The organism is Methylophaga sp. UBA3603, from assembly GCF_002375335.1.
Taxonomy (GTDB): domain Bacteria; phylum Pseudomonadota; class Gammaproteobacteria; order Nitrosococcales; family Methylophagaceae; genus Methylophaga.
Genome location: NZ_DFMC01000009.1, coordinates 57672 through 288357, shown reverse-complemented (window position 1 = coordinate 288357; position 230686 = coordinate 57672). Strand labels below are relative to the sequence as shown.

234 protein-coding genes, 3 tRNA genes and 1 other RNA gene (2 of these 238 only partly in view) are annotated in these 230686 nt (G+C 44.4%); 107 read left to right on the top strand and 131 right to left on the bottom strand.

What is annotated here, in order from left to right; all coding sequences use genetic code 11:
* The 16 genes from rng to B4F66_RS08615 form a co-directional block, all read right to left on the bottom strand.
* Nucleotides 1–1327, bottom strand: partial view of a ribonuclease G gene (rng, locus tag B4F66_RS08690; protein WP_292354781.1) — the 5' portion only. The gene continues 146 nt to the left of window position 1, outside the view; the window shows 1327 of its 1473 coding nt (coding positions 1–1327); its start codon is at nucleotides 1325–1327; its stop codon lies beyond the left edge, outside the window.
* Nucleotides 1317–1904 carry a Maf family protein gene (locus B4F66_RS08685; RefSeq protein ID WP_292354779.1) on the bottom strand — a complete coding sequence of 196 codons (588 nt, stop codon included), beginning with the start codon at nucleotides 1902–1904 and terminating at the stop codon, nucleotides 1317–1319. Before B4F66_RS08685 ends, rng begins: the two co-directional genes overlap by 11 nt.
* The gene (rlmH, locus tag B4F66_RS08680) at nucleotides 1901–2371 is read right to left on the bottom strand and encodes a 23S rRNA (pseudouridine(1915)-N(3))-methyltransferase RlmH (RefSeq protein ID WP_292354777.1); all 471 of its coding nucleotides are present in this window, start codon (nucleotides 2369–2371) and stop codon (nucleotides 1901–1903) included. The genes B4F66_RS08685 and rlmH overlap by 4 nt, the downstream gene beginning before the upstream one ends.
* A complete protein-coding gene (gene rsfS, locus B4F66_RS08675; RefSeq protein WP_014706491.1) occupies nucleotides 2368–2724 on the bottom strand; it encodes a ribosome silencing factor in 357 nt (118 codons plus the stop codon). Before rsfS ends, rlmH begins: the two co-directional genes overlap by 4 nt.
* Before the next feature lie 33 nt (nucleotides 2725–2757).
* A complete protein-coding gene (locus B4F66_RS08670) occupies nucleotides 2758–3609 on the bottom strand; it encodes a YdcF family protein (protein WP_292354774.1) in 852 nt (283 codons plus the stop codon).
* Nucleotides 3610–3615: 6 nt separating this feature from the next.
* Nucleotides 3616–4275, bottom strand: coding sequence for a nicotinate-nucleotide adenylyltransferase (gene nadD, locus B4F66_RS08665; RefSeq protein ID WP_292354772.1), 660 nt, complete (start codon nucleotides 4273–4275; stop codon nucleotides 3616–3618).
* A complete protein-coding gene (locus B4F66_RS08660) occupies nucleotides 4256–5512 on the bottom strand; it encodes a glutamate-5-semialdehyde dehydrogenase (RefSeq protein WP_292354770.1) in 1257 nt (418 codons plus the stop codon). The genes nadD and B4F66_RS08660 overlap by 20 nt, the downstream gene beginning before the upstream one ends.
* Before the next feature lie 29 nt (nucleotides 5513–5541).
* Nucleotides 5542–6573 (bottom strand): DNA polymerase III subunit delta, encoded by a 1032-nt coding sequence (gene holA, locus B4F66_RS08655; RefSeq protein WP_292354768.1) that lies wholly within the window; start codon nucleotides 6571–6573, stop codon nucleotides 5542–5544.
* A 5-nt stretch (nucleotides 6574–6578) separates the two neighbouring features.
* A complete protein-coding gene (locus B4F66_RS08650) occupies nucleotides 6579–7064 on the bottom strand; it encodes an LPS-assembly lipoprotein LptE (protein WP_292354766.1) in 486 nt (161 codons plus the stop codon).
* An 18-nt stretch (nucleotides 7065–7082) separates the two neighbouring features.
* Entirely contained in the window at nucleotides 7083–9536 is a 2454-nt protein-coding gene (gene leuS, locus B4F66_RS08645; protein WP_292354764.1) for a leucine--tRNA ligase, read from the bottom strand.
* 160 nt (nucleotides 9537–9696) lie between these two features.
* On the bottom strand, nucleotides 9697–10083 hold the full coding sequence (locus tag B4F66_RS08640) for an H-NS histone family protein (protein WP_014706484.1): 387 nt from the start codon (nucleotides 10081–10083) through the stop codon (nucleotides 9697–9699).
* 74 nt (nucleotides 10084–10157) lie between these two features.
* Nucleotides 10158–10412 carry a YfhL family 4Fe-4S dicluster ferredoxin gene (locus tag B4F66_RS08635; protein ID WP_014706483.1) on the bottom strand — a complete coding sequence of 85 codons (255 nt, stop codon included), beginning with the start codon at nucleotides 10410–10412 and terminating at the stop codon, nucleotides 10158–10160.
* 48 nt (nucleotides 10413–10460) lie between these two features.
* Nucleotides 10461–10958, bottom strand: coding sequence for a pantetheine-phosphate adenylyltransferase (gene coaD, locus B4F66_RS08630; RefSeq protein ID WP_014706482.1), 498 nt, complete (start codon nucleotides 10956–10958; stop codon nucleotides 10461–10463).
* 9 nt (nucleotides 10959–10967) lie between these two features.
* Nucleotides 10968–11540, bottom strand: a complete 573-nt coding sequence (rsmD, locus tag B4F66_RS08625) for a 16S rRNA (guanine(966)-N(2))-methyltransferase RsmD (RefSeq protein ID WP_292354759.1) — start codon at nucleotides 11538–11540, stop codon at nucleotides 10968–10970.
* On the bottom strand, nucleotides 11524–12825 hold the full coding sequence (locus B4F66_RS08620; protein WP_292354757.1) for a M16 family metallopeptidase: 1302 nt from the start codon (nucleotides 12823–12825) through the stop codon (nucleotides 11524–11526). The genes rsmD and B4F66_RS08620 overlap by 17 nt, the downstream gene beginning before the upstream one ends.
* Nucleotides 12815–14176, bottom strand: coding sequence for a M16 family metallopeptidase (locus tag B4F66_RS08615; RefSeq protein ID WP_292354755.1), 1362 nt, complete (start codon nucleotides 14174–14176; stop codon nucleotides 12815–12817). The genes B4F66_RS08620 and B4F66_RS08615 overlap by 11 nt, the downstream gene beginning before the upstream one ends.
* 63 nt (nucleotides 14177–14239) lie before the next feature.
* Here B4F66_RS08615 and ftsY point away from each other — a divergent pair, with 63 nt between their 5' ends.
* The 4 genes from ftsY to rpoH all read left to right on the top strand — a co-directional run bounded on the left by ftsY (nucleotide 14240) and on the right by rpoH (nucleotide 17850).
* The gene (gene ftsY, locus B4F66_RS08610; protein ID WP_292354753.1) at nucleotides 14240–15304 is read left to right on the top strand and encodes a signal recognition particle-docking protein FtsY; all 1065 of its coding nucleotides are present in this window, start codon (nucleotides 14240–14242) and stop codon (nucleotides 15302–15304) included.
* On the top strand, nucleotides 15301–15963 hold the full coding sequence (ftsE, locus tag B4F66_RS08605) for a cell division ATP-binding protein FtsE (RefSeq protein ID WP_292354751.1): 663 nt from the start codon (nucleotides 15301–15303) through the stop codon (nucleotides 15961–15963). The genes ftsY and ftsE overlap by 4 nt, the downstream gene beginning before the upstream one ends.
* Nucleotides 15960–16886 (top strand): permease-like cell division protein FtsX, encoded by a 927-nt coding sequence (gene ftsX / locus B4F66_RS08600; RefSeq protein ID WP_292354749.1) that lies wholly within the window; start codon nucleotides 15960–15962, stop codon nucleotides 16884–16886. Before ftsE ends, ftsX begins: the two co-directional genes overlap by 4 nt.
* Nucleotides 16887–16989: 103 nt before the next feature.
* Nucleotides 16990–17850 carry an RNA polymerase sigma factor RpoH gene (gene rpoH, locus B4F66_RS08595; protein WP_292354747.1) on the top strand — a complete coding sequence of 287 codons (861 nt, stop codon included), beginning with the start codon at nucleotides 16990–16992 and terminating at the stop codon, nucleotides 17848–17850.
* A gap of 58 nt (nucleotides 17851–17908) precedes the next feature.
* On the opposite strand, the gene fdxA is transcribed toward rpoH, so the two are convergent.
* The gene (fdxA, locus tag B4F66_RS08590) at nucleotides 17909–18232 is read right to left on the bottom strand and encodes a ferredoxin FdxA (RefSeq protein WP_069296830.1); all 324 of its coding nucleotides are present in this window, start codon (nucleotides 18230–18232) and stop codon (nucleotides 17909–17911) included.
* Between the two features lie 151 nt (nucleotides 18233–18383).
* Between fdxA and B4F66_RS08585 the strand changes: the two genes are divergently transcribed.
* The 17 genes from B4F66_RS08585 (at nucleotide 18384) to infA (ending at nucleotide 29340) form a co-directional block, all read left to right on the top strand.
* Nucleotides 18384–18680: a lipopolysaccharide assembly protein LapA domain-containing protein gene (locus tag B4F66_RS08585; RefSeq protein WP_292354743.1), complete on the top strand. Its 297-nt coding sequence runs from the start codon at nucleotides 18384–18386 to the stop codon at nucleotides 18678–18680.
* A gap of 8 nt (nucleotides 18681–18688) precedes the next feature.
* The gene (gene lapB, locus B4F66_RS08580) at nucleotides 18689–19870 is read left to right on the top strand and encodes a lipopolysaccharide assembly protein LapB (RefSeq protein ID WP_292402000.1); all 1182 of its coding nucleotides are present in this window, start codon (nucleotides 18689–18691) and stop codon (nucleotides 19868–19870) included.
* Nucleotides 19867–20217 carry an arsenate reductase (glutaredoxin) gene (arsC, locus tag B4F66_RS08575; RefSeq protein WP_292354738.1) on the top strand — a complete coding sequence of 117 codons (351 nt, stop codon included), beginning with the start codon at nucleotides 19867–19869 and terminating at the stop codon, nucleotides 20215–20217. The genes lapB and arsC overlap by 4 nt, the downstream gene beginning before the upstream one ends.
* Before the next feature lie 9 nt (nucleotides 20218–20226).
* Nucleotides 20227–20820, top strand: coding sequence for an NAD(P)H:quinone oxidoreductase (wrbA, locus tag B4F66_RS08570; RefSeq protein WP_292354736.1), 594 nt, complete (start codon nucleotides 20227–20229; stop codon nucleotides 20818–20820).
* Entirely contained in the window at nucleotides 20817–21182 is a 366-nt protein-coding gene (locus B4F66_RS08565; RefSeq protein ID WP_292354734.1) for a DUF2069 domain-containing protein, read from the top strand. The genes wrbA and B4F66_RS08565 overlap by 4 nt, the downstream gene beginning before the upstream one ends.
* 47 nt (nucleotides 21183–21229) lie before the next feature.
* Nucleotides 21230–21454, top strand: a complete 225-nt coding sequence (locus tag B4F66_RS08560) for a hypothetical protein (protein WP_292354732.1) — start codon at nucleotides 21230–21232, stop codon at nucleotides 21452–21454.
* Between the two features lie 91 nt (nucleotides 21455–21545).
* Entirely contained in the window at nucleotides 21546–22349 is an 804-nt protein-coding gene (locus B4F66_RS08555; protein WP_292354731.1) for a biotin--[acetyl-CoA-carboxylase] ligase, read from the top strand.
* Nucleotides 22346–23185, top strand: coding sequence for a type III pantothenate kinase (locus tag B4F66_RS08550; RefSeq protein WP_292354730.1), 840 nt, complete (start codon nucleotides 22346–22348; stop codon nucleotides 23183–23185). The genes B4F66_RS08555 and B4F66_RS08550 overlap by 4 nt, the downstream gene beginning before the upstream one ends.
* Before the next feature lie 21 nt (nucleotides 23186–23206).
* A tRNA-Ser gene (locus B4F66_RS08545) sits at nucleotides 23207–23297 on the top strand.
* Nucleotides 23298–23571: 274 nt separating this feature from the next.
* An RNA gene (gene ffs / locus B4F66_RS08540) (signal recognition particle sRNA small type) lies at nucleotides 23572–23668 on the top strand.
* Nucleotides 23669–23708: 40 nt separating this feature from the next.
* Entirely contained in the window at nucleotides 23709–25502 is a 1794-nt protein-coding gene (dnaX, locus tag B4F66_RS08535) for a DNA polymerase III subunit gamma/tau (RefSeq protein WP_292354728.1), read from the top strand.
* Between the two features lie 18 nt (nucleotides 25503–25520).
* On the top strand, nucleotides 25521–25829 hold the full coding sequence (locus tag B4F66_RS08530) for a YbaB/EbfC family nucleoid-associated protein (protein WP_292354726.1): 309 nt from the start codon (nucleotides 25521–25523) through the stop codon (nucleotides 25827–25829).
* Nucleotides 25830–25836: 7 nt separating this feature from the next.
* Entirely contained in the window at nucleotides 25837–26436 is a 600-nt protein-coding gene (gene recR, locus B4F66_RS08525) for a recombination mediator RecR (RefSeq protein WP_292354724.1), read from the top strand.
* A gap of 30 nt (nucleotides 26437–26466) precedes the next feature.
* A complete protein-coding gene (locus tag B4F66_RS08520; RefSeq protein WP_292354722.1) occupies nucleotides 26467–27645 on the top strand; it encodes an EAL and HDOD domain-containing protein in 1179 nt (392 codons plus the stop codon).
* Complete coding sequence (aat, locus tag B4F66_RS08515) at nucleotides 27645–28370, top strand: leucyl/phenylalanyl-tRNA--protein transferase (RefSeq protein WP_292354720.1); 726 nt, start codon at nucleotides 27645–27647, stop codon at nucleotides 28368–28370. The genes B4F66_RS08520 and aat overlap by 1 nt, the downstream gene beginning before the upstream one ends.
* Nucleotides 28360–29073 carry an arginyltransferase gene (locus B4F66_RS08510; protein WP_292354718.1) on the top strand — a complete coding sequence of 238 codons (714 nt, stop codon included), beginning with the start codon at nucleotides 28360–28362 and terminating at the stop codon, nucleotides 29071–29073. The genes aat and B4F66_RS08510 overlap by 11 nt, the downstream gene beginning before the upstream one ends.
* Nucleotides 29074–29121: 48 nt before the next feature.
* The gene (gene infA / locus B4F66_RS08505) at nucleotides 29122–29340 is read left to right on the top strand and encodes a translation initiation factor IF-1 (protein ID WP_009726411.1); all 219 of its coding nucleotides are present in this window, start codon (nucleotides 29122–29124) and stop codon (nucleotides 29338–29340) included.
* 51 nt (nucleotides 29341–29391) lie between these two features.
* Here infA and B4F66_RS08500 read toward each other — a convergent pair whose 3' ends face one another.
* On the bottom strand, nucleotides 29392–29877 hold the full coding sequence (locus B4F66_RS08500) for a disulfide bond formation protein B (RefSeq protein WP_292354710.1): 486 nt from the start codon (nucleotides 29875–29877) through the stop codon (nucleotides 29392–29394).
* Nucleotides 29878–29947: 70 nt separating this feature from the next.
* Here B4F66_RS08500 and B4F66_RS08495 point away from each other — a divergent pair, with 70 nt between their 5' ends.
* A complete protein-coding gene (locus B4F66_RS08495) occupies nucleotides 29948–30460 on the top strand; it encodes a zinc ribbon-containing protein (protein WP_292354708.1) in 513 nt (170 codons plus the stop codon).
* 3 nt (nucleotides 30461–30463) lie between these two features.
* On the opposite strand, the gene B4F66_RS08490 is transcribed toward B4F66_RS08495, so the two are convergent.
* Genes B4F66_RS08490 through B4F66_RS08475 form a run of 4 tightly spaced genes read right to left on the bottom strand, consistent with a single transcriptional unit; the run spans nucleotide 30464 to nucleotide 33606 of the window.
* Nucleotides 30464–31642 carry a cupin domain-containing protein gene (locus B4F66_RS08490; RefSeq protein WP_292354706.1) on the bottom strand — a complete coding sequence of 393 codons (1179 nt, stop codon included), beginning with the start codon at nucleotides 31640–31642 and terminating at the stop codon, nucleotides 30464–30466.
* Complete coding sequence (locus B4F66_RS08485; RefSeq protein ID WP_292354705.1) at nucleotides 31639–32238, bottom strand: histidine phosphatase family protein; 600 nt, start codon at nucleotides 32236–32238, stop codon at nucleotides 31639–31641. Before B4F66_RS08485 ends, B4F66_RS08490 begins: the two co-directional genes overlap by 4 nt.
* A gap of 2 nt (nucleotides 32239–32240) precedes the next feature.
* Nucleotides 32241–32681, bottom strand: coding sequence for an NfeD family protein (locus tag B4F66_RS08480; RefSeq protein WP_292354703.1), 441 nt, complete (start codon nucleotides 32679–32681; stop codon nucleotides 32241–32243).
* A 1-nt stretch (nucleotide 32682) separates the two neighbouring features.
* On the bottom strand, nucleotides 32683–33606 hold the full coding sequence (locus B4F66_RS08475; protein ID WP_104934543.1) for an SPFH domain-containing protein: 924 nt from the start codon (nucleotides 33604–33606) through the stop codon (nucleotides 32683–32685).
* A gap of 215 nt (nucleotides 33607–33821) precedes the next feature.
* Here B4F66_RS08475 and B4F66_RS08470 point away from each other — a divergent pair, with 215 nt between their 5' ends.
* The gene (locus B4F66_RS08470) at nucleotides 33822–34457 is read left to right on the top strand and encodes a CsiV family protein (RefSeq protein ID WP_292354700.1); all 636 of its coding nucleotides are present in this window, start codon (nucleotides 33822–33824) and stop codon (nucleotides 34455–34457) included.
* On the opposite strand, the gene B4F66_RS08465 is transcribed toward B4F66_RS08470, so the two are convergent.
* Nucleotides 34441–35175: an S-methyl-5'-thioinosine phosphorylase gene (locus B4F66_RS08465; RefSeq protein ID WP_292354698.1), complete on the bottom strand. Its 735-nt coding sequence runs from the start codon at nucleotides 35173–35175 to the stop codon at nucleotides 34441–34443. The genes B4F66_RS08470 and B4F66_RS08465 overlap by 17 nt on opposite strands.
* Nucleotides 35172–35708 carry a hypoxanthine-guanine phosphoribosyltransferase gene (locus B4F66_RS08460; protein WP_292354696.1) on the bottom strand — a complete coding sequence of 179 codons (537 nt, stop codon included), beginning with the start codon at nucleotides 35706–35708 and terminating at the stop codon, nucleotides 35172–35174. The genes B4F66_RS08465 and B4F66_RS08460 overlap by 4 nt, the downstream gene beginning before the upstream one ends.
* A 66-nt stretch (nucleotides 35709–35774) precedes the next feature.
* Between B4F66_RS08460 and B4F66_RS08455 the strand changes: the two genes are divergently transcribed.
* From B4F66_RS08455 to B4F66_RS08445, 3 genes are read left to right on the top strand one after another with little or no spacing between them, the layout of a single operon-like run.
* Nucleotides 35775–36692, top strand: a complete 918-nt coding sequence (locus B4F66_RS08455; RefSeq protein ID WP_292354694.1) for an ABC transporter substrate-binding protein — start codon at nucleotides 35775–35777, stop codon at nucleotides 36690–36692.
* Entirely contained in the window at nucleotides 36685–37458 is a 774-nt protein-coding gene (locus tag B4F66_RS08450; RefSeq protein WP_292354692.1) for an ABC transporter ATP-binding protein, read from the top strand. The genes B4F66_RS08455 and B4F66_RS08450 overlap by 8 nt, the downstream gene beginning before the upstream one ends.
* A complete protein-coding gene (locus tag B4F66_RS08445) occupies nucleotides 37455–38417 on the top strand; it encodes a FecCD family ABC transporter permease (RefSeq protein ID WP_292354690.1) in 963 nt (320 codons plus the stop codon). Before B4F66_RS08450 ends, B4F66_RS08445 begins: the two co-directional genes overlap by 4 nt.
* A gap of 340 nt (nucleotides 38418–38757) precedes the next feature.
* Here the strand turns inward: B4F66_RS08445 and B4F66_RS08440 are convergent, their stop codons facing one another.
* Nucleotides 38758–39204, bottom strand: a complete 447-nt coding sequence (locus tag B4F66_RS08440) for a hypothetical protein (RefSeq protein ID WP_292738210.1) — start codon at nucleotides 39202–39204, stop codon at nucleotides 38758–38760.
* Nucleotides 39205–39567: 363 nt separating this feature from the next.
* Here B4F66_RS08440 and trhO point away from each other — a divergent pair, with 363 nt between their 5' ends.
* The gene (gene trhO, locus B4F66_RS08435) at nucleotides 39568–40566 is read left to right on the top strand and encodes an oxygen-dependent tRNA uridine(34) hydroxylase TrhO (RefSeq protein WP_292358130.1); all 999 of its coding nucleotides are present in this window, start codon (nucleotides 39568–39570) and stop codon (nucleotides 40564–40566) included.
* Nucleotides 40563–42227, top strand: a complete 1665-nt coding sequence (gene ggt / locus B4F66_RS08430; RefSeq protein ID WP_292358128.1) for a gamma-glutamyltransferase — start codon at nucleotides 40563–40565, stop codon at nucleotides 42225–42227. Before trhO ends, ggt begins: the two co-directional genes overlap by 4 nt.
* 4 nt (nucleotides 42228–42231) lie before the next feature.
* Here ggt and B4F66_RS08425 read toward each other — a convergent pair whose 3' ends face one another.
* Nucleotides 42232–42693, bottom strand: coding sequence for a hypothetical protein (locus tag B4F66_RS08425; RefSeq protein ID WP_292358127.1), 462 nt, complete (start codon nucleotides 42691–42693; stop codon nucleotides 42232–42234).
* Between the two features lie 34 nt (nucleotides 42694–42727).
* Here B4F66_RS08425 and B4F66_RS08420 point away from each other — a divergent pair, with 34 nt between their 5' ends.
* On the top strand, nucleotides 42728–43492 hold the full coding sequence (locus tag B4F66_RS08420) for a TatD family hydrolase (protein ID WP_292358125.1): 765 nt from the start codon (nucleotides 42728–42730) through the stop codon (nucleotides 43490–43492).
* A gap of 58 nt (nucleotides 43493–43550) precedes the next feature.
* On the opposite strand, the gene B4F66_RS08415 is transcribed toward B4F66_RS08420, so the two are convergent.
* A complete protein-coding gene (locus tag B4F66_RS08415) occupies nucleotides 43551–43844 on the bottom strand; it encodes an encapsulin-associated ferritin-like protein (RefSeq protein WP_292358123.1) in 294 nt (97 codons plus the stop codon).
* 89 nt (nucleotides 43845–43933) lie between these two features.
* Here B4F66_RS08415 and B4F66_RS08410 point away from each other — a divergent pair, with 89 nt between their 5' ends.
* From B4F66_RS08410 to B4F66_RS08360, 11 genes are all read left to right on the top strand, one after another.
* Nucleotides 43934–44845 carry an AAA family ATPase gene (locus tag B4F66_RS08410; RefSeq protein ID WP_292358122.1) on the top strand — a complete coding sequence of 304 codons (912 nt, stop codon included), beginning with the start codon at nucleotides 43934–43936 and terminating at the stop codon, nucleotides 44843–44845.
* Entirely contained in the window at nucleotides 44845–45807 is a 963-nt protein-coding gene (locus B4F66_RS08405; RefSeq protein WP_292358120.1) for a DUF58 domain-containing protein, read from the top strand. The genes B4F66_RS08410 and B4F66_RS08405 overlap by 1 nt, the downstream gene beginning before the upstream one ends.
* Complete coding sequence (locus tag B4F66_RS08400) at nucleotides 45797–47845, top strand: transglutaminase TgpA family protein (protein WP_292358118.1); 2049 nt, start codon at nucleotides 45797–45799, stop codon at nucleotides 47843–47845. The genes B4F66_RS08405 and B4F66_RS08400 overlap by 11 nt, the downstream gene beginning before the upstream one ends.
* 118 nt (nucleotides 47846–47963) lie before the next feature.
* Nucleotides 47964–48701, top strand: a complete 738-nt coding sequence (locus tag B4F66_RS08395; RefSeq protein ID WP_292358116.1) for a tRNA threonylcarbamoyladenosine dehydratase — start codon at nucleotides 47964–47966, stop codon at nucleotides 48699–48701.
* Complete coding sequence (locus tag B4F66_RS08390; RefSeq protein ID WP_292358114.1) at nucleotides 48694–49194, top strand: hypothetical protein; 501 nt, start codon at nucleotides 48694–48696, stop codon at nucleotides 49192–49194. Before B4F66_RS08395 ends, B4F66_RS08390 begins: the two co-directional genes overlap by 8 nt.
* Nucleotides 49195–49469: 275 nt before the next feature.
* Nucleotides 49470–50024, top strand: coding sequence for a TMEM165/GDT1 family protein (locus tag B4F66_RS08385; protein WP_292358112.1), 555 nt, complete (start codon nucleotides 49470–49472; stop codon nucleotides 50022–50024).
* A gap of 57 nt (nucleotides 50025–50081) precedes the next feature.
* Nucleotides 50082–50579, top strand: coding sequence for an aminoacyl-tRNA deacylase (locus tag B4F66_RS08380; protein ID WP_292358110.1), 498 nt, complete (start codon nucleotides 50082–50084; stop codon nucleotides 50577–50579).
* Between the two features lie 156 nt (nucleotides 50580–50735).
* A complete protein-coding gene (locus B4F66_RS08375; RefSeq protein WP_292358109.1) occupies nucleotides 50736–51086 on the top strand; it encodes an ArsR/SmtB family transcription factor in 351 nt (116 codons plus the stop codon).
* Entirely contained in the window at nucleotides 51083–51616 is a 534-nt protein-coding gene (locus B4F66_RS08370; protein ID WP_292358107.1) for a rhodanese-like domain-containing protein, read from the top strand. The genes B4F66_RS08375 and B4F66_RS08370 overlap by 4 nt, the downstream gene beginning before the upstream one ends.
* A gap of 5 nt (nucleotides 51617–51621) precedes the next feature.
* Entirely contained in the window at nucleotides 51622–52446 is an 825-nt protein-coding gene (locus B4F66_RS08365; protein WP_292358105.1) for a sulfite exporter TauE/SafE family protein, read from the top strand.
* Between the two features lie 14 nt (nucleotides 52447–52460).
* Entirely contained in the window at nucleotides 52461–53159 is a 699-nt protein-coding gene (locus B4F66_RS08360; protein WP_292358103.1) for an MBL fold metallo-hydrolase, read from the top strand.
* Here the strand turns inward: B4F66_RS08360 and B4F66_RS08355 are convergent.
* Together B4F66_RS08355 and dbpA are read right to left on the bottom strand one after the other, a co-directional pair.
* Nucleotides 53156–54094, bottom strand: a complete 939-nt coding sequence (locus B4F66_RS08355) for a GGDEF domain-containing protein (RefSeq protein WP_292358102.1) — start codon at nucleotides 54092–54094, stop codon at nucleotides 53156–53158. The two genes, B4F66_RS08360 and B4F66_RS08355, sit on opposite strands and share 4 nt — an antisense overlap.
* Before the next feature lie 82 nt (nucleotides 54095–54176).
* A complete protein-coding gene (gene dbpA / locus B4F66_RS08350; protein WP_292358100.1) occupies nucleotides 54177–55559 on the bottom strand; it encodes an ATP-dependent RNA helicase DbpA in 1383 nt (460 codons plus the stop codon).
* Nucleotides 55560–55708: 149 nt separating this feature from the next.
* Between dbpA and B4F66_RS08345 the strand changes: the two genes are divergently transcribed.
* On the top strand, nucleotides 55709–56566 hold the full coding sequence (locus tag B4F66_RS08345) for a hypothetical protein (RefSeq protein WP_292358099.1): 858 nt from the start codon (nucleotides 55709–55711) through the stop codon (nucleotides 56564–56566).
* A 64-nt stretch (nucleotides 56567–56630) separates the two neighbouring features.
* On the opposite strand, the gene B4F66_RS08340 is transcribed toward B4F66_RS08345, so the two are convergent.
* Nucleotides 56631–58943, bottom strand: coding sequence for a mechanosensitive ion channel domain-containing protein (locus B4F66_RS08340; RefSeq protein WP_292358097.1), 2313 nt, complete (start codon nucleotides 58941–58943; stop codon nucleotides 56631–56633).
* A 243-nt stretch (nucleotides 58944–59186) separates the two neighbouring features.
* Nucleotides 59187–59720 carry a histidine phosphatase family protein gene (locus tag B4F66_RS08335; RefSeq protein WP_292358095.1) on the bottom strand — a complete coding sequence of 178 codons (534 nt, stop codon included), beginning with the start codon at nucleotides 59718–59720 and terminating at the stop codon, nucleotides 59187–59189.
* 166 nt (nucleotides 59721–59886) lie between these two features.
* Here B4F66_RS08335 and B4F66_RS08330 point away from each other — a divergent pair, with 166 nt between their 5' ends.
* The 6 genes from B4F66_RS08330 to B4F66_RS08305 all read left to right on the top strand — a co-directional run bounded on the left by B4F66_RS08330 (nucleotide 59887) and on the right by B4F66_RS08305 (nucleotide 65425).
* Nucleotides 59887–60585 carry a DUF2238 domain-containing protein gene (locus B4F66_RS08330; RefSeq protein WP_292358093.1) on the top strand — a complete coding sequence of 233 codons (699 nt, stop codon included), beginning with the start codon at nucleotides 59887–59889 and terminating at the stop codon, nucleotides 60583–60585.
* A 124-nt stretch (nucleotides 60586–60709) separates the two neighbouring features.
* Nucleotides 60710–61201 carry a hypothetical protein gene (locus B4F66_RS08325; protein WP_292358091.1) on the top strand — a complete coding sequence of 164 codons (492 nt, stop codon included), beginning with the start codon at nucleotides 60710–60712 and terminating at the stop codon, nucleotides 61199–61201.
* A 262-nt stretch (nucleotides 61202–61463) separates the two neighbouring features.
* Nucleotides 61464–62696 (top strand): MFS transporter, encoded by a 1233-nt coding sequence (locus tag B4F66_RS08320; protein WP_292358089.1) that lies wholly within the window; start codon nucleotides 61464–61466, stop codon nucleotides 62694–62696.
* Nucleotides 62697–62751: 55 nt separating this feature from the next.
* Nucleotides 62752–63342, top strand: a complete 591-nt coding sequence (locus tag B4F66_RS08315; protein ID WP_292358087.1) for a DUF5610 domain-containing protein — start codon at nucleotides 62752–62754, stop codon at nucleotides 63340–63342.
* A gap of 159 nt (nucleotides 63343–63501) precedes the next feature.
* Nucleotides 63502–64170 carry an SDR family oxidoreductase gene (locus B4F66_RS08310; protein ID WP_292358085.1) on the top strand — a complete coding sequence of 223 codons (669 nt, stop codon included), beginning with the start codon at nucleotides 63502–63504 and terminating at the stop codon, nucleotides 64168–64170.
* A 25-nt stretch (nucleotides 64171–64195) separates the two neighbouring features.
* The gene (locus B4F66_RS08305; RefSeq protein ID WP_292358083.1) at nucleotides 64196–65425 is read left to right on the top strand and encodes an RNA polymerase sigma factor; all 1230 of its coding nucleotides are present in this window, start codon (nucleotides 64196–64198) and stop codon (nucleotides 65423–65425) included.
* 18 nt (nucleotides 65426–65443) lie between these two features.
* On the opposite strand, the gene B4F66_RS08300 is transcribed toward B4F66_RS08305, so the two are convergent.
* Nucleotides 65444–68260: an EAL domain-containing protein gene (locus B4F66_RS08300; protein ID WP_292358081.1), complete on the bottom strand. Its 2817-nt coding sequence runs from the start codon at nucleotides 68258–68260 to the stop codon at nucleotides 65444–65446.
* A 16-nt stretch (nucleotides 68261–68276) separates the two neighbouring features.
* Nucleotides 68277–68747, bottom strand: a complete 471-nt coding sequence (locus B4F66_RS08295) for a type IV pilin protein (protein WP_292358080.1) — start codon at nucleotides 68745–68747, stop codon at nucleotides 68277–68279.
* A 336-nt stretch (nucleotides 68748–69083) separates the two neighbouring features.
* Between B4F66_RS08295 and B4F66_RS08290 the strand changes: the two genes are divergently transcribed.
* From B4F66_RS08290 to B4F66_RS08270, 5 genes are all read left to right on the top strand, one after another.
* Nucleotides 69084–69521 (top strand): YybH family protein, encoded by a 438-nt coding sequence (locus B4F66_RS08290; protein ID WP_292358077.1) that lies wholly within the window; start codon nucleotides 69084–69086, stop codon nucleotides 69519–69521.
* 10 nt (nucleotides 69522–69531) lie between these two features.
* On the top strand, nucleotides 69532–70374 hold the full coding sequence (locus B4F66_RS08285) for a YciI family protein (RefSeq protein WP_292358076.1): 843 nt from the start codon (nucleotides 69532–69534) through the stop codon (nucleotides 70372–70374).
* A 1-nt stretch (nucleotide 70375) separates the two neighbouring features.
* Nucleotides 70376–70768 (top strand): YciI family protein, encoded by a 393-nt coding sequence (locus tag B4F66_RS08280; protein WP_292358074.1) that lies wholly within the window; start codon nucleotides 70376–70378, stop codon nucleotides 70766–70768.
* Nucleotides 70765–71238, top strand: a complete 474-nt coding sequence (locus tag B4F66_RS08275; protein ID WP_292358072.1) for a VOC family protein — start codon at nucleotides 70765–70767, stop codon at nucleotides 71236–71238. The genes B4F66_RS08280 and B4F66_RS08275 overlap by 4 nt, the downstream gene beginning before the upstream one ends.
* Before the next feature lie 129 nt (nucleotides 71239–71367).
* Nucleotides 71368–71709: a zinc ribbon domain-containing protein YjdM gene (locus B4F66_RS08270; protein WP_292358070.1), complete on the top strand. Its 342-nt coding sequence runs from the start codon at nucleotides 71368–71370 to the stop codon at nucleotides 71707–71709.
* Nucleotides 71710–71769: 60 nt separating this feature from the next.
* Here the strand turns inward: B4F66_RS08270 and B4F66_RS08265 are convergent, their stop codons facing one another.
* Nucleotides 71770–72012, bottom strand: a complete 243-nt coding sequence (locus B4F66_RS08265; protein WP_292358068.1) for a DUF4282 domain-containing protein — start codon at nucleotides 72010–72012, stop codon at nucleotides 71770–71772.
* A 332-nt stretch (nucleotides 72013–72344) separates the two neighbouring features.
* On the opposite strand from B4F66_RS08265, the gene B4F66_RS08260 reads away from it, so the two are divergent.
* The 3 genes from B4F66_RS08260 to B4F66_RS08250 are packed head-to-tail and all read left to right on the top strand — an operon-like array spanning nucleotide 72345 to nucleotide 75949.
* Nucleotides 72345–73682, top strand: coding sequence for a paraquat-inducible protein A (locus B4F66_RS08260; protein WP_292358066.1), 1338 nt, complete (start codon nucleotides 72345–72347; stop codon nucleotides 73680–73682).
* Nucleotides 73679–75349 (top strand): intermembrane transport protein PqiB, encoded by a 1671-nt coding sequence (gene pqiB / locus B4F66_RS08255; RefSeq protein ID WP_292358065.1) that lies wholly within the window; start codon nucleotides 73679–73681, stop codon nucleotides 75347–75349. Before B4F66_RS08260 ends, pqiB begins: the two co-directional genes overlap by 4 nt.
* 12 nt (nucleotides 75350–75361) lie before the next feature.
* The gene (locus B4F66_RS08250; protein ID WP_292358064.1) at nucleotides 75362–75949 is read left to right on the top strand and encodes a PqiC family protein; all 588 of its coding nucleotides are present in this window, start codon (nucleotides 75362–75364) and stop codon (nucleotides 75947–75949) included.
* Between the two features lie 50 nt (nucleotides 75950–75999).
* Here B4F66_RS08250 and B4F66_RS08245 read toward each other — a convergent pair whose 3' ends face one another.
* The 5 genes from B4F66_RS08245 to B4F66_RS08225 all read right to left on the bottom strand — a co-directional run bounded on the left by B4F66_RS08245 (nucleotide 76000) and on the right by B4F66_RS08225 (nucleotide 82102).
* Nucleotides 76000–77361, bottom strand: coding sequence for an NAD-dependent succinate-semialdehyde dehydrogenase (locus B4F66_RS08245; RefSeq protein ID WP_292358062.1), 1362 nt, complete (start codon nucleotides 77359–77361; stop codon nucleotides 76000–76002).
* 14 nt (nucleotides 77362–77375) lie between these two features.
* Nucleotides 77376–78635 carry an ectoine hydrolase gene (doeA, locus tag B4F66_RS08240; protein ID WP_292358060.1) on the bottom strand — a complete coding sequence of 420 codons (1260 nt, stop codon included), beginning with the start codon at nucleotides 78633–78635 and terminating at the stop codon, nucleotides 77376–77378.
* Nucleotides 78632–79912: an aspartate aminotransferase family protein gene (locus tag B4F66_RS08235; protein WP_292358059.1), complete on the bottom strand. Its 1281-nt coding sequence runs from the start codon at nucleotides 79910–79912 to the stop codon at nucleotides 78632–78634. The genes doeA and B4F66_RS08235 overlap by 4 nt, the downstream gene beginning before the upstream one ends.
* Nucleotides 79913–79946: 34 nt before the next feature.
* Entirely contained in the window at nucleotides 79947–81125 is a 1179-nt protein-coding gene (doeB2, locus tag B4F66_RS08230) for a N(2)-acetyl-L-2,4-diaminobutanoate deacetylase DoeB2 (protein ID WP_292358058.1), read from the bottom strand.
* Nucleotides 81126–81361: 236 nt separating this feature from the next.
* A complete protein-coding gene (locus B4F66_RS08225) occupies nucleotides 81362–82102 on the bottom strand; it encodes a ferredoxin--NADP reductase (RefSeq protein ID WP_292358057.1) in 741 nt (246 codons plus the stop codon).
* A 234-nt stretch (nucleotides 82103–82336) separates the two neighbouring features.
* On the opposite strand from B4F66_RS08225, the gene B4F66_RS08220 reads away from it, so the two are divergent.
* The 8 genes from B4F66_RS08220 to B4F66_RS08185 all read left to right on the top strand — a co-directional run bounded on the left by B4F66_RS08220 (nucleotide 82337) and on the right by B4F66_RS08185 (nucleotide 88423).
* Nucleotides 82337–82978, top strand: coding sequence for a 2OG-Fe(II) oxygenase (locus B4F66_RS08220; RefSeq protein ID WP_292358056.1), 642 nt, complete (start codon nucleotides 82337–82339; stop codon nucleotides 82976–82978).
* Between the two features lie 3 nt (nucleotides 82979–82981).
* Nucleotides 82982–83350 carry a YidH family protein gene (locus tag B4F66_RS08215; protein WP_292358055.1) on the top strand — a complete coding sequence of 123 codons (369 nt, stop codon included), beginning with the start codon at nucleotides 82982–82984 and terminating at the stop codon, nucleotides 83348–83350.
* A 10-nt stretch (nucleotides 83351–83360) separates the two neighbouring features.
* The gene (locus tag B4F66_RS08210; protein WP_292358054.1) at nucleotides 83361–83693 is read left to right on the top strand and encodes an SMR family transporter; all 333 of its coding nucleotides are present in this window, start codon (nucleotides 83361–83363) and stop codon (nucleotides 83691–83693) included.
* 215 nt (nucleotides 83694–83908) lie between these two features.
* Complete coding sequence (locus B4F66_RS08205; RefSeq protein WP_292358053.1) at nucleotides 83909–86167, top strand: lipopolysaccharide kinase InaA family protein; 2259 nt, start codon at nucleotides 83909–83911, stop codon at nucleotides 86165–86167.
* Nucleotides 86168–86278: 111 nt separating this feature from the next.
* Nucleotides 86279–86524, top strand: a complete 246-nt coding sequence (locus B4F66_RS08200) for a DUF6868 family protein (RefSeq protein ID WP_292358052.1) — start codon at nucleotides 86279–86281, stop codon at nucleotides 86522–86524.
* A 168-nt stretch (nucleotides 86525–86692) separates the two neighbouring features.
* Nucleotides 86693–87106, top strand: a complete 414-nt coding sequence (gene rnk, locus B4F66_RS08195) for a nucleoside diphosphate kinase regulator (protein WP_292358051.1) — start codon at nucleotides 86693–86695, stop codon at nucleotides 87104–87106.
* Between the two features lie 28 nt (nucleotides 87107–87134).
* A complete protein-coding gene (locus B4F66_RS08190; protein WP_292358050.1) occupies nucleotides 87135–88181 on the top strand; it encodes an META domain-containing protein in 1047 nt (348 codons plus the stop codon).
* A 2-nt stretch (nucleotides 88182–88183) separates the two neighbouring features.
* A complete protein-coding gene (locus tag B4F66_RS08185) occupies nucleotides 88184–88423 on the top strand; it encodes a putative signal transducing protein (protein ID WP_292358049.1) in 240 nt (79 codons plus the stop codon).
* Here the strand turns inward: B4F66_RS08185 and ribF are convergent.
* The gene (gene ribF / locus B4F66_RS08180) at nucleotides 88420–89355 is read right to left on the bottom strand and encodes a bifunctional riboflavin kinase/FAD synthetase (RefSeq protein WP_292358048.1); all 936 of its coding nucleotides are present in this window, start codon (nucleotides 89353–89355) and stop codon (nucleotides 88420–88422) included. The two genes, B4F66_RS08185 and ribF, sit on opposite strands and share 4 nt — an antisense overlap.
* 124 nt (nucleotides 89356–89479) lie before the next feature.
* On the opposite strand from ribF, the gene B4F66_RS08175 reads away from it, so the two are divergent.
* From B4F66_RS08175 to folE2, 5 genes are read left to right on the top strand one after another with little or no spacing between them, the layout of a single operon-like run.
* Nucleotides 89480–89725, top strand: a complete 246-nt coding sequence (locus B4F66_RS08175; protein WP_292358047.1) for an exodeoxyribonuclease VII small subunit — start codon at nucleotides 89480–89482, stop codon at nucleotides 89723–89725.
* Between the two features lie 26 nt (nucleotides 89726–89751).
* Nucleotides 89752–90618, top strand: a complete 867-nt coding sequence (gene ispA, locus B4F66_RS08170) for a (2E,6E)-farnesyl diphosphate synthase (RefSeq protein WP_292358142.1) — start codon at nucleotides 89752–89754, stop codon at nucleotides 90616–90618.
* A gap of 15 nt (nucleotides 90619–90633) precedes the next feature.
* Nucleotides 90634–92457, top strand: a complete 1824-nt coding sequence (gene dxs, locus B4F66_RS08165) for a 1-deoxy-D-xylulose-5-phosphate synthase (protein ID WP_292358046.1) — start codon at nucleotides 90634–90636, stop codon at nucleotides 92455–92457.
* 47 nt (nucleotides 92458–92504) lie between these two features.
* Nucleotides 92505–92885 carry a 6-carboxytetrahydropterin synthase QueD gene (gene queD / locus B4F66_RS08160; protein ID WP_292358045.1) on the top strand — a complete coding sequence of 127 codons (381 nt, stop codon included), beginning with the start codon at nucleotides 92505–92507 and terminating at the stop codon, nucleotides 92883–92885.
* An 8-nt stretch (nucleotides 92886–92893) separates the two neighbouring features.
* The gene (gene folE2, locus B4F66_RS08155) at nucleotides 92894–93703 is read left to right on the top strand and encodes a GTP cyclohydrolase FolE2 (protein ID WP_292358044.1); all 810 of its coding nucleotides are present in this window, start codon (nucleotides 92894–92896) and stop codon (nucleotides 93701–93703) included.
* 62 nt (nucleotides 93704–93765) lie between these two features.
* Here the strand turns inward: folE2 and B4F66_RS08150 are convergent, their stop codons facing one another.
* Nucleotides 93766–94389 (bottom strand): retropepsin-like aspartic protease family protein, encoded by a 624-nt coding sequence (locus B4F66_RS08150; protein WP_292358043.1) that lies wholly within the window; start codon nucleotides 94387–94389, stop codon nucleotides 93766–93768.
* A 59-nt stretch (nucleotides 94390–94448) separates the two neighbouring features.
* Between B4F66_RS08150 and mobA the strand changes: the two genes are divergently transcribed.
* The 3 genes from mobA to ttcA are packed head-to-tail and all read left to right on the top strand — an operon-like array spanning nucleotide 94449 to nucleotide 97682.
* A complete protein-coding gene (gene mobA, locus B4F66_RS08145; protein ID WP_292358042.1) occupies nucleotides 94449–95564 on the top strand; it encodes a molybdenum cofactor guanylyltransferase MobA in 1116 nt (371 codons plus the stop codon).
* Complete coding sequence (gene moeA, locus B4F66_RS08140) at nucleotides 95557–96816, top strand: molybdopterin molybdotransferase MoeA (protein ID WP_292358041.1); 1260 nt, start codon at nucleotides 95557–95559, stop codon at nucleotides 96814–96816. Before mobA ends, moeA begins: the two co-directional genes overlap by 8 nt.
* Nucleotides 96816–97682, top strand: a complete 867-nt coding sequence (ttcA, locus tag B4F66_RS08135; RefSeq protein WP_292358040.1) for a tRNA 2-thiocytidine(32) synthetase TtcA — start codon at nucleotides 96816–96818, stop codon at nucleotides 97680–97682. Before moeA ends, ttcA begins: the two co-directional genes overlap by 1 nt.
* A gap of 671 nt (nucleotides 97683–98353) precedes the next feature.
* Here ttcA and B4F66_RS08130 read toward each other — a convergent pair.
* Both B4F66_RS08130 and B4F66_RS08125 read right to left on the bottom strand, forming a co-directional pair.
* Nucleotides 98354–98740, bottom strand: a complete 387-nt coding sequence (locus tag B4F66_RS08130; protein ID WP_292358039.1) for a VOC family protein — start codon at nucleotides 98738–98740, stop codon at nucleotides 98354–98356.
* Between the two features lie 203 nt (nucleotides 98741–98943).
* Nucleotides 98944–99828: a DMT family transporter gene (locus tag B4F66_RS08125; protein ID WP_292358038.1), complete on the bottom strand. Its 885-nt coding sequence runs from the start codon at nucleotides 99826–99828 to the stop codon at nucleotides 98944–98946.
* 74 nt (nucleotides 99829–99902) lie between these two features.
* On the opposite strand from B4F66_RS08125, the gene dapC reads away from it, so the two are divergent.
* The 7 genes from dapC (at nucleotide 99903) to B4F66_RS08090 (ending at nucleotide 106524) form a co-directional block, all read left to right on the top strand.
* A complete protein-coding gene (gene dapC / locus B4F66_RS08120; protein ID WP_292358141.1) occupies nucleotides 99903–101099 on the top strand; it encodes a succinyldiaminopimelate transaminase in 1197 nt (398 codons plus the stop codon).
* A gap of 16 nt (nucleotides 101100–101115) precedes the next feature.
* Complete coding sequence (dapD, locus tag B4F66_RS08115; RefSeq protein ID WP_292358037.1) at nucleotides 101116–101937, top strand: 2,3,4,5-tetrahydropyridine-2,6-dicarboxylate N-succinyltransferase; 822 nt, start codon at nucleotides 101116–101118, stop codon at nucleotides 101935–101937.
* Nucleotides 101938–102091: 154 nt separating this feature from the next.
* On the top strand, nucleotides 102092–102436 hold the full coding sequence (locus tag B4F66_RS08110) for an ArsC family reductase (protein ID WP_292358036.1): 345 nt from the start codon (nucleotides 102092–102094) through the stop codon (nucleotides 102434–102436).
* A complete protein-coding gene (dapE, locus tag B4F66_RS08105) occupies nucleotides 102426–103568 on the top strand; it encodes a succinyl-diaminopimelate desuccinylase (RefSeq protein ID WP_292358035.1) in 1143 nt (380 codons plus the stop codon). The genes B4F66_RS08110 and dapE overlap by 11 nt, the downstream gene beginning before the upstream one ends.
* A gap of 5 nt (nucleotides 103569–103573) precedes the next feature.
* Nucleotides 103574–103861 carry a hypothetical protein gene (locus tag B4F66_RS08100; RefSeq protein WP_292358034.1) on the top strand — a complete coding sequence of 96 codons (288 nt, stop codon included), beginning with the start codon at nucleotides 103574–103576 and terminating at the stop codon, nucleotides 103859–103861.
* A gap of 74 nt (nucleotides 103862–103935) precedes the next feature.
* Nucleotides 103936–106062: a TonB-dependent receptor gene (locus tag B4F66_RS08095; RefSeq protein WP_292358033.1), complete on the top strand. Its 2127-nt coding sequence runs from the start codon at nucleotides 103936–103938 to the stop codon at nucleotides 106060–106062.
* A gap of 108 nt (nucleotides 106063–106170) precedes the next feature.
* Nucleotides 106171–106524 (top strand): hypothetical protein, encoded by a 354-nt coding sequence (locus B4F66_RS08090; protein WP_292358031.1) that lies wholly within the window; start codon nucleotides 106171–106173, stop codon nucleotides 106522–106524.
* A gap of 43 nt (nucleotides 106525–106567) precedes the next feature.
* On the opposite strand, the gene B4F66_RS08085 is transcribed toward B4F66_RS08090, so the two are convergent.
* The 4 genes from B4F66_RS08085 to B4F66_RS08070 all read right to left on the bottom strand — a co-directional run bounded on the left by B4F66_RS08085 (nucleotide 106568) and on the right by B4F66_RS08070 (nucleotide 109750).
* A complete protein-coding gene (locus B4F66_RS08085; RefSeq protein ID WP_292358029.1) occupies nucleotides 106568–107329 on the bottom strand; it encodes an SDR family oxidoreductase in 762 nt (253 codons plus the stop codon).
* A gap of 392 nt (nucleotides 107330–107721) precedes the next feature.
* Nucleotides 107722–108582, bottom strand: a complete 861-nt coding sequence (gene purU, locus B4F66_RS08080; RefSeq protein ID WP_292358028.1) for a formyltetrahydrofolate deformylase — start codon at nucleotides 108580–108582, stop codon at nucleotides 107722–107724.
* A 60-nt stretch (nucleotides 108583–108642) separates the two neighbouring features.
* Nucleotides 108643–108993 carry a nucleotide pyrophosphohydrolase gene (locus B4F66_RS08075; protein WP_292358026.1) on the bottom strand — a complete coding sequence of 117 codons (351 nt, stop codon included), beginning with the start codon at nucleotides 108991–108993 and terminating at the stop codon, nucleotides 108643–108645.
* Nucleotides 108986–109750 carry an alpha/beta fold hydrolase gene (locus B4F66_RS08070; RefSeq protein ID WP_292358024.1) on the bottom strand — a complete coding sequence of 255 codons (765 nt, stop codon included), beginning with the start codon at nucleotides 109748–109750 and terminating at the stop codon, nucleotides 108986–108988. Before B4F66_RS08070 ends, B4F66_RS08075 begins: the two co-directional genes overlap by 8 nt.
* A 56-nt stretch (nucleotides 109751–109806) precedes the next feature.
* On the opposite strand from B4F66_RS08070, the gene B4F66_RS08065 reads away from it, so the two are divergent.
* Complete coding sequence (locus B4F66_RS08065; RefSeq protein ID WP_168800108.1) at nucleotides 109807–109977, top strand: hypothetical protein; 171 nt, start codon at nucleotides 109807–109809, stop codon at nucleotides 109975–109977.
* A gap of 43 nt (nucleotides 109978–110020) precedes the next feature.
* Here B4F66_RS08065 and fabB read toward each other — a convergent pair whose 3' ends face one another.
* The 6 genes from fabB to B4F66_RS08035 all read right to left on the bottom strand — a co-directional run bounded on the left by fabB (nucleotide 110021) and on the right by B4F66_RS08035 (nucleotide 117552).
* Entirely contained in the window at nucleotides 110021–111238 is a 1218-nt protein-coding gene (gene fabB / locus B4F66_RS08060; RefSeq protein ID WP_292358021.1) for a beta-ketoacyl-ACP synthase I, read from the bottom strand.
* Between the two features lie 9 nt (nucleotides 111239–111247).
* Nucleotides 111248–111763: a 3-hydroxyacyl-[acyl-carrier-protein] dehydratase FabA gene (gene fabA / locus B4F66_RS08055; RefSeq protein WP_292358020.1), complete on the bottom strand. Its 516-nt coding sequence runs from the start codon at nucleotides 111761–111763 to the stop codon at nucleotides 111248–111250.
* A gap of 150 nt (nucleotides 111764–111913) precedes the next feature.
* Nucleotides 111914–113233: a TolC family outer membrane protein gene (locus tag B4F66_RS08050; protein WP_292358018.1), complete on the bottom strand. Its 1320-nt coding sequence runs from the start codon at nucleotides 113231–113233 to the stop codon at nucleotides 111914–111916.
* 139 nt (nucleotides 113234–113372) lie between these two features.
* Nucleotides 113373–114023: a response regulator transcription factor gene (locus tag B4F66_RS08045; RefSeq protein WP_292358017.1), complete on the bottom strand. Its 651-nt coding sequence runs from the start codon at nucleotides 114021–114023 to the stop codon at nucleotides 113373–113375.
* 15 nt (nucleotides 114024–114038) lie between these two features.
* Nucleotides 114039–115367, bottom strand: a complete 1329-nt coding sequence (locus B4F66_RS08040) for an HlyD family type I secretion periplasmic adaptor subunit (protein WP_292358015.1) — start codon at nucleotides 115365–115367, stop codon at nucleotides 114039–114041.
* Between the two features lie 4 nt (nucleotides 115368–115371).
* Nucleotides 115372–117552: a type I secretion system permease/ATPase gene (locus B4F66_RS08035; protein ID WP_292358013.1), complete on the bottom strand. Its 2181-nt coding sequence runs from the start codon at nucleotides 117550–117552 to the stop codon at nucleotides 115372–115374.
* A 123-nt stretch (nucleotides 117553–117675) separates the two neighbouring features.
* Here B4F66_RS08035 and B4F66_RS08030 point away from each other — a divergent pair, with 123 nt between their 5' ends.
* The gene (locus tag B4F66_RS08030) at nucleotides 117676–118014 is read left to right on the top strand and encodes a hypothetical protein (protein ID WP_292358011.1); all 339 of its coding nucleotides are present in this window, start codon (nucleotides 117676–117678) and stop codon (nucleotides 118012–118014) included.
* Between the two features lie 61 nt (nucleotides 118015–118075).
* On the opposite strand, the gene der is transcribed toward B4F66_RS08030, so the two are convergent.
* Genes der through B4F66_RS08015 form a run of 3 tightly spaced genes read right to left on the bottom strand, consistent with a single transcriptional unit; the run spans nucleotide 118076 to nucleotide 121288 of the window.
* Nucleotides 118076–119485 carry a ribosome biogenesis GTPase Der gene (gene der / locus B4F66_RS08025; RefSeq protein ID WP_292358009.1) on the bottom strand — a complete coding sequence of 470 codons (1410 nt, stop codon included), beginning with the start codon at nucleotides 119483–119485 and terminating at the stop codon, nucleotides 118076–118078.
* 2 nt (nucleotides 119486–119487) lie between these two features.
* The gene (bamB, locus tag B4F66_RS08020; RefSeq protein ID WP_292358008.1) at nucleotides 119488–120657 is read right to left on the bottom strand and encodes an outer membrane protein assembly factor BamB; all 1170 of its coding nucleotides are present in this window, start codon (nucleotides 120655–120657) and stop codon (nucleotides 119488–119490) included.
* Nucleotides 120647–121288, bottom strand: coding sequence for a YfgM family protein (locus B4F66_RS08015; protein WP_292358006.1), 642 nt, complete (start codon nucleotides 121286–121288; stop codon nucleotides 120647–120649). The genes bamB and B4F66_RS08015 overlap by 11 nt, the downstream gene beginning before the upstream one ends.
* Nucleotides 121289–121582: 294 nt before the next feature.
* On the opposite strand from B4F66_RS08015, the gene B4F66_RS08010 reads away from it, so the two are divergent.
* The gene (locus tag B4F66_RS08010) at nucleotides 121583–122767 is read left to right on the top strand and encodes an ammonium transporter (RefSeq protein WP_292358004.1); all 1185 of its coding nucleotides are present in this window, start codon (nucleotides 121583–121585) and stop codon (nucleotides 122765–122767) included.
* Nucleotides 122768–122799: 32 nt separating this feature from the next.
* Here B4F66_RS08010 and lpxA read toward each other — a convergent pair whose 3' ends face one another.
* The 13 genes from lpxA to rpsB form a co-directional block, all read right to left on the bottom strand.
* The gene (lpxA, locus tag B4F66_RS08005; protein ID WP_292358002.1) at nucleotides 122800–123570 is read right to left on the bottom strand and encodes an acyl-ACP--UDP-N-acetylglucosamine O-acyltransferase; all 771 of its coding nucleotides are present in this window, start codon (nucleotides 123568–123570) and stop codon (nucleotides 122800–122802) included.
* Nucleotides 123567–124016 (bottom strand): 3-hydroxyacyl-ACP dehydratase FabZ, encoded by a 450-nt coding sequence (gene fabZ, locus B4F66_RS08000; protein WP_292358001.1) that lies wholly within the window; start codon nucleotides 124014–124016, stop codon nucleotides 123567–123569. Before fabZ ends, lpxA begins: the two co-directional genes overlap by 4 nt.
* A 99-nt stretch (nucleotides 124017–124115) precedes the next feature.
* A complete protein-coding gene (gene lpxD / locus B4F66_RS07995; protein WP_339639932.1) occupies nucleotides 124116–125129 on the bottom strand; it encodes a UDP-3-O-(3-hydroxymyristoyl)glucosamine N-acyltransferase in 1014 nt (337 codons plus the stop codon).
* A 10-nt stretch (nucleotides 125130–125139) separates the two neighbouring features.
* The gene (locus B4F66_RS07990) at nucleotides 125140–125640 is read right to left on the bottom strand and encodes an OmpH/Skp family outer membrane protein (protein WP_292357999.1); all 501 of its coding nucleotides are present in this window, start codon (nucleotides 125638–125640) and stop codon (nucleotides 125140–125142) included.
* Between the two features lie 20 nt (nucleotides 125641–125660).
* Nucleotides 125661–127937: an outer membrane protein assembly factor BamA gene (bamA, locus tag B4F66_RS07985; protein ID WP_292357997.1), complete on the bottom strand. Its 2277-nt coding sequence runs from the start codon at nucleotides 127935–127937 to the stop codon at nucleotides 125661–125663.
* Between the two features lie 56 nt (nucleotides 127938–127993).
* Nucleotides 127994–129331, bottom strand: a complete 1338-nt coding sequence (gene rseP / locus B4F66_RS07980; protein WP_292357996.1) for an RIP metalloprotease RseP — start codon at nucleotides 129329–129331, stop codon at nucleotides 127994–127996.
* Nucleotides 129319–130509 carry a 1-deoxy-D-xylulose-5-phosphate reductoisomerase gene (ispC, locus tag B4F66_RS07975; RefSeq protein ID WP_292357994.1) on the bottom strand — a complete coding sequence of 397 codons (1191 nt, stop codon included), beginning with the start codon at nucleotides 130507–130509 and terminating at the stop codon, nucleotides 129319–129321. The genes rseP and ispC overlap by 13 nt, the downstream gene beginning before the upstream one ends.
* Nucleotides 130509–131405, bottom strand: a complete 897-nt coding sequence (locus B4F66_RS07970; RefSeq protein ID WP_292357992.1) for a phosphatidate cytidylyltransferase — start codon at nucleotides 131403–131405, stop codon at nucleotides 130509–130511. The genes ispC and B4F66_RS07970 overlap by 1 nt, the downstream gene beginning before the upstream one ends.
* On the bottom strand, nucleotides 131326–132069 hold the full coding sequence (gene uppS / locus B4F66_RS07965; RefSeq protein ID WP_292357990.1) for an undecaprenyl pyrophosphate synthase: 744 nt from the start codon (nucleotides 132067–132069) through the stop codon (nucleotides 131326–131328). Before uppS ends, B4F66_RS07970 begins: the two co-directional genes overlap by 80 nt.
* A 23-nt stretch (nucleotides 132070–132092) precedes the next feature.
* The gene (frr, locus tag B4F66_RS07960; protein WP_292357988.1) at nucleotides 132093–132650 is read right to left on the bottom strand and encodes a ribosome recycling factor; all 558 of its coding nucleotides are present in this window, start codon (nucleotides 132648–132650) and stop codon (nucleotides 132093–132095) included.
* 8 nt (nucleotides 132651–132658) lie between these two features.
* Nucleotides 132659–133384 (bottom strand): UMP kinase, encoded by a 726-nt coding sequence (gene pyrH / locus B4F66_RS07955; RefSeq protein ID WP_292357986.1) that lies wholly within the window; start codon nucleotides 133382–133384, stop codon nucleotides 132659–132661.
* 2 nt (nucleotides 133385–133386) lie between these two features.
* On the bottom strand, nucleotides 133387–134268 hold the full coding sequence (gene tsf / locus B4F66_RS07950; RefSeq protein WP_292357984.1) for a translation elongation factor Ts: 882 nt from the start codon (nucleotides 134266–134268) through the stop codon (nucleotides 133387–133389).
* A 104-nt stretch (nucleotides 134269–134372) separates the two neighbouring features.
* Nucleotides 134373–135125 carry a 30S ribosomal protein S2 gene (gene rpsB, locus B4F66_RS07945; RefSeq protein WP_292357983.1) on the bottom strand — a complete coding sequence of 251 codons (753 nt, stop codon included), beginning with the start codon at nucleotides 135123–135125 and terminating at the stop codon, nucleotides 134373–134375.
* Between the two features lie 262 nt (nucleotides 135126–135387).
* Here rpsB and map point away from each other — a divergent pair, with 262 nt between their 5' ends.
* Together map and glnD are read left to right on the top strand one after the other, a co-directional pair.
* Nucleotides 135388–136155, top strand: a complete 768-nt coding sequence (map, locus tag B4F66_RS07940; RefSeq protein WP_292357981.1) for a type I methionyl aminopeptidase — start codon at nucleotides 135388–135390, stop codon at nucleotides 136153–136155.
* Nucleotides 136156–136167: 12 nt separating this feature from the next.
* A complete protein-coding gene (glnD, locus tag B4F66_RS07935) occupies nucleotides 136168–138804 on the top strand; it encodes a [protein-PII] uridylyltransferase (RefSeq protein WP_292357979.1) in 2637 nt (878 codons plus the stop codon).
* 56 nt (nucleotides 138805–138860) lie between these two features.
* On the opposite strand, the gene B4F66_RS07930 is transcribed toward glnD, so the two are convergent.
* The 28 genes from B4F66_RS07930 to B4F66_RS07795 form a co-directional block, all read right to left on the bottom strand.
* Entirely contained in the window at nucleotides 138861–139127 is a 267-nt protein-coding gene (locus tag B4F66_RS07930; RefSeq protein ID WP_292357977.1) for a ComEA family DNA-binding protein, read from the bottom strand.
* Between the two features lie 178 nt (nucleotides 139128–139305).
* Nucleotides 139306–139875 (bottom strand): sugar transferase, encoded by a 570-nt coding sequence (locus B4F66_RS07925; RefSeq protein ID WP_292357976.1) that lies wholly within the window; start codon nucleotides 139873–139875, stop codon nucleotides 139306–139308.
* A complete protein-coding gene (locus B4F66_RS07920) occupies nucleotides 139872–140879 on the bottom strand; it encodes an NAD-dependent epimerase/dehydratase family protein (RefSeq protein ID WP_292357974.1) in 1008 nt (335 codons plus the stop codon). Before B4F66_RS07920 ends, B4F66_RS07925 begins: the two co-directional genes overlap by 4 nt.
* Nucleotides 140879–142324, bottom strand: a complete 1446-nt coding sequence (locus B4F66_RS07915) for a phosphohexomutase domain-containing protein (RefSeq protein WP_292357972.1) — start codon at nucleotides 142322–142324, stop codon at nucleotides 140879–140881. The genes B4F66_RS07920 and B4F66_RS07915 overlap by 1 nt, the downstream gene beginning before the upstream one ends.
* 8 nt (nucleotides 142325–142332) lie before the next feature.
* Entirely contained in the window at nucleotides 142333–143349 is a 1017-nt protein-coding gene (locus tag B4F66_RS07910) for an EpsG family protein (protein WP_292357970.1), read from the bottom strand.
* A complete protein-coding gene (locus tag B4F66_RS07905) occupies nucleotides 143346–144608 on the bottom strand; it encodes an MATE family efflux transporter (protein ID WP_292411448.1) in 1263 nt (420 codons plus the stop codon). The genes B4F66_RS07910 and B4F66_RS07905 overlap by 4 nt, the downstream gene beginning before the upstream one ends.
* Nucleotides 144609–144614: 6 nt before the next feature.
* A complete protein-coding gene (locus B4F66_RS07900) occupies nucleotides 144615–145526 on the bottom strand; it encodes a glycosyltransferase (protein ID WP_292357966.1) in 912 nt (303 codons plus the stop codon).
* A gap of 20 nt (nucleotides 145527–145546) precedes the next feature.
* A complete protein-coding gene (locus B4F66_RS07895) occupies nucleotides 145547–146311 on the bottom strand; it encodes a glycosyltransferase family 2 protein (RefSeq protein ID WP_292357965.1) in 765 nt (254 codons plus the stop codon).
* A 4-nt stretch (nucleotides 146312–146315) separates the two neighbouring features.
* A complete protein-coding gene (locus tag B4F66_RS07890; RefSeq protein ID WP_292357963.1) occupies nucleotides 146316–147155 on the bottom strand; it encodes a glycosyltransferase in 840 nt (279 codons plus the stop codon).
* A gap of 53 nt (nucleotides 147156–147208) precedes the next feature.
* Nucleotides 147209–148042, bottom strand: coding sequence for a glycosyltransferase family 2 protein (locus tag B4F66_RS07885; protein ID WP_292357962.1), 834 nt, complete (start codon nucleotides 148040–148042; stop codon nucleotides 147209–147211).
* A 3-nt stretch (nucleotides 148043–148045) separates the two neighbouring features.
* Nucleotides 148046–148777, bottom strand: a complete 732-nt coding sequence (locus B4F66_RS07880; protein WP_292357961.1) for a class I SAM-dependent methyltransferase — start codon at nucleotides 148775–148777, stop codon at nucleotides 148046–148048.
* Nucleotides 148755–150011 carry a glycosyltransferase family 4 protein gene (locus B4F66_RS07875; protein ID WP_292357959.1) on the bottom strand — a complete coding sequence of 419 codons (1257 nt, stop codon included), beginning with the start codon at nucleotides 150009–150011 and terminating at the stop codon, nucleotides 148755–148757. Before B4F66_RS07875 ends, B4F66_RS07880 begins: the two co-directional genes overlap by 23 nt.
* Before the next feature lie 28 nt (nucleotides 150012–150039).
* Entirely contained in the window at nucleotides 150040–150852 is an 813-nt protein-coding gene (locus tag B4F66_RS07870) for an FkbM family methyltransferase (RefSeq protein WP_292357958.1), read from the bottom strand.
* A 7-nt stretch (nucleotides 150853–150859) separates the two neighbouring features.
* Nucleotides 150860–151780: a glycosyltransferase family protein gene (locus B4F66_RS07865; RefSeq protein WP_292357956.1), complete on the bottom strand. Its 921-nt coding sequence runs from the start codon at nucleotides 151778–151780 to the stop codon at nucleotides 150860–150862.
* Nucleotides 151777–152487: an FkbM family methyltransferase gene (locus B4F66_RS07860; RefSeq protein WP_292357954.1), complete on the bottom strand. Its 711-nt coding sequence runs from the start codon at nucleotides 152485–152487 to the stop codon at nucleotides 151777–151779. The genes B4F66_RS07865 and B4F66_RS07860 overlap by 4 nt, the downstream gene beginning before the upstream one ends.
* A complete protein-coding gene (locus tag B4F66_RS07855; protein ID WP_273182563.1) occupies nucleotides 152484–153161 on the bottom strand; it encodes an O-methyltransferase in 678 nt (225 codons plus the stop codon). Before B4F66_RS07855 ends, B4F66_RS07860 begins: the two co-directional genes overlap by 4 nt.
* Nucleotides 153151–154485, bottom strand: a complete 1335-nt coding sequence (locus tag B4F66_RS07850) for a flippase (protein ID WP_292357950.1) — start codon at nucleotides 154483–154485, stop codon at nucleotides 153151–153153. Before B4F66_RS07850 ends, B4F66_RS07855 begins: the two co-directional genes overlap by 11 nt.
* A 66-nt stretch (nucleotides 154486–154551) precedes the next feature.
* Entirely contained in the window at nucleotides 154552–155616 is a 1065-nt protein-coding gene (locus tag B4F66_RS07845; RefSeq protein ID WP_292358137.1) for a GDP-L-fucose synthase family protein, read from the bottom strand.
* Nucleotides 155609–156694 carry a GDP-mannose 4,6-dehydratase gene (gene gmd / locus B4F66_RS07840; RefSeq protein ID WP_292357949.1) on the bottom strand — a complete coding sequence of 362 codons (1086 nt, stop codon included), beginning with the start codon at nucleotides 156692–156694 and terminating at the stop codon, nucleotides 155609–155611. The genes B4F66_RS07845 and gmd overlap by 8 nt, the downstream gene beginning before the upstream one ends.
* Nucleotides 156695–156735: 41 nt before the next feature.
* Entirely contained in the window at nucleotides 156736–158640 is a 1905-nt protein-coding gene (gene glmS, locus B4F66_RS07835; protein ID WP_292357947.1) for a glutamine--fructose-6-phosphate transaminase (isomerizing), read from the bottom strand.
* Nucleotides 158641–158754: 114 nt separating this feature from the next.
* Nucleotides 158755–159933: a nucleotide sugar dehydrogenase gene (locus B4F66_RS07830; RefSeq protein ID WP_292357946.1), complete on the bottom strand. Its 1179-nt coding sequence runs from the start codon at nucleotides 159931–159933 to the stop codon at nucleotides 158755–158757.
* 35 nt (nucleotides 159934–159968) lie between these two features.
* Nucleotides 159969–161906 carry a polysaccharide biosynthesis protein gene (locus B4F66_RS07825; protein WP_292357943.1) on the bottom strand — a complete coding sequence of 646 codons (1938 nt, stop codon included), beginning with the start codon at nucleotides 161904–161906 and terminating at the stop codon, nucleotides 159969–159971.
* A gap of 48 nt (nucleotides 161907–161954) precedes the next feature.
* Complete coding sequence (gene rfbD / locus B4F66_RS07820; protein WP_292357941.1) at nucleotides 161955–162827, bottom strand: dTDP-4-dehydrorhamnose reductase; 873 nt, start codon at nucleotides 162825–162827, stop codon at nucleotides 161955–161957.
* Nucleotides 162828–163373 (bottom strand): dTDP-4-dehydrorhamnose 3,5-epimerase, encoded by a 546-nt coding sequence (gene rfbC / locus B4F66_RS07815; protein WP_292357940.1) that lies wholly within the window; start codon nucleotides 163371–163373, stop codon nucleotides 162828–162830. It abuts the gene before it with no gap.
* Nucleotides 163373–164254 (bottom strand): glucose-1-phosphate thymidylyltransferase RfbA, encoded by an 882-nt coding sequence (gene rfbA / locus B4F66_RS07810; RefSeq protein ID WP_292357939.1) that lies wholly within the window; start codon nucleotides 164252–164254, stop codon nucleotides 163373–163375. Before rfbA ends, rfbC begins: the two co-directional genes overlap by 1 nt.
* The gene (gene rfbB / locus B4F66_RS07805) at nucleotides 164251–165321 is read right to left on the bottom strand and encodes a dTDP-glucose 4,6-dehydratase (RefSeq protein WP_292357936.1); all 1071 of its coding nucleotides are present in this window, start codon (nucleotides 165319–165321) and stop codon (nucleotides 164251–164253) included. The genes rfbA and rfbB overlap by 4 nt, the downstream gene beginning before the upstream one ends.
* 125 nt (nucleotides 165322–165446) lie before the next feature.
* Nucleotides 165447–165523: transfer RNA gene (locus B4F66_RS07800), tRNA-Arg, on the bottom strand.
* Nucleotides 165524–165562: 39 nt separating this feature from the next.
* Nucleotides 165563–165639, bottom strand: a tRNA-Pro gene (locus tag B4F66_RS07795).
* A gap of 141 nt (nucleotides 165640–165780) precedes the next feature.
* On the opposite strand from B4F66_RS07795, the gene folD reads away from it, so the two are divergent.
* Nucleotides 165781–166635, top strand: a complete 855-nt coding sequence (folD, locus tag B4F66_RS07790; protein ID WP_292357934.1) for a bifunctional methylenetetrahydrofolate dehydrogenase/methenyltetrahydrofolate cyclohydrolase FolD — start codon at nucleotides 165781–165783, stop codon at nucleotides 166633–166635.
* Between the two features lie 59 nt (nucleotides 166636–166694).
* Here the strand turns inward: folD and B4F66_RS07785 are convergent, their stop codons facing one another.
* The 4 genes from B4F66_RS07785 to B4F66_RS07770 all read right to left on the bottom strand — a co-directional run bounded on the left by B4F66_RS07785 (nucleotide 166695) and on the right by B4F66_RS07770 (nucleotide 173495).
* Nucleotides 166695–169076 carry a phosphoketolase family protein gene (locus tag B4F66_RS07785; protein WP_292357932.1) on the bottom strand — a complete coding sequence of 794 codons (2382 nt, stop codon included), beginning with the start codon at nucleotides 169074–169076 and terminating at the stop codon, nucleotides 166695–166697.
* Nucleotides 169077–169089: 13 nt separating this feature from the next.
* Nucleotides 169090–170286, bottom strand: coding sequence for an acetate/propionate family kinase (locus B4F66_RS07780; RefSeq protein ID WP_292357931.1), 1197 nt, complete (start codon nucleotides 170284–170286; stop codon nucleotides 169090–169092).
* A gap of 155 nt (nucleotides 170287–170441) precedes the next feature.
* Complete coding sequence (gene cysS, locus B4F66_RS07775; protein WP_292357929.1) at nucleotides 170442–171824, bottom strand: cysteine--tRNA ligase; 1383 nt, start codon at nucleotides 171822–171824, stop codon at nucleotides 170442–170444.
* Nucleotides 171825–171827: 3 nt separating this feature from the next.
* Nucleotides 171828–173495 carry a glutamine--tRNA ligase/YqeY domain fusion protein gene (locus tag B4F66_RS07770; RefSeq protein WP_292357927.1) on the bottom strand — a complete coding sequence of 556 codons (1668 nt, stop codon included), beginning with the start codon at nucleotides 173493–173495 and terminating at the stop codon, nucleotides 171828–171830.
* A gap of 165 nt (nucleotides 173496–173660) precedes the next feature.
* On the opposite strand from B4F66_RS07770, the gene B4F66_RS07765 reads away from it, so the two are divergent.
* Nucleotides 173661–174242, top strand: a complete 582-nt coding sequence (locus B4F66_RS07765) for a peptidylprolyl isomerase (RefSeq protein ID WP_292357925.1) — start codon at nucleotides 173661–173663, stop codon at nucleotides 174240–174242.
* Nucleotides 174243–174259: 17 nt separating this feature from the next.
* Nucleotides 174260–175012, top strand: a complete 753-nt coding sequence (locus B4F66_RS07760) for a UDP-2,3-diacylglucosamine diphosphatase (RefSeq protein WP_292357924.1) — start codon at nucleotides 174260–174262, stop codon at nucleotides 175010–175012.
* Here the strand turns inward: B4F66_RS07760 and B4F66_RS07755 are convergent.
* From B4F66_RS07755 to ffh, 8 genes are all read right to left on the bottom strand, one after another.
* On the bottom strand, nucleotides 175009–175728 hold the full coding sequence (locus tag B4F66_RS07755; protein WP_292357922.1) for a thioredoxin fold domain-containing protein: 720 nt from the start codon (nucleotides 175726–175728) through the stop codon (nucleotides 175009–175011). The genes B4F66_RS07760 and B4F66_RS07755 overlap by 4 nt on opposite strands.
* A gap of 12 nt (nucleotides 175729–175740) precedes the next feature.
* Nucleotides 175741–176226, bottom strand: a complete 486-nt coding sequence (locus B4F66_RS07750; protein WP_014706277.1) for a YajQ family cyclic di-GMP-binding protein — start codon at nucleotides 176224–176226, stop codon at nucleotides 175741–175743.
* Nucleotides 176227–176294: 68 nt separating this feature from the next.
* A complete protein-coding gene (xerD, locus tag B4F66_RS07745; protein ID WP_292357919.1) occupies nucleotides 176295–177200 on the bottom strand; it encodes a site-specific tyrosine recombinase XerD in 906 nt (301 codons plus the stop codon).
* Nucleotides 177201–177315: 115 nt separating this feature from the next.
* Nucleotides 177316–177660 carry a 50S ribosomal protein L19 gene (gene rplS / locus B4F66_RS07740; RefSeq protein ID WP_292357917.1) on the bottom strand — a complete coding sequence of 115 codons (345 nt, stop codon included), beginning with the start codon at nucleotides 177658–177660 and terminating at the stop codon, nucleotides 177316–177318.
* Between the two features lie 13 nt (nucleotides 177661–177673).
* Nucleotides 177674–178417 carry a tRNA (guanosine(37)-N1)-methyltransferase TrmD gene (gene trmD / locus B4F66_RS07735; RefSeq protein WP_292357915.1) on the bottom strand — a complete coding sequence of 248 codons (744 nt, stop codon included), beginning with the start codon at nucleotides 178415–178417 and terminating at the stop codon, nucleotides 177674–177676.
* A 9-nt stretch (nucleotides 178418–178426) separates the two neighbouring features.
* Nucleotides 178427–178948 carry a ribosome maturation factor RimM gene (gene rimM, locus B4F66_RS07730; protein ID WP_104934432.1) on the bottom strand — a complete coding sequence of 174 codons (522 nt, stop codon included), beginning with the start codon at nucleotides 178946–178948 and terminating at the stop codon, nucleotides 178427–178429.
* A 21-nt stretch (nucleotides 178949–178969) separates the two neighbouring features.
* Nucleotides 178970–179218 carry a 30S ribosomal protein S16 gene (gene rpsP, locus B4F66_RS07725; protein WP_292357911.1) on the bottom strand — a complete coding sequence of 83 codons (249 nt, stop codon included), beginning with the start codon at nucleotides 179216–179218 and terminating at the stop codon, nucleotides 178970–178972.
* Nucleotides 179219–179304: 86 nt separating this feature from the next.
* Entirely contained in the window at nucleotides 179305–180675 is a 1371-nt protein-coding gene (gene ffh / locus B4F66_RS07720; RefSeq protein WP_292357909.1) for a signal recognition particle protein, read from the bottom strand.
* A gap of 202 nt (nucleotides 180676–180877) precedes the next feature.
* Here ffh and B4F66_RS07715 point away from each other — a divergent pair, with 202 nt between their 5' ends.
* From B4F66_RS07715 to B4F66_RS07675, 9 genes are all read left to right on the top strand, one after another.
* Entirely contained in the window at nucleotides 180878–181678 is an 801-nt protein-coding gene (locus B4F66_RS07715) for a cytochrome C assembly family protein (protein WP_292357907.1), read from the top strand.
* Nucleotides 181679–182971: an HlyC/CorC family transporter gene (locus B4F66_RS07710; RefSeq protein WP_292358136.1), complete on the top strand. Its 1293-nt coding sequence runs from the start codon at nucleotides 181679–181681 to the stop codon at nucleotides 182969–182971.
* Between the two features lies 1 nt (nucleotide 182972).
* A complete protein-coding gene (locus B4F66_RS07705) occupies nucleotides 182973–184901 on the top strand; it encodes a cyclic-di-GMP receptor FimW-related protein (protein ID WP_292357905.1) in 1929 nt (642 codons plus the stop codon).
* 59 nt (nucleotides 184902–184960) lie between these two features.
* Nucleotides 184961–187429: an AsmA family protein gene (locus tag B4F66_RS07700; protein WP_292357903.1), complete on the top strand. Its 2469-nt coding sequence runs from the start codon at nucleotides 184961–184963 to the stop codon at nucleotides 187427–187429.
* A 35-nt stretch (nucleotides 187430–187464) separates the two neighbouring features.
* The gene (mutY, locus tag B4F66_RS07695) at nucleotides 187465–188514 is read left to right on the top strand and encodes an A/G-specific adenine glycosylase (protein ID WP_292357901.1); all 1050 of its coding nucleotides are present in this window, start codon (nucleotides 187465–187467) and stop codon (nucleotides 188512–188514) included.
* Nucleotides 188511–188777 (top strand): oxidative damage protection protein, encoded by a 267-nt coding sequence (locus tag B4F66_RS07690; protein ID WP_292357899.1) that lies wholly within the window; start codon nucleotides 188511–188513, stop codon nucleotides 188775–188777. The genes mutY and B4F66_RS07690 overlap by 4 nt, the downstream gene beginning before the upstream one ends.
* 308 nt (nucleotides 188778–189085) lie before the next feature.
* Nucleotides 189086–189295 carry a cold-shock protein gene (locus B4F66_RS07685; RefSeq protein ID WP_014706264.1) on the top strand — a complete coding sequence of 70 codons (210 nt, stop codon included), beginning with the start codon at nucleotides 189086–189088 and terminating at the stop codon, nucleotides 189293–189295.
* Between the two features lie 145 nt (nucleotides 189296–189440).
* A complete protein-coding gene (locus B4F66_RS07680) occupies nucleotides 189441–190190 on the top strand; it encodes a DUF4197 domain-containing protein (RefSeq protein WP_292357896.1) in 750 nt (249 codons plus the stop codon).
* A gap of 69 nt (nucleotides 190191–190259) precedes the next feature.
* Nucleotides 190260–191024: an Aq_1264-related membrane protein gene (locus B4F66_RS07675; RefSeq protein ID WP_292357894.1), complete on the top strand. Its 765-nt coding sequence runs from the start codon at nucleotides 190260–190262 to the stop codon at nucleotides 191022–191024.
* A gap of 181 nt (nucleotides 191025–191205) precedes the next feature.
* On the opposite strand, the gene uup is transcribed toward B4F66_RS07675, so the two are convergent.
* The 3 genes from uup to ung form a co-directional block, all read right to left on the bottom strand.
* Complete coding sequence (gene uup, locus B4F66_RS07670; protein WP_292357892.1) at nucleotides 191206–193098, bottom strand: ATP-binding cassette ATPase Uup; 1893 nt, start codon at nucleotides 193096–193098, stop codon at nucleotides 191206–191208.
* Between the two features lie 3 nt (nucleotides 193099–193101).
* On the bottom strand, nucleotides 193102–194997 hold the full coding sequence (locus B4F66_RS07665; protein WP_292357890.1) for an ATP-binding cassette domain-containing protein: 1896 nt from the start codon (nucleotides 194995–194997) through the stop codon (nucleotides 193102–193104).
* 76 nt (nucleotides 194998–195073) lie between these two features.
* Nucleotides 195074–195757 carry a uracil-DNA glycosylase gene (ung, locus tag B4F66_RS07660; protein WP_292357889.1) on the bottom strand — a complete coding sequence of 228 codons (684 nt, stop codon included), beginning with the start codon at nucleotides 195755–195757 and terminating at the stop codon, nucleotides 195074–195076.
* A 233-nt stretch (nucleotides 195758–195990) separates the two neighbouring features.
* Between ung and B4F66_RS07655 the strand changes: the two genes are divergently transcribed.
* The 6 genes from B4F66_RS07655 (at nucleotide 195991) to B4F66_RS07630 (ending at nucleotide 203839) form a co-directional block, all read left to right on the top strand.
* On the top strand, nucleotides 195991–197040 hold the full coding sequence (locus B4F66_RS07655) for a response regulator (RefSeq protein ID WP_292357887.1): 1050 nt from the start codon (nucleotides 195991–195993) through the stop codon (nucleotides 197038–197040).
* Nucleotides 197009–200539 carry a transporter substrate-binding domain-containing protein gene (locus tag B4F66_RS07650; protein ID WP_292357885.1) on the top strand — a complete coding sequence of 1177 codons (3531 nt, stop codon included), beginning with the start codon at nucleotides 197009–197011 and terminating at the stop codon, nucleotides 200537–200539. Before B4F66_RS07655 ends, B4F66_RS07650 begins: the two co-directional genes overlap by 32 nt.
* A gap of 58 nt (nucleotides 200540–200597) precedes the next feature.
* The gene (gene msrB, locus B4F66_RS07645) at nucleotides 200598–201002 is read left to right on the top strand and encodes a peptide-methionine (R)-S-oxide reductase MsrB (RefSeq protein WP_292357884.1); all 405 of its coding nucleotides are present in this window, start codon (nucleotides 200598–200600) and stop codon (nucleotides 201000–201002) included.
* Nucleotides 200989–201258 carry a GIY-YIG nuclease family protein gene (locus B4F66_RS07640; RefSeq protein WP_292357883.1) on the top strand — a complete coding sequence of 90 codons (270 nt, stop codon included), beginning with the start codon at nucleotides 200989–200991 and terminating at the stop codon, nucleotides 201256–201258. Before msrB ends, B4F66_RS07640 begins: the two co-directional genes overlap by 14 nt.
* A 54-nt stretch (nucleotides 201259–201312) precedes the next feature.
* On the top strand, nucleotides 201313–202911 hold the full coding sequence (locus tag B4F66_RS07635; protein ID WP_292357881.1) for an ABC-F family ATPase: 1599 nt from the start codon (nucleotides 201313–201315) through the stop codon (nucleotides 202909–202911).
* 364 nt (nucleotides 202912–203275) lie between these two features.
* Entirely contained in the window at nucleotides 203276–203839 is a 564-nt protein-coding gene (locus B4F66_RS07630) for a BPSL1445 family SYLF domain-containing lipoprotein (protein WP_292357879.1), read from the top strand.
* 16 nt (nucleotides 203840–203855) lie between these two features.
* Here B4F66_RS07630 and B4F66_RS07625 read toward each other — a convergent pair whose 3' ends face one another.
* Complete coding sequence (locus tag B4F66_RS07625) at nucleotides 203856–204065, bottom strand: dodecin (protein WP_292357877.1); 210 nt, start codon at nucleotides 204063–204065, stop codon at nucleotides 203856–203858.
* A gap of 12 nt (nucleotides 204066–204077) precedes the next feature.
* Nucleotides 204078–204896 (bottom strand): formate/nitrite transporter family protein, encoded by an 819-nt coding sequence (locus B4F66_RS07620; RefSeq protein ID WP_292357875.1) that lies wholly within the window; start codon nucleotides 204894–204896, stop codon nucleotides 204078–204080.
* A 184-nt stretch (nucleotides 204897–205080) separates the two neighbouring features.
* Here B4F66_RS07620 and B4F66_RS07615 point away from each other — a divergent pair, with 184 nt between their 5' ends.
* The 5 genes from B4F66_RS07615 to B4F66_RS07595 all read left to right on the top strand — a co-directional run bounded on the left by B4F66_RS07615 (nucleotide 205081) and on the right by B4F66_RS07595 (nucleotide 210092).
* Nucleotides 205081–206889 (top strand): DEAD/DEAH box helicase, encoded by a 1809-nt coding sequence (locus tag B4F66_RS07615; protein ID WP_292357873.1) that lies wholly within the window; start codon nucleotides 205081–205083, stop codon nucleotides 206887–206889.
* A 74-nt stretch (nucleotides 206890–206963) separates the two neighbouring features.
* The gene (locus tag B4F66_RS07610; RefSeq protein ID WP_292357871.1) at nucleotides 206964–208193 is read left to right on the top strand and encodes a spore maturation protein; all 1230 of its coding nucleotides are present in this window, start codon (nucleotides 206964–206966) and stop codon (nucleotides 208191–208193) included.
* 162 nt (nucleotides 208194–208355) lie between these two features.
* On the top strand, nucleotides 208356–208997 hold the full coding sequence (locus B4F66_RS07605) for a 2OG-Fe(II) oxygenase (RefSeq protein WP_292357869.1): 642 nt from the start codon (nucleotides 208356–208358) through the stop codon (nucleotides 208995–208997).
* Nucleotides 208994–209557, top strand: a complete 564-nt coding sequence (def, locus tag B4F66_RS07600) for a peptide deformylase (RefSeq protein WP_292357867.1) — start codon at nucleotides 208994–208996, stop codon at nucleotides 209555–209557. The genes B4F66_RS07605 and def overlap by 4 nt, the downstream gene beginning before the upstream one ends.
* Nucleotides 209541–210092 carry a pyridoxamine 5'-phosphate oxidase family protein gene (locus B4F66_RS07595; protein ID WP_292357865.1) on the top strand — a complete coding sequence of 184 codons (552 nt, stop codon included), beginning with the start codon at nucleotides 209541–209543 and terminating at the stop codon, nucleotides 210090–210092. Before def ends, B4F66_RS07595 begins: the two co-directional genes overlap by 17 nt.
* 2 nt (nucleotides 210093–210094) lie before the next feature.
* Here the strand turns inward: B4F66_RS07595 and B4F66_RS07590 are convergent, their stop codons facing one another.
* The 4 genes from B4F66_RS07590 to B4F66_RS07575 form a co-directional block, all read right to left on the bottom strand.
* Nucleotides 210095–211147 (bottom strand): DUF3549 family protein, encoded by a 1053-nt coding sequence (locus B4F66_RS07590; RefSeq protein WP_292357863.1) that lies wholly within the window; start codon nucleotides 211145–211147, stop codon nucleotides 210095–210097.
* Between the two features lie 13 nt (nucleotides 211148–211160).
* A complete protein-coding gene (gene argJ, locus B4F66_RS07585; RefSeq protein WP_292357861.1) occupies nucleotides 211161–212387 on the bottom strand; it encodes a bifunctional glutamate N-acetyltransferase/amino-acid acetyltransferase ArgJ in 1227 nt (408 codons plus the stop codon).
* Nucleotides 212387–215098, bottom strand: coding sequence for a preprotein translocase subunit SecA (gene secA, locus B4F66_RS07580; RefSeq protein WP_292357859.1), 2712 nt, complete (start codon nucleotides 215096–215098; stop codon nucleotides 212387–212389). Before secA ends, argJ begins: the two co-directional genes overlap by 1 nt.
* A 136-nt stretch (nucleotides 215099–215234) precedes the next feature.
* Nucleotides 215235–216032, bottom strand: coding sequence for a M23 family metallopeptidase (locus B4F66_RS07575; protein WP_414673336.1), 798 nt, complete (start codon nucleotides 216030–216032; stop codon nucleotides 215235–215237).
* A gap of 148 nt (nucleotides 216033–216180) precedes the next feature.
* Here B4F66_RS07575 and B4F66_RS07570 point away from each other — a divergent pair, with 148 nt between their 5' ends.
* Nucleotides 216181–216633, top strand: a complete 453-nt coding sequence (locus B4F66_RS07570; RefSeq protein ID WP_292357855.1) for a DUF721 domain-containing protein — start codon at nucleotides 216181–216183, stop codon at nucleotides 216631–216633.
* Here B4F66_RS07570 and lpxC read toward each other — a convergent pair.
* From lpxC to B4F66_RS07505, 13 genes are all read right to left on the bottom strand, one after another.
* Nucleotides 216630–217547, bottom strand: coding sequence for a UDP-3-O-acyl-N-acetylglucosamine deacetylase (gene lpxC / locus B4F66_RS07565; RefSeq protein ID WP_292357853.1), 918 nt, complete (start codon nucleotides 217545–217547; stop codon nucleotides 216630–216632). The genes B4F66_RS07570 and lpxC overlap by 4 nt on opposite strands.
* 73 nt (nucleotides 217548–217620) lie before the next feature.
* Nucleotides 217621–218781, bottom strand: a complete 1161-nt coding sequence (gene ftsZ / locus B4F66_RS07560) for a cell division protein FtsZ (protein WP_292357852.1) — start codon at nucleotides 218779–218781, stop codon at nucleotides 217621–217623.
* Nucleotides 218782–218817: 36 nt separating this feature from the next.
* The gene (gene ftsA / locus B4F66_RS07555; RefSeq protein WP_292357850.1) at nucleotides 218818–220068 is read right to left on the bottom strand and encodes a cell division protein FtsA; all 1251 of its coding nucleotides are present in this window, start codon (nucleotides 220066–220068) and stop codon (nucleotides 218818–218820) included.
* Entirely contained in the window at nucleotides 220068–220853 is a 786-nt protein-coding gene (locus B4F66_RS07550; RefSeq protein ID WP_292357848.1) for a cell division protein FtsQ/DivIB, read from the bottom strand. The genes ftsA and B4F66_RS07550 overlap by 1 nt, the downstream gene beginning before the upstream one ends.
* Entirely contained in the window at nucleotides 220853–221791 is a 939-nt protein-coding gene (locus tag B4F66_RS07545; RefSeq protein ID WP_292357846.1) for a D-alanine--D-alanine ligase, read from the bottom strand. Before B4F66_RS07545 ends, B4F66_RS07550 begins: the two co-directional genes overlap by 1 nt.
* Nucleotides 221788–222678 carry a UDP-N-acetylmuramate dehydrogenase gene (gene murB / locus B4F66_RS07540; protein WP_292357844.1) on the bottom strand — a complete coding sequence of 297 codons (891 nt, stop codon included), beginning with the start codon at nucleotides 222676–222678 and terminating at the stop codon, nucleotides 221788–221790. The genes B4F66_RS07545 and murB overlap by 4 nt, the downstream gene beginning before the upstream one ends.
* Complete coding sequence (gene murC, locus B4F66_RS07535; RefSeq protein WP_292357842.1) at nucleotides 222678–224096, bottom strand: UDP-N-acetylmuramate--L-alanine ligase; 1419 nt, start codon at nucleotides 224094–224096, stop codon at nucleotides 222678–222680. Before murC ends, murB begins: the two co-directional genes overlap by 1 nt.
* Nucleotides 224089–225168, bottom strand: coding sequence for an undecaprenyldiphospho-muramoylpentapeptide beta-N-acetylglucosaminyltransferase (murG, locus tag B4F66_RS07530; RefSeq protein ID WP_292357841.1), 1080 nt, complete (start codon nucleotides 225166–225168; stop codon nucleotides 224089–224091). Before murG ends, murC begins: the two co-directional genes overlap by 8 nt.
* Nucleotides 225165–226304 (bottom strand): putative lipid II flippase FtsW, encoded by a 1140-nt coding sequence (ftsW, locus tag B4F66_RS07525; RefSeq protein WP_292357840.1) that lies wholly within the window; start codon nucleotides 226302–226304, stop codon nucleotides 225165–225167. Before ftsW ends, murG begins: the two co-directional genes overlap by 4 nt.
* Nucleotides 226301–227656, bottom strand: a complete 1356-nt coding sequence (gene murD, locus B4F66_RS07520; RefSeq protein ID WP_292357838.1) for a UDP-N-acetylmuramoyl-L-alanine--D-glutamate ligase — start codon at nucleotides 227654–227656, stop codon at nucleotides 226301–226303. Before murD ends, ftsW begins: the two co-directional genes overlap by 4 nt.
* Nucleotides 227653–228735 (bottom strand): phospho-N-acetylmuramoyl-pentapeptide-transferase, encoded by a 1083-nt coding sequence (gene mraY, locus B4F66_RS07515; protein ID WP_292357836.1) that lies wholly within the window; start codon nucleotides 228733–228735, stop codon nucleotides 227653–227655. The genes murD and mraY overlap by 4 nt, the downstream gene beginning before the upstream one ends.
* Nucleotides 228735–230087 carry a UDP-N-acetylmuramoyl-tripeptide--D-alanyl-D-alanine ligase gene (locus B4F66_RS07510; protein ID WP_292357834.1) on the bottom strand — a complete coding sequence of 451 codons (1353 nt, stop codon included), beginning with the start codon at nucleotides 230085–230087 and terminating at the stop codon, nucleotides 228735–228737. The genes mraY and B4F66_RS07510 overlap by 1 nt, the downstream gene beginning before the upstream one ends.
* On the bottom strand, nucleotides 230084–230686 hold the 3' portion of the coding sequence (locus tag B4F66_RS07505) for a UDP-N-acetylmuramoyl-L-alanyl-D-glutamate--2,6-diaminopimelate ligase (RefSeq protein ID WP_292357832.1). It continues 918 nt past the right edge of the window; 603 of the gene's 1521 nt are visible here — the last part of the coding sequence; the start codon falls outside the window, past its right edge; it ends in the stop codon at nucleotides 230084–230086. Before B4F66_RS07505 ends, B4F66_RS07510 begins: the two co-directional genes overlap by 4 nt.

Here is a 230686-nt window from a genome sequence, read left to right as displayed (position 1 = left end):
CCAGAAACTGTTTCGATTCGTATTGACGCGATTCACGCAGAATTTCTCGGAAAATCTCATAACAGACCGTTTCAACATTTTTGGTATAGCCTCGACCATCACAGCAGGGACAGGGCTCACAAAGGATATGCCCCAGGCTTTCACGCGTGCGTTTACGGGTCATTTCCACCAGCCCCAGTTCGGAAACCGCACAGATATTATGTTTGGCTCGATCCAGCAACATGGCTTTTTCCAGCGTCCGCAAAACCTGTTCACGGTGACTGAGTTCTTCCATATCAATAAAATCAATAATGATAATGCCGCCAAGGTTTCGCACTCGCAGCTGGCGTGCTATGGCCTGTGCAGCTTCAAGATTGGTTTTGAAAATGGTTTCTTCGAGATTTTTATGGCCGACAAAGCCACCGGTGTTTACGTCGACGGTGGTCATAGCTTCGGTCTGATCAAAAATCACATATCCACCTGATTTCAGTGGCACCTTACGATCCAGTGCTTTCTGAATTTCGTCTTCCACACCAAATAAATCAAATAATGGTCGATCCCCCCGATAATGTTCCAGTCGGGCAGCACATTCCGGCATAAATCCTTCAGCAAACTGCTGAGCTTCTTTAAAGGTTTCAGCAGCATCAATGCGAATGCGATCAATCTCTGGAGAAAACAAATCCCGCAAAGCACGTAAGGTTAAGGGCAAATCCTGATATAAAGCCTCCCCGCATTGGGTAGAAGTGACGCGTTGACGCAATTTTTCCCACAAGCGATGCAAAAAATCCAGATCGGCGCGTAATTCGGCATCGCTGACACCTTCTGCTGCTGTACGTAAAATGTATCCCCCCTGTTGCTCTCCCAACAGCTCCGACAAACAGATTTTCAGTCGCTCGCGCTCAGCTTCACCCTCAATTTTCAATGAGATGCCGATGCCTTCCGCTTCGGGCATATACACCAGATAACGGGATGAAGCTGACAACTGCGTGGTCAATCTTGCGCCTTTACTGCCCATCGGATCCTTGATCACCTGAACCAATAACTCATCACCCTCGCGTAGCAGGCTGGTAATCGGCGGTGTAATTCGCGGGGCTTCTTTTAAATCACCAGACTGTCCTTTGGGAATCGAAATATCCGAAGCGTGCAGAAAGGCTGCACGGGATAAGCCGATCTCAACAAAGGCAGCCTGCATCCCAGGTAATACCCGACAGACTTTTCCTTTGTATATGTTGCCAACTAATCCACGATGTTCACTGCGCTCAATGAAAATTTCCTGCAACACACCGTTTTCCACCACTGCAGCACGGGTTTCACTGGGCGTGACATTAATCAGAATTTCACTGCTCATTGACGATATTTACCTGTTGTAAAATCTGACTGGTTTCAAATAATGGCAGGCCCATCACACCGGAGTAACTGCCTTTGATATTTTCAATAAACATAGCAGCTAAGCCCTGTACCGCATATCCTCCAGCCTTATCTTTTCCTTCTCCAGTGGCAAGATACCAGTCAATTTCGGCTGAACTCAGCTTTTTGAATTGTACGTCACTGATTTGCAAGCTTAGCCAATGTTGCTGTTGCCAGACAATCGCCACTGCGCTGAGCACCTGATGTCTGCTAGCAGATAATTGCAGCAAAAAAGCTTCTGCCTGTTGCAGGTTTTCCGGCTTGCCAAGAATTTGCTGTGAAGGCAAAACCACAGCAGTATCGGCGCCTATGACCGGTCGATAGTCTGTCTTTAGAGTTTCCCAGCCTGCCTGAGCTTTGGCTAATGCAATACGCTTGGCATAATCGGACGGCGTTTCTGCCGCTAAAACAGATTCATCAACGGCAACGTTTAATACAGAAAAATCGACTCCGATTTGAGTCAGGAGTTCACGCCGTCGCGGTGAAGCAGAGGCCAGATAAACTTTGGGAAATTTCATGCGCGATGGTAGGGATGATTCTGCAGAACCGTCCAGGCACGATATAACTGTTCTGCAACCACAATTCGAACCAACGGATGTGGCAAGGTCAGATTGGATAATGACCATTTTTGATCGGCACGTTGCTGGCACTCATCGGATAAGCCATCCGGTCCACCAATCAACAGACTGACATCCCGACCGGATGCCTGCCAGTTTTTTAATTGCTCCGCCAGCTGTTCCGTCGACCAGTTACGACCACCGACTTCCAGCGCGACCACATAATCATTTTGCGGTAAAGCGGTCATGATCCGTTTGCCCTCTTCCTGCATCCATTGTCCTGAACTGCCTGATTTACCTCGCTTTGACGGAGCAATTTCCTGCAGATTAAGCTGACATTCCCTCGGCATACGCCGTGCGTATTCGTTATAACCTTCGATAACCCACTGCGGCATTTTCTGGCCGACAGCAAGCAGATTCAGTTTCATTCACTATCTGCCGAAGCACTTTGCGTAACTTCAGCGACAGACCATAATTTTTCCAGATTGTAAGTCGCTCTGGTTTGCGGTGTCATAATATGTGCAATTACGTCACCTAAATCCACCAAAGCCCATTCGCCAATATCTTCACCTTCCATGCCGAGAGGTTGGACGCCAGCCGCTTTTGCCTGCGAAGAAACTTCATTCGCCAATGCTTTAACCTGTCTGTTGGATTTACCAGTAGCGATGATCATCACATCCGTAACATCGGTCATACCGGTTACATCCAGCACGGTAATATCCTCTGCTTTAATGTCTTCCAGTGCGTCTATCACTAATAATTTCAATTGTTCTGCCTTCATGGGCACTCCAAATAATAAATTTCGTTGTTAAGTTTAACGTATGTCAGCCTGTGCGTCTGTGGTGGTTTCGACGAAGCGGTCACTCGGCCCCTCCGGAAACCACTGGCTGGTTTTTCTGGTAATGAAATAGGCGGTCAGTCCGACCCACTCGCGCCAGGCAGGCTCAAGTTTTTCCAGTTGTTCAAAAACCGCAAAGTCCAACTGACGGGACTCTCCCGTCTGACTGCGATAATCCACCGGATAGGGTAATACCTTTATACCCTGTTTTTCAGCAATGCCTACTGACCGCGGCATATGATAAGCCGATGTCACCAAAAGATACTGGCCATTTCTTTTGGGTATGACTGTTTTTAGCCGTTGGAAATTTTCGTAGGTATTACGTGACTGAGATTCAATGATCAGTCGCTCTTCATCAATTCCCACCATGGTCAATAATTGATGGCTAAGCTCGGCAGGCGTTGCCCCGGCATCAAAGCGCAGTAAATTGCTACCACCGGTAAAAATGATTGGACTGTCAGGGTACTTTTTGGCTAACAATGCAGCCCCAAAATAACGGTCACTGGCCTGGCCGACCTGAGGCTGTTGCCAACTGATGGTGGTTTTTATATCTTCACCGCCCCCCAGAACAATGATGCCATCAATATTTTCTGGCAGCTGCTGGGGTTGGCTGATACGGGCTTCCAGTGGATGAATTAACCAGTCGCCAATTGGAAATATCATCAGACTCAAACTGAACACCAGCGCTGGCAACAGAAATCTTAACGCGATTGTTCGGTAACCGAACAATAAAAATAGCGTGCCAAATACCAGGAACAGATTAAGCATCATAAACGGACTGAGCAATGCCCAAGCCAATTTTGATAGTACAAAAAATACTTGTTCCATTAAACGTTACTGTTTTTTCGACTGGTAGAGTTCTAATTGCTCTATCACAGCAATAACCGAATCCGGTAACAAAAAATTGACCGGGTTTCCCGCCGACAATTCATCACGGATTTGCGTGGCGGAAATCGCCATTGGCGTTACATTCAATGGCCATATCTTGCCTGATGAGAGTTGTCGATCTTCTGCCTGAGCCAGATTCTGGTGATACCAGACCTCTAGTTCTTCATGCATATCCAATGTTTCATCAGGTCTTTGCACCACCACGATATGCGCTAATTGCAAAATCTGTTGCCAGCGGGACCAGCTGCTAATGTTACGAAAAGCATCGGTACCCAGAATAAGAAATAATGGGTTATTAACAAATTGTTCGCGCAGACTGAGTAAGGTATCCACCGAAAAAGAGGGCCCTTCACGATGCAGTTCTCGATCGTCAACAGTTAATTGGGGAACATATTTTACTGCGATTTCCAGCATCAACCGCCGTGCATCAGCACTGGCCATGGTGGGCTGGCGATGCGGCGGTATCGCACACGGAATCAGCCGGACATGATTTAACTCCAGCTGCTGACAGACTTCCAGAGCCGAGCGCAAATGCCCGAAATGCACCGGATCAAAGGTACCGCCAAGAATGCCTATTGTCTCGGTTTTATGTTCTGATTTGACCACTACCAAACACTATCCATTTTTGTGACGTCAAACCATTTAAACCCACCGGACCACGAGCATGCAATTTATCGGTAGAAATACCGATTTCAGCACCCAGACCATATTCAAAACCATCAGCAAAACGTGTCGATGCATTTACCAACACTGAACTGGAGTCTACTTCCTGCAGAAAGCGTCTAGCGGTGTCATAATTTTGCGTCACGATACTTTCGGTATGGGCAGAACTATGCTGATAAATATGCAGCATCGCATCGTCTACATCTTTGACAATTTTTATCGACAGAATGGGGGCAAGATATTCAGTATCCCAATCGGCGTCCGTTGCCACGGTGATATCCGGCAGAATATGTAAGGTTTCATTGCAGCCTCGTAATTCAACGCCTTCATTGATAAAACGCTTGGCCATAGCAGGCAAAAACTCGCTGGCAATATCAGCATGTACCAGCAGCGTTTCCATTGCATTGCATACACCATAACGGTGACATTTGGCATTAAAGGCAATCTCTTGCGCCATGCTCAAATCAGCTTCCACATCGACATATACATGACAGATGCCATCAAGATGCTTGATAACAGGCACTCGAGCGTCATGACTGATACGTTCTATCAGACTCTTCCCACCGCGTGGCACTATGACATCGACATATTCAGGCATGGTAATCAGTTGACCTACTACTTCACGATCCGTGATTTCAACGACCTGAACCGCAGTAATTGGTAAACCGGCCTGCTGCAATCCCTGATGGATGCAGTCTGCAATAGCCTGATTCGAATGTATTGCTTCGCTGCCACCACGCAGAATAGTTGCATTACCGGATTTCAGACATAATCCTGCAGCATCCGCGGTCACATTTGGCCGTGATTCATAAATAATGCCAATAACGCCCAGCGGTACCCGCATCTGGCCCAATTGAATACCGGAAGGCCGATACCGCATATCACTGATTTCGCCGATAGGATCAGATAATGCCGCAATTTGTTCCAGACCTTGTGCCATTGACTCAATCCGGTCATCGGTCAATGTCAAACGATCCAGCATCGCAGCATCCAGTCCTTTGGCTTTGCCAGCCTGCAAATCCTGTTGATTGGCAGTTTTCAAGCCATCAGCCTGACTGCGGATCGCCGTGGCAATCGCCAATAGCGCCGCATTTTTATTATTGGTCGTTGCGCGTGCTAATACCCGGCTGGCTTCGCGGGCCTGTTGACCCAGTTTCTGCATGTAGGCTGCGACTTCCACAGCACTCTCCTCTTTTAATTTCTCTGCTTTCATGTTTGCTGTAATTGCATTGGCACACCAGCAACCTGTAGACACAGGGTGGTCAGCATCCGCCATGCATTATCATTACCGCCACCTTTTGCAGCGCGATCAATTGCCGCCATTTGCGGTAAAAATGTTCGCCATTTTGCTGCAGCATGGCGACGTAATCCTGTTTGAATCAACGGTCTCGCCTTATCCCAAACGGGAGGTTTCTGACTGCTGAAAACCTGGGCCGGTGCAGCACCTTTGTCCAATTGATCGGCCATATCAACCATTCGATGTAAAGACCAGGATACTGCCGAAAACACGGCCAATACATCATTACCTTCCGCCTGTAACATTCTTAACATACGCGGAATCTTGGCAGACTGACCAGAATAGACAGCATCCATCAGTGAAAATGCTTCAAATCGGGCACTGTCAGCAACGCTTTCCATTAATAAGGGTTCATCCACATTACCATCAGGGCTAAGTAATACCAGTTTATCGATTTCCTGAGCGGCAGCGAATAAATTGCCTTCTGTTCTTTCTGCCAGCATGGTGGCGACAGAGAAGTTTGCCTGCAAGCCTTTCTGTTGCATGCGCTGCTGGATCCAGCGGGGAAGCATTTCAATACTGACCGGCCAGAGCGGAACACTGATGCCTGCACTTTCCAATGCAGTAAACCACTTTGCTTTTTGTTGCTGGGGCGTCAGCTTGCCAGTGATCAGTAATAAAAACGTATCGGGTGCAGGTTGCTCGGCAAATTCTCTCAGAAACGCTCCGCCTTCTTTACCGGGGGCCCCTGAAGGCAACCTGATCTCGACCAGTTTCTGCGAAGCAAACAGGGAAAGACTATCGTCAGCAAATCTAAGTTTGGACCAGTCAAAACGGGCATCGGCATGCCAAACCTGCCGTTCGGTAATACCCTGAACTTTGGCTTGCTGACGGATCGTATCCGCAGCTTCTTCCACTAGCAGAGGCTCATCACCATACAGCACACTGGTGACAGGAAAACTACGTTGTATCTGTGAGCTGAGCTGTTCTGCTTTAACTCGCATCAAATCTAATCCAAAGCGGATAAACGGCGAACTATTGCCTGACTGATTTGTTTTTCCATTTCTTCACGCAACAAACTTTCTTCACCATCACGTCCTAATACCTGTTCCTGGTCAAACTGATAATCTCGCTGGGCTTCAAATCGTTCATTATCGATTAGTTTATTTTGCTGATTGTCTGTCAGTTGAAATGCGACTTCCAATATCAATTCATATTCACTGACCTTGGCATTACCCCCCACTGACAATACATGTCGCTCATAGCGATTTTCCAGGAAGCTTAATACCGCCGCGCCTTCCATATAGTCGTCAACCACATTAATACCGTTACGTCTCAAGGTGCGTTTCAGTTCCAAGCCGAGTCCCTGACGCATACTGATCCCCTGAATATGCAATGTCTGTATGCTTTCAGGTAAATCTGCGGCACCACGCAACTGGAAACCGCAAGCCGCTACCGTCATACAAAAAACTGCAATTATCAGTTTCTTCAACATTACTGTTTCCTTTGTTTATCAGCCGACAACAATATTAATCAGTCTTCCTGGCACCAGAATAATCTTGCGGATGGTTTTACCATCAATATAACGCTGAACATTTTCATCTGCGATAGCCAGTGGCTCGATATCCGCTTGCTGGGCATTTACATCGACCATCAATTTCGAACGTAGCTTACCATTGACCTGAATCATCAGCTCGGTTTTGTCCTGTTTTAGCGCCTCGGCATCGACTTGAGGCCACTGAGCGTCAATCACGGCTTTGTCATAACCCAGCTGAGACCATAATGCATGACAGATATGCGGCGTAATAGGTGCCAACATCAACACCACTAATTCAAGTACTTCCTGGCGAACTGCCCGCGCCTGAGTATCTTGTTCGGTAAATTTGCTTAAGCCGTTCATCAACTCCATCACTGCTGCAATAGCCGTATTAAACGTATGACGACGCCCCAAATCATCGCTCACTTTTGTCAGTGTCTGGTGGGCCAGACGGCGCAAGTCTGTCGCGGCTTCGGACAGGTCGGTAAGGTTTTTGTCTTTCACTACACCTTTTTCAGTGTGCTCATGAACACTGCGCCATAACCGTTTAAGAAAACGGTTAGCACCCTCCACTGCGTTATCTGACCATTCCAGTGACATTTCGGGTGGCGCGGCAAACATCATAAACAGGCGCGCAGTATCGGCACCGTATTCATCGATTAATGCCTGTGGATCAACAGTGTTACCTTTTGACTTGGACATTTTGGCACCATCTTTCAGTACCATACCCTGAGTTAACAGGTTCTTGAATGGCTCATCACCACTGACAAGACCTTCATCACGTAATAATTTATGGAAGAACCGGGCATACAGTAAATGCAAAACAGCGTGTTCGATGCCACCAATATATTGATCAACCGGTAACCAGTAATCAGCCCGTTGATCCAGCATCGCTTCGTGATTATCGGCACTGGTAAATCGTGCGTAATACCAGGATGATTCAAAGAACGTATCAAAGGTATCGGTTTCTCGGCGAGCCGGTTTGCCACACTCCGGACAATCACATTGATAAAACTCGGGCATGGATTTGATCGGTGAGCCCGAGCCATCGACCACAACATCTTCCGGCAATAACACAGGTAAATCGGTTTCCGGCACGGGAACTGCACCACAGTGATCACAGTAGATTATCGGGATCGGCGTGCCCCAATAACGCTGTCGTGAAACACCCCAGTCACGTAAACGATAGTTGACCTGGCGTTCGCCTTTATTCTGTTTGGTTAATTCATCGGCAATCGCGTCAAAAGCTTCTGCTGAAGTCAGTCCCGTAAACTGCGACGAGTTTACCAAGCGACCTTTTTCAGTAAAGGCATTCTGTTGCAGGTCAATTTCACTGTCGTCCGTTGGTGCAATAACCTGACGAATAGGTAAATCATATTTTTGCGCAAATTCAAAATCACGCTGATCGTGGGCAGGTACAGACATAACCGCGCCGGTGCCATAGCCCATCAATACAAAGTTAGCAACCCAAACTGGAATACGTTCACCACTGACTGGATGAATGACCGATATACCGGTCGCCATGCCTTTTTTCTCAGCGGTTTCCATTGCTGCTTCGGTGGTGTCAGTTTTCTTACATTCTTCGATAAACTGCTGTAACTGCACATTGGTCTCAGCCATACGCAAAGCTAACGGATGTTCTGCTGCAATGGCCAGATAACTGACCCCCATCAGAGTATCTGGACGTGTGGTGTAAACAGCTAGATCCTCATCACTGTCTGCCACAACAAAGGTGATTTGTACACCTTCGGAACGACCAATCCAATTGGCCTGCATGGTTTTGACCTGATCCGGCCAGCCAGATAACTGTTGCAGATCATTACGCAGATCTTCTGCGTAATCTGTGATTTTCATAAACCATTGCGGTATTTCACGACGCTCAACTAATGCACCTGATCGCCAACCACGTCCATCTATAACCTGCTCATTGGCCAATACCGTTTGATCGACCGGATCCCAGTTAACAGCAGCGGTTTTGTTATAAACCAGACCTTTTTTGAATAAGCGTACAAACAGCCATTGTTCCCAACGGTAATAGTCCGGTTTACAGGTGGCGATTTCTCGATCCCAGTCATACGCGAGACCCAGACGCTGTAACTGAGCACGCATATAATCGATGTTTTTGTAGGTCCATTCGGCAGGTGGCACCTGATGTTTTAATGCAGCATTTTCAGCAGGTAAACCAAAGGCATCCCACCCCATTGGTTGCAACACATTTTTGCCCAGCATGCGCTGATAACGTGAAATAACATCACCAATGGTGTAATTACGCACATGCCCCATATGCAGCTGACCGCTGGGATAGGGAAACATCGACAGGCAATAGAATTTTTCTTTACTGGTGTCTTCGGTAGCACGGAAAGTTTGATGCTGCTGCCACCAGGTTTGGGCAGCAGTTTCGATCACATCTGGGCGATAATCAGCTTGCATGGGTTCTCTTTGTGAATACGGTGCAGGAAAGGTGGAAGGATACCTCAGCGACAGAAATGCCGAAAGCACCGAATAGTTTATTGACTCATCAGAGGGTAATTTCTATCGGCTATGCAATCAGAAACAGTGCAGCAGAAGATACTGCACTGTGAAGTTTTATCTAGATTCTGAATTCTTCTAACTTACGTCCACGATTCAGTTCTTCAACTAACCATAAAGGACGTTTACCAAACCCTTTCCAGGTTTTTTGCGGATCTTGCGGATGACGGTATTTGTCAGCACTTTCAGCACGAGGTTTGCGTGCACCTGATAAACCCACTCGCATATTTTTAGCCACAGCCGTCAGGGCTTCTGCAGGAGTAACTTTTTTTTCTTTTGCCAGGGCTCTTACCGCATCAGCCACAGCAACAACATCGCTATCTTTACTATTGAGTTCTGTCACTTTTTTAGTTTTCAATTTTTTAATTTGTTTTTTTGACTGACTAATCAATTTTTGCAGCTCTTGTTCTGAGAGTTTTTCCAGTTGCAAAGCAGATAAATTACTCATCGCATTACCTTTTATCTAAAACTTATAAAAACAAATAATATCAGTATTATTAACTTTGTCTATTTGAAAACTTTTTAATTCCCAGCAGACACCAGTACTTTGTATTTTGCATAAAGTTGATCATGAGATTCAACATTATCTGGATCTTTAGGTATGCAATCCACCGGACAGACTTCTACGCATTGTGGGGTATCAAAATGGCCTACACATTCCGTACACAGGTCAGGATCAATTACATAAATTTCCTCACCTTGCGAAATTGCGCCATTAGGACATTCCGGTTCGCATACATCACAATTAATGCATTCGTCAGTAATAAACAGAGACATGGTTTACTCCGATAACTCTTTATAAAACGGTAATTAAACCGATAAATTTTAACTCGACTGTTTTTTGTCTGCCAGTTGCTGCTGTAATGCCTGTTGTACGCAGGGCGCAACAAATTGGGAAACATCTCCACCCAAAGCCGCTATTTGTCTGATCAGGCTTGATGAAATAAACGTAAATTGTTCTGCCGGAGCCAGAAATAGTGTTTCAACTTCCCACTGTAAACGGCGATTCATTGCGGCAAGTTGAACTTCGTATTCAAAATCTGAAACAGCACGAAGTCCACGAATAATGACTGAGGCATTTCGCTGCATTGCATAATTCACCAATAAACCATCGAAGGATGTAATTTCGATATTGGGTAAATCATCCAGGGTTTGTTTGGCTAATGCCAAACGTTGCTCAATTGAAAATACCGGTTTTTTACCGGTGTCCGCAGCGACAGCAACAATCACTTTTTCAAATAAACGGCTGGCACGTTGAACCAAATCTGTATGCCCGTGGGTAATCGGATCAAATGTACCTGGATAGATGGCGGTGATTGACATGCCAAAACCTTATTGCATTTTAAATAAACAATATCTTACATCACCTGCCTGTTTATCTTTAAATAAATGCCAGGTATCTGGTAACCCAGTCAGATTTTGATGTTTATTACATTCCAGATAAACCAGACTATTTTTATGCAATAAATTTCGCTGAGTTAATAAACCGGCTATTTCAGACCATAAATCCGCACCAAAAGGCGGATCCAGAAAAATAATATCGTAAGGGGTGCTGCATTGATTTAAAAACTGCTGTGCGGTTTGCCTGAACAATGCACATTGCTCTGCAGCTAACATTGTTTTATTGGCCTGCAACTGTTTATAAGCCTGCAGATCCAGTTCAACCATATCAACTTTTGCAGCGCCCCTTGAGGCTGCCTCAAAACCCAAAGCACCGCTACCACTGAATAGATCAATACAAACGGCTTCTGGTAAATGCGGTTGTAACCAGTTAAACAGTGTCTCGCGGATACGATCAGAGGTCGGTCTCAATCCTTCCACGGCAGGGAATGATAATCTTCTCCCACCCCATTGGCCGCCGATAATTCGAACAGATTGACGTGATGTTTTATTCAGCGTCGCCACCCACCAGTATTGTGACCATTTTTTGGGGATGGATACGTTTTTGATAAGCGGCTTTTATTTGATCAACCGTCACTGCGTTCACTCTTGAATTAAAGGTTTCCAGATGATCCAGCGGCAACTGATAAAAGCCCATCATCGCCAGATAATCGGCAATTTTACTATTGCTATCCAGGCGCAAGGCAAATCCACCGGTAATATTTTTCTGTGCGGCTGTGAGTTGTTCTTTAGTGGGGCCCTGCTCAACAAAATCCACTAACGTCTGATTCAGTACATCCAATGCCAGTTCTGCCTGATCATTACGGGTTTGCAGACCAAACTGGTAAGGGCCGGCCTCCCGCATTGGTCTGAAATAACTATAAGCACTATAGGATAAGCCACGTTTTTCACGAATTTCATCACTGATAATGGACACCAGTCCACTGCCACCTAAAACATGATTACCCACATACAGCGGGAAAAAATCTGGATCATCGCGGGTTAAACCAGGTTGCCCCATCAAAATCGTGGTTTGACTCGATGGATAAGGCAAATTCTTTTGTTGGGCAGTTTCAAGTGGTTCAACTTCAGGTAAGGCCGCAGCCTTTTTTCCCGCGGGAAGGCTACCGGAAATTTTTTCTGACAAGGCTTTTGCCTGTTTAATATCCACATCACCTACAATGACCAGTACAGCATTGTTCGCCACATAAAATTGCTGATAAAACTGTTGCAAATCGGCAATGCTGATTTCATCTATTGAAGCTTCGGTGCCTATTGGCATGGATGAATACGGATGGTCATCGTACAGCTGCTGATAAAAAGCGCGATCAGCTATAGCAGAAGGCGATTGTTTTTCGCTTTGCAAACTGGTTTTAACTTGATTAATAAGACGATCAAAAGACCTTTCCGGAAAGGACGGTTGACTGATAACTTCTACAAACGTATCGATAGCAGGTTTTAAAGCATCTGCTTTGGATAAAGTCCGCAAACTCAACACCGCCATATCGCGCTCAGACTCAGAGCTGAATTCGGCACCGACATCATCAAATGCAGTAGCAATAGCATCGGTGTCTTTGTTTTTGGTACCTTGATTGAGCATTGAGCTCGTCAGTAATGCCACCCCGCCTTTCGGATCTCTCGCGGCGCCAGCATCAAATACCAGACGAATGTCCAATATGGGCAATTCCTGGGCTTTGACAAAATATACCTGGGTGCCATTGGCAGTTTGCCAATTTTCTATTTGCGGACTGGCAGAAACGCTAAAGGCCAGTAATAATCCAGTGAATAAAAAAGAGAACTTAGCGAGCATGTGGATCTCCCGAAGTAGGACGTGGAGTAGTATTGTCTGTGGGCATTGGAATCAGTTCTGCGACGGTAAGTCCTTCATCAATAAAATATTTTTGTGCAACCTGTTGAACCTGTTCAGCAGTAATTGCACTGATTTTATCGGGATAACTGTCAACCAGACGCCAATCGAGGCCAACTGTTTCCAGCATGCCTAACTGCATGGCCTGGTAGAAAACACTATCAAGCTGATAGACAGAGCTGGCAATCACCTGAGTTTTGACGCGTTGTAACTCTGCCTCGGTAACGAGTTCAGCTTTAATTTTATCAAGTTGATTCAACACAGCGTGCTTGACGTCCTCGACAGACTTACCTTGAGCAGGTGTACCAGCAATGGTAAATACATCATCCAAACGGGAAAACGCACTGTTATAAGCACTTATTCCGGCAGCTACCTGCTGTTCACGAATCAATTCACGAGAGAACCGGCTACTTGCACCACCATCAAGAATGCCTGCCAGAACATCTAAGGCATAGGGTTCCCAATCTTGCTCAGCAGTTTTAACCACCGGCACTTTCCAGCCCATCATCAAATAAGGCAGTTCTGCAGGCGCTTTTAACTCCAAAGTACGCTTGCCACGCTGAACAACTTCAATCTGAGGTTTAACCGTTGCCAGTTCTTCTGGTTTCAATGGGCCAAAATATTTCTGTGCTAACTGGTAAACCTCGTCGGGCTTAACATCGCCGACCACCACAACGGTTGCGTTATTTGGGGCATACCACATTTGGTACCACTCACGCAGGTCTTCTGGATCATAATGATTAATATCATTCATCCAGCCAATAACCGGGTGATGATAAGGGCTATTCATAAACGCCATGGCATTCATTGCTTCACGTAATAACGAACGTGGATTATCATCAGTACGCATGCGCCGCTCTTCAGCAACCACCTCTCGTTCTTTGAGTAACTCGGCATCATCAATAATCAAGTTGCGCATTCGCTCGGCTTCAAGGCGAAAACTGATTTCCAAACGCTCTTTTTCCAGTGTTTGAAAATAGGCCGTGTAATCACGTCCGGTAAAGGCGTTTTGAGAGCCACCATTTTCGGCAATAATGCGGGAAAACTCATTTGGTCCAAGGTTTTCCGTGCCCTTGAACATCATATGTTCAAGAATATGTGATATACCGGTAATGCCATTGTGCTCATAGCTTGAACCGACTTTGTACCAGACCTGGGAAACCACAACCGGTGCCCGGTTATCCGGTTTGACCAGTAATTTAAGACCATTGTCCAGCTGATATTCACTGACTTGCGCAAAGCCAATAACAGGCACTATCAGCAGTGCCCAAACAAGTTTTTTTAAGGTGTGCATCTGCATCTCACAATTGATCACATGATAAGATTAATAATCGAACACTAACGACAAACCGAGAATATGTTTAGTTTCCTCAGAAAAAAAGCCAAACCCAGCGAAAACAGCAGTGAGGAGCAACTCCTCACTGAACAGCAGTCAGCCGCACATGATGCGGAAAATACCGCAGATACTCAAGCCAGCAATGTTTCAGAGACCCCAGGATTTTTTGGACGCCTCAAACAGGGACTGAGTCGCAGCAGCACCAAATTGACCGAAGGCTTTGCCGATTTGGTACTAGGCAGAAAAACTATTGATGATGATTTGCTTGAAGAACTGGAAACCCAACTGCTCAGTGCAGATTTAGGGATAGAAGCTACACAGACCATCATTAACGACTTAACACAACGTGTTGCCCGTAAGCAGCTTAATGACCCGGAAGCCCTGTTTGCAGCAATGCACGCTGATATGGTGGACATCCTCAAACCAGTTTCCCGACCGCTGCAGATTCCATCATCTGCCAGTCCTTTTGTGATCCTGATGGTGGGTATTAACGGTGTGGGAAAAACGACAACCATTGGCAAACTGGCCAAACAGTTTCAGCTGCAAGGCAAAAAAGTGATGCTGGCGGCCGGTGATACATTTCGTGCTGCAGCTGTTGAACAACTTCAGGTCTGGGGAGAACGTAATCAGATCCCTGTGATTGCCCAACAAAATGGTGCTGATTCTGCCTCGGTTATCTTTGATGCCTTACAAGCGGCCAAAGCCCGGCAGATGGATATTCTGATTGCTGATACGGCGGGTCGTCTACATACCCAATCCAATCTGATGGAAGAGCTGAAAAAAGTAAAACGCGTTATGGCCAAACTGGATGGCAATGCGCCACATGAAGTCATGCTGGTGCTGGATGCCGGCACTGGACAAAATGCTTTGTCCCAGGCTGAACAATTTCATCAGGCGATAGGATTAACCGGTATTACCCTGACGAAACTTGATGGTACGGCAAAAGGCGGTATTATTTTTGCCATCGCTAAAAAAATCGGCTTACCCATTCGTTATATTGGGGTGGGTGAAAAGATCGATGATTTAAGAACCTTTGAAGCAGAGGATTTTGTCGATGCATTACTGGGCCGTGAAACACAACAATGATCCGATTTGAACAGGTTTATAAACGTTATGAAGGCCAGCAGGAAGCCCTGTCAGGTCTTAGCTTTGAACTGCTCTCAGGAGAAATGGCTTTTTTGACCGGTCACTCAGGTGCCGGTAAAAGTACCTTATTAAAACTGATAGCACTGATCGAACGTTGCTCTCATGGTCAGGTGATCGTCAATAATCAAAATCTGAGCCGACTGCCGAAGTGGAAGATCCCCTATTACCGTCGAAAAATTGGCCTGGTGTTTCAGGATCACAATCTGTTACACGATCGTACGGTGTTTGATAATGTTGCTCTGCCATTGATTATTGCAGGTGAAAACCATCGTGAAATTGGTCGGCGGGTGCGAGCAGCTCTCGATAAAGTCGGCTTGCTGGGCAAAGAACGCAACTTACCTATTGCCTTGTCAGGTGGTGAACAGCAACGGGTAGGTATTGCCCGCGCGGTGGTTAATCGTCCGCCGGTTCTGCTGGCCGATGAACCAACAGGAAACCTGGATCCCGAATTATCCCGCGAAATCATGCATTTATTTGAACAGTTCAATCAGGTTGGCGTGACGGTATTTATTGCAAGTCATGACCAGGATTTAATCAGCCAGTTACCTTACCGCCACATTACCCTGCAACAGGGAAGGCTTGCAGAAAACCATTCATGAAACTACTGAATATTCATAATTACCTGCTGCGTCATGTTCAGGTCATGCTCTCCAGTCTGGGTGAGTTATGGCGTCAACCCGTCGCGACTTCAATGACCTTATTGGTGATCGGTATTGCCTTGTTATTACCTGCAGGTTTGTTTGTCATCCTGAAAAATGTCGAACAGGTCAGTGGAGAATGGCAGCATGCCAATCGTATTTCGCTGTTCCTGCAAGATGAAATAAGCGACAAACGTGGCGAGCAATTGGCTGAGCAACTCAAGACCTGGCCCGATATTGTCGATGTTTCATTTCAATCTGCGCAGCAGTCGTTAAATGAATTTCGGGAAATATCGGGACTGGAAAGCCTGTTGGATACATTACCTGAAAATCCGTTGCCTGCGGTGATCATCATCGAACCCGAAGAAGAGCAACAGCAGGAAGCAATTGAGGCATTATTAAAAAGACTCGATGCCTTACCGGAAGTCGATTTGGCACAACTCGATATGCAATGGCTACAACGATTGCGCAGCATCAACGAAACAGGCCAACGCGGCATTAGCATTCTGGCTATCTTGTTATCACTGAGTGTATTGCTGGTTATTGGTAATACTATCCGACTGGCCATTCTTAACCGTCAGACGGAAATACGCGTAATCAAACTGGTTGGCGGTACCAATACATTTGTCAGAAGACCTTTTTTATACACTGGTATGTGGTATGGCTTTCTGGGTGGTGTATTAGCCTGGATAGCGTTACTGATTAGTCTGCTGATTATCAGTGGACCGATTGATGAATTGGCGGCCTTGTATGACAGCCAGTTCACCTTAAAGTGGTTTGGCGGTCAAATGTTATTTGCATTACCAATCTGCGGGCTATTACTGGGAGTCATGGGGGCATGGCTTGCCGTGAGTAGACATTTGAATGCAATTGAGCCAAGCTAATGGTAATAAAGAAACTTTTCACGCATTTACCATTCTAATGGATATATTTTAAAATGCTTTTTGCTAAAATAAAGCGATAGGTTTTCATAGGGAGAACGCACACATGACAACGCATGCAGCCCAATATCAACTTGCCACAGCACCAATTGGCAACCTGGATGCATACACCAATCTCGTGCATCAAATTCCCGTTTTAACGGCTGAAGAAGAGCACGATCTAGCGACACGCCTGCAACAAAATGGCGATCTGGAAGCGGCACAGCGACTGGTATTGTCGCATTTGCGTTTTGTGGTTCGTATTGCCAAAGGCTACAGTGGTTATGGTCTTCCGGTTGCCGACCTGATTCAGGAAGGTAATATTGGTCTGATGAAAGCGGTCAAACGCTTTGACCCGGAAAAAGGTGTCCGACTGGTTTCATTTGCTGTTCACTGGATCCGCGCAGAGATTCACGAGTATGTCATTCGCAACTGGCGGATCGTGAAAATTGCCACTACCAAAGCACAGCGAAAATTATTCTTTAATTTACGTAGTGCCAAACAACGTCTGGGTTGGCTGAATCAGGATGAAATTGAAGCCGTTGCTGATGATCTTGGTGTTACAGCCGCCAATGTCATCGATATGGAGCGCCGTCTGGCTCAACCGGATACATCATTTGATTTGCCGGTTGATAATGACGATGATGAGTCCAGCTATTCACCAGCAGCTTATTTAAAAGCGCCTGATAACAGTGACCCATCGAAACAACTGGAAAATGAAGATTATGCTGACTTTCAACAGCAGAAGCTGGTCAATGCATTAGCAACACTGGATGAACGTAGTCGCGATATTATCAGTAAACGCTGGTTGCATGATGACGATAAAGCCACCTTGCATACATTGGCCGATCAATATCAGGTCTCCGCTGAGCGGATTCGACAGATTGAAAATAATGCGATGAAAAAACTTCGCCAGCTAATGGATTAATAGCAACCATAAAAAAGCCCGCTGACCTTTCGGTAAGCGGGCTTTTTTTTACCCATGCTTACCGTTCAAGCAAAGGTGTTTTGTTAGGTTTACCGTCCCACTCTTCTGCATCATCCAAAGGATCTTTTTTCTCAGATAATACAGGCCAGACTTGTGATAATTCCGCATTAATCTGCAAGAATTCCATTTGTTCATCCGGTAAATCATCTTCAGAAAAAATAGCTTCTGCTGGACATTCGGGTTCGCAAAGTGTGCAATCTATACATTCGTCAGGATCAATAACCAAAAAGTTAGGACCTTCGTGAAAACAGTCTACTGGGCAGACATCAACACAATCAGTATATTTACATTTAATACAGTTTTCAGTGACAACAAAGGTCATGGTGAAATCTCCACAAATACAATTTTTACAGGCCAGACCTGTCAGAATGTTCGATATTCTACATGATTTACCAACGTTCTGGGCAATGATGATAAATACGGTATGATCAACTTTGCTCTGAAGATTACCCGTCTGAAAACAGGATGACCCGATGATAAGAAAAATTCTAATCCTAGCCGTATTTATCAGTTTTTTTCTGATCAGTACTGCATTTGCTGTGTTCAATATGCAAACCGTTTCTCTTGATCTGTTTTTTGTACAATGGCAACTGCCATTGGCCGTTTTATTAATCGCCTTTTTATTATTGGGATTGATAATCGGCGCCACGATTATTGCTTTGAGCACGCTTCGAATCCGCTATGACAATCATCGCTTGGAAAATAAATTACAAAGTGCCGAGCAAGAACTGAACAGCCTGCGTATTTTACCAGTACGAAATAGCCACTAGGCCCAATCATGATGCAATGGCTTTTTTTCCTGTTACCCGTCGCAGCACTGTCAGGTTGGTTTCTGGCCATGCGGCATTATAAAAAACAGCCACAAAGACATGCTAAAGCCTTTAATCCGGAATATTTCAAAGGCTTGAATTATCTTCTCAATGAACAGCCCGATAAAGCAATTGATGTCTTTATCGGACTTCTAGAAGTAAATAGTGAAACGGTCGAAACCCATTTGGCTCTGGCGAACCTTTTCCGTCGCCGTGGCGAAACCGAACGCGCCATTCGTATTCATCAGAACTTGATAGCCCGACCAAGTCTGCACGGCGAACAACGTCTGCAAGCCATGGTGGAACTGGGCCTGGATTATATGCATGCGGGTGTATTGGATCGTGCAGAACACCTGTTTCTTGAATTACTGCAGCAACCGCAGCCTCATCCGGAAGCAGCAAAGCAATTAATGCGCATATACCAACAGGAAAAAAAATGGGCGCAGGCAATTGAAATGGGCAAACAGATTGATGCCAGTAAAACTGCACAGGTGAAACCCTTAATTGCTCAGTTTTATTGTGAACTTGCCGAACAATATACCGACCACGATCGCCACGAAGCATTCAATATGCTCAAGCAAGCCTTGTATCATGATGAAAATTGCGTGAGAGCCAGCCTGCTGGAAGCCCGACTGTTTTTGAGTATAAAGCAGCCCAGAAAAGCGCTTAGTGCGTTGCAGACTATCGAACAGCAAAATCCTAAATTTTTGTCAGAAGCTTTACCTTTCTGGCATGAAGCATATCAGCAATTGGGAGATTTACCGGCATTACGCAACCAGTTAACCCAGCTTATCAGCCGTCATCCACATCTGACTTCTGCCCGTATTATGTTGACCCATATCGTGGCTGAACTGGAAAACAATAAAGCCGCCCAGCAAATGCTTTACGAACAATTACATCACCATCCCTCGGTAGAAGGTTTGCATACCTTGATTAAACTGGGTGAAAACAATCAAATTGCGCTTATCCCTTTGATTGAGCGCATTACCAGAACCATGGTAGAAAAAGGTGATCGTTACACCTGCAAAAACTGTGGTTTCTCAGGCAAAACCATGCACTGGCTGTGTCCTGGTTGTGCCAGCTGGGGCACGGTTCGCCCCACTGAAATTCATCTTACTGCTTTGGAAAAATTACTGGATCCACCTTCATGAATAAAATCCGAATTTATCATAACCCTCGCTGTAGTAAATCACGCGAAACCCTGCTTTTACTGGAAAATCAGCAGCAGGATATTGAGATTGTGGAATATCTTAAGACTCCCCCGACAGCGGAAGAATTATCCGATATCCTGCAGCAGCTTGATATGCAACCAAGACAGTTGTTACGTACTAAAGAAACGCTATACAAGGAATTACAGTTAGATAATAAAGATTTATCTGATCAAGAACTCATCAGAGCCATGTGTGACAACCCGAAACTGATTGAACGCCCCATCGTCATTAAAAACAATCAAGCCATTATTGGCAGACCACCTGAAGCGGTGCTGAATATTCTCTGAGACCCCACTATGAATGAGATTTTGATCCTTTATTACAGCCAGTCCGGGCAGGTCAAAGCTATGGCTGAACAAATTGCGCGTGGTGTGGAAAAACATACTCATTGCACGGCAAGAATTAGAACGGTGCCCAGGGTTTCCACCGTTTGTGAAAAAACCGAACAAGAGATTCCCGCCTCCGGTCACCTTTATGCCACATCGGCTGACTTGCAGGAATGTGCAGGGCTTATTCTGGGTAGCCCTACCCGTTTTGGCAATATGGCAGCTGCACTTAAATATTTTATCGATGGTACCAGTGATGATTGGTTATCCGGCACCCTGAATGGCAAGCCTGCTGCTGTATTTACCTCCACTGGAAGTCTGCATGGAGGTCAGGAAACCACCTTGTTATCCATGATGCTGCCGTTATTACATCACGGTATGGTGATTGCCGGCTTACCTTATACAGAAGCCGCTTTGATGACCACGCAAACTGGCGGCACACCTTATGGTGCCAGCCATTTTGCCGGAGCAGATAATAAACGGACTATGAGTCAGGAAGAAATTGATCTGTGTCAGGCGCTAGGGTTGCGGGTTGCTGAGCTTGCCATTAGGCTTGCCAGATGAAGTTTGTGCACTCACTCCGAATTATTTCGTTAATCAGTTTTTTTGGACTGATGATCAGCTTACTGCTTTGGATTTTAATCGCAGAACACAGTGAAAACTTTCCTGTAGCGGCGTGGCTGATCATAGGCGTGGTGCCATTATTATTTCCAATGAGAGGTGTTCTGTATGGAAAAACCTATACTCATGCCTGGGCCAGTTTTTTGATGTTGTTTTACATTGCTCATGGAATCGGCGAGTTATATAGCAGAGATGCTGTTATCTGGTATCCATTACTGGAAGTGATATTCAGCAGCAGTTTTTTTGTAGCAGCGAATTTATATGTTCGTGCCTCTGCAAAATTGCGAAAAAAATCACAGACTTAATATATTGATAATGTTCCAATATCCGTGACTATTTATTGGAGTTACCTATGAGTACCATTCCTGCCATTCAATCAGCGTATCAAGGCATTCAAAATGGCATGCAAAGCTTGAACAAAAATGCTTTCGCTGTGGCAAGTGAATCAACTAAAGGTGGTGACTTCGTCACGCCTATGGTCGAGATGAATAGCGACAAGCTACAGGTACAGGCTTCAGCAAAAGCTCTGCAAATCAGCTCTGATACACTTGGCTCCCTGCTTGATATCAAAGTCTGAAAAAATTTTCATTCTTCTTAACTCGTAAATACTGGCAACAAAAAGGTATTTGACGCTACACTATAGTCGTTACTGACTACGAAGCCCTATTTTGAGTTTATCCCCATACGTCGCACTTGACGAAAACATTATCCGTGCAGCACTGAATCCCGAAATTATCTCTCAACTTGACAGCCTTCAGGTTTTTTCTGAGGTGACTTCAACCAACGATATTCTCTGGAAAAAAGCCCAAACGGGTATCTCGGGCACAGCAGTATGTCTTGCAGAAATGCAGACCGCTGGCCGTGGTCGTCGTGGTGGTCAGTGGGTTTCACCCGCCAGTGGCAATATTTATCTTTCTTTAATGCGGTCATTAAACATTGAAGATGTCCGTAATGGCCTGAGCATTGCCATCGGCATCGCCTTGATAAATACCCTTCGGACAGAGGGAATAGAAGGTTTGCAATTAAAATGGCCCAATGATGTTTTATATAAGCGACGTAAACTTGCAGGAATTCTTGTAGAATCACGTTACGGAAGCCAAAACTACGTTACCATCGGTATCGGCTTGAACCTTTCACTACCGGATAATTTACATACTGCCATCCCTCAGCCCGTTATCAGCCTTGAGCAACTTTGTAATCCGCTCCCATGTCGCAATCGGCTGGCAGCCAAAATAATTCAAAATATGATTGAAACCCTAGAACTCTTTTCTCATCGTGGTCTTAGTGACTTTCTGCCATTATGGCCACAATATGATGCCCTGCATAATCAGGCTATCAATATCATCAGCGAAAACGGACAATTTACCGCTCTCGCCTGTGGTATCAACGAACAAGGTGAATTACGGTACATGCGTGACCAGCAAGTAGCATACTTATCTAACAGCCATCTCAGTATCAGGTTTGCCTCATGATCTTATTAGTCGATATTGGAAACAGTCAGATTAAATGGACCACGATAAAGTCCAAGGTGTTGGCGGACTCACAACATTTCAGCAGGCCAAAGACCGGTATCAAAGCAGCTTTGAATAAAGCGTGGAAATCACTTGAAGATATCGAGGCTGTTTTTGTCAGTAACGTTGCCGGCGACAAGATTGCCGCACAACTGACCGAATGGATCGACAAACAATGGAAACTGACACCGGTATTTGTGCAAGGTGAGAAAAGAAGGTTTGGTGTGACCAATGCTTACGAACAACCTGAAACACTGGGTGTGGATCGCTGGTTAGCCATTGTCGCCGGTCGCCAGCATGCACGACAGGTTACCTGCATCATTGATTGTGGCACAGCTATCACCGTGGATATCGTGACTGAAAAAGGACAGCATCAGGGCGGTTTGATTGTCCCCGGATTGTCACTGATGAAAAAAATGTTGACCGATAACACCGATGCGCTCAGCAATGTGACACAAGAAAATGAATTTAACTTATTGGCAACCAACACTCATAGCGCTATTCAGGCGGGTACGTTGTACATGGTTACGGCTACCCTGGAAAATCTCATCAATGATCTGCAACAGAATTTCACAGATGAGGTTCGATTTTTAATTACCGGAGGTGATGCTGAGGAATTAATTCCACTCATGCCCCAGCCACTAATCCACGAACCTGATTTAGTGCTGAAAGGTTTGGCGCAATACGCCAGACAAAACAATCAACGCAATAAAAATAAACCGATGAAACAGATTGAGTCCAACTCGGATGAAACCCCGATAGAAGACTCAACAGCATTGCCAGAAAACGCGAACTGAGATAAGCTTTCGCACCCTTAAGGAGAACTGGCCGAGTGGTTGAAGGCGCACGCCTGGAAAGTGTGTATAGGTTAATAGCCTATCGAGGGTTCGAATCCCTCGTTCTCCGCCAAATTAATTTCTTACACTACGGCTTGTTGATCTCCATTGGTCATTCTCCACCCATCGCTTTATCGGATTTTTAAAAGTAATGGTTGATCTTGCGCATGGATATTAAGCATTTTCAGAATACAGAAACCAGCTTCATCTTATTGAACCCAGTTTTTGCTTCCCCTTGGCCGAACTGTCTGAATGAACAGACAATAATAAATTTCTTTATTTTTATTACCGCTATGCATGGCACTCAAATCAAAAAAAGCATAGAATAGCCAACTCTATGGTGGCCCAGCCGGTCTCCTCGCGACGATATGTTGGTTACCACGTCAGGCCCGGAAGGGAGCAGCGCAGCCATCGGACTCGGGCGCCGAGATTGGGCTGGTTTGGGTCACCACCCTTATACCACATTGGGTATCTGACAAGCTGCATGAGTTATCTGGTACTAGCCCGCAAGTGGCGCCCCAAAAAATTTGCCGAAGTTGTCGGCCAGCAGCACGTATTACGTGCGCTGATCAATGGTCTTGACCAAGACCGCTTACATCATGCTTTTTTGTTTGCCGGCACCCGCGGAGTGGGTAAAACCACATTGGCTAGAATATTTGCCAAATCTCTCAATTGTGAACAAGGCATCAGCTCTACTCCCTGTGGCGAGTGTAATAGCTGTGTTGAAGTCGACAACGGTCGTTTTGTTGATTTGATTGAAGTTGATGCCGCGTCGCGTACCAAGGTCGATGATACCCGTGAGCTGCTGGATAATGTTCAATATGCGCCCAGTCGCGGACGCTACAAAGTTTATTTGATCGACGAAGTCCATATGCTGTCCACCAGCAGTTTTAATGCGTTACTAAAAACACTGGAAGAACCCCCTCCTCACGTCAAATTCCTGTTTGCTACAACGGATCCGCAGAAGTTACCAGTCACGATTTTATCTCGTTGCCTGCAATTTAATCTGCGTCGATTAGATATCAAACAAATTTCCGATCATCTGGCGTTTATTCTGCAGCAAGAAAATATAGATTTTGAAGCCGAGGCTTTAAATCAGATTGCCTTTGCTGCTGATGGCAGTATGCGGGATGCTCTGAGCCTGCTGGATCAGGCAATAGCCTTTTCCGGCGGCAAAGTGACAACGGAAATTGTCAGTCAGATGCTGGGCAGTGTTTCCCAACAGCAATTAGTCCAATTGCTTGAAGCGTTAGCTGCTAAAGATGCCAAATCACTCTTGATACATATTGATGAATTGGCCTCTTTAGGCCGTGACTTTGTGGTGGTACTGGATGGTTTGATGACCAGTCTGCAACGCATTGCTACAATTCAATTAATTGCCGACACAGAATCACTAGATCAACAGGATGATGCGGCATTACAGAATTTAGCCAATGTTTTCTCCGCTGAAACAGTACAACTGCTTTACCAGATTGCCTTGCATGGCAAGCGCGATATGCCTTATGCAGCTGACCCACGTAGCGGTTTTGAAATGACCTTGTTGCGGATGTTGAGTTTTCAACCTCAGGCAGTAACTTTTAACGCGGGGCAGCCCCCCGTAAAAAAGTCGCAAGCCAATAGTGAATCAGCGCCTGTTTCGGCAGCGGTAAGTTCATCCGTTGAACCAGCTGCAACGTATTCTCCTCCATCAGGTTCAACGGTTACCCATTCTACAAAAGCTGAGCCTGAGTCCGCAGAACCACCGCCAAGTGCACCAGCAAAACTTGAGGTAAAGGAACCACCGCCGGTCGAGCCTGAATCGCATTCGATAGTGGTCACTAATACTTCAACCGAAGTTCAGCCCAAAGAAACTGCACATTCTAACTCTGACGATGCATCACAGCTGCTCAATTTGACCACAGCAAACTGGACCGCGTTGATTGCACAATTAAAACTGTCCGCATTTGCCAGGCAATTGGCGGATCACTGTGCCTATCTCCGCTCGGATAAAAATAAAATTTATCTTTCCGTCGCATCTGAATTACAGCATCTGGCAAATGATAAATCGGTTGCAAAACTGCAAGCAGCTGTCAGTAAACAGCTACAGTTTGAAGTCACATTAGTGTTCACCGAAACAACTGATACGGAAAATGTCCCGACATTAGCTGCTGAGCGTGCACAACAGGCCGCAGAACTTCAACAAAACGCAGTTGATGCCATTCACAATGATCCTGTGGTTGAACAGATCAAAAATGCATTTAATGCCCGTATAATCGATACAACAATTAAACCCTTATAACTTTAAAGAGGATCTCCTATGAAAGGTGGATTAGGTAATCTGATGAAACAGGCCCAGGAAATGCAGGCCAATATGCAGAAGGCTCAGGAAGAACTGGCCAACGTCGAAGTCACTGGCCAGGCTGGTGGCGGCATGGTGAAAATCATCATGACCGGCAAACACGATGTTAAACGTGTGAGCATTGAAGACAGCCTGTTTCAGGATGATAAAGAGATGCTGGAAGATTTGATTGCAGCAGCTGTTAATGATGCAGTAAAACAAGTCGAGAAAACCACCCAGGAACGCATGGCCGGCATGATGCCTCCAGGCATGAAATTACCTTTCTAATTCAAATATGGCTACTCTCGGTCCCAGCATTGATCAATTGATCCAGGCTTTACGCTGTTTACCCGGCGTGGGGCCAAAATCAGCTCAGCGAATGACGTTTCATTTACTGGAACGCGATCGCAGCGGTGGAGAACATCTTGCAGAAATGCTGAGCAAAGCGCTGACTAATGTAAAACATTGTCAGCGCTGTCGTATTTTAAGTGAAGAAGATATTTGCAGTCGCTGTAACGACAGTTCACGTCGTGAAGATCAACTGTGTATTGTGGAAATGCCCAGTGATGTGATTGCTATTGAACAGGCAACGCATTATCAAGGACAGTATTTCGTGCTGACCGGTCATTTATCACCATTAGATGGTATAGGGCCTGAAGCATTAGGCATCCCCGATCTCATTGAGCGCTTTGATCAGAAAATCGTTACTGAAGTCATTCTGGCAACCAATCCAACGGTTGAAGGCCAGGCTACAGCGCATTATATTAGTGAAATAGCGCGTTCAAGAGACATACATGTAACACGGTTGGCACATGGTATACCATTGGGGGGTGAACTTGAGTATGTTGACAGTGGTACACTGTCTCATGCATTTGCTGGGCGAGAAAAATATTAACCGAACCAAACAATATTAGAGCGGATTTACATGACGGAAATCTATACGGCATACGACTCATTAAAAAACTTTAACGGTCTCATTCACCGCCAGCCGTTGTTTATTTCCAAAAAACTTGATGTCGACAGTTACCACCTGACATTTCTGGATACCGAAGGTAATCCTCTGGGTGAAGACGCGCCCGTACCTGATTTTCTATCGCAGCTTTCAGCCATATTAAAGGCAATAAATCATAATCAAAAAACCTTATTAACCATTCCCGGATCATGGCAAAAAGCACTTTTTGAGTATGAAATGCCTGGAATTGATCTGATCATTGAAGCCAATGATCGTTCAATAACGAAACCGGCCAGTTCACATGTCAGTTATGCGGAAAATGCCAAGAGTAATGTCGGTAATGGTCGGACCCTGCTAATTGATCTGGAAGAGTTCTCTGAAAATGAGATATCTGAAAATCTGCCAAAATGGCGCCAGCAACATCCCGTGTTGTGTGCTTTAAACGTCAATGCCTTCTCACAGTTCAGTCTCTGTCAGTTACATGATATCGATTTACTTCAGGGATTTTTCTACACTCTGCCCGATAACAGTATTGATAAGAAAATCGCTCCTGCTGCACAAACGCTGATGGAGCTTCTGGTCAAGTTGCAGGATCCTGAAGTAGAGGTTGATGAACTGGCGGAAATTATTAATCAGGATGTGGCATTAAGTTATAAATTGCTGCGTCTGATTAACTCAGCTTTTTTTGGCCTTCCCCGTGAAGTTGGCAGTACCCGTCAGGCGATCGTGATGCTGGGTCAGAACAAAATTAAAACATGGGCAAGTCTGTTATGCCTCTCCGGACTCGATGATAAACCCAATGAACTTCGTACCACCGCGATGATTAGAGGGCGGATGTGTGAATTACTGGCGAAACATTATAAAGGCCATGCCGATGTATTTTTCGCCGCGGGTTTGTTTTCCACACTCGATGCGTTAATGGATAAACCGCTTGAAGTACTGTTGCAGGACCTGCCATTAAGCGAAGAACTGCACTCAGCGCTTTTACACAAAGAAGGCCCGGCAGGTAATGCTCTGAATCAGGTACTGAATTATGAGCGCGGTAATTGGTCTGCAATTGATTATTCAGTGGCGAGTTCTGATGCCTTATTATCTGCGTATCTGGATGCACTTTACTGGGCTAAAGAGTTAAATCTCCAGCTAAACGATTAATGGCTATAAGCTGGTTAGCAACTCCTGAGGATAGCCCTTTTCCACCAGTCGATCAGGCGACATCCCATGGTTTGCTAGCGGCCGGTGGAGATTTATCCATCACCCGCCTTCTCAATGCCTATCGTCATGGCATTTTCCCCTGGTTTAACGCATATGATCCGATTTTATGGTGGAGCCCTGATCCGCGAATGGTATTTAATACCGATAAAATGCATATCAGCAAAAGCTTAAAAAAAGTATTACGACAAAAACCATTCGATATTACATTTGATCAGGATTTTAAAGGGGTTATGCATGCCTGTGCTGCGCCCAGACTATTAAAGTTGCCTGTTGAGCAACATGAAACCTGGATCCATAATGAAATGATTTCGGCTTATATGGAACTGCACCATGCCGGATATGCTCACAGTGTGGAATGCTGGCAGCAGGGAGAGCTCGTTGGAGGAGTTTACGGTGTCGCAATTGGGAAGATGTTTTTTGGTGAATCCATGTTCAGCTTTAAAACCAATGCCTCAAAAATTGCTTTAGTAGCTCTGGCTCAGCAGCTAAAACAATGGGGTTATCCTTTGATTGATTGTCAGGTATATTCCGAACACCTATCTCGTCTTGGCGCAGTCACTCTGCCAAGAGAAATTTTTGTGCAACAAGTACAAATGCTTTGCGCACTGCCCGGCCAGACTGGCTATTGGCAAACCACAACACTTCCTTTTTCCTATGAGCCTTGATTTTTACCAGGATCGTCCGCATGCCTGCTCATATCTTGAAGACCGGCAGGCGCGAAATATTTATCCCGACCCAATGCGGCCGCTGACAAATGCCTTATACAGCCAATTGATTCAGCACGGATTCCGCCGCAGTGGAGAACATGTTTATCGTCCATTTTGTCAATCATGCAATGCCTGTGTTCCGGTCAGAATATCGGTTAACCATTTCCGTCCTAACCGCAGCCAACGACGCTGCCTGAAAAAAAATGATGACGTCAGTCTAAGCATCCGGCCCGCAGTGTTTGATGATGAACACTATGATCTTTATCAACGCTACCTGGCGCATCGCCATGCTGGCGGGGGAATGGATAATCCAAGCAAAGACACCTATCTTCAGTTCCTCACCAGCAGTTGGAGTGATACGGCATTTATAGAATTCAGAACACCGGAAAAACTGCTGGCTGTAGCGATTACCGATTTTGTAAACGACGCTGCTTCAGCGTTCTATACGTTTTTTGACCCTGAATATTCGGACAGAAGTTTAGGTACCTTTGCTATTCTCAAACAGATTGAATTAGCGCAACAACAGAATTTATCCTGGTTGTATTTAGGCTACTGGATTGGTGATAGCCCTAAAATGCGATACAAGAGCCATTTCTCTGCATTACAGCAATTTGATGGCCAATGGCGCGAGTTTGATAAAAAAGCTTTGAATAATCAGTAATATTACGGCAAAATGGATCTTTTAATAGTTAGGTAAAATCAGACCTGTATGGCAAAAGAAGATCATATTGAATTCGAAGGCACTGTCATTGACACCATGCCCAATACCACTTTCCGTGTTGAACTGGAAAATGGACATGTTGTTACAGCACATATTTCGGGAAAAATGCGTAAAAACTACATCCGCATTCTGACCGGAGATAAAGTGACTGTGCAGCTGACCCCGTACGATTTAAGCAAAGGCCGCATTGTTTATCGCGCCCGCTAACCGCTAAAAGTAACAACTGCTGTCACTAAAAGTTGTTGTTAAACTCCGTTTTTAATGCTGTCGCCAGGCAGCTGCAATTGCCAAACCTAACATCCCCACAAAGGTCAGCAACGTCCAGGCAGGTATACTGAGGGTCAGAAATGTCCAGGATATTTCCGCACATTCTCCTGAACCGCTCAGCACCATGGACAACGCATCGGTCAACGGAAAGTTTTCCATAATAAAACCCATTCCGGGGCCGCAACTGGGTACCTGATCGGCAGGCAAACTCTGCAACCAGACATGTCGTGCTGAAACGGCCGCACCGAGTAATGCCGTTAAACCAATCAGACCCGCATAAATTTTAGTACCTGTTTTGGCAGGATTATGTATCGCTGCTATCAGAAAAAATATCCCGGTAACCATTACCAATACACGTTGCAAAATGCACAGCGGACAAGGCTCCAATTCCATTACATGCTGCATATAGAGAGCAGCCACAAATAAGCTGAAACAAAATAAAAATCCGCCAAACAATAGCTTGCGTGTGGTGATCAAAACGGTTTCCTCCATTGGATTAATTTGTGCTAAGTTAACCTAAAAACCGCATCAGATAAAGGGTTAAGTCATGTCAGAAAATAACTTCGAAGAAAAGTTCACAGCAGCCTATGACAAAATGATGGAACGTATTCAGCATTTTTTTGAGGAATCTGAAACCAATGCTGTTCCTACCCTGAAACAACGCATTGAACTGGCAAAATTACGCGCTATAGAGTTACGGGAAGTCACCGCAGAAGAAGCCGACAAAATTGCCTATTATGTTGAGCGCGATTTACATGATGCTGCGGAATATCTGGAAACAACAGGCAAGGAATTTTCCACCTGGTTTAATTTTGATTTGCAGCTCGTTGAAGCGCGACTATATGAATTATTTGCCTCTGTCGCAGACCGCACCCGCCTTGAACTCGGCCAGCTGGCCAGTCAGGCGCAAATGGCACAGCAATATCACACCGGAGAAATTACCGGTATAGGCACTTTATTCTGTGATTCATGCGGTACACAAATGCACTTCAAGAAAACAGGTCGAATCCCTCCTTGCCCGAAATGTCACCACACGGAATTCAGGCGCTATTCAAAATAAGCTTTAAATAAAATCTTCCGGCCAATAGAAAGCACCTTCTGCAACCAATTCGCAACAGACATCAGCTAATGCTGGGTATTTGCGTAATTGCTGCCAATCCTTTTGGTCGAGTTGAGATTTGGTGGTTAGCCATGACAGCGTTTCCCCTGCAGCCAACTCAACAAAATAAGCTTCACCAGCAACAAATAAATATGCCGTAGCAGCATCATTATGCCAGGCAAAGCGCAAATACCCATTGCGTTGCAAATACTCGCCGTTGTTAAACCGTCCATCCAGTTCCACCAGCGTCGGTTTATCGGTGATAAATTCGTCGGCCAGCTCCTGTAAGGTCGATTTGGTTTCCGTGACCAGGCGCCCTGCCGCTAAAGCCATAAAGCCAGAGTTTTCATTGATGGTTTTCAGCAATAAATTCTGAAACCGCTTTACTGCACTGTCATCAATTTCCGTTGAGGAAGACACTGTGCTTATATCGGCATCAGCATAAAGTTGTTCTGCAATATCCTGCTCTTGCAGTGTATGACTGAAGACATCGAGCAACTGTAACTGCGATGGGGCCCTAAAACCTACTGAAAACGTCAGGCATGGATTTAATGCCACTCCATGATGAGCATAGTGCGGTGGTAAATAGAGCATATCTCCAGGATGCAAATCCCATTGCTGATCCGCTGAAAACTGCTGCAATATACGTAAATCGGTATCATCTCTGAAAACCGCATTGGCTAACGGTTTATCACTGATCTGCCAATGTCTGGTTCCCTGCGCCTGCAGTAAAAATACATCGTAGCTATCGGTATGCGGTCCAACTGAACCTCCCTCCGGTGCGTAACTAATCATTACATCATCCCGACGCCAGTCGGCAATAAAATCAAAGTCTATTAGCAGCTTCTGTAACGGTGGATAATGTTTATCCATATCCTGGACCAGTAACGTCCAGTGAGTTTCCGGTAAAGCGGCAAAATCATCTTCATCAAAAGGACCATGTTGCAGCTGCCAGGGCCTCTCACCAAACTCTTGAATCAAACGTGATTCGATTTCTATTTCACCTGCAAACGCCGCTAAATCCTCTTGCGTCAGATCACTGACGGGCAGCGGAAATGCCTGACGAATCACTAACGGTTTCTTTTGCCAGTATTCATCGAGAAACTGCTGCTGAGTCAAACCGGTATTAAAAAACGCTGTCATAAGCTTGCTGCATGAAACTGTAACTGGGGGTAAAGCCTTGGGCCTTCATTGTGAATAACAACGCGACTAATGGCGGCGTAAGGCACTTGAATGCGAAACATTGCCTCCAGCGGCATTGCTAACACCTCGGCGAGAATAACGCGAATAACCCCTGCATGAGCAATCAGCAAAATATGATTATCGGTATGCGATTGCACCAGGGTTTGCCAGGCTTTATGAATACGCCGCTGAAACGCTAATAATGGTTCGGCATTGGCTGGTGTGTTATTTATCGGGTCATCATAAAAGGCATAAAACTCTTTTTTGTTCTGTTGCTCCAATTCATTGGCCGTTTTACCTTCCCAGTCACCAAAGCCGATTTCTATAAATCCCGCATCACATTGCAATGAAATTGCATGTTTATCAGAAAGTTCTTTGGCAAAATCAGCGCAACGAATTAATGTGGAACTGACTATTTTTTGCCAGGGCTGTTTATTTTCAGTTGCACAGCGCATCTGCTTCCACCCTAACTCACTTAAAGGATCATCCAGTTGCCCACGATAGCGCATTCCGCCCTGGGGTTCTCCATGACGCATCAAATCGATCACTAAAGCCATTGTTAACCAATAATTTCAACTTTGAGAATGACGTTATCCACCGCTGTGACCTGGACTCGAGTTCCCGTAGGACAATCGGGCCCGTGCACTTTCCAGGTTGAATCGTCGAGAATGACTTTCCCCTGTCCATTCACAATAGGGTTAGTCAAGGTGATAATACGGCCAACATGTTGTTCACCGCGCCGGTTTAATAAAGGTTCATCCGTGGCGATGGGATGTTTAGTGTAATAGCGGCGCCACAACACAATACTGAGGACCGACAATATCGCAAACATCAACCATTGAAACTGCCAGTTAATCTCAGGAAACAGCAGCAACACCAGACCGGTGAGAAAGGCCGCGATTCCCAGCCACAAAGCAAAAAAACTGGGCAGAATAATTTCCAGTGTAATCAACACTACCGCTAATACCCACCAGTGCCAGAAGTCGATAATGAAAGGCATATCAGTTCTCTTTACGTACGAAGGCTTCTTTAGCCAGTTCGGTAATACCTGCCAGTGAACCGATAACACTTCCAGCTTCCAGCGGCATCATAATGATTTTGTGATTATCGGCACTGGCCATGTCTTTAAGCGCTTCAATATATTTTTGGGCAACGAAATAGTTTACTGCCTGCACATCACCCTGAGCAATCGCTTCAGAAACCATGGTAGTAGCTTTGGCTTCTGCCTCTGCCAGGCGCTCACGTGCTTCCGCATCTCGAAAAGCCGCTTCACGACGACCTTCAGCATCCAGTACTGCAGCCTGTTTCTCACCCTCTGCCCGCAAAATTTCAGATTGACGATGTCCTTCAGCTTCGAGAATATTGGCACGCTTAATCCGCTCCGCTTTCATCTGACGGCCCATGGCCTCAATCAGATCAGCAGGTGGTTCGATATCCTTAATTTCAATCCGGGTAACTTTTATGCCCCATGGGGTTGTTGCATCATCGACAACTGTTAGCAGACGTGTATTGATTTCATCACGTTTGGATAGCAACTCATCCAAATCCATTGACCCCATCACTGTCCGCACATTGGTCATGGTTAAATTCAGAATGGCATTATCCAGACCACTGACTTCATAGGCTGCTTTTGCAGCATGGATCACCTGATAAAACACCACACCATCAACGCGTACCATCGCATTATCCTTGGTGATAATACCCTGAGAAGGAACATCCAAAACCTGTTCCATCATGTTGATGCGTGCGCCAACCTTATCAATCACCGGTACAATCAGATTCAAGCCTGGACGCAAAGTTTTGGTATAGCGGCCAAACCGTTCGACCGTATATTCCCAGCCCTGGTCTACTGACTTGACGCCCATTAAAACAAGGACAATGGCCAGTACCAGCACCACGATAACAAATAGCGAAAAACCTTCCATTACTCTGCTCCATTGCGACTTTTAATGTTCACTGGATGATACCAGCAAAGAGAATTATTAGGGCCGATTGATTGTTCATAGCCACACCCCAAAGAGCTGGGACTAGATTTGCCATCAGCAGTGGTGGCTATGAACAATCAATAAGCCCTTAGATCTTGGACATTTTGGGGTCAGCGTTAGACAATAGACAACATGATCATTCGGAACCGTTTTATATGAAATCTTTGAGTCTAATTCGTAGCATGCTTTTTGTCGCTTTAATGAGTTTTGGAGCCTTAGCACATGCTCAACAGTGGTATCACGTTGAACTGATCGTTTTTGAAGTACTCAATCCATCCGATAACGAACAGTCGCCGGTGTTTACCTTGCAAGACCCTGCCCCTCTGAAAGTGGGAATGGCCAACAAAGTCATTCAGCCAGCCGGTAATAAAAACCTGACAGATATTTCACAACGGCTGCGTAATTCAGCCGGTTATCGGGTCATCAGCCATCAAACCTGGCAACAGGCTGTTGGCAGTCGCAGTCGGGCACAAGCTGTGGCGATAGACTCTGATCGGGTTCAAGGACAAGTACGTTTTCATATCGCTACCTATTTACACGCGAGCCTGGATCTATGGTTACAGGATGGTGTGCGCTCAGTGGAAAGTGATTCATATCATACTTTGCATCAACCACGTTTAGTGGAATTGCGCCGTATCCGTAGCAAGCAGGTGCATTATTTCGATCACCCGCGGTTTGGCGCTATTCTGCAACTGATACCGGTAGCAACACCGGATCAAGTGCTCAGCAATATGACCGAGCCAGAAACCTATTCCCTGCCGTCTGAAGGTGAAGCTACAACAGCGGAATAACACCTTTCAATAATCGCCTTACCTGCCCCATCGACTCTTCCATGGTATCCAGTATGGCTTCTATCGTCAGTGGGTGTGAACTTAAACCAGCGGCCTGATTAGCCACAACAGCAATGCTGGCATAGGCAATATTTAATTCCCGTGCCAGCGCTGCTTCTGGCATGGCGGTCATGCCCACCATGTCAGCACCATCATTTTTTAATCTCTGGATCTCTGCCGCTGTTTCCAGTCTCGGTCCCTGTGTTACCGCATAAGTTCCGCCATCGATAACTGTCATTTCTTCACTATTAGCCGCAAGCAGTATTTGCTGACGCAGTGTTTCATCAAATGGGTAGGTAAAATCAATATGCTTATCGGCTGAAAAATCCTCACTGGCAAAACTAGAATCCCGCCCCCAACTGTAATCAATCAACTGGTCCGGTAATGCGATTGTTCCCGGCATATAGGGCTCCGTAATACCACCCACCGAAGCAACAGCAAGTATTTGTTCTACCCCTAACTGATGAAACGCCCAGATATTCGCCCGATAATTAATTAGATGTGGTGGAATCGTATGATGTTCGCCATGTCTGGGCAGAAAAGCCACCGTTTTGTTGGCATAACGACCAATCATTAATGGTGCGGAAGGCTCTCCAAAAGGCGTTTCCCGCTGCATTTGCTGTTCCAGGACCAATCCCTCCAGCTGGCTTAACCCACTGCCTCCAATTAATCCAATCATGATGCATTCTCCTTGACGGCAAAGATGCCAGGCGCATTTCGTAAATAGCCTTTGTAATCCATACCGAAACCGAAAACATAGCGATCAGGAATTTGTAAGCCAATATATTCCGGTTGAACGCCATATTTATTGCTGTGTTGTTTATCTGCCAATACCACTGCTTTTACAGAAGTCGCGCCAGCCTGCTGACAAAAGTTACGCAAGGCATCTAAGGTAATGCCCTCATCGTAAATATCATCCACTAACAACACATACCTGTTATTAAGATCAATATTAGGCTTGGCCCGCCAATTCAGTTCGCCGCCCACTGTTTTATCACCGTAACGTGTCGCATGAATATAGTCTGTTTCAAGCGTAAACTGCAGTTTCGGTAATAAATGCCCCATGGTCATCACCGCACCGTTCATTACGCAAAGCAGCACAGGATTTTTGTCGAGATAATCCCTGTTCAACTGCATGGCCAGTTGTTCAAGACTTTCATCAATCGCCTGCAGAGTAAATAAACACTCTGCTTCGGGCATTATCTGCTTCATTTACTTCACCTATCGCTATTAACATCAGGCAGTATAATAGGCTGTTTTGATTACAGGAAAGCCAAAATGGCACGTTTTTGGCCGATTCTGCTGTTTATTGCGATATTTATTTTCGTCTGGCTGCAGCCTGAAAAACCGCAATCGGAAACTAATGCGTCGGAAATATCCTCTCCTCAGCGGGTTATCAGCCTTGCTCCCAGCATTACTGAAACGCTGTTTGCACTGGATGCGGGTGATAAAGTCGTAGCGGTAACCGACTACTGTCAATACCCCAATCAAGTGAAAAAACTGCCCAAAGTTGGTGGTTATCTGGATCCCAATCTGGAGCAGATTGTTCGCTTGAAGGCCGATATAGTTATCCTGCTGGAACGTCAACAAAGCTTAAATAGGCAACTGCAGCAACTGGGGATACAAACGCTCAGTATCGATAACTCAAGTCTGACCGGCATTCGAAACAGCATTATCGATATTGGCTCCGCAGTTAATAAAGTGTCATCGGCCAGACACCTGGTCAGCGAGTTTGATAATCGGCTAGAAGCAATTAAACAGAAAGTCCGAGATCAGCCTGAACCAACTGTTTTGCTGGCAATAGCCCATAGTTCACATACAGATTTTCTGGATAAGGTATATATCGCCGGACAACAGGATTTTTATAATGATTTATTGTCTTTTGTTGGTGCAAAAAATGTCTTTCACGGACCAAATATAAAAGTGCCGGCGGTTTCCACAGAGGGCCTGTTACGGCTTAACCCTCAAATTATTGTCGATATTTTTCCTGGCGAAGAAGTGTATTCACCCGATCTCACCAAGCTAAGGCAGCAATGGCAGAGGCTGGATAAAATGGATGCTATCAGCAATAAACAGTTACATATTATTCAAGCTGATTATGCCGTAATACCCGGCCCCCGAATCATCCAACTGGCAGAGGATCTCGCTCGGATATTTCATCCACAACTGGATTGGGATTCATCTCAAAATGATTAGCTGCAGCAATATTTCGGTAACAATCGGCGATAAAACACTGATTGAAGACATCAATTGCGATATTGCCCGTGGCGATTACCTGTGTATTGTGGGACCTAACGGCTCTGGAAAAAGCACGTTTTTGAAAACCTTATTAGCGCTTCTGCCTGCATCCGGGGGAAAAATATCCGTTGATGGAGAAACGCTCTCACATTACAGCCATAAAAAACTCGCCCAACTCATCAGTTATGTGCCTCAAACCGGGGGTAGCCACCTGAGCTTCAATGTTGAAGAATTTGTTCGGATGGCAAGATACAGTTATCACCATGTCTTTTCAGAGTGGCAATCGCAGGATCAGGACGCCGTAGAAAATGCGCTCACTATTACCGACAGCCACCCCTTTCGCTTGCGTAAAATGTCGACTCTTAGTGGTGGAGAGTGCCAACGGGTAATGATTGCCGCCGCCCTGGCGCAGGATACGCCGGTTTTGATGTTGGATGAACCAACTGCCTTTCTGGATCCCCATCACCAGGTTGCTGTACATCAATTGATCCGCAAACTGAATCAGCAACTGCAGAAGACGATTATCGAAGTGACTCACGATATCAATCATGCCGCACAGCATAGCAAACATGTATTGGCCTTACTGGAAGGTAAATGTCTGTGGCATGGTCCTGCTGAACAGTTTTTAGATGCCGAGCGCTTACACCAGCTTTACCAGCAAGCGTTTGTGTTTGCCAAACATCCACATCATGAGCGGTTGATTGCTGTGGCAGATGAATCATGAGCATAAAACGTAAACTCATCGCATTAAGTCTGTTTACCGTTCTGGTGGTAATTATCAGTCCGTGGGTAGATTTTGCAGCGGCTGGTTCGACAGAAATCCAGCAAATGATTATCCATGAGTTGCGGATCCCAAGGGTGTTATTTGCATTTACCGCAGGCTGTGGACTGGCATTATGCGGCATGGTATTTCAGGCAATGTTTCGTAATCCGCTGGCCACTCCATTTACCCTCGGCGTTGCCAGCGGCGCCTCATTAGGCGCAGCGATCAGTGTCTATGCGGGCATCAGTTTTACGATATTTGGATTAAGTGCCACCAGCCTCAGCGCCTTTGCCGGTGCCTTGATAGCCATCAGTTTTGTTTACAGTATCAGTCGGTTTCGTTTTGGCTTTTCCGGCGAAACCTTATTGTTAACCGGTGTGGCTATCAGTTTCTTCTTTTCCAGTCTGATTCTGTTTATTCAATATCTCAGCAATGTTGCTGATTCATTTCAAATTATCCGCTGGTTGATGGGGAGTTTAACCGTCGTCGGTTATCAGGAATTAAAGCAGCTATTACCTTTCGTTACACTGACGGCAGTAGTAATTATTTATCTGAGCCGCGAACTGAACCTGCTAATGGCCGGTGATGAAATAGCCACAAGTCGAGGCGTTTCAGTGAAATACGTACGCTACGCATTATTTTTTGTTACTTCGTTGTGCGTGGGGGCTATTGTTGCCTTATGCGGTCCTATTGGTTTTGTCGGAATGATGGTGCCACATATCTGCCGATTGATTATCGGTGAAGATCATCGCTATCTGATACCGGCGACATTGCTTTTTGGCGGTAGCTTTCTGGTGATTTGCGATACGCTTGCCAGATTGGTTATTGCCCCTGCAGAGTTGCCTGTCGGGGTCATTACGACGTTATTAGGCGGACCGTTTTTCCTGTGGCTGTTGATGCGATATAAATCACAGCATTAAACAGCCCCTAGGGCTTGTTTATCTTTCATATCCACCACTGCTGGCGACTATTTTTGTGTCCGACAAGACGGAAAGCACGCAGTGTAGCCACGCTACATAAGTGATTGACAACGCAGGCGGTCGCAAAAATAGTCCCAGCCCTTTGGGTTGTGACTGAAAAAGCGCCACTCTGCGTTGCTCGTCGCTTATTTAGAACAACTACAAAAACGCCGGGAGCGTTTTTGAGCGTAAGCCCCAATGGGGTGAGATACATGGATGTATCTCACAAAAGGCGCTCCTCGTGCCTTGATTGACGTTTTTTCAGCTCACAACAGAGGCGGAGATGAAAGATTAACAAGCCCTAGCCTTCGGCAATTTCCTGCATCAACTGTTGCGCCTGTTGATAAAAAATGGCCATCTGATTTTTATATTGCTCGCTAAATTGTTGATGATGCAGTTGCATTTTATGGTGCAGTTTTCGCAATCTATCGTGAAACGCCCGTTGTTTTTCTAAATTAATATAACTGTCACAGCTGGACAGACAATGCGGGTCGAGTCCGCATTCATAGCGGTTAATGGTTTTTTCATGTTGCATAATTAATTCAACATGTTGATCCAGCTTGGCCGTATGTTCGGGTAAACTTCTTTCCAGTTTGTGCAGAACGGCTATTAATCTCTGAGTATGATGGGTCCAGGAATCTGCATCGGCCAACCAGCGAAGATGATCAGCCCGCCACTGTTCACTTTCTTCTTTGAGTTGTTGCAATTCATCCATTTCACACCTCAATGTGTTGATTGGTACAATCATTTACTGCTTGCTAAAGCTTACTGTCAAGTGAGCATACCCGACCTGATAATTTCCCTGTAAAATGTAGGGTCTGTTGTTTTTTCAAAGCCGCCTCTGTTGTGAATTGAAAAAACGTCATACAAGCCACGAGGAATGCGGTTTGGTTGTTTCAAATAAATGACGAGCAACACCGAATGGCGTTTTTTCAATCATAACCCGAAGGGCTGGGACTATTTTTCCGACCATCTGCGTTGGAAATGATTTATGTAGAATGACTACACCGCATCATTTCCGCCTTGTTGGACGAAAAAAATAGCCTCCAGCAGTGGTGGCTTTGAAAGAACAACAGACCCTAAGGCTTTTAACTCTTTACGGAATATTTCTATGGCTCAAACTGTGGTCTGTGCATTGTATGAATTTGTCACTCTGGATGATTATGCTGCGATTAAACCCTCGCTGCTCAAATTCATGCTGGATAATGAAGTGCGTGGCACCTTATTACTGGCACAGGAAGGGATAAATGGCACCGTCGCTGGTTCGCGACAATCTATTGATGCATTGCTGGATTATTTACGCGGCGATCCCAGATTAAAGGATTTAAGTTACAAAGAGTCGTATACCGATACTCCCCCTTTTCTGCGAAGCCGGGTGAAATTAAAACGTGAAATCGTCACCATGGGCATCGAAGGCATTGATCCGAAACAGTCGGTCGGCACCTATATCAAACCCAAAGACTGGAACAAATTAATCAGTGATCCTGAAGTCTTACTGGTCGATACCCGTAATGACTACGAGGTAGAAGTTGGCACTTTCAAAAACGCGGTTAACCCTCACACAGAAAGTTTTCGTGAATTTCCAGAATATGTAAAACAGCATCTGGATCCGCAAAAACATAAAAAAGTTGCGATGTTCTGTACTGGCGGAATTCGCTGTGAAAAATCCACCGCTTATCTAAAAGAACAGGGGTTTGAGGAGGTTTATCATCTGGAAGGAGGCATTCTCAAATATCTGGAAGATGTGCCCGAACAGGAATCGCTGTGGGAAGGTGAATGTTTTGTATTCGATGAACGGGTCACCGTGAATCATAGTCTCGAAAAAGGCGAATATGATCAATGTCACGCCTGTCGGCTACCTATCACCGAAGAAGACAAGCAAAGTGAAAAATATCAGCGCGGTGTGTCCTGTCCACATTGTTTTGATAAAACCACGGATGATCAGAAAGCCCGCTACGCAGAGCGTGAAAAACAGATCCAGCTGGCCTTGCAACGTGGTGAAGCGCATATCGGCATGGAATCCAACGAAGCTGCTGAATTACATCGTCTGGAGAAAATCCGTCGTAAAGAGCAGGATCGACTCGCTGCAATGAAAAAACACCATCGATGAGATTATTCACTGCCCTGCTTTTTTATGTCCTGATCATTCCACTTGGTTTTGCTCAACCTCAAAACGCAGCGATTGCTTCAGCACATCCTTTAGCCACCCAGGCCGGTTTTGAAATTCTGCAACAAGGTGGCAACGCCTTTGATGCCGCCATTGCAGTAAGTGCTGCGCTTGCAGTTGTTGAGCCTGCCGGCTCTGGTCTTGGAGGTGGTGGATTCTGGTTATTACACCGTGAAACCGACCAATTGCAGATTATGCTGGACAGCCGCGAAACAGCCCCCTCCCAGGCACACCGTGATATGTATCTGGATAACAACGGTGAAGTGGTTCGTGATTTATCATTAAATGGACCTCTGGCGGCTGCCATTCCGGGAACCCCCGCTGCATTGGATTATTTAACTGAACATTATGGCAATTTACCGTTATCCATCACCCTCGCACCTGCAATTCGTTTTGCCAGAGAAGGTTTTGCTGTCACGCCACGTTATCAACGCTATATGGGATTTAGAAAACAGGCGTTAAATGCCGAAGCTAAAGCGATATTTTTGGACAGCGAAGAAATTCCTGCCTTAGGTTCCATCATTATCCAGCAGAATTTAGCCAACACTTTAGAAGCCATTGCCTTAAAAGGTCGGGATGCTTTTTATCAGGGTGAAATTGCCAAACAGATGGTGGAATCAGTACAAGCCGCTGGCGGTATCTGGACAGAACAGGATCTAGAGAATTATCAACTGAAAATCCGCCAGCCAGTCACGACTCAAATTGCAGGTTATACCATCACCACTGCAGCCTTACCCTCGGCAGGCGGTCAGTTGATAACTTTGATGCTGAATCAATTAAATACACTGAATTACTGGCAGGCTGACCCACAACAAAAGCGTCATTGGTTAATTGAATCCATGCGTCGGGCCTATCGAGAACGCACCGTTCATCTTGGTGACAGTGATTTTATTGATGTTCCGGATTATTTACTGGATCCCGCTTATGCCGCCCAGATAGCTGAGGACATTGATCCCGATAGCGCCAGCAAAAGTGATGAATTAGCTGATGCGTTCAGCAACAAAGGCCAGGACACCACACATTTTTCGATTATTGATCAAGATGGCAACCGGGTATCCGCCACGCTGAGCATCAACTACCCATTTGGTAGTGGCTTTGTGGCTGGAAATACCGGAGTTTTACTCAATGATGAAATGGATGACTTTTCTGCGTTAAGCGGGAGCCCCAATGCCTATGATTTGGTGAGTGAATCCGCCAATGCCATTGAACCGGGCAAGCGTCCACTATCCAGTATGACACCAAGCTTTGTCGAAAATGATCAGCGATTGCTGGTCATTGGCACCCCCGGGGGCAGCAGAATTATTACCATGGTGATGCAGGGAATATTACATTTTATGGAAGGTAAAGATGCTGAAGCAATTGTTGCGGCACCGCGATTGCACCATCAATATCTGCCAGACCGAGTGCAAATGGAAACACCCGGTCTGAGCGAGATGGAGCAACAGGATTTAACAGACCGAGGTCATCAACTGGATGTGTTAAACCGTCAATTTGGCAATATGCAGGTCATTGTGGCTAATAAAAAGACCGGCAAACTCAGCGCCGCCAGCGACCCTCGCGGTGAGGGTATGGCAAAGACTGAGCAGATTATCGTTAGAGACTGAACAATTACAGTTTCATCTCAGAGGGCATGATGCCTTTTCTGGATTGAACCAACGCACTGCCTTCCAACACAATCAACGCAATCAACGTAAGTGAAATGGGCACTAATGCAAACCAACCCAGCACTGAGCGTTGAATAAAACGCATGCTTTCATCCGCTTGTGCCATCAATAAAAATGAGCCGATACCAAATATCACTCCGGCCACCAGATAAGCGCCCAATAAATACATACTGCGCTTCCATGCCAGCTTCCAGTGCGCCTGAACCAGTGCTGTCTGATCATGGGAGTTGTAGGCTTTGTAGGCTATGGAGCCAATCATCATCAGCGAGCCCAACAGCGATATTGAGAAAATCAGCCACAGGTTTTCGGTACCAAACAGAATCGCCGGAACCAGGAAATGAAATATCGCCACGTTGAACATTAAGCGCTCATGTGGCTTACTGGCATCATGGTAGATTTCAGACATAAAATGTTCCTCTGTTTATAAAGGCCGTTTTGACATGTTGCACCTGATTGACAGTCATTGCCATCTCGACTTTGACGATTTCGACAAAGATCGAACAGACATTCTGCATAACTGTGCCAGGTCAGGTATCGAAAAAATTGTCATCCCCGGCGTGACGGTGAACAGCTGGCCCAGACAAATCGAGTTATGCAACAGTAATCCGATGCTATCGCTGGCCCTAGGCTGCCACCCGATGTTTATGGATGATCATCCGGATAATGCAGCAGAGCTACTTGAGCAAGCCGTGAAACAATATCAGCCTATTGCCATTGGTGAAATTGGTTTGGATTTTTATGTTGCAAATGCCGACATCCCCTCTCAACTCATCTTATTTGAAGCACAGATTGATATTGCTGTTCAGTTTGATTTGCCGGTTATCCTGCATGTACGCAAAGCCCATGATGACGTTTTAAAAGTACTTCGCCAGAAAAAATTATCCGGCGGCATCGTGCATGCTTTCAGCGGCAGTGCCCAACAGGCAGAACAATACCGCAAACTTAATTTTTTATTGGGTGTTGGAGGCGCGTTAACCTATCCACGGGCACAGAGACTGCAACGCCTGTTTACTGAATTACCGCTCTCACAAATCGTGTTGGAAACGGATGCGCCAGATATGCCACTTTGTGGTCATCAGGGAGAACGCAATACTCCTGAAAACATCCCGGTTATCATGGAAAAACTAAGTCAATTACGTGATGAATCAGCGGAGTATATTGCTGAAATCACCACGGCAAATTGTCGACAACTATTCAATATCTGACTAGGGCTTGCTTATCTCTCATCTCCGCCTTTGTTGAGAGCTGAAAGATAAACAAGACCTAATCGTGGTGTTCAGTAATTTCACCTTCGGTAAATAAATAATCACGCAGATGTTGATCCATTTTTTTGTCCTTACGACGAATCCATTCCAAAGCCATCGCAGCATGTTCTTTCTCTTCGTCACGATTATGCTCGAGAATTTTCTTCAACTCAGGATCTTTACAGGCATCAACCCGCTGGTTATACCAGTCGACCGCTTCCAATTCTTCCATAAGCGAAACTATGGCGCGGTGCATATCCTTGGTTTCGTCTGATAATTCGCTAAACGGCTCATGATAACCTTCGTTTGACATATACAATTCCTTAGTATGAATAGAACCCGGATGAAAATAGCATGTCTATCCCGATAGCAACAATAACCTAAATCAATTCAGGACTTTCCATGACGCAAGGCAGCACTGAACGCATACTCCACGCCATTAACTCAGTCATTCTTGGTAAACAGCAACCCGTCAAACTTGCATTAGCATGTCTTCTGGCGCGGGGACATTTATTAATTGAAGATCTGCCAGGTGTTGGCAAAACCACTCTGGCTCATACTCTGGCCACAACGTTGGGACTCCGTTTTCAACGGGTGCAATTTACCAGTGATATGTTACCGGCAGATATTCTTGGGGTATCCATTTATGACCCCGAAAAACATCAGTTCAGTTTTCATCGTGGCCCCATTTTTACTCAACTTCTCTTAGCCGACGAAATTAACCGGGCCTCTCCCCGCACACAAAGTGCGTTACTTGAAGCCATGGAAGAGCAACAGGTTACGATTGAGGGAGACAGCCATCCTCTGGAAGATCCTTTTTTTGTTATCGCGACCCAAAATCCCGCTCATCAGGTTGGTACCTTCCCCCTGCCTGAGTCACAGCTTGATCGTTTTCTGATGCGTATTCAGATTGGCTATCCGGATAAACAAGCTGAACGTGCCTTGCTGACAGGCGAAGACAGACGTCAAATGCTCAAGCAATTGCAAGCTGAAATTACGCCACCCCAATTAATCCAGCTTCAGCAAGCAGCCAGTAAAATTTCATTAAGTGATGCGTTGATTGATTATGTGCAGGCCTTATTGGCCTACACTCGAAATAGTGGTCAATTTTATAATGGTCTGTCCCCACGCGCCGGATTGGGTTTGATTCAGGCCGCTCGGGCCTGGGCCATGATCAACGGACGAGATTTTGTTATTCCAGAAGATGTGCAGGCGATTTTCCCCAGTATTGTGCAGCATCGACTGCAAGCACGTGAACATTTGCAATCTGCAGACTGGGCAGCCGAGATCCTGCAGCAGGTTGCGATTCCCTGATGTTGCGCCAATATTGGCAGCGCTGGCGTCAACAGCAACGCTATCGGGTATTTATTTTGCCCAGCCGCTATGGATTGAGTTATTCGATATTAATCTTGGTGATGTTGCTTGGCGCTATTAACTACAACAACAGTCTCGGTCACTTACTGTGTTTTCTGCTGGTAGGTATCGGCCATGTAGCCATGCATCACAGTTATCGTAATGTCCGCCAGCTTGATTATCAGCTGGGCCGCGCTGAACCGGTTTTTTGCCAGCAGCCTGTTTTGTTGCCACTGAACCTGACCAATCATAGTCCACGACCTATCCGACAATTAGATATCGCTTATCTGCCATCAATCTCACGTTCAGGTTGGTGGCCGCTAAAACAATTTTCCCGGTATCTTCCTGTGTATAAAGCCCCTCAGCTTGCTGCAGAACAAACCAGCCTGCATCTGATTCCAATACCCACCAATAAAAGAGGCTGGCAGGATTTAGGGCGAATGAGGCTTTCCAGTGTCTACCCTATTGGATTATTGCTGAGCTGGTTTTTTATTGATATCCGACAACGGGTTCTTATTTATCCCAGACCAATGGGCAACAAACCGTTGCCTCCACCTTCTGCTATGGAAGATTCCGGAGCGTTGCAGCATCAACAGGGTCTTGATGATTTTGCCGGTTTTCATCGCTATCGCGTGGGGGATGCCAGACAGCATATTGCCTGGAAAGCCTTGGCTCGAGATGGCATTTTACGAACTAAACAATTTAGCAGTCCTTCCGGACAAAAAATGTTGTTCAACTGGGACGATGTAGCCGATTTACCGGATACTGAAGCGAAATTATCACAACTATGCCAGTGGATTTTGACTGCAGATACCGCTGGTATGCAATACGGTTTAATCCTGCCAAAGCAATCGATAGCGATAGATTCCGGCGACCAGCATCGTCATTTCTGTCTGCGAAGTCTGGCGCTTTATGGCCAATAAACGTTCAGCTGAAATCCCTTCTAAATCGTCCATTCACTGGTTAATGGTGACATTGACGATTATCGCCATTCCGCATTTTTTCTATCAACCACTGTGGGTTGCTGCGATATTTCTGTTGATGATGGGCTGGCGATTAATGAATAGCTGGTATGGATGGCCACTACCGGCGGATAAACACCTGTTAAAAGTGCTGCATTCCGTCGGCGCGATATTGACCATTGTGCTGGTGCTTTACAGTTACGGGATTACCATCGGCCGTGATGCTGGGGTGGCTTTATTGACCACCATGGCAGCCTTCAAAATGGTTGAAGTTAAAAATCTGCGTGATGTTTATCTGAGTTGCTTCATGGGTTTTTTCCTGGTGATTACCCATTTTTTCTTCAATCAGAGCATTCCAATCGTCATTTTGATGCTGGTCAATGTGATCCTGCTGACCAGCTGTCTGATTTCTGCCAATGAATCGGACAGCTCCATTAAACATCGGCTTAAACAATCAACTGTGATGGTTTTACAGGCCATGCCACTGATGCTGTTATTGTTTGTGCTGTTTCCCAGGATTTCCGGCCCTATCTGGGGCTTGCCAAATGACGCTATGGATATTCCGGATAGTCTGCCCGACAGTATGACCTTAGGCGAAGTACCGTCGCAGAACAGTGCCGTGACCGGCATGGCAGACAATATTACCATCGGCAATATCAGTCAGTTAATTCAATCCGATGCCATAGCCTTTCGGGTGAGGTTCGACAACAATCAGTTTCCTGAGCGCCAGGACTTATATTGGCGTGGACCAGTGTTGTGGCACACTGATGGCAAGCGCTGGTTGCCATTAACTGACAATCAAAAACGTTATGAAAACGGCACGAAAATTCATGTTGCCGGAGAGCCTTTTTCATACAGTATGACCCTGGAGCCCCATGACAGGCGCTGGTTATTTGCTCTGGATTTCCCCACGGACTATCCGCAAACCATGCGGACCCGTCTCAGTGTGGATGGAGAGTTAATTAGCAGTGACGCAATCAAACAGCGCACTCAATATCAGTTAAGTTCTCATACTGAATATTTATTTAACCCGCAAAATGATCCCTATCTGCAATATGGATTAAATTTGCCAGAAGATCGTCATCCAAGAAGTCTGCAGCTGGCACGAAGTCTTTTAGAAAAAAGTCCAACAGATCAATCCTATATTGAAGCTGTACTAAATTATTATCGTCAGCAGGATTTCAGTTATAGCCTGACTCCACCAGCATTACGCGGTGATACCATTGATCAGTTTCTTTTTGAGAGTCGTGAGGGCTTTTGTGAGCACTATGCCGCCAGTTTTACTGTGTTAATGCGCGCCGCAGGTATTCCTGCTCGCATTGTGACGGGTTATCAAGGCGGAGAAATCAATCCGGTAGATCGGGTGCTTACGGTGCGACAGCGCGATGCCCATGCCTGGACAGAAGTCTGGCTACCACAACAGGGATGGATCAGAATTGATCCAACAGCTGCCGTCTCCAGTGAGCGTGTCGACTTTGGGATCCGGGATTTATTGCCGGCTGAACGTCGTTCTCCTGCAGCAATAGCCAAAAATGATCGCTTGGTAGAACTGTGGCAATCAGCAAAGAATAACTGGGATGCTTTGAATAGTGCCTGGGAAATGTGGGTCGTCAGTTATGGTCCGGATCGACAACTGCAGTTGCTGGAAAAGCTCGGCATGCATCAGCCGGACTGGGAAAAAATGATTCGCTGGCTGGCCATCGGCATTGTGCTGATATTTGGCTGGATTGCCTGGACAACATTGAAATTAAAAAACCTACCTCAGGATCGAGTCCAGCGTTTTTATCAGAAATTCTGTTTTAAACTTGCGAGGCATGGTGTTGTGCGTCAGCCCCATGAAGGTCCGGAAGATTTTTCCCGTCGCGCTCAACTGGCGCTTCCACATCATCAGCAACAGATTGCCATGATCAATTACTGTTATATGCATCTGCGTTATCGTGGAGAAGCTCTGGAAGATGATTTTATCGAGTCAGTCAAAAATTTCCGCCCACACCGATAGATGGCTTTTTCCACCTGCAAATTGCATCCCGATAGTTGCATATAGCTCAAGCGCTTTTGCCATTAGCTTACCGTTATCGGAAAATAGTGAATCTTAGGTAATGTTTAGAGGGAAACGGATGGCGCATAGCAATCCATTATTTGAACGCACCCATATCCTGCTGGGTGACACCGGCTTAGAGCGTCTTCAAAACAGTCATGTTTTTCTGGCGGGTATGGGCGGTGTCGGTTCATTTACCGCAGAAGCGCTGGCGCGGATGGGCGTGGGTAAAATGACACTGGTGGATCATGATGTGGTTTCGGCGTCCAATCTGAATCGTCAGCTGGTGGCACTGAACTCTACTTTCGGTAAATTGAAAGTTGAAGTGATGGCAGAGCGTATTGCAGATATTAATCCACAATGCGAACTCAACCTTGTTACTGAATTCTTAACGCCGGAAACGATTCCTGACACCCTCAATCAAGGCTTTGACGTGATCATTGATGCCATTGATAGCATGAGCAGCAAAACAGCTCTGCTGGAAACCGCATGGCGTAATGAGTTACCGGTATTCTCCAGTATGGGGGCTGGCGGCAAACTTGATCCCACTCAAGTGCGTACCGGTGATTTAATGAATACGTCCATTTGCAAACTCGCCAAACAATTACGTTCACATTTACGTAAACGCGGTGTAGGCAAAGGAATCCAAACTGTTTATTCCCTGGAATATCCTTTACCACCACTACCTCCAGAGGCAGTCAGTCGTGGTCGGGCACGAGCCGTTAACGGCACGGTGAGTTATATGCCTTCTATATTCGGCTTAACCCTGGCAGGGCTGGTCATTAATCATATTATTGGTGATGCAAGACGTGTCTGATCCGCAAAACGTAGTGAACTGCACAGCGTTTTATCAACAACACCTGCAAAAACTGCTGAAACCTTACGGGATTGAAATCAGACAGGTTGAAGAAAATGAGACTATTCCCGGCAGTTTTTTTGGCGAACGTGAAGCCGGTCTGCTAGGCAATCAATTATTGTTACGTCTTGATACGCCTGTTCACTCTGCCTTACATGAAGCTGGCCACTATATCTGTATGGATAATCAACGTCGCATAATGTTAGATACCGATGCTGCTGGGGATTATGATGAAGAAAATGGCGTATGTTATCTGCAGATCCTGCTCAGTGATTTTCTGCCTGAAATGGGTAAACAGCGAATGATGCTGGATATGGACAGCTGGGGCTACAGTTTCCGCCTCGGCAGTGCCGAAGCCTGGTTTGAAGAGGATGCGGAAGATGCCCAGCAATGGTTAATCAAGCATCAGATAATTGATGAAAAAAATCAGCCTACCTGGCAACTCAGAGTCTGAACCTTTTATTGCAGTGCCCGGCAGAGGTGCTTATAATGCCAACTGTCTTAGGGGAGTAGTCTACCTATCTTAAGGCCTGTTTATTTCCCATCAACAATGAGAAATAAACAGGCCTTAGTGCGTGAATCTGTCAACATACTTGTGTCCTCAAGACACATGGCAAATTCGTGTCATTCTGACGAGTGGCATTGGCAAGACCTGAGGCAAATAACAGCTCCATAGGCGGGTAGCTGCTATTTGCCTTTGGTTTTTTATCCCGCCTGAGTAACTAAATCATGGAAGCTTTTCTAGTTTCAACCTCTACCGTCGCATTGGCGGAGATCGGCGATAAAACCCAACTTCTTTCGTTATTTCTTGCAGCCCGTTTCCGTAAACCCATTCCTATTATTGTCGGTATTTTAGTCGCTACCCTGCTTAACCATGGTCTTTCAGCCTGGCTGGGGGTATGGCTCACCGAGTTTATCTCTCCGCAAATGGGCCGATTACTTGTTGGTATCAGTTTTATTGTCGTCGCCTTATGGATATTAATTCCCGATAAAGAGGAAGATGTAGCTTCAAATCTCAATCGTTACGGAGCTTTTATTGCGACTGTGGTGTTATTTTTTCTGGCTGAAATCGGTGACAAAACTCAAATCGCAACGGTCATTCTGGCAGCACAATATCAGCAATTCATGCTGGTAACCCTCGGTACCACTATTGGCATGATGTTGGCCAACGTCCCAATCGTTATTTTCGGACATCGCTTGATGCAGAAACTACCGTTGAATGCTGCACGTTATGCAGCGTCAATTGTATTTATGACGCTGGGGATAATGACATTGTTGCTTTGACAGTTGCAGTGATTACTTCATAAAGTAGAGACTTTTAACAGCATCTATGGAGCATCCATGAGCCAGACTATCAGCTCTCCGGTCACTGAGTTATTAGCAAACAACGCCATTCCTTTTGATGTGATTGAAATTCCGCTCAGTGAGGATAAAAAACCTATCCGCAATCTGGAAGAATTACTTAGCGGTCAGGGTCGAGATCCCAACTCTGTGGTGCGCAGTCTGTTATTTAAAACTGGTTCGGGTCAGTTTTGCCTGCTGGCAGTAGCCGGTGGTGGACGTGCAGATTGGGCGGCGCTTCGCAAACAGCTTGGCGAGAAAAAACTGCGCATGGCCGAGTTTAATGAAGTCTCAGAAGCAACAGGATATGTCGTTGGCGCCGTGCCTCCCATTGCATTGCCTGAAACAGTTACTGTGTTGGCCGATAACAGCGCATTTCAATTTGAACAGGTGATTATCGGCAGTGGCGTATTAGGCTATGCGCTTGCAGTAAGCGCCAAAGACTTACAAAAAATCATGTCGACCGTACCTGTCAGTGAATTTGTAAAAACCGAGTAAAGTTTCATCAGCTGGCGAGCATATCGCCAGCTTTTTCTTCCACTTAATCCAATAATTGCAGCGTTCGAGCCCTATATATCAGCATTTGTTAATTTAGATTTATCTAATTTAGAAAATACTGATATACTTGCCTTATATTTTTTACAAGGACATTCCATGAGCACGAATCCCCTGTCTTTTCCTGAAATGCACGAGATGCAAACTCATGCCAAAGCAGCGGCGGATTTACTGAAGCAAATGAGTAATGAACACCGTTTAATGATTTTATGCGCTTTGGGAAATCAGGAACTGGCTGTCAGTGAAATCAATCAGCTGGTGCCACTCAGTCAATCGGCATTATCGCAACACCTTGCCAGCCTGCGTCACGCTGAATTAGTCAAAACACGCAAAGATTCACAAACTGTTTACTACCGGCTTAATGGCGATGCCGCGTTACGCATCATCGCCGTGTTGCAATCGCTTTACTGTCCTGAATATCAAACTGCTTCATGTGGAGAAAAATCATGAGTTATTCCATCGAAAAACCAGCGAATGTGTTTATCAAAAATACACCCAAAGATTGCTTTATTGTTGATGTCAGAACAGCGGCCGAGGTTAAAGCGAAATCTTTGCCGGGTGCCATTCATTTGCCATTACAAAACCTCACCGTTGAAGCATTACAACAGGCAATTAACCAACAAACAGTAACACCTGACAAGATATTACTGTTATGTCACTCAGGTCGCCGAGCAGAAACGGCCGCCAAACAATTAGATGGCCAGGTTTCCCAATCACTAGTGGTTATTGAGGGCGGCATCCAAGCGGTTGAAAAGCTCAATGGTGACTGGGTGTTCACGCAAGGTAGTTCAGTATCGATAGAACGTCAGGTACGTATCGCTGCAGGTGGTTTGGTGTTAGGCGGTGTAATTCTGGGATTTGTTGTACATTCAGCCTGGTTTGCGCTGTCGGGGTTTGTCGGCGCAGGACTCATGTTTTCAGGGATCACCGATAGCTGTGCAATGGGCCTGATCCTCGCAAAAATGCCATGGAATAAATAATCTAGATGTTGCTGTTAATTGGCATTGTAATTGGCCTGCTGCTTGGCCTTACCGGAGCCGGTGGCTCGGTGTTTGCAGTTCCCTTATTGATATTGCTGGGTGACGTTTCAATTCATCAAGCGGTGACATTATCATTAGCCGCCGTCGCCACGATTACGTTGTATGGCAGTGTCCGAAATTTGGGCAATCAAACCATTTTATGGAAACCTGCAGCTTTATTAGCCGGGAGCGGAATGTTGGGTGCGCCGTTAGGGCAGATATTCGCCTCAATGTTAAGTGAGGTGCTACTGGTGGCAGGATTTAGCTTATTGGCAGTCATAATCGCTGTTCGCATGTGGTTAACAGCCACAACGATGCCGGAAGCCAGCAAAGTGGTGCGAAGCAGTCATTTATCGCTGGATAATGCAAAGGGTGTTCTGTGTAAATTCAGTCCCGACGGTAAATTTCAGCTGCGTCCAAGATGCATGGGTGGTTTATTGCTGGGTGGATTTTTGGTCGGCATATTATCCGGCTTATTCGGCGTAGGTGGAGGCTTTTTGATCATTCCCCTACTGCTGTTACTGAGTCAGGTCAGCATGGTACAGGCAGTCAGTACGTCTTTAGTGGTTATCACGCTGGTTAGCAGTATCGGCTTTATTTCACATCTCACATTCGGTGAAATCAATTATTTACCTTTTAAGTCACTGGCGTGGCTCATTGCTGGAGGATTGACAGGTATGTATGCAGGACAACTGATCAGTCACAGAATTGCGAATGCGCATCTGCAGAAAATCTTTTCTATTGGTCTTTTACTGGTGGCAGTAACACTGTTTTATGTGCAAACAACATAGGAGCATTCATCAACATGTTATTCAGACAACTTTTTGAAAAAAACTCATCTACATACACTTATTTGATTGCAGATAAACTTTCCAAACAAGCGGTATTAATTGATCCGGTGATAGATGAAACAGATGGTTATATTCGTTTATTAAATGAACTTGGTTTAACACTGAAAGTGGCAATGGATACCCATACCCATGCTGATCACATTACGGCTCTTGGCAAACTGCGGGAACTCACAGGTTGTGAAACCTATATGGGACAACAGGCAAATTCTTCCTGTGCCAATGATAGTTTCAATGATGGCAGTAAAATTGTGGTCGGTAAAATCACGCTCACTGCCCTACACACTCCCGGGCATACTGACGATTCTTACAGCTTTCTGTTGGAACATGACGGACAGAAGTATCTGTTTACCGGTGATACATTATTGATTCGTGGCACCGGACGAACAGATTTTCAAAATGGCAGTGCAACAGATCAATACCGTAGTCTGTTCGATAAATTATTGAAATTCCCAGAGGATACCTGGGTCTATCCGGCGCATGATTATAAAGGCTGGATGGTCAGTACCATTGGTGAAGAACGCGAGAATAATCCTCGCCTGCAAGTGAAGGATGTTATTGAATATAAAAATATTATGGACAACCTGAACTTGCCCAATCCTAAAATGATGGATGTAGCAGTACCGGCTAATCGCGCCTGCGGTAATCTAGTTTAAGCCGATTGAATGCAGTTACGCCCTTTCTGCTTGGCCTGATAAAGCTGTTTATCTGCCCTGCTGATTAATTCATTATGCTCATCATCATGCGATGGAATCATCGTACTGACTCCCAGGCTGATGGTGAGTAATTGACTCACTTTCGACTGTTCATGTGGTATTTGTTTTTTAAATAAAGCCTGACGACAACGCTCCGCTATCGACCACGCGGCATTTTCATCTGCTTCAGGTAATAGCATGATAAATTCTTCACCGCCAAATCGCCCGAAGAAATCACGCGAGCGTGCTTTGACGTTATTAAGTGTTTCAGCTACCTGTTTTAAACAGTCATCGCCCTGTAAATGCCCGTAAAAATCGTTATATTCCTTGAAAAAATCGATATCAATAATAATCAGTGACAATGGCTGTTTATTTTGCCGGGCTTTAAGCCATTCCGTTTCGATAACGGAATCAAACATCCGGCGGTTGGCCACACCGGTCAGGCCATCTTTGAAGGAAAGCTCTTCCAGTTCCTTTTGCAGCTTTATCAGTTCCTGCTCGGTCTTTTTGCGCTCGCTGATATCAAACATAAAACCGATTAATGATTCGACCTCACCATTTTCCTTTCGCACTACATGCACCACATCGCGGATCCAGACATAGTTACCATCTTTTGTCAGTGCGCGATAATCCGCTTCATGATCGATTCCTGACTTGGATTGGGAAACACAAAAATCCACCACCCATTGCCGTTCATCTTCATGCATCCGAGCAGCCCAATCTTCAACAGACTTCCAGCTTGATGGCTCCCAACCTAACAGAGCCTCAATTTGCGGGCCAATGTAAGTGAATTGCATAGAAGCCCAGTCTAATTTCCACGGAATAGCTTTAGTGGATTCCAGCAGGGTTTTATAGACATCATTTTCCGTGGGTACATTATTGATCAGGTCGGTCATGGCTCTACTCGTAAAAACAGTTAGCGCAGGGTAATTATTACCACAATTTAAACAAGGTTTTTGTTTTTTTCTGTGCGTTTATTTAACGTATTTTTCTGGCGCGAATAGCGCGCCCTTTAACCTTGCCATCAGCCAGGTAATTCATTGCCTGTCGTAATGCCGATTTACTTACCGCGACATAACTCGACATATCAAAAATATCAATTTTGCCGATATCAGCGCCATCTAGTCCGGCATCACCAGTTAAAGCGCCCAGAATATCGCCAGGACGGAGTTTATTTTTACGCCCGGCATCCAACTGTATAGTCACCATATCGGCTTCCAGCGTAAAACTGTCATCACGATCCAGAGAAGCCAGCACATCACAGCGACAAGGTTTTTTCTGATATTTCTCAATCGCCAGCATGCGGGGTACTTCAGCTTCAGCAACCAGACTCATTGCCAGGCCAGACTCCCCCGCCCGACCAGTTCGTCCAATGCGGTGGATATATACTTCGGGATCTCGGGGCAATTCATAATTAATCACCATTTCAATCGCCTTAATATCCAGTCCCCGAGCAGCCACATCGGTGGCCACCAAAACCGGGCAACTCTGGTTGGCGAATCGTACCAACACCTGATCTCTTTCCCGTTGTTCCAAATCACCATGAATCGGCTGAGCATCGATTTTTTTGTTTCTCAGCATATCTGCGACTTCATCACACTGTATTTTGGTGTGGCAGAACACAATGGCGTTTTTGGGCTGATAATGCTGGAATAACATTATCAAGGCATTGTTACGTTCATGTTTTTTAATCTCATAAAACAACTGATCAATTACAGCCTGTTGATGCTGTGATTCAACCGTTACCCGTGCCGGATCACGTTGTATGCTACGACTAATCTGTTTGATGCTGTCGGGAAACGTCGCTGAAAACAACAAGGTCTGTCTGGAACTTGGTGTCTGTCCTATGATTTCCTGCATCGCATCGACAAAGCCCATATCCAGCATGCGATCGGCTTCATCCAGCACTACGGTTTTGACTTTATTGAGTTTCAAGGTGGCTTTTTTAAGATGATCCTGAATCCGTCCAGGTGTACCAACCACAATATGTGCACCATATTCCAATGAGGCAATTTGCGGGCCTAACGGTTTACCACCGCATAACATCACCAGTTTCAGATTGGGTATGCCACGCCCCAAACGGCGTAACTCTTTGCCAACCTGATCGGCTAATTCACGAGTAGGACAAATAATCAGCGCTTGAACAGCAAAGAAATCCGGTTGAATAGTTTGTAATAAGCCAATACCAAAGGCTGCGGTTTTACCACTGCCGGTTTTGGCCTGGGCTATCAAATCCTTGCCTTGCAGAATTAACGGCAAGCTTTGTGCCTGGACAGCAGTCATTTGCTTATAACCGAGTGAATCAAGGACAGTCAGTTGTTCGGCAGATAAATTTAACGATGAAAAATCAGTAGCAGACATGGGGAGCTTTAAAGAAGAGAATAAAGCGGGCATGATACCAAAAAGCTCGCTGAAACATTGCTTTACCTGAATTTACATTCAGGGCAACGAACCATCAACACGGTTACCAGTCTGATGATTATCAGCCAGCCAACTGTGAGGTAATGGCTATGTCATTCAGTAAAACCCTATTTGTTTCCGTTTTCAGCGCCAGCTTGCTTGGCGGGCTTATGCTGCTTTTGCCCAGTCAAAACAGTTATGCCGATGTGTCGGTGAACGTGCAACTTGGTCAGAATCTGCATAATCGACCTCACAATGGCTTTTCTGGTAACCGGCATTACCGCCATCCCTCAATCGGCATCACGGGTCACCGTTCATTTGGACTGGATCCCAGACTAAATCACTTTAAACAACCTCGTTATAAACCGTATTATCGACATTACGATACTATCCGGCCTCGTCATCGATCAGGCTATTATGGTTTTCGAAATAATAGTATCACCCTGATTGCACCGATTATTTATTCTCAGGGTTACCGTGACGAGGAACCGGTAAGACGCTATACAACCAATGCAACCCGGCCTGCTTCGCCATCAACTTCGTCTATTTCGAACTATTCCAATATTGATGGCTGGGAAGCGTTATCGCGCTATGAGTCAACAACAGCAATAAATGCATTTAAAGCACAATCCCAAAAAGATCCCAAAGCATCTTTGCCCAAAATTGGTTTTGCTCTGGCAACAGCTTTGCAAGGTGAATCAGATAAAGCATTCTGGGCGTTAAATCTGGCATTGATTGCCGATACCCGTGATCTGCGATATTTCAGTGCTGATTCAGGTCTGCGATTGGTCGTTGATGATTTACTGGACAATTACCAGAATAAATCACTCATGACCGCTACCTTGCTTTATTTGATACAGGATTACCGGTCAGCACAATCAACAATACAAACCGCACTTGATGAATGCGATAACTGCACCGGCACCCGAAGTTTGCAACGATTGATACAGCAACGTCTGAACGGATAGCCATAAAAAAACACCCTGTTAAAATTAACAGGGTGTCTTGTGATACTAGGGCTTACTAGCAAATCTAGCTCTCATGTTCTTCATCAAAATCCTGTTTATCCTTTGGGTTGGATTTTGATGATTTTGAGCTTTCTGTTTTGTCAGGTTTTTGCTCCAACTGAATGGCAGAATTTGAATCCGAATCTCCGACCATTTTCAGCGGCGCAGGTGGAGCCGATCCATCTTTATCCTGACCGAAGTAAATGGTCATATGCGGGAATGGAATCTCAATTCCTGCTGCATCCAGATGCTGTTTCACCAGACGGTTATAAGCCCGGCCAACACCCCATTGCGTACCCGGAAGGGTTTTAATCCGTACCCGAATATTGACTGAACTATCTGCCAGAGCGGTAATGCCATGAACTTCCAGCTCATCAACCAGAATTTTCTCACGCTGATCCGCATCTGCCATTAACTCGGCAAAAGCTTCACGCAGATGCACAATCACCTGATCGGTATCTTCACGATATGCCACGCCATACTCACCCACATGGTAAGCAAATTCGCGCATAAAGTTGGACACGGTATCTACTGATGAAAATGGAATCAGATGATAGGTTCCCGAAAGGTCCCGCAGACCTAAAGAGCGGATTGTCAATTTCTCAGCTGTACCAGTGATGCCACCTGCAGTAACAATATCACCGGAATTAATGGCATTTTCCATTTGGATAAACACCCCGGTAATAATATCTTGCACCAGTTTCTGTGCACCAAAACCTATGGCTAAACCAAGCACACCGGCACCCGCCAATAATGGTCCAATATTGACACCTATTTCAGCCAGCACAATCATAACGGTCATTATGATGAGAGCAATAGCCGCCGCGTTACGGAAAATTGTCAGTAATGTTTTGGCTCTTGCCGTTGGCAAATGCGTTTCATCACCAGGATTAAGCCGGTGCTCAATCCAACTTGCCAAAACTATCCATACTGCCATCGCTCCAACAAGAATTGCAGCCACACTAATCAATGTACCGATAGTGTGAATACCCGCCTCTGAGGCTAACCATGCGGTAAGGCTGAATATTCCCCAGGCATCCAAAATGACTGCGGCAACAACCACCACCAGCAAAATTCTTAAGGTTTTATAGATATTTGGTACAAATCCGTTTACCCGTTGTTCCAGCATCGGAAAACGAGAACGCAAATCTTCTGAAACATTTACCGGACGACCAATGGTTTTCGCCAGGAACTTCGCCAGCAGTCCACCGATCACCAGCGCGAGAATGGTCTGGAAAGTGGCCTTTAACATCATTGGCAGGGCATCCTCCGGACGCAGTAATAAAGCCACAGCTAACACAGCAAAATACACTATTCCCAGAATGTGCCAGCTACGTGCCAGAATCCCCAGACTCACTCTTGAAAAGCTGAATGAGGACTGTTGTGCATGAGAGAGCAAACGCTGTTTAACGGATACACGGTTTTGCATGATGACAACAACTGCATAGATAAATGCACTTAACACCACCAGTACACTGACCAGTTGGCCGACGACCGGATTAATATTCAGATTGACCAATGGCACAATCAGCAACATGCCATAACCAATATAGTTGGTTAACCGAACTAACCAGATATGCCAGTAAGTGGCACTTTCGGCAGATATTGGTAATAAACGCAGTGCATCATCACGTCCAGCAAATATCGTACGGAGTATGACTTTAAATATTTCAATCGCCAAAAACGCATTGAGGAATAGCGATTGACTGACATTCATTTCTCCATTGCTGCCAATGGCAAACAAGGCAACGGCATAACCGGCTACCCATGCTAAGGCTACTGTCAGTAAATCCACTAGAGCTGCCAGCAAAATCGCGCTGAATTTGCGAATTTCCGGATAGTCACCCTCCGCTTCAGCCCAATCATTAGCACGACGAAAAGCATGACGCGCCAGACTTCGCAGCACATAAAACATTAATAACGTGCTGGCAATCACCACCAGTAGAAAGAAGCTTTCATCCAGCATGTCCTGCCAATCAAATGTGCCTGCTTCATCAGAACCTATAGCAGCTACAGCAGAAAAACCCGTCCCAACTGTTGAGACAATCTGCTGGGCAACGGATTGGGTCGTATTGGCAATCTGTCTGGCAAACGTTGGTTCATCAACCAACTCTTCTGAAGCGGCTTCTTGATCCAGTGCTTCAGCCGCCTGTGCCAATTCGCGTAATTCTGCGATAAGTTTTTCACGGGACTGTTCATTTTCGAGTGTGTCAGCAAGCGCTGAGTAATGTTTTTCATTATTGGGCGGAGTAGCAGGTTCGGCCCAAGCCGTTTCGGTTATCAAACTGAATGTTAACAACAACGTCACCAGCAGAGCTGAAGTTAACTTCCATTTCATATCAAAAATCCACACGATACTGTGATCTCCTTTTGTTTGATTTTTTTAAATTTATTATTTGCCCAAAGGCTTTAGATTGATGCGAAGGTAGCAATCAATAATTGATTCAAGCCGTCAATTGGTTACTATCAACAGCTTAACAAATGTAGTTTTCAGTTGTAGGGTCTGTTTATGTTTCAAACAGAACAGAGGTCGCTAGGAAAGAGACACGACCCTGTGACCCTATCAAGGCGGAAGGGTTCATTACAAAACCGATACAATTTTCAGTTGTCCCTGTTCATTCACTTCCACCAATACGCCCTCTCCCGATAACACAAACTTGTCGAGAAGTCCGGATATATTGACCTGATGAGTGATATAGATCTTGGTATTAACAGTTTTCACCTTAGTAATATGCGCTTTCCAATCTTGCAGAAACTGTTGTTTTAAATGGCGATTTGATGCGTGAAAAAAAGAATTCAGTGCCGTCAGCTTTTGCGGTGGACCAAACCCCAGTAATTCTGCGGTTTCCAAACATCGACACCATTCACTGGAGAAAACCTCTGCCTCAGTAATACCTGATTCGCGAAGTTTTTGACCTATTTCTATCGCCTGTTCACGTCCTTCAGAAGACAATACCCGCTGAGTCTGGCATTCTGCCAAATCAAACCCCTCTGGATCACCGACGCCAGGGGCTAGCGCATGGCGCAAAATAATAACTTGATCTGCCATACTGGAAGCTGATGAAAACAGCGATAAAAACAGACCATAACGCAAAACTGTAAGCAACTGTCGCATTTAAACCTCTCGGTATTCCCAAAAGTAAATTAATTTCATTACCATGAATAAGGCATGTTTTTTTATCTAAAAAATCTTACTAATAAGCTGTTATTGATTCATACGTTAGAAAACAGTTCACTGCGCATTAGAAAAGTTAGGGAAAAATCAAGTCTCTGGAGCTCAAATGACACCTCATTCCATGCCTAAAAAATTGACACTCTTGTTGCAATTTATATTGTTTGCCGGATTTTTCGGGTCTATTTGGGAACAACAATGGCTCAATGCGATAGCGACTTTCGGCATTATTATCATCAGCTTATTTCCTGTATTACTGGCCAGAAAATTCAATGTTCATGTGCCAGCTATATTTCAACTTCTGGCAATTGCCTTTGTCTTTGCATCGGTATTTCTGGGTGAAGTACATGGCTATTACACCAAGTTCTGGTGGTGGGATATTGCTTTGCACACTGGCTCAGGTTTTCTGTTAGGTATTATTGGCTTTCTGCTGGTTTATCTACTGAATGAAAATGAATATATCCATTTACAGATGATGCCGGGGTTTATAGCTTTTTTTGCTTTTATGTTTGCTTTGGGTATGGGGGCATTGTGGGAGATATTTGAATTTTGCATGGATAAAATTTTGGGTTTGAATATGCAAAAACCCATGTTCGGTGATTACTCAGGCTTAACTGACACCATGTATGACCTGATTGTTGATGCCATAGGCGCTTTGTTTATTTCATTACTCGGCTACGGCCACCTAAAAAAAGCACAAGCCAAATCGTTTCTCGAACGCTGGATATGGTCATTTATCGCCAAAAACCCAAGACTGTTTATCAAAAAAAGAAAAACTGAACCAGCTAAATCCCAACGCTCCGATTAATGGCTGGATGCCAACTTGTGACAACTTCCTTAACATATCAGGATTATCTCTGATGTGCTTTCATCCATAGCACTCTAGTATGCCGGTAGATTGCTGTTCATCAGCAAGTTTCTCTGGAGTGGATATGGACAAGAGACCCAAGGTTTTACCATCATTATTCTTAAGCTTACTGTTGATCTTTTCGTTATCCGCATGCGATCAAAACAATGATGACATTCCGCAGATGGAAGCTGCGCCGATAATCGATGTAAACGAAATTCCCCTTTGGCTCGATGGCCAAGTGGAAATGTCACCACAGGAATGGCTGGTCAAACGTAGTCGTGCAGAAATAAACGATGAAACAGCTGAAATTGAACGCACAGCAGAATTGCTCATCAATGCTGCTGACCGATTTGATGAAAGTCATCGTATGATTGCCAATCGTGCCGCCCAGCTGGAAGATATGCTGTTTGAACATAACATTAAAGAAACAGCGGTTAACAGATTAGAGTGGTTTACTAAACTTCCGACGTTACAGACTCCACATAGCTTTTCAGCTCTCTGCCAGTACTATTACAACCTTCGCACTAAGGGGAAAACGGAAGACGAAATCATTCAGAACCTTTTAAGGCTCTAGTGCTTGTTTCCTTTCGTCTCCACCCCTCTTGGTGGTTCATTTCGCGATAAATGAGCAAATGATGAGATTTAGCTGTTCTGTATAAGTAATTTGTAACGCGGTTTGTCGAAAAAAATCGTCCTAGCCCTGCGCTTGCGACTGAAAATAGCACACGGTGACTTTGGGTAAACTCGCCTGATAATGGCAGCTCCTCTATAATTCAGAGCATATACTTTTTCTCTGTTGGGAAAGAGCCGTCTCGTTTATTCAATCATTGGAATTTATGACTTCTCCTCAAGCGAACAGTTATTTCAGTTTGATCCGCAACCAGTTTGGTTTACTGGCTATTGGTTTTATTGCACTTTTCTCTGGCAATCTTGGACAAAGCTTTTTCATTGGTTTGTTTCAATCTGATATTGCCCATTCGTTAAATTTATCAGCAGGTGAATTTGGAGCTGTGTATGCAGCACTTACAATGGCAAGCGGATTTCTGGTGTTACATTTCGGCCAGAAACTGGATTGGATTGCCCCCCGGCGTTATGCCTTATTAGTGCTGACAGCGTTATTGGCGGGCGTGATTTTACTGACCACTTCACCATGGCTGATTCCAGCTTTAATTGGGCTGGGTTTAGTACGGTTATGTGGTCAAGGGTTGATGACCCATTTTGGCAGTACATTAGCTGGCCGCGAATTTACTATTAATCGTGGTCGTGCTCTGGGGTTGGTCAGTCTCGGCATGCCACTGGGTGAGATTATTCTGGCACCCGTCATCGCATTATTACTTGGCTGGTTGAGCTGGCAGCAAATCTGGTGGGCAGTGGCCGCCGTCATTTTTCTCATTTGGTTGATGTTACTGCTTTTGGCGAAATGGCCTGAAGCTCCTGAAATCAAACGTGATAGCAGCGGTAACAAAATCAAAGGCCCCAACCCGATGCTGGAAAAACGTTTCTGGCTGATTATTCCATTGACTATGGCTTTGCCAGTCACTTTAACCGGTATTTTTATTTTTCAGTCCCAAATGACACTAGACTTAAATGCCACCACCACCGCATATGCCTTGGGTTTAACGGCAATGGGCATTGCTCGTTTTCCCGGCGCATTACTTGGAGGCCGCTGGATAGATGAGTTAGGGGTATCGCTTCTAGCTCGCTTGTACCTGGCTCCTTTTGCATTCGCTATCATTTTGGCGGTATTAGTCGGTGGCAATGCAGGTGTTTTGATTTTAATGATTGGTGCCGGAATTTCACTTGGCATGTCTTCGCCGGTGGTAGATAGTTTATTAGTGGTACTTTGGGGTCGTGAACATTTAGGCCGTGTACGTAGTGTCAAATCAGCTTTTATGGTGTTTTCAACCGGCCTGGCACCCGCTGTACTAGGTTTCCTGATTGACGGTGGTGTGCAATTTGAAGCGATTCTGCTTGGCATGCTGATATTTATGTTTGCGGGATGGTTGCTGGCCCAAGCTCCTATTCGTGAAGCTGAAAAAATAAATCATCATTCATTAAAACAAGATTAAAGTCATTCTTCTCGACGCCGCTAGCCTTAGAGTAGATCCATTCGAGGATAAGAAAATGACAATTAACACTGATCCGTTTGGCCAGACCGTCAGTTCGATGGCAAAGGATCCTGTAAATAAGCAGGAAGGCCCTTTTGGTCAGCAGGTTTCGGTTTTGGCCCAGGAAAAAAAGTTTTCAGTATCTGAGTCGAATAGCGAAATGAACCTTTCCATTCTGCAGGTCTCGTTTAATCTCAGTGACGGCAATGGTGATGGTGCCATGGCATTACTGTTTAAAACTGCTCTTGAGGGCATCAATGACTCTCTGAAGGCTGAGTTTGGCGAGAACGCCATTCAAAAAGCTTATGAACAAGGCGTTGATGTTTCACCCGAAGCGACTTCCGAACGCATTGTGCAAATGAGTACTGCTTTTTTTGATGCTTATTACAGCACCCGCCAGGATATGCCGCTTGAAGAAGCCCTGAAATCATTTGTCGAAGTGATTGGCGGTGGAATCGATCAGGGGTTTAAAGAAGCACGCGACATTCTTGGTGGCCTGAAAGTACTGGAAGGCGATATAGCAGGCAATATCGATAAAACCTACGATTTAGTTCAACAAGGCCTACAGTCCTTTGTAGAAAACTATCAAGCTTCTCAAGAAGCCTAAATACTTTTTACCGCCTCCCATCTCGGGAGGCGGTTTATTGCAACTCAGACATACCGGCTCTTGAGTTCTGCATAATACCCGCCATACTCTGTTTTAATATGCATTCGGAAGGACACTTTTCACCCGAATCATCCCGTGAATCTGCCACAGGAGAAAAACATGCAAGATAAACAGACCCTTGTCATTGGCGCCAATGGCCAAATAGGTAAGCTATTAATTCAAATGATGGCCGAGCAGAAAATGCCGGTGAAAGTCATGCTGCGTAACCCAGAACAGGCTGGTGAATTTGAAAAATTGGGGGCTGATGTTGTAATAGCGGATCTCGAAGCTGATCTGCCAGACCACGCTTTTGCTGATTGCGATAAAGTCGTATTTACGGCTGGTTCCGGAGGTAAAACCGGTGCCGATAAAACTATTCTGGTGGATTTATGGGGTGCGTGTAAAGCGGTTGATAAGGCAAAACAACATGCCATTAAACAATTTGTTATGGTCAGCTCACGGGATGCCGGTGACCCGGAACACGGCACCAAGGCCATTAAGCATTATAACATCTGCAAATATTTCGCCGATAAACATCTTATTGAAAGTCACCTGCCCTACACCATTCTCCGCCCCGGCAGATTAACTGATGGACCGTTAACGGGGAAAATTACCACTGTGCGCCCGTCAGATCAGGAGCAACAAGTTATTTCCAGAGCCGATGTCGCTGCCTGCATTTTACAATGTCTGGATCATTCAGAAACCGTTAATCAGATTGAAGAGTTGTATCAAGGTGACATGCCAATTCAAGAAGCTTTTATAAAATCGGTTAAAGGTCGCTTGGGTTAAATCAGACCAACCATTAAATGTCGAAATGAAGCTGTTGCTCGATCAAATCTATCAAACAGAATCAAGACGGATTCTGAGTACATTAATCCGCTTACTGGGCGATTTTGATTTGGCTGAAGAAGCCATGCATGACGCCTTTGCGATTGCCTTGCAGAAATGGGAAATAGATGGCGTTCCAGATAATCCCAGGGCCTGGCTGATATCCACTGCACGTTTTAAAGCGATCGATCAATTGCGTCGGCAGGCACGTTTTGACTATTCCATTGATACCGTCATTAATGAGCTGGTTGCTGAAGAGAATGAGTCGAATGAACAGCAGATTGAAGATGATCAATTACGTCTGATATTCACCTGTTGCCATCCAGCATTGGCTGAAGAAGCCCGACTTGCCCTGACCTTACGTGAAGTCTGTGGCATGACAACCGAGGAAGTTGCACGGGCTTTTCTTCAAAAACCGACGACACTTGCTCAACGAATTGTTCGCGCCAAAAACAAAATTCGTGAAGCCGGTATTCCATATGAAGTCCCTGAAACTGATCAATTAGCTGAACGGCTACACTCCGTATTACAGGTAATCTATCTGATTTTTAATGAAGGCTATTCAGCCAGCAATGGTGAGTTGCTGGTCAAACATGATTTGGCCAGTGAGGCGATTCGTCTTGGCAGATTATTAGCCCAATTATTACCTGAACCGGAAGTAGACGGTTTATTGGCATTAATGCTGTTACAGGATTCGAGGCGCTCTGCCCGGTTGGATGCAAATGGCGATCTGATTACCCTGGATGAACAAGACCGCAGGCTGTGGGATCAACAGCAAATTGGGGAGGGCTGTAAACTGGTCATTCAGACATTACGAACGCAACGCTTTGGACCTTTTACCCTGCAAGCCGCTATTGCTGCAGTGCATGCCGAGGCACCCTCTTTCGAGCAGACTGATTGGCTACAGATTGTGGGTTTGTATGATGCACTTATGCAATATGCCGATTCCCCAGTCGTCAGGTTGAATCGAGCTGTAGCAATCGCCATGCTGCAGGGCCCGGAAGCTGGGTTAGACACCATTGAGCAATTACTGGCCGAAGGTGAACTCAACAACTATCATTTAATCTATGCGGCTAAAGCTGATTTATGTCGACGCCTGCAGCAATTTGCTGCTGCCCGAATGGCCTATCAACAAGCGCTTGCTTTAACTCAGCAAGGCCCGGAGCAACGTTTTTTGCAGCGACGTCTTGCTGAATTATCAGTAAAAACTTCTTAGACCGAAAAGAATCCTGTGTTATTTATCTAGCAGTAATTTAACCAGCTCAGCTGCCGGAATCGGCCTGCTGAATAAAAAGCCCTGAAAGAATTTACATTGATGGTCCTGCAGGAATGTTAATTGTGACTCCGTCTCCACCCCTTCAGCAATTACCTGCATATGTAAACCATCCGCCAAAGCGAGTATGGCTCTTACAATCGCCTGGCTATTGATACCGGTTTCCAGCTCACGAATAAAATGCTGATCAATTTTCAGTACATCCAATGGCAAATCCTGCAAATAGGACAATGAGGAAAAACCGGTTCCAAAATCATCCATTGCCAGTCGCAGGCCCAATGCTTTCAATTGATGCATTCTTTCGATGCAGGCTTCACGATTACCTATCGCAACGTTTTCAGTCAGCTCCAGTTCGATAAAATCAGGGTTAACTCGTGTGCGCTTAAGGATTTCGGCCACATTGGGGACAATGTCAGGACGATCGAACTCAACGCCGGAAATATTCACTGAAATAGGTACCGGCTCAATTCCAAGGTTAGTAAATGATTTAATCAATTCACAGGTTTGTTCAAGTACCCATCGTCCAATTTCAACAATCAACATGGATTGCTCAGCAATAGGAATAAATTTGGCAGGCGAAATCATGCCTAATTCAGAATGCTTCCAACGGATTAATGCTTCAGCACCAATGATATTTTTATCACTATCAAATTTTGGTTGGTAATAAACGACAATTTCGCCTTTACTTATTGCTTCCCGCAAGTCATGTTCAAGCTTGATATTTTCCAGCGCTTTCTCGGTCATATCCGCAGAATAGAAGCGAAAATTTGCCCGGCCATCATTTTTCGCATAATACATTGCTGAATCAGCATACTTGAGAAGATCTTCAGGAGTAACAGCATCAGCAGGATACATCGCAATGCCCATACTCGCAGTGGATTTCACTGACTGACCTGCCACGATTGACGTTGTATCCACTGCTTTTAATACTTTATTGGCGATCATGTTGATAAGGTCAGGATTGTCTATATCGGTTATTAATACAACAAACTCATCCCCACTCATGCGAACCACTAAATCAGTGGTGCGGATACTGTTAGATAAATGCTTGGCGACTTTTACCAGTAGTTCATCACCGGCCGAATGTCCAAGAGAATCATTTACATTTTTAAACCGATCCAGATCCAGGAAAAACACCGCTAATTGTTTCGAATCACGATCTGCCCGAGCTATTTCCTGTTGCAATCGCTCATTTAATACCAAACGATTAGGTAAGCCGGTTAATCCATCAAAATGCGCTTGTTGAAAAAGTTTCTCTTCCCAGGCAGCATTTGATAAGGCCACCGCAATACGATCCCCAAAACTTCTGGCAATCGATTTTAGTTCATTGCCGATGACTTTAGGTTGCTGATAAGCAAAACTGATGGAGGCTGCAACCTGGCCATTCACCACCACCGGTATCACCAGATAAAACCAGTTCCCGGCCAGATTTAAAATCTTCAGGTAAACCGGTAAAAGCCTATTTTCGTTAATTTCCAGCACACTCCCCTGACTTTGCTGCAATTCAGCTAAATCTTCGTCGGTAATGGCAATCGACTGTTCCTCCAGATCATAATGCTGATCTTCATGACGAGTGTGGACCGCTACGAGCAATCGGTTTTCGGCATCAAATTTGGCAATCGATATCAGGTCGCTGAACAATATTCCGGGCAAACGATTTAAAGCCGTTTCCACTATTTCATCTGCATTAAGTACAGAAAGGATCTGTCTGTCGATTTCTGCCATGGTGGACTGAATTTCAAACTGGCTTCGCAGTCGTCGAGTCATTTCATTAAATGAATCCGCCAAAGCTTCAAATTCGTCTTTGCTGTCTACTTCAACCTGATAATCAAACTGACCATCTGCAATACGTTCAGTTGCTTTTTTTAAAGCGGAGAGTGGGGAGAGGTATTTGGCGATCAATTTGGTGCTGAGAAACGCGACTATTAATACTGTCAGCAAAATAACCGGTGGATACACTTTGGTGAAATAGTCAATTGCACTAAGTGCTATAGACTTTGGTTGGGCGTGCACAATAATCAGATCTGGAGAGGCGAACATATTGCCTATTGGTGCCTGCCAGAAGCCACCCAGGTAGACATTGTCTCCAATATTTTGATTAAAACTACCGCTGTATTTGTCGAGAAGCTCGGTTAATAATTGGTTTGGTACTAACTGGTTTGGTAATGAGCTGAACCAGGATTCACCTACTTCTGTCATCACTAAAAGCTGATTGATGCCCATATTATCGACTTCCCATAAGGCTTCGGGGTGTAATTCAGCCATTAAAATCCCGGCATCGGGTGTCTTTTCATTGAAATTTAACGCGATCCAAATTTGTTTAATTCCAAGCTCATCACTATCAACCGCTTTAATAAGGGTTAATCCAGAGCGAACGGCTTCGATTTCTTCCTTAGTGAGATAAGGCACCATCCGGGTATCACCCAATAAAGAGGCTCTTTGGCCAGTGCCTGTAATGATTGCTAAATCGTTAAACTGTTTTTGTATTTTCTGATCACGAAATAAATTTTGATCGCGTAAACCTCTATTGGAGCGTTCAATCCGATTTGCCAATAATCGTAAGGCACTTTCAGCCAATACCAGTCGATCAATTAATCGCAAGCCATAATCTTTACTGCTTTTTTGCAGTACATCATAGGATTGTTGATATAGCTGCTGACTGACTTGATGAAAAGACAATACGCCCAGAACTAAGACCGGTATTAATGATGCAACTACAAAAGACAACAGAATCCTTCGAGCAACTTTATTACGCTGATGGGGCATTTTTTTTATCATCAATGATTTCTTAAGCCTAAAAATCAGCCGCCAAACCTATAAACCGTCCGTCGCGCGCTAATATAATGTCATCCAGACTGGGTTTTTGAGATACCTGTTTTTGGGTTTGACCATCTTTTCCCATACTGTAGATATCATATTGCGTATTAATTGGATTGATATTGCGATCTTTTCTGGAGGGCCCTCTTGATTGTGGCCAATCATCAGCAATATTTAAATAAATGTAATTGTTACCCCATGGATCAACTCCATTGTCAGGTAAACTGCCAGCAATATCATCCAGTTTGTCGGGATAACGCTGATTTTGCAGATAGTAACGTTCAATAACGGATTGGATGGTGACAATTTGCGAAACAGCCAATGCATTATTCGTTTTATCAATATAGTTTTGGTAACTGGGTATCGCGATAGTCACGATGACCCCAAGTACAGCAATCACCAACATCAGTTCGATTAGCGTCATTGCCTTTTGTGAAGTTATATTCAACCTCTTTAGCCTCACAGGAAATCCTTCTTTAGATTGTCTTAGTAATTATCGAATTATCTTCCCTGATAGACTCCGTTAAATGCTAGCACCTACGCTGCTTATATTATGGTATTGGTTCACAAATCCGTGTTCTGTAATCCTTCTGGCAGAGCCAGTTTAACCGGGTAAAAAAACCTGCTATAACCTGAATTAATACTTTTTGCCGAGACATTACAATTAGCTAAGTTATCGGCTTGAAAAAAGAAATCTGTATTTTTTCTGACTGTCGATTTTACGTTTTCTTATTCGACTAGTTGATAAGACCACTATTCTGAGTCTTATAACAAGGAGAAATATATGAACGTAAAAAATGAAGTTGAACAACAACTGGAAAACTGGAAAAAAGCGGTTATCAGCCAGGATCTCGAACAAATCATGGCTTTTTATGCGGAAGACGTGCGAGCGTTTGATGCGATTGCCGAATTACAGTTTACCAATCGCAGAAAATACAAAGATCATTGGCAGCACTGTTTGGAATTGTGCACGATGACTAAATTTGAAATTGGCCAGCTTGATATCAATCAGGATGGTGAGCTGGCGGTATGTGCTTTTCTGAATCAATGTGGTGGCATGGATGAAAAAACTGGTGAAGAACAGGTTGGCTGGATTCGCGGTACTCAGGTTTATCAAAAACGTAACGGCCAATGGTTGATTATTCACGAACATTTTTCATTACCTTTTGATATGGCATCCGGCGCCGCTCTGTTTCATCTCACACCAGAATCAGCCTGGTAAGGAGCACACCATGAAATTTATGATTTTACGTAAAGCCGATGCCGATACTGAAAAAGGAGTGATGCCCAGTGAACAATTATTATCGGCCATGGGCGACTACAACATGCAAATGGCTAAGGTTGGAATATTAAGAGCCGGGGAAGGCTTGAAACCGACCCGTGACGGAGCACGCATTAAATTTCAGCAGGGTAAGCCATTAATTACTGACGGCCCGTTTACTGAAACCAAAGAATTACTCGCCGGTTACACTATTATTGAGGTCAACTCCATACAGGAAGCTCTGGATTGGGCCACACGCTGGCCAGTGGAAGATGCTGATGGCAACGTTGAACTGGAAGTCAGACAACTCTATGAAATGAGTGATTTTGCTGATGGGCCGGGTTTGCAAAAACATATCGAGCTTGATCAAAAAATCCGTAAACAACCACTTTCTACTAGTTCTTATCTGTTGTTTGATGGCAACTGCCGTGAAGCTTTTGCGTTTTATGCAGAGGTGTTAGGTGGCGATATTGTCATGATGATGACCGGAGGCGAATCACCGATGGCAGATGACATGCCTGCCGAGTTCGCTGACAAGGTTATGCATGTCTCTCTCCAAGTCGGCAATTGGATGTTAATGGGATCAGATTGCCCACCCGGCATGTTTGAAAAACCACAAGGTTTTCATGTACAGATTGCTTTTGAAGACGAGCCGCAAGCTGAAATCACCTTTAATCAACTGGCCGAAGGCGGCATGGTACATATGCCCTTTGAGCCAACATTCTGGGCCAGGCGATTTGGCATGCTGGTGGATCGGTTTGGCACGCCGTGGATGATTAATTGTGGTCAATGCTTACAAGGTGAGGAGGATTGAAATGAAATATCTGGCTTTGGTGTATTACCAGGAACAGATCATGAATCAAATGTCTCAGCAGGAATGGGACAGTCTGAATCAGGAATGTATGGCTTGTGGTGAAAAACTGCAAAGTACTGGTCATATGCTGGATGGTTCAGCGTTGCAGTCGGTCGAGACGGCCACCACTGTTCGTGTACGTAATGGAAAAGTGACGGTGACCGATGGACCTTTTGCCGAAACCAAAGAACAACTTGCCGGGTTTTATCTATTGGAAGCGCGCGATATTAACGAAGCTATTCAACTGGCGGGCAATATTCCACCAGCACGTTATGGCAGTATTGAAATTCGCCCGGTGCGTGAATTGCAGACTGAACAGAATAGCAGTGGCGGTAAAGGAGGTTCATCACCATGACGCAAAAACTGCAAACCTGTCTGTGGTTTAACCGAAACGCCGAACAGGCGGTGAATTTTTATCTGTCAGTCTTTGGTGGTCGCGAAATTGACCGGCTCTATTACAACAGTGCAGGCCCCGGCCCTGATGGTTCAGTGCTTTCTATCACGTTTGAACTCTGTGGCCAGCAACTGATCGCTCTCAATGGCGGCACTGAAGCACCGTTTAACCATTCAATATCATTATTGGTCAATTGTGATTCACAAACCGAAATAGACCAACTTTGGGAAAAACTGCTGGTAAATGGCGGCAGAACCTTACAATGTGGCTGGGTTCAGGATCAGTTTGGTGTCTGCTGGCAGATTGTGCCCGCTATGCTGGATAAAATGCTGCAGGATAAGCTGGGTGCTCCGGCCGTCATGTCGGCATTACTGACCATGAACAAACTGGATATCTCGCAGTTGGAACAGGCCTACCAGCGAGGTAACTAACATTGTGAGGCAATGACCTGACATCATTTGCTTAGAAAATGGTGTGAAGGTTTTACAGTTCATTTATCAGCAAAAAACTGTCTGCTGGCGTACTATAGCGCGCTATGCCAACGTAGCCTGAGGTTTGAAATGAGCGATTTACCTAATTGTCCGAAGTGTGATTCAGAATATGTCTATCAAGATGATCATATTCTGATTTGTCCGGAATGCTCTTATGAATGGTCAGCAGATACGGCAACTGACAAGGTCGAAACATCAGATGAGATCCTGGATGCCAATGGCAATGTGTTACAGGATGGCGATAGCGTGACTGTCATCAAGGATCTGAAAGTGAAAGGTTCTTCGCTGGTGGTAAAAGTCGGCACCAAGGTCAAAAACATCCGTCTGGTCGACGGCGATCACGATATTGATTGCAAGATTGATGGCATCGGTGCGATGAAACTTAAATCGCAGTTTGTGAAAAAAGTCTGACGCTTCGACAGCATCTTTGCAGCAATTTAAGGGCTCGATTAGAGCCCTTTTTTGTGGAGATTATTGATCGGCTAGTTTTTTCATATTTTCATTAATTTTGAATAATACGATCAGCAGCTCACACCAGATGCGCGCACCAACAGCTCCCGCCAGCATGGTAAAGATTCCCATAAGAAAACTGCCAAAACCACCCGTAAACATCATACCTAAACCAGAAACCAGCGCGGCGCCTAATAACAACCAGTAAACCAGAGTAATGATTTTAGGCGTTAGCATTGAATCGAAAAACAGGATATCTCTCACTTAGTTTTCTCCATAACATTTAATAATAAGTGGATGATCAACCAACATCCCTTTCAGTTTTTGTTTTACTCCAGAGCCTGAGGTGAGATACATGGATGTATCACAAACAGCTGTCATACTGCTTTAGTTGACGTCTTTTCAGCTCTTAACCGGCGAAGATAAAAGATCAACAAGCCCTGGTTTGGCAATAAATGAACATCATTTTCAATTCCGTGTCATACCAATAGAATTGGAATTAACCTCTCTCTACTGATGCCCAACATATCTATTGCCAACGCGTATAATGCCAGTTCTCTGCTTACATTTCTTGGCCGACGTCACGGAAAAACGAATTGAAACAACCCGCAACTGTCGAAAACATGCCTGATGATATTGCTCCCTATTCACCGGAAAGCCGTGTTTCATTAAGAAGAATGCGTGCCTGTCATGAGTGTGATTGGGTGGTGGTGTTACCTGCATTACGTCCTGGTGAGCATGCCACCTGCCCTCGTTGCGAACATATATTGGTACGTCGACATTTTCGACCAGCTCAACGCAGTATGGCTTATGCAATCAGTGCATTAATTGCATTGATTCTGGCAATCTCGTTTCCTTTTGTGAGTTTTGAAGCCAGAGGCATAAGCAACAATATTGAGCTTACTCAAACCGCCACCAGTATGATTGGTTTCCATCAACCCCTGGTCGCACTCATTGTGGCACTAACGATCATTGTATTGCCGGCAGTTTACCTATCAGGGGTGATTTGGTTGCAATTTGGTTTGCTCCGGGGAGATCCATTTCCATTTAGTCGTGGTATTGCCCGTTCACTAGCACATATGCATCCCTGGATGATGGCGGATGTATTTATCATTGCCGCCCTAGTCAGTTTGATAAAAATCGCTGGGATGGCACAGATTGAATTAGGTGCCTCATTCTGGGCATTTTGTGCCTTTGCAATTTTACTGTTAATGACCACGCGCTCTATTGATGCCGACTGGATGTGGTTTTCACTTGCGGGTGAACCGCAGGCCCCAAAAGGTATTCGCACAGGCGAAACGGCAGCTTCACAAGGTTTGGCAGGTTGCTCAACCTGTGGTTTGATAAACGAACTGTCCGAGTCCGGTCATGGACATTGCCGCCGCTGTGGCGAACCGCTGCATCTCCGTTTACCACATAGCCTGCAACGTACCTGGGCGCTTTTGGCGGCAGCAATAGTGATGTACATTCCAGCAAATGCCTATCCTATTATGACAACGACTGTGCTGGGCCAGACCCAGCCGGCAACCATTATTGGTGGCATCATTGATTTGTGGCAAAAAGGCTCCTGGCCAATTGCAGCAGTAATCTTTTTTGCCAGTATTCTGGTTCCTGTCGGCAAGATGCTGGCGTTGATCTGGCTGTCATTTGTGGTACGTAAAAGTAGTCAACTCAGCGCTAATAGCCGAACCAATTTATATCGTATTACCGAATTTATTGGTCGCTGGTCCATGGTAGATTTATTTGTAGTCGCTATACTGGTGGCATTGATTCGGGCAGGAAACTTAATGTCGATAACCCCAGGTCCGGCAGCACTAGCATTTGGCGCTGTCGTTATTTTAACCATGTTAGCAGCGATGACATTTGATCCACGCCTGATATGGGATACACCTACTACAAGCAAAAAAACAGCACTCCAAGGAAACCGTGAATGAGTGATTCCCCTGTCTCTAATGAAGACAATCTGACTGACCAGCATCGAGCAAAATCAGGCAGACAGTCTCGTCTTTCCCCCATCTGGATTGTGCCGATTGTCGCAGTCATGATTGGTTTATGGCTGATATATGACAACTACAGTCGTATAGGGCCCAGAATTACCTTAACGATGTCAAATGCAGAGGGGATAGAAGCTGGCAAAACCATGATCAAAACGCGCAATGTGGATATTGGTCAGGTTGAACAGGTGCGTCTATCAGATGATTTAACCCATACATTAATCATTGCGCGTATTAATCCAGAGGCCGAACCGATGCTGGTCGATGACTCCCGCTTCTGGGTCGTAAAACCGCGTATAGGTCGAGAAGGGATCAGTGGCCTTAATACAGTACTATCCGGTGCCTATATTCAATTACAACCCGGTGAAAGTAAGATCGAACAACGTGAATTTGAGGTGCTTGAACAACCGCCTATTTCAACTCTCGGTGTGCAAGGTTTACGCATTAATCTGATCAGTCAGCTGGGCAACTCACTACGAGTAGGTGACCCCGTGACTTATCAGGGGTTTAATGTGGGCAGGGTTGAAAGCGCTGAGTTTGATAGCGAAAAGCGTGAAATGCGCCACCAGTTATTTATTGAAAGCCCTTACGATGTTCTGGTCACCGAAGGAACCCGTTTCTGGTCTGCCAGTGGCGTGGATTTAAAACTGGATTCCGAAGGTTTCAAAATCAATATTGCCTCGCTGGAAGCATTATTAGGTGGTGGCGTGACATTTGGAGTCCTTGAGGATTTACCTGTTGGTTCTCCTGCCCCGCCCGATAGTATTTTTACCCTATACAGTGATGAGGAGAGTGCACGTCAGGAAGCTTATACTCAATACCTTGAATATGTACTGTTAATCGAAGATACCGTCCGCGGCCTTTCCAAAGGGGCGCCGGTTGAATTTCGTGGCATTCGTATTGGTACCGTTTCGAGTGTACCGTGGAAATTCACCTCACCCGAACGCAATGCGCAGAGCGGCTTTGCTATTCCGGTGTTAATCCGTCTGGAACCTCAACGCTTAGGCGGTAGTGAAAAAGTTGATATCAAAGACTGGGCAGCCCGCTTCGATCGCATGTTGAATGCCGGATTAAGAGCCACACTCAAGTCAGGTAATCTGTTGACCGGATCATTATTCGTTGATCTTAACTTCCAGCGTGATGATACCTATGAGTTTGTTGCCAGAACGTTTGAAGGGCATCAGGTTCTGCCAACCAGTTCAACAGGCTTGGCGCAAATCGAACTGAAAGTGTCGAATTTGCTGGATAAACTCAATCAACTGGAAGTTGAACCGATTCTAACCGGCATGGATCGTAATCTGGAAAGCTCCGAAACCATGCTGAACGAAATCAGAGAGTTAACCGCCAGCATTCAAACCTTGGTCAATGCTTCTGAAACGCAACAGATCCCTGAAAATATTAATCAGACACTTACAGAAATTCGAGCCACTTTGCAGGGGCTTTCGCCTGATTCCTCCGCTTATCAAGAGATGACAGGCACCTTGCAACGGTTGGAAAAACTGCTGCGTGATCTTCAGCCCATCGCACGGACTTTGGGCGAACAACCCAATGCACTAATTTTTGATCGTCGTGACAGCGACGACCCACTACCACGAGCGCCAAAATAATCGGGATTATTTATGTTGATAACAATCAATAAATTGTTTTTTAGCTTATTGCTGGTAATGAGTTTAATGGCTTGTGCCAATCAAGCAGTTAATACACAACGATATACCCTGCCAGAAACCTTTCAATCCTCTGAGCAGGCTTCAACACCTGAGGCACAAGTCCTTGTAATAGGCTCTATTAGCCTGGCTGAATTTCTTGACAGCGAACGCATTGCATTGCAAATGGATGACATTACTCTGCATCAAGCCAATGAGCATCTTTGGGCAGAAAACCTGGGCCAACAAATTCGCCGTGGATTGCGTAGCCGATTGAGCAAACAACTCCCAGAGTTGCTGGTGCTGTCAGATAGTCGGGGATTAAAACAAACGGCGTGGAATTTACAGTTGGATATTGAGCAGTTTCATGGGCACTTTACTGGCAAAGCGGTGACCAGCGGACAATGGCGTTTGCGCGATCACACAGGTGAATTGATTGTCATCTCACCCTTTCATATTGAAACAACTCTGGCAGCAGATGGTTATCCGGCTTTAGTGCGGGCATTGGGTAGCAACTTGGATAAATTAGCTGAAAAACTAGCTACTGAAATCACAAAATATTGATTTAAATTGGGTGAGATCATTATGATCTCACCCTCTAAACCTGATTGAAATTACTTAATCCACACCTGTTTGGCGTTCACAAACTCATGGATTCCGTGTGGCCCGAGCTCTCGACCAAAACCGGATCCCTTGATTCCACCGCTTGGTAATCGAGGATCGGTTTTCACAATGCCGTTTATTGCAACCTGACCAGATTGAAGCTGCATGGCCAGATGCGAAGCCAATTCGGCATTTTTAGTCCAGATGCTGGCACCTAAACCGTATTCCGTGTCATTGGCCATTTCCAGTGCGTGTTCGTGATCTTCTGCTTTAATCACCGCCATAATTGGCCCAAAGGTTTCCTCACGAAACGCACACATTGTGGGAGTCACTTCGGTCAGCAAGGTGACCGGGTAGAAAAAACCATCGGTATCCGGTAATTCGCCTCCTAATAAACATTTCGCACCTGCCGCAACGGTATCTTCCACCTGACGATGCAGATTCAGTTGTAAATCCTTGCGAGCAATCGGCCCGATATCGGTACTAGGTTGTAATGGATCGCCCATTTGCAATTTTTTGAGTCGATTTAATAATAGTTCGACAAAATGGTCGTAGATTTCAGCCTCGACAATAATTCGTTTTGCGGCAATACAGGACTGTCCTGCATTAATGATTCGCGACAGTGTAACCACATCCGCGGCCGTTTCCAGATCCGCATCGGCAAGAATAATACTGGGATCCGAGCCACCCAGTTCCAGTACACAGGGTTTGATTTCACTGCCTGCAATTTCGGCTACTTTCCGGCCTGCACCACCAGAACCGGTAAACGAAACAGCCATTATGCGTGGATCACGAATCGCTAATTCTACTTCTGGGGTTTCCAGGGGCAAATTCACCATAATATTTTCCGGTGCGCCAGCTTTAACAAAGGCATTTGCGATTGCCTGGGCCGTTTGCGGCACATGGGGATCGTGTTTCATCACACAAGTATTGCCTGCCATCAGCGCGGGGGCCAGATAGCGGAATGCCAGCCATAATGGTGCATTCCAGGGCAGAATGCCCAGCAATGTGCCCAAAGGTTGATAACAGACATAACTAAGTGATGCATCCGATTCGATAGTGTCTCTGGCCAGAAACTTTTCGGCATTATCGGCATAGAATTCTGCACAAAAGGCTGCTTTTTCAACCTCTGGTACCCCTTCTCTTATTGGCTTACCCATTTCCAAAGCCATCAGTTGTGCCAGATCATGTTTTTCTGCGCGTAACTGTCTGGCGACTGAACGTAAAACCTCTCCACGCTCTTCAAAACTTCGATCACTCCAGTCAGCAAAAGCTGCGCTGGCCTCACCGATTCGGGCATACATTTCATGTTTAGTGAGACAGGGGAAACTATCGATTTTTTTTCCGCTATACGGATTTGTTGCTGTTAGCATGTGAACCTCTTTAATTAGCTAGCGGATTTCTGAGAACGCTCAATTTGTTTGTCAGCTTTCGCTTCGCTTTTTGGGCTTTTATCAACCGAGATGAGCTTTTGTTTGCCCTGATCGGCTTTCACCACAAAATCCCGATCCATGGTGAAAAAGGACTCGCAGCCATCTTCGGTAATATGAATGGTGTCAGAGATACCGCAGGTTTTATCCCCATCGATGCCCCACATCCACGGGATAATGTGAAACGTCATGCCAGGTTTCAGCACAGCAGATTCACCTTGTTTGAGACTAACGATATACCCTTCATCCCAGCTGGGTGGAAAGGCGATACCAATTGAATAACCCGACCGGGTCACCAGCCGTGCACCAATATCATTTTTAGTAATGATATTACGAATCATATTGTCGGCATCGGATACGGTCATGCCTGGCTGAAAATTCTTATGTACTGCGTCCAGCGCCATTTTCATAATTTCCTGGGCTTTATACATTGATGGGCTTAATGCACCCAGAACAATTGTGCGCATCATTGCGGTGTGATACCGGCGATAACAGCCCCCCACCTCAAGAAAAACATGTTCATTTGGTTGAACAATACGGCCTTCCCAAGTGGCATGACCAATCATGGTGCGTGGTCCGGAAGTCACATACGGCATCACCGCAGGTGGTTCACCTCCTGCTCTAAACATTGCTGCGCTGATTGCCGCACCAATTTCATTTTCAGTAACGCCTTCCTGCACAGCGTCAATACCGGCTTGCATACCTGCTTCAGTGGCTCTGGCAGCATTCTGCATCAAGGCAATTTCCATAGCTGATTTGCATACCCGCCCTTCCTCTACGATGCCAAAGCAATCCAGTAGTTTGCCATCGGTCAAAGTGGTATGAATGCAGTCCTGATGATAGGCAGGGAAAAAGTAGCTGTTACGTTCATATCCAATGCGTTTTTTATCCAGTCCAAACTCACGCAGTGCATCGACCAGCATCTGAATGGCATCGCCAGTATCAGGATACGGCCGGGTAATCTCTACCCAGGTCCGATGGATTACATTAGATTCTTCCAGTTTACGGGTAATCATGAACGGTTCATCTTCCAACGGCACTACCAACGCCTGAAAAAATGAATAGCCAGTCGTCTGATAATCCGTCAGATACATAATATTTTCAGGATCGGAAATGACCACAGCATCCATATGCCGTTCGGCAATACGTTCTCTTAACTCGCGTAGTCGTCGCTCGTATTCTTCAAACGGAAAAGTCATATCATCACGCTGTCTCATGCGGCTTCCTCCATTTGCATGACTCTGTCTGTTACTTCAACCAGAATATCCAGTCCCGTCTTTAAGTCAGATTGGGGCGTGGTTAATGGGGGGATCAATTTGACAACACGGCCACCGGTACCACAGCTGGCAATCAGTAACCCGGCATCAAAACACTGATTCACAATCGCTTTGGCTCTATCTCCATTGCCGACGTCCAATCCCAGAATCATGCCTTTACCAGTCACATTCACTTCCGGATACCGCTGCGTCAATGGTGCCAGTGCTTCAGCCATTTGCTGGCCGTTGGTTTTGACTTCTTTCATCAACTCATCATTGTCAAAATAAGTCAGTGCCTGATCACCAGCGACAAAGGAAATATCCTGGCCTCTGAAAGTGCCAGTATGTTCACCGGGCGACCAGTGTTCATCAAGTTCCGGCTTCACCAAATTCATCGCCATCGGTGTGCCCATGCCACCAATACCTTTGGCCAGGCAAATAATGTCAGGGTCAATACCCAGATCATCAAAACTGAAAAACGAACCGGTTCGGCCAACGCCCACCTGAATATCGTCGACGATTAATAATGCCCCGACTTCTTTGGCCAATTTTGCCAGGGCCTGCAACCATTCTTTTGATGCTACCTTCACACCGCCTTCTGCCTGTATCGTTTCAAGCAAAAATGCTGCGGGCGGAGCAATACCGCTGGAGCTGTCTTTATAGATTGCTGTTAACTGATCAATACTTTGCATTCCACAACCCAGTTCACAGCCCGGACAAACCTCTTCACAGCCAAAGGCAAAATGTTTCACATGGTTGAGCGGCACACCGGCTGCATTACGGAAGTACTGATTCGCCGTGGCGCTCAGTGCCCCCAGTGTCATGCCATGAAAGCCATGACTGAAAGCCACGACATCCTGACGACCGGTAACTCTTCTTGCCAGTTTCATTGCGGCTTCCACCGCATTGGTTCCGGTAGGCCCCATAAATTGCATTTTATGCGGCATATTGCGAGGTTTCAGAATGGTATCGGTGAAGTGCTGCATAAACTGTCGTTTAGCAGTGGTGTGCATATCAAGGCTGTGCGTCACGCCATTTGATTGAATGTAATCGACTACCGCTTTGGTCATACGCTGGTTGTTATGACCAAAATTCAACACGCCGGCACCCGCAAAAAAATCAATATATTCCTTGCCGCTTTCATCAGTCTGACGGGCATTAACCGCTTTATCGAATACCACTGGATATACTCGGCAATAAGCGCGGATCGCAGACTCTCTTTCTTCAAAAATACTCATTTAAATCTCCTCTTGAACACGTCACTGGGACGATTTAGGGCAGTTCCTCCGGAACAGGTACGCCAACTCCGACCAGGCGCGAAAACAATCGTGTGACCGCCGGTATCAGGCGATCGTTAAAGTCGTAATAAGGGCTGTGACATGGCACCTGGTGATCGGGGCCATCATCACTGCCAATCAACGCAAATGCGCCGGGAATATGCTGCAGGTAATAACTGAAATCTTCGGAGGCCATAATCGGTGTCGACGTAACAAAATCCAGTGAATCAGCACCGTTAATGTCCTGCCATAACCGCCGCATGTTTGTAGCCTGTACCGAATGATTAATGGTTGCGTCATAGCGGGGAAAATTTTCCACTTCAGCCACCACACCATAACTCGCGGCAGTTTGCTGGCTGATCTCAGTGATAAGCCGATAGATTTCATCACGGGTTTTTCTGTCTGGGACCCGGATGCTGCCGCCGAGAACAGCATTTTGCGGAATCACGGTAGGCGCACTTGACGCTTCGATTGAAGTGACACTGATCACCGCAGCCTGCTGAGGCGCTAGCCGACGACTGATAATCTGTTGCAGGTTAAGGGTAATCGCACTGGCCGCTAACACTGGGTCACGGCACAGTTCCGGCTGGCTGGCATGGCCGCCTTGCCCGTGCAGCGTGATTTTAAATGTGCCATTTCCACACATCACCAAACTATCGGGACAAAGCATTTGACCAAATGAAATAGCCGGCCAGTTGTGCCAGCCATAAATTTCGTCAACCCCCTCAAGCGCGCCATCGTTGATCATTTCTCTGGCACCATGTCCCCCCTCTTCGGCGGGCTGAAAAATCAGGCTGACCGGTCCATTCAGTTGCGCTTCGTGATACTTAAGCCATTTTGCTGTCGCTAATAAGGTTGCAGTGTGACCATCATGACCACAGGCATGCATACACCCCTCATTCATTGAGCTCCAGGCTTTTAAAGTGGCTTCGTGAATAGGTAATGCATCCATATCACCGCGCAAGGCAATGTGCGGCCCAGCCGTTCCATTAGGATTCAGTACACCGACCGTGCCAGTGCCTGCACAGCTACGCCAGCTAATATTCAGTGAGCTGAGAATTTCACGTACACGCTCAGCGGTGCGATGTTCCTGCCAGCCCATTTCCGGATGAGCATGGAGTTCGCGGCGGATTGTTTCAGCTGTGGTGATGGTGTCTTGCCAGACATCTGACATGAGCCCTCCCCTGTTTTGGACCGAGCAACAAAATTGTCGGGTGATCCGTTATAAAACCTTGTCTGTTAACAATGTGACTTTTTAGTGCAATTTGCAATGCAATATGATGATTCTGCTGCAAAGCCAGCATTTTTAAATGAAAGGCAATTGCTATGCCACTAGTGACTGGTTGAAGAATATTTGGTTCAACTAACGTTTATTCTGGAGCAATTGAATCTCACAACCACTTCATTTTACTACCAATACTTTTCTATGCTGATATGACCTGGTTCGCGTCGGCTATGCTTTGTGAGCCCGCGTTTTAACAACACATTCATCGTATCCTGCACCATATCCGGGTTCCCACAAAGCATGACATGACTCTCATCATCGATACGTCCGCCAGCACGTAACTCAAGTTTGGAGTCCATTATCGCTGCAGGAATCCGCCCCGGAATAGCGTAGTCACATGCCTCTCGACTGACCATTGGAATATAACTGAATTGATGGGTATGCTTTTCGGCGATGTTGCGGATCAGTTGTTGATAGGTCAACTCTTCCATATAGCGCACAGCATGGACCAGCGTTATCCGTTCAAATTGTTGCCACACCTCGGGTGTTTTAATAATGGATAAAAAAGGACCAATGCCGGTACCGGTCGCCAGTAAAAATAACTTTTTGGCTGGCGGCAGTTGTTTAAGGGTTAATAACCCTGTGGCCTTGGTAGCAACCTTGATGCTATCTCCAGGATTAAGCTTTGCCAGCTTTGTTGAGAATATTCCGCCTGGGACTTCAATAAAATAAAAATCCAGCGGTTGTTCGCCAGGTGCATTCACCAGCGAAAATGGTCGACTGACCTCTTCACCGTCAATGTCCAGTGCCAGTCGGGTAAATTGTCCGGCTTCAAATGATGCCAGGGGGGCCTCAACCCTCAGAGAATGTAGAGTGGAGGTCCATTGTTTATTTTCTACCACCCGACCTTCTTGCCACTTTGACATGGATATCTCCTGATTAGCGTTTATTGAGTGACCATATCAACTTCTACTAGGTTGCTGCAAAACAGAATCATTAATTTATTCATCGATTCAATTGCGTCGCAATTATCTTGATTCACTATTACCATTGCTAGTGAATAAAATAACGGATGTATTCCACTTCAGTAACCAGATTGTAAGGCTATTTTGTACTATCATATGTAGTAATTACCTTTACATGCATTAATGAGAAATCCTATGAATTCAGTACTGGATATGCAGGCCTTAAAAGCTGCAACAGTTAACACCGTACCTTTCCCTTTTTTCAAGGTGGAGCGATCGATCCGTCAGGATGTGCTGGAGCGTGTGATTGGTGATTTCCCTGACATCGGTGACGGGGGCAGTTTCAACGTTGATGATGTGTCAGTAAATCCTGATTTCAAAGCGTTCCTTGACTCCATCGACAGTCCAGAATTCAGACAAGTTATTTGTGAAAAGTTTGATGTCAAAGTGATGGATCTACCGATGATGATGACCTTAAGAGGCTATTCACGACAAAAAGACGGGCGCATTCACACAGACTCCAAAACCAAGCTGGTCACCATTTTAATTTATCTGAATGAAAGCTGGGATGCTGCCACGGGACGCTTACGAATTTTAAATAATGCACAGGATATGGAAGATTATGTCGATGAAATTATTCCCGGTCCTGGCTCATTAGTCGCGTTTAAAGTGACTGATAACTGCTGGCATGGCTATCCTAGTTTTGAAGGTACACGCCGCTCTATCCAGATAAACTTTCTGACCAGCGAAGCCGCTGGCAACAAACATCGTTTTTTTCACAAATTAAGCGCCAAGCTTAAAAACTGGTTGAGAAAACGCAAAGTAAAGGCGGTTTAATCAATGTCCTATCTTCAGGATCCGCGGGTTTTATTCGCTGCAGAGCGCACATTACTCGCCTGGAATCGCACTGGATTGACGTTTATCATGTTCGGTTTTTTGATTGAACGTTCAGGTTTATTGATTGAAGTATTAGCAAATGGTCAGGAACACTTGAACACCACCATGACCTTTGTCATCGGCCTGGCGTTTATTCTACTTGGCAGTGTGACCACCGTGTATGCTGCCAGACAATTTCAGCGTGTGTTAAAAACACTTGGGGAATCTGAATTTCCCGAAGGGTATCGGACGCAATGGGGCGTCATTGTTAGTTTAATTGTTGCATTGCTGGGTAGTCTGTTGGCTATCAGCCTGTTCCTCACCTACAATTGAGTCCCATGATATGTCTAAATGGTTATTACTAAGTATTGCTATTATTGCCGAGGTCTTCGGAACCAGCTTTCTCAAAGCTTCTGAAGGGTTTACCCGATTCTGGCCATCTGTAGCTGTTATCGTAGGTTACATCGTCGCTTTTTACTTTTTAGCTTTATCATTAAAAGTCATTCCTGTCGGTATCGCCTACGCGATCTGGGCAGGTATCGGAGTGGTATTAATCGCTTTAATAGGTTGGATTGTGTTTAGTCAGAAGCTGGACACCCCTGCCATCATTGGCATTTCAATGATTTTAGGCGGCGTAGTGGTGTTAAATGTCTTTTCCAGTAGCTTGACGCATTAAACTCTTCAAGTCAGCCTTATTTCAGGAGATAGTTTCCAGCAGGATTCGGGGTATATCCGCCCTACTGCGTTAGAAATGACTTATGTAGAATACCAACACCTCACGCCCACTTGGACAAAATAAGCTTCCAGCAGTGGTAGCTATGACACAAACCCAAGCATGATGTATTTCTGCTTTAAAAAGCCCAATGCAGGGCATAACTTTTCGGATTTTTTATGAGCTCGTCAGACCCATCGCAAAACAAAATTGAAAACGGCCCATTAATGGATTCAAATTCATTGGGTCATGCATTACGTTACGTATTTGCTGGCCGGCTGGCGTTGCCTGATGGACATTTACCAGAAGCCCAACATATCGTCCCGAACGATTTTGTTGGTGTGGGCGTCACCACCTCCGAGGATCCCGCTGTCGATGATTATATTCTGCAGCAACTTGCTGAGCTGCAGATTAAACAGGTCCGCCTCGATTACACATATGGTGATGAAGGTGGCCCGGTAACACGGTTACTGGAACGGTTACTGGCGACCGATATCAAAGTGCTATTACATCTGGTTCAACCCTTTACTGAAGCGCAACAAATGAAAACCGGCAGCGCACAACTGCGCTGGCGTGAATTTGTGCAAACCGCCGCCAGCCGGTTTGGGTCACGAGTCACAGCGATTGAAGTGGGCTCAACCAGTAACCGTCGTCGCTGGGCGGGTTATGACACCGAAAGTTTTTTTAATGCCTGGCGGATTGCCTATGAAGAAATAAAATCCCGTCATATCAAAATTGCCGGACCGAATATTTCTGATTTTGAACCGTTGCATAACATTGCTGTATTAACCCGCTTACGTCGTGATAATCAATTACCCGATATCCACACCAATAATCTGTTCAGTGAGCGGGTGACCGAACCGGAACGCTTTGACCATCGTATTTTTGGTACTAAGCTCGCCATGCGTTTGAAAGTGAATCTGGTCAAAAAAGCACGGATTCTGAAAAAGATTAGCAATGATTTTGGGGTAAACGAATTTATATCGCCAGCAGCTTTCTGGACTTTGCCAAGGATTCGGCGGGTATTGGTTAACGGCGAAGAAAAGCAAGCAGATTATTTAAGTCGTTACCTCACTTTACTCGCTGCTTCCGGTGCGATGCAGCAGGCTTATTGGGGACCATTCATTTGTCATCGAGAAGGACTGATTGATGACGGTTATGAGGTTTACCCTGAGCTGGAACGCATTACGCATTACCGCTCAGTACTGGGAAAACGCGAGGATTTCCGTCTGCGTCCGTCATTTTATGCGATGCAGAATTTTATTCGATTGATCCCTGGCAGTTTGTATGAAGGGCCATTAGCGACGGCCGAAGCCATTGAAGTTCATGCATTTCGAAACAACGATAAATTAATCCATGTGTTATGGACCGCAAACGGTCAGGCAATGCCAATGCATGCCTTATATGCTCCTGCACAACTGGAGGATGTTGAGATTATTTCCCGTGATGGAACGACTGTCAGTGAAAAACCCGAGTTTGTCACCGAAACTCCCGTATTCCTCTGCTGGTCATCTGATACAAAAATTCAGTTAAAAGCAAGTCCTAAGGCCCGGGAACGCATATCATTATATCGTCATGCCCCTGGTAAAAATTTGTACGGATTTGAGCAGGATGGCTGGAAAGGTGTACTGATTGCTGAAAATGCTTCACAGGCAGAAGAGCTGAAACTGAAGCTACACCCGGCCTATCTTCCCAAAGCAACCGAAGCAAATACCTTACGCAAAGCCCGAAATATTATCTGGCGTATCGATAATCTGCTGGATCAAACCGTTGTCGCAAAAAAACCATTACGTATGCCAGCACATAAACGGCTGCTTGATAAATTTAAACCGTGTAAGTCCAGACGCAGCTGGAATGCCGCAGCCGAATTATTACGCCGAGGAATTCCCACAGCTCTGCCTATCGCCTACTTTGAACAGGCAGATGATAAAACACTGACTGAAAACTATTATCTGTGCGACATGGTTGATCATGACTTTTCCGCCAGGGATATTTTGACGGCATTTAATGAAGGTGCAACCGACTACCAGGGTGTCAGAGAAGACGATTTATACGAGCAACTCAGTCAATTCCTGTTGGATTTGCATGGGCGTGGGGTGTTTTTCCGGGATTTGGCTGGCGGGAATATCCTGATAAAAAAACAAGCCGGGGATAAACTGGGCTTTACGCTTATCGATATCAACAGGGCGCGTTTTTTCAACCGTAATGCGACATTATCCGAGCGTTTGTCGGATCTCACGCGGATTTGCAACAAACTACACTGGTCAGGGCGGGAAAAACTGGTTGGACATTATCTTCAACATACCAAGTATAAATTGCCGTTTAACTTCCGTTGCCGTTTACCGTTTTACCTTTATGATTTTAAAGTTAAATTCAAACGTCGCTATGGACGCAAGGCTATTAAACGCCTGTTCACTAAACTGCGTGGCAACCATTAAAAGCCGGGGACTTTTATTCAGTAACAACTCGGCGTAGATTGAGGTCTGTTGATCATTAACGATAAATAGATCAACAAGCCCTAGAGTTCTGCTAATTAAGGAGAACCTGCAATGACGCTGGAAAATGTTACTTTTGTTCTCGGCTGGACCACATTTCTAAACTATCTGGCATTGATATTCTGGTTTACGCTTTATGCTGTAGGCAGTGACAGAATTTACCGGTTACATAGTCGTTGGTTCGTCATGACTCGAGAGCAATTTTCACAACTGCATTATCTAGGCATGATGGTTTATAAATTAGCCATTTTTTTGTTTTTGCTGGCACCTTATATTAGCTTGAAATTTGTGCCATCATAAGCTCGCCTGTTACGGGCTGTTGATGGTTCAACTTCAACAGCGGTGGTGACTCTGCAAGAGCAACAGGCCCAGATAACCAATTATTTTCCCCAACTTCATCTCAACTGATGCCGTCAAAACATGCCGGTAGCTTTTGTGCGTGAATAAACTTGTTTAATGGAGTTTATTGTGAATTCACAACCTGACATTATTATTTCTGAACTTGATTACAGCCGTATCGACAATTTATTGCGGGCTACACCAGGCATTGCGACAAATATCAAATCAGCATTGTTAACCGAACTCGAGCGTGCAGAGCTGGTTGCTCCAGAACAGATTCCGGCAAATGTGGTGACAATGAATTCTCAGGTAAAATTTTCAGTTATCTCTACCGGGGTAACTTTTACGCTGAAATTGGTCTATCCAAAAGATATGGATGACTCTGGTAACACCATCTCAATTTTAGCGCCGGTCGGCAGTGCCATGCTGGGATTGAAAGAAGGCGATGAAATTGACTGGCAGGATGGTCAGGGTGGAATGTTACAAGTCAGAATTGAAACCATAGAATATCAACCAGAGCGTGCAGGTGAATATCACCGATAACTCTGATCAAATGCATCTGGAGTTTACTATGTTTAAAAAGTGGCTGGCCCTGCTGTTGATTTTGTTTTTCAGTGCTTGCAGTACTGAAGAAGCTGATGAACGTCACGTGATTATTGACGATTTTCCGGCCAGCTACAGCGGCACTTTGCCCTGTGCTGATTGCCCGGGTATTGATTATCGTCTCAATTTATTCGCAGATAAAAGCTATTATCTGCAAATGCATTATCAGGATTCAGGCGAAAATTCGACCTTTTATCAACTGGGGCAATGGCAGCAAAATTCGGATCAGTTGAGGCTGCTTTCGGACGATCCACAGCAAACAGCTTTCCAGATTGAAAAAGATGGCAACATTCGTCTTATGGATCAGGAGTATGTTTTGATTAACAGCCCTTTGAATTATGAACTTCAACGGGACAATGACTTTTACGCGGTCTATCCGAACATGCAGTTTCACGGTATGTACAACTATATGGCAGATAGCGGAGTCTTTAAGGAATGCCTTACCGGTCAGCGTTGGTTTGTCGCCCAGGAAGCGGATAACGCAGCACTTGAATCGCTGTATCTGGAATATATTGAAGCGCCTAATCAACCAATATTAGTTGAAGTAACCGGTTACCTTGAACCAAGAGCCAACAGCGATACTGGAATATTGCATCCAACGTTGATTGTCACAAAGGCCGATGATATATGGCCTGGAGAAACCTGCGGTCAATTAGGCTTCAATGAAAGTTTGCTGAATACATACTGGAAACTGACCCGATTGAATGATGAGCCCGTTGACGTTTATCAGGATCAGCGTGAACCCTCGCTTATTTTAGCCACTGAAGAGAATCGTCTATCGGGATCGGATGGCTGTAATCGAATCATGGGGACTTATCAACTTCGTGAAGACAAGCTGAAATTCAGTCGTATTGCCAGCACGATGATGGCGTGCCCTCAAGGTATGGAAACGGCTCAGGAAGTTCATTTTATGCTCGAAAAAGTGCGTTATTGGCAAATTGAAGGACAACATCTTGAGCTGGCTGATGTGGAAGGTAATGTGATGGCTCGATTTGAAGCAGTACATCTGCAATAACCATGAAGTTAATCTTTCGCGGATCGAATATTCTAGAAGCCCATATTGTTGCAGGCTTGCTGGATGCGCATGGCATAGAATCACATGTTGCAGGACATTATCTGCAAGGCGCGGTAGGCGACTTACCTGCTACTGATTTCGCCCATGTATTGGTAAATAATGACGATGTCGAAGCAGCAGAAAAACTGATTCGGGATTATGACGCCGGTAAATTTGCCAGTGGTGAAGACGATGGATCTTAATTAGGCTGAAAAAAGCTTTTAGCCTGCGCAGAATCGATATGGATCTGTTCAATCAGCTGTTCCAAACTGGCAAATTTCTGTTCTTCACGCAGTTTTTTCAGAAAATAAACCTGTACGTGCTCACCATAAATATCACGTTTAAAATCAAAAAGATGCACTTCAAGTAGTGCCTTATCGCTACCTGAAATAGTGGGTCTGACACCAATATTGGCCACACCATTTACCGGCTCTTCATCAATGCCATAAAGTTGTACCGCATAAACACCGTTTAACGGTACTTTTGCTCGATGCAAATGAATATTGGCTGTCGGATACCCCATTTTACGTCCACGTTTATCACCATGCGCGACTCTGCCACTCATCCGGTAAGGACGACCTAATAACTTCTCAGCCACTGCCAAGTCACCGTCCTGCAACGCTTCGCGAATTCTTGTACTACTAACTCGCATGTCATCAATGGCGAAAGTATGCATGTTAACAACCTGAAAACCCTGCTGTTTCCCTACTTGTTGCAATAAGGCAAAGTCACCCTGTCGATCTTTACCAAAACGAAAATCATCACCAACAACCAGGTAACGAACATTCAGGCCTTCAACCAATAATTTCTGGATAAAGGTTTCGGCCTGCATTTCAGCTAATTGACGATTAAACCGCAACACACAAAGTTTCTGGATTGAGTAAGCTCGTAGCGCCTCAACCTTTTCACGAAACCGCGATAATCTGGCCGGTGCTTTTTCCGGCACAAAATATTCAAACGGTTGCGGTTCAAAGGTGATGACCACCGCGGGCAAATTAAGCATATCCGCTTTCATTGCCAATTGCGTCAGTACAGCCTGGTGCCCCAGATGTACACCATCAAAGTTACCAATCGTCGCCACGCATCCTTGTGCAGGATCGGGCAAATTGTATAAGCCGCGGATGATTTTCGGCATGAATAGTTCAGTGTAAAAGGAAAACACAACAGACTAACGGGAAATTAGCAAACATTCCAGCGGGCATGTAAGCTTCGATTAACTTATAATGTGTCGTTAACGCGAGATTTGTACAGAGGCCAATATGGTGGCAAAACGCAAAAAACTTGAATATGAAGCGGCAGTCAGTGAGCTTGAATCACTGGTAGAACGCTTGGAAAAAGGCGATATCAGCCTTGAAGAATCATTAAAACTTTATGAACGCGGCGTATTACTTACCCGTGATTGTCAGGAAGCATTACAAGCTGCCGAGCAAAAAGTACAAATGTTATTACAGCAATCCGGCCAGTCTGCTTTAGTGGATTTTGATCCAGACTCCGAGGCATCGTGACAAAAACGTTTTCGCTTTCTGACTGGATGTCTTCGCACCAGCAACGCATCAGCCTGGCTTTGCAACAACGATTACCCAATCAAAACGTTATAGCCGCTGCACGGTTATCTGAAGCCATGCACTATGCAACGTTGAACGGAGGGAAACGTTTGCGGGCCATGTTGGTTTATGCAACAGGTGAGGCATTTAATGCCAATACTGATGCCCTGGACTCAGCGGCCTGCGCCGTTGAGATGATTCATGCCTATTCCCTGGTTCATGATGATATGCCAATGATGGATGATGATGATTTGCGCCGAGGTAAACCCACTTGCCATAAAGCCTATGATGAAGCAACTGCTTTATTAGTGGGTGATGCATTGCAAAGTCTGGCGTTTGAATGTCTGACCGAAAACGATTTGCCGGCAGATCAGCAAATCGCTATGGTTAAATGCCTGGCACAGGCTTCCGGTGTTATGGGAATGGCCGGTGGCCAAGCCATCGATCTGGCTTCAGTGGGTAAACAACTTAACCAAACAGATCTGGAAGCCATGCATTTATTGAAAACCGGCGCTTTGATCCAAGCCAGTGTTTTGCTGGGAGCTTACTGTGGTAAAAATTACAGTTCGATGGATTTAAAACATCTCAACAATTATGCCGCAGCTATTGGCCTGGCATTTCAGGTGCAGGACGATGTATTGGATGTGATCGCGGATACTGTTACCTTGGGGAAACAACAAGGTGCAGATATTGCTCGAAACAAACCTACCTACCCCGCTTTAATGGGACTTGAAGCCGCCCAGCAAAAGGCGCAGATGCTGGTGAAAGAGGCATTGACAGCATTGAATAATCTCGGAAATGAATGTTTAGCTCTGCGGGCACTGGCAACGTTTGTCGTGCAACGAACCTTTTAATCACATTGATTTAACATGACAAGTTTACTTGCACAAATCGACTCCCCTGCCCAATTACGTCAATTAGAACGTAAACAATTGGATCAATTAGCGATCGAAATCCGCGAATTAATAATTGATCAGATTCAGCAAACGGGTGGACATATTTCGTCAAATTTGGGGGTTGTCGAGCTAACATTGGCTCTGCACTATGTGTTTAACACCCCTGAAGACCATTTGGTCTGGGATGTTGGTCACCAGAGTTATGCTCATAAAATCCTGACAGGACGACGAGACCAACTGCATACCATGCGTCAACCCGGAGGACTTTCCGGTTTTCCCAAGCGCAGTGAAAGTGACTATGACAGCTTTGGTGTCGGTCATTCCAGTACATCAATCAGCGCCGCTTTAGGCATGGCGATTGCCGCTCGGGCCAGCGGCTTACCAAGTCGTTCTGTGGCCATTATCGGTGATGGTGCACTGACAGCAGGTCAGGCATACGAGGCGTTGGCTCATGCCGGTGATCTGAATGCTGACATGCTGGTCGTACTCAATGACAATGAAATGTCGATATCCAAAAATGTGGGTGGCATGGCTAATTATTTAGCCCGACTACTTTCTGGTCGTTTTTATCGCTCTGCCCGCGAAAGCAGCAAGAAAATGCTGGAAAAAATTCCGCCTGCGTGGGAGTTCGCAAGACGTACCGAAGAACACGTCAAAGGCATGATGGTGCCAGGTACGTTATTTGAAGAAATGGGGTTCAATTATATTGGCCCGATTGATGGCCATGATCTTGACACCTTGATTACCACGTTAAGCAATCTGCGCAACAGCAAAGGTGCTCAGTTCCTGCATATTGTGACCAAAAAAGGTAAAGGCTTCGAACCTGCTGAGCAGCAACCCTGTAAATATCATGGTGTAAGCCCTGCCAATAGCAATAAAAAATCCGGTCCAACCTTTACCCAAGTATTCAGTCAATGGCTGTGTGATATGGGAACAGCTTCTGAAGATCTGATTGCGATTACACCCGCTATGTGTGAAGGCTCCGGTCTGAATGCTTTTGCTGAACGGTTTCCAGAAAGATATTTTGATGTCGGCATTGCAGAGCAACATGCCGTGACGTTAGCTGCAGGCATTGCTTGTGAAGGCAAAAAACCGGTAGTTGCCATTTATTCAACCTTTCTGCAGCGCGCTTATGATCAATTGATTCATGATGTGGCTCTGCAAAACCTGCCGGTGTTATTTGCTATTGATAGGGCGGGATTGGTAGGCGCTGATGGGCCAACACACGCCGGAAGTTTTGATTTAAGTTATCTGCGTTGTATTCCGAATATGCTGATAATGACACCCAGCGATGAGAACGAATGTCGGCAAATGTTAACCACCGGATATCATCATAATGGCCCTGCCGCAGTGCGGTATCCTCGCGGTTGTGGCAACGGTACGGCGATTGAACCACAACTGAATAGCTTGCCCATCTGTAAAGCACAAACCCGTCGGACAGGCAAAAAGACCGCCATTCTGGCTTTTGGCACCTTATTGCATGCAGCACTTGACGCTGCAGAGCAAATTGATGCCACAGTGGTGAATATGCGTTTTGTTAAACCATTGGATACCACGCTACTGGATGAAATTGCTGCCAGTCATGAATTGATTATCACTATTGAAGAAAATGCACTGATGGGTGGAGCTGGTAGCGCGGTAAATGAATATTTTCAACAGCAGGGTATTGAGACAAATTTGCGGATGATGGGCTTGCCTGACCACTTCATTGAGCATGGTGATCATGGCCAGATGCTCAGTGCCTGTGGGTTGGATGCAAGTGGCATTATCGATACCATCAATCGTTATTTTGCGTAATAATAGCCTGTTCGATAGGTTAATTCCCGAGTATAATAGTCAACATTATGAGCGCCACCTATACCTTAAAAATTCTGGCTGATTTTGCCTCTGCACATACCCTTAGGGACTACCCTGGGGATTGTCGTCGCATGCATGGCCATAATTGGAAACTTGAAGTCGAAGTCACTGCCAATGCACTTAACCAGCATGGTATGGGCATGGATTTTAAAACCATTAAAACGGCGACTCGTGAGTTAGCAAAAACACTGGATCACCGTTATCTGAATGATATTCCACCGTTTGATGAGATTAATCCTACGGCAGAAAATATCGCCCAGTTTTTTTACCAGCGCCTTAGCGATACGCTAAACACCGACACAGCCAGAGTCTCTGGTGTCACGGTATGGGAAACCGACCGTGCCTGTGTCAAATATAGTGAGGATTAACCCGAATCATGACCGATCAAAACAAGCCAATAGCTGCAGCAGAAATCGAAGACGTTCAGAACATCAAAGATAAACGTCACATTGCGATTGATAAAGTTGGCATAAAAGATATTCGCCATCCTGTTGTGGTCAGTGATCGCACTACCGGTGAACAGCACACTGTTGCCAATTTTAATATGTATGTGAATCTGCCACATCAGTTTAAAGGCACACATATGTCACGTTTTGTTGAGATTCTTAATCAACATGAACGTGAAATTACCGTTAAGTCATTTCATACCATGTTGGGCGAAATGACTGAGCGTCTGGATGCTGAATCCGGCTACATTGAAATGAGCTTCCCCTATTTTGTAAATAAAGAAGCACCGATTTCAAAAGTCCGCAGTCTGATGGATTATCAAGTAAGTTTTATTGGTGAAATTGTTGCCAAGAAAACCAGCATGACTGTCAAAGTCATTGTGCCGGTTACCAGCTTGTGCCCATGTTCAAAAAATATTTCGGATTACGGTGCACATAATCAGCGTTCACATGTCACATTGACCGTGAAAACAGATAGCTTTATCTGGATTGAAGACTTGATTGATCTGGTAGAAGACGAAGCGTCATGCCAAATCTATGGTTTGTTGAAGCGTCCGGATGAAAAATATGTCACCGAGCATGCTTACGACAATCCGAAATTTGTTGAAGATATGGTTCGCGACGTTGCAGCGCGTTTAAATGCCGATAGCCGTATCAAAGCATATACAGTCGAATCAGAAAACTTTGAATCGATTCATAATCATTCAGCCTATGCGTTGATCACTCAGGGTTTTGATTGATTTACTGAAGATGCCTTTTACTAATTAAGCCAGTTGCACCCGCAACTGGCTTTTTTATTTGACTAGAATTTTTGGCGTAAATCCAGCCGTTCGCCTTTGCGTTCCATATCAAACGCATTCAGAAAACTCATTCCCAATAAAGCCCGTTGTGGTTCTGGACCATCAATCACGACAGCCGCAACATTTTCCAGTGAAATATCACCTAGTTGCACTGATTCCAGTTCGATACTGTAAGCAAGTTCAACACCAGAAGCAGTTCTGACACCAATCTGGTTCGCGTTAAGATAATCTAAGCCTAACCGTTTTGCAGTCTCACCATTTATAGCAATGACTGATGCTCCAGTATCCACCATAAAATCTACTGTATATCCATTAACTGAACCACTGGTCAAATACATCCCATTGGTCGGCCATATACTCACTACAGGCATTTCAACAGGGGCCGAATACATAGCACCAACCCGATTATTCAGTTCAAATACACCCTGCCTGCCTGCAATATCCAATATTGCCTGATTGCTGTTTGCGCTGATTAAGGTCACGCCTTCCGGAGTTCGCTGTCCAACAGATAAAAAATGTTGCTGCTGATTAATTTCCAACACGGCATGGTCGCGATATAGCCCCATGACCAGAATCTGCAAATCCTGTGACCATACGTTCTGTGGAATACACAGTATAATGAACATTGATATTGTTACTTTATGCATTGTACCCACTCAACAAAAAGCCATTAACTGCAAACAGCATGACTGAATCAACTTACCCTACCGTGACCGGCATCATTCTCGCCGGTGGCGAAGCACGCCGTATGGGCGGTAATGACAAGGGCCTGATACCTTACGTAAATCAGCCGTTGATTGCGCATGTCATTCATCATCTTGCACCTCAGGTTGAGCAGTTGCTCATCAACGCTAATCGTAATATAGAGCGTTATCAACAATTTGGCTATCCTGTCATCAGCGATTCGCTTTCCGGCTTTCAAGGACCATTGGCTGGCATGCTGGCCGGAATGCAAATGGCAACCACCGATTATATTCTGACGGCTCCCTGTGACAGCCCCTCTCCCAGTCCGAAGTTACGACAACGCATGCTGGAGAGTTTATTATGCTCAGGTAAAAAAATCGCTGTCGCCACCGATGGCAAGCGTATTCAACCAGTATTTTCATTATTACACTGTGAACTGGCAGAGGATTTACAGAAATATCTCGCTTCTGGGGAAAGAAAGATTGATCGCTGGTTTAAGCAACAGGGAATGATTGAAGTAGATTTTTCTGACCAACCTGAGAGTTTCACCAATTTCAATCATCCGGAAGACCTGCAATCACCTGCCTTGTCCTGTTCAGTACCTATATTGGGAATTGCCGCATTTAGTGGCACTGGCAAAACCACCTTACTCACCCAGTTGATTCCTAAACTTCGCTCTGCCGGAATACGCTTAGCGGTTATAAAACATGCGCATCATCTATTTGATATCGATCAGCCCGGTAAAGACAGTTACCGAATTCGTGAAGCAGGTGCCAGTCAGGTACTAGTGGCCTCCCGAAAACTGCTGGCACTGATGCAAACCAATGAAAATGAACAACAAGAACCACTTTTATCCGACTGTCTGGCGCGTCTGGATTTAGAAAATTTGGATTTGGTTCTGGTCGAAGGCTTTAAACAGGAAGCAATACCGAAGCTGGAATTACATCGCGCAAGCATTGGTAAACCTCTGTTGTTTCCGGATGATCCCAATATTATTGCCATTGCCACTGACTCCGAATTGACAATTGAACCTCAAATACCCGTATTGAATTTAAACGATTTGGACGCCATCCTGAACTTTATAAACAACTATATTCGGCAATACCACCATGACTGACTTTACGCCCCAACCAAGCTGCGCCACTCCTGAACCCGTTAACACTCTGAGAGTGGAAGACGCCAGAGAGAAAATTCTGCAGCAGATATCAGCAATCAGCTGCTGGAGAAAAGTCGCATTGCGCGATGCGCTGGGACAGGTATTACATGAAGATGTGATTTCACCGCTATCCGTACCTCCGCATGCTAATTCGGCAATGGATGGTTATGCGGTACGTGGCGAAGATTTGAAGCATCAATTAATCTCATTAAAACGGGTGGGCAGTGCCTTTGCTGGCAAACCTTTCGACAAAACCGTTCATACCGGTGAATGTGTAAGAATCATGACGGGTGCAATGATGCCCGAGGGTTGTGACACGGTCATCATGCAAGAACAAGCTGAAGTTAATAATGATCTGATAACGCTGCACGGGGAACATCATAGCGGCGAAAATGTGCGACTCGCCGGAGAAGATATTCAGACCGGCGCTGTGGTGCTTACTGCAGGACGTCGAATTACCTCAGCCGATTTAGGCTTACTGGCGTCATTGGGATTTGCAGAATTAAAGGTTCGTCGTCGAATTCGGGTGGCATTTTTTTCTACAGGGGATGAACTACGTTCGCTTGGCGAAACATTGAACCCCGGCGATATTTATGACAGTAACCGTTATACCTTGCATGCCATGCTGACACGTCTGGATGCTGAAATCATCGATATGGGAGTCGTTACCGATAATCCCGACACATTACGTGAAGCTTTGCTGCAGGCCGCCAAGGAAGCCGATGTGGTGATTACCTCTGGTGGCGTGTCAGTGGGTGAAGCCGATTATGTTAAGCAATTGCTGGATGAACTCGGCGAAGTGCATTTCTGGAAAATCGCAATGAAACCCGGTAGGCCGCTTGCTTACGGCAAAATTGCAGATGCTCATTTTTTCGGTCTGCCCGGTAATCCGGTTTCGGTGATGGTAACTTTCTATCAGTTTGTACAACCTGCTTTACACAAGTTGGCGGGTGCTATTTATCACGCGCCAATGGTATTACAGGCGATTGCAGCTGAGAATATTCGTAAGCGTCCCGGACGTTTCGAATTTCAACGGGGATTATTACGCAGCAATTCTGCCAATCAATTGGAAGTTACGATGACCGGCGAACAGGGCTCCGGCATTCTGCATTCCATGAGTCATGCCAACTGTTTTATTTTACTGGATGAAGATTGTGACGGTGTGGCTGCCGGTCAATCTGTCACCGTGCAACCCTTCGCAGGTCTGATCTAATGTCTGAAAATCAATTGAAACAACAACACGAATTCAACAAATTACATAAACGGCTACGCCGCCAGGTCGGCCAGGCAATTGCTGATTACGACATGATTCAGGATGGCGATAAAGTCATGGTATGCCTGTCAGGTGGTAAAGACAGCTACACCATGCTCGATATTTTGCTGAATTTACGCGATCACGCACCAATTGATTTTGAGTTGATTGCGGTCAATCTTGATCAAAAGCAACCCGGATTTCCAGAGCATGTATTGCCAGAATATCTCAGTAAAATTGGTGTGCCATTTCATATTATCGAAAAAGATACCTACAGCATTGTTAAGGAAGTGGTTCCTGAAGGCAAAACCACCTGTGGTATTTGTTCGAGACTACGTCGTGGATCGTTATACGGTTATGCGCGTCAGCATGGCATCACAAAAATCGCCTTAGGCCATCATCGTGACGATATTATTGAAACGCTTTTTTTAAATATGTTTTATGGCGGCAAGACCAAAGCCATGCCGCCCAAACTGCTGAGTGATGATAAAACCAATATTGTTATCCGACCGCTCTGTTATGCCAAAGAGTCGGATATCACCCGCTATGCTGAAGCGAGAGCCTTCCCAATCATTCCATGTAATTTATGTGGCTCTCAGGAAAATCTGCAACGTCAGGTGATTAAGGAAATGCTGCAAACCTGGGAGAAACAGCATCCCGGTCGTGTTGAAAATATTTTCCGTAGCATCCAGAATGTGGCCCCCTCCCAATTGGCAGATCAGCAATTATTTGATTTTAAGGGACTTGAGCAATTTCGCCTCGAACCAACAGGTGATGAAGATTCGGCCTTTGATGAGCACATCATTCCTGCATTAGCACGAGTGTAATTTCTTAATACCAGCATAGTAAGTTATGCACTTTCCGATGGATTGTTACAGTGCTCTTACAACATACTTTGCTAAGTCATTGAATGTACACAAAACAACCATATATTATTGATTTTAAATGAATTTTAAATATGGTTATTTTTTAACCATTTAGTGCAGCTCTGTTAAAGAATAATGACTTAGCGATTTTCAACAATGTTAACCACAGACTTATCCACAGAAATTGTGAGTAAGTCGCTAAGCCATTGATCATCACTTTTAACTAATTGACTAGCAGGCTATTACAACAACAAAAATGAATATTTCAAATATTAAACACTGAAAGAATCAAATAGCAGGATGATTTAAAGTTAGCTGTGTGAAAAGCAAAAATAAATTTTTATGGCACAATCTTTGATTTTTAATGCTGCCAATCGCAGTAAGTTATTCACTTTTTCCTAAATTGTTACAGTGCTGTTACAACAAGTTTTGCTAAGTTGTTGAATATACAAAATTGTTACGTAACAATTTGATTTTATTACTATTTTGCAAATGGTTAAATTTTAACCATTTTGAACAGCACTTTTATAGATTAACGACTTAGCGTTTTTCACCATTGTTACACACAGACTTATCCACAGAAATTGTGAGTAAGTCGCTAAGCCATTGATTGTCTCTTTTAAATGCCTGAGTTACTTAACGGGCGGAGTAAAATCTTCTGCAAATTCCAGTGCATTTCCATCTGGATCACGGCAGAAAAAAGCAGCCCGACCAGACTTGCTGCGTGAAAATTCTACACCTGCCTGTTCCAGCCGTTCGGCAAGTGCCTCAAGATCTTCGACAAGCAATGCGACATGACGATCCCGCCCTCCATGTTCCGGACGACCATCTGTCGAGTCAGGATTGGGTAATACCATCAAATGTAATTGTTGTTTGTTATCCAAATCCAGCCATGCGCCGTCATAGGCAAATTTAGGGCGATTCGGATTGAGAGGGATTTGCAAGACATCACAGTAAAACTTCAGCGACGTAGCTAAATCAGCCACCAGAAAACTGGCATGCGCTATAGACTTAATCATAAACAATTCCTGCAAATTAAAATAAAAACCAAGGGCTATTGCTCTTTTAGAGTCTCCTCTGAGCAGAGTCGTTTCTTTCAACCAGGCCTATTGGCGTGGTGTAACCATTCTACATAAGTCATTTCCAACACAATAGCGCGGAAAACAGTCCAAGACTGAAAGGGTGAAACAAAGTGGTTAATCAAAATAAATTGGCCGCAGGCTTAGCGATTGGCTTTTTCTACCTGAGCAATTCCGAATGCAGCAACAAAAATAAATGCCCCACCCAGCCATTCCTGAACGGTCATCATTTCTGTAGTGAGTAAAGCTGAGGAAATCGCGGCAACAATCAATTCAAACAACATGATAACTGCTGCCAGATAGACCGGCATTCTGGCCAGACCATATAGAACTGTCATTGTCATGGCGATGATAATTCCGCCCCCCACCAAAACAGCACTTAGCCATACAGATAGACCCACTGAGGGTAAGGAAGCCTGCTGTAATAGCAAAACGACTATTGATACTGCTACCACTCCCCACAAAATAATAGTGGTTTTTAAAGCCATTGGCACTGCAGCCAGCTTACGGCTTAACACATTATTTACCGCAAAACACAGACTGGCAAACAAGGCCAGCCAATCAGCCAGGCCATGTGGCCATGGAAATCCCACTTCGGGTCGCCATAACATTAAGACCGTGCCCCCCATGGCCAGCACAAACATAACAATGGCTGCCAGAGACAACTTTTCACCTAGCCACCAGCGTCCTAATATCACCGACCATAAAGGCGATAAATAAAACAATAGCATCACCCGCATTACCTGACCTTCATTCAACGCGACTAAAAAAGCGAGATTGGTCATACCAGCCGCCAGGGCCAGCCAAAGCAGATCGGCAGGAATATGTTTCCAGCGATAACGGTTTTTGATAAAAATCGGCAGACTGGCGATGCCTGCCGTGAGGTACATGATCAACGTCACCCAGACCACCGACATGCCAGCCTGTTCGAACAGGCGCATGGGATACCAGATAAGGCCCCACATGGTGGCAGCAAATAACAGACTAAGGATTGCCAGCTTGGATTCGATGGGATTTACAAAGTTCATAATGATGCTTATAACACGACAGTCAGTTGAAGCGTTATAATGGCCGGATTTTTGTTATCCGGCGATATGTATTAATGAATCCAGATCTGGCCCTTTTACACCCTTATCCTTTTGAGAAACTAGCCGAACTGCAGCAAGGTTGCCAGCCGCCAAGTGATCTGCCGCATATTTCGTTATCCATTGGTGAGCCAAAGCATCCTACTCCCGGTTTTATTACCGAAGCGGTCATCAGTCATTTGCATGGCTTATCAGTCTATCCAACAACAGCGGGTAGTATCGAATTACGCCATTCTATTGCGAATTGGCTGGATCAACGATTTCAGTTAGCGGGACATATCGACCCGTTATCGCAGGTTCTGCCGGTTAATGGCACCCGGGAAGCATTATTTGCCTTTGCTCAGGCGATTATTGATCGTCGTAAAGATCCACTGATTGTTATGCCCAACCCGTTTTATCAGATCTATGAGGGTGCGGCATTTCTGGCCGGAGCAGAACCTTATCTGCTTAATTGCACCGAAGAAACCGGCTTTGTACCCGATTTTGATGCTGTTCCCGCGAGTGTCTGGTCACGCTGTCAGTTGTTATATTTATGCAGCCCGGGCAACCCGACCGGTGCGATTGTTGATGCTGAAACGCTGACCAAACTGATTCAACTGGCCCATGAATATGATTTTATTATCGCGGCTGACGAATGTTATTCCGAAATCTATTTTGATGAAGCCTTACCACCAGTAGGTTTATTACAAGCAGCTGTGGCAGCTGGCTATACCGATTTAAGCCGTTGTGTGGTTTTCCATAGTCTATCCAAGCGCTCTAACGCGCCGGGATTACGAAGTGGCTTTGTGGCCGGCGATGCCAATATCATGAAATCCTTTCTGCGTTACCGTACCTATCATGGCTGCGCAATGCCACCATCAACCCAGTCTGCCTCTATTGCTGCCTGGACAGATGAAGCGCATGTAGCACATAACAGGCACCTGTACAGAGAAAAATTCGCAGCCGTACTCGACATTCTGTCACCAGTGATGAATGTCACCCAGCCCGAGGCAAGTTTTTATTTATGGGCAGAAACGCCGATTGCCGATACCGATTTTGCTCGCGGCTTATTTGATCAATATAACGTCACCGTATTGCCGGGACGTTTTTTAGCCAGAGATACCAAACAGGGTAATCCTGGCGTTAACCGGATCCGCATGGCATTGGTTGCACCTCAAGATGAGTGCGTCGAAGCGGCCATGCGGATCCGTGACTATATTGAAACCTTATCTTAATAATTTGGAGAAACCGATGAGTGATATCCAGCAGATTATCGAAACGGCATTTGAACGCCGTGCAGAAATCACCCCAGCCAATGCTGATGCGCAAGTACGTAATGCCGTCAATGAAGTTCTGGGAATGCTCGACAGTGGTAAAGCACGTGTCGCAGAAAAACAAAATGGTGATTGGGTCGTCAATCAATGGCTGAAAAAAGCCGTTTTATTGTCGTTCCGCTTGAATGATAACCGCCCGATGTCTGGCGGTGAAACACAGTATTTTGACAAGGTTGAACCAAAATTCGCTAACTTTACCGAAGCTGATTTTAATACTGCCGGTGTGCGTGTTGTACCTCCTGCAGCAGCTCGTCGTGGTTCATATATCGCACCAGGCGTTGTTTTGATGCCTTCTTACGTTAATATCGGTGCCTACGTTGATTCCGGCACCATGGTTGATACCTGGGCTACTGTTGGTAGCTGTGCACAAATCGGTAAAAACGTCCATTTATCCGGTGGTGTGGGTATCGGTGGCGTACTTGAACCTTTACAAGCCGGTCCGACAATCATCGAAGATAACTGCTTTATTGGTGCCCGTTCTGAAGTGGTTGAAGGCGTTATCGTTGAAGAAGGTTCAGTGATTTCAATGGGTGTTTACATTGGCCAAAGCACCAAGATTTTCAACCGCATGACCGGTGAAATAAGCTACGGTCGTATTCCGGCTGGTTCTGTAGTTGTTTCAGGAAACCTGCCTTCTAAAGATGGCAGCTACAGCTTGTACTGCGCTGTTATTGTGAAACAGGTTGATGAAAAAACCCGTGGTAAAGTCGGTATCAACGAATTACTGCGTGATATCTAAATAGATTGTAATTGGCGGTAACCGCTTTATAGCAGTTACCGCCTTTACCACTGCTCCACGGCAGTGAAGCCAATGATGCAAAATGAATTGATATACTGTATCATTTAACATCAATTCGCCTACCCTGTGGGCTTTTTCAGGTGAAACGGCAACGATGAAATTGTTTGGTATTAAAAATTGTGACACGGTCAAAAAAGCCAGACGTTGGCTGGATGAGCACCAGATTACATACCAATTCCATGATTTTCGGACAGATGGTCTGGATCTATCCATCATCCAACAGTGGTTGAATTACGTCAGCTGGGAACAGCTTATCAACAAAAGGGGCACAACCTGGCGCAAGCTTGAAGACCCGCGTAAAGATCAGCTTGATCAACAAGCTGCTATAGAGTTAATGCTCTTGCATCCAACACTTATTAAACGCCCGGTTATAGAAGATGCATCCGGCATATCAATAGGTTTCAACGAATCTGATTTTCAGGCGCGCTATGCAAAGTAATCTTTCCAAAACTGTTCAGCTCACCATTGATTTGATTCAACGTGACAGTGTCACCCCTGTCGATAAAGGTTGTCAGATCATGCTGGCAGAACGGCTGGCGAATAGTGGCTTTAATCCTGAATACCTGCGCTTTGGGGAAGTGGATAATCTGTGGTGCCGGCGGGGACATAATGGCCCGTTATTTGTATTTGCCGGACATACCGATGTTGTGCCAACCGGACCGGTAGATAAATGGAGCCACGAACCGTTTGCCGCCAAAATTGAAGACGGCATTTTGTATGGCCGCGGTACAGCCGATATGAAAGGCAGTATTGCTGCTATGGTGACGGCTTGTGAACGTTTTGTTGCTGAACACCCTCAGCATGCTGGCAGCATTGCTTTTTTACTGACCAGCGATGAAGAGGGCCCAGCCACTGATGGTACCGTTAAAGTTATTGAAACATTGCAGGCACGTCAGGATCATATCGACTGGTGTGTGGTCGGCGAACCAACCAGCACTGACAAAGTGGCAGATGTGGTTAAAAATGGTCGCCGTGGTTCGTTAAATGGCTATCTGACAGTTCAAGGCAAGCAGGGCCATATTGCTTATCCTCACCTGGCAGATAATCCGGTACATAATCTTGCTCCGGCATTGGCTGAACTATGTGCGGTGCAATGGGATCAGGGTAATGCTGATTTCCCGCCCACCAGCTTTCAGGTATCCAATCTGAAAAGCGGCACTGGTGCGACCAATATTATTCCCGGCACAGTAGAAATGATTTTTAACTTCCGTTATTCCACTGAAGTGACTCACGATAAACTGCAACAACAGGTCGAAGCGATTCTCGATAAACACGGTGTGGCATATCAAATGGATTGGGTGTTATCGGGTAAACCCTTCCGTACAGCAGGCGGTAAATTACTTGAAGCCGTACAGATGGCGGTTAAAACTGTAACAGGTTATGAAACAACTCTATCCACTTCTGGTGGCACATCCGATGGTCGTTTTATCGCGCCAACTGGAGCACAGGTAATTGAACTTGGTCCGTTAAACGCGACCATTCACCAAATTGATGAACATGTTTCAGTTGCCGATCTGGATACATTGTCGGCTATTTATCAGCAGTTACTCACTGAATTGCTAGTGAACTAATCCCTATGCAAATTCGGCATACCAAACATCTGTTATGGCTCTTTGCAGCAGCATTATTGCTGATGCAATCCATAGCCGTTTGGCATGATGCCGAACATGCGTTTCATGATCACATAGCATTATGTGATCAGTTAAATGTTGTCAGTCATACCCCATCTACCGATAACCACAATCAGCTGACGGTTGCTGTCTGGCAACAATATTTTCAGTTTCAGTCTTCTGTTACCCTCCCTGCTCGTTTTGAAAATTTTTATCTTTCATTCGCGATTCGCGCTCCACCCATTTTCTCATAGCGTTCAAATATGACTGAATGCCATTTTTCTATTCAGAAAATGGCTACTGATTTCTGCTATGAGGATTATTCGTGATGAATAAAAAACCCATTGTAGTGTTGCTTGCTGCGGCACTCTCCCCTATGGCTTCTGCAGTGTTAGCTGCTGAAGATACTGTTGATATCCCACGCCTGGTGGTCACTTCTGATCCATTAGGCAACCGTACCTCTGATGAATTGATCCAGCCGGTCACGGTTATTGCGGGTGATGAACTTAATCAAAAACGCGCCAGTACAATAGGCGAAACATTGGATGGCTTACCTGGTGTGCATAATGCCGACTTTGGTCAGGGCGTAGGACGTCCTGTGGTTCGAGGTTTACAGGGATCCCGTGTGAAAGTGCTGGAAGATGGATTGAGTACTTCCGATATTTCCGGTGAAGGTGCAGATCATGCTATCGGCATGGATGCTGGTCGTGCCGATCAAATTGAAGTTTTCCGAGGTCCGGCGACATTACTTTATGGAAGCGGTGCTGCTGGAGGTGTTATCAATGTTCGCAGTAATCGATTTAATCCTGAATTTGGGGATGCTCCAAGAGTAGATGGGCAGATGTCATACGGCATCAATGGACATGATCGCCAGGGACGTTTGGGACTTGAACTACCACTGGGAGACAACTTTGTATTGCGGACGGACTATGGGGTTCGTCGTACCAGTGATTTTGATATTGATGGTTATCAGCAAAAAGACCAGCAGGTCGGCCGTAAAGATAAATTACAAAACAGTGAAGTAGAAAATGATGTGTTCTCTATCACCGGTTTGTATAAAGGTGACTGGGGCTTTGCCGGTTTGGGTTACAGCACTTGGGAAACTCAATACGGCATTCCGGAAGTCTTTTTAGGACAAGGTGAAGAAGAGCAGGAACGGATTCGCGCGAAAAACGATCGTTTTGATTTTCGCAGTGAAATTAATGATCCGTTACCGGGTTTCAGCACAGCCAGGCTGAAAATGGCCTACACCAGCTACCGTCAACAGGAAATTGGTTCTGAATTTGATAATGGTGCATTTGTTGAAAGTGAAGTTGAAACGCGTTTCAACAATAACGAAACTGAAATGCGTCTGGAACTGGTGCATAACCCGATTGGTGATTGGGAGGGTGTTGTCGGTCTGCAATTTAATGATCGGGACTTTGAGGCTGAGGGCGAAGGTCACGGCCACGGGGACGTTGATGAACACGGTGGTGGCTTTTATATCCGTGGTAATGACACACGCACCGTCGGTTTATTTGTCCTGGAAGAATTACCCACGCATTTTGGTCGCTTTGAAGTCGCTGCACGGGTCGATCATGTGCGCTCCAGTACAGACGATCTTGACGAGGCCAGAGATATTGATTTGCCAAGTGGTGAAGAACTCCAACAATCAGCCGTATTGGGCAGTAATAGCTTCACTCCATTCAGTTTATCGGCAGGAACTCTGGTTGAGGTAGATCCGGCCCATCATTTCAGAATGTCCGTTACCCGTTCGCAACGGGCTCCGTCGGCAGAGCAATTATATGCCTTTGGTAGCCATGCAGCAGCAGGGACTGTTGAAATTGGTGATCCGAACCTGGGTAAGGAAACCTATACCAATTTTGAAGTCGGTTTTGATCGTCATTTAGGGGCATTCCGCTATGAGCTGACTACTTTCTATAACTACGTCGATGACTTTATTTATTTAGCAGCACAAAATGATGGGACTGGCCAAGCCATTGAAATTGAGGGCGATACGCTGGTAGTCAATGAACAACAAAATGCCAAGTTGTATGGTGCTGAATTTGGTGCCATAACTGACTTGATTGATGGTCCTATTCCACTTAGCATGCGCTTGTCTGCCGATCATGTACGCGGCAAACTCAGCAATGGTGAAAATATTCCTCGCATGAGTCCAACACGCTTAGGGATTGGATTTGATACCTCCTATGCTGACTGGGATTTCAGTCTCGACTACCGTCGGGTGTTTAAACAAACCAAAACCGCTGTGACTGAGAGCAATACGGACGGTTATAACCTGGTTTCGTTTGATGCAAATTGGTCTCCAGCAAGTTTAAAAGGTGCTGAAATCTTTATTCAGGGACGTAATTTGCTGAATGAAGACGGTCGTCGGCATACCAGCTTCTTTAAAGATGAATCGCCTATTCTGGGACGAACCATATACACCGGTATTCGTTTCGACTTTGGCGGTTAACAGTTAACGTTATGCTCAAACTGAAAAGGCCCGACTTTGTCGGGCCTTTTTTGTGGAGCAAGAGTCAGTATTCTGCTAGATTGAGGTATTTTTTACGGATAAATCTACATGGCTTTAATTGAAACTGGCGATGACATCAGCAGCATTAAACTGATCTATATCTTTAATCTGGTGGGTTCGCTTATCTACCCCATGCTGGTGATGGGGGCTCTTGTAGCCTATGAAAAAAAAGGCAAAGCTCCAGATTGGCTACAATCGCATTATCTGTTTCAAATAAATGGTTTTTATATCAGCCTCATATTGCTGATGGTTTCCTGGGGACTTTTATATCTGGGCAATTTATACGGTTTAGCCGTGATGGTGATTTGGATAATCTGGAATATCACCCGCAGCGTTAAAGGACTGAAAACCTTAAAAGCCCAACGTCCAATAGCGAATCCTAATAACGGGTTACTGGGCTGATACTGGGGCTTTTTTAACCTTCATCGATGACAGATAAACAAGCCTAGCCACGATAAATCGCTAAAGGCCCTGTGGCTTGTTGGGTGGGCATAATTTCCATAGTGGTGACATTCAGATGCGCTGGGGTATTAACCAACCACCAGATGGTATCGGCAATATCCTGAGCCGTTAGTGCAACCGTATTTTCATAGACTTTTTCAGCACGCTCTTCATCGGCTTTAAAACGGACCATGGAAAATTCAGTTTCGGCATTTCCTGGTTCGATATTGGTTACCCGGATTTGCGTACCCAGCAAGTCAGCACGGAGGGCCAGCGAAAACTGTCTTACAAAAGCCTTACTGGCGCAATACACATTACCGCCCGGATAAGGCCAGTTTCCGGCCACCGATCCGATATTGATGATATATCCCCTGTCTCTTGATTGCATGCCCGGCAAAACCAGCCTGCTGCAGCGCATTAACCCTTTGATATTTGTATCAACCATGCGTTCCCAGTCTTCCGGATCCGTGGCATAAGCTGGTTCAAGTCCCAATGCTAAACCAGCATTATTGACCAATACATCTATCTGCTGAAATTCGGCTGGTAACTCGGAAAACGCCTGTTCGGTCGCCTGCCGGTCACTGATATCAAAACAACTGATGCAGACTTGTGAAGCTCCACCTAACTCCGCTTGCAGGCTTTGCAAACGTTCCATGCGCCGCCCAGTAATAATCAGGCGCCACCCTGCTTTAGCAAACAACCTGGCGCATGCCTCACCAAATCCTGCGGTAGCGCCGGTAATCATAATGATTGGGGATGAATTCATTTTTTGCCTTTAATACTATTATTTGAATCACAGAGACACAGTGTCATATGTATCCGCAGATTCCGCAGATGAACGCAGATTAAAAAATTTACAATAACATCCCTGTTGACCATGCGACTAAAAAATATGGGTTAGATAATGATATGTATGAAGTTCATTTAAATTTTAATCAACGTACTAGATCGCTTTTAATCATCTGCGAAAATCTGCGTAATCTGTGGATATCAACTATCAAAAACTCCGTTCGTTCTGTGTCTCTGTGGTTAACCCCACAAAAACTTAGTTGTTATAAACTTTATTAGCCGCTGACATGGATGAAAGATACCAGTAAATATTGATAATTTTGTCATGCCTCCACTCTTATTCTATTTATATCAATCGGAACAAGACTATCAGGCACCTTCAGCAAAAACGATAGTGCGGCGGCCACTAACAATAATGCGATGCTCGATATGGGCTTTCACAGCACGTGCCAAAACCAGACGCTCAATATCCTTACCAATCATCACTAGATCTGCCGGGCTATTATCATGACGAACCCGTTCGACATCCTGTTCGATAATCGGGCCTTCATCAAGTTCAGCGGTAGCGTAATGTGCGGTGGCGCCGATTAACTTCACTCCACGCTCGTAAGCTTGATGATAGGGCTTGGCACCCTGGAAAGCGGGCAAAAATCCATGGTGGATATTGATAACCTTACCGGCAAACTCTTTGACAAACTGCTCTGACAAAATTTGCATATAGCGCGCCATCACCACCAGATCAATCTGATACTCGGAGAGTAATGATTTAATCTGTGTTTCCTGTTGCTGTTTGGTTTCTTTGGTGATGGGCAGATGATAAAACGGTTTTTTGAACTGACGCGCCATATTCTCCAAATCGGGATGATTACCGATAATGACAGGAATGTCACATTTCAACTCACCTTCCAACTCACGCAACAGCAAGTCATAAGGACAATGTGATGCCCGTGTCACCAGCAAGGCTACGCGGTATGGCACATCGGTGAAATGCACTGACCAGGTCAGTTCCATGGCTGCTGCTAACGAGCTGAATTGTTGATGGAGTATTTCATGGGGTAACTGAGCTTCATCTTCCACCTTCAGACGCATGAAATAACGACCGTGCTCGTCGGTATCGGTATATTGCTGGCAATGCAGAATATTGTAACCACGTTCAGCAAAAAAACCGGTTATACCGGCCAGCAAACCTTTCTGGTCGGCACATTGAATCAGCAAAACGATGGCTTTCATGAACAAACGACCTCAACGGGCAGAAAATCAAAGCGCAGATGCTAGCACTTTGTAGCTGTTTTATGAATATTCATTATATTTGTCCGCCCGGCCTTTGACTTTATCAACCGGATATTTAGCCGCATTTTTGTGCATTTTACGTTGTATGGCTTGTTCAATATCGATATTCAGATCGTGACAAAGGTAGCTCAGATATACAGCAACATCGGCTATTTCATCTTCCAGAGCTTCACGTTTATCAGTCTCCAGCATTTGCTTAATTTCGGTCTTGTTACGCCATTGAAACCATTCCAGCAGTTCAGCCGCTTCGATGGATAATGAAATCGCTATATCTTTAGGATTATGAAACTGTTCCCAGTCTCGTTCACGACGGAATTCAATTAGCTGTTTTAATAAATCGGCATTAATCATCTGCAAGAAACCTGTTTACCTGCTGAATAAAAATATCGGGTTTTTCGGCATGCACCCAGTGTCCGGCACCATCGATCACCACATGTTCTGCCTGAGGATAAAGTGTCTTAATATGCTGCCAATCTTTGTCAGTTACATAATCAGACTTTCCCCCACTGATAAATAGTGTCGGTGTTTCCTCAGGATCATCTGGTTCTACACTTTGGAGCAAACCCGGATAACTACAAAATAAATACTGCAAATTAATACGCCAGCTAAACCCTTGATCGCCTTTTTGCATATTCAGCAACAGAAACTGACGCACCAGAGGATCAGGCAGTGTATCCGCCAGGGCCTCACTCGCTTCTGTTCGCGATGAAAATTTTGACAGATCTAATGCCATTAAAGCTTTGAAAATAATACTATGCTCATCAGGATATTGGCGAGGAGCAATATCAACAACAATAAGTCTGCGGACACGGTCAGCAAACATTTGGGCAAATTGCATCGCTGTTTTTCCACCAAGCGAATGTCCCATAAGATCGATTGTTGATAACTCTAATTCATCCAGTAAATTCAGCAGATCTTCTGCCATTAATTCAAAAGTTTGCTGTGGATGATGAAAGGATTGCCCATGATTACGTAGATCAGCACTGATAACCTGTCGATCTGCTGATAAAGCTGAGGCGATGCTACGCCAGTTATCTGATGAACCGAATAAACCATGCAGGATAACTAATGGCTGACCTTGCCCAGAAGATTGATAGTGTAATCTCATAGTGACTCACGTTAACACGTTATAATGTGTGATTGAAAAATTTGGAGAGAGTGAACGTGGACGAAGCAATATTAATGATTCTGGTCAAACAATATGCCGATCGTTTTGGCATAACCTTCAGTTCAAAACATTTGGACGATGAAGTGAAAAAACAGCAATTAGTGAGTTTGATGCAGGAAGCATTAGCGGGTAAGCGTGGTCCTGTGACTGATGCGGACTTAAGCTAAAAAAACACCCTTAGCATTTTGCTAAGGGTGTTTTTTATTCAGTTTAGATTTTTTCGAACACCAGACAGGCGTTGGTTCCGCCAAAGCCGAAACTATTGGACATTACGGCCTTAAGATCGGCATTATCTTTACGATCCAGCACAATTGGCATGCCCTGAGCCTGTTCATCCAGATTATCAATATTTGCAGAAGCAGCCACAAAATCATTTTCCAACATCAGTAGACTATAAATAGCTTCCTGTACGCCAGCAGCGCCTAGAGAATGTCCGGAAAGTGATTTAGTTGAACCTACCAGTGGTATCTGTGTTTCCGCAAACACCTTTTTAATCGCACCTAATTCAGCCAAATCACCGACCGGTGTACTTGTGCCATGCGCATTGATATAGTCAACTTTGCTATTACGCATGGTCGACATGGCCATTTCCATACAACGTTGTGCGCCTTCACCAGAAGGAGCCACCATGTCATAACCATCAGAAGTGGCTGCATATCCCGTCAGTTCCGCGTAAATTTTGGCTCCACGCGCTTTGGCATGTTCATATTCTTCCAGAACTAAAACACCTCCACCGCCAGCAATAACAAACCCATCACGATCGGTATCGTATGCACGGGAAGCCTTTTCGGGCGTATCGTTATATTTGGTCGATAAAGCACCCATCGCATCGAACAATGAGCTCATGGTCCAGTGTTCTTCTTCCGCACCACCAGCAAACACAACATCTTGTTTGCCAAGCTGAATTTGCTCCATAGCATTACCGATGCAATGGGCACTCGTGGCACAGGCCGAAGACATCGAATAGTTAATGCCTTTGATTTTGAAAGGAGTTGCTAGACAGGCGGAAGTGGTACTTCCCATAACCTGAGTGACACGATAAGGACCAACCCGTTTCAGGCCTTTTTCGCGGAGAATATCCGCTGCTTCAACCTGATTGGAAGAGGATGCACCACCGGAGCCCATCACCAAGCCTGTTTTAGGATTGGAAACATCGCTTTCGCTTAAGCCTGCATCCTGAATCGCATGTTTCATTGCGATATAGGCATACGCGGCCGCATCCCCCATAAACCGCAACACTTTACGATCAATAAATTCTTTAAAATCAATATCAAAAAACCCCGCTACATGGCTTCGAAATCCCATATCAGCATATTGTTGCTTAAAGCGGATACCAGAACGACCGGTGCGAAGTGATTCAGTAACGGTGGCGAGATCCAACCCCAGACAAGAGGTGATCCCCATACCAGTAACAACTACACGTCTCATTGTCTTGTCCTAAAAGTTGTCAGTTGAAGTAAACAGACCAACTCGTAAATCTTTGGCGAAGTAGATATCGCGACCATCTACCGACACTGTGCCATCTGCAATGGCCAATACCAGCTTGCGTGAAATTACTCGTTTCAAATCAATACGGTAAGTCACTTTTTTGGCAGTAGGCAATACTTGGCCGGTGAATTTCACTTCACCTGAGCCCAGCGCTCTTCCTCTGCCGGGATTACCATCCCACGCCAGAAAAAAGCCTAGTAACTGCCACATGGCATCTAAGCCCATGCAACCCGGCATAACGGGATCTCCCGGAAAATGGCATTTAAAAAACCATAAATCCGGATGAATATCCAGTTCAGCAATGATTTCACCTTTCCCATAGGCGCCACCATCATTTGAAATATGACTGATGCGATCCATCATCAGCATATTCGGTACTGGCAGTTGGGCATTACCCGGGCCAAACATTTCTCCATGGCCACACTGCAAGAGTTCCTCGAAGGAAAAAGATGATTGCTTACTCATGAAATTCTAAAATAACCCTACAAATTAAGCACGATATAATAGCATGATAGTTTGAATGCAGAAAAAGATGCAGCTATCAACGCACTGGTTCTAATAAAAAGCCATACCCTACGGCATGGCTTATCGATTTTATTGAGCTGTGGAGAATGATTATTTACGGTTATCAGCAACTGTGGTTGCCGCAGCAGGCGCAATTATCTCAAGACTTTCCAGTAATAATCCAATACTGTTGAGCACCCGATACATCGTAAAAATTTCATCATATTGAGCATTCGTCAGTGCAATTCGCGCCCGGAACAATTCATTCTCGGAATCCAGCAAATCCAGTAATGTGCGCTGTCCAAAGTTAAATTGTTGCTGATAGGCATCGCGGGTTTTTTCAGCTGCTGCAGCATATTCTTCAAAGTATGACATTTGTCTGCGTACTGTTTCCAGAGCATTCCATGATAAACGGACACTCTGCTCCACCTGACGGTGCGTATTATTGCGAATTTCAGCCGCCTGATTAATCAGAAAAGCCGTTTCTTCACGTCTTGCCTTATCTTTTCCACCATTCAGCAGATTGTAGCGTAGTCTGAACATGGCTGTGACGTCTTTATCAGTGCCTCGAACCCCATCAATATCATGGTCATTACGAGTGCCTAATTCAAAATCAACACGCGGTAAAAAAGCAGCTTTGGTAACGTCATGTTGTGCATTGGCCGAAGCGACATCAGCTTGAGCAGAACGTAAGGTTGGATGATTCTGAATAGCGATATTGACCGCTTCTTCCACTGTCATTGGCAAAAACGGTTCAGGTGACGGGGGCTGTGACAATGAGGATGGCGCTTCGCCAACGACACGTAAATAATTGGTTTCGGCATCCCGCAAATTGCTTTGCTCAGCCATTAAATTGGTTTCCGCTAATGCCAGGCGACCCAAACTCTGATCCATGTCTGCCCGACGTCCTACGCCACGTTCGCTGCGTAAGGTAATCTGATCATGGGTACGCAGATGAGATTCCAGATTGGTTTGCGCTAATTCCACCAATTTCTGCCGACGCAACACATTAAGATAAGCTTCTGTCGCCTCTAAAGCAGTGTTTTCAGCCACACTATAAACTGAATGTGCTCGTGAATCGGTTCTGGCTTTTTGACGTTCAACCTCATTTTTGGTCAGGCTGCCATCATAAAGCATTTGCCGCAGATTCAAACTGGCTTCATCACGATTTAAATGAATCTCACCGTCACCACGGTTACGGGAAGCTGGATTATCAGTTGACTCCCAACCGGTTCCGAGCCCCAGATCAATTGTTGGGAAATAACCTGCCTGTGCCTGATCAATTTCTTTGGAAACCGCCTGACGCTCACTGATTGAAGCCAAAACATCCGGATTGGTTTTCAGCGTGGTGTGAATTGCTTCCTGTAATGTATCAGCTTGCACAAAGCTAGAGCAGAGCAATGATGGGATTAAAAAAAGCGCTTTGTTCATATTCTTTTCCTAGTTCAAAGCAGTAATTAGTATTCTTTATCAAGGGTCACTACCGATTACAGCTTCTCCCCCCCAGGTAATACTTACTAGTCCATTACCGGCCGATTGTAGTCAAAACAGTTCAAATACACAATCTGCTCTATCTAAGATCCCTAAAGACGATAGCCAGAGAAAGACGATCCGGTAAACTCATTTTCTGAAAAATGGTAGTTAAGTGGGCTTTCACTGTTCTTTCAGTGATATTCATATTTCGAGCGATCATTTTGTTGGTCGCACCATGACTAACCATTTTGGCCACTTCCAATTCTTTTGGAGAAAGTGTTTCTGCTGCTTTACGCTGTTTTTCACTCACTTCAGGAATATGACTGATTTCATCTATCAGTCCGGATATCACATGACGCTCGACCCAGACTTCACCATTCAAAATCAGCAGCAGAGCTTCTTGTAGTTTGCTCATCGGCAGATTTTGATTGAAATAACCACGAGCGCCCTGCTTCAAGGCTGCTATTTGTACCGGTATTGGCCGTGGAGGGCCAATCACCAAAATTCTGCTATCCGGGCAGAGCTTTTTGAGTTCACTGATAACATGATCAGGATTGTCATCCAGCAGAAATTGATGACAAAGTACCAATTCTGCTGTTTGTTTTTTTAATGCGTCTAATAAACCGTTAACATCCTTATAAAGGCTAACGTCGTACAAAGCTGGCAATGCATCAGTTATGACACGCGCCACATCCGCATCTGCAGTAGCCAGATAAAGACTTTTTTCAGTCTCTGTAATTACTGTCATCGTTCAACCTTAGCCTCAACGCTCTCTCAACGCTTCATTTTTTGCTTTCAGTATGGGCTTTAATAAGTAATCAAGCACGGTTTTTTCACCAGTCAGAATATCTACGGTCACTGTCATGCCCGGAATAATTCCTAATTCGCCCATACTACTTTTTATAAAATTTTGTTCAGTGCGTAAATAGATAAGATAAAAACTTTCATCTTCTTCATTAGTGATCGTATCCGCACTGATACGTACCAGCTTTGCCTCTAGCCCACCATAAATGGAAAAGTCATATGCTGTAAACTTTATTATTGCTTCCTGTCCTGGTCTTAAGAAAGCAATATCTGCCGGTCGTATCTGAGCTTCGATAAGCAAATTATCTTCTAAAGGAACAATTTCCACCAGATCCATACCTGGCTGTATGACTCCGCCAATAGTGTTGATCATCAAACGTTTTATGGTTCCTTTCATAGGCGAACGTACATTCGTCCGGGTCACCCGATCTTTTAATGCCGATACAGATTCTTCGGTGCGTGCCATTTCAGCTCGCACCTCACTGAGCTCTCTTGCCGCTTCTGACTCAAACCGGGTAACCGCTTCATTTATTTTCTGCTGAACTTCATCAATCGAAGAGCGAATACGCGGAATCGCCAGACGATTCGACTCCATTTCACCTTTCAGATCATTGACGGTACGTTTCAGTCTCAATATCTCAACTTCTGACATGACGCCGGCCGCCAGAAGAGGTTCGGACATTTGTAATTCCTGATTACTCAACTCAAAACTGCGACTGAGCTGCTGTTGCTTGGCCTGTTTTTCAACCAGTTCCTGTCGGCGCTGTTCAACTTGTCTTTTTAAAACATCAATTGTGCTTTGCAATTGTAATTGTCGGGATTGATATAATCCCCGCTCTTCTGCAGCGAGTTCCGGTTGATTGATCATCAGTTCATCGGGAAGCTCCAATGGCTTGCCCTCACTTTCGGCACTCAATCTCGCCGTTCTGGCCACCAACTCCCAGTAAGTTAATTTTGATTCACGAAAAGATGATGAAAAACGTGTGTCATCAATTTTTAACAGCACATCGCCTTTTTCAACCATTTGTCCTTCACTCACCAGAACATCCGCCAGAATGCCGCCTTCGAGATTTTGAATTATCTGAACTTTGCTGGAGGGAACTACTTTTCCCTGCCCCCGTGTGACTTCATCAATTTCTGCAACACTCGCCCACCATAAAGCAATGCCTATAAAAGCTGCGATCAGCAATAATAGAATATGCCCTCCCCAATGGGTTGAGGCCATCGTTGCCGCACTGATTTCAGACATGAAATTGACATCGTCATTATTTTTTTTAAACCAGGCCATCCAATTACCCTTTCGAAACCCGGATATGTCCGCTCTTTAACGCAGCCAGAATTTGTTCACGTGGCCCATCGGCTACTAAATTACCCTGATCCATCACTAACACACGATCCACCAGGCTTAATAAAGAGGCACGATGTGTAACCAGAATAAGCGATTTATCTTTGATAATTTCACCCAGTTTGGTTTTAAAGCGTTCTTCACTACTGTTATCCATGGAATTGGTTGGCTCATCCAAAACCAACACGGGAGGATCCAGTAATAAAGCCCGCGCCACGGCAATACTCTGACGCTGTCCACCGGAAAGGCCTTCACCACGTTCACCGACAGGCATATCAAACCCTGATGGGTGCCGATTGATAAACTCAGTCACGCCGGCTATTTCAGCCGCTCGTAATACTGCGGCATCATCAGCAAAGGGAGCCCCTAAAGCGATATTGTCGCGCACGCTGCCATAGAACAGCATGACATCTTGAGGAACATAGCCGACAGATCGGCGTAAATCAATTGGATCAATCTGTCGCAGATCCGTCTCATCCAGAAGCACTGCACCCTCGGCAGGTTCATATAAACCCAGAATCAATTTCTCTATCGAACTTTTACCGGAACCGATTCTGCCGATTATGGCAACTTTTTCACCCGGTTTAATTTTAAAGGAAATATCGCTTAATGCGTCTATGGCCTGCTCTGGGTAGCGGAAGCTGACTTGTTTGAATTCAATACCACCCTGGAATTTCTCACGATGCAGAAATTCCCGACCGCTGGGACGTTCAACCGGTAAATTCATCATATTGTTCAAAGAACTTAACGCGGCTTTTGAATGATGAAAACGCGTTAAAATACCTGCCAGCTGCCCCATTGGTGCCAGCGCCCTGCCTGCCAGTATGGTGCTGGCAATCAAGGCACCCATGCTGATTTCGTTCTCACTGATTTTGTAGACCCCATAAACCACCACGGCAATAGTGGTCATTTGCTGAACAAAACTGGTTAAATTTACTGCTGCTGATGACAGCAGTTTGGCCCGTTGACTGTACTTGGAAATAGAGCCGGCAGTTTGCTCCCATTTACGTTGTAACGGGCTCTCTGCCCCCAGACTTTTGATCGTTTCGAGGCCGGTTAATGTTTCTATAAGTGTGGCGCTTTTTTGTCCAGCATGACGAAATAACTGCTTAATTGCCCGACCTAACGGTATCTGAATGATTAAACTAATCAAAATCGTAATGGGAATAACCGCCAACGGAATATAGGCTAAATCACCGGCAATCATCCAGATAACGGCTATAAACAAAAAGGTAAACGGTAAATCAATCAGCGTGGCAAGCGTGGCCGAAGTAAAAAAGTCACGAAATGACTCAAACTCTTGCATGCTATTAGCAAAGTTACCTACTGAATTGGGCCGAGCAGCCATTTTGATGCCCAGTACTTTTTCAAAAATCGTGGCGGATAAAATAACGTCTGCTTTTTTGCCGGCAACATCAATAAAGTAACCACGTAATGTGCGTAGTAACAAATCAAAGACAAACACAATCGCCAGACCAATCGCCAACACCCACAATGTAGCCAGCGCATTGTTGGGTACGACCCGGTCATAGACATTCATCACAAACAGCGGTGAAGCTATGGCAAATAAGTTGACCAGAATTGAAGCCACGAATACTTCGCTGTAGATTGGCCAATAACGTGTCAGCGTTCCCCAGAACCAGTGTCTGGCCCGAGGGATGGCCGAGTTTTCACTGCGGTTATCAAAATGCTGAACTGCTCGTATGAAAATAGCGTAGCCAGTGTAATACTGCTGTAACTCGTTCAATTCCACGACAGTTTCAGCGTCGCCATTTTCAGGATAAATGACCGTAGCCTCTTTGCCGTTTAGCTTCAGTAAAATACAGGCATTGCCATCATTCAGAAGTAATACAGCTGGTAGCACCAACGGAGAAATTTTACGTAGTGGGCGTTTTATGACTTTTGAAGAAAGCCCTGCCCGTTCAGCCGCTCTGGAAAACAATTCTGGAGACAGTCGGTTATCCACTAAAGGAAGGCCTGCTACCATCGAATCAGGGCTATGTGGTTTTCGTAAAAGTTTGGTGAGAACCGTCAGACATGCTAATAGCGGATCATCATGAGTCAGATAAGCCGATTCAGCTTTCCATTGCCGATTCCGTTCTTGTTCAGTGGTTGCTTGATTTTCCATTTAATCCAACGACGCTACCCAACTCAAAATGTGATGAGTTTCACAGTTTTTTTCTTTACTGTAAACCTATGACCGCTTACTCTTTCCAAAGGTAGCATATCAAGAATAATCGGGAACAATAAGATGGTATACGTCGATCGCGATGAAAAGGGTCACATAATTGGAGTTTTTAATTCCCCACAGAGCGATGATAGTCACTACATCTCTCCACAAGCCCCCGAATTACTTGAGTTCCTTGGTCAATCCAACCGCCAGGAAGATATTCAAACGATACTTACAGCCTCAGACATGGCGATGGTAAGGGTTATTGAAGATCTGGTGAACACGCTGATAGACAAAGGGGTGATTTTATTTACTGAATTACCTGAGGCAGCGCAACAAAAATTAGTTCAGCGTGAAAAGATTCGCCATCATCTTAGTTCATTGGAAAATTTAATGAACGAAGATGAAGGCTTGCTCTAGGGCTTGTTGATTTTTCATCTCCACGACTGCTGGCAGCGATGGAAGATTAACACTCCCAAAGCTATTTCTTTTTAACCCGACTGGCTATTATTCGCTTGCGTTTTTCCTGTGGATTCTCTGCCGGCTTCTTCCGTTCTCTAAACGGATTATCACTGGTCTTAAACTCAATCATCACCGGTGTTCCCTGCAATTTGAGTGCAGTACGGAAATAATTTTCCAAATAACGTCGATAGCTGTTTGGCGTCGCTTCTGTCTGATTACCATGGATAATGATACGGGGAGGATTTTTACCGCCTAAATGGGCATAACGGTATTTAATCCGGCGTCCGTTAACCAATGGTGGTTGATGATCGGCAACAGCCTCTTCCAATACTCTGGTTAATTGTGGCGTAGGAATTTTAGCTAAGGCAGAGCCATACGCAGTTTTTACAGATTTAAGTAATAAGCCAACACCACTGCCATGCAAAGCCGAAATGAAATGCGTCTTGGCAAAACTCAAAAACGGCAAACGACGCTCAATATTGGTTGCAACCCATTCACGTTCCTGTTTCTCCAGACCATCCCATTTATTGACTGCGATAACCACAGCGCGGCCACTTTCGATAATCAGCCCAGCCAGATGAAGATCCTGATCCACAACACCCTGGTGCGCATCTAATACTAACAAAACCACATTAGCCGCCTCGATGGCTTGCAGGGTTTTTACAATGCTGAATTTCTCCAGCGCTTCGGAGACCTTGGAACGGCGTCTGACACCTGCTGTATCGATTAGGATGTAGTTCGTGCCATCCTTTTCAAATGGAATATAGATACTATCCCGGGTAGTGCCCGGTTCATCAAAAGCCACAACACGGTCTTCGCCGAGCAGACGATTGACCAGCGTTGATTTACCTACATTTGGTCTACCCACAACGGCGAGACGAATATCACCTGACGTATCTTCTTCTTTTTCATCTTCTTCAGATTCAACAATACGAATAGCGGGTAAATCACGCATAAGGGTATTCATTAAATTACTGATGCCACGTCCCTGAGTCGCAGAAATGACTTCCGGTTCACCCAGCCCAAGCCGATAAAAATCTGCTGCCGCCAGCTCTTTTTGCTCGCTTTCAGTTTTATTGATAACCAGTAAAACCGGCTTACCAACATTGCGTAACTGTTTTGCTATCAATTCATCAGCGGGGACAACACCGGTTTTGCCATCAACTACAAATAGAATCAGATCGGCTTCCATAATCGCCAGTTCAGCCTGTTTGCGCATCAGGTCTGACATATCGTCACCCTGTACGGTCAAACCACCTGTATCGATAAGAATGAATTCCGCTTCATCATGACGCGCATTGCCGTATATCCGATCACGGGTCAAACCGGCATGATCTGCTACCAACGCATTGCGCGTCTTGGTCAGACGATTAAATAACGTGGATTTGCCAACATTCGGCCGCCCAACAAGAGCAATAACAGGTTTCACAGTTAGGGGATCCGAATGGCGGAAAGCTTGCCGCCTGTAGTCATGACGTAAAGCACACCATCACGAACGATGGGTTGGCTGCGAATAGGATCTTTATCCAGTCTTTGACGAGCAACAAAACGACCATCGGAACGTGCCACCCAGTGTAAATAACCTTCAAAGTCACCTACCACCACATATTCACCGGCAATGACTGGCGCGGTAATGTTTCGTCTTAGCAATAATGTCTGACGCCATAAAGAATCACCAGATCCGTCAGCGATTGACCATAGATAACTTTGATCATCACTCACATAAACAGCATCCGTTGACGCTACCGCAATACCGGTTGCAGAGGACATTTCTCGGTCCCATAGGGTTTGTCCGGTATCCGTATCCATTACTGCTAAATTACCCTGAAAAGCGACAACATAAATCATACCGTTTTGGATCACCGGGTCGGCATCGATATCGACCAATCGCTCTAACTCAGTACGACCACTTGGCACAGCGACACTTTTTTCCCAGATAACTTTGCCATCATTGAGAGAGAGTGCAACTAACTTACCATTATCATATCCAGCAAAAACTGTTTGTCCGTCAATCACAGGAGCGCTAACACCACGAAGACTCAAAAGTGGTACGGCGCGTTGATAATTCCACAGAATATTGCCGCTGCTTGCTGAAATCGCTGTTAAACGACCATCTGCTGTTCTCACAACAACGCTATCGCCACCGACTTTTGCCGGTGCAAGGACTTCACTGCTGAGACGCTGACGCCAGAGTTCATCACCGGTGCTGTCATCCAAAGCGACTACTTCCCCACTCTGAGAACCAACAACGATCAGACCTTCTCCGCCACCAACACCCGACGCAACAGGCATATCTAATTTGCTGCGCCATTCACGTCGGCCATTTTCAATATTATGGCTGCGAACATCTCCTTCATGATCCACGGTGACAATGGAGTCACCTTGAATCCAGGGCGCAAGATTTGAATACTCTGATCCAGCACCATCACCAGTACCCGTTGACCAGAGAGTTTTGGGTTCGAACTCTACTTGAAATTCAGTAAGTTCAGTTGGCGGAGCTTCGTAACTGTCAGCCGCAAAGAATTCTTTTACTGTTCCACAACCAGCAAGCGCCATCAGAGCAAAGCCAACAACGGTATTTCGGATTACATTAGCTTTCATTAATAACGGCCACATCATCACGCTTCATTTCCAGGAGAGTTTTACGAGGGTCATCAGCATCCATACTTGAAATAGATTCGACATAAGCTTCATAGGCTTCTGTTTTATTTTCCTGTGCAAGATAAATATCACCTTTGAGTTCAGCAAATAAAGAAACAAATCCTTCAGAAACAGTTTGTTGGGTCAATTCCAAAGCTTTTGCGTATTCGGCCTGATCAACCAATACACGAGCCATACGTAATCTGGCCAAATCTTTCTGGGCGTTCAGTTTTGCCTGATCAACAGTCCACTGTAAATATTCCAATGCCGCTACAGTTTGGTCATTGCGCACTTGTTCAGCAGCCAGCTCCAGCGAAGCAAATGCAGCATATGGAGTAGCAGAATGTGTTTGCATGAGTTCCTGGGTCAAGTCTTCAGCAGCTGTTAAATCAGCATTACTGATGTTCATCTGAACTTGTTGGTACATTGCTGCAGCCTGCTCAGTCTTGGCTTGTTGAAAATTAATCCAATAACGACCACCAAAAATTATTGCACCACCTAAAACCACACCGGTTACTACTGAACGGCCGTTTTCCCGCCACCAATTCTTTATCGCTTCGCCTTTTTCATCATCCGATGCGTAGATATCCATCGTTTTCTCCTTGCTTACAGCAATTTAAGGATAGTTAAGCCATCACTTTTTCGTAAGTGAATTAAAGTGCCAGATTATACGTGTTTATCCGCTGATTGTGCTAACCATGGCAGCACCAGCCAATCGCACCATATAAGTGCCATTAAATATAAAATCGCACCATAACAGTTCAATTTATAAGAATTCACTGAATAGCAAAAACTCTAGATGCTTGTTTTATATGATTTTGTCTAAATTGGTGCAAGTCTTGCTATTTTGGTGCTTGCTCAACACTAATTATAAGGAAAACTAATTGTGCAAAACGCAAGCGACGTACTTTTTATATTAATAGGCGCCATTATGGTGCTTGCCATGCATGCTGGCTTCGCCTTTCTTGAAGTCGGTACCGTAAGGAAAAAAAATCAGGTTAATGCTTTGGTCAAAATTATCACTGACTTTGGCGTTTCCACTATTGCTTACTTTTTTATCGGCTATGGAATTGCTTATGGTTTGAATTTTTTTGAACCTTCGCCATTACTCACCGAAAACAATGGCTATGCCTTAGTGAAATTTTTCTTTTTATTAACATTTGCCGCAGCAATACCTGCCATTGTCTCCGGTGGTATCGCCGAACGGGCAAAATTCAATCCTCAATTGATTGCCACATTTTTGATTGCAGGCTTTGTCTATCCAGTATTTGAAGGCATCAGCTGGAATGGCTTATTTGGTATTCAGAATTGGCTGGAAAATCAATTTGGCGCGGCGTTTCACGACTTTGCCGGTTCTATCGTAGTTCATGCTGTTGGTGGATGGATAGCCTTGGCAGCCGTTCTGTTGCTAGGTCCAAGACACGGACGTTATGGCAAGCAAGGCGAAATATATGCTCACCCACCATCAAATATTCCTTTTCTGGCGCTAGGCGCATGGATCCTGACCGTAGGCTGGTTTGGTTTTAATGTAATGTCGGCTCAGGAAGTTGAAGGCATCAGCGGGCTGGTAGCCATTAACTCATTAATGGCGATGGTTGGAGGTACTCTGGCAGCCTGTTTTATTGGTCGTAATGACCCAGGGTTTGTCCATAATGGTCCACTTGCCGGTTTAGTGGCAATTTGTGCTGGCTCAGACATCATGCACCCCCTTGGTGCATTGGTAACAGGTTCGCTTGCCGGAGCTATTTTTGTCATCACTTTTACTCTGGCACAGAATAAATGGAAAATTGATGACGTTTTAGGTGTATGGCCACTTCATGGGTTATGTGGCGTATGGGGGGCTATTGCTGCCGGTATTTTCGGAAAGGTCGCCCTGGGTGGAATGGGCGGGGTCAGCCTGGCTTCTCAGTTTATCGGAGCGGCCATTGGTGTAGGTATTGCGTTTATCGGTGGTCTTATTGTCTATGGCGGTTTGAAAGCCACTATGGGACTTAGATTAAGTACAGAAGATGAATTCAATGGGGCAGATTTGAGTATTCATAAAATCAGCTCAACCCCGGCAAACGATTAAGGTTGCTTATCAACTCATCATCCGGTAGGAAACTACCGGATGATGCCACCTTGTTGCTTATCCAGAAACTCCATAAAGATTGTCAGTTCTTCAGCTTCCTGTTTAATACTATGCAAGCGTTCTCGTGCTTCTTCCATGCGCAAACCTGAACGGTAAACCAGTTTGTACGCCTGACGGATATTGCGAATCTGGGTATCAGTAAAAGCGCGTCTACGCAGTCCTTCAACGTTAATTCCGACAGGTTCAGCCATGTGTCCGGAAACCAGAACATAAGGTGGAACATTGCGAGATATAACGCTGCCCATCGCACTGAAACTATGTGATCCAAGATGATTAAACTGACTCACCAGCGTAAACCCTCCAAGGATAACATGTTGATCAACGATGACATGTCCCGCCAGAGAGGCGTTATTAGCAAATATATTGTCATCGCCAATAATGCAGTCATGGGCAATATGCACATAGGCCATGATCCAGTTATTACTGCCGACTCTGGTAACACCACCACCCTGCACTGTACCGCGATTGATGGTCACAGATTCCCGTATCAGATTATTATCACCGATTTCCAGTAGAGTTGGTTCTCCGTGATATTTCTTATCCTGAGGTTCTTCACCTATCGATGAGAACTGAAATATACGATTATTACGACCAATTCTGGTCGGACCTTTTATTACCACATGTGAGGCTATTTCGGTACCTGAAGCGATTTCGACATTCGCTCCGATAATACTGTAAGCACCGATGATCACATCATCAGCAATTTTGGCACCAGGATCGATTAAGGCTGTTTGATGAATCACGAAGGCATTTCTTGGTTAACACACATAATATCAGCACTGACAACGACATCGCCGTCAACAGTAGCCTGAGCGTAAAATTTCCATAAATTACGTTTATTTTTAATTAACTTTACTTCTAAACGCAACTGATCACCCGGTTCGACAGGTTTTTTAAAACGTGCGTTATCAATGCCTGCCAGATAATACAGGGCATCATCAGAACGAATTTGGTCTGCCGTTTTAAAGGCAAGTAATCCTGTAGCCTGAGCCAATGCTTCAAGAATTAACACACCAGGCATAATCACACGTTGTGGAAAATGTCCGGTAAAGTGTGGTTCGTTAAAGCTGACATTTTTGATACCAACCAGATGCTCACCTGGTGTAAATTCAATCACCCTGTCAATCAACAGGAAGGGGTATCGATGTGGCAGTAAGCGTTGAATCTCATGTATGTCAATGGTGTTCAATCTGATTATCCTTTAGGATTTATATTTTTGCGTGCAGTAATCTTACGTTGAGACACTGATGCGGTAAAGCCAAGCCAGCCATCCAGCAATGAAAATCCATTACTCCAGCTTGGCCTCCAATTGTTTTATTTTGTCATTTAATTTATCAAGTTGTCGGTATCGAATAACATTACGATGCCAATCTCTGGTCGGTTCTGCTGGAATACCTGATGAGTAGGAGCCTGCTGTCAGTATTGATTTAGTCACCATACTCATACCGGTTATTTGCACGCCATCTGTTATTTCGATATGTCCGGCAATCCCTGTTCCACCACCAATCGCACAATGCGATCCGACGTGCGTACTACCAGAAATACCGACACAACCTGCAATAACAGTATGCTCGCCAATAAAGACGTTGTGACCAATTTGGATTTGATTATCCAGCTTCACACCATTACTGATAATAGTGTCGTCAATCGCGCCACGATCAATAGTCGTGTTCGCCCCGATTTCGACATCATTACCGATAATTACTGACCCGACCTGAGGTATCTTCAGCCAGAGACCATTTTCATTCGCAATACCAAAACCATCTGCACCAATAACTACCCCAGGATGAATACGTACACGCTCACCAATATGTACTTTTCGGCATAAAGTCACATTGGCAATCAACCTGCTATCAGCGGCAATAGAAACATTGTTTTCGATAACACAGCCAGGACCGATATCGACATTGTCACCGATTTGAACGTTGTTGCCGATATAGACCTGTGCTGATATACGTGCCGATTCCGCTATTTGACAGTTTTCGCCAATGACAGCGCTCGGATGAATACCTATTGGAGACTGCTCTTCGGGATATAACAACGAGGCAGCTTTTGCATAAGCAACGTAAGGATCTTTGATGACCAATGCATTCGTCTGAAGTTCAGCCAAATCATCAGGTGACACAATCACACAACCTGCTGAAGTTGATTTAAGATACTGACGATATTTGGTATTTGCCAAAAAACTGATGTCAGTATCCGTTGCATTCTGCAGGGTACCGACACCGGTTATCACTTTGTCTGCATTGCCAACCAGTTTTGCACCAATTTCAGATGCAATTTTTGCTAAAGTCCACACCACATCCAGATTCTTATTTCGCTTTAAGTTTTTCCAGCACTTTAGAAGTTAAATCTGCCTTTTCACTGGCAAAAATGACACCTTGATAAAGCACCAAATCATAGGATTCTTTTTTGGCAAGCTCGACGATGGTTTCGGCGATCTCTTCTTCTAACTTGCGTAATTCTTCATTGCGACGAATAGACAAGTCTTCACTGTACTCATCCTGAAGGCGTTTCAGTTCACGTTGATCATTAATGATCTTGCGCTCCTGGACCTGGCGGTCCTCATTACTGAGAACAGCAGCGTCACGGTTTAGTTTTTCCTGAGCTGCACGTAATTCTTTGTGTTTGTTCTCGAGTGATTTGCTACGAGCTGAAAATTCTTTTTCCAAACGGGCTAAAGCACGTTCTTTTTGGGGCGATTGATCTAATACAACACTGGCATTAACCACGCCAATTTTCATTTCTTCAGCAAATACTGGGCTAACCATTAAAGAAGCCAATATAAGGCCAACAATCTTGATTTTTTTCACTCTTAACTCCGATAGTTAAATTAAAATGTCGATCCTAATGAAAACTGGAATACTTCCGTTTCATCATCCGGCTGATCACGCAAAGGAGCAGCAATACTAAACGACATTGCGCCAAATGGTGAAATCCAAATCGCTGATAAGCCGGTTGAATAGCGCAGCAAGTCAGCTTCAAAGCTTTGATCGACATCATATACGTTACCCACATCCACGAATGTGCTCAAGCGGAAAGAGCGTAAAGCTTTTTTCATGAATGGGATGGGAAAAATAATCTCTGCACCGCCGGTGACCATTAAATTACCACCCAAAGGTTGGTCAGCTTCTCTGACGCCCAGTGTATTCGCTCTAAAACCTCTTACGCTACGAATACCACCGGCATAAAAGTTCTGGAAGAAAGGAAACTCGTTACTATCACCATAGGCTCTACCGTAGCCAAGGTCGGTCCGCAACGCAAATGTAAAGGTATCGCTTAATGGTGTATACCAGTTATTGCGATAGCGCAGTTTGTAATACTGTAAGTCGCCGATAGGAGTAGCAACCTCAGCAGAAAGACTTTGTGATAACCCTTTTGTAGGTAATATTGCATTATCACGGGTATCGCTGGACCACCCCAGTGTTACCGGAAATGCATGGAAAGAATCACCTTCGGTTTCGATAAAATCATCATAGCGGGTAATATCATTATTACTAGGTACATCCAGCTGGGTATTTTCATAGCCGAAAGCCAGATTAATGCGGTTGTTTTCCGAGATGGGAATACCAAAATTAATGTCACCACCGAATACGTCCGTGGTGTAATTTGCTATATTCGCTTCAAAGGCATCGGTTTCACGGTAAAACAGGTTAAAACCCTGACTGATACCATCTACAGTCGCAAATGGATTGGTGTAACCAAAGCTGTAAACAGTATTAACCCGGCTGTTGTTAAAACCGAAACGAATATGTTTACCACTACCCATAAAGTTCTTCTGGGTCACATTGGCATTAAAGATAATGCCGTCAGACTGCGAATAACCAATACCCGCTGACAAGCTGCCTGAGGCCATTTCGGTTACATTGAAATCCAGATCGACCTGATCAGATGTTCCGGCAACAGGCAGAGTTTCAACGTTTACATCTTCAAAATAGCCCAAACGTGAGATACGTTCTCTTGAACGTTCAACATCACCGGTAGAAATCCAGGCTGATTCCTGTTGACGCATTTCCTGACGCAGTACCTCATCACGGGTTTTACTATTACCAGAAATATTGATACGGCGTACATAAGCCCGACGGCCGGGATCAACAAAGAAAGTCAGATTAACTTCGCGTGTTTCACGATCAATATCCGGGACTGCGTTAACGTTGGCAAAGGCATAACCATCATTTCCCAGTCGATCAGTCAGCCTTTCAGAACTTGAAGTAATGGCTTTTCTGGAAAACACTGAGTTTTTACGAATGGTGACCAGATCAAATAACTCTTCTTCCGGCACAATCAGATTGCCCGCCAATCTTACTTCATTGATTTTATAACGTTCACCTTCCGAAATATTTATCGTAATGAACATCTGTTTTTTATCATCAGAAATTGTTACCTGAGTGGACTCGACTGTAAAATCAACATAACCGCGATCCAGATAAAAAGAACGCAAAGACTCAAGATCAGCTGATAACTTTTGCCGTGAGTACTGATTATCTTTGGTTAACGATGATAGCCAGCCCCCCGTTGTCGATTCCAACTCGTCCAGCAACTCGTCTTCATCGTATGATTTATTGCCGACAATGTTGATCTCACCAATCGTCGCAACCACGCCTTCAGCCATATTAATGCGGACGGCTACTCGATTACGCGACAGCGGAGTAACCTCAGAGCTAATATTCACACCATATTTACCACGACTGAAATACTGACGTTGTAACTCCAGCTCAACCCTTTCCAGCATCGCCTGCTCAAATACCTGACCTTCAGCAAAACCAATCTGACGCAATGATTTTAATAATTCATCACTGTCCAAATCTTTGTTACCAATAAACTCAATACTGGAAATCGCCGGGCGCTCACTTACAGTGATAACTAAAACGCCTTCATCGCGTTCTACCTGCACATCATTAAAGTATTTTGATTTAAACAATGAGCGAATGATGCCTCTAACATCATTTTCAGTCAGTTCATCACCGACTTTAACCGGTAAAAAGTTGAAAACGGTACCTGCGGAGATTCTTTGCAACCCCTCCACCCGGATATCTTTGATAATAAATTCCTCGGCCCAAGCTGCGGAGGATAACAAGATGAGCGTCAATGCTGTGATGATTTGTTTCATTGTTGTTTTACAGTCAGTCAGCCGAAGAAATCGTAAGTGTACCTGCAATGTTTCGATTAGCCAATGAGTCGGGCGATGTCATTTGTAAAAGCGAATACCATTAGCAGAAGAATCAGGAATAATCCTATTTTTTGTCCCTGGATTTGTACTGATTCGGGCAAAGGCTTGCCACGAACCCATTCAAAAAAGTACATCAGCAAATGGCCACCATCAAGTACCGGAACTGGAAGTAAATTCAGAATCCCTAAACTGATGCTGATCATTGCCAGAAAACTGATAAAAGCAATTAAGCCCTGTTGCGCAGAATCCCCGGCAAACTGGGCAATAGCAATAGGCCCGCCAAGATTGTCACTGGAAACCGTACCTATAAGCATGCCCCATAAGCCACTTAAGGTGGTGACACTGAACTGCCAGGTTTGGCTGAACGCCTGGGGGATCGCCGCCAATGGGCCATAACGTAATTCTGATCTTAATTCTGCGGGGATTTCATAGCCTTCGGTATTGACTGCCGCACCTATCCGACCGACATTATTTTCATCTGCGACAGGAGTAATATCGAGCTGTTCAACTTGTCCATCACGAAGAATTTCAATACTCATTTCTTCATCAGCACTGCTTTGAATGAGAGCGACCCAAGCCTGCCAGCTGGATAATTGTTTTCCATCAGCTGAAATTAATTCATCACCTGTTTGTAAGCCCGCCCTTTCCGCCGGGCTATCAGCCACAATTTCACCCAGAATCGGGGGCATATCGGGTTGCACGGTTTTGATACCTATCTGACTAAACAGTGATCCAGCATCGTCCAGCCCAAGTTTTGGCAATGTTAGTTGTTTGGTACTTTCAATATCAGTAATGCGGGTAGTCAGGGTAACGGTTTCACCGGACTGCGCGAACTTCAACCATTGCTGAAACAAGCTGTTAACTGTCGGCGTTGCTTTGCCATTGACGGCTATAATTTCTTCACCAGGAATGAGCTGTGCCATCGCAGCGGGAGAATCAGCTGTTACATCATCAATGATCGGCTTTAAACCGGGCACACCGGTAACCATGATGACCCAATAGGCAAAGACGGCAAATAACAGGTTTGCGATCGGTCCGGCAGATACAATTGCAACCCGGTTTCGTAACGGTTGACGATTAAAGGCCTGGTCAAGCTCTGCTTCTGCTACTGGTGCTTCTCGTTCATCCAGCATTTTGACATAGCCACCTAATGGCAATGCTGCGATGACAAATTCAGTGCCGTTTTTGAGTTGTTTTGACCAGAGTTTTTGTCCAAAGCCAACTGAAAAGCGTAGTACTTTCACGCCACATCTTCTTGCCACCCAATAATGGCCGAATTCATGGATGACCACCAGCAAGCTGAGGGCAATAATAAAAAAGATTAATGATTGCATAAAATCTTAGTCTGCTTTTGGGCAGCCTCTCTTGCCAGCTTATCGGCAGACAATATCTGTTCCAGTGAATCAGCTGATGTTGCAGGTATGCTTTCCAACACGTCCGCGATGACCCGGGCAATATCAGTAAATTTGATTTGCTGTTGCAGGAACGCTTCTACCGCCACTTCATTTGCCGCGTTAAGAATGGCGGTGCTGGTACCACCGATGTTCAATGCCTTATAGGCCAGCGCCAGACAGGGGAAACGTTTAAAATCTGCAATGGCAAAATCAAGTCTCCCTGCTTTGACCAAATCCAATGGTGCAACACCTGAATCAATGCGTTCTGGCCAGGCCAGGGTATTGGCAATAGGTGTACGCATATCGGGATTGCCCATCTGCGCCAGCACTGAGCCATCCATATAATCTACCATTGAATGAATAATACTTTGACGATGCAATACAACTTCAATCTTGTTACTCGGCATACCAAACAGCCAATGTGCCTCGATAACTTCCAGCCCTTTGTTCATCATGGTGGCTGAATCAACCGATATTTTCTGTCCCATCGACCAGTTGGGATGGGCTACCGCTTGTTCGGGTGTTACTGCTTCCAAATCTGCAATCTCCCAATCACGGAATGGACCACCTGACGCGGTCAGGATAATACGGCGAATACCTTTGTTATCAAACTGATACTGTTGGCTTTCGCCTACAGGCATACATTGCCATATGGCATTGTGCTCACTATCAACAGGAAGCAAAACAGCATTATTTTCCTGCACTTCGCGCATGAGTAATGCACCACTCATCACCAAGGCTTCTTTATTTGCCAGCAGGATTCTTTTTCCTGTTTTGGCTGCTGCCAGAGTTGGCAATAACCCAGCAGCGCCCACAATAGCGGCGACCACGATATCTGTTTGGTCAGTACTGGATATTCTCTCCAAAGCCTGCATACCGCTTTGTACTTCAATGGCCACGCCAGCAGCATCGAGTTTGGTTTTAAGTTTTTCAGCAGAATCCGGGCATAGCATCACCGCGACTGCGGGCTGAAATTGCAGACATTGCTCAAGCAAAGCATCCACTGATTTATTCGCTGCCAGCGCATAGACCCGGTACTTTTCGGGATGGCGTTGTAACACGTCCAGAGTACTGATGCCAATGGAACCGGTCGATCCCAGAATAGTGACTTGCTGCATCAAAACTGCCCTGTCAACCATATTAACGCAGCAAAGAAAGGTACAGCAGCCAGCAGACTATCCACGCGGTCCAGCATTCCACCATGCCCCGGTAATAAATGGCCGCTGTCTTTTATCTGGTAGCTACGTTTAAACAAGCTTTCAAATAAATCACCACTAACGGAAATGAGGCCAGTTAAAACACTGATAAAAATCCATAATGGCAGTGATAAAAACTTAGAAATGCCCATAAAATAGGCCAATATGCTCCAAAGCATGACCAGCACTATTGCCCCTATAAGCCCTTCAAGTGTCTTATTAGGACTGATCGCTTTAGCAAGGGCATGTTTACCCCAACGCTTACCTGCAAAATAACCACCCGTGTCTGCAAGCCATACACTTATTAATACATATAACACCAGCCATGGACCGTTGCCGGCAATACCGTGTAACCAGACGGCACTGTAAACAAATAACAAAGCAACTAGCATGCTGAGTAGATAAGTCACGAATTTATTATGAAAAAGCTGAGCGAGAGAGTTGGGTAATGGCCGGTGGGCAAATAAAACAATGATAAAACTGATCAGTATCCAAAAGACTAACCCAGATAGCAGCATATAATTTATCCCTGCCATCGCCAATAGCGCCAACAGAGCGGCAATGAACGACAAACTGGCAAGCACTTTGATGAGCGGTTGCATCTGCGCCATGGAAAGCCATTCCCACATTGCCATCAAGGTCACCACCGTGAGCAAACCAATCATCCCCATAGTCGGTAACAGCAAAATTGCCATAACAACTAAAGGAATCAACAAAGCGGCAGTTAATAAGCGCTGTTTAAGCATCTTCTTGCCCAGTGAGTTGCTCTGAGGTTCGACCAAACCGACGCTCCCGGCTGGAAAATGAGTCAATCGCATTATCCAGATCCTGAGCATTAAACTCAGGCCATAGTTTGTCGGTAAAATAGAGTTCGGTGTAGGCCAGCTGCCACATCAGGAAGTTACTGATGCGCTGTTCTCCCCCCGTACGAATAAACAAATCCGGTTCGGGTAAATCTGCAGTAACCAGGTGGCTGGCAATGACACTTTCGTCAACCTGTTCAGGTTGCATTTCACCGGATTTAATTTTGAAAGCAATTTGTTGGACCGATTGGGTGATATCCCAGCGTCCACCATAGTTAGCTGCAATATTGAGAATCAAACCATCATTTTCTGCGGTTAATGCCGTCGCATCCACAATCTGCTGCTGTAATGCATCTGAGAACCGGCTCAAATCACCAATAATATTTAAACGGATATTATTTTTATGCAGCCGTTTAACCTGATTATCCAGTGCATGACTGAATAACTCCATCAATAAATTGACTTCTTTACCGGGCCGACGCCAGTTTTCGCTACTGAAGGCAAACAAACTGAGGACTTCTACTCCACTTGCCACACAGTGTTTAACAATACCTTCCACCGCTCTGACGCCAGCGCGATGCCCCATAAACCTGGGTTGTAACCGTTGTTTCGCCCATCGACCATTGCCATCCATAATGATAGCAATGTGTCTCGGAATGGAGCGATTGGAAGAATTCATCAGTTTGGCTAAACCATAATGGCTTAGACTGCCATCAAATCGGTTTCTTTTTCAGCCAGTACATCATCAATCTGTTTGATAGTGCTATCGGTCAACTTTTGGATCGCTTCTTCAGCGCCACGTTGCTCATCTTCAGAAATAGCTTTTTCTTTCAACAAGTCCTTCAGGCTGCCGTTTGCATCGCGTCGAATATTACGTACAGCAATACGTGCATTTTCAGCTTCAGACTTAGCCACTTTGACCAAATCCTTACGACGCTCTTCTGTTAACGGTGGGATTGGTATACGAATGGTCATGCCGGCGCTGTTTGGGTTGACCCCCAAATCAGAAGTCATGATCGCTTTTTCAATCACCGCCACCATGTTTTTTTCCCATGGCGCAACGGTGATCGTTCTTGAATCTTCAATGCCGACACTGGCCACCTGACTGAGTGGAACGTCGGAGCCGTAATATGGCACTGAGACATGATCTAATAAACTGGTATGTGCACGCCCTGCACGGATTTTCGCCAGTGCAGTACTCAGAGCGGCAACGCTTTTCTGCATCCGGTCTGCTGCATCTTTTTGAATATCATTAATCATGATTTGTCCTATTTCACCAATGTTCCAACATTTTTACCGTAAAGAATATCTGTCAGATTACCGTACTTATGCACATCGAATACTCGTAATGGCATCTTCTGTTCCTGACACATCACCACTGCTGTGGTGTCCATTACGCCGAGTCGATTATTGATCACTTCATCATACGATAAAGTGTCATAACGGACGGCATCTGGATTTTTACGCGGGTCTGCATCATAGACGCCATCAACCTGAGTAGCTTTCAGCATCAGTTCGGCACCAATTTCAACAGCACGTAAACTCGCCGCTGAATCGGTCGTAAAAAATGGATTACCAGTCCCGGCAGCAAAAATAACGACCCGACCTTTTTCCAAATGCCGAATAGCACGACGACGCAAATAATCTTCGCACACTTCATGAATACGGATTGCAGACATGACACGACAGAATGTTCCATTACGTTCCAGAGCATCCTGCAGTGCCAGTGCATTTAATACTGTCGCTAACATACCCATATGATCGGCACTGACTCTATCCATACCGCTAGCAGCTAAACCTGCACCACGGAAAATATTGCCACCACCGATCACAATACCGAGCTGAACCCCTTGGGCATTCAGCTCAGTTATTTCTTGGGCAAATCGGGAAATCACTTCTGGTTGAATGCCATACTCAGCATTCCCCATTAAAGCCTCACCACTCAGTTTGAGTAAGACGCGCTTATAAACTGGCTGACTTCCCGTTTCTGTCATATTTAGTTTCCCCGTGCCTGAGCCATAACCTCTTCTGCAAAGTTATCGACTTTCTTTTCGATACCTTCACCGACTTCAAAACAGGCAAAACCTTCAACCGTTGCACCAGCTTGTTTAACCAGTTTTTCAACTGTGACATCAGGGTCTTTAACAAATGCTTGTCCGAGCAGACTGATTTCGTTAACAAACTTGCTCATACGACCTTCAATCATTTTTTCAACAATTGCTTCAGGCTTGCCGCTTTCGCGCGCCTGAGTTGCCACGATATCGCGTTCTTTCTGTAACAGATCTTCTGACAGTTCATCAGCTGATACGGCTTGAGGACGGCTGGCAGCAACATGCATTGCCAAATCTCTCGCCAGTTCTTCATTTCCACCGTTCAATTGAACCAGCGTACCGATACGATCACCGTGACGGTAAGCACCAATTACACCATTATCAGTATTCATCAAGGTAAAGCGACGGATTTGGATATTTTCACCAATCTTCGCAACCAATGACTGACGAACAGTATCAACACTTTCGCCATTGCTCAGAGGCAATTGCAATAATGTTTCCAGATCAGCTGGTTGAGCTTCCAGAACTTTTTGTGACACGGCACTAACGAAGTTGATGAAATCATCTGCCTTGGCAACAAAGTCAGTTTCAGAATTCACTTCCAACATAACCGCTTGTTTGTTATCTGCACTGGTTTCAATTGCGATAATACCTTCAGCAGCGATACGGTCAGATTTTTTATCGGCTTTGGCCAGACCAGATTTACGCATCGCTTCAATTGCGGCATCAATGTCACCGTTCGATTCAACCAATGCTTTTTTACATTCCATCATGCCGGAGCCAGTACGCTCACGCAGTTCTTTTACTAAAGCTGCAGTTATAGCCATTTTTTGTAACCCTTAAAATCAATTTTTGTGAACGGCCTGTTTTCAGACCATACATACAACACAGGCCCGCTTTACAGCGAGCCTGTTTAAGTCATTATCAGAGCTTATTCAGCTGCTGCTGGAGCATTTTCTTCCGCAACTTCAACAAACTCTTCTTCGGCATTACCCGTGGTGACCGATGCACGGCCTTCCAAAACGGTATCAGCAATGTTTGCTGTGTAAAGACGGATGGCACGCATTGAATCATCGTTACCTGGGATGACATAGTCCACACCATCAGGATTACTGTTGGTATCGACAACAGCAATTACAGGAATACCCAGTTTGTTTGCTTCTTGAATCGCGATACGCTCATGATCAACGTCGATAACAAATAAAGCATCAGGCAGGTTACCCATTTTTCTGATACCACCGATACTTTTTTCCAGTTTTTCCTGTTCACGTGACAGGTTCAGAACTTCTTTCTTTTTCAAACCTTCGGTTTTACCTGATTCAATCATCGCCTGAATGGCTTCAAGACGTTTGATTGATTGGCGAACGGTTTGATAGTTTGTCAGCATGCCACCTAACCAGCGACGGTTGACATAAGGCATACCACAACGTTCAGCATCTTCACGGATAGCATCCTGTGCAGCACGTTTGGTGCCGACGAACAGAATACGACCTTTTTTAGAAGCCAGTTTACTGACGTAGTTTAATGCATCGTTGAACATTGGCAGACTGTGCTCAAGGTTAACGATATGAATGTTGTTACGCTTACCAAAGATGAAAGGACCCATTTTCGGGTTCCAGTAACGTGTTTGGTGACCGAAGTGAACGCCTGCTTCAAGCATTTGGCGCATTGTAATTTTAGCCATGATTATACCTATATATATGGGGTTAAACCTCCACGTACCCCAGCTATCGACTGATCTGAATTTACAGACAGCACCCCGAAAACTGTGTCGGCACGTGTGTGATTTTGCCTTTGCTAAGGCGCGCATATTATTCCACAGTTACTGATTAAAACAAAGCATATACCGTCGACACAGTGGATTAAGCCAGTTTGCTGGCAGTTCAGCGGTTTTTGCGGCAAACTATGCTTTCTCTTTTTATCGTTAACAGTAATCAGGATCTGGCATGGGCGTGACCATTAAAACAGCCGAAGAAATCGAAAAAATGCGTGTGGCAGGAAAACTCGCCGCAGACGTTCTGACCATGATCGAACCACATGTGGTTGCGGGAATCACCACTGATGAGTTGAACACTATTTGTCATGATTATATTGTTAATGAACAAAAAGCCATCCCTGCCCCACTAAACTATCATGGCTTCCCTAAGTCTATCTGCACCTCAGTCAATCATGTTATCTGTCACGGTATCCCCAGTGATAAAAAGCTCAAAGATGGCGACATCATTAATATCGATATAACGGTTATAAAAGATGGATATCACGGCGATACCAGCAAAATGTTTCATGTGGGCAAGACCTCGATTCTGGCGCAACGCCTGTCTCGAGTAGCCCGAGAATGTATGCTGATAGGGATTGATATGGTTAAACCCGGCATCAAGCTGGGTGATATTGGTCATGCTATTCAGCAACACGCGGAGAATGAGCATTTTTCAGTTGTCAGAGAATATTGTGGACATGGCATTGGGCAGGTCTTTCATGAAGAGCCTCAAGTTTTGCATTACGGGATGCCGGATACCGGGATGACATTACAAACCGGCATGACATTTACCATTGAACCGATGATCAATGCCGGTAAACGACAGGTACGTCAGCTTCCGGATGGCTGGACCGTAGTGACCAAAGATCGTTCTTTGTCTGCACAGTGGGAGCACACTATTCTGGTGACTGATGATGGTCATGAAATTCTAACCCTTCGGGACGAAGAACGCTCATAGGAGCAATCAACCATGGCAATTGCTGCACAATCTGTCTGGGAGTTTGGCCAGGCGGATAATGCGACAGGCTGTCGCGATATTCTCGACAAAGCCTCACAACACCTAAAAAAATGTTTTTTTGAAGATCAGGCAGATATTGACTGGCTGGTACATCAGCAAGCACATTTTGTGGATGAGGTCCTGCAGTTTCTATGGCACAAACATCTTGCGACTGAAACGACTGTCAGTCTGATTGCCGTTGGCGGTTACGGACGAGGCGAATTACATCCACACTCGGATATCGACTTACTGGTATTACTGGATGATTCAGTGGCTGAAACACCTCCAGAAGCACTATCTGTCTTCCTGACCCAACTGTGGGATATCGGCCTGGAGATTGGTCATAGTGTCCGCACCATTGGCGAATGCCGCCAACAGGCAGAAGACGATATCACTATAGCCACCAATCTTCTTGAAGCACGGTTTTTATCCGGTAATCGGGTATTGTTTGAACAATTACAGCAATTAACGGTTTCCAACAAGACCTGGGATAACCGGCTTTTCTATGAACGGAAAAAACAGGAACAGATTCAACGTCATCATAAATACAACGATACCGGTAACAACCTTGAACCCAATCTGAAAGAATCGCCGGGTGGTCTTCGTGATATTCAGGTTATCAACTGGGTGGCACAACAGCATTTTGATGTCCGAAACCTGCAAGGTCTTAAATCCAAGGGATTTCTGGCAGAGAGTGAATTCGAGGTATTGCAACAATCACGACGTTTTTTATGGCGTGTACGTTTTGCCCTACATCATCAGGCAGGCCGCAAACAAGAAAAGTTGATGATTGATCATCAACGTGAACTGGCCAAGCAGCTGGGTTATGTCGAAACCAACAGTCGTATGGCTGTTGAACATTTCATGAAAGATTATTATCGAACAGTCCGTGCAGTGGGTCAGATGAATGCCCTGTTATTACAACTGTTTGAAGAGAATATTATTCTGGCAGACGAGCCACGGGACATTGAACCGATAAACCGCCGCTTCCAATCCCATAATGGATATCTGGAAACCATCAACTCTGGTATTTTCGCCTACTATCCCTATGCTCTGCTCGAGGTGTTTTTGATTTTGCAGCAGCATCCGCATATCAAAGGAATTCGTGCCTCGACCATTCGTCAGATACACGCACACCTGCATTTGATTGATAGACGTTTTCGCACCGATATCAGAAATCGCAGCCTGTTTATGGAAATCATCCGTCAACCAAAAGGGGTTACCCATGAATTCCGTCGCATGAACCAACTTGGCGTTTTAGGTGCGTATTTGCCTGAGTTTGGTCGAATTGTCGGGCAGATGCAGCATGATTTATTTCATGCTTACACTGTAGATGAACATACCCTGTTTCTGGTGGGAAATTTACGTCGTTTTTCCTGCTCTGAATTCAAGGATGAATTTCCGCTATGTTCAGAAGTCTTTTATCAACTGCCAAAACCTGAATTACTTTACATTGCCGGCATTTATCATGATATTGCCAAAGGTCGTGGTGGCGATCACAGTATTTTGGGGGTTCAGGACGCAGAGAAATTTTGTACCCAGCATAATCTGAGTGATTACGACACCAGTATTGTTACTTTTCTGGTTCGGCAGCATCTGGCAATGTCGTCCACTGCCCAGAAGAAAGATCTGGAAGATCCAGAGGTCATTCAGGACTTTGCTGAATTAGTTGGCAGTGTGAACAGATTAAATTATCTGTATCTGCTGACGGTGGCAGACATTCGGGCAACCAATAATAATCTTTGGAATGGCTGGCGTGATTCATTACTCAAGCAGCTTTATCACAGCACCCATCAATGGTTGGAACATACTGAAGCCCAGGCGAAAAGCACTCAAGAGAAAAGCCATAAAAAGTATCAGCTGGCTTTGGACAAACTCACTGAAATGGGATGGCCACCTCAAGACATTACGACTTTATGGCATAGCTACGATCTCGATTACTTTCTTCGACATTCAGTCGAGGAAATTGTCTGGCAAACCAATGGCAGATTAGAAAATCCTGAGCAAGAGCCGTTGATTTTAGTGCGGCCTCACAATGATAAACAGACACTGGAATTATTCATTTACGCACAGAATAGGCAGGGCCTATTCGCAGCAATGACTGCCAGTCTGGAACAACTGCAACTGAACATCCTTGACGCCAAAATCAATATCAGTGGTGATGACAGTGCTCTGAATACGTTTATCATTAATGGTGCACAACAGCGTTATGAAGACATCATCACTGCTGTCAGTAAACAACTGGCCCGTAAAGAGCTTACTTCAGGTTATAAACCGCAATTGATGCCAAGAACCACCAAGCTTTTCAAAACAGAGCCCGTTATCAAGTTTTCAACCAATCAACAACAAAATCACACGGTAATGGAGTTGTATACGCACGACCGACCCGGCTTACTGTCCGCTGTGGCACAGGTATTTCTGGCGCATCAAATACAGGTTATTAATGCCAAAATGGTCACTCTTGGCGATCAAGTGGAAGACGTATTTTTCATCACCAATATTGAAGACAATGCGTTAAGTGAGACAGAGCAACAGAATGTGTATGAATCACTCAAAGACAAACTGGTCATGCAGGCAGAGTCAGTCGTCTCAACATCTGTTGCCTTTTGACAGGCATAAAAAAGGTGAGGTTATAACCTCACCTTTTCATAACTAATTATATTAACTTAATCAGAGACTGTTACATTCTCAGCAATATTGGCCACTTTTTTCTCGCCAATACCTTTGATATTTGCTAAATCTTCAACATTGGCAAATGCCCCGTTCTGCTCGCGGTACTCAACGATAGCATTAGCAGTAGAGGGCCCCACTCCGTTCAACAGTTGTAATTCATCTGCTGATGCAGTGTTGATATTGATTTTATCTGCTGCGAATGCAGCGAATGATGAAAGTGAAAACGCCAGTAATAACGAAATGATCCTTTTTTTAAACATCTTTCCATACTCCTTGTTTAGTTAAATTCAGCTCTCCAGAGCTGCAATTAAAGAGTAAGGGAATTTATCTTTTCAGATCTAGTAAAATCCTTGGAAAAATTGACAACGTGAGAAGCTGTTCACAAAATATTTATCGTTGTTAATTTCACTTCATTAACATTGATGCACTAAAGAACGGTTATGTAGATTTATTTACCCTGTCTCCCCTGCCTTTACCAGTAAGCGTTTGCAGGATAAGGCTGAAATAAAATCGAACACTGAGCTGTTCAATCATTCTGGCATCAGTTGTTGCCAACAATTGTGGTGTCGACATATCTATATCATTTATTTGTGCTAGTCCGGTAATACCAGGTCTAACCTTAAACACATCTTTCGCTGCGCGTTCCTCAATTAATTCAAGCTGGTTAAAAAGGCATGGTCTGGGCCCAACCAGACTCATTTCTCCTTTCAAGACATTCCACAATTGCGGTAACTCATCCAACTTGGTTCGACGCAGAAAACGACCAAAGGGAGTAATCGAAGAGGCTGAAGCCAGATGACTGGCTACATGCGCCGTATCTTTTGTCATGGTACGGAATTTGACTAATGTAAAGGGCTTTTGATTTCGCCCCACACGCTGTTGCCTGAATATGGGGGAACCAGTATCAAACCAACCGATAACGATCAGAATTAATAAAATAGGCAAACCGATCAACAGGCCAGCACCAGAAAAGATAACATCCAGTAAACGGATAACAACTCGGGTCATGAATTTCTCGTTTTATTATTTGTAATTAAAGCATTATTTTTATTCGGCTCAGCCATTTTCTTAAGCTGTTGATCCATTGTCGTGACGGGTTTCCAGCCAAGCAAATGTCGGGCTTTTCTGTTATCTATCTGCAAATCTCCAAACAATCGAATCGCTAAAGCCGATTTACCCAGTAATTTCGCAGTATTTTTCATCAATCCTACAGGTACTGGAATTAATTTTGCTGATACTCCTTGGCTAGTAGCAACTTTTTTAAGCAATTCACTCAAGGAAACAGATTCATCGTCGGCAATCACAAACGTTTGATTTCCCGCGGCAGGTGCATCAAGACACAACGTAATGAAATCCGCCAAATTATCCAGGGCGATCATTGAACGCTTGTTATGTATTGCTCCAAAAGGCAACGGTAAGCCACTTTTCGTCCACTTGAGTAAACTTGCAAAGTTACCAGGCGCATCAGGTCCGTATACCAAAGGAGGTCTGATGATGACCCATTCCATCTGATTTGAAAATTGGTGATTTGTAATTAGTTGCTCAGCTCGCCATTTTGAAACTGCATAAGGTTCCTGAGGGTTTGGAGTATCTTGCTCTGTGAATGGTGTCTGACTGGTTTGATTGCCATTGACACCAATCGAGCTAAGAAACAAAAACCGTTTAACATTGTATTTAGAAGCTAGTTTTGCCAGCTTGAAAGTTGCTGAAGCGTTTACTGCATCAAAAAGTGATTGATCGTTAATTGGGTCGTCACTTGTAATATGGGCTCGTCCAGCAAGGTGAACTAATACATCAGAAACTGATAAAAAAGTCGCTAATTTGGTCTCAAACTCATTATCGTCAGCCTCAGCGAACTCCGACAAATCGCCAATCACGACCTGGGTTACCGATGTTGGCAATTGCTTAGTTAATTTCCTAACCGCAGCAATAACATTATGTTGATCTGCCAGCAATGAATCTATTAGGGCTTTGCCGACAAACCCTGTTGCGCCTGTTACAAAAACCTTCATCAGCTATGAATTATCTGTTCGATTTCTGCCACTTTGGCTTTCATCAAAGCCTCATCAGCCCGAGTTTCAACATTTAGACGTAACAATGGTTCAGTATTAGATGAGCGTAAGTTAAATCGCCATCGGTCAAACTCGAGGCTTATTCCATCTGTTTTATCAATCAATGGATTTTCAGCAGAAAAATGTTGAAGAATTTTATCAAGAATGACATTAACATCTGCTACCCGATAATTAATTTCACCACTGCACGGGTATTTCGCCATTCGCTCATTAACCAGTTCAGATAAAGGCTTGCCTGCTACACTGATTAATTCAGCTACCAACAGCCAGGGAATCATGCCGCTATCACAATAGGCAAAATCCCTGAAATAATGGTGAGCGCTCATTTCACCACCATAAATCGCATTTTCCAGACGCATACGTTCTTTGATGAAAGCATGGCCAGTTTTGGATTGAATAGGTTTGCCACCCGCCGCTTCAACCTGATCGATGGTGTTCCATGTCAACCGTGGATCATGAATGATTTTTTCACCCGGTGACTTAAGCAAAAATGCTTCAGCCAATAAACCGACAATGTAATACCCTTCGATAAAGCGGCCATTTTCATCAAACAGAAAACACCGATCAAAATCCCCATCCCAGGCGATACCAATATCGGCTTTATTAGCAATGACTGCATCAGCAGTTGCTGCACGGTTTTCGGGTAATAAAGGGTTAGGAATACCATTCGGAAAATTGCCGTCAGCTTCATGATGCACCTTAATAAACTCCACTGGCACATTAGCGGGTTTAAAGTATTGTTCAATAGCATCAATTACATGTCCAGCGGCACCATTACCCGCGTTCACAACCAGCTTTAACGGTTTAAGTTTTGCCAGATCAATATAGCTCAGCAGATGCTCAACGTAGGGTTGAAGTATCGATTGCTGTTTGTATTTATTGGCATTATTCGTTCCACTGAAAACAGTGTTTTCAGATGTAATAGTGGCAGAAGTATTAACCTTATCAGAGACAACTGCTTTTGATGTGTTAAAAGGGGAATCAATACGTTCGGCCAAATCACGGATTTCATTTAAGCCACTATCACCACTTATCGGCAAAGCACCACGCCCCACCAGTTTCATGCCGTTATAGTCCATGGGATTATGGCTTGCCGTCACTTCAATACCACCATCAACATCCAGATAAAATGAGGCAAAATAAATCTCTTCTGTGCCTACCATACCGATATCAATAACTTCTGCTCCGGCGTCCATCAGGCCTTGAGCCAAAGCCAGTTTTAATGGTTCACTGGTATGCCGAATATCGCCACCAACCACAACCCGTCTGGCATTTAAATTTTTAGCATAGGCATATCCAATTCGATAAGCGACATCGGGGTTAAGCTCTTCGCCTAGTTTTCCTCGAATATCGTAGGCTTTGAAGCAACTTATATTTTGACTCATCAATTTTCTCATTCAAAAAAGTTTGGGAATAGGTAAAAGAATCTAGCTACAGCATAACTTGAGAAGACTACAATCATGCTGATTTGAATCAAAAGTTGTTGTTTAGCTCTAGCATTTAAATATACCCAACTAAGTAGTAAAACTGTACTGATTAAAAATAATTCACCTAGTCGTGCCCCCACAGCAACATTATCATGTAAAAGACACATAATAATTACTCCCAACATTGCGATTGAGGCCATCACACGTTTAAAAGGATCTGTCAAAATTTCATCCCTAAGGTAAAAATAAATACCTGCAACAAGCAAATAATAAAAGCCTATAAAATAAAAATACAAACCCGTTGAATTTTGCTGCTGAAGTAATTCAGGGCGTGCATAAAATTGGTATTTATCAGTAAAAATCATAGAAAATCTTATTAGCCAGTCAAAAGCTGAAAAGTCAATCCAAATCAATATTGGGGAAAGTATAAAAATCCCTAGCACCACAAAATTTAACTGTCTAACCCAATACAATGGATAAATAATCATGAAAGCAATAGTGGTCAGATGAATTTGACTTGCTAGTCCAACCAGTAAAAAACTTAACGAGATGCGTTTATGCTGCAAAAAATAAAATGCCGGAATAACCAATGCTGTTGCATAAGCCACGCGAAGAACTGTTGTATCAAAAAGGAAAAAATATAAACAAAAATAAAAAAAACATGCTGCAGGGACGGAATCCACTATTTTAGACAAATAATTTAATTTAATGACTAAAGTTATTATAGTTATAATCCCCATGAATAATGAGAAACCAATTACCTCCCCACCAAGCTTTGATAAGACAAAATATGCTGGCTCTTTAAATATAGAGAACTCGGAAAGCATTTGTGTCCAACTCTTTTGATTATCAATAGAAAACAGCCACTGATAATTACTCCAGTCCTTTGAAGCTGATTGACATAAGTAAACCGCTATTAATCCTAATATGGAAAATAATATATATTTAAATCTAATCTCTGAAAAAAAATTATAATTTATCAATTTCGCATCATCCTATGAGCAACTAAATACAACATTGCCATTTCTATAAATAATCGTGTTGACCAAACTGCTGCGGCCCCATACACTCCAAATTTTCCGTATATAAATGGAGCGAAACAAAGGTATAAAATTCCTTCACTCATGAAAATTAAACTCAAAAGCCTTGCTTTCCCCTGTGCGTATAAAAATACAAGTGGGAGCTGTGCAATAGAGGCAAAAATAACACCTAAAAGTAATATTAAAGAGATGTTACTCACTAAGCCGAGAAACTCAACATTAAGCAAAAATGGCAATATGCCATAAATTATACTGACTACTGCAAGTGCAAATAATAATGTAAGAATTGTAATTTTTTTCAAAGAAGTGAAATGGATGTTCTTAAAATCAATTGAAGAGAACTTCTCAGAGGCAAAGTATGGCGTAAGAACAATCGCTATAGACCATGGAATAATAAGATATCTACTTATGATATCCTGGCTAGCAATATATACCGATAACTCAGCTTGTGATACGAAACCCGCAACAAAAAATCTATCGGCATAAATAAATGCCGTTGAAAAAAAACCCGATATAGCAGCCCAAAATGCATAATTTTTGATTTTGGATACTAAAGAAAGGTCTACATGAACCCAACTTTTGAAGTTTATGATTCTTGTTAATTTTATATATATTACAAATGAAAGATAACGTGAAAAAGTAATAGCAAAAGCTAACAAAACAATTGAGTCTTGGTTAAACGAAACTAATATTGGAAGCAAAAATAAACTTGTACCAGAAAATATTTTTGCTAAATTCGCCTCTTTGAATGCACCAGCACCCTCAAATCTTCCCCTTAATACGCTCATCATTACTGCGGGTAGGACTCCAAAACCTGCAATCTGAAAGGCAAGGATAATTTCTTTAGTTTCTGCTTTTGATACATGTAACCAATAGTCAACTAAATAAGGACTAAGTAAAAATATAAATAATGATGTAGCACTTCCGATTACAAATGCTATAGCAAGGCTAGTACTTGTAAGTATTTTTACTTGTTGAGGGCATTGATATTTATCTTTTGGCACAAAAAAGTGCATTGCACGAGCTAAGCCAAAATCGTATACAAAGAAGAATAGGTTTAATGAAAGTAATAATGATAAGATTGCAAATCTTTCAACACCTAGCAAATAAATAAAAACTGGAATTGATGCCAAAGCAGCTAAAGCTGGTATAGCTCCTCCGGCAAAACTCCAAATAGAGTTTTGGTTAAGTCGAGTCAACATACAGTGCTAAAACAGAAATAAACCACAAGCACAGTAGAGCATTACTCTATCCATTTTGGCTCTTCGTGTTTCAGGAAGTAACGCCATTAGTTTTAGTCGATTTGCAAAAGTATCTGCACTAACAATACGGCATACATTTAAGACTTCTTCATCTGATGTCATTTTCTCTACGATACGAGAAATTTTGATAACTTCCTGTCGATACCAACCGTCGTTTATTTTTGACAATCTATTCAACTTTGCCTGCCACCCCCGGTTTACCCCCATCACGTTGTTCTCATGTTGACGATATTTAAGTGAGGGGACTGGGTCAATTGTCCAGTTTTTTTTATTTGCTCTGGCAACTGCATAAACAAACCAATCATGCAGATCTGGCCGATCTTCTTTCTTTAATTTTTCAAGCGACTTTTTTATAAGCGTAAATAGGCCGGGGGTAAATATATAGCTGCATCCAGGACCAGCCGATTCAAATAAAAAATCAAACTTTTTCATTTCATCAGACTTGATGATCCGTTCTTTTTTTCCATCAGGCCAAAATGCTATGACATCTGAAGAGACTCCCTCAGAAGAGGTTAACTTTAGAGATTGAATCTGATTATTTAATTTATCTTCGAACCATATATCGTCTTGATCAGCAAGTGCTATATAGTCAGAACTATCCATATTAATGTTTTCAATTAAGTGATAGAAGTTACCAGCAGCTCCTCGAGTAGAACTGTTATTGCAATGTAACTCAATGTTTTCATTCGTTCTTGCCAACTCTTCTAACCATTCATAGGTTCCATCCGTCGAACCATCATCGGAAATAACTAAATTAACATGAACAGACTTTTGTAACTTAATACTTTCGATTTGTTCTTTGACCCAGCGTATTCCATTAAAAGTTGCCATTAAGACAGTTACTTTTGGTAATTCCATATAATCTTGATTACATAACATTAAAGTTTTTTTGGCCTTAGAAAAAATTGCTTAACCCTGTCAACGAGTTTGTTAAAAAAGAATTTTAAACGACTACTATGTTCATAATAGTCATCCAAAACGCTGAGAATTTCTCTATTTTGTTCAAAAATATTTTTAATATTTTTGTTTGTCGCGCCGCCCATTCGCATTTTTATTAATACGTTTGGTAAATAAACTGTATTAATTTTATGTTTTTCTAATAGTCGGAATAATAGCTGCATATCTGCAGCAAGCTGATAACGTAAATCAAATACACCATATTTTTTATAGATGCTGCTTCTAACAAAAAAAGTCGGGTGTGCTGGCATCCAACCCAATTTGAAGGCTCCCGGCTGAAAGGGGTTAGACTTCCAATATCTTATAATTTGGCTCGTATCCTTCGTATCGACATAAACAAGATCAGCAAAGCAAGCATCTATCTGAGTGTCTAAGAAAGACTTCGCCACTGTATCAATCGCTGAAGGCGTCGCATAAAAATCATCAGCATTCAAAGTGCCGATAACATTACCTGTTGCCATAGCGATCCCTTTATTCATTGCATCATAGATACCTTTATCTGGCTCAGAAACGAAACGGGTAACACTTAGAGATTTTTCAATAATATTTACCGTTCCATCTGTTGAGCCTCCATCCACAATGATATGTTCTATCTCAGGATAATCTTGTTCAGCAACAGAACGAATAGTGTCGGGTAAGGTATGAGCAGCGTTATAACAAACAGTGATTATGGATATTTTCAGCATTTATTTAGATACTTGGCAATCGGTAACAGCTAATAAACGCAACTCCGTTAACTACTGTATATAACCAGTAGTTCAGGATTTGGCCTATTTTTCCCCGCCCCTCAAAAACAGCAGCCAATTTTGCTATCCCTTTAAGATATTTAGCTCGGAAGCTTTTTTGACCGAACTTCAGCTCTTCAAAAGCGGCTAATTCGATTATTCGGCTAGATTTAACAAACATTGACTTATTTTCACCATGTAATCGATACCCTGCAATAGGCTTAGTCATCTCTAACCATGAATACTTTTGAAAAGCTTGGTAAAAAAATACGACATCAAAAACAAAGTTAAAAGCAACTGGCCAATTTGTTTGCTCATAAACCTCACGCTTCCAGAACGTAGCAGGTTGTAAAACAGCGGTCCGAAACTTCATCCAATGGAAGCCATCAAACGGATGATAACGATAATTAATGGGCTTGATCCATTTACCCTGAGCATCAATGTAATAACCTCTAAAGCTTACTAAACCAATATTTGGATATTGTTCAAAGGATCTTACAATTTCAGTGAAACTATCTTTGGCCAAATATGTATCGTCTGCATTTAAAAAACCAAATACCTCACCTGTTGCATGAACGAAGGCCTTTTGAATCGCATCCGCCTGCCCATTATCCTCTGTACTAACCAATTTAAAACGCTTATCAGTTTCACAATATCCCTGAATAATTTCCACGGACTGATCAGTTGATCCACCGTCAGCTATCAAGATCTCAAAATTCGCATAATCCTGTTGTTGGATACTTGTCAGGCATGCATCCAAAAATTGGGCATAATTAAAAGAAGGGACAACGATGGTTAATTTCATGGTTATACTTTTAGAGTGAGCTCAGAAAAGCTTAATGATACAGCAGCTTTAGATTATAAGTTTTTTGTCCAATGTGGCGGCTTTCCCATTAAGGCTCTGCCAAAATCAAGTAAACGTCTAGTTTGACGCTCACCTAATATTTTCCAAAGTACAAGCCGAATATATACACGGCTTAGCGCCATCAACCAAAATACACCAGGAATTAATAAGCCATTTTTAAGCTGCGCACGTCTCACCTCCCAGATGATCTTGAGTGAGTTAGTAATATCACTACTGACGCCCCCCTGCCGCATCATTGCTATTTCTAACGGGATAAAGACCGCATCGTGATCTTTTAAGTATCTGAGTAACAGCTCATAATCGCCCGCAATCCGAAATGATTCATCAAAAGTACCATATTTATTAAATAATTCTTTTCGATGAAAAACGCCTTGATGGGGAATAGTCATCAGTTGGCGATATTTTTTACCTACTTGCTCCCAAGGTAAACCATGAGAATATAAATATTCTGAATGTACTGAGATATAACTTACTATGCCATAAGCTACGAGTATTTTTTCAGGAACCACTGCTAATGTTGCCTCGAACTGAGCAAAAACCTCAGAATGAGTGAAGTAATCATCAGCGCCTAAAAAATAAATCCACTCGCCATTAATATGCGGCAATGCTTTATTCCAGGCATTGTAAATTCCTGTATCCGGTTCTGATATCCAGTAATCAATATGATGTTCATTTTCTTTGAGTATTTGAACAGTCTTATCAGTTGAGCTTCCGTCAATAATTATTAACTGTTTATTCTTGTAATTTTGGTTAACAAAGCTATTGATAGCCTGTAGAAGTGTAGTCTCTGCATTAAAGGTTGCGATTACAACTGTAAAACTATTCATTTTTTATAATTTTTTCGCAAGAACAACATTATCCAGGTATAAATCTTTATTCTTAGGTAGCAAAAAAGAAAGAAAAAGTCCTATTACATTAAAAAAAGAAAGCAAAAAAACCATAAAAGAAAGGTTAAAGTATTTATTTTTTGTTAATGTAACTTTATATAAGTAAACATTTATTAATTGAAAAAAAAGTGAAGCATCAGACAATGTTTTTTTAAAAGTTATGACTTCGAAACCGTATTTTTTTAGTAGAAAATTCAATCCATAAGAGGTATATCTTGCAAAGTCATATGGCTGCTCATGTTCATCCCAGATGAATGGTGCAGTTAAAATAATCTTTCCGCCAGGCTTGGTAACCCTGAAGATCTCCTGAAGAAACTGATCAGGATTAAACACATGCTCAAAAACCTGGTTACATATTATCGAATCAAAAGAATCGCTCGAAAATGGTAATGTCAAACCATCATAGAAATAGTCTGCTTTTTTATTGGTTCTATTTTCAACCGTATCTAACTCTACCCCAATATAACTTTCAACATTAAAAAGTTGCTCATATGGTTTATTACCACAGCCAATATCAAGTAACGACCCATCCAGATTTCCAGAGGCACTCTTTATAGCTTTATACAAAGATATCCTTGAAAAATAATATGGATTTATAAACAAACCCAAAATACTCGGGTTGAACTGTTCTTTTAAATATATTTTTTTTAACTTAGTAAGTATTATTTTTATCATTTTTTATGTCTTGATAAAGATTAAGATATTCGTTCGCAATTTTTTCTCTATTATATTTTTCTACGGCAATACATCTAGCAGACAATGCCATACCAGATGAATCCAAAGCATTAAGAACTCTAAGAATACCCTCTGCCAAGTCAACTGGTTCAAACGGTTTTGCAAGATAACCATTAACATTGTGTTCAATAATGTCAGGCATACCACCAATTTCAAATGCAACAACAGGAGTTGCACAAAGCATAGCCTCAATCACAGTATTTGATAGATTTTCCTGTTCAGAAGGCAACACTAAAACATCCACAGCAGAGTAAAGCAAAACTTGACTTATTTCGTCCTGCAGATGCTCTATGTAGTGAACCTCCATGCCAAAATCAAAAGTTTTCGCAGGTTTGTTTGCTCCCAAAATAATAAGTTCAATATCTGCTTTATCATGCTCATTCATATTTTTTAAAGCAGGCAATAAATGCTGATAGCCTTTTCTTTTATCATTAGTCGCATTAAATGCTGAAAATAACACCAGTTTTTTGTGCTGTGGAAAATTAAAGGCATTCCTTGCAGCAGGCTTATCTATTGGGTGATATTTTTCTATATCAAATGCATTCGCAATAATTTCTATACGCTTATTTTGAAATAGTGTACTTTTTTGGGCACAGTCAGCAAGCCATCTACTTGTTGCAACGATTGTTATATCAAGATCATTCCAAGCGGCTTGTTTTCGTTGTAGTACTTTGGCTGATAGATCATAATCTTTAGATGAACCTAAAAGCGGACATTTACCACAAGACTTTGTATAACGATTACAGTAGTTGTCATAATGACAGCCTCCAGTAAACGGCCACATATCATGGAGAGTCCATACCACGGGTTTATTTAACTTAGCCAAACTTTCAATTTTTATGAAACCTGCTGTAATCCAAAATAAATGCACAATATCCGGATCCAGTTCTTTAACTCGGCGAATTAATCTATCAGGAGTTATTGCAGGCGAAAAAAGCTGTCCTGTTCGAGCGGGGTATCTTTTTAAAGGTAATGAATCAAACTTTGAACTTAACTGTGAAACTAAAGTTGAAGCAGCACTCTTTGAAGCAATCACTGTTTCATCACTACTATATTTTCGCTGAACGAATAAATTTGATTCGACATTAACAGTCCGTAAAGCATGGTGAAGTCGATAGGTAGCTATTGCTGCACCACCATGCAGATCAAAACTATTAACCAAAAGAGACTTCATGGGGAATGTTTTCCTATGTGTCTCATAATTAGACTTTCCATGCAAAAATATTGAGCTGTAAGTCAAAATCGGTTGTAATTTTTTTAGCAACGAGTGGCTGTTGACTATCCATCAGACTATGTATGTCAAATCTAAAGCCATTATGAGTTAGAAGATCCAGCATGACTGCTAAACTTTGTGGCTTTCCAACAGAAGAATGATATTCAAGGAAAATATATTTAAATTTTGCAAGATGATTCTCCAAAGCCAGAAAAACTTGATCCTCAGCTCCTTCAATATCCATTTTTAGAAAATCGTAATGATGCTGTTCAAGATGTTCGCATATATCAACAGCTTCAATTTCAATCATTTTTTCAGTTGATGAATCAAAAACTCTCCCACCATCTGCACCTTCTGCATGAAACCTCAAAATACTATTTTGATTCCAAATTGCCTTATTAATTAATTCCACGTCGTTAAATCCATTGGTCAGAATATTGTGTTCTAAATATGAAAATATCTTCGGATCGGCTTCAAAGGCTGTAATTTTTGCCTGAGGAAATATGGTTTTAAAATATAAAACACTAAGGCCAATATTGGCTCCCAAATCAAGAATGGCTGGTTGATCATTTTCGAATTCAAACTGATAGATTTTACTAACAAATATTTCCTTATATGCAGATAAAAAAGATGCTGCATCAGGTATATTTACATGCCATTTTCGTACTTTACCACGACACTCAGTAAATCGCCTTAATCGTCCTAATTTCGTAGACTGAATACACCATTCACGATAATCAATGTCTGTTAATAATTTATAAATATGCTTAGCTGGTTCATAGAAAAATGCTTTTACTAACATTAAATATTTAGCCTTTTAACAGTATTTTTTGAGCTATTTTCAGAATCTTCCTAACAAAACGCCGATAAAAATGTGGTAATTTACTTTTATTAAAATTCTTTATTTTTTGAAGCGCCATTTGGTTCTCATCTAATTTCAGTTTAGCATTGATACTGAAATCCTCTTTTAAGTCCGAAATTTCATAAGAATTACTTGTTCCACAGTTAGTCCCTGAACCGTCCAAACCAATATTATTAGTAAAGGATTTGTTCGGGTGAAGGCATAATCCATTATTCAAAAAAACACTCGCATACCAACGTATTGCCCAAGAATTTAATTTTCCAGAAGCTTGCATCTGAAGCATTTCACTGTAATCATAAGTATTCTCAATATCAAAATCATATTTTTTCTTGGACAGATTGAGCCGGTCAAGCAGATTTGCTGCATCAGGTTCAAAATCCTCCCAGGCACGTTTCCATGTAGCCCACCCCCAACATGAAGGCACACGATAAAAAAATGTTTCGGGAATTTCTTCTGGTTTATCAATTCCAAACATATATCCTGAGATATGCATAACTTTCTCGTCATCTGCGTACAGGTTTAATGCATTATTCATAAAACGCAAAAAACCTTTAGATGTCACAATATCGTCTTCCAGAATAATAGCTTTTCCATCTGAATTACAGAGTTTTGTAACACCATCTACTATCGAATCAGCTAATCCTAAGTTGCAATTTCGATTAATAATTGTAACTGACTTGAAACCATTAATACTTGCAATGTACTCTCTCACTGCCTGAACTTGGACAGTCGCTTCTTGATGCTTTGCAGCATCAGAAAATATGTATAAATTGCTTTCATTAGCTAAATCATTTTTCTGTAGAGCTTCTATAGTTTTTTTTGTATGTTCGGGGCGATTGTAAACAAATAAAGCTATAGGCGCTGTCATCTTAAAAAATCTTTATGCATGAAAAACGTTGTATTTAATGTTTTAGCAAAATAAACATATCCATTTTGTTCAAGATAAGAAACAATTTCATTTTTATTATTGTTATCTGATGTATACAGAATTTCCAATAATAAAACTCTTGGTTTGTACTTAATTAAATTCAAGGAACGTAAGACTTCGTAATCAAGCCCTTCAACATCAATTGACATGAAATCAATTATTTTATTAATTGGTAAATAATCATCCAGAATGATTTCAAGACTTTTTGTTTTTAACTGAGTTTTAAATTGAATGTTATAACCATTTGGTTCAGAGTCGCGTTTCTCAGATAGTTTGACATCAAAGCCATTTAAAGCAGGATCATTAAACTGATAATAGGTCAGCGTTTTTTCTTTTTCTGAAATAGCTTGTTCAAGATTAATGTCTTTACGTCTGATCTTATTGAATAGCTTCATTGCTCCTGGCATTGCATCAATATTAATACCTGTCCAGCCCTGTTTATAAAATAAATAAGTATTTGAAAATCGGACAGGGTGATGTGCGCCTACATCAACATAAAAACCATCCGCTTTATACTCAAATATTCGGCGTAAAATCATATCCTCTCCTTCTTGAGAATAAGATTTTGTCGCATAACTACTCAGAATTTTTATACGAATATATTCTAACCATTGTTTTGGTAAGATTTTTTTAATCATACTTTTCATTCGGCAAGCTCTTTTAAAGCGCCAACAGAATAAACAGGCAATCTATTGGTTTTAGGTAGGCACTGGAAACCTCTTGAAAAGAAAAGCGATGTTGTCCATGTATAGTCATTGATCGGACCAAAACCATGCATATCTACTTGCAAAAGATTGTATGTTTCTCTCAAAAGTTTTGCAGTTGTTGGATGCCTGTCAGCATTGTCCAAAATAATTAATCCTTCACCTTTTATAATGTTTTTAAGATTTTTTGCACAAGCATGTCGGTACTGACCATCAATCACTACGACGTCGTATTTTTCAAAATTACCAGCTGAAATATATTTTTCCTCTGTTTCTGCAAAAATTATTTTTAAATTATTAGTTTGTCTTTGCTTAACGATTTCATACCATTCTTTGTTATGTTCAATTGAGGTAACACTTTTGGCTCTTTCAGCCCACCAAGTTGAGCTGGCTCCTGATCCAAACTCAAGTATGTCCAGGTCTTTGAAATCAAGGCTATTAAGATATTCGTAAGCAGGATAAGTGTACCAAGGTATTTCTTGGCCCTTTTTATCTAAACACTTGTCATATTTAATTGATCTTCTTTGGCCATACTTATCAGCCAAAATCCAAAAGTTTCTTAAACTTTTTTTGGCTTTACGGGGAATAATCTTTGCCAACACGGTTTTAAGCGGCATATAAACTCCTGAAAATTAATGCTCTTATTTTCATAACAAAAGCTTTTCTTGTCTTTTTTGCAAAAGCATCAAACCATAATGCCGCGAATGAATAACTGATTAGAGTAGCGATTAAACACCCCTTTATACCAAACGACGGGATTAGAACTAAATTTAATAAAACGTTTAAGAGTGCACCATAAAGTGTTCTATAAAAAATTAATTTACTTAGATTTTCAAGTAAAAACCATTTACTACTTGCAACACCTAATGAAACAAATAAACCTATCCAAATATGAACAGCTAGAACAAATCCAGATTCACTATAAGCATCTCCGAAAAGTGAAATAACAATCCAGTCAGCTGAAAATGTCACAATTAATGCTACAAAAACAGAGATATAAACCATTAAGTCATAGAGATTTTGCATTCTTTGCTGATATAACGATTCACTTTTTTCTTTAGAGCTAATAATCGCTGGATATACTGAAGCAACTATTGCTATTGGTACGAAGTACCACATTTCACTTATTTTCACTGCAGCTGAATAAATACCTACAGCCTCATTATTGAGCATTTGTCCAAGCATGACTTGATCTATTCTCATATAAACCATTACCGACAAGCCTGACAATATAAGAGGCCAACTCTCTCGAAGTAATGTTTTAGCCTGACAAAGCTGGGGTTGCCATATTTTGCTTGTTTTTGATTGAATCGAATATAAAATGATTAATGCAATTGCCAAAACCACTGTCTCTGCGAATATTGCCCATGCAAAACTGATGAGTGGTGCTTGTTGTAATATCAAAAGAATCTTGATTGCTGCAAACAGGACTAGAACAGCACTTTCAGCCCAAACAACAAACTTAGATTGCACTTGTGATTCATACCAATACTTAATCGTTTCTGAAAACTTAACGACCATACTCAGTCCAAGGATAATAGCTATTGCTCGTGCCAAAGCATCTTCTGGTTTTAAAAAATGGATAGCCAGCACGATTAAACTGAACGTTATTAACCCACCCAATATCTGCAATGAGATAGAAGTACTCAGTATCGATGAAGTTTTTTCGGGAAATTTTACTAAATCGCGCACAACAACACTGTTCAAACCAACGGTGGCAATAGCACCAAATAATGCTACAAATGCCATGGCAAAATTGAGTAACCCAAATTGTTCCGGCCCTAAATAACGTGCAAGCCAGATGGTAACGACAAACGCTAAGCCCATCCGCAAAACCCTATCGGCAAACAACCAACCAGTGTTTTGTAGGATTTTATTAAGTCCTGGCCTGTCAGTGATTTTTTTGAGCTGGGTTTGAAACTGATTTTTTAGTGAGGGCATTACAAACTTTAAGTCGCGTTCAAGCTAATATTTTTAATGTAATTCCAATCCAAAGCTATAATCAGGCTATGCATTTTTATAGGCCGTATAAACAGTTTCAATACCATTTTTTAAACTGGTCTGAGCTTTACTGCCCATTTTTTTTAGTCTTTCAATATCCATTAACTTTCGCATTGTTCCGTCTGGTTTAGTCTCATCAAATACGATTTGACCATTGTTTCCAACAACTTCTTGTATCATTTCTGCCAGTTGCTTGATTGTCAGATCGTCCCCAACGCCTACATTTACAACCGGTGGCAAGCCGTCATTACGGGACGCTCCCAATAATGGCTTATACTGCTTATCATCAAGATTCATTAAATGCACACAAGCATCTGCCATGTCTTCGCTATACATAAACTCCCGTTTTGGCTTACCTGTACCCCAAACAACAACTGCGGGAATTTGGCCTTTTTCACACGCTTTTAATACTACACTCCTGTATGGCTCAGGTAGTTTTCCATGTTTTTCTTCATCATCAAGGATTGATGCTCTATTTCCTTCTCCAGCCAATTTAGCCAAATGAAATTTACGGATAAGCGCCGGTAAAACATGTGAATTATTTAAATCATAATTATCGCCAGGCCCATAAAGATTGGTTGGCATGGCTGCAAGATATCGTGTGCCGTACTGGCGGTTATAGCTCCAACACATCTCAATGCCAGCGATTTTAGCCAATGCATAAGGACGGTTGGTTTCTTCAAGCGGGCCTGTTAATAAATATTCTTCTTTCAATGGCTGCGGTGCGTTTTTAGGATAAATGCAACTCGACCCCAAGAACAGTAAGCGTTTTACATTATTCAGGTACGCATGATGTATCACATTATTCTGAATGGCCAAGTTGTCTCGGATAAATTCAGCCGGATAAGTATTGTTAGCGTGGATACCGCCAACTTTTGCTGCTGCAAGAAACACATAGTCAGGATTTTCAGTCTTGAAGAATTCTGCTACTGCTTTTTCATCAGTCAAATCCAATTCAGTATGGGTTCTTTTGAGTATATTGCTATACCCCTTTTCCTCAAGATTTCGAACTAGTGCTGAACCAACTAAACCACGATGACCTGCAACATAGATTTTGTCTGATTTATTCATGGTAGTCATATACAGTAAAACCATGTTTTTTTACTAATTCATCACGTTCTGCAGATTTATAATCTTCACGCACCATTTCTGCTACGAGTTCTTCAAAACTGATTTTAGGTGTCCAGCCAAGTTTTTCTTTTGCTTTAGTCGGATCACCCAGTAACGTCTCAACTTCAGTTGGACGGAAATAGCGCGGGTCTACTTGAACAATGCATTTCCCATCTGCATCATAACCTTTTTCCTCAACACCTTTGCCTTCCCAGCTAATAGTAATATCCAGTTCTTTCGCTGCGGTATTGACGAAATCACGAACGCTGTATTGCACACCTGTTGCGATGACAAAGTCCTCTGGCTGTTCCTGCTGCAGCATTAACCACTGCATCTCAACATAATCCTTGGCATGTCCCCAGTCACGTAAAGCATCAAGGTTGCCTAGGTATAGGCAGTCTTGTAAGCCTAGTTTAATTCTGGCTAACGCACGGGTAATTTTTCGGGTGACAAATGTTTCACCTCGAATCGGTGATTCATGATTGAACAAAATACCATTGCAGGCATAAATGCCATACGCTTCACGATAATTCACCGTGATCCAATAACCATATAATTTGGCAACAGCATAAGGACTACGTGGATAAAATGGTGTTGTTTCTTTCTGTGGAGTTTCCTGTACCAAACCATAAAGCTCTGAAGTGGAAGCCTGATAAAATTTGGTTTTCTTTTCGAGCCCCAATATTCGAATCGCTTCCAGAATTCGCAGCGTGCCAATACCATCGGCATTCGCTGTGTATTCCGGTGTTTCAAAACTGACCGCAACATGACTCATTGCGGCCAGGTTATAAATTTCATCGGGCTGAACCTGCTGGATGATCCGAATCAGATTAGTTGAATCAGTCAAGTCACCATAGTGCAAAATGAAATTTTTATTATCAACATGCGGATCCTGATATAGATGATCAACACGATCGGTGTTGAATAAAGAGGCGCGACGTTTTATGCCATGCACTACATAGCCTTTTTCTAATAAAAGCTCCGCTAGATAAGCACCATCCTGACCAGTGATACCAGTTATTAATGCAACTTTTTCCATTTAAATCTCTGCTTATTTTTTTATGTGTTAACTAGGTTAATTTATTCAACAGTAACCGACTTCGCTAAATTACGTGGTTGATCGACATCTGTGCCTTTAATTAAAGCAACGTGGTAACTGAGCAATTGAAGGAGAATATTGTAAGTTATCGGGGCAGTAATACGGCCTACGTTCGTGGTCGCTTTAATAACCTTAAAACCCGACTCAGAACTGATATCCGAACGTTCATCTTCAAACACAATCATCTGACCACCGCGGGCTTTTACTTCATGAAGATTGGATTTGAGCTTTTCCAGCAGATCATCGAGCGGAGCAATAGCAATTACCGGCATATTTTCATCAATCAATGCCAATGGACCATGTTTAAGCTCACCGGCAGGATAAGCTTCTGCATGGATATAACTGATTTCTTTAAGTTTTAAAGCACCTTCCAACGCTATTGGATACATCGTGCCTCGACCCAAAAAGAGTGCATGCTGTTTATCTGCAAAAGCCTGAGCAATGTCCTGAATTTCCTGTTCATGCATCAGGGCATTCTGGATCAGATTAGGTAATTTCTGTAGGCCTTGCGTGATGTGTTTTTCACGTTCGCGGGTGATGCGTTTTTTGACTTTTCCAATACACGTTAACAATAAGGCTAACGCTACTAACTGAGTGGTAAAAGACTTGGTGGAAGCGACACCGATTTCCGGCCCGGCATGGGTGAGATAACATAGATCAGCTTCACGGGTCAGGCTGCTTTCAGCTACATTACAGATTGATAATGTTTGAATATTTTTTACCGCGAAGGCATCAAGACTAGCAGCAGCATAAGCTTTAATTTGCTGCAAAGCAGCCAATGTGTCGGCAGTTTCGCCCGACTGGCTGATGGTGACAAAAAGCGTATTATCTTCGATGACTGGATTTCGATAACGAAACTCACTGGCCACTTCAACTTGGCAAGGAAGACGAACAATATCTTCAGCCCAGTATTTTGCCACCATGCCCGCATGATAACTGGTACCGCAGGCAATAATATGCAGCCGTTCAATACTTTTGAAAATGGATTCGGCGCCAGGACCAAAAGTTGAAACCAGCACTTGATCCTGCGTTACTCGTCCCTCAAGAGTGTCAATTACAGCTTGTGGCTGTTCGAAGATCTCTTTGTGCATGTAGTGACGATGTTCGCCCAGCTCTACTGCCGTAATGTTTAAAGAGGATTGTTTAATCGGACGCTCTACTTTCTCACCGGTTACAGAGCTGTAAATTTCAATGCTCTCGCGTGTCAGTTTAGCAACATCGCCATCTTCCAGAAAAATGAAGTTCTGGGTAACGGGTAGTAAGGCAGATACATCGGAAGCAATAAAATGTTCACCGATACCAATTCCGATTACTAATGGACTGCCTTTGCGGGCGGCTATCAGCGTATTCGGCTCGTCGGTGGCGATGACTCCAAGTGCATAAGCACCTTCAAAATCATGAATGGCTTCCACCACGGCATCGAGAAGTGAAAGATTGGTGCGGCTGGCAGCTGGAGAAGCATCACCGTATAAATATTGATATATGGAATGGGCGACCACTTCTGTATCGGTTTCAGAGGTAAAGCGATATCCCTGGTGCGTCTGTTGCTGTTTTAAAACCTGATAGTTTTCAATGATGCCATTGTGAACAACAGCAACACGGTGATTGCATATATGGGGATGGGCATTATTTTCGGAGGGTATTCCATGTGTGGCCCAACGCGTGTGGGCAATGCCCATTTGACCGGAAAAGCTGCTGTTTTCGCCATCGATTTTGGCTTCAAGCTGCTTAATTTTACCAAGCGAACGAACACGGTGAATATTGGCTTCAGCGTCCATAAGCGCAACACCGGAAGAGTCGTAGCCTCGATACTCCAGCCTGCGTAGACCTTCCATCAAGATTGGCGCTACATTTCGCTCAGCAATACCACCGACTATTCCACACACTGATTGCTGTCCTCCAAATAAGCAAACAAGGATTATACATCAGCAACCTTATAAATAATGCCCTTCTATCATCAATAAAACGTATTAACTGTTGAGTGTTTCAGGCAAAAGGGATTAATCCTGGCCAAATAAATCGCGGGTATAAATCTTTTCTTTTACATCCTGAATATCATCAGTAATGCGATTGGCAATAATAAGAGAAGATTGTTGTTTGAATGCTGCCAAGTCATTGACTACTTTTGAACGGAAAAACTCGGCTTCTTCCAACACCGGTTCATAAACGATAACTTCTATACCCTTGGCCTTAATACGTTTCATAATGCCTTGTATAGCTGAAGCTCTAAAGTTATCTGATCCCTGTTTCATGACCAGTCGATAAATGCCCACAACTAGAGGATTTTTCTTAATAATCTGTTCGGCAATAAAGTCTTTGCGGGTGGTATTGGCATCGACAATAGCCCGAATCAAGCTATTGGGCACAGTGTCATAATTGGCCAACAGTTGTCTGGTATCTTTTGGCAGGCAGTACCCACCATAACCAAACGAAGGATTATTGTAGTGATCTCCAATGCGAGGATCCAAACCAACACCTTCAATGATTTGCCGGCTGTTCAGGTTATGTGTTTCAGCATAACTGTCGAGTTCATTAAAATACGCGACCCGCATCGCCAGATAGGTATTGGAAAACAACTTGATCGCTTCGGCTTCGGTAGGATCAGTAAATAACACGGGCACATCTTTCTTAACTGCGCCTTGCAACAGCAAATCAGCAAACAAACGTGCACGATCACTCTGTTCCCCTACGACAATGCGTGAAGGATAAAGATTGTCGTACAACGCTTTACCTTCGCGTAAAAACTCAGGCGAAAAGAAAATTTTATCTGTGCTAAATTTGGCTCGAACAGTTTGAGTATAACCCACCGGAATAGTTGATTTTATTACCATAACAGCTGATGGATTTATCGCCAGCACATCCTGAATAACCGCTTCAACTGAATTGGTATTAAAGGTATTCGTTACCATATCGTAATCGGTTGGCGTAGCAATAATGACAAAATCAGCTTTTTCATAAGCTTTTTGCTTATCCGTTGTGGCATTCAGATTGAGCGGTTTATTGGCCAGAAAATCTTCGATTTCTTTATCGACAATGGGTGATTTTTTAGAGTTAATCAGATCAACTTTTTCAGGGACGATGTCCAGAGCAGTCACATGATGATGCTGGGCCAGCAACACGGCAAGTGATAAGCCAACATAACCTGTTCCAGCAACTGCAATATTGAGTGTTTTTTCCATAATACGTCTCTTAAAAGTTATAAAACTCGTGGATATTACTGATTGATAACCGCTTTATTGCTCAGCCAGTCCTCAATCCCGCATTGGGGCATAAATCCATCTACATATTTGCTGAGCAGTACCCGGACCTGCTCATAATCTGCAACGCTGACAGCATGCTGTAAATCAGTCAGAATTAACTGTAAATCCTGCCAGGCAATCACCCGCTCTTCGGCTCGCATAATTTTCTGGTGTGCCGTTTGGCTGACATTTTCACCAATTAGCAGCTCTTCAAATAACTTTTCGCCAGGACGCAGGCCAGTAAAGGTAATTTCAATATCACCGTTGGGATTTTCAGAATTCTTAACCGTAAAGCCACTGAGATGAATCATTCGTTTTGCCAGATCAACAATTTTTACTGCTGAACCCATATCCAACACAAACACATCACCTCCCTGCCCCATTGCACCAGCTTGTATTACCAGTTCGGCAGCTTCGGGAATGGTCATAAAATAGCGAATGATTTGCGAATCCGTAACCGTAACAGGGCCACCCTTGGCTATCTGTTCACGAAATAATGGCACAACTGAACCGGATGAACCCAGTACATTACCAAATCTTACCATTGTAAATCGGGTAATAGAGGTTTCTGCCAAAGCCTGCAAAACCAGCTCAGCCATCCGTTTGCTGGCTCCCATGGTATTAGTAGGTCTGACAGCTTTGTCCGTAGAAATCAACACAAATGTTTCAACGTTTGCCGCAATGGCGGCCTGGGCACAATGTAATGTACCGAAAACATTGTTACGGATTCCTTCACCCACATTTTTTTCAACCATTGGCACATGTTTATACGCTGCGGCATGGTAAATAGTTTGTACCGCAAAATGCTGACAGATTGATGTCAAACGAATCCGATCAACAACCGAGCCCAGTAAAGCAATTACTTCTACTCCGCTCTCCAAATTACAGAGCTCCTGTTCGATTTGATATAACGCAAATTCACTGATTTCGAACAATAACAATCGGCTGGGTTTGAGTTTGATGATTTGCCGTGTTAACTCGGAGCCAATCGAACCACCGGCACCGGTGACCATGACGCATTTACCGGTGATATTCGCTGTTAATAATTGCGGATCAGGGGCAACGGCTTCTCTACCCAGTAAATCTGCAATATCCACTTCCTGAATATCTGAAACTTCCAATTTACCTTCGGCGATATCGGTAAGATCTGGCAAGGTACGGATATGTACGGGTAATTCCTCTAGAGAACGCAAAATTTCACTTCGCCGACTTCTGGAAGCTGATGGCATGGCCAATAGCACATCACGTACATGAAATTTATCAATCAGTTTCACCAGATCACGAGGACGATAGACATTCAGCCCGTTAATTTGCTGGCGATAAAGCGTCGGGTCATCATCAATAAACGCTACTGGCCGCAATTGACGACCCATTTTTAATAAGGCTGATAGTTGGGCGCCTGCTCGTCCGGCCCCATATATTAAAACGGGAGGAATATATCGTTTGTTATCCAACTCTGCCAATGGACTGCGGGTTGTGGTGATAAACAACCAGCGTGCATATAAACGCAGTCCACCTACTGCCAAAAATAGTAATAGCGCATTGATAATATAAATTGTTCTGGGTACTAAGCCGGCATATGGTCCAGATAATACGACAACGGTGGCAAAAATGACGGTAAACAGTCCAATGGCCTTAAAAATTGTCCACAGGGCATCAAGCCCAATATAGCGAACAATAGCCCGGTATAACCCCAATTTAATAAAAATCGGTATCGCGATAAACGGCGCGAGAAAAAATAACCATAATTGGGTAACTGGCGGTTGGTACAGCGTACTAAGTCGCAGCGAAAATGCCAGCCATAACACCAGCATCACCACGATGTAATCAATGAAAATACTCAATATGCGTTTAGTGGTTCGCGGACGGCTTAAAAACCACTGCATTAGTTTATTATACGTGGTTTGTATCACGAACCTTTCCCTCGATTTTTCCTACTTTGGCAAATCTGTACTGAGTATTTATGACTGTAAAACCCATTGTAAACTTACCTGCCAATCGGGTAACTGCAGACCAAAATGGCGTTTTAATTTTGTATTATCCATACAGGAATTTAATGGTCGCTTGGCTGGTGTCGGATATTCTGCCGTAGTTATGCCTGTTACTTTTGGAACACGCCGACCATCAGCTTCAGCTATCTGAAAGATAGCCTCGGCAAATCCTTTCCAACTGGTTTGACCTGCTGCGCTTAAATGATAAACACCACTATTTTGCTTCCAAAATGCATCATCATTATGTGCCTGAGCCAATGCTTGAGCAGTGACATCAGCAATATGTCTACTCCACGTTGGAGTACCAATCTGATCATCTACAATATTCAATTGCTCACGTTCTTCAGCCAGTCTTAACATTGTATTCAAAAAGTTATGACCTCGCCGATCATATACCCAGCTGGTTCTGAAAATCAGATGATCACATCCACTGGCAAGAATTGCCTGCTCCCCTTCCAGTTTTGTCAGACCATAATGGCTTAATGGACCGGTAGCATCGGTCTCTACCCAGGGAGAAGTCTTACTGCCATCAAAAACATAATCAGTTGAAAAATGCACCATGGGAATCGATAAATTGTTGGCTTCTTCAGCCATCACAGCCGGGGCAATAGCATTAATTTTTTGGGCTAATTTAGTTTCCTGTTCGGCTTTATCTACTGCAGTATAGGCCGCAGCATTTACAATCAGATCCGGCTGAATAGCATGAATCGTCTCTCGAATTGCGGTTATATCCGCCAAATCCAGTGATTGTCTTGTCGTAGTGTGTAATTCGCCCAGGCAGGCAAGACTACGCTGTAATTGAAATCCAACCTGTCCCTGTCCGCCAATCAGTAATATTTTCACTTAAAAGGTCTCAGCCAGTTTAAACGGGGTACCTTGTTGATCTTTAGCTGATAAAACCGGTGTTATGTCCTCTAACGGCCAGTCAATTGCCAGATCGGCATCATCCCATGCTACCGTTCTTTCATATTCAGGTGCGTAATAATCGGTTGTTTTATAAAGAAAATCGGCACTGTCGCTTAACACCAGAAAACCATGGGCAAACCCGGCGGGCACCCAGAACTGTTCCTGACCCTCAGCAGTTAAAACCGCTCCGGTCCATTGACCATATGTCGGTGAATCACGACGCATATCAACGGCCACATCAAACACTTTTCCTGCTGTTACCCGAACCAATTTTCCTTGTGGTTGCTTGATTTGATAATGCAAACCGCGTAACACGCCTTTCGCTGAACGCGAGTGATTATCCTGCACAAAATCAATATCCAAACCGAGTAAATCCTGAAAGGTTTTCTTGTTATAACTTTCCAGAAAAAAACCGCGTTCATCACCAAACTTTTTGGGCGTCAGTAATTTAACGTCAGGAATATTGGTCTCGGTGACTAACATTAGTAAATTGTCTCATTAATGATATTTAACAAATATTTACCATAACCACTTTTCAATAATGGCTGGGCCAATTGTTCAAGTTGTTCAGCATCAATATATCCCATGCGAAAGGCAATCTCTTCAGGACACATCACTTTTAACCCCTGGCGTTGTTCAAGGGTTTGAATGAACATTGAAGCATCCAATAGGGAATCATGAGTTCCGGTATCCAGCCAGGCCATACCACGGCCCATTACCTGTACGTTAAGCTTGCCGTTATCCAGATAAGCCTGATTCACATCAGTAATCTCAAGTTCACCACGAGCGGAAGGTTTGAGATTGCGGGCAATCTCAACGACCTGATTATCATAAAAGTATAAACCTGTGATGGCATAGCGCGATTTAGGTTTAGTCGGTTTTTCTTCGATACTTAATGCTTTACCGTTTTCGTCAAACGCTACGACGCCATAACGTTCAGGGTCACTCACCGGGTAGGCAAAAACGGTCGCACCTTCTTTATTGTTATCAGCATCTCGCATCATATCGGCCAAATCATGACCGTAATAGACATTATCACCCAGTACTAAAGCGCAATCATCATCTCCGATAAAATCAGCGCCAAGAGTAAAAGCCTGGGCTATACCTTCCGGTTTATCCTGAACAATATACTGTAGATTCAAACCCCACTTACTGCCATCTCCGAGTAACTGTTCAAGGCGTGGCGTGTCTTGAGGGGTGGAAATAATACAGATGTCCCGCATACCAGCCAGCATCATGGTGGCCAGCGGATAATAAATCATCGGTTTGTCATACACCGGCAGCAGTTGTTTACAGATGGATTGGGTTACTGGATATAACCGTGTGCCGCTTCCCCCTGCCAGTACGATTCCCTTACGACTCATTTATTATCTCCCAGTCCAAGTCTTTGTTGCTGATAACTACCATCCATCACGTTTTCACACCATTGGCGATTATCCAGATACCACTGCACTGTTTTACGTAACCCCGTGGCAAATGTTTCCTGAGGTTTCCAGCCCAGTTCCCGTTCAATTTTGCTGGCATCAATGGCATAACGCGCATCATGACCAGGACGATCCGTAACAAATTCGATTAAATTTTTATGTGGCCGATGGGGTGAATCAGGCAATAGTTCATCCAGAATCTGACAAATCAGTTGTACCACTTCCAGATTGGTATGTTCATTAAAACCTCCGACATTATAGCTTTCGCATAACTTGCCTTCCGCCAGCACCAGTCTTAAGGCTCTTGCATGATCATCGACATATAACCAATCACGGATATTTTCGCCTTTACCGTAAATAGGCAATGGTTTACCAGCAAGTGCATTGTTAATTACTACTGGAATCAATTTTTCGGGGAACTGATACGGCCCATAGTTATTGGAACAGTTAGTCATTAATACTGGTAAACCATATGTATGGTGCCAGGCACGAACCAAATGGTCACTGCCAGCTTTGGTGGCGGAGTATGGTGAATTGGGTTGGTAAGGAGTTGTTTCAGTAAACAGACCCGTTTCGCCTAATGTGCCATAGACTTCGTCTGTTGAAATATGATGAAAGCGGAACTTTCCGGCATCATCAGCGGATAATGATTTCCAGTATTTTCTGGCCGCCTCAAGCAAAATATATGTACCAACCACATTGGTTTGCACAAAATCTGCGGGGCCATCTATCGAACGATCAACATGCGATTCGGCAGCAAGATGCATCATGGCACTGGGTTTATATTGGGTGAATATTCTATCCATTGCCTCAGCATCACAGATATCAGCTTGTTCAAAATAATAGTTTGGCGAAGCATCAATCTCGGTTAGTGATTCGAGATTGCCAGCATAGGTCAGTTTATCGATGTTAATAACGGTGAAGTCGGTTTCGGTAATTAATTGACGAATCAATGCAGAGCCGATAAAACCGGCACCGCCAGTTACGAGCAGGGTATTTTTATTCACGTTGCTGAGTTCACTTTTCAATTTGAGAAATTCAGATATGCCGTCCTTGGTCACGTGAAAGTTAGCACCGACAAGGGCTAAAAATCAACTTGAAAGTTTGTCGCAGATTTTGAAATAGAGAGAGATGGTACGCCCGGCAGGACTCGAACCTGCTACCCTCGGCTTAGAAGGCCGATGCTCTATCCAGATGAGCTACGGGCGCATTAATAACTAAGTGAGGATAATTAAGCAGTCAATAAAGTGGTCGGGGCAGAGAGATTCGAACTCCCGACCCTCTGGTCCCAAACCAGATGCGCTACCAGACTGCGCTATGCCCCGACTTATCCAAGGACAGACATCCTCGAAGAAGGCGAAATAATACGCTGATGCCGATAGCGAGTCAACAGCACATTTATATTTTTTGCCGTGGCTAACGCAACGTGCGATCATAGCCGCTTTTGAAAGGCCGGAACCCACAGAATGACTGCTCAAATCATCGACGGAAAAACAATTGCTGCCGAGCTAAAACAGAAAATCAAAGCAGCAACCCAAATGCGTCTCGCTACCGGAAAACGCCGGCCTGGACTTGCTGTAGTCCTGATTGGCGACAATCCGGCGTCCCAAGTCTATGTGGGTAGCAAGCGTCGTAGTTGTGAAGAGGTGGGCTTCAAGTCCGAATCATTTGATTTACCTGAAACCACTACAGAACAAGAACTGCTAGACCTGATTACACAGCTGAATGAAGACGATGAGATTGATGGCATTCTGGTGCAACTGCCTTTGCCAGCACATTTCAATACTGATGTCATTATTGAACATATTGCACCGCACAAAGATGTGGATGGTTTTCATCCTTATAACATCGGTCGCTTGGCTCAACGTAATCCACTTTTACGTCCATGCACACCGAAAGGTGTGATTACCATGATGCAATCTGTTGGAATTGATCTTAGAGGTAAAGAAGCAGTAGTCGTTGGGGCTTCCAATATAGTGGGTCGTCCAATGGGACTTGAACTGTTACTGGCTGGATGCACGACTACCGTTTGTCATCGTATGACAAAAGATTTGGAATCCCATGTTCGTCGTGCAGAAGTGTTGGTTGTCGCGGTAGGCAAACCCAACTTTATTCCGGGTGACTGGATCCGCGAAGATGCCGTAGTGATTGATGTGGGTATTAACCGACTGGAAAACGGGAAGTTAACAGGCGACGTTGAGTTTGATAAAGCCAGCGAAAAAGCAGCCTGGATTACACCTGTTCCGGGTGGTGTCGGTCCTATGACTGTGGCTACATTGCTCGAAAACACATTATTTGCTGCCGATCAGTTACATCAATAACAGCTGAGGCCAGTCCTGATGCCCCTCCAACACTGGAGGGGCAAACTGTAAAACCCAATCTAACCATTCCATTGCCAATCACGGATCTCCGGTAAATCCTGTCCATGCTCCCGAATATAGTCATCATGTTCTGCGAGCTTCTGTTGAATAAATAACTCGATTTCTGACACTTTATCATCGGGCAGCTCTGTTAAATGTTTGACGGCATTTTCCAGTAGGTGAAAACGATCCAGACCATTAATAACTGCCATATCAAATGGCGTGGTGGTGGTCCCCTCCTCTTTGAAGCCATGGACATGCAGATTTTTATGATTGGTGCGGCGATAAGTTAACCGGTGAATCAGCATTGGATAACCATGGTAGGCAAAAATAACCGGTTTATCTTTAGTAAATAATGCATCAAATTCATCTTCTTCAAGACCATGAGGATGTTCACTGGGTGATTGTAATTTCATCAGATCCACCACATTAATCACCCTGACTTTCAGCTCCGGTAAAAACATATTCAGTAATTTTACTGCAGCCAGTGTTTCCATCGTCGGTACATCACCACAACAAGCCATCACCAGATCCGGTTCGTTGCCATTATCATTACTGGCCCATTGCCAGACACCTACACCAGCGGTGCAATGTTTTACTGCCGACTCCATATCCAGCCATTGTGGAGAAGATTGTTTACCGGCCACAACCACGTTTACATAGTTACGACTGCGCAGGCAGTGATCAGTAACGGATAACAGTGTATTGGCATCAGGCGGCAAATACACTCGTACCACTTCGGCTTTTTTATTCACTACATGATCAATAAAGCCGGGATCCTGATGCGAAAAGCCATTGTGATCCTGACGCCATACATGTGATGACAATAGATAGTTTAATGAGGCAACAGGTTTACGCCAGGGGATCTGATTACAGATTTTCAGCCATTTGGCATGCTGATTGAACATCGAGTCGATGATATGAATAAACGCTTCATAACAGGAGAAAAAACCATGTCGACCTGTTAATAAATAACCTTCCAGCCAGCCCTGACACTGATGCTCACTGAGCATTTCCATCACTCTGCCATCTTTGGACAGTTTGTCATCACCCGGAATCATTTCACCCATCCAGGTTCTGCCAGTGACATCAAGCACATCCTGCCAACGATTGGAGTTATTTTCATCAGGACTGAACAAACGGAAGTTCTTGGCATCAAGATTCTGTTGCATCACATCGCGCAGAAATTTACCCATTACCCGGGTAGCTTCGCCTTTCGTGCCTCCGGGCTTTTTGACTTCTACGGCATAGTCACGAAAATCCGGTAAAGTTAGATCCTGCAGCAGCTGACCACCATTTGCATGTGGATTTGCGCCCATCCGTCGATCACCCTCAGGCGCCAAGGCTGCCAGTTCCGCTTTGAGCTTGCCGCCATCATCAAATAGCTCTTCCGGCTTATAGCTTTTCAGCCATTTATTAAGGATTTCGACATGTCCTTCCTTATCCATATCGCCCATGGGCACCTGATGAGATCGGAATGTGCCTTCAGTTTTTTTGCCATCGACTTCTTCTGGACCTGTCCAACCTTTTGGCGAACGTAAAATAATCATTGGCCAGCGGGGACGCAGATGTACACCATGTTCACGCGCATCATTCTGGATATGACGGATTTGTTCCATGGCTTTATCCAATGTTGCCGCCATCAGTTGATGCATCTGCTTTGGATCATCGCCTTCGACAAAGTAGGGCGTATAACCATAACCATAAAACAAGGCTTCCAGCTCATCATTGGGGATACGTGCCAGTACTGTCGGACTGGCAATTTTGTAACCATTGAGATGCAATATCGGTAATACCGCACCATCATGCTGTGGATTCAAAAATTTATTGGAATGCCAGCTAGTGGCTAACGCACCCGTTTCCGCTTCACCATCACCAACCACACAGGCGACAACCAAATCTGGGTTATCAAATGCCGCACCATAAGCATGGGATAAGGCATAACCCAATTCTCCACCTTCATGAATTGAGCCCGGGGTTTCCGGAGCAACATGACTGGGTACGCCACCGGGAAAGGAAAATTGTTTGAACAAACGTTTTAAGCCGGCTTCATCCTCGGATATGTCCGGATAGGTTTCACTATAAGTACCTTCAAGATAGGTATTAGCAACCAACGCCGGTCCACCATGACCTGGCCCAGCAATGTAGATCATATTAAGATCACGTTTTTTGATAACCCGGTTTAAATGCACATATATAAAGTTGAGTCCGGGTGTGGTGCCCCAATGTCCCAACAGCCGTGGTTTGATGTGTTTTGCCTGAAGAGGTTGTTTTAACAATGGGTTGTCATACAGATATATTTGTCCCACTGACAAATAATTTGCGGCGCGCCAGTAGGCATGCATTTTATCCAGTAAGTCCTGATCCAGTGGTTGTAATGTATTTGATGGTTCAAATGTCATTTTGCTTTTCCCCTTAATGATTCAGGTTCAATAGATCGCACATCGATTGCGCAATCATTAATTCCTCGTTGGTCGGGATGACCCAGACAGTAACTCTGCTTTGTGATGTTGAAATGCGCAGAGCATTTTGCTGATTTAATTCGTTATCCAGTTCAATGCCGATAAATGCCAGTTGCTGACAAATCTGTGTTCTGATTTCCGCTACGTTTTCACCAATCCCGCCGGAAAATACCAAAGTATCCAAACCTCCTAACGCCGCAGCATAAGCACCAATCTGTTTACTGGCCTGATAGCAAAACAAGTTTATGGCATCTTCGGCATTTGGGTCAGTCGACCGTTGTTCCAATAGCTGCTTCATATCACTGGTAGTGGTTGAAATCCCCAGCAAACCAGATTGCTGATTAATCATTGTTTCAAACTGTTCAGCATTCATGCTTTCACTTCGGTTAAGAACACCAAATAAACCCGGATCAAGATCACCACTGCGAGTCCCCATTACCAGGCCCGCTGCTGGCGTCATCGCCATTGTGGTATCAATAGATTGCCCATTTGTGACAGCTGTCATGCTGGCACCATTGCCCAGATGCGCCAAAATTATCCTGTCGTGATTCGCTTTTTTAGCATTTTGCTGTTGTAACACCTGCATTAAATATCGGTATGACAGGCCATGAAATCCGTATCGATAAATACCTTTTTCATAATACTGACGGGGAATGGGGAGTAATTTGGCAACTGTTGGCAGATTCTGATGAAATTCAGTATCAAAACAAACCATTTGTTTTAACTGTGGGAAATGCTGGTCAAATGCTTCAATTAATTGAATCTCACCCGGTAAATGCTGTGGATCAAGAGGGGTTATTGCCGACAAATGCTTGAGTAATTGCTTGGTAACCCATTGGGGATTTTTATACTGATGCCCACCGTGAACAATACGATGCCCGATAGCTTTAACTGAGCTGATATCAATATTTTTATAAACCCAATCTATCAACACCTCAACAGCCTGCTGATAATTGTCAGCCTTGATATCTACAGTGGACTCTTCTGCCTGAATCGAGTTTGTGACGCACAACTTGGCGACAGGCAATCCCAGCCCTGTGAGCTTGCCGAATAAAATGGGAGTAAGCGATTCGGTTACGTTATACAACGTAAATTTGATACTGGATGAACCGCCGTTGATAGTCAGTAAATACGTTTTATCTTTGGGCATAATCGATCCATTAATTTAAATTCGATCATGCCCACACTAAAACGCTTTGTATAGCCGGGAAGAAGATTACTGAAGCTATTGTTGATTTAGATCAGGAGAAAACTGCCATAAATTAAATTGTCTTAACCACCATTAGCAGGCAGCTGAGACAAATATTAAATTTTCCGCCAACTGGTTTTGCCTGCTGAATCTTCCAGCACAATTCCCATCGCCGTCAGCTCATCACGAACTTGATCTGCGCGGCCCCAATCTTTTGCCGCACGAGCTGCATTTCTGTCAGCAATCAACTGTTCGATTTTACCGGTTTCATCTTGTTGGCCACCGGTCAGGAAGGCCTCTGCAGATTGCTGGAATAATCCAAGCACATCGCCAAATGCTAATAATAACCCAGCCAGATAAGCTGATTTTTTCTCATCATTTTCTTCACGGGCTATGTTTAACGCCTGACGCACATCTGCCAGAACAGATAATGCCAGCGCCGTATTAAAGTCATCATCCATCGCTTCACGAAAACGTGGGGCAAACTCTAAATCATCCTGCCAGTTAACGGTTTCAGCTGTGACATCGCGCAAAGAATGATAAAACCTGGTTAAGGCTGTTTTAGCCTGCTCCAGCTGATCTTCTGCATAATTCAAAGGACTACGGTAATGACTCATTAAGATGAAATAACGTACTGCTTCTGCTGGATATTTCGCCAATACCTCACGCACAGTAAAGAAATTACCCAAGGATTTGGACATCTTTTCATCATCAATCCGGACAAAGCCATTGTGCATCCAGTAGTTCACACTCTGGCAACCATGTGCGCCTTCAGATTGAGCGATTTCATTTTCATGATGTGGAAACTGCAGATCCTGTCCACCGCCATGAATATCAAAATGATGACCCAGGCATTCAGCTGACATAGCTGAACATTCAATATGCCAGCCCGGACGACCCGGCCCCCATGGCGAATCCCATGCTGGTTCTTCAGGTTTTGCAGCTTTCCATAAAACAAAATCCAGTGGATCGGTTTTGGCTTCATTTACAGCGATTCGTTCGCCCGCGCGTAAATCATCTATCTGTCGACCAGACAGTTTGCCGTAATCAGCAAATTCACTGACATCATAATAGACATCGCCGTTATCAGCGGCATAGGCCAGGCCTTTATCGATCAAAGTCTGAATCATATTGAGCATAGGCTGCATAGCTTCGGTGGCACGAGGCTCAAGATCTGGTCTTAGTACACCTAAAGCATCTGCATCAGCATGCATTTCATTGATATAGCGATCGGTCAACGTCTGAATTGTTTCGCCGTTTTCCGCTGCCCGTTTAATGATCTTGTCATCTATATCGGTGATATTACGGATGTAGGTCACGTCATAGCCACTGGCCCGCAGGTAACGCGTCACTACATCAAACACCACCATCACCCGCGCATGACCGACATGACAGAGATCGTAAACCGTCATGCCGCAGACATACATTTTAACTTTGCCTGGCTCTATCGGTTTAAAGACTTCTTTCTGCTTGGATAAAGTATTGTGAAGTTTTAACATTTTTTATTTATCTGAAGTATCTTTTAAGCCAATGGTCAGATTGAATACCGGCGTATCAGCGGTGTGATCATAACGATCACTGACAAAATAGCCTTCTCGTTCAAACTGGAAAACAGTTTCCGGTTCACAATTCACAATGGCCGGTTCGGCAATTGCTTTAATGACCTTTAACGAATCGGGGTTCACATCATCAAGATAGTTACCCGTTGCTTTTCCGGGTGCTTCCGCCAAAAACAATCTGTCGTATAAACGCAACTCGACTTCTTTGCCTTCTGTGGCTGAAACCCAGTGAATCACGCCACGTGGTTTCATCTCAGGGGGCGGATTTTGGCCGACAGTATCGGGCACTAATGAGGCAATCACTTCAATGATTTCACCGTTATCATCCTTGATAACATCATCAGCCTTAATGACATAAGCACCACGTAACCGCACATAATCACCAATCACCAGACGCTTGAACTTTTTCCGGCTCAAACTGGTGTCTTCGGTAAAGTCGCTGGCATCAATAAAAATTTCTTTGGTGAACGGCAATGCACGCTGTCCCATGGCTTCCTGTTGCGGATGGTTCGCGACTTCCAGCCATTCAACGCTTTCAGCAGCATTAGAGATGGTCACCTTCAGAGGAGTCAAAACACACATGGCACGTGCTGCGTTTTCATTTAAATCTTTGCGGATCTCAAATTCCAGCTGGGCAATATCAACAATACCATCTGTTTTGGCCACGGCCAGATCGTCACAAAAAGCGCGCAACGCCGCAGCCGAATAACCGCGCCGTCTCATACCTGAAATGGTTGGCATTCTGGGATCATTCCAGCCAGCAACTATTTGCTCATCGACCAGTTGTTTTAAATTGCGCTTACTGGTCACCGTATAGTTCAGATTGAGACGGCCAAACTCATACTGCTTTGGTTTTGAAGGAACGGGCAGATTTGCAATAAACCACTCATACAACGGACGATGGTCCTGAAATTCCAGCGTACAGATACTGTGGGTGACGCCTTCAATTGCATCGCCTTGCCCGTGGGCAAAATCATAACTGGGATAAATACACCATTTGTCACCGGTTTGATGGTGCGATTTCTTGCGAATACGATAAAGAATCGGATCACGCAGGTTCATATTGGGCGAAGCCATATCGATTTTTGCGCGCAACACACAAAAACCTTCAGCAAAATCGCCTTGCCGCATTTTTTCAAATAAAGTGAGATTTTCTTCTACGCTGCGATCACGAAATGGCGATTCTTTACCCGGCTTGGTCGCCCAGCCACGGTATTCACTAGCTTGTTCAGCGGTGAGATCACAAACATAGGCTTTGCCTTGCTTGATCAGATGGACAGCCCAATCATAAAACTGCTCAAAATAGCTTGATGCATAACGTACGTCACCCGCCCACTTAAAGCCCAGCCACTGGACATCTTCCATGATGGCTTCAATGTATTCCTGCTCTTCTTTGGCTGGATTAGTATCATCAAAGCGTAAATGACAATCACCGCCGAATTCCTCAGCCAAACCGAAGTTCAGGCAAATAGACTTGGCATGACCAATATGCAAGTATCCATTGGGCTCAGGGGGAAAGCGAGTAACGACTTTTCCGGCGACCCTGCCAGAATCAATATCTTCCTGAATAATGGGACGTATAAAATTATGATTGGCAGCAGATTCTGACATAGTGAATGTTTACAGTTAAATGTGAACGCGCATTATACGCTGTCAGCAGCGTCGGGTGACAGTGCTGTTTAGGTATGTTGGATCTGAAAAGGTCTTTAATTGTCTTCACCTGAATTGCTTTGATGCTCTATCATGATGGTTTTTGCAATTTTTGGACAAGCTACCATGAAATTACTCTATCGCCATCTGGCCCCCCTGTTTTTTGCTTCGTTTTCGCTGGCTGCCCACGCGGAAGGCGGCGGCGCACAACCCAAAGTGAAACTCAGCACTAATCATGGCGATATTGTTATCGCACTGAATGCTGATAAAGCACCGGAAACCGTTAAAAACTTTATTCAATATGTTGAATCCGGTTTTTACGATGGCACTATTTTCCATCGTGTCATTGAAAATTTTATGATTCAGGGTGGTGGATTTGATGAATCCTTCAAACAGAAAAAAACCGAAGCGTCCATCCAAAATGAAGCCGATAACGGCTTAAGCAATAAAAAGGGCACTGTCTCGATGGCGCGGACAGGTGATCCACATTCTGCTACGGCCCAGTTTTTTATTAATACCAAAGATAATGACTTTCTGGATCATCGCGATAAAACCATGCAGGATTGGGGTTATGCCGTATTTGGTGAAGTCATTGAAGGTATGGATGTGGTCGATGCAATTCGCAAAGTAAAAACTACTATGCGTGGTGGTCATCAGGATGTTCCTGCAGAAGCTGTAGTCATTGAAAAAGCGATTGTGGTCGAATAATTGATCCATCCAATTTAATGAAAACCCTGTTTATTTCAGATTTGCATCTTAGTCCTGACCAGCCGGAGCTTATCCGGCTGGCCACTGATTTTGTTGCCCAGCAGGTTAATGTCGATGCGTTTTATATAGTTGGAGATATTTTTAATACCTGGTTGGGAGATGATTTAGTCCCGACTGAGTTTGATCCGTTTATTCAGGCATTACAAAATCTTCAGCAACAAGGCAGCAAAATTTATCTGATGGTTGGCAATCGGGATTTTATGCTGGGTAAAGATTTTGCCCAACGGGTTGGAGGTACCTTACTGGATGATCCGGTCATGATTGATGTATACGGACATAAAATATTATTAATGCATGGGGACAGTTTGTGCACTGATGATGTGAGTTATCAACGTTACCGAAAAGTGGTGCGTAACCGCTGGTTACAAAAACTATTCCTGGCAATGCCCTTAAAGGTTCGCCAAGGAATTTCCGATAAAATCAAAGTCAAAAGCAAACAGCAGAAGCAGTACAAACAAGCTCAGATAATGGATGTTAATCCTGCATCTGTCAGACAGGTAATGCAGCAATACAATGCGACTCTACTGCTGCACGGTCACACTCACCGTCCCGCTATTCATACACTGCAATCTTCGCAAAATAATTCAAACTATCGAATCGTATTAGGGGATTGGCAACCTGATGCGAGTTATATTGAAATTACCCCTGAGAAAATACGCTTAGTCGATAAACGTTTGTCTGAGGGGCAATCTATACTCTCACTCAATTAGCCGAGATATTCATCCAGAATTTCACGCAATTTCTGCGGTGGCACATATCCGGGTAACATCTGACCATCTTCAAGGAAGATTGCCGGCGTACCACGCACTCCCAACTTGCTACCAATTTCAAACTGCTCGGCGACAGGATTGTTTTCACAGAGAGATGTTTTTTTCACTTCGCGCTGGGCTTTTGCATCCGTCATGGCTTTCTGCTGATCCTTGGCACACCAGACTTCAATTAATTTATTAGCTGATTCGGATTCTGCCCCCGCCCGAGGATAAGCCATATAACGAATGGTGATTCCCAAATCATTGTAGTCTTTGACCTGACGATGCAACTCACGGCAATAGCCACAATCAACATCGGTAAATACGGTAACAGTGTAGTCCGGCTTTTTGGCGGCAAAAATAATCAGATCATCTTCATCTACACGATCCAGTAAAGCCTTTTTCACTTCAATACGCCGTGCTTCTGTAATGTTTTCACGCGTTTCCAACGCCAGTAAATCACCTTGAATCAAAAATTGACCATCTGCTGTGAAGTAATAAATACGATCATCAATGACTGCTTCATATAAACCACTTTTGCCAACTGGTGATAGTGATTGCAATTGCATATCAGGTAATTGTTTATTAAGTTCAGCTTTGAGTTCTGTCATCTCATCTGCATGCGCCAGACTCATGCAAAGCAATAACGGCAACCATACCAATCGGCTTAAATTCATTTATTGGTTCTCTTAATCTCGAAAATTATTGAATTGCAACGGCATATCAATCGAATCATGACTTTTCAACAGTGCCATAACCTGTTGCAAATCATCACGTTTTTTGCCGGTTACTCTGACACTATCGCCCTGTACTGCTGCCTGAACTTTAATTTTGCTTTCTTTAATCAGTTTGACGATGGTGCGTGATAGATCTTTTTCGATGCCTTCACGAACCAGCACATCCTGCTTTCGCATCTTGCCATAACCCACAGGATCCTTAAGTTCAAGACAACTGATATCAATACCACGTTTCACCAGTTTCATTCTAAGAATATCGAGCAACTGATCTAATTGAAAATCACTGTTGGCAAACATGGTCAGTGTTTTGTCTGACTGCTCGACTTTGGCATCGGTTCCGCGGAAATCAAAGCGATTATCCAGTTCACGGTTTGCCTGATCAACCGCATTGGTCAGTTCATGCTTGTCTACTTCAGAAACAATATCAAATGAGGGCATCTAGCTTCTCCCAATCAAATTAAATTTTAGCCGGACAGTTTACCATCAGCTTTCATGGCAGCGGAAAATCAACCACGTGGATGATGCTGATTATGCATTTGCTGGAGTCTGGCTTTGGCAACATGGGTATAAATTTGGGTAGTGGATAAATCAGCATGGCCAAGTAAAAGCTGAACCACTCGTAAATCTGCTCCATGATTCAGCAAATGGGTGGCGAAAGCATGTCGTAACGTGTGTGGTGAAAGCGGCTTATCAATAAGCGCCAGTTTGGCGTAACGTTTGATAATGTACCAGAATGCCTGTCGGGTCATTGAATGTCCCCGCCGGGTTGGAAATAAATCATCCGTCACTTGACCTTGTAATAACTGAGGTCGACTTTCAAGCAAATACAATTGCAACCAGTCCAATGCCGTTTCGCCTAAAGGGACCAATCTTTCCTTATTGCCTTTACCAATGCAGCGTATTAAGCCCTGACGCATATTGAGTTGTTCAAAGGTTAAAGCCACCAGTTCAGATACCCGTAAGCCAGTGGCATAAAGTACTTCCAACATCGTTCTGTCGCGCATACCCAAGGCTGTCTCAGTATCTGGTTGCGCTAACAGATTGATAACATCTTCTTCTGACAAGCTTCCCGGCAATGATTTACCCAATCTCGGAGACTCAAGCATTGCGGTAGGATCTGAATCACGAATGGCTTCACGACATAAATAGCGGTAAAAACGGCGAAGGCTGGATAACAGGCGTGCATCGCTGCGTACCTTTTTACCCTCTCGCATTCGTTGCTGAAGATAGCGCTGAATATGTTCACGTTGCGCATTGGCCAATGTCACATCAAACGGCTGCAACCAACTGGCAAAAGCCACTAAATCATGTTGATAGGCCGTTACTGTATTATCGCTAAGCCCTGATTCAAGCCATAAAGAATCAAGAAAACTCTGTAAATGACGTTCGTGTTTATCAACAGCTTGTTTCATTGAATTGCTTCAGTTTGACTATAGTGCATGTCGATTTAACCGCATAAAAAAAGGACAAAGCTGAAAATCAACTTTGTCCCTTTTTCTGTAATAACGGATCAATCGATCCGCTGAATTACAATTTTTCTTTAATACGTGCCGCTTTACCAGTCAAATCACGCAAGTAGTAAAGTTTCGCACGGCGAACGTCACCACGGCGTTTCAATTCAACACTGGCGATGGTTGGGCTGTGAGCCTGGAAAACACGCTCAACACCAACACCGTTAGAGATTTTGCGAACAGTGAAAGCTGAATGCAAACCACGGTTACGTTTAGCGATAACAACGCCTTCAAAAGCCTGTTCACGTTCACGCTCACCTTCTTTAATACGAACCTTGACAACAACTGTGTCACCGGCAGAAAAATCCGGAATATCGGTTCTTAATTGTTCAGCGTTAAGCTGATCGATAATGTTACTCATTGTTTGCTCCCAACTAATCCTGCCCGCGCTCGGCAATAAATTCTTCCAATAAAGCAGCCTGTTCTGTTGATAATGTCATCGATTCCAACAAATCAGGTCGCCGTAACCATGTTCGTCCTAAGGACTGTTTGAGGCGCCACTGACGTATTGCCTCATGATTTCCACCTAACAGTACGGCTGGTACTGTCTGGCCATTTAACTGTTCCGGGCGGGTGTAATGTGGATGGTCCAGCAGACCACTCATAAACGAATCCTGCTCAGCAGATTCGGCATCACCCAACACCCCGGGTAATAAACGGGCAATACCATCAATCATCACCATGGCTGCCAGCTCACCCCCACTGAGGACATAGTCACCTATCGACCATTCCTCATCAATTTCCTGTTCAACCAGTCGCTCATCAATACCTTCGTAGCGACCGGCCAGCAAAATCATCGATCCACGTTTGGCCATTTCGCCTAACGCGTGCTGATTCAGCTTTTGTCCCTGTGGTGATAAATAAATGACTTTCACATCATCACCAAGTTGTTGTTTTGCTGTTTTAATCGCATCCAACAAAGGACTGACTTTCATTACCATTCCGGGACCACCACCATAAGGTCGGTCATCCACGGTTTGATGTTTGTCGGTTGTAAACTCTCGCGGGTTTAAATAACTCAGGCTTAATCTGCCCTGTTTTACCGCCCTGCCGGTTACACCATATTCTGTTATCGCCGCAAACATCTCCGGAAACAATGAGATTACTGACAGCTTCATTTTAGTTCATCAAAGATAGTCAGCTTGCCAATCGACCTGAATCTGCTTGTTTTCCAAATCAACTTTTAAAACAGTTCGATCCAGAACAAACGGAATCAGATACTCCGTATCTGGCTCTGTTCCACTTACCACCAGAACATCATTTGCACCTGTTTCTAACAGATGATCAACGATTCCCAGTTTTTCATTTTCAGCATTAATAACTGTCAGGCCAACCAAGTCAGCCCAGTAAAACTCATCTTCATCAGTTTCCAGCAATTGTGAACGTTTTATCGCCAGTTCTGAACCAATCAATGTCATGGCCTGATTTCGGTCAGTGACCTTCTCCAGACTCATCACAACCGCCTTACCCTGTAACTGACCACCATTCACTTCGATTGGTATCCAATCTCCATGACGATGCACATAAAGCGGTTTATATTCCAGAATGTTGTCGCGAGGGTCGGTATATGAAAAAACTTTAACCCAACCCTTTACGCCGAAAACACCTGATATTTTCCCTACCGGGATGTATTCGCTGGCATCAGCCATCACGAGACTCCCGGATAGAAATTAAGCAGACTTTTGTGCTTGCTTGATCAGCTGGGCAACACGCTCAGAGGTTTGTGCACCTTGGCTGATCCAATGTTTAACGCGCTCTAAATCAATGCGTAGCTCTTCTTCCTGGCCTTTAGCAATCGGGTTAAAGAACCCCAGACGCTCGATGTAACGACCATCACGTTTACTACGTGAATCTGTTACGACAATGCCGTAAAAAGGACGCTTTTTTGCGCCGCCGCGTGTCATTCTGATTGTTACCATAAACCTACCCGTTGAAAATCTGGATGGAAAAATAGAGTTATTTTACGCACTTATCCAAGGTTTGCAAAGCTGTAAATGCGATTGTGTTAAAAAGGCATGCCACCGCCGCCCATTGGCAGTTTTCCACCAAGGCCGCGCATCATTTTAGCCATACCACCTTTCTGTCCCATTTTCTTCATCATTTTCTGCATTTGTGAGAACTGTTTCAGTAGGCGGTTAACATCCTGGATCTGTGTGCCAGAGCCAGCTGCAATACGTTTTTTCCTGGAGCCTTTGATTAATTCAGGACGACGCCGCTCTTTCGGAGTCATTGAATTGATCATCGCTTCCATTCTGACCAGTTCTTTATCATTGGCCTGATTTTTAACGGCATCTGGAATTTGTCCCATTCCAGGCAACTTATCCATCAATGTGCCAATGCCGCCCATTTTGCTCATTTGCTGTAGTTGATCGCGAAAATCTTCAAGGTCAAAACCTTTGCCTTTCTTGAGTTTGTTAGCGAGTTTTTCAGCTGAGTCGGTATCAATTTTGCGTTGTGCTTCTTCGACCAGAGAAAGTACGTCGCCCATTCCCAAAATTCGCGAAACAATACGATCAGGATGAAACACTTCCAGCGCAGTAGTCTTTTCACCGACCCCCATAAATTTAATGGGCTTACCGGTGATATGCCGAATGGATAAGGCCGCACCACCTCGTGCATCACCATCGGTTTTAGTCAGAATCACACCGGTCAGTGGCAATGCTTCATTAAATGCCTTGGCGGTATTTGCCGCATCCTGACCAGTCATGCTATCAACTGTAAATAAGGTTTCAGTTGGATTAATTGCTGCGTGGATGCGTTTAATTTCGCCCATCATGTCGTCATCAATGTGCAGCCGACCAGCCGTATCAATAATGACTACATCAACATATTCTAGTTTTGCTTGTGCCACTGCAGCCTGAGCGATTGCTACCGGATCCTGACTGGCATCACTGGGAAAAAACTTGGCTTCAACATCACTTGCCAACGTTTTAAGCTGCTCAATCGCGGCTGGACGATAAACGTCAGCACTGGCGACCATCACCGATTTTTTTTGTCTTTCTTTCAGAAAACGGGCCAGTTTGGCCACACTGGTTGTTTTACCGGCACCTTGTAAGCCTGCCATCAAAATAACAACCGGCGGCTGACTATTCAGATTAAGACTATTGTCTTCATCGCCCATAACGGCGACCAGTTCGTCGTTAACTATTTTGACGAAAACCTGGCCAGGACTGAGGCTGCGCATCACATCCTGTCCCATTGCCCGTTCTTTTACTCTATCAATAAATTCACGAACAACCGCTAAAGCAACGTCGGCTTCAAGCAGAGCCATACGCACTTCACGTAAAGTTTCTTTAATATTATCTTCGGTGATTCGACCCTGACCACGTAATTTTTTGAGGCTGCCGGCGAGTCTGTCACTTAGGCTGTCAAACATAATGTATCCTGCATCGTTTCGTTACTGAAAAATCAGTACTATTTGGATAGGGTCTGTTTATTTTCAGAAGCATATGAAAGTTAAACAGACTCTAGATATTGCATTATAACTGATATGATATCCGGTGAAGCAGTTTACCGTTTATGATTAAGCTTGAAGGTTTAACTGGATAATCATTATTGGAACTTAAGGATCTCCCCTCATGGCCATTGCCAACGCATTAGCCTTTCTACTGTATTTAAGTAGCAGCGTTATTTTGATCCGAGACTTTGTCAAACGCGATCATAACGCCAATAAACTTGCCTTACCGATAGGCATATTGACCACTTTAGCGCTGTTATTTCATGCTGCAGATATTTATTTCACCATGAAATTTGCTCAAGGCTGGGATCTCAGTCTGATGAGCATGTTATCTATCGCAGCCTGGTTAATGGCATTTATCGCGATGTTAGCCGGTTTGCGATCTCCCGTAGCCCATCCTGGAATTGTAGTATATCCACTGGTCGCCTTATGTTTAATGTTCAGGGTCGAGGCTCCGGGTAGTAGCCAACAAACTCTTAGTGATCCCGCTTTGGAATGGCATATTTTATTATCACTTACAGCATATGCTCTGCTGGCACTTGCTGCTATGCAATCGATCATCCTGGCGATTCAGGAAAAACAGTTACGTAATAAACATGCCGGCGGCTGGGTCCGTAAACTGCCTCCACTGCAGACAATGGAAAAGACATTATTTCAATTACTTTATGCCGGCTTCATTTTACTGACGTTGGGTCTGATTACTGGATTTCTGTTTGTTGATAATTTCGTCGCTCAGCATCTGGCCCATAAAACCGTTTTTTCAATTATCGCCTGGCTGGTTTTTGCAGGATTGCTATGGGGCCGTAAACAGTATGGCTGGCGAAGCCAGACAGCGGTTAAATGGACTTTATCCGGTTTTGGTTTTTTATTGCTGGCATATGTTGGCAGCAAACTTGTTATTGAATTTTTGATTAAAAGTTAACTGATGGAAGATATTTCTTTAATTGGCCTGTTTATAATTCTGTTTTGTCTATTAGTGTTGTCGGCGTTTTTTTCAAGTTCCGAAACAGCATTGATGTCATTAAATCGCTATCGATTAAAACATCTTGCTCAACAAGGACATCGCGGCGCAATGATTGCCAGCAGTTTGCTAGCCAGACCTGACCGTTTGATTGGCCTCATCCTGCTGGGCAATAACTTTGTGAATATTTTTGCCTCAGCTATTGCTACCGTCATTGGAATTAAACTGCTGGGTGAGAACGGTATTGTGGTAGCAACCTTCACCTTAACGTTGGTCATCTTGTTATTTGCTGAGGTCACCCCCAAAACGCTTGCAGCCTTACACCCCGAGCGAGTCGCTTACCCTGCCAGTTTTGTATTAAAGCCATTATTATTCTTTTTGTATCCCTTGGTATGGTTTACCAGTGCGATTACTAACCGATTGCTGAGCCTATTTGGTGTGTCTCGTGAAGATGCGACGTCTACGGCTATTAACATAGAAGAATTAAGGGTGGCGCTGATGGAAGCAGGCAGTATGATCCCAAACCGCCACAAAGATATGCTAATGAGCATTCTGGATCTGGAGCAGGTTACGGTAAACGATGTAATGGTGCCGCGTAATGAAATTGAAGGTATCGACATCAATCAGCCATTTGCTGAAATTGTAAAGCAGCTTTCACATTGTGGTTACACCAGGTTGCCAGTCTACCGCGACAGTATGGATAACATTGTTGGTATCTTGCATGTACGCAAGGCATTAAATCTGATGACTCAGGACAACCTGAATCAACAAACCTTTGAGAGTATTGTAAAAGAAGCTTATTTCGTTCCAGAGGACACACCTCTGAATACTCAGCTGATTCAGTTTCAGCGTAAATTGCGTCGCACAGGTCTTGTAGTGGATGAATACGGCGATTTACTGGGTTTGATTACATTAGAAGATATTTTTCGGGAGATTGTGGGGGAGTTTACCGCCAATACCATTGATGATGAAAAGGAAATTCATCCACAAAGTGATGGCAGTTATCTGATTAATGGCTCAGCCAATATCCGTGAATTGAATCGAACACTGGATTGGCTATTACCAACCGATGGTCCTAAAACGATCAACGGCCTGGTGCTGGAACATCTGGAAAGCATTCCTGATCCCGGGGTAAGTTTGCGTATTGATGATTACATTATCGAGGTGATTCAAACCGCAGATAATGCCATCAGAACTGTGCGACTACGGCAATTGCAGCCTTCCAAACCAACAGCTGAGACGGAGCAAAGTTAAATTGGCTAATCTGCAGATACGATGCTTCGGCTTCACTGACGCAGATCATCAACAGCTGCAAGCCCTGTTATCGCAGTACAACTCATCATTAAACCACCAATGGCAAATAAGTCGTTTAGGTCATGCTGTTTTGTATTTTTATAACGTTGATAACGCGGAAGGTTTAAAAAGCTGGCAGCAACGTGATGTCGAACTGCTGAATATATACTGTAGCCGGCGCAAAACCACTCATCAGCAAAACTTGCTGCAGATAAAATTACCCTTAACCAGCAGTAATTTATTTTCCCTGTTCGCTTTTGCTGAAAGACATTTTGCTCAATCAAGAAAATTATCCGCTAAAGGGTTTCATTTTCTGCAATCACCGGCAAAAGTGATTAATCCCCGTTTATTCAGTATGTGGCTTGGTAATGCTCTCTTACGTAACCAGTCCAAACCAGCTGCCGATCTCCCCAAACTAAATTTATTGATCTCTGTCGTAACGGATGAACGACGAGGTGACATTATTACTGATCCTGCTTTATTAAAAACCTGGTTATCCCAACTTACCGATGATTTATCTCAACGCCTGTCAATTTTGTTAGCAAATCTGCAGGCAATCAAACATCACCATATCTCTGAAACTCGACAGATAAATCTTTTGGATGTCTATTTCCACGAACTCAAACGTCTTTTACTGACCCGTGACAGCAAAGTTATCGCCGCAGAGTCCAGCCTGAAAAGACCCGCTCAAAAAAACCTGAGCAATTTCAGTCAGACCATACGCTGCCTCGCTGAGTTATATTTCAACCTGGCTGACAAACATTATCAACGTGGTGAACGGCCTGCAAATTCCCCCCGTTTTCTATTCTGTTTGAATCGTGGCAGCGAATTAATTTCGTTACAGATTCTGCATGCTTATCTGTATTACAGAGCTGCACCAAAGGATTGCTGGTTACAATTAAACCAATTATTGATATATCTTGAAAAGGCAAAAGCTCTGCAGCAGGAGCCGGATGTTTCGCCACTTGGCAGCAGTGATAATTTTGAGCATATATATAAGCGTATTGCACTAACAGCCATTGCAGATCCCTACAGCTTGTCTAAATACTCCGTCATTCGCCTTTACTCAATGATAGCGGAGGTCGTTAATAAGGCTGTGATTACCGATATCCCCCCTCAACAACAAGTTCTGGAAAATGCTTTTTTATTAACCGGATATTTTTGTGTTGAAGCAGAACAAGATCAAGCGCCAAAAGCCTTGTCGAAAACACCACAATTAACACGCCAGGCGTCTGATAACCGCATGCTACAAACTCAGGATGTTTTAACCATCCTCGGACAAAAACTTATTCTATCCAACAAGCGGGAAAATGCTTTGGATTTGCAACTGATTCGACAGGTAATGCCCCAACTTGCAGCCAATTACCAACGACAATCCCCCAGAAAACAGTTAATTGATAACGGTTCTGTAGAAATCGTCCACGGTTACGACAATATTGTGGATTTTCTTAATGGGGCTTCCAGTAACAGCATGCAGGCAAAAGTGCTGAACGACTCCGAACATGGCAGCTTATTGCTTATCAATAAATGCGAAGACACGATTGATGTAAACGAACTGGTTTTACTGAAACTGCAAAATAAATTGCAATTAGCAACTATTTGCTGGTTCTGTAACGATTGGCAGAACAACGCTCAGGCAGGTCTAAGCTTAATAGAAGGTACGCCGGAAGTTGTAACCTGCCAGCCAATACCCGGAAATTTCCTCTATCCAGGGATACAACTCAACACACAGCCCCCGGCACTTATTACCCAAAAAGGGGTCTTTAGTCCTAAACGCCAACTGACAATATCTAACTCCAAAGAGGCTTCAATCAATGCTGAAACCAAAGACCTGTTTTCAGCGACATTGGACTATGAACGTTTCACCTATATTGTCAAAGCCGGTTCATAAACCCTGTCAAATGACTTATCATCTTGGCAATACACCCATCTAAAGTACAGGATAAAAGCATGCGCACCTTTATCAAAGTGATTATTGCAATAATCATCATCGCTATTGCTGCTCTCGCAGCACTTCCCTTCATTATCGATCCAAATGACTATAAAGATGAGATTGCAGCGCAGGTTGAAAAAACCACAGGGCGTAAATTGACTTTGCAAGGTGATATCGAGCTATCGGTGTTTCCCTGGATAGCTTTAGAACTCGGACCATTATCACTTAGCAATGCCAGTGGCTTTAAAGCCGAATCTTTTGCCAGCGTCGAAGCTGCCGAAATTCGCATTAAACTGATGCCTCTGCTGAAAAAACAGCTGGAAATGGACACCATTGTGCTCGACGGTCTGTTGCTGAATCTGGAGACCAATAAAGAAGGTGTGACCAACTGGGATGATCTGACAAAAACCAGTGATGAAGTAGAACAACCCCCTTCAGCTGAATCTGACAGCGTTTCGGACGAGCCATCCAGTGGATTATCTGCAGTAAAAATTGCCGGCATTAAACTAACCAATGCCAATGTATTGTGGTCTGATGCCAGCAAAGATGAAAACTTCCAGTTACGTAATCTTAATCTGGAGACCGATCCTCTGGCTCCCGGCGATCCCACTTCACTTACAACGTCGTTTGATTTGATCAGCAGTAAGCCTGAAGTCAAAGCACATATCGAACTTGAGAGTAAGGTAATCGTCGATCTTGAAAAGCAGATCTACGCACTGGAGTCACTGAAGCTCAATACCGTTGCCAATAGTTCTGCAATGCCATTGCAACAGGCTAATCTGGACCTTCAAGCTGACATTCATGCCAACATGGCGAGTGAATTGGTGACAATCCAAAATTTAGCAATTAATTTACAAGCTACCGGATCTGAACAAAATATCGACGCCAATATAGAGGGTTTAATCGAAGCCAATCTGGCATCGCAACAACACAGCATTACAAATCTTGTTATCAGCGCGGATATTGAAGATAAAAATCTACCCGGTGGCAAAAGCAAACTGGATGTCACAAGCAACCTCATAGCTAATCTCGCAGATGAAACATTGCAGGTTAATGATCTTGCCATCAAATTTGCAGATCTGACGATGAATGGACGAATACTGGCGGAGAAAATCCTGTCTGATGATCTGGCATATAATGGCAATATCCAGGTGAAACCTTTCAACCTGCGTAAATTAGCCGAAGATTTAAAAATTGAACTGCCTGAAATGGCCGATAATAGTACATTGGAACTGGTTCAGCTGAGTAGTGAAATCAGTGGCAGCAAACAATCGCTTAATACCAAAGATTTACAATTGACCCTGGATCAAAGTCAATTAACCGGTCAATTTGGTATCAACAATTTCGAAAAACCCGCTTACACATTTAATCTGATGCTGGATCAAATTGATGCTGATCGCTATTTACCACCAGCGAAAGAAGAAGTTGAGGATAAAACGGCTAAAGAAGTTTCTACACCTGCTTCATCTGCAGCCGGCGGCTCCAGTGAATTACCATTGGAAACACTGCGGGACATCAACGCCAAAGGCAGTTTGAAAATTGGCAAACTCAAAGTCAGTGGCATTAACAGTGAAAACATTGTCATTACTATTGATGCAAAAGATGGTCTGATCAAACTGAGTCCCCTGGCTGCAGAGTTATATCAGGGAAAGTATCAAGGTAATGTCAATCTTGATGCCCGTGGTGACAATTTGAAGCTTGCAGTAGATGAAAACCTGCAAGGGGTTCAGGCCGGTCCCCTATTAAAAGATCTGACCGGTAATGATCGTATTGCCGGCACAGCAAATGCCAATGTAAAGCTCAATGGCAGTGGTAAAGATATTGATGCCATCAAACAAAGTCTGAACGGTAATGGTGCATTTTCTTTTACGGATGGCGCATTAAAAGGCATTAATATTGCCGAAGCCATTCGCCAGGCTAAGGCTGTTCTGTCCGGACAAAAAGCTGCAGAGACTAACGAACCGGTGCAAACTGATTTCAGCAGCCTGAAAGGCACATTCACCGCCAATGAAGGCATCGTAAATAATCAGGACCTTGAGTTAATGTCTCCATTATTGCGAGTCACCGGTGCGGGTGATATTGATCTCCCCAGAGAAGTCATTGATTATGCTGTTCGCGTTTCAATCGTCGGTTCAGCTGAAGGCCAGGGAGGCAAAACTCTTGAAGATCTGAAAGGGATTACCATTCCGGTAAAAATTACCGGCAGTTTTGATAATCCAAGACCCAAAGTGGATTTGGCCTCTGTCTTAAAAGAACAGGCCACTGGTGAAATTAAAGCCAAAGCTGAAGAAAAACTAAAAGAAAAACTGGGTGATGAGCTTGGTGGATTACTGGGTAAGAAACTGGGTGGCGATTCAAAATCTTCAACTTCTGATGAAACTACTGAAGAGCCTGCTACCGATGAGCAAACATCCGATGAGGCAGACTCTGCAGATGAACCCTCAGAAGAGGACTTGTTGAAGGAAAAACTGAAAAGTTTATTCTAGGCCGTGTTCACAAAGGAACATGGCCTGATTCTATTTTGACTAACAGCTTCAGTGAACGTTTATTAGCCTGGTATGACCATCACGGTCGTAAGGATTTGCCATGGCAGCAAAAACCATCGGCTTATCATGTATGGCTTTCTGAAGTGATGCTTCAGCAAACTCAGGTTGCTACCGTTATTCCGTATTACCAGCGTTTTATTGATCGTTTCCCGGACATTAACGCTCTGGCAGATGCCCATATAGATGATGTCCTCGGCTTATGGTCAGGGCTTGGATATTATGCCCGTGGACGAAATCTGCATAAGGCAGCTGTTCAGATGCAACAGCATCATGACGCAAAGGTGCCAGAGGATTTTCAGGCGCTTTTGGATTTGCCAGGAATTGGTCGTTCTACTGCCGGAGCCATTATGGCGCTGGCCTTTCATCAGCGCTATCCGATTCTGGATGGCAACGTAAAACGCGTTTTGGCGCGATATGATGCCATTAATGTCTGGCCAGGTGAGAAACACGTAGAAGCTGCAATGTGGCAGCGAGCCGAGACATTATTGCCCGAACATCGCATTGCTAATTATATTCAGGCACAAATGGACCTGGGAGCCACCTTGTGCACCCGCAGTCGCCCAGCCTGCCAGCAATGCCCTCTTCAAACTGATTGCCAGGCTTTTGCATCCGGTGAGCCGACTTTATTCCCGGTACGTAAAGCTAAAAAAATCCAACCTGTACGTCAGACCAACTGGTTTATCTATATAGATCAAAATAACCACATATTATTGGAACAACGTCCGCAAAATGGCATATGGGGGGGGCTATGGAGTTTTCCAGAGGGTAAAACTGCAGAGGCACCAGATAACCGTTTGCCGATAAAAAATACCTTACTGGAATCGTCATTGCCTGAAATCAAACATGTTTTCAGTCACTTCAAATTAACTATAACCCCTTATTTGTTTACTGCTGAGCCAATCCACCTTGTGGCTGAGAATAATAGACATATCTGGGTTAAAATAGATCAGGCGTTAACTTTGGGCTTACCTGCTCCGGTTAAACAATTAATTCAATTTTTATCATCAACCGAGAGGATGCTATGACACGTACTGTGCATTGTGTAAAACTCAACAAAGAAGCAGAGGCACTCGATTTTCCCCCTTATCCTGGTGAACTGGGGAAAAAAATCTATGAAACAGTCTCTAAAGAAGCCTGGCAAATGTGGGTAGCGCATCAAACCATGTTAATTAATGAGTATCGTTTATCATTGGCTGATCCAAAATCCCAGACTTTTCTGAGAACCGAATTAGAGAAATTTTTCTTTGGAGACGGTTCTGAAAAGCCAGCTGATTTCAAGCCGGTTTAGCCTATGTTAAAGGCAAAATCGCGCATTTTATCCGCTTTTACAGCTGCCAAACTGAGATTCAGAATAGTTATTAAAAATGAATTTTTTGAATACTGCCTTACCGGTAAACATAATAGATTCAACGGTTAAGCGTTTTTTTTCCGCTTTCTTAACGTGTTTTTTAAGCAAAAAAAAAGTTGTTATGGTCAAAATAAATGTGACTTTTTGTTAAATTTTGGGCGTACAATGCGATTAACCCCTTTTTTAAGGGGTAGTGTAAGCTGACTTAGGAGTTAAGTTAGCAGAAGATTTAAGATATTGAGGTTGATATGGCAGAGCAAGTTACAGGCACAGTGAAATGGTTCAATGACGCAAAAGGATTCGGTTTTATTGAACGCGCCGATGGTCCAGATGTATTTGTACATCACAGCGCGATTAAATCAGATGGTTTTAGAACTCTGAAAGAAGGCCAAGCTGTCACTATGGAAGTGACACAGGGTCAAAAAGGTCCACAAGCGGAAAACGTTGTCCCTAGCTGATAACCAGATCCGATAGACATGAAAAGCCGGTTAAGCAATTAACCGGCTTTTTTTTGTGCGTTATTCCAATTGATAATAATGGATAACTTGACGCTTATAGAGTCATACAGGCACTATCGAAGCTGAACAGGTAAGGATTTACAGCATGAAATTTTCAGTAATGGTTACTTCGGCACTTTTTATATTTTTTTTAATGGCAACATCACCCAGCCATGCTGACTGGAAAAAATTCCTCGAAGACTTCAGTAAATCTGGTACTACCGCGCTGGGCACATCGGAAGACACGGATTTAAGTTCTGACACGATTGCCAACGGCCTAAAAGAAGCGTTAGAAGTCGGCACCAGAAAAGCTGTCGAAAATGTCAGTAAAGAGGGAGGTTATCTAAACAACCCGAAAATCCACATTCCATTACCTCCTCGCGTACAACAAGCAGCTGGATTAATGCGTCAGCTGGGCCTGAATAAAATGGCAGATGATTTTGAACAAAGTATCAATCGGGCGGCAGAAAAAGCCGCACCACAGGCAACCTCAATCATGATCGATGCTATTAAAAGTATGACCATTGACGATGCCCGTAATATTTTGAATGGCGAGAATGATGCTGCCACACGGTTTTTTGAAGATCGTACTCGTGGCAAGCTCGCTGACTTATTTGAGCCTGTAATCGATACATCATTGAATGAAGTGGGTGCAACCCGCTATTACAATCAGCTAAACGATAAACTCAGTTCAGTGCCTGTAGTAGGTCAGGAGTTGGATATGGATCTGCAGGATTATGTAACTGACCAAGCGCTCAATGGATTGTTTGTTATGTTAGCAGAGGAGGAGCAAAAAATCCGTGACAATCCTGCGGCACGTACTTCGGAGATTTTGCAGCAGGTTTTTGGCAAATAAATAGTTTTTTTACTACTCAGTAAAAGCGCTATGTACTAAAATAAACACAATAAAAATAAGGGAAACAACATGGCAAGAAATCACAACCTGAATCTCGCAAGTCAAGGCACCTCATTAAAAGCACTTTTTACCGGTTATTTGGTTGTGGTGGCAGTAGGTTACCTGATGGCAATTGTGCAAATTCAGCTTACCCATGGTCTGGCTGACGGTAAATATGGTCTCTCAGTTGATGATATCGTTTACAGCTATTACGGAAACAGAACTAATTCACTGCTCGAAAATAAACTGCATGGTTCGATGAAACCGATGGCAACCGACGATGAACGTGAAAAAATCATTAGTTGGGTACATGCTGGAGCAACAGAAGAAGCCTATGAAAATGACGGCATCAGACAGATTTTTGATGCCAAATGTATTATCTGTCATAACGCTGAAGCTGGTGGTGCCGTTCCAGACTATTCCGATTTCAAACAGATAAAAGAACGTGCTGTCGTTGATACCGGTGCCAGTATTGCATCACTTGCCCGTGTTTCGCATATTCACTTATTTGGTATCGCCTTTATCTTTATGTTTGTTGGCTTGATATTCAGTTTGGCAGCAGGTGTACCTAAACCTTTGAAAGTTATCGTCATTTCCATGCCATATATCTTTTTGTTAATCGATATCAGCGCCTGGTGGTTGACTAAACTGCATCCTAATTTTGCCTGGTTCGTTATCATTGGTGGTGGCGCAATGGCATTATCATTTGCATTTATGTGGGTGGTATCCATGTATGAAATGTGGATCTTGCCACGCATCCGCGAAGATAATCGTGATGCGTTATTAGACGAATAAAATAACAAAAAAGAGCCGCTGTCTTGTTACCAGGACAGCGGCTTTTTTATTTTAGGGCTTGTTTATCTTTCATCTCCGCCTCTGGTGTGAGCTGAAAAAGCGTCAATCAAGGCACGAGGAGCGCCTTTTGTGAGATACATCCATGTATCTCCCCCATTGGCTTGCGTCTGTAAATTTCAGATTAGGCGTTTTGCAACGCTTCCAGTTCTGCCCATTTATCAAAGGCTGCTTCCAGAGATTTTTCTAACTCTGCCATCTGTGTTTGAACTTGTTTAATCTTATTAGCATCCTGCTGATAAAAATCAGCTGCTGCCATTTTTTCTGTTAACGCCGCAATTTGTTGCTCCAGTCGTTCAATCTCTAGCGGCAACGCTTTCAAATCCAGTTGCTGCTGATACGTTAGTGTCGACTTTTTCTTAACCGATTTTGCAGCAGAAGCAGGTTCAAGTTTGGCTGCAGGCTTTTCCTGTTTAACAGTCTTTTGGCGTTGTGCCAGCCAATCATCATAACCACCAACATATTCACGGACCTGTTTATCTTCATCGAATACGATACAACTGGTCACCACATTATTCAGAAAGCTTCGATCATGGCTGACCAACAGCATGGTGCCGGTAAAGCCCAGCAACAAGTCTTCCAGCAATTCCAGCGTTTCCGCATCCAGATCATTGGTTGGCTCATCCAAAACCAATAAATTGGCTGGCTGAGTAAATAATTTTGCCAGTAAGAGACGGTTACGCTCACCGCCAGACAAGGCTTTTACCGGTGTTCTTGCACGATCTGGGGTGAACAGGAAATCTTGCAGATAACCAATCACATGTTTAGGACTGCCATTAATTTCAACAAAGTCTCTACCCTGCCCGACGTTATCTACAACACTGGCCTCTTCATCCAACTGGCTACGTAATTGATCAAAATACGCCACTTGCAGATTAGTACCTAAGCGCACCGTACCCGATTGAGGTTCAGCCCGACCCAGTAGAATCGACAGCAACGTACTTTTACCACAGCCATTGGGTCCGATAATACCAATGCGATCACCGCGCTGAATGACCGTTGAGAAATCTTTGAATAACTGTCGGCCATCAAAGGCCTGACTGATATTCTCAACTTCGACCACCAGCTTGCCACTCCGATCGCCTTCCTGGATCTTCATCGACACATTGCCTAACACCTCACGGCGTTGACCACGTTCCCGGCGCAGCTTCTCCAACGCTCTCACCCGTCCTTCATTACGTGTGCGACGTGCTTTGATGCCCTGACGAATCCAAACTTCTTCCTGAGCCAGTTTTTTATCAAACTGTGCATTTTGCTCTGCTTCGGCCGACAGTAAAGCTTCACGTTTCTCCAGAAAGCTTTTGTAATCACCCGGGAAACTCACCAGTTGCCCACGATCCAACTGCACAATACGGGTGGCCAAGGCCTGTAAAAAGCTGCGGTCATGTGTAATGAACAATAAGGTACCACCATAACTTTTCAGAAAACCTTCTAGCCAGGTGATAGAACTGATATCCAGATGGTTGGTTGGCTCATCCAGTAATAAAATATCCGGTTGGCGTACCAGTGCCTGAGCCAGGAGAACCCGTCTTTTCATCCCGCCGGATAAACTGGAAAACTCAACATCTGCATCCAGCGATAAACGGGAAATGACGGTTTCAACCTGCTGTTCCAGACTCCAGCCATCCACTGCTTCGAGTTTATGTTGAGCTTTTTCCAGCTTGTTGAGGATTTGTTCACTGCTATCGTGTTCGAGTTGCTGAACAATATGGTGATATTCCACTAGCAGAGGCCCAACTTCGCCCAGTCCGGCAGCGACAACATCAAACACACTGCCAGCCGTGCCAGCCGGTACTTCCTGCTCCAGCCGGGCAATTTTCAATTCTTGCAAGCCCACCATCTCACCACCATCAGGGGTGATCTCTCCCGCAATGACTTTCATCAAGGTGGATTTACCAGCGCCGTTACGGCCAACCAGACAAACCCGTTCACCTTTATCGAGCTGAAAGTCGACTTTATCAAGTAAATTTGGGCCACCATAACTGACGGTCAGCTGTTTTAAAGACAATAATGCCACGGATTAAACCTCTGCAGTTTCTGCGTTTTCAAGTATTTCACTGGCTTCAAGCCAGTCCATTTCAGCCTGTTCCAATGCCGCCTTGGTGGCAGCTTGCTGTTGTAACAGGTCTTTGAGCTTTTCTTTATTGGCCGCTTCATACAGCGTTGTATCAGCGAGTTGTAATTCAATTTTGGCAAGTTCAGCATTCTGTTTATCGAGGACTTGCTCTGCCTTTTTAACCTGGTTACGCAAAGGCTGTAATTTCTGACGCTGTTGTGCTGCCGCCTGTCGATCCAGTTTTTTGCCATTGTTGACGGCAGGACTTTTATCAGCAGAAGCATTAACCGTTTCACGGCCTAAACGCAGCTGCCGGTAATCATCAAGGTCACCTTCAAAAGCAGCGGCTTTGCCATCAGCTACCAGCCAGAGATCATCGGTGACATTGCGCAGGAAATAGCGATCATGCGAGACCACCACTAATGCTCCTTCGTACTCCTGCAAAGCCATGGTCAACGCCAGCCGCATTTCCAGATCAAGATGATTGGTAGGTTCATCTAATAACAATAAAGCCGGACGCTGATAAACCAGCAGGGCCAGAACCAGCCTGGCTTTTTCGCCACCAGAAAATGGTGCAACCGGTTCCAGAGCAGTATCACCATTAAAGCCAAAACCGCCCAGAAAATTACGGCAATCCTGTTCGGTCGCCATGGGGTCCAATCGCTGCAAATGCTTCAACGCACTCTCATCAGGACGTAATTGTTCTAATTGGTGTTGGGCAAAATAGCCGATAACAATATCTTTGCCTTCCCGACGTTTGCCACTGAGCGGTTCCAGTTCACCGGCAATCAGTTTGATTAATGTCGATTTACCGGCACCGTTTGGGCCTAACAAACCAATACGATCGCCGGGAGCAAGGTGGAGCTTGATATTATCAATTAACGGTGTTTGCTGGTAACCAACACTGGCTTTATCCAGCGCTAAAATTGGAGTGGTTAAACGTCGCGGCTGAAAAAAGCTGAAATGAAACGGCGAATCAACATGCGCCGGAGCGATCTTTTCCATGCGCTCCAAGGCTTTGATACGACTTTGAGCCTGCTTGGCTTTAGTCGCTTTTGCCTTGAATCGATTAACAAAATCACGGATGTGGGCGATTTCAGATTGTTGTTTCTGATAAGCCGACTGCTGATTTGCCAGATGCTCGGCACGAGCGATTTCAAAGTCAGAATAATTACCGGTATACAGTTTGATGCGTTGTTGTTCGATATGGGCGATATGGGTAACCACTCGATCGAGAAACTCACGATCATGGGAAATTACCAGCAGCGTTCCCGCATAACTGCGTAGCCATTCTTCTAACCAATAGACAGCTTCGAGATCCAAATGATTGGTGGGCTCATCCAGCAACAATAAGTCACTACGGCACATCAATGCCTGGGCAAGGTTAAGTCGCATACGCCAGCCACCTGAAAAGGTTCTGACCGGGTGTTCCTGCTGCTCAGCAGTAAACCCTAATCCATGCAATAATTTTGCAGCCCGGCTTCTTCCGGTGTATCCATCAATCAAGCCTATTTTGTCATGCAGCTGGGTTTGCAAATGACCATCATTGTTCTGTTCTGCTTGTGCCAATTGTGTGAGAAGTTGACTCAGTTCAGCATCGCCCTGCAACACATAGTCAAGAGCAGTTGTATCAACCGCGGGCGTTTCTTGTGCAACATGAGCAATCACCCAGGATTCAGGAAACGTCAGATCACCGCTGTCAGCATGTATTTCATTGCGGATCATCGCAAACAGACTGGATTTACCGGTGCCATTGGCGCCGGTCAAACCGATACGTTGTCCGGGATGAATCACCAGATTGGCAGCTTCAAACAGTAGTCGGGGTCCGCGGCGTAAAGAAAGTTGGCTGAAATTTATCATGGCGCGAATTGTATCAAGCCTGCCCATCGGCTGTATTGGATAAATCTCTGCTGTTGGTTAAATCTAAACAAAAAATCTAAACTGATGACGGTAACTGCCAATCAATAGGTGTTTGTCCGTGTTGCTGTAAATAGTCATTAGCCTGGCTGAAATGCTTGCAACCGAGAAAACCGCGGTGAGCTGACAATGGTGATGGATGCGGTGCTTTTAAAACCAGATGCCGCTGGTTGTCAATAGCAGCCCCTTTTTTCTGGGCATAACTGCCCCACAGCATAAACACCACATTATCACGCTGTTGATTGACCACACTGATCACTCGATCAGTAAATTGTTCCCAACCTTTTCCCTGATGCGCATTGGCTTGTCCATGTTCCACCGTCAATACAGCATTCAGTAATAAAACACCTTGCTTGGCCCAAGCTTCCAGGTAACCATGTTTTGCAGGAGCAATACCAAGGTCATTATTCAGTTCTTTATAGATATTCATTAACGAAGGTGGAATTGCCACACCGGGTTTGACTGAAAAGCATAAACCATGCGCCTGTCCTGGCTGGTGATAGGGATCCTGTCCGAGAATGACAACTTTTACGTTAGATAGCGGCGTTGTTTCCAGGGCATGAAACCAGTTGGATGAGTGAGGATATATCACTTTCTGCTGGTTTTTCTGCTGCTGTAAAAAAGCCTTTAGCTGCTGCATATAAGGCTGTTCAAATTCCCTCTCAAGTAAAGCCTGCCATTCAGGCGCTTTCTGCAGAACCATTTTTGCTACCCACCCCAAAGTTAAAATCACATCATACTTGCTTCGATTTTATTACTCATCATTGCAACTCAACTATCAGGTTTTCAGTCAGAGCTTATTAATTTGCAACAATTTGATTTACCCCAGATTATTGAGACGGATAGACAAGTAATATAGTTACTGTTATTTTCAGCAGCTACCATTTGCAGTCAACAAAGGATTGCCGCAACAGTATCTGCACACAAGGAATCGCGATGGATAATAGCGCCAATGTTTTAATCGTCGATGATGTACCTGACAATATTCAGGTAGCGATGAATTTTCTTAAGGAAGAGCCTTACAACCTGTCATTTGCCACCCGAGGTCAGGAAGCCCTTGCGCTAATGAAAACGCATGAATATGACCTGATTCTGCTTGATATTATGATGCCTGAAATGGATGGTTATGAAGTTTGCCGACGCATCAAGGCAGAACCCCGCCTTCAGGATATCCCGATTATTTTTGTTACGGCCAAGGTCGACGTAGATTCGATAAGCCAGGGATTTCATGCTGGCGCAGTCGACTACCTCTGTAAACCGTTTCATGCCGAAGAACTGCTGGCCAGAGTCAATACTCATCTTTCTTTATATCGCGCTAAAAAACTCCTGCAACAAAATAACCTTTCTCTACAGCACAAATACGAACAGAATCAGCAACGGCTGATGACCGAGCTGGAACAGAATCAACTGGAAATGATTTATGTGCTGACTGAGTTAATGGAGTCAACTTCAGATGAAACCGGCAAACATATTCGTCGGGTAGCCGAGTGTTCCAGGTTATTAGCGTTATATCATGAAAGTCTGACAGACGAAGATGCCGATATCCTGTTTCATGCCGCGCCAATGCATGATATTTGTAAAATCACTATTCCCCACTCGATTTTGCATAAACCCGGTAAACTCACTGAAGATGAATTTGCCATCATGAAAACGCATACCACGCGTGCCTTTAAAATTCTTCATAATTCCAAACGCAAATACACCAAAGCTGCCGCTATCATCGCTCACCAGCACCATGAAAAATGGGATGGCAGCGGTTATCCCCAAGGACTCAAAGGACAGGATATTCATATCTACGGTCGTATCGTTGGTTTGATTGACGTGTTTGATGCGTTAATGCATAAACGGGTCTACAAAGAAGCCTGGTCCCTTGAAGACACCTTGGACTACATCAGGAAACACAGCAGTAGCCAGTTTGATCCCTATCTGGTGAGCATACTGCTGGAACATATTGATGAATTTGTGGCTATTTCCGATCAAAACTAACTGGTTATTATTTTTTTTCCTGCTGTTTATCAGCTGCCGATTATCGGCACTGACATTTACTGAACAAGAACAGGCCTGGATTGCCGCTAATCCTGAAGTCACACTGGGTGCCGATTTCAGTTGGGCACCCTATGATTTTCTCAATGAAGAAGGCGAACATGATGGTATCGCCTCTGATGTGTTAGCGCTCATTAGTGAAAAAAGCGGTCTTAAAATCACCGTGGTAGCTGATGTCTGGGCCAACACCATGGAAAAAATGCGAGCAGGCGAAATCATGGGCCTGAGCTGCGCCGCGGCGACTCAACAACGTCAGGAATTTTTGTTATTTTCCAAGCCCTACGTGAGCCTCTCACTGGGTATTATTGTTCAGCAACATCGTGATGATATTCAGTCAATGGATGATTTGATTGGCCTTACTGTTGCTGTAAATGAAGATTCCTACCTGCATACCTGGCTGAACATCAATTACCCGAATTTGGATCTGCTGCTGACTGATTCCAATGATGAATCACTGGAAGCCGTTTCGTTTGCTCAAGCCGACGCCTATATCGGGAATATTGCTGTTGCTACCAATGTCATCAAACAGCGTTACCTTTCCAATCTTCGAGTGGTCGCCAAAGTACCGAGCTTCACAACAGATACCTCCGTCGCAATTGATAAACGTTATCCATTACTGCATAGCATTATTGATAAATCGTTATCGGCAATTACCGCGGCTGAAAAACAGCAAATTATTGACAAATGGTACGCAGTTGTCAGTGATAGCAGTGCATTTGAAGTCTTACCTTATGAGCAAAGCCGACTGGATTTAACCGAAAAAGAACAACAGTGGATAGACCAACACTCCGTTGTCAGGATTGGGGTTGATCCGTATTGGCCACCATTTGATTTTATTGATAAAAATGGTCAGCACAAAGGCATCAGTGCTGACTATCTAAATCTCATCAGCAAACAGACCGGCCTGCAATTTCAGCTCGAACCCTTCACTGACTGGCAGTCTGTTATTGATGCAGCCCAAACCAAAGAGATAGAGCTCATTGCCGCCCTTTCACGCAATACGTTTCGTGAAACCTTTCTCGATTTATCGATTCCCTATCTGGATTACCCACTGGCCATCGCTACAACCAAATTCGGTCATCTCACCAGCCTGGCTGACTTCAGTAACAAACCTGTCGGTGTGGTGAAAGGTTATTTTGCTGAATCTATTTTGCTGGCCTATTACCCGGAAATCGATATTGTTTATGTCCCTTCTGTACGTGAGGGACTGTCGATGTTAGCTGCCGAAGAAATAGATGCCTATTTTGATATTATCGCAACCATCACCTATACCGCCAGTCAATCCGGATTAACACATCTCAATACCAGCATTATCAGGGAATACTCTCCTGCTTTGCATATGGGCATCGTCAAGGGGCATCCCGAGCTATTAACAATTATCAATAAAGCCCTTGCATCAATTACAGCCGAAGAGAGGCGCACAATCGATCAGCAATGGATGTCAGTTAATACCATTGAACGTACCAATTACACGCTGTTGATCCAGGTTGTAACAATCTTGCTGATTTTCCTGCTTGCCAGCTTCTACTGGAATCGTCGCTTACGTGCTGAAGTAGATAAACGCCTTATTTCAGAGCAGAAACTTCGGGATAGTGAGGCGCAGCTATTGCATTTGATTAATGTGATGCCAATGAGCCTGATGGTTACTTCCGCAGAGGATGGCCATATTCTGCTAGCCAATGAGCATTGTTATGAAGAATTAGGATTTTCAGCTAAGTTACAGAAAACCATCAAAGTTCAGGAGTTTTATGCAGATATTACGCAACGTAAACAAGTCCTGGAACAGCTTGCTTCGGAGGGCGAAATTAATGGAATGATGCTCAAAATCAAAACTCGGAATGGACAGATCATCCAGGGATTATTTTCAATAATTTCGATTCAATATCAAGGCAAGCCGGCTTTTCTGGGTTTTTTCATGAATATGGATGATCGTATTGCACTTGAAGATTCACTAAAAGAATCCAAGACCCATGCTGAAGCAGCGAATTTGGCCAAATCACAATTTCTCGCCAATATGAGTCATGAAATCCGCACCCCAATGAACGCTATTCTGGGGTTTACCGAACTGCTGGACGAGCAGGTTACAGAGCCCAGGCTTAAATCATTTATTAAAACCATCCGCAGTGCAGGTAATACCCTTTTACTGCTGATCAACGATATTCTTGATTTATCGAAGATTGAAGCCGGAAAACTGCAACTCAATAAATCCGCTACCGATCCTCATCAGCTGTTTGATGAAATAGCCAATATGTTTGTTCTGCAAATCCGCAATAAGGATTTGGCGTTACATTTAGATATAGATCCCGATTTACCCCATGGCCTGTTACTCGATGCCACTCGTCTCAGACAGGTGTTATTTAATTTAATCAGTAATGCTGTCAAATTCACTGATACCGGTCATATACGTATTCACGTTCATGCCGATAATGTAGATGATCATCTCAGTAAACTGGATTTACATATCCGGGTTGAAGACACTGGTATTGGTATTCCCGAAGCTGAGGTTGAACATATATTTGAAATTTTTGCCCAGCAATCAGGCCAGGATGTTCGCAAATACGGTGGGACCGGTCTTGGCTTGTCAATCACCCGCCGCTTGATTGAGATGATGGGTGGTCATATCCATCTGCAGAGTAAAAGTGGTGAAGGGTCAGTATTCAGTATTGATTTACCAGGAATTGATATTGCCGCCATTGCCAGTGACAAAATTCGTCAGCAGGCGTTAGCTTTTGATGCCAGCCATATACGTTTTGAGCCGGCCCATATGCTAATCGTTGATGATGTCGCGCATAACCGGGAACTGATACGTCAGCATTTTATCAACAGCCTTATTCAAACCAGTGAAGCTGAAAATGGTCAGCTGGCTGTGGATTTTGTTAAAAAGAATCCGGTAGACCTCGTGTTGATGGATATTCGTATGCCAGTGATGGACGGTTATGAAGCCGCAAAACAAATCAAAATGATTAAACCGGATTTACCTGTGGTTGCACTGACAGCTTCAGTAATGAAAGACGCCTATGAACAGGATAGATTGGACCATTTTGATGCCTATCTGCGAAAACCTGTTTTACGCAACGAACTGTTTCATGCGCTGAGCGTATTTTTACGATACCAGACGGTTGACGTTGACGTTATAAAAGCACCACAGCAGGATTGGTCAATGCTGGACAAAGAACAGCTGTTATCGATTTTTAATCATTTTCAAACCGATATCGATGAAATATGGCGTTTAGCCACCCAAAGTAACAGCATGACCGACATTAAAAACTTTGCCCACGAAATCGCCAGACTGGCTGGCAATCATCAAATTGACACACTGGATCGATATGCCAGCCAGTTGCTGGAACGGATTGATGCGTTTGATATTGAGGGCATGCAGATTTTGTTAAAACAATTTCCTTCAATGCGCAGCGCGATCCAACAGGCGATCCGAAGTCATTAGCACACAAGTGTGCTTTGCTTTGCAGTTTTTTATACAATGCCCGACACGTTGCAATGAGATGAGCAAAATGAACTCTGATTTAAAAACGGATGCACAGTGGCGCCAACAACTTAACGAAGAACAATATCGCATCACCCGGCAGGCGGGCACAGAACCAGCTTTTTCCGGGGAATATGTCGATCACGATGAGAATGGGTGTTATCACTGTGTTTGCTGTGGCCAGGCCTTATTTGCTTCTGATGACAAATTTGATGCCGGTTGCGGTTGGCCAAGTTTTTCCTCACAGCTTGAGCATGGAGTGGTGACTCATCATCCGGATTACAGCCACAATATGGATCGTACCGAAGTTCGCTGTCAGCAATGTGAAGCCCATTTGGGTCATGTATTTGATGACGGCCCCGCCCCTACTGGCCTGCGCTATTGTATTAATTCGGTGGCGCTTGAATTTAATGACAAAGACTGAATGGACGCTGTATATCATTCAAGCTGCTAATGGTTATCTTTACACCGGTATAACCACTGATTTAGAACGTCGTTTAAAACAGCATCAAAACCATAACGGTGGGGCGCGTTTTTTTCATACCAGTGATGCTCACAAAGTGGTGTATCAGGAACAGCATCCTGATCGCAGCAGTGCCAGCCGTCGGGAAGCTGCAATCAAGAAACTCAGCAGGCAACAAAAACTGAACCTTATCGGTAACCCATCAGACCATGTATAATGGCGGGTTTTTTCAGCACGTCTGAATTTCTCCTTTAGATACAGGATTTTAACTTTGTTAAGCACTGCTAACATTACCATGCAATTCGGGGCCAAGCCCCTGTTCGAAAACGTCTCGGTCAAATTCGGTGGTGGCAATCGCTACGGTCTGATTGGCGCCAATGGTTGCGGGAAATCGACGTTTATGAAAATTCTGGCCGGCGTCCAAGAGCCCACCTCCGGTAATGTGAGTTACGACCCCAATGAATCTTATGCCGTATTAAAACAGGATCAGTTTGCTTACGAGGATCAACGCGTTATTGACGTGGTGATTATGGGGCAACCTGATTTATGGGATGTGCATCGTGAGCGCGATCGCATTTATAACTTGCCGGAAATGAGTGAAGAAGATGGTCTGAAAGTCGCTGAACTGGAAGGTCAATATGCGGAAATGGACGGTTACACTGCTGAATCCCGAGCTGGAGAATTATTATTAGGCGTCGGTATTCCGGTTGAACAGCATTATGGCCCGATGAGCGAAATCGCTCCCGGTTGGAAACTACGTATTCTGCTGGCTCAGGTACTGTTTGCTGATCCCGATATTATGTTGCTCGATGAGCCGACCAACCATTTGGATATCAACACTATTCGCTGGCTGGAAGAGGTATTAAGCCAACGTAGCAGCACCATGATCATCATTTCGCATGATCGCCATTTCCTCAATCGTATCTGTACTCATATGGCCGATATGGATTACGGCGAATTACGTATTTATCCAGGAAATTATGATGAATACATGATTGCTTCCACCCAGGCACGTGAACGTCTGCAATCAGACAATGCGAAGAAAAAAGCGCAGATCAAAGAGCTGCAGGAATTCGTCTCACGATTCTCTGCCAATGCTTCCAAAGCAAAACAGGCAACGTCCCGTCAAAAACAAATGGAAAAAATTCAGCTGGATGACATTAAACCTTCCAGCCGGGTGAATCCGTTTATTCGTTTTAATCAGGAAAAGAAACTGTTCCGAAATGCACTGGAAGTCAGCAAGCTGACACAGGGCTACGATAACGAAAAACCGCTGTTTGAAAACTTCAGTTTTATGGCAGAAGTGGGTGAAAAAATTGCCGTGATTGGTCCTAACGGTATCGGTAAAACCACCTTTGTGAAAACACTGGTCGGTGAACTGGCCCCAAAATCCGGCAATGTAAAATGGTCGGAAAATGCCAATATCGGTTATTACGCACAGGATCATGATCATCTGTTTAAAAACAATATGACTCTGTTTGAGTGGATGTCCCAATGGGGTAGCCCTGAAGATGATGAACAGGTTATTCGTGGCACTCTAGGCCGCCTGCTGTTCTCCGGTCATATGATCGATAAAAAGGTCAATGTGCTGTCTGGTGGTGAAAAAGGCCGCATGTTGTTCGGCAAGCTTATTTTGCAAAAACCCAATATTCTGGTGATGGATGAGCCGACCAACCATATGGATATGGAATCTATCGAATCACTTAACCTGGCATTGGAAAATTACGAAGGCACATTGATCTTCGTCTCCCATGACCGTGAATTTGTATCGTCATTGGCAACACGTGTGTTTGATATGGAAAATGAAGGTATCACTGACTTTACCGGCAGCTATGATGAGTACCTTAAAAGTCTTGGTATTAATAACTAGGGCTTGTTGGTCTTACATCTCCGCCTCTGTTGTGAGCTGAAGGGCTGTGACTATTTTTGCGGCCGCCTGCGTTGTATGAAATACATCCCTGTATTTCACCGCTACGCGGCCAGCTAAGCTGTTCAAATGAGTTCCAGACTCATTTGTCAATCACTTATGTAGGAAGGCTACACTGCGTGCTTTCCGCCTTGTCGGACACAAAAATAGCCGCCAGCAGTGGTGGATATGAAAGAGCAACAAACCCTAGGCTCGACACTTCTAATCCGGGTCAATGCGCTTTATCGGCGCATTGACCGACCTACTTCCCTGTATTCATTTCGCATGCTATTTTGAAATCCCAATAACGTCGTTGAGGATTTTCAGCATGTTATACCGACAAATGTTTTATCTCCCTGTTTTATTAGCGATATTTTTCGCTTTTGCATTGTTTACTCTATCTGCACCATCCCAAGCAGCATCTGCCACTGAAATTGATATCAAAGTCGATGAAGCTCTGAAACGTTTCAAGAGTGAAGTTTCTGGTGGAGATCGTTTCCTCGAAAAAGCAAAAGGCGTATTAGTTTTTCCGGATGTCATTAAAGCCGGATTTGGTATTGGCGGTGAATATGGTGAAGGTGCACTTCGCATCGGCGGCAGCACTGTGGATTATTACAATACTGCGGGTGCCTCGATCGGCTTTCAATTGGGAGCCCAACAAAAAACGGTGATCCTGGTATTTATGAATGATCAGGCTTTAAAACAATTTCGTGACAGCGAGGGTTGGAAAGCCGGGGTTGATGGTTCGGTAGCAGTAGTTGAATGGGGCGTGGGTGAAGATATCAATACTACTGATATCAAAGATCCGATTGTTGGCTTTGTCTTCAGTAACAAAGGGTTGATGTATAACTTGACGCTCGAAGGCGCCAAGTTTACCAAGCTCAATAAGTAGTATTGGAGGCCTGTTTTTAGCCTTCGATACGAAAACCGATTTTGATAGTGACCTGCCAGTAACGGACTCCGCCGTTTTCGATATAACCGCGAGTGTCCGTTACTTCAAACCAATGCAGGTTTTTAACGGTCTCAGCAGCTTTTGCAATCGCGTTCTCAATGGCTTTATCTGAACTTTCAGCAGAGCTGCCAGTGATTTCAATATGTTTATAAACATGTTCAGTCATAATAATTCCTTGTTATTTGCGTAAATAGATAAACCAGTAAAACAGGCCGACAAAGATACTGCCTCCCAGCATATTGCCCAATGTCACCGGGATCAAGTTATGCCAGAAAAAACCACCAATCGTTAACTGTTCTGAGATGACGAGTGAGGTTTCTGCTTGTGTTTCTGCCAGTAACCCAGCCGGAATAAAAAACATATTAGCAACAGAGTGTTCAAATCCAAGAGCGACAAAGGCGGTAATAGGAAAAATTACTGCCAGCACTTTATCAGTCACACTGCGCCCCGCCATACACAACCAGACGGCTAGACATACAAGGATATTGCACAATACACCACGAGTGAACGCCTCAATCCAGCTCAGATTCACTTTACTGTCAGCAATCGCCACCACTTTATGGCCAAGAGCCCCATCGCCCTGCCACCATAAGCCACTTAAATACATCAACAATAAAATGCCCATTGCCCCCATAAAATTGCCAATATAAACAATTGCCCAATTCTGAATCAGTTGCCTAAAACTAATCAGGCCATCGATACAGGCCATCACCAATAAGTTGTTACCGGTAAATAATTCTGCCCCGGCAACCACCACCAGAATCAATCCCAGGCAAAATGCCAATCCGCCAATTAGTCGCATAATTCCAGCAGGCATATTGCCAACGTCAAAGGTCACCAGTGTAAAGAATGCCGCTCCCAGCGCGATAAACGCTCCAGCTAATAATGAGAGAGCAAAAACTCTTAATGGATCCACAGTACATTTGCTCATACTGATTTTTTCCAGACGACGAGCAATTTCTGCCGGGGTATAAGCATCAACTGAAAATGGATCCATGATATTTTCCCAATTATGAAAAACAAGTTAGATGATAATCACATACATGTGCTTACAGCACCATGCCCATCGAAATAAATGAATGATTTTGCTATCTTTTCATTGAGTGGGCACGTATAATTGCATGCTCGCAAATGTCACTTTTACAGCTTTGTTTCCAAAGCTGCCCATCACAGGTTATTCAATGTCCACACCAGAAAACGATTCAACACCCTCATTCGCTGAGTTAGGGTTAGCTGCTCCAATTTTACAAGCTGTACAACAAGCCGGTTATGAAACACCTTCGCCAATTCAGGCGCAAAGTATTCCACCTTTACTTGCTGGTAGAGATTTACTTGGTCAGGCCCAAACCGGTACCGGTAAAACCGCTGCCTTTGCCTTACCGCTGTTAAGCCGTATAGATCTGAAAAACAAAGCCACCCAAATGTTGGTGTTAGCACCGACTCGTGAATTGGCTATTCAGGTTTCAGAAGCGATCCAAAGCTACGCTCGTCACCTGAAAGATTTCCATATTCTGCCAATTTATGGCGGTCAAAGCATGGGCATCCAATTACGCTCATTACAACGTAAACCACAAGTTGTTGTCGGTACGCCGGGTCGTATTCTGGATCACATTCGTCGTGGCACATTGAAGCTGGATAAACTTGAAGCATTAGTGCTTGATGAAGCTGATGAAATGCTGCGTATGGGCTTTATTGATGATGTAGAAACCATCCTTAAAGAAACCCCCGAAAAACGTCAGGTAGCTTTATTCTCCGCTACCATGCCTGGTCCTATTCACCGTGTTGCACAGAAATATCTGAAAGATCCGGTGGATGTACGCATTCAATCCAAAACATCAACTGTCACCACCATTAACCAGCGTTACTGGCAAGTAACCGGTATGCACAAACTGGATGCGTTAACCCGCATTCTGGAAGTCGAAGACTTTGATGGCATGATCATCTTCGTGCGCACTAAAAACGCCACTGTTGAGCTGGCTGAAAAGCTGGAAGCTCGTGGTTATTCTGCTTCGGCGATTAATGGCGATATGAATCAGGCATTGCGTGAAAAAACCATCGAACGCATGAAAAAAGGCAGTATTGATATCCTGATTGCCACCGACGTCGCTGCACGTGGTCTGGATATCGAACGCATGAGCCATGTGGTCAACTACGATATTCCTTACGATACCGAGTCCTATGTGCATCGTATTGGCCGTACCGGTCGTGCTGGTCGTAAAGGTGAGGCCATTCTGTTTGTCTCCCCTCGCGAAACACGTATGTTAAGTGCCATCGAGAAAGCCACGCGCCAGGTAATTACCAAAATGCAATTACCGAGCAGTGAAGATATTGCTGATCGCCGTGTTCTGCAATTCATGGAACAACTCAGTGAAACCATTGAGTCTCAGGAACTGGCTTATTTCGAAACCTTAATCAGTCAATATCAACAGGAACATAATGCCGACCCGATTGAAATCGCTGCCGCATTAGCCTTTTTGGTACAGAAAGACCGTCCGTTAAAACCGGTTAAACATGTTACACAACGACCAGCTCGTGAAGAACGCGAACGCGGACCACGTCAGGAACGTGGTGAACGTCCTGCCCGGGGCAGCCGTGAAGACCGTCCACCAAGAGAAAAACGGGCTCCACGTCCACATCCAAATGAGCCGGATATGGATACTTACCGTGTTGAAGTCGGTCGCGCCGACAAAATTGAACCACGGAATCTGGTAGGCGCAATTGCTAATGAGTCAGGTATCGAAAGTCAATTTATCGGCCGTATTACCATTAATGAGGATCATAGTCTGATTGACTTGCCACAAGGCATGCCAAAAGATATGTTCCAGCAAATACGCAAGGTTTGGGTCAATAACAAACAACTGAATATGAGCCTGGCGACTGATGAAGCTGTTGCGGAAAGTGCGGCAGCCCGCCCATCACGCCGTAACTTCAGCAAAGATCGTAAAGACGGTCCAAAAAGCAAACCAGCCAGGAAGTTTAAGAAAAGCTAAAAACTAAACTCTCTCAATAATAAAAAGTCACTGCCAGCAGTGACTTTTTTTTTGAGCATGCCACAATAGCGTTCATGCTGAATATCATCTGGGTCGCCTTTTTTCTCATTGCCTTTGCAGTGGCTTTATTTAAGCTGCTGGTGTTAGGCGACACCGAAATTTTCAACCAGATCATGCAGGCAATGTTTGCCCTGTCCAAAACAGCTTTTGAAATTGCACTTGGCCTGACCGGTATTCTTGCCCTGTGGCTGGGTATTATGAAAATTGGCGAACGCAGTGGCTTTGTCGAATTATTGACCCGAGGATTATCCCCGCTTTTTACACGGCTGATGCCAGAGGTACCAAAGAATCATCCGGCCCTCGGAGCGATGGTGATGAACATCTCAGCCAATGCGCTTGGACTGGATAATGCCGCGACCCCATTAGGTATTAAAGCAATGCAGGAACTGCAAAAGCTTAATCCGTTAAAAGATACCGCCAGTAACGCCCAGATCCTGTTTCTGGTAATTAATACCTCTGCCGTTACGTTATTTCCAGTCACTATTTTTACCTATCGCGCTCAGATGGGTTCTGCCAATCCTACAGACGTATTTATACCATTGTTAATTGCCACCTATTTTTCCACCTTGATTGGTTTAATCACTGTGGCGGCAGTACAGAAAATTAACCTTCTGGACCGGGTAGTGTTGATGTATCTGGGGGGATTCAGTGCCTTTGTATTTGGTCTGTTAGCCTATTTTTCCAGTCTGGAACAATCACAGATGCTGGTGCAATCCGCCATTATCAGCAATGTCGTCATTTTTTCATTGGTCATCGCATTTATAGTGGCGGCGGCATGGCAACGGGTCAATGCTTACGAGGCTTTTATTGAAGGGGCCAAAGAAGGTTTCTCGACGGCAGTAATGATTATTCCCTATCTGGTTGCCATGTTGGTGGCAATTGGCGTTTTCCGTGCCAGTGGGGCGCTTGACTTGATTGCAGATGGTATTCGTTCCGGCGTACTGGCGCTGGGAATGGATGATAGGTTTGTCGATGCATTACCCACTGCGTTAATGAAGCCTTTCAGTGGCAGCGGGGCTCGTGCCATGATGATCGATACCATGGAAGTACATGGGGCAGATTCATTTGCCGGAAGACTTGCTTCAATAGTTCAGGGCAGCACTGAAACCACTTTTTATGTGTTGGCGGTTTATTTTGGTGCGGTTGGAATTCAGAAAATCCGTCATGCTGTTGCCTGTGGACTGGCAGCAGATGTTGCCGGCATCACCGCAGCCATTCTGGTCGCCTACTGGTTTTTCGGTTGAAAGATTATTGCCTGATTTTTTTTGCTGCCAGCAATAACGACACCAGCACAAAATAATCCTTCAAAGAAAATCAAATTCTGCTACATTCTATCGCCCGTTCAATGGCTTAGCTATGTCAATTAACCATAACAAAGTTACTCACTCTTCTGGAGAATCGCTTCTTTGAACGCTCAGTCTGTTGTTGATTATGCCGTATTTGATCTGATTGCTGATGCGCTGACCACCCACGGTTATTGTATCCTGCCACAATTATTGCCTCCCGCTTTAACCCATGATCTATACCGCAGAGTTGCCCGTCTGGATGAGCATAATGACTTAAGTCAGGCCGGAATAGGCCGGGAACGACAACATCAGCTAAATGAGAAAATCCGCACCGATGAAACCCGTTGGCTAGACCCGGATAATAGCATCGACCTGGCATATCTCACCCATATGGCAGATTTCCGGCTGGCAATGAATCAACGGTTGTTTCTCGGCTTGTTTGATTATGAATCACACTACGCCCATTATCCTTCAGGGGCCTTCTACAAACGTCATGTCGATGCATTTAAAGGTCAGTCCAACCGTGTATTAACAACGGTGATGTATTTAAACCCATTCTGGCAAACTCAGGATGGTGGCCAATTGCAGATCTATGACATCAATGATGATAATCTGATTCTATCTGTTGAACCTGAAATGGGCACATTTGTGGTTTTTTTAAGTGAGCAGTTTCCGCATGAAGTTCTCCCCTCGAAACGGGATCGTTACAGCATTGCAGGCTGGTTCCGGATTCAGGATCCATTGCAGGCCCCGATAATATGAACACATCTTTTAACATTCTGGAATTAGGTCAGGATGATTTACGTCGAATTGCCCAGCCGGTATCCGAGATAAACGACCCTGTATTACAACAAAAAATTGATGATCTGATCACCTTTGTTCAACAGCGTGGGGGTATGGGGATTGCCGCCACGCAAGTTGGTATTAACCAACGCTTTTTTATTATGTCGAGTCATCCTAATGAGCGTTATCCCTATGCACCCGAGATGCCGGCAACCTGTGTAATAAATCCCGAAATTGTCTGGCACTCAGCGCATACAGAAAAAGACTGGGAAGGTTGTTTGAGTGTTCCCGGTCTTCGAGCTCTGGTACCACGTTATCAGCAAATACAAGTGCGCTACTGGTTGCGTGATGCTACTCAGGTTGAAACCACATATGAGGGCTTTATGGCTCGATTGTTTCAACATGAACTGGATCATCTGGACGGAAAAGTTTTTGTCGATCGGGTGGAATCGACAATGGAAATGATGACCGAATCCAGCTGGCGTTCAATGCTGGCTGAAAAATCCAAGGGCAGAGACAATAATGGCACAACAGTTTGATTCGCTATCTGATCGTTTGATTCAGTTTATTCATCAACAACATCTGTTTTTTGTAGCAACAGCGACGGCTGACAGCCGTGTTAATGTTTCCCCAAAGGGAATGGACTCGTTAAGAGTTTTAAACAGTAATCGTTTAGTCTGGCTGAACGTGACCGGTAGCGGCAATGAAACAGCTGCGCATATTGAGGAATCCCCTCGAATGACCATCATGTTTTGTGCATTTGAAGGAAAGCCATTGATTCTACGAGTCTATGGTCAGGCTCGTGCAATACATCAAAAAGATCCTGAGTGGCAGAGTCTGTATGGCTTATTTGATCCATTACCTGGTGCCAGACAGATTTTTATTCTGGATATCGATCTGGTTCAGACCTCATGTGGTATGGCTGTACCTTATTTTGAATTTGTCGGTGAACGCGAACTACTGAATAACTGGGCTGAACGCAAAGGTGAAACTGGTATTAAAGAATATTGGCGGGAAAAAAATCAATTCAGCCTGGATGGAATTGAAACTGATATTGTAAAAAAGAATATTTGATCCTATTGACCGAACATTTCCCCAACGGCTTTTGCCAGAGTTTCCGAACGTTTTGGATTACGCAAAGCCTGCATAACCGGCTCTCGCATCCCTGGTATAAATAACAGATCGGCCAATAACTGGCTGAAACCGGCCTGGCCAGCATCGTTATGAGCAAGTTGCTCAAGATACAGCTCACAGATTGGCTGTTTGGCCAGTGCCAACCAGATTCGACCACTTACTATTGCCAGCACTTCAATTTCGCGACTGCAACGATGTTTCAGCACCTGAGTCACCATACGCTCCACTAAACCACGAGCAGGACTATTGGAAGCTGCCCGTAAACAGGAAATGATTTTGGCTGTATCGGGTTGTTTTTCCTGTAACTGATTATCTACTTGCTGTGCCAATACTTCGACTACCCCTGCTGCAGGGCTTGCATGCTCCAGCAAAACGCATAAATTATGAAATGGTTCCTGAGGCAATTTAGGCAATGTATTAATCAATCCTAATGTACCTTCATTGGTATCCAGACGAATAGCAAAATCAGCTAATCCCTGCATCGCCAAGCCAGGCCATTTATCCAAAGGGAGATCGCCAGTGAAGTAACGATAGGCGGCATCGTAATATTTGGAGGGGCGCTGTTTCAGTGCATGCGTAGCGTGAGCATTAAATGCGGCCATTCGATCCTGACGTGGCTGAAAGGTGAACGGACTGTCCTGCAGAGCTCCCTGAATTTTTTCACCATCGGCGGCGGCCAACATTGCTTCGCCGAGCCTTTCCAATAACATCATCAGAAAAGCATCACGGGCATCTGGAACCAGTAATCCCTGCTCATCCAGCGGAAACTTAAGAAACCATACATAGTGATTTTCTGGGGCATCCGGATGCCAGAAGATAATGCCTATTTGGGCGTGACGTTTGAAAGGATAAGGGTAAGGCTGCTGGCAATTATCAAAACTGACAAACTGTTCCGGGGTTAATTTACCAACCCGGCGCCCCATATCAAACACCCGGTATTGTGCACCACTTTGCCTGAGAAACTTGCTAAGTGTGTTGAACTGTCCAATATCCATATCCTGCTCCGTATCAGGTACGGTATTCTGCGTTTATCTTGACGTAATCGTAAGAAAAATCACAGGTCCAGACTGTTTTGGCAACGTTGCCTCTACCCAGTTTTACCCGAATGGTTATTTCAGATTGTGACATGACCTGCTGGCCTTTTTCTTCAGTATAGTCAGCAGCAGGCTGGCCCCCATCGACAATACATACGTTATCCAGGTAAATGGCGATTTTCGATAAATCCAGACTGGGCAAGCCACTTCGACCGACCGCTGCCAGAATTCGCCCCCAGTTTGGGTCAGAGGCAAACAATGCAGTTTTTACCAACGGTGAATGAGCAATGGTATAGGCGACCTGCCGACATTCATCTGCATCAGCACCCTGTTGAACATCAATGCTGATAAATTTGGTTGCGCCTTCACCATCGCGAACAATGGCCTGGGCCAGGAAGCGACTTAAACTATTTAAGGCCTCAATAAATTGTTGTGCATCACTGCTATCAATATCATCAATAATCGAATTACCTGCCAGACCAGTAGCAATCAAGACACAGGCATCATTGGTTGAGGTATCGCCATCAACGGTAATACTGTTAAAAGACTGCTCCATCGAAACGTCAAGCATCTTTTGTAATGTGGAGGCACTTATAGCGGCATCCGTGGCGATATAAGACAACAAGGTCGCCATATCTGGTCGAATCATGCCTGAGCCTTTTGCGATGCCTGTCAGTGTGATTGGCTGTCCATTTAACGACAGTTCAACTGAACGCGCTTTGGCAATGGTGTCGGTGGTCATGATGGCGTGTGCTGCAGCAAACCAGTTATCAGCAGCTAGTTTGGTAAACGCCTCAGGTAACGCATTGGTAATTTTATCAACAGGTAACGGCTGCCCTATAACGCCGGTGGAAAATGGCAATACAGCACGGGTATCACATTCTGCTAGCTGAGCCACCGCCTGGCAACATGCTTTTGCTGCCGCCATACCCGCGTCACCGGTTCCAGCATTGGCGTTTCCAGAATTGATCAGTAAATAGCGTGTAGATGATTGTTGCTGATGCTCTCTGGCTAATAATACCGGGGCTGCACAAAATGCATTACGGGTATAAACCGCTGCGGTATGACTTCCAGATGCCAGTTCAATTAAAACCACATCCTGACGCCCTGGCTTTTTAATCCCAGCGCTCGTAGTGGCAAGGCGAACACCTTTTACAGGCTTTAATTCAGCAGCAATTGGAGCAGATAAATTTACTGCCATTATTTGACAGCGCCGTGGCAATTCTTGAATTTTTTACCACTTCCACATGGGCATGGATCATTACGACCAACTTTTTTACCATCTCGCGTTAGCGGCTGGTTCGCAGTAGGATGTTCTGCCTCGGCTTCTGCTTCAGAGGAGGCACTTTCATGCTGATACTCCACATCAGCAGATTGACGGCGTTGCTCATCAACCGCCGCGACATCTTCCGGCGCACGCACTTTAACACGGGAAATCAGGCTGATAACTTCATGTTTCAGGCTGTCCAACATAGCAGTAAACAACTGGAAAGCTTCACGTTTGTATTCCTGCTTGGGATCTTTTTGGGCATAACCACGCAGATTGATACCCTGACGTAAATAATCCATTTGAGCCAGATGTTCTTTCCACTGCGTGTCCAGAGTTTGCAGCATGATGGCTTTTTCAAAATGACGCATCAACTCAGCCCCGACAGTAGCTTCTTTTGCCTGACAGGCTGCTTCGGCTTCCTCGATAATTCTTTCACGCAAACTTTCTTCGTGCAGATTATCATCTGCCTCCAACCAGCCGCTGATATCTAATTCCAGAGCGAAATCATCGCGTAAAGCCTGTTCCAGTCCACTGACATTCCATTGTTCATCAATACTATTAGGTGGAATGTACAGACTGATAACGTCGTTAATGACGCTGCTACGCATTGAAACAATTGTTTCTGATACATCATCCGCAGCCATTAATTCATTGCGCTGCTCATAAATTACTTTACGTTGATCGTTGGCAACATCATCAAACTGCAGTAACTGTTTACGAATATCAAAGTTGTGTCCTTCAACCTTACGTTGAGCATTTTCAATGGCTCTGCTGACCCATGGATGCTCAATAGCTTCACCCTCTTCCATACCCAGTTTCTGCATCAATCCGGCCATGCGTTCAGAAGCAAAAATCCGCATCAGGTTATCTTCGAGCGACAGATAAAAACGGGTTGAGCCCGGATCACCCTGACGACCGGAACGACCACGCAGCTGATTATCAATACGACGTGATTCATGTCGTTCGGTACCGATAATATGTAAACCACCCGCTTGCAAAACCAAATCATGACGTTGTTGCCATTCGGCTTTCACTTTAGCTTTAGCAGCTTCATCAGCCTCTTCACTCAGCTTGTCCAGCTCTGCTTCAAGACTGCCACCGAGAACAATATCTGTACCACGACCCGCCATATTGGTTGCGATAGTGACTGATCCCGGTTTACCCGCTTCAGCGATAATATGTGCCTCTTTTTCATGAAATTTTGCGTTCAGAACTTCATGTGGAATTTTGGCTTTGGTCAGTAATTTATCCAGATATTCTGAGCTTTCAATTGAGGCCGTACCGACAAGAACAGGTTGTTTTCGCTGCACACAGTCCTGAATATCAAGCAATATCGCATCAAACTTTTCTTTTGCTGTCAGATAAATTCTATCGGCTTCGTCTTTACGCTGCATTGGACGATGTGTCGGAATAACCACAACTTCCAGACCATAGATTGACTGCAATTCATAGGCTTCAGTATCCGCTGTACCGGTCATGCCGGACAGCTTTTTGTAAAGACGGAAGTAATTCTGGAAAGTAATGGAAGCGAGGGTCTGGTTTTCGTTTTGAATTTTGACCCCTTCCTTGGCTTCAATAGCCTGGTGTAAGCCTTCTGACCAGCGACGTCCGGGCATGGTACGACCGGTAAATTCGTCGACAATGATTATCTGATCATCCTGAACAATGTATTCAACATCCCGATGAAATAATACATGTGCACGAAGCGCTGCAGTTACGTGATGCATCAAACCAATATTGGCCGCATCATACAGGCTGGCATCTTCATCCAACAGGCCTGTTTCGGTTAATAAATGCTCAATTTTTTCATGGCCAGCTTCGGTAAAATGTACCTGTTTGTTTTTTTCATCAATGGTGTAATCACCCGGCACGGTGATATCTTCATCTTCACCTTCCTGCCGGGTCAGACTGGGAATCAACTTGTTTATCTGCACATAACGCTCAGAACTGTCCTCAGCTGGCCCAGAGATAATCAATGGCGTGCGGGCTTCGTCAATTAGGATGGAGTCAACTTCATCGATAACAGCAAAATTTAATGGACGCTGCACTCTATCTTCGAGACGAAAGGCCATGTTATCGCGCAGGTAATCAAAACCAAATTCGTTATTGGTACCGTAGGTAATATCTGCAGCATATGCTGCACGCCGTTCGTCACCACTCAGTCCACTGACAATGACGCCTGTGGTCAAACCGAGGAAACCATAAAGTTTGCTCATCCAGGCCGCATCACGTTTGGCAAGGTAATCATTGACGGTAATAACATGGACGCCTTCCCCGCTCAGGGCATTCAAATATACTGCGAGCGTAGCTACCAGCGTTTTACCCTCGCCGGTTTTCATTTCGGCAATTTTTCCGTCATTCAGCACCATACCGCCTATCAACTGCACGTCAAAATGGCGCATTTCCATAATGCGTTTACCGGCTTCACGTACGACAGCAAATGCTTCTACCAGGATATCATTCAGTGTTTGCCCATCATCCAGTCTTTGTTTGAATTCTATGGTTTTGGATTTTAAAGCGGCATCGTCAAGCTTTTCATACTCGCTTTCCAATTCATTGATGAGGCTGACCTGTTTTTGCAGTTTTTTGATTACACGATCGTTACGACTGCCAAAAACCTTACTGAAAAACTTGCCTACCATGACTTAAACTACCTGTTGAATGTGCCGAATTGACGACAGTTTGATTAAACGCGTGATTATAACGCGTACTGTTGGGAAGATCGAAGACTCACCGCATTTTTTTAAGTGGTGTCTGATTTTTCAAATACAAGAGGAATTATTCGATGTAATTAAACGGATTAACGGATTTACCGTCTCTTAATACTTCGAAATGAACATGAGGTCCAGTTGAACGACCAGTTGATCCCATCAGCGCAATAACATCTCCTTTGTTAACACGATCTCCGGTACTGACATTGATGGTTTTGTTATGCGCATAGCGGGTTACATAGCCATTTCCATGGTCAATTTCAACCAGTCCACCGTATCCACCACGCATGCCCGCCCAGCTGACAATTCCATCCGCCACAGAAATCACTGAGCTACCGGTTTTTCCGGCAAAATCGAGTCCATCATGGAAAGCTTTTTTCCCATTAAATGGATCAACGCGATAGCCATAGAAAGAAGATAACCAGCCATCAACCACAGGACGACCACTTGGTATGGCTCCGGCGATATTCTCATTTGTAATCAGAAACTCTTGTAATGCCGTCAAGGTATCCTGTTGATCAGCAAAATCCTGTGAGAGACGAACCAGACTTTCTTCAAATTCGGCGTTTGATAACCAGTCACCGGAATTTTCAATACCCCCCATCCCGGGAGCAAATTCCAAATCAAAGTCAGAAAGTTCAAAACCTGCAATTTCAGCTAATCGCTGACTAAGCATTTTCAGACGAATGGCCTCAGCCTGTAAGCCCCCTAACTGCTGCGCGTAAAAACCCTGAATGGCTTCATTTGCGGTTGTGTCATCACTGATAGAGAGGGGATCGGTTTTCGGGGTGAGGAGTCGAGCGGTTGGGAAAAATTTTGAGTCTACTGTATCGTTAATAGCTGTCTTATCTTTTATATAATTCATTGTAGAGACAGTTATCGCAATCGTCATGGTTAATAGAAATGTGACTAGCAGCATCAATTTCGTTCGGCTTAAATGCCAATGCTTGTGGCCGGTATTGTCGGCGGATATTATGATAATCTGCATACTTATCCTCGTCCCGGATTGAGACATGTCAAATAAACCGCTTCATTTCAGTACTGTTTGCCAGGCAAACCAGCAATTACAACAAATTTCGAAGCGCGCTCAAAAATTAACCCAGCTTAACAGCATTCTGCAAGAAATTTTACCTTCGCAGTTCGCAGGACATTGCCAGCTGGCGAATATGAAAGACAATAAAATCATCATACATACAGAAAACGCGGCAATTGCCAGCTTATTACGCTTTCATTCCGCTACTATTTGTAAAACATTTTCCAGCGAGTTGTCTACGCAAATTGAACGTGTTGAGGTAAAAGTAAAACCTCAGCACCCGACCGAGAAGTCGGCAAAATCTAATATGATCGATATGTCTAATAACAACGCAGCGCTGATTGCTCAGACCGCCGCCGGGTTAGACGATGGTCAGCTCAAAACAGCGCTGCATAAACTCGCTAAGCGAGGTAAAACTCGTGACAACTCCTAGCTGACAATTGAAGCGGCAGGCCGACTGAACACAATAGGTGCATCAGCATCTTCTTCAAAAGTTACCAGTTCCCAACAATCTTCCTGAGCAATGAGTTTGCGTAACAGTCGATTGTTCACTTCATGACCGGATTTATGTCCGACGAATGCACCGATCAGACTATGGCCCAACAGGTATAAATCACCGATCGCATCAAGTACTTTATGACGGACAAACTCGTCTTCATAACGAAGACCATCTTCATTTAAAACACGGAAATCATCTACAACAATGGCATTATCCATACTACCACCCAGCGCCAGATTCATTTCCCGCAGTTTTTCGATATCTTTCATAAAACCGAAGGTTCTGGCACGACTGACTTCACGAACAAATGATGTGGAGGAGAAATCAACATCAACCTGTTGTGGTCTGCCGGTAAAGGCCGGGTGCTCAAAATCAATGGTAAAAGAGACTTTGAATCCCTCAAATGGCTCGAACTTGGCCCATTTATCACCATCTTCCAGTAATACAGGCTTTTTAATACGGATAAATTGCTTAGCAACTGCCTGTTCTTCAATACCTGCAGATTGCACCAGAAACACAAAAGGTCCGGCACTGCCGTCCATGATAGGAACTTCTGCTGCATTGAGATCAATATAAGCATTATCGATACCCAGCCCGGCAAAGGCTGAAAGTAAATGTTCCACTGTTGAGACCCGCTGACCATTCTGAATCAATGTGGTTGACAGGGCTGTCTCACCCACATTTTCAGCTTTGGCCTCGATTTCAACAACCGGATCCAGATCGACTCGTCGGAAAATAATGCCAGTATTAGGGGCAGCCGGACGCAGCGTTAAATAGACCATTTCACCGCTGTGCAATCCCACACCTGTGGCACGAATCACATTTTTCAATGTTCGTTGCTTTATCAAGGTGCTTTACCCCCTTTTCTAGTTTAATTATCTGACAATAATATCATAGGCTTATACGACTTCACCATCTACATTAATCAGCCTGTCTTCGCAAAAATGCCGGAATGTCCAGATAATCCATGTTGACATCACCATTAGCCACTTGTTTATGTTCGTTGTTACGACCATTTCGTAAAACAGTTGGTTCATCATAGTCAATGTCAACCGGCTTCTTAACAATTTCGATTTGCGGTGCTGCGGTTGTCGTCTCAACGGGTTTTGCTACTGCCGCTCTTGCAACGCCCAACCCGGTTGCCACTACGGTTACCCGTAACTCATCGGTCATATCAGGATCAATCACCGTACCAACCACTACTGTTGCGTCCTCTGAAGCAAATTCTTTAATAGTGTTACCCACTTCTTCAAATTCACCAATACTCATATCCAGGCCAGCGGTGATATTAACCAGTACGCCACGCGCACCCGCCAAATCAACATCTTCCAGTAACGGGCTTGAAACAGCCAGTCTGGCGGCTTCTGCAGCGCGGTTTTCACCTGAAGCCCGGCCGGTTCCCATCATAGCCATACCCATCTCAGACATAACTGTGCGTACGTCAGCAAAGTCAACGTTAATCATACCTTCACGGGTAATCAGTTCGGCAATACCCTGAACTGCACCCAGCAGGACATCATTAGCTGATTTAAACGCATTAAGCAGGCTCATTTCCTTACCCAACACTTTCAGCAGTTTTTCATTTGGAATAGTAATCAGTGAATCTACATGCTGACTTAACTCTTCAATACCAGCGGTAGCCACTTTCAGTCTTTTGCCGCCTTCAAAAGGAAATGGTTTGGTGACAACTGCAACCGTTAAAATTCCCATCTCTTTAGCAACTTGTGCGACTACTGGCGCAGCTCCGGTACCTGTACCGCCGCCCATACCAGCAGTGATGAAGACCATATCAGCGCCGCTGATGACTTCCATAATACGTTCACGGTCTTCCAATGCAGCTTGTCGACCTACATCAGGGTTGGCACCGGCACCCAGCCCTTTAGTAATATCAGTACCTAATTGTAAATGTGTAGTGGCATTACTTTTACGTAAAGCCTGTGCATCCGTATTGGCACAGATAAAATCAACACCTTCGATTTTATTGGCCACCATGTGTTCCAAAGCGTTACCGCCACCGCCACCTACACCGATGACTTTGATAACCGCATTTGCTGTATATGTATCAATCAATTCAAATGTCATGATTTTCTCCCCTCTTTATTTACTAACAAGGCTTGCTCAGAAATTGCCCTGAAACCAACTTTTCATTCTGGCAAGCATTCCTTTAAAACCATCCGAGATCACAGATTCACTGTGTCCGGTACTCACTTGTTCATTTCCAAACAGTAATAAACCCACACCTGTGGCGTGGATTGGATTACGTACTACATCTACTAAACCACCAACATGCTGGGGTACACCAAGCCTTACCGGCAAATGGAAAACTTCTTCTGCCAGTTCGATTGCACCTTCCATTTTTGAACTGCCTCCGGTCAATACCACTCCGGCAGCTAACATTTCTTCAAAGCCACTGCGACGCAGTTCAGCCTGTACCAGCATTAATAATTCTTCATAACGTGGTTCAACCACTTCGGCCAGTGTCTGTCTCGCCAGTTGACGAGGAGGTCTGTCTCCGACACTTGGCACTTCTATGGTTTCATCTTCCCGTGCCAGTTGTGTCAGTGCACAGGCATATTTGATTTTGATTTCTTCGGCATACTGGGTGGGCGTACGTAAGGCCACCGCAATATCATTAGTAACCTGATCGCCAGCGATCGGAATCACAGCGGTATGACGTATGGCACCATCAATAAACACGGCAATATCCGTTGTACCTCCACCGATATCGACGATGCAGACACCGAGTTCTTTCTCGTCCTGTTCCAGTACCGAGTAGCTGGAAGCCATCTGTTCCAATATGATTCCATCAACAATCAATCCACAGCGCTCGATACATTTGGTGATGTTTTGAGCGGCACTGACAGCCCCGGTAATCAGATGCACTTTGGCTTCCAGCCGTACTCCTGACATGCCGATAGGCTCACGTATACCTTCCTGGTTATCGATAATGAATTCCTGAGGCAATACATGCAGTAATTGCTGATCGCCAGGGAAATGAACTGCCCGAGCGGCATCCAGTACCCGGTCCAAATCGCCCTGTGTCACTTCCTTATCTCGAATGGCTACGGTGCCATGTGAGTTCAGACTACGAATATGACTCCCGGCAATCCCGGCAAATACAGAGTGGATCTGGCATCCAGCCATCAGCTCGGCTTCTTCTACCGCTCGCTGAATGGATTGCACAGTAGATTCAATATTGACCACTACCCCTTTTTTCATGCCTCTGGCCGGATGCGAACCGATACCGATAATTTCCAGTTTATTGTCATTGGGACCGGCATCCAGAATCGGCGCTGCCACGATCGCTACCACTTTGGAAGTGCCGATATCCAGTCCGACAATCAGTTCTCTTTCAATTCGTTTCGACATTACACAATTCCATTAAAATCAGGTTGCTTACCGGTTTTCCAAACAACTGCAAGTCCGTTGGTGTAGCGCATATCCACAATTTTGATTTGATCGCGGTAACTGGCCAACGGGCCTTCAAATACTCGAATAAATCGGGCTAATCGCTGCTCACTTTCTGCACGTCCCAATTGCAGCTGCATATCATCTGTAAATTTCACCTGCCAGGAACGGCGCTCATCCATGGTCAGACTTTTCACCCTTAATCCAAGCGAATCTACAGACTGCTGAATAGTCACCAGTTGCCGTGACATCAACTCACTGCTGCCTTCAGGCCCAAATAACTGAATAAGTCCGGCAGGCATTTTTCCGCTCTCGGGATAAAACACCTGGCCACGTGTATTGACCAGACCATCTTCATTCCACAATGCAATTGCCTGATGCTCACTGACCATTAAATGCAAGGTATCCGGCCAAACACGTCTTACCTGTATTTGTGATACCCAGGGAAGTGCTTCACCTGCCGCACGAATTCCTGCCACGTTTACATCAAGGAAACTACCGGTCACATATGGGGTTACCGCCTCAATCAAATCCTGTTTATCGGTATTGATTAATTCACCTTCTACCGTGACATGCTGAATCGGCAGCGTATCTGTGTTGTTTAAATAAACGACACCGACAATCAGTATCAACAGAACCAACACAGTACTGACATTTCGCAAGTTACTTTGCCAGTTCATTTGTTCGCGTGGTTTCACCACACGGGTCCGTGTTGCTCCGGCTTTTGGACGTTGTCTGATAGCCATCAGCGTTTGCCCTCCAGACTGCTCTTTAATACCTGCCCAACCAGATTTTCAAAACTGATTCCTGCCTGACGAGCTGCCATTGGCACCAGGCTGTGGTCAGTCATACCGGGCACACTATTCGCTTCCAACAAGTAAAAATCACCTTGCTGATCCGCCATAACATCAATGCGTCCCCAGCCAGACATGTTGAGCGCATTGAAAGCGTTGATTGCCAATTGCTGACAGCGTTTTTCATCAGCATCACTTAAACCACACGGGCACAAATATTCGGTTGAATCCGCCAGATACTTGGCTTCAAAGTCGTAAAACTCTCTGGGTGTTGTTAATCGAATAACCGGCAGCGCTTCTCCATTCAAAATGCTCACCGTGTATTCCGCCCCATGCACCCATTGTTCAGCGATAACTTCATCGTCATAGTCAAAAGCAAGGCTGATGGCTTGTTGCAGTGCTTCGGTTGATGTCACCTTACTCATACCGATGCTGGAACCTTCGTTGACCGGCTTGATGACTATCGGCAAACCCAATTCTTCAACAATTTTCTGAGGGTTGGACTGACGATTTAAGCGCACATATTTTGGTGTTGGTAAACCCTGACTTTGCCAAATCTGTTTGCTCAAACGTTTATTCATTGACAGTACCGCACCGGTGATGCCGCTACCGGTATAAGGAATTTGCAATGACTGCAAAACACCCTGAATTTCACCGTCTTCACCGCCACGGCCATGCAGGATAATAAATGCCCGATCAAATTTATCCTGACGCAAACGTTCACTAACCGTTTTATCTACATCCAGCTCAACAGCATTGACTCCGAGTGACTGTAAAGCAGCTAATACCGCACGGCCGCTTTTCAACGAAATCTCACGTTCTGCTGAACGTCCACCCATCAACACAGCAACCCGACCAAAACTTTGTGGAGTAATATTTATTTCACTCATGCGTGCTCTCCGATAATGTGAACTTCGGGGATCAATCGCACTTTTGTCTCTGCTTCTACACGTTGTCTGACTAAATTAATCAAATCTTCAATATCAGCCGCGCTGGCAGCCCCGTCATTGACAATAAAGTTGGCATGTTTTGGCGACACACTTGCCCCGCCAACTCGCAATCCCTTCAAACCGCACTGCTCGATTAAGCGCCCGGCATAATCGCCTTGTGGATTACGAAATACTGAACCGGCACAAGGTTGATTAGTGGGTTGGCTGTCGTTGCGTTTTTTCAGTAGCTGTTTAATTAATGCAGTTTCAGCTTCTGCATCTCCCAGCTGTAGCTCCAATGTGGCTGAGACAAACCATTCTTTTTCTGGCAGTTCGACATGACGATAGGCAACCTTAAAGTCACTGGCTGAACGCTTTTTCAACTCGCCCTGACGCGTTACGGTTGTTGCCTCTTTGACCAACTGCCAGGTTTCCCAGCCATGAGCACCGGCATTCATCGCCAATGCACCACCAAATGTGCCTGGAATACCTGCCAGAAAGGCTGCACCACTTAAACCCTGTTTGGCGGATTGCTTGGCAACTTTGCTGCAGTAAACACCTACTTCTGCGGTAACTCTTTGATCATCTATATCCAGCGCCTGCATGGTTCCGGCCATGCTGATAACCGTGCCAGCAAAACCGCCATCGCGTATTAATAAATTGCTCCCCAAGCCTAACCATAATAAGGGTTCATCAGCTGGCAACTGGCGTAAAAAAGACGCCAGATCATTTTTATCTTTTGGCTGATAAAAACGCTTTGCTATTCCGCCAACTCGCCATGAAGTGTGCTGAGATAACGGCTCATTTATTTTCAATTCGCCTTGCAACTCGTTAAACATGGAGACCATTAGCTCATCTCCTCAAGTTGTTGATCCAACTCTTTAGCGATGGTTCCGATATCGCCCGCACCAAGGGTAAGCAATAGATCCTGATCCTTTAGTAATCCCGGAAGAACAGAAAACAAGGCTTGTTTATCTTCCACAAATACCGGTTCAACCTGTCCACGCAATCGTATGGCACGGCATAAACTGCGAGCATCAGCACCCGCAATTTTATTTTCGCCTGCAGGGTAAACTTCCAGCACAACCAAAACATCTATCGTTGACAGCACACGGGCAAAATCTTCGAACAAATCACGCGTTCTGGTATATCGATGTGGCTGGAAAACAACCACTAAACGACGATCCGGCCAGCCCCCGCGGCTAGCGGCAACTGTCGCTGCAATTTCTGTAGGATGATGACCATAATCATCTACCAGTAACACCTGCCCCTGGCCGATGGTTTTCTCGCCAAGAATATTGAAGCGTCTGCCAACACCATCAAACTTCAATAGCGCCCGTTGGCAAGCGGCTACGTCAACACCCAAGTTACGGGCGACGGCTAAAGCAGCTGTCGCATTGAGTGCATTGTGCAGACCGGGCATATTTAAACGAACCTGATATTGCACACCACTTTGAGCTTCACTGACTGTAAACTCACTTTGCCCCTGGTACTGCTGCAGATCACTGATTCTAAAGTCGGCTCTTTCATCCTGGCCATAGGTTGTAATGGGACGAGTCACTTCAGGCAATATGCTCTGAACCTCTTCATCATCTATGCATAACACCGCAAGACCATAAAACGGCAAGTGATGCAGAAATTCAATAAAAGTGGCTTTAAGCTTTTCAAAATCCCCTTCGTAGGTCGCCATATGATCATCATCAATATTGGTCACAATGGCGATCATCGGCTGCAGGTATAAAAAGGACGCATCACTTTCATCTGCTTCAGCGACTAAATAACGTCCGGTACCTAATCTTGCATTGGACCCCGCACTGTTTAATCGACCACCTATCACAAAGGTTGGATCCAACTCGCCTTCACTTAACAATGCAGCAGTTAAGCTGGTTGTAGTGGTTTTACCATGCGTACCCGCCACGGCAATGCCATAACTGAAACGCATTAATTCAGCCAGCATCTCTGCACGAGGCACTACTGGAATACGCTGTTCACGAGCCGCCATAACTTCAACGTTGTCAGCGCTCACTGCGGTTGTTACTACTACCACATCAGCACCTTTAAGGTATTCCGCGTCATGACCAATCATGATGTTGGCTCCAAGCTGGCGCAGGTGTTGAATCAAACTGTTTTCATTCAAGTCCGAACCACTGACCTGATATCCCAGATTCAGCAGTACTTCGGCAATTCCGCCCATACCGACACCACCAATTCCGATGAAATGGATATGTTTGACCCGACTTTGCATTGCTGAGGTTAATTTAGCCATTTGCCCACTCTAGACAGATATCTGCTATCTGCATTGCTGTTCCGGGGTTTGCCAATGTTCTTGCCTGTATTGCCATTTGTTCCAAATGTTTTCGGTTTGCCAGTAATGGCCGTATTACTGCTGCCAGATCTTTTGCGTTAAGTGCTGAATCGGCTATAAGTAATGCAGCGCCTGCGTCTTTTAATGCCTGAGCATTGTGAGTCTGGTGGTCATCTACTGCATACGGATAAGGCACCAGAATTGCCGCGATACCTGTTGCTGCGACCTCGGCCACGGTCAGTGCACCTGCCCGGCAAATTATCAGATCTGCCTCGCTATAGGCTTTCGCCATATCGTCAATAAACTGGGTGACCGTACCCGCTACTCCTGCCTGTTCATAAGCAAGCTGACAGTCAGCCAGATGTTTTTCACCACATTGATGAATGACATTGATTGTGTGTTCTTTACTGAGTAATGCCAGCGTCTGCGGTACAACCTGATTTAAACTTTTTGCTCCCAGACTGCCACCTAGCACCAATAGTTTTAACGGTTTCTGAGCCCGTGCCTGATAGCGAATCTGTGGCTCAGGTAACTGTTCAATTTCTTTTCTAACTGGATTGCCAACCCATCTGGTTTTCTTACTGCTAACAAAACTGTTTTCAAATCCCTGCAATACCTGTTTGGCAATTTTTGCCAGCAAGCGATTTGTTAATCCGGCAATAGCATTTTGTTCATGTATCAATAACGGTTTGCCGGAAAGCCATGCTGCCAGACCACCTGGGCCTGAAGCAAAACCTCCCAGGCCGATCACCACATCAGGCTGAAAACGTTTAATCACTTTTCTGGATTCGAGCACTGCACGTAAGATCCTTAACGGCGCTACCAGCCAACCGAAAAGGCCATTGCCACGTAAGCCTTTAATCGGAATTAAATTTAATTTAAAGGAAGCTGCTGGTACTAAACGGGATTCAATACCACGCTCTGTGCCAATCCATTCAACATCCACCGAACGTGAACGCAGTTCTTCAGCCACAGCTAATGCTGGAAATACATGTCCGCCAGTTCCACCAGCCATAATTAATACGCGAGTCATCGTTTGACCCTCGCTGACGCTTTTTCTGGTTGACGGGTTTCCAGATCTACTCGCAATAACAGGCCAATGGCAACACAAACAATAACCAGACTACTACCGCCATAACTCATTAATGGCAATGTGAGGCCTTTGGTAGGTAACACGCCCATATTGACGCCAATATTGACGCAAGCTTGTAACCCCAGCCATACCGAAATGCCAAAGGCGACTTGTGCGCCGAATAATTGACCCGCTTCTTCTGCTGCTCGGCCTATCGCCAACGCACGCCAAATCATGGTCAGAAACAAAGCGATTACTGCCACAGCACCAATCAACCCGAGTTCTTCTGCCAGAATTGAAAATAAAAAATCTGTATGTGCTTCGGGCAGATAAAACAATTTTTGCATGCTGCTGCCTAAACCCACTCCCAGCCAATCACCGCGACCAAATGCAATTAGTGCCTGCGTTAACTGGAAACCGCTTCCAAACGGATCGGCCCAGGGATCCATAAAACTTTGTAGACGTTGCAGACGGTAAGGCGCCAGCCAGACCATCATAGTAAACAACCCTGCCAGAATGGCGATCAATCCAATAAATACGTCTAATCTGGCACCGCCCAGAAACATCATCACCAATACGGTGGACAAAATGACGACGATGGAGCCCATATCAGGCTGCATTAACATCAATACTGCTGCTACGCTCAACAAAAGTAATGGAGACAATACCTTTAATAAGGATGTGTTTAGTTGTCCATGATGGCGTTGCAGATAATCTGCCACGTAAATAATGGCAAACAATTTAATCAGTTCGGCTACCTGAAGGTTGACTGGCCCCAAAGGTAACCAACGTGAACTACCGTTAACTTCTCTGCCGATCCCAGGAATCAAAACCAATACTAATAGACCAACACCAACCATCAACAACATCGGTGCCATTTGTTGCCAATGAGACAATCTTATCGACATCACACACCAGGCAAAAAACAATCCAAGCCCGGCAAAAGCCAGTTGCCTGATAAAGAAATATAATGGTTGTCCGGTTTTGTTCTCAGCAATGGTAATGGAAGCTGAACACACCATAATCAAACCAATCAACAATAAGGCCAATGCGGCCATTAAAAGCTTTGAATCGAAGTAGGTGCTTACACGACTCATGCCGCCAACTCCCTGACAGCCTGTTCAAAATGGTCGCCACGATCAGCGTAATTGGCAAACTGATCAAAACTCGCGCAGGCTGGTGAAAGCAGAACCTGTTGACCCATTTGTGCAGAAATATTTGCCGCCTGAACTGCAGCTTTCATATCTGCTGCAAAATGGACCTGAACCGTTTCCGGTACATGTTTGGCTATTTCTTCAGCAGATTGACCAATCAACACGATAGTGCTGACATAGTCATTGAGGATCGGTCTTAACGGCGCAAAATTCTGTCCTTTGCCAACACCACCGGCAATCAAAACAATCTTGCCATTCTCTGCAATACCCTCTATTGCAGCGATACTGGCGCCAACGTTAGTGGCTTTAGAATCATTAAACCAGCGTACTCCGTGTAATTCGCGTACAAACCGACAGCGATGTGGCAGCCCTTTGAACTCTTTTAAGGCTTTTAACATGGCATCCATCGGCAGGCCCATTACAGACCCCAGAGCTAATGCCGCCAATGCATTGGCAATATTATGGCTACCGGCAATTTTCATATCACTGACCAGCATTAACGGCGTATCGCCTTCAGCCAGCCAGAGATGTCCTCTCTGGGTCAGTACACCAAACTCATAACCGGTTGATTCATGCAGACTGAAACCAAGCTGATCTCTTCCAGCCTCAGCCATCGCAGAGACAATAGGATCATCTCGGTTTATCACCATGACACCGCTACCGTTATAAACCCTTTGTTTAGCACGCTGGTAATCTTCGATCGAATCGTAACGATCCAGATGATCGGGACTGACATTGAGTATCACTGAAGCAAATGCATTCATAGAATGCACTGTTTCCATCTGAAAACTGGACAACTCAAGTACATAGAAATCTGGAGCAGGATCAGTCAACAAATCCAATGCCGGTGTACCAAGATTCCCGCCAACTGCAACTTTTTTATCGGCCATTTGTGCCATTAAACCGACTAAGGTGGTGACGGTACTTTTACCATTCGAACCGGTTATTGCAATGATGGGGGCGTTGGCGTGGCGTGCAAATAACTCAATATCACCAATAATCTCAATCCCGGCTTCTGCTGCCTGTTTAATCTGGGGCAAACGCGGATCAACGCCGGGGCTCAATACAATACTGTCAGCTCGCATTAACCAATCGGCAGGGATACCACCCGTTTTCACGACAACTTCTGGATAGTCTTTTTGCAGAGCATTCAGACAGGTAGGTTTTTCACTGCTATCAATTACCGCCACAGCATTACCCTGCTGCAATAAAAACCGTGCGCATGACAATCCTGTCTGCCCAAGTCCAACAATCAGGCTGTAATGAGAACTATGTTGCTGTAATTCTGCTGTCATCGTATTTTCAACGTCGCTAAACCGACCAGCACCAGAAATACGGTGATGATCCAAAATCGAACAATAATGCGGGGTTCCGGCCAGCCTTTTAATTCATAGTGATGATGAATTGGCGCCATCAAGAACACTCGCTTGCCACGTAATTTATATGAGGCCACTTGAATCATTACTGACAGAGTTTCAATGACAAAAACCCCGCCCATAATCAGTAATACCAATTCCTGGCGTACCAGAACCGCAACCGTTCCCAGCGCTGCGCCCAGTGCCAAAGCACCGACATCACCCATAAAAACCTGGGCTGGATAGGTGTTAAACCAGAGGAATCCCAATCCAGCACCCACCATTGCGGCACAGAATACGGTTAATTCTCCAGCCCCAGGGATATGTGGAATTTGCAGATAATTGGCAAACTCAAAGTGTCCTGCAACATAACTGAATAGCCCTAACGCTGCCGCGACCATTACCGTAGGCATAATCGCTAAACCATCGAGACCATCTGTCAGATTCACAGCATTACTACTGCCAACTATGACCAAATAGACCACCAGCAGATACCATGCCCCCAGAGGGATAATGATTTCTTTAAAAAATGGCACGATAAGCTGCGTTTCGGCGGGTGTCTGTACTGTCATGTACAGAAATATTGCAGCCCCCAAACCCACTACTGATTGCCAGAAATATTTATAACGGCTTAACAGTCCTTTGGGATCCTGACGAACCAGCTTGATGTAATCATCAACAAAGCCAATTGTGCCAAACAGCAGCGTAACCAGTAACACCACCCAAACGTAACGGTTTGTCAGATCAGCCCACAGTAGGGTACTGACGGCAATTGCAACCAGTATTAAAGAACCGCCCATGGTGGGCGTACCGGTTTTACTGATATGGGATTCAGGTCCATCATTTCTGACCACCTGGCCAATCTGTCTGAAACTGAGATGTCGGATCATCGTAGGACCCACAATCAGGGCAATTCCCAATGCGGTCATTACCCCTAAAATGGCCCGTAATGTCAGATATTGAAAGACATTAAAGCCGGTGTAATACTGGCTCAGATATTCACTCAGTATTAACAGCATCAGGCTTCTCCTCCAACGGCCAGTGCATCCGCCAGCTTATCCAGCTTCATAAAGCGAGAGCCTTTAATCAAGCACGCCACATCTTTATTCAGTGCATTTTTCAGTTCCGCTTCCAACTCTGACAGCTCATTGAAATGCTGTGCATTATCAGCAAACTCTGCCGAGGCCAGCTGGCTTTGCTGCCCAATGGTAAACAACCGTTTCACACCAGCTGCCTGTGCATCTCGACCTAACTGTTGATGAATAGCAGTACTTTCTGGTCCGAGCTCGCCGAAATCACCCAGTACCAACCAATGTTCCCCCGGGAACTGCATCAAAGTTTGCAGGGCCTGACGAAACGATCCGGGATTAGCATTGTAGGTATCATCAATCACTAATGCGTTATTAACCGCTTCGCGTAATTGCAAGCGATGCGGAACAGCTTTGATTGCAGCCAAACCTTTAACAATTGCTTCCGGCTCAATGCTGAGCGCTGAACATACCGCAATGGCCGCTAAGGCATTGCTGACATTATGAATTCCGGGTAACGGTAAAAAGATAAAATGACAAACCCCATCCAGTCGCACCATAAAATGACTACCGGTAATGGCTAACTGCAGGTCTAATGCGACAATATCTGCGGGTTGCTGCAGCCCAAAGCTGATGTGTTGGCGCGCTCCGAGTATTTGTTTCCATAAATCGCCATAAGGCATATCGGCATTGATTACCGCAACGCCATCAGCTTTCAGGCCGGCATAGATTTCACCTTTTGCTTCAGCCACGCCCTGCAATGAACCAAAACCTTCGAGATGCGCTGCGCCGACATTATTGATTACAGCAACATCGGGCTCCGCCATGGCAACCAGAGTGGCAATCTCACCTGAATGATTTGCGCCCATTTCGATCACCGCATAATCGTAGCTATCATTAAGACGCGTCAGGGTAAGCGGAACACCAAGATTATTATTCAGATTTCCTTTTGTAGACAAAACGTTGCCAGATTGCGCCAGAATGGATGAAATCATTTCCTTAAGCGTGGTTTTACCGTTACTACCTGTTACCGCGACAACTTTTGCATGACTGTTTTCCCGCCATAGTCTGGCAATCGCTCCGTAGGCTTTGGTGACATCATCAACCACAATCTGAGGCAGTTCATTGGCAATATACCGATTAACTAATGCCCCACTTGCACCCGCCAAACGTGCCTGCTCTATAAAATCATGGCCATCCATATTCTCGCCGGACAGCGCGACAAACAAATCACCATTTTCAATCTGACGGCTATCAATCTTGCTGCCTGTCATCACGGCATCTTCGCCGTGTAACTCGGCGTTCAGTTGCTCAGCAATTTTGCTCAGGTGAATAGTGGTCATAAAGTTACCCTTGTTGCTGAGTGACGTTTGTGTATGGCCTGCATCGCTATCTCGTTATCATTAAAAGGTGTTTTTACGCCAGCGACTTCCTGAAATTGTTCATGGCCTTTTCCGGCTATAAGGACCATGTCATCAAGAGCAGAATCGATAATGGCGTATTCGATCGCTAGCTTTCTATCAGCTTCAATATGAATATCTGCTTGTTTGTGGCAACCAGCCAGGATCTGCTCGATGATTTTCATACTTTCCTCACCACGCGGGTTGTCATCAGTAACGACCAGTTTGTCGGCTAACTCACTGACGATTTTCCCCATCAAAGGCCGTTTGCCTTTGTCGCGTTCACCGCCACAACCAAATACACACCAGAGTTTCGAACGACTTTCCATATGTTGACGCATACCCAGCAGAGCTTTTTCCAATGCATCTGGAGTATGGGCAAAATCAATCACAACTGATGGTTGCAGACTGCTCGCCAACAGTTGCATGCGTCCATTTACACTGGTTAATTGATTTAATCCGTCGGCAATTTCATCCGTTGACCAACCAACTAACGCAAGTACACCGGCGGTTGCCAATAGATTTTCGACATTGAATCTGCC

Coding starts and splice junctions, on each gene's coding strand:
- B4F66_RS08685 (WP_292354779.1), bottom strand. CDS start 1,904: ATGAAATTTCCCAAAGTTTATCTGGCCTCTGCTTCACCGCGACGGCGT.
- rlmH (WP_292354777.1), bottom strand. CDS start 2,371: ATGAAACTGAATCTGCTTGCTGTCGGCCAGAAAATGCCGCAGTGGGTT.
- rsfS (WP_014706491.1), bottom strand. CDS start 2,724: ATGAAGGCAGAACAATTGAAATTATTAGTGATAGACGCACTGGAAGAC.
- B4F66_RS08670 (WP_292354774.1), bottom strand. CDS start 3,609: ATGGAACAAGTATTTTTTGTACTATCAAAATTGGCTTGGGCATTGCTC.
- holA (WP_292354768.1), bottom strand. CDS start 6,573: ATGCGAGTTAAAGCAGAACAGCTCAGCTCACAGATACAACGTAGTTTT.
- B4F66_RS08650 (WP_292354766.1), bottom strand. CDS start 7,064: ATGTTGAAGAAACTGATAATTGCAGTTTTTTGTATGACGGTAGCGGCT.
- leuS (WP_292354764.1), bottom strand. CDS start 9,536: ATGCAAGCTGATTATCGCCCAGATGTGATCGAAACTGCTGCCCAAACC.
- B4F66_RS08640 (WP_014706484.1), bottom strand. CDS start 10,083: ATGAGTAATTTATCTGCTTTGCAACTGGAAAAACTCTCAGAACAAGAG.
- B4F66_RS08635 (WP_014706483.1), bottom strand. CDS start 10,412: ATGTCTCTGTTTATTACTGACGAATGCATTAATTGTGATGTATGCGAA.
- coaD (WP_014706482.1), bottom strand. CDS start 10,958: ATGTCAATCACCGCCATCTATCCAGGTACATTTGATCCGATTACCCAC.
- B4F66_RS08620 (WP_292354757.1), bottom strand. CDS start 12,825: ATGCTCGCTAAGTTCTCTTTTTTATTCACTGGATTATTACTGGCCTTT.
- B4F66_RS08615 (WP_292354755.1), bottom strand. CDS start 14,176: ATGCACACCTTAAAAAAACTTGTTTGGGCACTGCTGATAGTGCCTGTT.
- ftsY (WP_292354753.1), top strand. CDS start 14,240: ATGTTTAGTTTCCTCAGAAAAAAAGCCAAACCCAGCGAAAACAGCAGT.
- ftsE (WP_292354751.1), top strand. CDS start 15,301: ATGATCCGATTTGAACAGGTTTATAAACGTTATGAAGGCCAGCAGGAA.
- ftsX (WP_292354749.1), top strand. CDS start 15,960: ATGAAACTACTGAATATTCATAATTACCTGCTGCGTCATGTTCAGGTC.
- rpoH (WP_292354747.1), top strand. CDS start 16,990: ATGACAACGCATGCAGCCCAATATCAACTTGCCACAGCACCAATTGGC.
- fdxA (WP_069296830.1), bottom strand. CDS start 18,232: ATGACCTTTGTTGTCACTGAAAACTGTATTAAATGTAAATATACTGAT.
- B4F66_RS08585 (WP_292354743.1), top strand. CDS start 18,384: ATGATAAGAAAAATTCTAATCCTAGCCGTATTTATCAGTTTTTTTCTG.
- lapB (WP_292402000.1), top strand. CDS start 18,689: ATGATGCAATGGCTTTTTTTCCTGTTACCCGTCGCAGCACTGTCAGGT.
- arsC (WP_292354738.1), top strand. CDS start 19,867: ATGAATAAAATCCGAATTTATCATAACCCTCGCTGTAGTAAATCACGC.
- wrbA (WP_292354736.1), top strand. CDS start 20,227: ATGAATGAGATTTTGATCCTTTATTACAGCCAGTCCGGGCAGGTCAAA.
- B4F66_RS08565 (WP_292354734.1), top strand. CDS start 20,817: ATGAAGTTTGTGCACTCACTCCGAATTATTTCGTTAATCAGTTTTTTT.
- B4F66_RS08560 (WP_292354732.1), top strand. CDS start 21,230: ATGAGTACCATTCCTGCCATTCAATCAGCGTATCAAGGCATTCAAAAT.
- B4F66_RS08550 (WP_292354730.1), top strand. CDS start 22,346: ATGATCTTATTAGTCGATATTGGAAACAGTCAGATTAAATGGACCACG.
- dnaX (WP_292354728.1), top strand. CDS start 23,709: ATGAGTTATCTGGTACTAGCCCGCAAGTGGCGCCCCAAAAAATTTGCC.
- B4F66_RS08530 (WP_292354726.1), top strand. CDS start 25,521: ATGAAAGGTGGATTAGGTAATCTGATGAAACAGGCCCAGGAAATGCAG.
- recR (WP_292354724.1), top strand. CDS start 25,837: ATGGCTACTCTCGGTCCCAGCATTGATCAATTGATCCAGGCTTTACGC.
- B4F66_RS08520 (WP_292354722.1), top strand. CDS start 26,467: ATGACGGAAATCTATACGGCATACGACTCATTAAAAAACTTTAACGGT.
- aat (WP_292354720.1), top strand. CDS start 27,645: ATGGCTATAAGCTGGTTAGCAACTCCTGAGGATAGCCCTTTTCCACCA.
- B4F66_RS08510 (WP_292354718.1), top strand. CDS start 28,360: ATGAGCCTTGATTTTTACCAGGATCGTCCGCATGCCTGCTCATATCTT.
- infA (WP_009726411.1), top strand. CDS start 29,122: ATGGCAAAAGAAGATCATATTGAATTCGAAGGCACTGTCATTGACACC.
- B4F66_RS08495 (WP_292354708.1), top strand. CDS start 29,948: ATGTCAGAAAATAACTTCGAAGAAAAGTTCACAGCAGCCTATGACAAA.
- B4F66_RS08490 (WP_292354706.1), bottom strand. CDS start 31,642: ATGACAGCGTTTTTTAATACCGGTTTGACTCAGCAGCAGTTTCTCGAT.
- B4F66_RS08485 (WP_292354705.1), bottom strand. CDS start 32,238: ATGGCTTTAGTGATCGATTTGATGCGTCATGGAGAACCCCAGGGCGGA.
- B4F66_RS08480 (WP_292354703.1), bottom strand. CDS start 32,681: ATGCCTTTCATTATCGACTTCTGGCACTGGTGGGTATTAGCGGTAGTG.
- B4F66_RS08475 (WP_104934543.1), bottom strand. CDS start 33,606: ATGGAAGGTTTTTCGCTATTTGTTATCGTGGTGCTGGTACTGGCCATT.
- B4F66_RS08470 (WP_292354700.1), top strand. CDS start 33,822: ATGAAATCTTTGAGTCTAATTCGTAGCATGCTTTTTGTCGCTTTAATG.
- B4F66_RS08465 (WP_292354698.1), bottom strand. CDS start 35,175: ATGATTGGATTAATTGGAGGCAGTGGGTTAAGCCAGCTGGAGGGATTG.
- B4F66_RS08460 (WP_292354696.1), bottom strand. CDS start 35,708: ATGAAGCAGATAATGCCCGAAGCAGAGTGTTTATTTACTCTGCAGGCG.
- B4F66_RS08455 (WP_292354694.1), top strand. CDS start 35,775: ATGGCACGTTTTTGGCCGATTCTGCTGTTTATTGCGATATTTATTTTC.
- B4F66_RS08450 (WP_292354692.1), top strand. CDS start 36,685: ATGATTAGCTGCAGCAATATTTCGGTAACAATCGGCGATAAAACACTG.
- B4F66_RS08445 (WP_292354690.1), top strand. CDS start 37,455: ATGAGCATAAAACGTAAACTCATCGCATTAAGTCTGTTTACCGTTCTG.
- B4F66_RS08440 (WP_292738210.1), bottom strand. CDS start 39,204: ATGATTGTACCAATCAACACATTGAGGTGTGAAATGGATGAATTGCAA.
- trhO (WP_292358130.1), top strand. CDS start 39,568: ATGGCTCAAACTGTGGTCTGTGCATTGTATGAATTTGTCACTCTGGAT.
- ggt (WP_292358128.1), top strand. CDS start 40,563: ATGAGATTATTCACTGCCCTGCTTTTTTATGTCCTGATCATTCCACTT.
- B4F66_RS08425 (WP_292358127.1), bottom strand. CDS start 42,693: ATGTCTGAAATCTACCATGATGCCAGTAAGCCACATGAGCGCTTAATG.
- B4F66_RS08420 (WP_292358125.1), top strand. CDS start 42,728: ATGTTGCACCTGATTGACAGTCATTGCCATCTCGACTTTGACGATTTC.
- B4F66_RS08415 (WP_292358123.1), bottom strand. CDS start 43,844: ATGTCAAACGAAGGTTATCATGAGCCGTTTAGCGAATTATCAGACGAA.
- B4F66_RS08410 (WP_292358122.1), top strand. CDS start 43,934: ATGACGCAAGGCAGCACTGAACGCATACTCCACGCCATTAACTCAGTC.
- B4F66_RS08405 (WP_292358120.1), top strand. CDS start 44,845: ATGTTGCGCCAATATTGGCAGCGCTGGCGTCAACAGCAACGCTATCGG.
- B4F66_RS08400 (WP_292358118.1), top strand. CDS start 45,797: ATGGCCAATAAACGTTCAGCTGAAATCCCTTCTAAATCGTCCATTCAC.
- B4F66_RS08395 (WP_292358116.1), top strand. CDS start 47,964: ATGGCGCATAGCAATCCATTATTTGAACGCACCCATATCCTGCTGGGT.
- B4F66_RS08385 (WP_292358112.1), top strand. CDS start 49,470: ATGGAAGCTTTTCTAGTTTCAACCTCTACCGTCGCATTGGCGGAGATC.
- B4F66_RS08380 (WP_292358110.1), top strand. CDS start 50,082: ATGAGCCAGACTATCAGCTCTCCGGTCACTGAGTTATTAGCAAACAAC.
- B4F66_RS08375 (WP_292358109.1), top strand. CDS start 50,736: ATGAGCACGAATCCCCTGTCTTTTCCTGAAATGCACGAGATGCAAACT.
- B4F66_RS08370 (WP_292358107.1), top strand. CDS start 51,083: ATGAGTTATTCCATCGAAAAACCAGCGAATGTGTTTATCAAAAATACA.
- B4F66_RS08365 (WP_292358105.1), top strand. CDS start 51,622: ATGTTGCTGTTAATTGGCATTGTAATTGGCCTGCTGCTTGGCCTTACC.
- B4F66_RS08360 (WP_292358103.1), top strand. CDS start 52,461: ATGTTATTCAGACAACTTTTTGAAAAAAACTCATCTACATACACTTAT.
- B4F66_RS08355 (WP_292358102.1), bottom strand. CDS start 54,094: ATGACCGACCTGATCAATAATGTACCCACGGAAAATGATGTCTATAAA.
- dbpA (WP_292358100.1), bottom strand. CDS start 55,559: ATGTCTGCTACTGATTTTTCATCGTTAAATTTATCTGCCGAACAACTG.
- B4F66_RS08345 (WP_292358099.1), top strand. CDS start 55,709: ATGTCATTCAGTAAAACCCTATTTGTTTCCGTTTTCAGCGCCAGCTTG.
- B4F66_RS08340 (WP_292358097.1), bottom strand. CDS start 58,943: ATGAAATGGAAGTTAACTTCAGCTCTGCTGGTGACGTTGTTGTTAACA.
- B4F66_RS08335 (WP_292358095.1), bottom strand. CDS start 59,720: ATGCGACAGTTGCTTACAGTTTTGCGTTATGGTCTGTTTTTATCGCTG.
- B4F66_RS08330 (WP_292358093.1), top strand. CDS start 59,887: ATGACACCTCATTCCATGCCTAAAAAATTGACACTCTTGTTGCAATTT.
- B4F66_RS08325 (WP_292358091.1), top strand. CDS start 60,710: ATGGACAAGAGACCCAAGGTTTTACCATCATTATTCTTAAGCTTACTG.
- B4F66_RS08320 (WP_292358089.1), top strand. CDS start 61,464: ATGACTTCTCCTCAAGCGAACAGTTATTTCAGTTTGATCCGCAACCAG.
- B4F66_RS08315 (WP_292358087.1), top strand. CDS start 62,752: ATGACAATTAACACTGATCCGTTTGGCCAGACCGTCAGTTCGATGGCA.
- B4F66_RS08310 (WP_292358085.1), top strand. CDS start 63,502: ATGCAAGATAAACAGACCCTTGTCATTGGCGCCAATGGCCAAATAGGT.
- B4F66_RS08305 (WP_292358083.1), top strand. CDS start 64,196: ATGAAGCTGTTGCTCGATCAAATCTATCAAACAGAATCAAGACGGATT.
- B4F66_RS08300 (WP_292358081.1), bottom strand. CDS start 68,260: ATGATAAAAAAAATGCCCCATCAGCGTAATAAAGTTGCTCGAAGGATT.
- B4F66_RS08290 (WP_292358077.1), top strand. CDS start 69,084: ATGAACGTAAAAAATGAAGTTGAACAACAACTGGAAAACTGGAAAAAA.
- B4F66_RS08285 (WP_292358076.1), top strand. CDS start 69,532: ATGAAATTTATGATTTTACGTAAAGCCGATGCCGATACTGAAAAAGGA.
- B4F66_RS08280 (WP_292358074.1), top strand. CDS start 70,376: ATGAAATATCTGGCTTTGGTGTATTACCAGGAACAGATCATGAATCAA.
- B4F66_RS08275 (WP_292358072.1), top strand. CDS start 70,765: ATGACGCAAAAACTGCAAACCTGTCTGTGGTTTAACCGAAACGCCGAA.
- B4F66_RS08270 (WP_292358070.1), top strand. CDS start 71,368: ATGAGCGATTTACCTAATTGTCCGAAGTGTGATTCAGAATATGTCTAT.
- pqiB (WP_292358065.1), top strand. CDS start 73,679: ATGAGTGATTCCCCTGTCTCTAATGAAGACAATCTGACTGACCAGCAT.
- B4F66_RS08250 (WP_292358064.1), top strand. CDS start 75,362: ATGTTGATAACAATCAATAAATTGTTTTTTAGCTTATTGCTGGTAATG.
- B4F66_RS08245 (WP_292358062.1), bottom strand. CDS start 77,361: ATGCTAACAGCAACAAATCCGTATAGCGGAAAAAAAATCGATAGTTTC.
- doeA (WP_292358060.1), bottom strand. CDS start 78,635: ATGAGACAGCGTGATGATATGACTTTTCCGTTTGAAGAATACGAGCGA.
- B4F66_RS08235 (WP_292358059.1), bottom strand. CDS start 79,912: ATGAGTATTTTTGAAGAAAGAGAGTCTGCGATCCGCGCTTATTGCCGA.
- doeB2 (WP_292358058.1), bottom strand. CDS start 81,125: ATGTCAGATGTCTGGCAAGACACCATCACCACAGCTGAAACAATCCGC.
- B4F66_RS08225 (WP_292358057.1), bottom strand. CDS start 82,102: ATGTCAAAGTGGCAAGAAGGTCGGGTGGTAGAAAATAAACAATGGACC.
- B4F66_RS08220 (WP_292358056.1), top strand. CDS start 82,337: ATGAATTCAGTACTGGATATGCAGGCCTTAAAAGCTGCAACAGTTAAC.
- B4F66_RS08215 (WP_292358055.1), top strand. CDS start 82,982: ATGTCCTATCTTCAGGATCCGCGGGTTTTATTCGCTGCAGAGCGCACA.
- B4F66_RS08210 (WP_292358054.1), top strand. CDS start 83,361: ATGTCTAAATGGTTATTACTAAGTATTGCTATTATTGCCGAGGTCTTC.
- B4F66_RS08205 (WP_292358053.1), top strand. CDS start 83,909: ATGAGCTCGTCAGACCCATCGCAAAACAAAATTGAAAACGGCCCATTA.
- B4F66_RS08200 (WP_292358052.1), top strand. CDS start 86,279: ATGACGCTGGAAAATGTTACTTTTGTTCTCGGCTGGACCACATTTCTA.
- B4F66_RS08190 (WP_292358050.1), top strand. CDS start 87,135: ATGTTTAAAAAGTGGCTGGCCCTGCTGTTGATTTTGTTTTTCAGTGCT.
- B4F66_RS08185 (WP_292358049.1), top strand. CDS start 88,184: ATGAAGTTAATCTTTCGCGGATCGAATATTCTAGAAGCCCATATTGTT.
- ribF (WP_292358048.1), bottom strand. CDS start 89,355: ATGCCGAAAATCATCCGCGGCTTATACAATTTGCCCGATCCTGCACAA.
- B4F66_RS08175 (WP_292358047.1), top strand. CDS start 89,480: ATGGTGGCAAAACGCAAAAAACTTGAATATGAAGCGGCAGTCAGTGAG.
- ispA (WP_292358142.1), top strand. CDS start 89,752: ATGTCTTCGCACCAGCAACGCATCAGCCTGGCTTTGCAACAACGATTA.
- dxs (WP_292358046.1), top strand. CDS start 90,634: ATGACAAGTTTACTTGCACAAATCGACTCCCCTGCCCAATTACGTCAA.
- queD (WP_292358045.1), top strand. CDS start 92,505: ATGAGCGCCACCTATACCTTAAAAATTCTGGCTGATTTTGCCTCTGCA.
- folE2 (WP_292358044.1), top strand. CDS start 92,894: ATGACCGATCAAAACAAGCCAATAGCTGCAGCAGAAATCGAAGACGTT.
- B4F66_RS08150 (WP_292358043.1), bottom strand. CDS start 94,389: ATGTTCATTATACTGTGTATTCCACAGAACGTATGGTCACAGGATTTG.
- mobA (WP_292358042.1), top strand. CDS start 94,449: ATGACTGAATCAACTTACCCTACCGTGACCGGCATCATTCTCGCCGGT.
- moeA (WP_292358041.1), top strand. CDS start 95,557: ATGACTGACTTTACGCCCCAACCAAGCTGCGCCACTCCTGAACCCGTT.
- ttcA (WP_292358040.1), top strand. CDS start 96,816: ATGTCTGAAAATCAATTGAAACAACAACACGAATTCAACAAATTACAT.
- B4F66_RS08130 (WP_292358039.1), bottom strand. CDS start 98,740: ATGATTAAGTCTATAGCGCATGCCAGTTTTCTGGTGGCTGATTTAGCT.
- B4F66_RS08125 (WP_292358038.1), bottom strand. CDS start 99,828: ATGAACTTTGTAAATCCCATCGAATCCAAGCTGGCAATCCTTAGTCTG.
- dapC (WP_292358141.1), top strand. CDS start 99,903: ATGAATCCAGATCTGGCCCTTTTACACCCTTATCCTTTTGAGAAACTA.
- dapD (WP_292358037.1), top strand. CDS start 101,116: ATGAGTGATATCCAGCAGATTATCGAAACGGCATTTGAACGCCGTGCA.
- B4F66_RS08110 (WP_292358036.1), top strand. CDS start 102,092: ATGAAATTGTTTGGTATTAAAAATTGTGACACGGTCAAAAAAGCCAGA.
- dapE (WP_292358035.1), top strand. CDS start 102,426: ATGCAAAGTAATCTTTCCAAAACTGTTCAGCTCACCATTGATTTGATT.
- B4F66_RS08100 (WP_292358034.1), top strand. CDS start 103,574: ATGCAAATTCGGCATACCAAACATCTGTTATGGCTCTTTGCAGCAGCA.
- B4F66_RS08095 (WP_292358033.1), top strand. CDS start 103,936: ATGAATAAAAAACCCATTGTAGTGTTGCTTGCTGCGGCACTCTCCCCT.
- B4F66_RS08090 (WP_292358031.1), top strand. CDS start 106,171: ATGGCTTTAATTGAAACTGGCGATGACATCAGCAGCATTAAACTGATC.
- B4F66_RS08085 (WP_292358029.1), bottom strand. CDS start 107,329: ATGAATTCATCCCCAATCATTATGATTACCGGCGCTACCGCAGGATTT.
- purU (WP_292358028.1), bottom strand. CDS start 108,582: ATGAAAGCCATCGTTTTGCTGATTCAATGTGCCGACCAGAAAGGTTTG.
- B4F66_RS08075 (WP_292358026.1), bottom strand. CDS start 108,993: ATGATTAATGCCGATTTATTAAAACAGCTAATTGAATTCCGTCGTGAA.
- B4F66_RS08070 (WP_292358024.1), bottom strand. CDS start 109,750: ATGAGATTACACTATCAATCTTCTGGGCAAGGTCAGCCATTAGTTATC.
- fabB (WP_292358021.1), bottom strand. CDS start 111,238: ATGAGACGTGTAGTTGTTACTGGTATGGGGATCACCTCTTGTCTGGGG.
- fabA (WP_292358020.1), bottom strand. CDS start 111,763: ATGAGTAAGCAATCATCTTTTTCCTTCGAGGAACTCTTGCAGTGTGGC.
- B4F66_RS08050 (WP_292358018.1), bottom strand. CDS start 113,233: ATGAACAAAGCGCTTTTTTTAATCCCATCATTGCTCTGCTCTAGCTTT.
- B4F66_RS08045 (WP_292358017.1), bottom strand. CDS start 114,023: ATGACAGTAATTACAGAGACTGAAAAAAGTCTTTATCTGGCTACTGCA.
- B4F66_RS08040 (WP_292358015.1), bottom strand. CDS start 115,367: ATGGCCTGGTTTAAAAAAAATAATGACGATGTCAATTTCATGTCTGAA.
- B4F66_RS08035 (WP_292358013.1), bottom strand. CDS start 117,552: ATGGAAAATCAAGCAACCACTGAACAAGAACGGAATCGGCAATGGAAA.
- B4F66_RS08030 (WP_292358011.1), top strand. CDS start 117,676: ATGGTATACGTCGATCGCGATGAAAAGGGTCACATAATTGGAGTTTTT.
- bamB (WP_292358008.1), bottom strand. CDS start 120,657: ATGAAAGCTAATGTAATCCGAAATACCGTTGTTGGCTTTGCTCTGATG.
- B4F66_RS08015 (WP_292358006.1), bottom strand. CDS start 121,288: ATGGATATCTACGCATCGGATGATGAAAAAGGCGAAGCGATAAAGAAT.
- bamA (WP_292357997.1), bottom strand. CDS start 127,937: ATGAAACAAATCATCACAGCATTGACGCTCATCTTGTTATCCTCCGCA.
- rseP (WP_292357996.1), bottom strand. CDS start 129,331: ATGCAATCATTAATCTTTTTTATTATTGCCCTCAGCTTGCTGGTGGTC.
- ispC (WP_292357994.1), bottom strand. CDS start 130,509: ATGCAGCAAGTCACTATTCTGGGATCGACCGGTTCCATTGGCATCAGT.
- B4F66_RS07970 (WP_292357992.1), bottom strand. CDS start 131,405: ATGCGATTGACTCATTTTCCAGCCGGGAGCGTCGGTTTGGTCGAACCT.
- uppS (WP_292357990.1), bottom strand. CDS start 132,069: ATGAATTCTTCCAATCGCTCCATTCCGAGACACATTGCTATCATTATG.
- frr (WP_292357988.1), bottom strand. CDS start 132,650: ATGATTAATGATATTCAAAAAGATGCAGCAGACCGGATGCAGAAAAGC.
- pyrH (WP_292357986.1), bottom strand. CDS start 133,384: ATGACAGAAACGGGAAGTCAGCCAGTTTATAAGCGCGTCTTACTCAAA.
- tsf (WP_292357984.1), bottom strand. CDS start 134,268: ATGGCTATAACTGCAGCTTTAGTAAAAGAACTGCGTGAGCGTACTGGC.
- rpsB (WP_292357983.1), bottom strand. CDS start 135,125: ATGGCTAAAATTACAATGCGCCAAATGCTTGAAGCAGGCGTTCACTTC.
- map (WP_292357981.1), top strand. CDS start 135,388: ATGGGCGTGACCATTAAAACAGCCGAAGAAATCGAAAAAATGCGTGTG.
- glnD (WP_292357979.1), top strand. CDS start 136,168: ATGGCAATTGCTGCACAATCTGTCTGGGAGTTTGGCCAGGCGGATAAT.
- B4F66_RS07930 (WP_292357977.1), bottom strand. CDS start 139,127: ATGTTTAAAAAAAGGATCATTTCGTTATTACTGGCGTTTTCACTTTCA.
- B4F66_RS07925 (WP_292357976.1), bottom strand. CDS start 139,875: ATGACCCGAGTTGTTATCCGTTTACTGGATGTTATCTTTTCTGGTGCT.
- B4F66_RS07920 (WP_292357974.1), bottom strand. CDS start 140,879: ATGAAGGTTTTTGTAACAGGCGCAACAGGGTTTGTCGGCAAAGCCCTA.
- B4F66_RS07915 (WP_292357972.1), bottom strand. CDS start 142,324: ATGAGTCAAAATATAAGTTGCTTCAAAGCCTACGATATTCGAGGAAAA.
- B4F66_RS07905 (WP_292411448.1), bottom strand. CDS start 144,608: ATGTTGACTCGACTTAACCAAAACTCTATTTGGAGTTTTGCCGGAGGA.
- B4F66_RS07900 (WP_292357966.1), bottom strand. CDS start 145,526: ATGGAATTACCAAAAGTAACTGTCTTAATGGCAACTTTTAATGGAATA.
- B4F66_RS07895 (WP_292357965.1), bottom strand. CDS start 146,311: ATGCTGAAAATATCCATAATCACTGTTTGTTATAACGCTGCTCATACC.
- B4F66_RS07890 (WP_292357963.1), bottom strand. CDS start 147,155: ATGAAATTAACCATCGTTGTCCCTTCTTTTAATTATGCCCAATTTTTG.
- B4F66_RS07885 (WP_292357962.1), bottom strand. CDS start 148,042: ATGAATAGTTTTACAGTTGTAATCGCAACCTTTAATGCAGAGACTACA.
- B4F66_RS07880 (WP_292357961.1), bottom strand. CDS start 148,777: ATGATAAAAATAATACTTACTAAGTTAAAAAAAATATATTTAAAAGAA.
- B4F66_RS07875 (WP_292357959.1), bottom strand. CDS start 150,011: ATGAAGTCTCTTTTGGTTAATAGTTTTGATCTGCATGGTGGTGCAGCA.
- B4F66_RS07870 (WP_292357958.1), bottom strand. CDS start 150,852: ATGTTAGTAAAAGCATTTTTCTATGAACCAGCTAAGCATATTTATAAA.
- B4F66_RS07865 (WP_292357956.1), bottom strand. CDS start 151,780: ATGACAGCGCCTATAGCTTTATTTGTTTACAATCGCCCCGAACATACA.
- B4F66_RS07860 (WP_292357954.1), bottom strand. CDS start 152,487: ATGAAAAGTATGATTAAAAAAATCTTACCAAAACAATGGTTAGAATAT.
- B4F66_RS07855 (WP_273182563.1), bottom strand. CDS start 153,161: ATGCCGCTTAAAACCGTGTTGGCAAAGATTATTCCCCGTAAAGCCAAA.
- B4F66_RS07850 (WP_292357950.1), bottom strand. CDS start 154,485: ATGCCCTCACTAAAAAATCAGTTTCAAACCCAGCTCAAAAAAATCACT.
- B4F66_RS07845 (WP_292358137.1), bottom strand. CDS start 155,616: ATGAATAAATCAGACAAAATCTATGTTGCAGGTCATCGTGGTTTAGTT.
- gmd (WP_292357949.1), bottom strand. CDS start 156,694: ATGGAAAAAGTTGCATTAATAACTGGTATCACTGGTCAGGATGGTGCT.
- B4F66_RS07830 (WP_292357946.1), bottom strand. CDS start 159,933: ATGGAAAAAACACTCAATATTGCAGTTGCTGGAACAGGTTATGTTGGC.
- rfbC (WP_292357940.1), bottom strand. CDS start 163,373: ATGTTAGTCACCGAGACCAATATTCCTGACGTTAAATTACTGACGCCC.
- rfbA (WP_292357939.1), bottom strand. CDS start 164,254: ATGAGTCGTAAGGGAATCGTACTGGCAGGGGGAAGCGGCACACGGTTA.
- folD (WP_292357934.1), top strand. CDS start 165,781: ATGACTGCTCAAATCATCGACGGAAAAACAATTGCTGCCGAGCTAAAA.
- B4F66_RS07785 (WP_292357932.1), bottom strand. CDS start 169,076: ATGACATTTGAACCATCAAATACATTACAACCACTGGATCAGGACTTA.
- B4F66_RS07780 (WP_292357931.1), bottom strand. CDS start 170,286: ATGCCCAAAGATAAAACGTATTTACTGACTATCAACGGCGGTTCATCC.
- cysS (WP_292357929.1), bottom strand. CDS start 171,824: ATGTTAAAACTTCACAATACTTTATCCAAGCAGAAAGAAGTCTTTAAA.
- B4F66_RS07770 (WP_292357927.1), bottom strand. CDS start 173,495: ATGTCAGAATCTGCTGCCAATCATAATTTTATACGTCCCATTATTCAG.
- B4F66_RS07765 (WP_292357925.1), top strand. CDS start 173,661: ATGAAATTACTCTATCGCCATCTGGCCCCCCTGTTTTTTGCTTCGTTT.
- B4F66_RS07760 (WP_292357924.1), top strand. CDS start 174,260: ATGAAAACCCTGTTTATTTCAGATTTGCATCTTAGTCCTGACCAGCCG.
- B4F66_RS07755 (WP_292357922.1), bottom strand. CDS start 175,728: ATGAATTTAAGCCGATTGGTATGGTTGCCGTTATTGCTTTGCATGAGT.
- B4F66_RS07750 (WP_014706277.1), bottom strand. CDS start 176,226: ATGCCCTCATTTGATATTGTTTCTGAAGTAGACAAGCATGAACTGACC.
- xerD (WP_292357919.1), bottom strand. CDS start 177,200: ATGAAACAAGCTGTTGATAAACACGAACGTCATTTACAGAGTTTTCTT.
- rplS (WP_292357917.1), bottom strand. CDS start 177,660: ATGAGTAACATTATCGATCAGCTTAACGCTGAACAATTAAGAACCGAT.
- trmD (WP_292357915.1), bottom strand. CDS start 178,417: ATGAAGCTGTCAGTAATCTCATTGTTTCCGGAGATGTTTGCGGCGATA.
- rimM (WP_104934432.1), bottom strand. CDS start 178,948: ATGGCTGATGCCAGCGAATACATCCCGGTAGGGAAAATATCAGGTGTT.
- rpsP (WP_292357911.1), bottom strand. CDS start 179,218: ATGGTAACAATCAGAATGACACGCGGCGGCGCAAAAAAGCGTCCTTTT.
- ffh (WP_292357909.1), bottom strand. CDS start 180,675: ATGTTTGACAGCCTAAGTGACAGACTCGCCGGCAGCCTCAAAAAATTA.
- B4F66_RS07715 (WP_292357907.1), top strand. CDS start 180,878: ATGGCCATTGCCAACGCATTAGCCTTTCTACTGTATTTAAGTAGCAGC.
- B4F66_RS07700 (WP_292357903.1), top strand. CDS start 184,961: ATGCGCACCTTTATCAAAGTGATTATTGCAATAATCATCATCGCTATT.
- B4F66_RS07690 (WP_292357899.1), top strand. CDS start 188,511: ATGACACGTACTGTGCATTGTGTAAAACTCAACAAAGAAGCAGAGGCA.
- B4F66_RS07685 (WP_014706264.1), top strand. CDS start 189,086: ATGGCAGAGCAAGTTACAGGCACAGTGAAATGGTTCAATGACGCAAAA.
- B4F66_RS07680 (WP_292357896.1), top strand. CDS start 189,441: ATGAAATTTTCAGTAATGGTTACTTCGGCACTTTTTATATTTTTTTTA.
- B4F66_RS07675 (WP_292357894.1), top strand. CDS start 190,260: ATGGCAAGAAATCACAACCTGAATCTCGCAAGTCAAGGCACCTCATTA.
- B4F66_RS07665 (WP_292357890.1), bottom strand. CDS start 194,997: ATGATAAATTTCAGCCAACTTTCTTTACGCCGCGGACCCCGACTACTG.
- ung (WP_292357889.1), bottom strand. CDS start 195,757: ATGGTTCTGCAGAAAGCGCCTGAATGGCAGGCTTTACTTGAGAGGGAA.
- B4F66_RS07655 (WP_292357887.1), top strand. CDS start 195,991: ATGGATAATAGCGCCAATGTTTTAATCGTCGATGATGTACCTGACAAT.
- B4F66_RS07650 (WP_292357885.1), top strand. CDS start 197,009: ATGAATTTGTGGCTATTTCCGATCAAAACTAACTGGTTATTATTTTTT.
- msrB (WP_292357884.1), top strand. CDS start 200,598: ATGAGCAAAATGAACTCTGATTTAAAAACGGATGCACAGTGGCGCCAA.
- B4F66_RS07640 (WP_292357883.1), top strand. CDS start 200,989: ATGACAAAGACTGAATGGACGCTGTATATCATTCAAGCTGCTAATGGT.
- B4F66_RS07630 (WP_292357879.1), top strand. CDS start 203,276: ATGTTATACCGACAAATGTTTTATCTCCCTGTTTTATTAGCGATATTT.
- B4F66_RS07625 (WP_292357877.1), bottom strand. CDS start 204,065: ATGACTGAACATGTTTATAAACATATTGAAATCACTGGCAGCTCTGCT.
- B4F66_RS07620 (WP_292357875.1), bottom strand. CDS start 204,896: ATGGATCCATTTTCAGTTGATGCTTATACCCCGGCAGAAATTGCTCGT.
- B4F66_RS07615 (WP_292357873.1), top strand. CDS start 205,081: ATGTCCACACCAGAAAACGATTCAACACCCTCATTCGCTGAGTTAGGG.
- B4F66_RS07610 (WP_292357871.1), top strand. CDS start 206,964: ATGCTGAATATCATCTGGGTCGCCTTTTTTCTCATTGCCTTTGCAGTG.
- def (WP_292357867.1), top strand. CDS start 208,994: ATGAACACATCTTTTAACATTCTGGAATTAGGTCAGGATGATTTACGT.
- B4F66_RS07595 (WP_292357865.1), top strand. CDS start 209,541: ATGGCACAACAGTTTGATTCGCTATCTGATCGTTTGATTCAGTTTATT.
- B4F66_RS07590 (WP_292357863.1), bottom strand. CDS start 211,147: ATGGATATTGGACAGTTCAACACACTTAGCAAGTTTCTCAGGCAAAGT.
- argJ (WP_292357861.1), bottom strand. CDS start 212,387: ATGGCAGTAAATTTATCTGCTCCAATTGCTGCTGAATTAAAGCCTGTA.
- secA (WP_292357859.1), bottom strand. CDS start 215,098: ATGGTAGGCAAGTTTTTCAGTAAGGTTTTTGGCAGTCGTAACGATCGT.
- B4F66_RS07575 (WP_414673336.1), bottom strand. CDS start 216,032: ATGAATTATATAAAAGATAAGACAGCTATTAACGATACAGTAGACTCA.
- B4F66_RS07570 (WP_292357855.1), top strand. CDS start 216,181: ATGTCAAATAAACCGCTTCATTTCAGTACTGTTTGCCAGGCAAACCAG.
- ftsZ (WP_292357852.1), bottom strand. CDS start 218,781: ATGACATTTGAATTGATTGATACATATACAGCAAATGCGGTTATCAAA.
- ftsA (WP_292357850.1), bottom strand. CDS start 220,068: ATGTCGAAACGAATTGAAAGAGAACTGATTGTCGGACTGGATATCGGC.
- B4F66_RS07550 (WP_292357848.1), bottom strand. CDS start 220,853: ATGGCTATCAGACAACGTCCAAAAGCCGGAGCAACACGGACCCGTGTG.
- B4F66_RS07545 (WP_292357846.1), bottom strand. CDS start 221,791: ATGAGTGAAATAAATATTACTCCACAAAGTTTTGGTCGGGTTGCTGTG.
- murB (WP_292357844.1), bottom strand. CDS start 222,678: ATGGTCTCCATGTTTAACGAGTTGCAAGGCGAATTGAAAATAAATGAG.
- murC (WP_292357842.1), bottom strand. CDS start 224,096: ATGGCTAAATTAACCTCAGCAATGCAAAGTCGGGTCAAACATATCCAT.
- murG (WP_292357841.1), bottom strand. CDS start 225,168: ATGACTCGCGTATTAATTATGGCTGGTGGAACTGGCGGACATGTATTT.
- ftsW (WP_292357840.1), bottom strand. CDS start 226,304: ATGAGTCGTGTAAGCACCTACTTCGATTCAAAGCTTTTAATGGCCGCA.
- murD (WP_292357838.1), bottom strand. CDS start 227,656: ATGACAGCAGAATTACAGCAACATAGTTCTCATTACAGCCTGATTGTT.
- mraY (WP_292357836.1), bottom strand. CDS start 228,735: ATGCTGTTAATACTGAGTGAATATCTGAGCCAGTATTACACCGGCTTT.
- B4F66_RS07510 (WP_292357834.1), bottom strand. CDS start 230,087: ATGACCACTATTCACCTGAGCAAAATTGCTGAGCAACTGAACGCCGAG.